This is a genomic window from Streptomyces sp. NPDC008086 (genome assembly GCF_042957325.1).
Taxonomy (GTDB): Bacteria; Actinomycetota; Actinomycetes; order Streptomycetales; family Streptomycetaceae; genus Streptomyces.
In genome coordinates this window covers 163,748-389,283 of the sequence record NZ_JBIBIA010000006.1, presented here as the reverse complement: position 1 = coordinate 389,283, position 225,536 = coordinate 163,748, and the positions used below count along the sequence as shown (strand labels likewise).

The window sequence follows — 225,536 nt, the reverse complement described above, 5'->3', positions numbered from 1 at the left end:
ATGAAAGCCACACCGCGTCTCCCGCTCCTCGCCGTCGCCTCCCTCGCCGTTGCCGGCACCCTCACCGTCGACACCGCCGCCCCGGCGCAGGCCGCCGCCTGCAACGGGTACGTCGGGCTCACCTTCGACGACGGGCCGTCCAGCAGCACCCCGGCCCTGCTCAGCGCGCTCACGCGGAACGGGCTGCGGGCCACGATGTTCAACCAGGGCCAGTACGCCGCCGCCTACCCGGCCCGGGTCAGGGACCAGGTCAATGCCGGTATGTGGGTCGGCAACCACAGCTACACCCACCCGCATCTGACCCAGCAGAGCCAGGCGACGATCGATTCGGAGATCTCCCGGACCCAGCAGGCCATCGCGGCCGCGGGCGGCGGTACGCCGAAGCTGTTCCGGCCGCCGTACGGCGAGACCAACGCCGCGGTGAAGGCCGTCGCGGCCAAGTACGGCCTGACCGAGATCATCTGGAACGTCGATTCGCAGGACTGGAACGGCGCGAGCACCGACGCGATCGTGGCGGCGGCCGGCCGGCTCACCAACGGCCAGGTCATCCTCATGCACGACTGGTCCGCCAACTCCCTCGCGGCGCTCCCGCGCATCGCCCAGGGGTTGGCCGCCCGCGGCCTGTGCGCCGGCATGATCTCCCCGCAGACCGGCCGTGCCGTGGCTCCGACGGCAGCGGGGGCGGCGGCCGGAGTGGCGGGGCCTGCACGGTGAACGCACCGGCACGGTGAAGGCACGGGACGGTGACGGCCGTCGCTGCCCGGGGCCTCAGCCTCCGGATACGTTCAGCACGTGATCGGCTGGGTAACGAAGTCGCGATGCCGGCTTGTGATGACGGCAGCCCCACCCGCCGACCCCCGGTCAGGAAGTGACCCCATGCCACGCAGAACCACCTTGACCGCTCTCGCCCTCGCGCTCGCCACCGCCCTCGGCGGAGCCGCCGCCTACGCCACCCAGGTCGACACCGCGTCCGGTCGGCACCACTCCAGCACCACTCTTCTGGACAAGGTGCCCGACCGCGGCGTGCTGCGCGTCTGCACCACCGGTGACTACCGGCCGTTCAGCCACCTGGACACCGCCACGAAGTCGTACACCGGCATCGACATCGACATGGCGAGGAACCTCGCCAACAGCCTGGGCGTGAAACCCCGCTTCGTGGCGACGACTTGGGCCGGGCTCATGGACGACCTGACGGCGGGCAGGTGCGACGTCGGCATGGGAGGCGTCTCCGTGACGCTGGGCAGGGCGCGGAAGGCGTACTTCAGCACGCCCTATCTCGTGGACGGCAAGTCAGCGATCGCCCGCTGCGAGGACAAGGGCAGGTACCAGTCGCTGAAGGAGATCGACCAGCCCGGTGTCCGGGTGATCGTCAACCCCGGCGGCACCAACGAGGCGTTCGCCAAGGCCAACATCCACCAGGCCACCCTCATCACCCACCCCGAGAACACCACGATCTTCGAGGAGATCGTCGCGGGCCACGCCGATGTGATGATCACGGACGGCAGCGAGACCGAGTACCAGTCCAAGCTCCACCCGGAGCTCTGCGCGATCAACCCGGACAAGCCCTTCACCTTCGGCGAGAAGGCGTACCTGCTGCCGCGTGGCGATGAGGAGTTCAAGGAGTACGTCGACCAGTGGGTCCACCTGGCCACCCACGACGGGACCTACGACGGTTACGCCGCGGACTGGCTCAGCTGACGCGGCGAGCCCCGTCAGGCCAGGCCGAACCTCTCGGCGTGCACCTGTCGCGCCGGAACCCGCAGCTCGCGCAGGCCGGAGAGCACCGCCGCGGTCATGGCGGGCGGGCCGCAGACGTACACGTCGCGTCCGGTGACGTCGGGGACCAGTCGACGCAGGTTCTCCGGGCCGAACGGCGGGGCGCCGAACTCGGCGGTCCTGCCCGTGAGCAGGTGCAGCCGTCCGCCCCGCCGCGCGACCAGGTGGCGCACCTCGTCCAGGAGGACCGCGTCGGCCTCGTCGCGCACCCGGTACAGCACGACGACGTCACCGGTCGTCTCCTCCTCCAGCATGGCCCGCACGGGCGTGATCCCCACACCGCCGGCGATCAGCAGGGCGCCGGGCCGACTCCGGTGCAGTGAGGTGAACGCCCCGTACGGTCCCTCGACGTAGGCGCGGGTGCCGACCCGGAGGTCGCGCAGCCCGGCGCTGGCGGTGCCCGCCGCCTTCGCCGTCAGACGGAGTCCCTGGGGGCTCGGCGCCGCCGAGAGGGAGAAGGGGTTGGCCGGCCACCAGTGGTTGTGCCCGGGGAACCGCCAGATGCAGAACTGGCCCGCGCGGGCGGGAAGTTTGTCGAGGTGGCGGCCGGTGACGTGGACGGAGACCACGTCGTGCGACTCCGGCACCACGGCCGTGACCGTGAAGCGGTGGTAGGCGTTGCGCCACACCGGCACGACGACGCGGCCCGTCAGCAGCGCGCCGAAGGCGAACAGCCACAGGATCCACCAGTAGGCCGTGGCGAACGCGGAGGACGTGAACGTCGTCGTCTCCTGCAACTGGTGGACGAACGCCAGGCCGAGAGCGATGTAGAGCAGCAGATGCAGGCCGTGCCAGACCTCGTACCGGAGGCGGCGGCGTACCCCGCGCGTGGAGATCGCGCCGGTCATGACGACGACGGCCGCGGCCAGCATGCCCAGCAGCGACGCCGGCACCCCGCTCAGCGCGACGAACGTCTTCCCCATGGAGGTGTCGTCGAGCGTGGCGTAGCCGAGCACCACCAGAGTGGCGTGGGTCAGGACGGTCCACAGCAGGGTGAAGCCGACCCAGCGGTGCCACACCGTCAGTCGGTCCATGCCGATACGGCGGTCCAGCCACGGCAGCCGGGCCACCAGCAGCAGTTGGAACAGCAGCAGAAGGGCCGCGTGCAGGCCGAAGAACTTGGCGACCGTGAGCACGCCGTTCTTGCCCTCGCCGGCGCTGACGAACAGCGCCTCGACGATCACCGCGTTCGCGATGACGAAAGCCCACATCGCCCAGCGCGCCGCGTCCACCGGAAGCACGCTGCCCGCGCGCACCGTGTTGTTCGCCGTCGCCATGGTCGCCTCACATCCCCCCGAGGCCGCGGCACTGGCGGCCCGTATGCAAACCCCATGAAGATCGAGTGATTCGTCCGGATACGCGCCTCGATCGGTTAAGCATACGGAGGGCCGGCCCGATCCGTTCAGTGTCGACGGGCCGAACTCCGAACTCCCCTTATCCGAGACAGTCCGGTCACTGGTCCAGATACGCCAGCACCGCCAGCACCCGGCGGTTGTCGCCGTCCGTCGGCAGCAGTCCCAGCTTGGTGAAGATGTTCCCGATGTGCTTGGCGACGGCCTTCTCCGTGATGAACAAACCCTGTGCGATACCGGCGTTGGAGCGCCCCTGGGCCACCCACTCCAGGACCTCGCGTTCGCGTGCCGAGAGGGTGCCCACGGCCTCGTCGCGCTCCTTGCGGGTCAGCAGGCCCGCGACCACCTCGGGGTCCATCACCGTGCCGCCCTCGGCCACCCGGCGGATGGAGTCCAGGAACTGGGTGCCGTTGGTGACCCGGTCCTTCAGCAGATAGCCCACCGCCCGCCCGCCATCGGCGAGCAACTCGCGGGCGTAGAGCGGCTCGACGTACTGGGACAGGAGCAGGACCGGCAGGTCGGGGAGCCGCTTGCGGGCCGCCAGGGCCGCGCGCAGGCCCTCGTCGGTGAACGTCGGCGGCAACCGGACGTCGACCACCGCGACGTCCGGCCGCTCACCGACGAGCGCGTCCAGCAGTTCCGTACCGTTGTCCACCGCCGCGACGACCTCGTGGCCGTGGGCGCCGAGCAGGCGGACGAGTCCGTCCCTCAGGAGGAAGTGGTCTTCGGCGAGGGCAATACGCACGGAAGCTCCATCGTCACCAGGGTCGGTCCGTTCACGGGGCTGTGCACGGCGAGCACCCCGTCGAAGGTGGCGAGCCGGCGCTCGATGCCCCGCAGCCCGCTGCCGCGCGAGACGTCCGCGCCGCCGTGGCCGTCGTCGGTGACGGTGACGGTGATGCGCAGCATTCCGCGAGCGTAGTGGATGTCGATCAGCGCCTGGTCGGCACCGGAGTGCTTGGCGACGTTGGTGAGGACCTCCGAGACCGCGAAGTACGCGGCGGACTCGACGGGCATCTCGGGCCGGCCCGGCAGGTCGATCTCGACCTCGGTGCGGACCGGGCAGACCATCGCCAACGCCCGGACGGCGTCGGCGAGTCCACGGTCCGCGAGGACCGGCGGATGGATGCCGCGCACCAGGTCGCGCAGTTCCGCCAGCGCCTTGGCGGAGGACTCGCGCGCCTCGGCGAGCAGGGCGCGCACGGCCTCGGGGTTGGTCTCCAGGAGGCTCTCGGCGGCGTCCAGGGTCATGCCCATCGCCACCAGGCGGGCCTGGGCGCCGTCGTGCAGGTCGCGTTCGATACGGCGGATCTCGGCCATCTGCGTGTCGACGGCGTCGGAGCGGGTCGCGGCCAGGTGCCGGATCCGGCCGGCCATCAGCTCGCTCTCGCTCGGGGCGAGCATCGCGCGGGTGTAAAGGGCGTGCCGGCGCACGACGCGCGGCGCCGCCCACAGGGCCAGCGGCAGTTGCAGGGCGCCGAGGACCCCGGCGAGCACGGCGGTGGCCTGGCCCTCGATCGGGATGAACTGGTACCAGAGGCCGTCCCACTCGGCGGAGAGCGGGACGCCGAAGAAGGCGAGGAAGATCCCCCACCCGCCGCTCAGCACCAGCGCGAGGGGGAGGAAGGCGAGGAGCGCGCCGGCCAGTGGGTCGACCAGCACCCAGACGTACTCCCGCCGGGTCTGCGGGTCGCTCATGATCCACCGGTAGCGTGCCACCACCCCGGACGCCCCCTCGGGCACGGGCGGCAGCGGGCCGGGCGGCCCCGGTATCTCCACACCCGACCAGCGCAGTGCCAGTTCGCGCCGACGGGCGGCCAGGTCGCGGATGCCCTCCATGGCGCGCGGCACCAAGCCGAGGCCGGGTCCCATCAGGCTGATCGCCCCGCAGACCGACAGCGACCGGCCGAGGGCCGCCGTCGCCGTCCAGCACAGGGTCAGCGCCTGCCGCAGCCCCACCCATCCGGCCGTGACGGAGAACCCCCCGGGCCCTCCGCTCTCGTCGGCCGGACTGTTCCCCCCGAGCCGCGTCGCGCGTTCCATACGACTCGCTCCCCTCTGTCGCCTGTGCGGTGCTGTCTCCGGTACGGGGGCCGAAGCGCCCGTGCCCTCATTCTGGCGACACCGGGGCCCGGAAATCGGTGGGAGAAACTCCCCTCTTCCGGTCGCGCACGTCCCGCGCGTCCCTGCGGCTCGCCACCCCCAGCGTCACGGTCACCGCCAGCGAGGAGACCGCCATGGCCGTCATCGCCGTCGCGGGCGAGGTGAGTTGGGCGATCGAGCCGGCGAGGGCGGCGCTGAGCCCCTGCATGGTGAGCATCCCGGCGCCGCGCAACCCGAGGGCGTGGCCCGCGAGTTCGTCGGGGGTGAGGGCCATGAGGCGTTCCTGCTGGGCGAGGCTCGCGCCGAAGCCTACGGAGGCGACGGACACGGCCAGGGCGGCCCAGAGCGTGCCCGGCCGCAGGGCGAACAGCAGATACGGCGTGGCCAGCAGCAGGAGCAGCGGGACGGGCAGGCGGGCGCGCAGGGCGGGCGGCACGAAGCGGCCGACGGTCAGATCGCCGACGAACATGCCCAGCGCCGCGGAGGCGAACAGGGCGCCGGCGGCCCCGGAGTCGTAGGAGACGAAGAGGGACTCACAGCCGACGATCAGGCCGTTGGGGATCCACAGGCCCAGGTAGGTGAGGCGGCGGGGGCGCGAGGACCACAGGAGGGCGTTGGTGCGCCAGGTCGCCGCGACGGACGGGCGGCCCGCGCTGCGGGGCGAACGGGCGGTCAGGCCCAGCCGGAAGACGAGGGACGCGGTGGCGTACAGCGCCGCCGACAGCAGCAGACAGGTCCGCGGGGACAGCAGCGTCAGCAGGGCGCCGCCCGTCGCGAACCCGACGACCTGCACCAGCCCGAAGACCATGTTGAACACCGAACGGCCCAGGACGAAGCCGTCCTTGGGCAGGATCTCGTTGAGCAGGCCGCCGGTCACTCCCCCGCCCAGCGAGGCGATCAGGCCCTGGAGGAAGATCACGCCGAAGACCGCCCCGATGGGCAGGCCGGGCAGCGCCAGCACGGCCGTACAGGCGGCGAAGGCGAGGCTGATGGAGCTCAGCGTCGCCCGCGGGGGCAGCCGGTCCGCGCCCGACAGGAGGAAGGTCGCCCCGAGCATCTGCGCGAGCTGCGGCCCGAACATGCTCACGGCCGACAGCAGCGGCGAGTCGGTGGCCCGGTAGACCAGCGTGGCCAGCGCCAGCCCGCCGATCGTCAGGGCCGCGCCCTGGGCCGCGGAGGCGAGGAAGAACGGGGTGAACTCGGGGGTGCGGAAGAGCTCGCGGTAGCTGCGCATGCGCGGAGTCTGCGGCGCCCGGCGCGGCGGTCGTATTGTTTCGCGCGGACGCGAAACACCGGGGGGTGCGCATGGGGTGGTGGCAGCTCAACGCGGACACCCTCGTCCGCAGCCGCTTCGTCCTCTCCCCGTTCACCGAGACCTTCGCGAGCCTGAAGCTGCTGCACGCGGGCACGCCCTCGCACCCCGGCGAACAGGCCTGGCTCCACGCCCATCTGCCCGCCTACCGGGCCCGCCTCGCCGCCGACCCCACGACCGCGCGGCTCGTACGCGCCGCCCTCGGACGGTCCTGGATCGCCGACTTCGTCACCCCCACCCCGAAGGACGGGGAGAGCTTCGAGGAGGTCGTCGCCCGGGTGCGCTCGGCCGACCCGGCCGCCGCGCGCGCCCACCTCGCCGTCTCCCTCGCCGGCCCGCTGCCCGCCGTACTCGACCGCGACGACCTCCCCGACCGCGCCGCCGCGCTCCTGGAGTACGTCTGGACCCGGACCGTACGGCCGTACTGGGACCGGCGCCGACGGATCCTGGAGGCGGACGTGGCCGCCCGGACCGCGCGGGTGAGCCAGGGCGGCTGGGCGGCGGTGCTGGACTCCCTGCGGCCGGGGCAGACCCGCTGGCTCGGCGGGAACCGGCTCCAGGTGAACCTGCACGAGTACCCGCCCCGCGAGATCTCCGGCGCCGAACTCGTCTTCATGCCGGTCACTCCGAGGACCGGCTGGGTCTCCTGGGAGGAGCCCGACCGGTACGCCCTCGTCTACGCCTGCACGGGCGCCCTCACCGACCCGGGCGCCCGGACCGTCCCCGCGAGCCTGGGCGCCCTGCTGGGACCGTCCCGCGCCACGGTCCTCGTCCTGCTCGACTCCCCCGTGAGCACGAGCCAACTGGTCGCGGTGACGGGACAGGGCCTGGGATCGGTCGGACGGCATCTGCGGGTGCTGCTGGACGCGGGGCTGGTGGAGCGGCGGCGGGCGGGGCGGTCGGTGCTGTACTCGCGGACGGCGGCGGGCGACATCCTCGTCGACGCCCAGCGCCGGTGCGACCCGTAGCGGAGTTAGCATCCGCTTCATGACAACCCATGACAACAGCTCCCCCCTCGACGTCGACATCAACGCCCTCACGGGTGGCTCCGCCGACCTCGCCCAGTACACCGGCCGGGCGGTCCTCATCGTGAACGTCGCCTCCAAGTGCGGCCTCACCCCGCAGTACAACGGCCTGGAGAAGCTCCAGGAGCGCTACGCGGAGCGCGGCTTCACCGTGCTCGGGGTGCCCTGCAACCAGTTCCTCGGCCAGGAGCCCGGCAGCGCCGAGGAGATCGCCGAGTTCTGCTCGGCGACGTACGGCGTGACCTTCCCGATGACCGAGAAGGTCGAGGTGAACGGGGAGGGCCGGCACCCGCTGTACGAGCGTCTGGTCGGGTTCGCCGACGCCGAGGGGCACAGCGGTGACATCCGCTGGAACTTCGAGAAGTTCCTGATCGGCCGGGACGGCACCGTCGTCGCCCGGTTCTCGCCGCAGACCGAGCCGGAGGCCGTGGAGCTGGTGGCGGCCGTCGAGGGCCAGCTGGCGTAGCCGGGTTGACCTTGCCCCTGGGGCAGGGCCGAGCGTCCTTCGCACCGGGCGGAACAGCCGCCCGGTGACGGAGGATGAGGCCGTGGACGACGAACTGCTCACCATCGGCGCGTTCGCCGCACGGGCCAGGCTCTCGGCCAAGGCGTTGCGCCTGTACGACCGGCTGGGGCTGCTGCCTCCCGCGGAGGTCGACGAGGTCAGCGGCTACCGCTACTACCGCGCCGCCCAGATCGAGCGTGCCCGGCTGGTGGCGCTGCTGCGCCAGCTGGACATGCCGCTCGCACGGGTCGCGGAGGTGGTCGAGGCACCGTCCGGTGCCGTGGCCGCGGTCCGGCTGGACGCGTACTGGGCGGATGTCGAGGCGCGGGTGGCGGGGCAGCGCACGCTCGCCGAGTACCTCCGTGGGCGGCTGTCGGGGAGGAGCTCCGAGATGTACGGCAGGTTCGTGGTCGAGACGGTGGACGTGCCCGGGCAGGTGGTGATCGGCGAGACCCGGCATGTGCTGGCGGGCGAGCTGCCGGCGTGGATCGGGGCGTCGCTGGGCCGACTGGAGTCGGCGGCGCGGGAGTGCGGCGGGATCACGGGGCCGCCGTTCGTCGTGTACCACTCCGAGGTGTCGATGGAGAGCGACGGACCGGCCGAGTCGTGCGTGCCGGTGGCCGACGAGGCGGCGGCCCGGGCGTGGGCCGAGCGGCACGGCCGCACCTGGGAGACGAAGGTGCGGGTGGAATCTGCCCAGCGGCTGGCCTACACCCGGATCACCAAGGCGCAGGTGGCCCATCCGCAGATCCTGGCCGCCTTCGAGGCGGTGGAGGAGTGGATCGCCCGGGAGGGCCTGGAACAGACGGGCCCGTGCCGCGAGGTGTACTTCGCGGACTGGGAGGCGGCGGGGGCGCAGGACCCGGTGTGCGATGTGGCGTTCCCGGTGAGGTGACCCGCCGGGCCTCGTAAGACGTGTCCGGCTCGGGGGCCGGGGCACAGCCGAGCCCTCTCGGCAAGGACGGCGGGCTGGTCGAGAGGGCTCTTCCTGTGGTGCTTGTGCAGTTGTGGTTCGTGCGGTCGGTTGCGGGCGAGGTTCAGCCGGAACCGCCCCTCACGCCTTGACCGACGCCACGAAGGTGTTCCACGCGGTCGCGGGGAACGCCAGGACCGGGCCCTCGGGAACCTTGGAGTCCCGCACCGCCATGGCCGCCGTGACCGGCGACTTGATCTCGACGCAAGCGCCGTTCCCTGTGGAGTACGAGGACTTGGTCCACGTGTCCGTGGAACCCTGACGAATTGCCATGTTTGCTCCGAATTGCCAGATGTCGAGTTGCTGTCACCGCACTGCGCGTCCGGACGGGACCCCGCAGGGCGATTCACGCCAACGTTGTTGCTGGGTGGCGTGATCGACGCTACTCGCCAACATCGGCTGACGAAGCGACTATTCACTCGGGTGGGTGGCATATTCCATGGGAGTCTTCCACCCTGCCCGGGGGACGGTGTACGGTACGGCGCTTCTCAGGCCGCGTACTCCTTGGCGATGTTCGCGATGAACTGCCGGGACTGCTCGACGTTCAGGGCCTGCGCCCTCAGGTGCTCGTACATCACGCTGTACTTCTGCACGTCGTTCGCCTTCTCCAGATACAGGTCGCTGGTGACGCCCTCGATGTAGACGACGCTGGAGTCGGCCGCGTCCGGGAACTCCAGGATCGCGTACTGCCCGTTGAGGCCGGGGTGGGCGCCCATCTCGAAGGGGATGACCTGCACGGTGACGTGCGGCAGCTGGGACTGCTCGACGAGCTGTTCCAGCTGGTCGCGCATGAGGGACTTGTTGCCGACGACACGGCGCAGCGCGGCCTCGTCCAGGACGGTCCACAGCCGCAGCGGGTTCTCCTCGGTGGAGATTCGTTCCTGTCGGCGCATCCGCACCTGGACCCGTTTCTCGATCTCGGTGGACGCCGTCTCCGGCAACGCCCCGGCGATCAGGGCCTCCGCGTACTGCTTGGTCTGCAACAGCCCCGGCACGACCTGCGGGTCGTACACCCGCAGACTGGCCGCGTCGGTCTCCAGACCGATGTAGACGCTGTAGGGGATGTCGCCGAACGAATGCCACCACCCTTGCTGCCGCGAATCCTTGGCCATCTGCATCAGCGAGTCGACGATGCGGTGGTCCTCCACCTCGTAGACCCCGCACAGATCGCGGACGTCGCGCTGGCTGATGCTGCGCCGCCCGTTCTCCAGCCGGCTGATCTTCGACTGCGACACCAGCAGCCGCTCGGCCACCTCTTCGGCCGTCATGCCCTTGAGCTCGCGGAGCCGGCGCAGCTCCTGGCCCAGCCGGCGTCGCCTGACGGTGGGATTGACATTGGACGCCACGGGACGTGCACCTCCGGCTGCCTGCCTGTGATTGCGACTTTGCGTATCTGCTGTTGAGCAGACTGCCACCAAGGTGCTTACTACCGCTGGCAAACGGTGGATATGCGCTGGATACACGCCAGTTCGGGGACACCCCCGGCAAAACGCGGCACACATACGGCCGCGCGGGGCGACGGGACCCGGTCGTCGTCCGGACGTACGGTCCCGTCACCCCGCGCGGACAGCGGCTCCCGAACCGGTCGTGGGGACTGCGGCGCGGTGCTGTGCGTGGCGTGCGTGTGGAGCATGTGGTGCGTGTGCGGTGCTGGTGGAGCGAGGGCCCTGTCGTACGAAGGCCCTGTTACCCGAAAGCCCTGCTCAGTGGGCCACGACACGCGCCATGGAGCCGCGGCGCGGCTGCACCGGAACACCACGGGCGGGTTCCGCCACCCTGCCGCCGGGGGCGGCCTGACGGCCGGTCGCCGGGGTCGGGGCCGGGCTCCGACGTGGCTGGGCCGCCACGCCGTTCTGAACGTCCATCACGGCGTGCGCCACGAGGCCGCCCATGGGGTCGTGCCTGATCAGATCCCGCAGCCGGGAGCGCGAGGACCTGCCCTCGTTCCCCGGATACAGGTGCTTGCCGAGGCCGACCGCGTGAGCCAGTGCGGCGAGCGCCGCGGTCCGTGGGTCCGGCGGTACGCCGGTACGGATCGCTGAATCCAGCCGGGCCCTGATCTCCCGGCTGATGGCGTTGTCCGTCGCCTGGTAACGAGTCGTCGGCAACACCCCGCACATCTGACCCGCCACGGCATGCACCATGCCGCACCGTTCCAGATGCGAGAGGTAGGTCTGGCGCAGCCCCAGCCGGGGCCCGCCGATCCAGTGGACGGCACGCACGGGAGCGCCACGCCTTCGCAGCAACTCCAACGCGCAGTCCAGTGTCGGATCTCCAGTCGGCCGTGGTACTACCACGGCGATACGATCCCCGTCAGGGGCTATCCGTCCGGCCAGCGCCAGCTCCACTAGCTGTGCTCCGGCCAGACCGAGGTCGAGCGACTGCGGCTGTGCGGTGGTACCCGTGGTCGGGTCCAACGCCAGCAGCAGAAGCTCCTCCGGAATCGTTCTGCGGCTCCTGCCCATCCATGCCTCCCCGCGTGGATGAATGACAGGGTGACCCCTCTCACATTCATCTGTCGAGGGTGCGTGACCGGTTCGTGAGGGAACCGGTAGGTATGTCGTTCTCGTCTACCGGATGAGTTGAGGTCCGCGCCCTGGACACTGGTACATGGTTCGGACAGCGGCACGGGGGGTCGTACGGGCACGGTGCCCTTGCGGCGGCTCACGGTTCGGCAGACGCACGGAGGGCGTGCGGCGGCACATGGAGGAGGCATCGGTGGCGGGCGAGTCCCCCGACAGGTCGAAGCAGCGCGAGTCGTCGGCAGAACCGATGTCGGGGAGCGCGGTCCCGGTTCCCGAATCAGACGACCCCACCCCCGCCCGCCCGGACCCCCGCCTGGCAGTGGCCCGCGAGGGCGCTGCCGCTCAGCGGGGCGGCGTGGACACCGCGACGAGGGTCCTGTCCCGACAGGAACTGGACGCGGTGAGGGCGAAGACGAAGGAGCCCGGGGCGGACGGGGACGCGGCGGAAGCTGAGGACGCCGAGACGGGTGCCGCGGAGGTCGAAGACGCCGGCGAGGGGGCCGCGGAGGCCGAGGACGCCCAGACGGGTGCCGCGGAGGTCGAAGACGCCGAGACGGGTGCCGCGGAGGTCGAGACGGGTGCCGCGGAGGCTGAGGGCGACGAGGACGTTGAAGACGCCGAGGCTCAGGACGCCGATGCCGAGGGCAAGGGCGACGATCGGCTGAGGGCGGCTGTGGCGGCCTGGGTAGCCTCCGAGGACACCGAGGACGCGAAGGCGACGCCGGACGCGGACGAGGACGCGCAGGACGCCGCCGCGAGCGACGGCGAGGGCGGCGGCTCCGAGGAGCCCTCGGCGACTGCCGACGCGGACGAGGACGCTCCCGCGGCCGCCGACGGCGAGGGGGCCCCACAGGGGCCACCCGCACCCGACGACGAGACCCGCACGGGCGGAGCGGGTGGGGACACGAAGACCGAAGGCGAAGCCGAGGACGCTGACGACGACGCGCCCGCGGCCGCCGACGGCGAAGAGGCCCCACAGGGGCCACCCGCACCCGACGACGAGACCCGCACGGGCGGAGCGGGTGGGGACACGAAGACCGAAGGCGAAGCCGAGGACGCTGCCGACGCGACGCCGGCGGCCCCCGCCAAGCCCAAGCCCGTCGATCAGCCGACCGCCGTCTTCAAGGCCGTCCGCCCCGACAAGCCCTCGGTCGACCAGCCCACCACCATGCTGAAGGCCCCCAGGCCCGACGCCGAGACCCCCGCCGAGCGCACCAGCAAGTTCGTCGCGCTCAAGCCCGACATCAAGCAGGACACCCCCAAGCCCCCGACCCCGGCCCCCGCCCCGGCCCCGGCCCCGGCGGACGTCACCGCCGCCGTCCCCCAGATCGGCCCCGAGCGCACCACCCAGCAACCCCTGCCGCCCAGGCCCCCACTGGACCTCCTGGCCGAGCTGACGAACACCCCGCCGCCCCCGGACACCCCCGTCCGCACGGCCATCCGCCGGGTCAAGATCTGGACCCCGCTGGTGCTGCTGCTGGTGATCGTCTTCGCGGTCGTACAGAGCATGCGCCCGCTCCCGGACCCCACCCTCGACCTCACCGCCGAGGACGCCTACACCTTCGACGGCGCCAAGGTCGACATCCCGTGGCCCGCCGACGGCCAGGCCGCCCTGGACGTCGACGGCATTGGCACCTTCGGCTCCTCGGGCGAACAGAAGCCGGTGCCGATCGCCAGCGTGGCCAAGGTCATGACGGCGTACGTCATCCTGCGCGAGCACAAGCTCGACAGCGGCGCCGAGGGCCCGAGCATCACGATCGACCAGGCCGCCGAGGACCAGTCGGACGCGGGCCAGGAGTCGACGGTCAACGTGACCGAGGGCGACAAGATCTCCCAGCGCGAGGCCCTGGAGAGCATCCTGATCGCATCCGCGAACAACGTCGCCCGGCTCCTCGCCCGTTGGGACGCCGGTTCCGAGAAGGCGTTCGTGACGAAGATGAACGCCACCGCCGAGGACCTCGGCATGACGAACACCACGTACACCGACCCCTCCGGCCTGAACAACACCACCGTGTCCACCGCCGTGGACCAGGTGAAGCTGGCCAAGGCCGCGATGAAGGAGCCCGCCTTCCGCGAGGTCGCCGCGATGATGTCGTACGACGACTACAAGGGCCACAACCACGGCAACTGGAACCAGCTGGTCGGCAAGAACAACGTCGTCGGCATCAAGACCGGCACCACCACCTCCGCCCTCGGCAACCTGGTGTTCGCCGCGAAGAAGGAGATCGGCGGCGAGACCCGCACCGTCGTCGGCGCGGTGGTGCGCCAGCCGGACGCGGGCGGCGGCATCCTCGCCGCCGCGCTCGACTCCGGCGACAAGCTGATCCGCGCCGCGCAGGACGCCCTGGAGTCGGCGACGATCCTCAAGAAGGGCGATGTCGTCGGGTACGTCGACGACGGCCTCGGCGGCCGCACCCCGGTCGTCGCGACGAAGGACGTCAAGGCGGTCGGCTGGTCCGGTCTCAAGGTGAAGCTGACCTTCGCCGCCGGTCAGGTGCCGCACACCGCGAAGGCCGGCACCGAGGTGGGCACGCTCACCGTGGGTGACGGCAGCAGCGGTGCGGTCAAGATCCCGGTGGCCCTGCAGTCGGACCTGGCCGAACCGGGCTTCACGGACAAGCTGACCCGCCTCGGCTGACCCGGGAGGGGCGAAGCAGCACGGCACCGCAGCCCGCCGACAGGTCTCGTCGGCGGGCTGCGTGCTAGCGTCACGAAACGGGCAGGTCGTCGCTCGCACGGCGCGACCGGAGAACCTTCGGATACTGGGCCGACAACACGCGGGAAACGGGACGCGGCCGGAACAGAAGACGGGACAGCACGGGGAGTGCCTCAGACGTGGCCACTGCGGAGCCGACACGCGCCGACGACGCCGATCCTGGACGGGGAGCCGGTCCGCGAATACGCGTACCCGCGCCACGTCGGGGAGACGGCCCGAGCCGCCCGGAGAACGAGCCACCGTCGCGTCTGACCGCCGCCGTCCGCACTCTGCGTGAGCGTCTTCTGCGTCACCCGGTGCTGTCGATCACGGCCCTGGCCGGGCTCCTCCACGTCATCTGGTTCTTCACGTTCGCGAGCAGCGGCGGCGACCTCGCCGCGCAGGACGCCTGGGCCGAGTTCGTCGGCCGGCATCCGGACTCGGCGTACAACCTGGCCTGGTACGGCGGGATGCACCCGGTGTCGTACAGCGTGGTGTCGCCGTATCTGATGTCGGTCCTCGGTGTCCGTACGACGATGATGATCGCGGGCACGATCTCCGCGGGTCTGCTGACGCTGATCCTGATCCGCAGCCGCTCGGTGCGCAACCCGCTGTGGGCTTCGCTCGCCGGGGTCTTCGGGCTGGTGTGCAACGCCATCTCGGGGCGGGTGACCTTCGGGCTGGGCAACATGTTCGCGCTGGGCGCGGTCGCCGTCGTGTTCTGCTGGCCGCACCGCTGGCGCTACAAGCGCTGGGCGAAGGCGCTGTGCGCGGCGCCGCTGGCCGCGCTGGCCACCATGGCGTCGCCGGTGGCGGGACTGTTCGTGGGCTTCGTGGCGGTGGCGCTGTTCCTGCAGAAGCGGCGGCCGGGCGCCTGGGCGCTGGGGCTGGCGCCGACCGCGGTCGTGGCCGTCTCCGCCTGGCTGTTCCCCTTCTCCGGCACCCAGCCGATGGTGATCGGCTCGGTGCTGCTGCCGCTGCTGATCGCCGTCGCCACCTTCGTGCTCGTGCCCGAGGACTGGAAGACGATCCGGCTGGTGTCCGCGGTCTACGGGCTCTCGGTCGTCCTGGTCTGGGTGGTCAGCTCGCAGATCGGTTCCAACATCACGCGCCTGGCGATGCTGTTCGGCGGGACGGCTCTCGTGGCCGCGCTGCCCTTCACGGTGCCGCGTTCACGCAAGTGGTACACGGGCGTGCTGGCACTGCTGACCTTCGCCGGGTGGATCGGCTACAAGACGGTCGACGACATCATCCACGCCGCCCCGGAGGCGGCCTGGGCCCGCGACCTGGCGCCGCTGGTCAACGAACTCCAGGAGGTCGGCGCCGAGAAGGGCCGCGTCGAGGTGGTCCCGGCCCGCTCCCACCGTGAGGCCTCCGCTCTCGCGCCGTACTTCAATCTGGCCCGTGGCTGGACCCGCCAGGCCGACATGGAGCGTAACCAGCTCTTCTACGACGGCACGCTCAACTCGGCGAACTACTACGAGTGGCTCAAGCGCTGGGCCGTGCACTTCGTGGTGCTGCCGAAGGACGAGCCGGACCCCTCGGCGGCCCAGCGTGAGCGGGAACTGGTGCAGCGCGGCCTGCCGTACCTCAGGCAGGTGTGGGGTGACGCCAACTGGCAGCTGTTCGAGGTGACCCGCCCGGCGCCGCTCGCCGAGCCGAACGCCGTCGTCGAGCGGGCCGAGCAGGGCGAGATGACGATGCGGGTGAACAAGCCGGGGCGCGTCCTCATCCGTATCCCGTACTCGCCCTGGCTGGGCCTCGTCGACGCCGACGGCAAGAAGCTCGACCCGCCGCAGGAGACGGAGGCGTCCAAGAACCGCGCCGACGGTCTGCCGAAGTCGTACGCCAACGTCAACGGCTGTCTGATGGAGACGAAGGAGGACGCGCAGGGCGACAGGTGGACGACGCTGGTCGCTCCGCGGGCGGGCGAGTACCGGCTGGCGGCGCCGTACAACTTCTCTCGGGGGACGCCCTGTCCGGAGGAGTGGCGCTGACGGATCCCGTCAGCGCAGCTGGTCCACGTACCTGTCCGTCCCCGGGATCGTCGGGACGAACGGTGCCATCAGTTCCACCCTTCCCCACTTCGACTCCTCGACCGCCGTGTCCAGTCCAGTGAAGTGCTCCTCCCAGCACTGCCTCGGGTCCTCCTCCAGGAACCACAGCAAGGTCAGCCGGGTGTCCACGCCCTCGACCTGCTTGACGTAGGACATGCGGTCGAGCGGGAGCGGGGTGGGCCGGAAGATCGTCACCATCGCCGTCGGGGAGCCCGCGAGGCGCTTCGGGAGGTGTCGGGTGCGCAGCCATTCCAGCAGGTCGGCGCGGTGCTCGGGGGAGTGTGCGTCGATGACCTGGACCACCAGGCCCGCGTAGGGGTGGTCCAGGGCGTGGAAGTCGCGGGGGCCCGCCGCGCCGTCGCGGTACACGGTGGCCTCGTGGTCCTGGAACGCCGTGAAGACGTGGGTGCGGTCCTGGTGGACGCGGGCGTCCCGGTTGAGTCGGCGGTTGATGGCGACCGTCCAGCGCATGTGGTCGGCGTAGCGGCCGTCGGTGATCCAGTACGTCGAGATGTAGCAGCCGGCGGTGACGGGCTGGGCCACCGCCGACTTCTGCGGGTAGCGCAGGAGCTGGAGGTCGCGGGTGGCCACCCAGCGCCTCCCGGCGTACATCCAGGGCATCGCCATCGCGCCCGCGTAGTAGTGGTCGTCCTCGTACCAGCGGTTGTAGGCGTACTCGTGACCCGGGTGCGGTTCGACCATGGTGATCAGGGCGTGGCCCGGGTGGACCCCGTACGGGCCGACGGCGGCCAGTTCGGCGTACGTCTCGCTGCGGGTGTCCTCGCTCATGCGGTTCCCCTTTCCTGCGGTCACCCATACTCTGACGGGCCGTCAGATAGTGCGTCCAGAGTCGGGAGGCAGCGGAATGTCACTGCTCGCGGGCAAGACCGTCGTCGTGTCGGGGGTGGGCGCCGGGCTGGGCCACCAGGTCGCCGCCACGGTGGTGCGCGACGGGGGGAACGCGGTCCTCGGGGCGCGCACGGAGGCCAACCTCGCCAAGTGCGCGGCCGAGATCGATCCGGACGGAGCGCACACGGCGCACCGGGCGACGGACATCACCGACGAGACACAGTGCGAGGCGCTGGCCGCGCTCGCGCGGGAGCGGTTCGGGGGGATCGACGGAGTGGTCCATGTGGCGGCCTGGGACTCCTACTTCGGCGGCCTGGAGGACGCCGACTTCACGACCTGGCAGTCGGTGATCGACGTGAACCTGCTGGGGTCGCTGCGGATGACGCGGGCCTGTCTGCCGGCCCTGAAGGAGCGCGGGGGCTCGGTCGTGTTCATCGGGACGCAGTCCTCGGTCGCCGCGCCCTCGCAGGTCCGGCAGGCGGCGTACGCGGCGTCGAAGGGGGCGCTGACGAGCGCGATGTACTCGCTGGCGCGGGAGCTGGGTCCGCACCGGATCCGGGTGAACACCGTGCTGCCGGGCTGGATGTGGGGGCCTCCGGTGCGGGCGTTCGTCCAGTTCACGGCGCAGACGGAGGGCGTGCCCGAGGCCGACGTGCTGAAGCGGCTGACGGAACGGATGGCACTGCCCGACCTCGCCACGGACGGGGACGTTGCGGACGCGGTGGTGTTCCTGACGTCGGACAGGGCACGTTCTCTGACGGGGCAGTCGTTGCTGGTCAACGCGGGGGAGCTGATGCGATGAGTTCATATAGGTGAACCCAGGACCTCATCTCGAACATTTTTACCTCCCCTTGACCTTACGCTCGCTTGTCGTGTTCACGCGACAGCGCCCAGGATGAGCGCCGGGCTGAACCCTGGGAGGGCGCACATGAACGGTCTCGACTGGGCCGTGCTCATCGGCTACTTCGGCGTGATGGTGGCGATCGGCGTCTGGTCGCACAAACGGGTGGACAACGTCAGCGACTTCTTCACCGCGGGCGGCAAGATGCCGTGGTGGCTGTCCGGCATCTCGCATCACATGTCCGGATACAGCGCGGTGATGTTCACCGGCTACGCGGGCATCGCCTACACCTACGGCGTCACGTCGTTCGTGACGTGGTCCTTCCCCATCGCGCTCGGCATCGCCATCGGGTCGAAGCTGTTCGCGCCGCGCATCAACCGGCTGCGCTCACGGCTGCACGTGGCCTCCCCGCTGGAGTACCTGAAGAACCGCTACGACCTGAAGACCCAGCAGGCGCTGGCCTGGTCCGGCATGCTGCTGAAGATCGTGGACGTGGGCGCCAAGTGGGCGGCCATCGCCACGCTGCTGTCCGTGTTCACCGGGGTCTCCCTCAACCAGGGCATCCTCATCACCGGTGGCATCACCGCCGTCTACTGCACCATCGGCGGGCTGTGGGCCGACGCGCTGACCGAACTCGGCCAGTTCGTCATCCAGTTGCTGGCCGGCGTGGCGATGTTCGTCGCGGTCATCATGAAGCTGAACGACAAGGGCATCGGCTTCCTCGACGCCTGGGACCGGCCCGAGCTCCAGGGCCACGGTGAACCGCTGGTCGGGCCGTACGGAACGGTCTTCCTCCTCGCCTTCCTCTTCATCAAGCTCTTCGAGTACAACGGCGGCATGCTCAACCAGGCCCAGCGGTACATGGCCACGGCCACACCGTACGAGGCCGAGCGCTCGGCGCGGCTGTCGGCGATCCTGTGGCTGGTCTGGCCGGTGGTCCTCTTCTTCCCCATGTGGATGTCGCCGCTGCTGGTCGAGTCGCAGAAGACGGACGGCTCCGACTCGTACGGCCTGATGACCGAACAGCTGCTGCCGCACGGCCTGTTGGGCCTGGTCATCGTCGGCTTCTTCTCGCACACCATGGCCATGTGCTCCTCCGACGCCAACGCCATCGCCGCCGTCTTCACCCGGGACTGCGTGCCGGTGATCTGGCGGCGGGCACGGACCTGGAGCGAGGGGCAGGGGCTGCGGGTCGCGCGGATCACGACCGTCGTCTTCCTCGGCCTGTCCATGGCGGCGGCGACCCAGGTCAACTCCCCCACCTTCAAGGACATCATCACCGTGGTGATCAAGTGGGTCGCCGGTCTGATGGGCCCGATGGCGATCCCGATGATGCTGGGCCTGCTCCGGCCGTTCCGCCGCTCCGGCCCCACCGCCGCGCTCACCAGCTGGTCGATGGGCCTGCTCGCCTTCTGGCTGGTCAACTACCCGATCAGCTGGCAGATCGAGGGCGGGGTGCCGCTCCAGTACCAGGTCTCCATCCCGCTGGCGGTGTCGCTCGTCCTGTACATCCTCATCGGCTTCGTGAAGCCGGAGGACACCCCGGAGCGGCTCGCGATCGTCGAGAAGATCAACACCGACGGGGACGGGGCCGCGGCGGCCGCGGTGCCGGCGCCGGCGGGGCCGGTGGAGGACGCGGTGGGGACGCGCGGGAAGGACTGAGCCCACGGTCGTCAGCCCACGGTGGCCTCCGCGGTCAGCTTCTCCTTCCAGAGCTCCTTGTCGTCCTTGTCGTAAGCCGTCAGCTCCAGGTCCCGGAACCGGAATCCGCTGTCGGGGAAACGCACCAGGTACCCGGTTCCGGACCTCGTCGCCACCGTGGGCCTGCCGTACGAAGCGCCGGTCTTCTTCGCCATGAAGTAGTAGACCTTCCCGGCCTTCGTACGGCAGAACGCGTACCGGTCCTTCACGTTCTCCCTGCTGTAGGCCGCGACGAGGCGGGCGCCCGGTGCCGTGCCCTTCGGCAGCATCGCGGCCAGTTCCTTCGGGCAGGGGCCGCTCGCGGAGACCGTCGGGGACGGGGTCGCGGAACCCTTCGAGGAGTCGGCGCCCGTCAGGAACGACGTCACGGTCGACCAGTTGAGGATCAGCAGGACGACGAGCGTGACGACGGTGGCCGCGATGAAGAGGATGCAGCCGCAGCCCGCGACGACCTCGCCGCGGGTCGGTTCCCTGGGCGTCGGCCTCCGGTAGTCCGGCGTGGCCGACGGACGCGGGGTGGTGCCGGTCAGCGGCCTCCCGCGCACCGTCGTCGTCGCCTCGGGTGTCCAACCCGTGTAGCAGACGTCGCAGGTGAGGTACCCGGCCACCCGGTGACCGCAGGTGGGGCACACCCAGCCAAGCCCCGCCACGGAGGTGCGCGCTCCGACCAGGTCGATGCCGGTGCGGAGCGGTGGCTTCCCGGCGGGGGTCGCCTTCTTGGCCGTGGCGGCCTTCTTCGCCGCCGCGGTCTTCTTCGCCGGGGGCGTCTTCTTGGCGGACGCCTTCCTGGCCGGGGGCGTCCTCGCGGGCGACCGCTTCGGGGGCGACTTCCGGGGCGGCGTCCTTCCCGGTTCGGCGCTCGTCGGGCCGGAGGCGGCCTTGGGGGCCGTCGCCGCGCGCCGGGGTGTCTCACAGACGTCGCACACCCGCGCCGTGGCGTCGTTGAAGGTGTCGCAGTCCGAGCACTGCCACGTCGGCCCGGTCATGATGACTCCTTCGGGTCACGTGTCCGCGGCGGTCAGGCGGGCCATGACCGAGCGGAGCAGCACACGGGTCGCCGGTGAGACGGGGGCGGTGAGCCAGTCCCGGTCGGCCTTCTCCCGCTCGGCGGTGGACGGTTCGAGGTCCCACCAGGAGGCGGAGAGCTCCTGGACGCCGTACTGGTCGGCGAACCACTGGGCGAACTGCCAGGCCCGTTCCGCCCCGTCCGGGCCTACGACGATCTCCGCCGCGACCTCGGGCTCGCTCTCCCCCGAGGGCCGGAACCGGAACCCGAGGCGCAGGCTCGTCCCGTGCCCGGCGGACCGGCCGCGGATCCCGACGCAGCGCTCCGGCGGCATGGCCAGCTGCGCGTCGACGCCGCCGGCCGTGCCCCAGGTGAACACCAGCCACCCCCGGTCGTGGTCGAGCCGGACGCCCGCGCCCCGCACCTGGAACCTCACAGGCTGTTCGCGATCGTCTCGATGATCTCGTCCATCTCGAACTCCTCCAGCCCCTCGCCCGCCCTGGACGGGAAGTGCAGGGTGAGGTCCCACTCTTCCCCGATGGCCTCCTTCCACGGCTCCTCCTCGGGCGCGAACAGCACGAGCCGCTTCGCCGACTGCTCCATCACCGCCGTCTGGCTGCGGGCGTACCCCCACTGTTCGAAGAGGTCGTCCATGCTGCGCGGGATGTCCCGCGGATACGTCTGCGCCGAGGCGCCCACCGTGCCGAGCGGGTGCGCGGGCGCGTCCGTGAACATGACGATGACGTGGCGCCGCCGGTCGAGGCCGGTCTCCCAGGGGGAGTTGATCGCCAGGGCCAGCGCCTCCAGGCCGGACTCGGGGATGTCACCGCCGCCGGTCGCCCGCAGCCCCCGTACGAACTTCTCGAACTCCGCGACCTGTTGGGGCAGCCGCAGGAAGTCCGTCTGCTCGATGGCGTCGGTCGGGTCGTCGCCGAAGTCCCGGAAGGCGATGACCTTCAGCCGCAGCTGGCTGATCTCCTTGCTCTTCCTCCCCATCACCTCGTCGAGCCGCTGATGGAACTGGAGCGAGCTGTTCTTCACGATGTCCAGGACGGGGTGCATGCTGCCCGTGGCGTCGATGCACATCACGATGTCGACGGCGTACTGGAGGTTCCCCTGGTACTTCTCGATCTCGGCGCTCATGTGCGTGCGTCCTCTCGGTCACGGGGTGGGTCGGTCGCTGGACAGGCCCTCTCGGCGGTGACCGAGATTGATGCGGACCCTGGACTTGGCGGGCCTGTCGTCGGTGGGCTTGTCGTCAGCGGGTCCGTCATGGGGGCGGTCGGGCGGGTTGAACTGGACGCGGCTTCTGCGCGGTCCGTCGGCGGCGGACGGGGCGGGGGCGGGCGCGGCAGGGGTGGCCGGGCGTGGCTGCGGAGTGGCGTGGAGGGTGCAGGCCTCCGGGTCCTTGAGGGCCGCCAGGAAGTCGTCGACGGTCGGGCGGGCGCCGGGGTCGGCCGAGGTCATGGCCGTGAGCAGCGCCTGTGTCGAGGTGCCGAGCCGTTCGTCGACGGCCAGGGGGTCGGCCGCGTTGACCGCGTCCGCCGGTGAGCCGAAGCGACTGTCGTGGGCGGGGAGGGAGCCAGTGAGGTAGACGTGGGTCATCAGGCCGAGCGCGAACACGTCCACGGCCGTCGTCAGCTGCCCGCCCTCGACGGACTCGTCGCCCTGCACATAACGCCGCCACTCCGGCGCCCCGTACAGCGAGTCGCCGGCGATGTCCTCCCGGGCCGGTGGCCGCCCGGAGAGGTAGGAGTCGTCGAAGTCGATGAGCTTGGCCGTGTGGAACGCGGCCCCTTCCCGCCTCTGGACCAGGACGTTGGCCGGCTTCAGGTCGCCGTGCACCACCTCGATGTCGTGGAGCAGCCGCAGGCTGGTCGCCAGGGTCCGCAGCAGCACCGCCCGCTGCTTCGGACCGAGTGACTGCGGCTTCTCCAGGCCGGCGGTGTCGATGCGTTCGGTGACCTTGTAGTAGGTGCTGCCCGCGTGGAAGAAGTCCGTGGCGAGGACCAGGTTGCCCGCGCCGCCTGCGTCGGGGCGCAGCCGCTTCATGATGCTCCGGTGCCGCTCCTCGAACTCACGGCAGGTCTCCAGCCGGATCCGTCGGCTCGCCGCGCTGCCGCCGCCGCCCTCGCGTGGGCGCTTGGGTTCGAGGAACCGCTTGAGGAAGTACTCCCGGCCGTCCTTCTCGGCGAAGGCCCACACGCATTTCCCGCCGTCGGCGTTGGTCGGGTCGCTGACCACCCGGTACCCGCCGATCACATCGCCCCGCTTCACTCCCGTACCCCCGGCATGAGCTGCTCGTATGTGTGTCGGTAGGACTCCCACGTCCGGTCCTGCCAGTCCCGCACCGCGTCGGGCCCGGCGGCCGACGGAACGTCCTGGTACCCGCCGCGCACGACGCTGTCGTGTCGCCCGGCGAAGGCGCCGCGCAGGTGCGTGAAGTCGTCGAAGCCCAGCGCGGCGAGACAGAGCGAGGCGTCGTCCGCCGTGACCGGCTGGATCGCCTGGCGCATCAGCTCGGCCCAGTGGCCCGCGCTCCGGGCCTGCCCGAGCGTGTCGAGGAGCAGGCACTCGAACTGGGCCGGGGTGTGGACATAGCCGAAGAACCCGTCGGTCGCCGCCAGCAGCACGCAGGGTTCACTGAACTCGCCCTGCTGGACGGAGAGTTCGAAGTCGCGGTCGGCGCAGATAACGTTCGTCATCGGCGGGTCCTGGCGGAGCTGGGCGAGCGTGTCGTCCTCGTGGGTGTCGTCCCGGGTGAGGGCGTGCAGACCGCTGCCGGGAAGCAGGGCGTAGGACCGCGAGTCACCGGCCCACAGGGCCTGCCAGCGGACGCCTTCGTCGTCGACCCGGTAGCGGACCGCGGCCATGGTGGTGGGCAGCAGTCGGCGCATCGACCCGGTGACCTTGCTCCGGGTCCCGTGGGGCGCGAGGTCCAGCACGGCCCGCAGGCAGTACTTCAACCGCTCGGTGGTGTCCGGCACTTCGCCGTCGACGACCCCCTGGAACCAGCACTCCGCCGCCAGTCGCGCGCTCCGCGCCCCGACCCAGGCACCGGTGTGCGTCGCACCGTCGGGCGCGTGCCATGCGGGGGCGGCGCCGGACCCGCCCGAGCCGTCGAACACGGCCAACAGGCCGTTCCCGGTGGGCCGGTGATGGACCGCGAGCGGCTCGGCGTCCTCTCCGTGACCGGGGCGGCGTTCCGTCCAGACGGTGAGGGCCTGGAGGCGGGTGTGGGTGGCGGACCAGGTGAGGTGGCCCGGGTGCGGGGGCGGAGAAGCGGGCTGGGAGGGGCGGGAGTCCGGGGCGCGGGTGGGCTTCGGGGGGATGGTCATGGGCCGGTCACCGGTCCTTCGCCGCTACGGCGTTCCTCCCCCGTTCGCGTCTCCTCCGTTCGCGTCTCCTCCGTTCGCTTCTCCCCCGTCGCCGTCGTCCCCCGCACCCTGCTGGCGCGGCGCGTCGGGGCGGGGGACGGAGGCGGCAGTGGCTCCTCCTTGCGGGCCAGCACCTCGCCTCGCAGTACCTCGGCCCCGCCCGGCGTCGGCCGCGGCCCCGTCACCACCCGAGGCACCCCGCGCACACGGCTGGGACCAGAGGCCTCCAACAGGCCCGGTAACGCGCGCAGTTCGGCACGGGCGTCGTACAGCCGGACGGCCGGGGCGCCCGTGACCCGCCGCAGCGCGGTGTTCAGGGCCTCCTCCGCTTCCCGGAGCTGTTCGGTGCCGTAGCGGCGGGACACGTCGCGCAGTCGGGCGTGGAGCGGGTCGTACCAGGCGGCGCTCATGTCCCGGATGCCCCGGGCCACGATCTCGGCGGGGTCGGTGACCCGGCACATCAGCCGCAGGTGGCAGTGGAACGCGTCGGGCGCGTCCCGGCCGGGCAGCCGTAGGTCGAGTGCCAGTCGGTGCTCGGTGGTGTCCACCAGATACATCCCCCCGGGCGCCAGTACCAGCGCCCTTCCCGGTGGCGGCGTCCGCGGCGGGCGGACCCGTGGCAGGGGCTGGGCGTCGACCACGGGGTCGTACGTCAGCGAGTGCGTCACCCGTCATGGGTACCAGCGGGCGCTCGGGACCCCTCCCGAGCGCTCACCGGCGTCGTCAGCGGCTCTTCTCGGCGAGCAGTTCGAGCAGGGCGTGCGCGGTGTTGGCGTCGGAGTCCATGTCGGGGATCTCGGCGGCGTCGGACGCCCACCTCGCGCCCCCGAACGGCGAGGGCGCCAACCTCGCCATGCCGACAGCACCCGGCATCCGGTCGGCAGGACTCGCACCCGGCCGACCACACCTGGCATCCGACCGGCAGATGAGACGACACCGGGCTCCGGCGACGACTCCCCCTCAGACCGGCGGCGGCGCCACGCAAGAAGGCCCCGGCGCCGGGCTCACCCCCGCGGGTACCGGGCCAGCCATGCCGGTGCGGCGCCCGCCGGGCTGTGCAGGGCCGGGCCCTGGGTCATCTCCATGGCGAAGTCGTCGGCGAGTTCGAGGATGGTGGGGCGGCCTTCCAGTTCGGCCAGCCAGGCCGGGGGGAGGGCGGTCTCGCCGTGGAGGGCGCCGAGGAGGCCGCCGGTGAGGGAGGCCGCCGCGGCGGAGGGGCCGTCGTGGTTCACGGCGAGGCAGAGCCCGTGCCGGACGTCCTCGCCGACCAGGGCGCAGTACACGGCGGCCGCGAGCAGCCCGTCCGCCGAGCCGTCGGCCGCGAGCTCCTCGACCCGGGCCGGGGTGGGCATGCCCTGCCGTACGGCGCCCAGGGCGTGCTGCAACGCGTCCGACACGGGCTCGTGGCCGGGCCGCGGGGCGAGCAGCGCGAGCGACCGCTGGACGGCACCGTCGAGGCTCTCCCCGCAGGCGAGGCCGTGCACGACGACGGCGTACGCGCCCGCCGACAGATAGGCGATCGGGTGACCGTGGGTCTGCGTGGCGCACTCCACGGCGAGCTGCATGACGAGCTGCGGCTCCCAGCCCACGAGCAGTCCGAAGGGCGCGGAACGGGCGACGGCCTCCGGCCCGAGCTCGGCCGCGTTCTTGGGGGACTCCAGCGTGCCCATGGTCTCGTCACCGAGGCCGAGCAGGAGCGCCCGGGTGGGATCCCGGCGGGCGTACAGCCACTCCTCGCGTGCCAGCCACCCGTCGTCCTTGCGGCGCTCGTCGGGGCCCCAGTCCCGCTGGGTGGCGGCCCACCGCAGATAGGCCCGGTGCAGGTCGGTCGGCGGATGCCAGGCCCCCGTGTCCCGTCTGACCTGGGCTCTTATCAGCCCGTCCACGGAGAAGAGGCTCAGCTGCGTGAGATGGGTCACCGCACCGCGCCGCCCGTACCCGAACCCCAGGTCCATGAGACCCTCCGCGCCGTACTGCTCCTGGATCTCCTCCAACCCGAGCCCGTCGACCGGCGCCCCGAGGGCGTCGCCGACGGCCACGCCGAGCAGCGTGCCACGCACCCGGCTGCGGAAGTCCTGCTGCTCGGTACGGCCCCAGACGGCGCCGAGTGTCGCACCCATCCAGACCTCCCCGTGACAGCGTCCTCGCACGACCGTTCGTCACTGTAATCGACCGGAGACGGTCGGTTCAGGGGGCGGAACGGTATGCGAGGTGTGACCGAAGTGGGCGCGAGTGGTCAGTTATCACCCATCCCGTTCCGGCCCAGCCCGGCCTCCGTTATCGAGGCTCTGCGCCTGCTGGGCGTTCGCGCCCTCACGCTTCCGCGCGCACCAGGAGCGTGCCGATGTGGCCAGGCGTGGGAGCTTCGATGACCTGGGCTTGCGCGTCACGGAACCCCGCGGACACGAGCATGTTCTTCCACCGTCGGGGCGTATAGCTGTAGCGGTACGTGTACATCGGTTTCCCGGCGAAGCCCCCCTTGTACATGCCCTGCGGGCCGTACGCGCCGGGAATGGCCGGCGGCTGCGAGAAGGCGAACACACCTCCGGGGCTCAGCCGTTCACGGACCAGGGGCAGGAGCCGAAGCGGGTCGGCGAACCAAGCCGCGCCGAAGATCGAGTAAATGGCGTCGTACGTCTCGTCGGTGGCCCGCAGGTAGGAGATTGCCTCGCCTTGATGGAAGACGGCGCCGGTCGACGCCCATTTCTTGCTGATTTTCCGCACCATGACCGGCGACAGGTCGAGGCCGTGGGCCCTGATGCCCCGCTCAGCAAGATGGGCGACCGCGCGCCCGGTGCCGCAGCCGATCTCGAACACCTGGGCAGGGCTCTCGCCCAGCACCTCGGGGCCAGGGCCGTGCCCCGCGTACTGGGTCCAGCAGAACACGGGCTCGGCGTCGTCCTTGAAGGCTGACTCGGCGTAAGCGTTCCAGACATCGGTCTCGATGCCCAGGTCATGACGTACGGGCAAGACGTATTCCTCCACGAGCACGAACGGGAACCCCGCCCCCGTGCAGTCGCCGGAGGGGACGGGGCGACCTTAACGGTCGGTCAGTGGCTGTCGGGGACCTTCTCGTCACACGGGCCACAGTCGGACGCGTCGACCTCCCACAGTTCGCTGTCGATCTCTCGAGTACGCACGTCACGTCATCACGCGGTACTCGGAACTCATGGGAGCGGCCGGCGATGTCGAGGACGCCGTACGCGCCAGGGTGCAACGCCAGGAGTGGCTGTACCGGCCCGGACGCAAGGTCCACGTCCTCATGTGGGAGGCCGCGCTGCGTTCCCGGATCTGCCCTCCCTCAGTGCTCGGCGCCCAACTCGACCGCCTGACCGGCATGATCGGTGTGAACACGGTCGAGCTGGGCATCGTTCCGTTCACCGCCGTGGTGAAGATCGTGCCCGCCAACGGCTTCTGGATCCTCGACGACCGCCTTGTCGTGGCCGAGGACTGGCACGCCGAGCTGTGGCTGGACGACTCGGACAACCTCGCCCTCTACACGAAGGTCTGGCGGACCCTACGGGAGTCCGCCGTGTTCGGCGCGGATGCCCACGCCGTGCTGAACGATGCCCGGCGTGGGCTGAGGTAACGCCGGAGGTCACACGGTGCCGAACTCGCCCTGCTGGACAGCGGTGACGAACGACGACCATGCGGACGGTACGAAGGTGAGCGCCGGGCCGTCCGAGACCTTGCTGTCGCGGACGGGGAGGGTGCCGGAGGGGGCGTAGGACGGAGCCCACTCAACACAGTTGCCGCCCCCGTTACCGCTGTAGCTCGACTTGACCCACTCCACTGGGGAGAGGTCAGGGGTTCTGCTCATTCCGCGTAACGCGCCCGCGTCGCGTCCCTCGCCTCCGCAACCCTCGTCAAGCGCGACGTGACCTCCGCGTGGTCCACGTCGGGGCACTGGAGGAGTTCCGCGAGGGTGAAGGCGACGTAGGCCAACTCGTCCCACGCAGGGCCCATGGCCAGGAGATCCGTCAGGCCCTGGTCGGCCTCGGGCCAGGACGACAGGGCGCAGTTGATGAAGCAGCGGCCCTGGGCGCGCTCCGAATCGCCGAGGTCGTCGTCCTCCAGGGCAATGGTGGACAGTTCGCGCCAGAGGGGTTCGGCGGTACGTAGGCCCTCGGCGCGGCTGAGGGTCAGGGCCAGGTGGAAGGTGCCGGGCAGTGGCTCTGAGGCGCGTAGGCGCTCGGACACCTCTCGGGCCTCGGGCCAGTTCTCGTTGTGGCGGTGGAGCATCACCCGCATGTCGTCCAGGCCGTCTTCGGGGTCCGCCGGGGTGGCCAGGCGGGTTGCCGCCTCGTCCCAGCGGGCGGTCAGGAGCAGGAGGCCTATGGCCTCGTTCGCGGCCCAGGTCGTTTCCGGGCACAGTGCCACGGAGCGGTCGAGGTCGGCCAGGGCCTGTTCGGTGCGGCCCATCGCCAGGCGGGTTTCCGCCCGGCGGCTGTAGGCCCAGCCGTAGTCCGGGTTGATCGTCAGCGCGCGGTCGAGGCACCGGAGCGCTTCCTCGTAGGCTTTCCGAGCGTGCTCCGTCGCGCCCAAGGACGCCCACGCGTAGTCGTACTCCGGGTCCTGCTCCACCGCCCGGACGAACGCCGCCCGTGCCTCGTCGTAGTGGCCCGCGAGGCGGTACGCCGAGCCCAGTTCCGCCGCTGCCCAGCCGTCCTCGGAGTCGACCTCCGCGGCTCGGCGCAAATCCTCGAACCTGCCGTCCTGGTCGCCCAGTCGGTCCCGTACCTGGGCCCGGATGACCAGGGCCCAGGAGTAGTCGGGGAGCACTTCTACGGCACGGCTGAGGTCCGTCAACGCCTCCTCGTGGCGGCCCAGTTCGTGGCAGGCCTGGCCTCGGCTCGCGAGGGCCGAGCCGTAGTCGGGCTTGAGGGTGACGGCCCGGCCGAGTTCGGTGACGGCCTCCTCGAAGCGGCCCGCCCGCCGGTAGGCGTCCCCGCGTTCGGATGCCAGCCACGGGGAGTCGGGGTCGATGCCCACCGCGCGGTCGAAGTCCTCGAACGCCTCGTCCCACTCGCCCCGGAACCCATGCAGCCTGCCCCTGCGCACGAGCGGCCACAGGTACTCCCCGTCGAGCCGCACCGCCTCGTCGAAGTCAGCGAGGGCCGCGTCGTACTGCTTGAGTTCCTGTCGGCACACCGCCCGCCCCGCCAGGTACTCCGGATCGGTCGGGTCGAGGGCGATGGCACGGCCGAAGTCGGCGATGGCCTCCTCGAAACGGCCGGCGAGACGGCAGGTCTCCGCGCGCTCCCCGATCATCAAGTCATCGTCGGGTGCCAGCTCGATCGCGGTGTCGAACGCGGCCAGCGCCGCCGGGAAGTCACCGAGGGACCGCAGGGCGAGGCCGCGACTGGAGTGGGCCTGTGCCTGCGTCGGATCAAGTTCGATCACCCGATCGAGGTCGGCCAGGGACTGCTGGTACTTCCCCTCGCGGCGCAGTTCCCGCGCCCGGAAAAGATGCGCCACTGCCCGCCCTTGCCGGTCAAGCCCGGGCCGGGACAGGACCAGGTCCGCCACCCCGGCCATCGCGGTCGCGTCGTGCGTGAGCGCCTCGCGCAGCAGCGGGGCCCACTCGCGCAGGGCGGGATCGTCCGTCGCGTCGCCCGCCTCCGCCATCATCCGCGCCCAGCGGCGGCCGACCACCACATCGACGGCGCAGGCCCAGACCAGGTCCCGCAGGGCCGCGGCGAGCGCGGTGCGGGGCCGGGCGCACAGCGCGTGGTACGTCTCCTCCAGGCGCAGCTCGCGCCAGGGCTCGTCCACCCATTCCCGGGTGGGGCGCAGCCCGCTCCCCGCCTCCTCGCGCCAGCGGCTGAAGACCCCCGCGAGCCTCTCGTGGCGCTCCGTCCAACTGCGCGGTGAGCGCCGCCGCTGCAGCCGTAGCATCGGCTCGCGCACCAGGTCGTGGTAGCGCAGCCGGTCCCCGCGGTCGTCCACGAACGCGAGGTGGCGCAGCCAGCCGAAGAGGGTGTCGACCTGGTCGTCGGGGCATTCCACGACCGCCCGGAAGACATCCACGTCGACCCGCCGGGGCAGCGCGCAGGTCAGGGCGACGGCCTGGCGCGCGGGGTCCTGCTCCCACTTCAGGAAGCGTTCCACGGCGGTGGCGCTGGGGTCGCCGATGTCGTCGGGCCCTGTGGGGCGCTGCTCGGCCAGGGTCGAGACGAGTACGGGCAGTCCGCCGGTGAGGCGGAGCACCTCCGCCACCACCGGCTCGGCGACGACGCCCCGGTCCGCGAGCAGGCCGCGCGCCTCGGTTTCAGTGAACGGGCCGAGCCGGATGTCGGTCATGAAGTCGGCGAAGCCGCCCCAGCGGGCGGTGTCGAAGAGGTGCTGTCCTGCGGTGACCACGACGACGGTGGCGGGCAACGCGCCGTGCCGGTCGGTGGTCATCACCTCGTGCAGCCAGGCGTCGAGATATGGCCCTGTGCGTTCGTACGTGTCGAAGAACAGGACGATCCACGGCGCCGTCGACGCCGCCTCGGCCAGCTCGGTGAGGAGTACGGGGGTGAGCACCCGCTCCGGGGACAGCACCAGCTGCACATCGTCCTGGTTGCGGAAGCGGGCGCTGAGCCCCGCCCGCAACCGGTCTGCTCCCTGGGCGAGTTGGGCCGCGTCCAGCGCGCCCGCGAAGGCGCCGACACCCGGCACCATGCCGAGCCCCACCAACCCGGCCCGCATCACCGCCGTGGTACCGGCCGACGGGCTCTCCGGAGCCATTGCCGCGACAGCGGCCTCCGCCTCGTGCCGGCGCTCCCGATGGGCGGCGAGCGAGCGGTCCAGCTCCTTGAACCTGCGGCCCTGCGCCGCGAACTGACGGCTGATCGCGTCCATCGCCTCCGGCACACTGCCGACGGTCTCGTCCACGTACGCGGTGAGCGCGCCCTTCTCCCGGGCCAGTTGCTCCAGCTCGCGCACCAGGAACGTCTTCCCGACCCCCGCGGTGCCGTGCACATGGAACAGGAACCGGTGCCGCTCGTCCTCCGGCGCCAGGTCGAAGTTCTCCCGGAAGGCGGCCCGTTCGGCCCCCCGCCCCACGAAACCGGCGCGCCCGCGCTGCCGTATCAGCTCCTGCATCGACGGCCGAGCCTGCGCCATCCCACGTCTCCCTCACGTCCACCGACCGGCACCCCCTCATTCTGCGCCAACACCCGGAGGTGGGGGTCCTGTGAAGCACGCCAACGCCCTTTGTTCCTGGGGTCGCTGTCGGATCAAATGGCAGTCATGACCACTGGTACACCGCGTGCGGGGGCACGGAGCCGCCAGCTTCGGCGGATCGCGGAGCGGCGGACTGACGCACGGCAGCCGACGGGCGGACAACGTCCCAGGGCTCCGCTCGGGGCCCGGCGACCAGGGCAGCGGAACAGGGCGCCGCAGCGGGCCGGCGGTTTCCCGGGGACGCCGGGTGACGTGCCCGGGGGGCCTCGGGGGCACTGGGCCGTTCTTCTCGCGGCGGTCCTCCCCGGCGTCGCGGCAGTCGCCACGCTGGTCTTCACCTGGGTGTCCGTGATCCAGGTCTCCGAAGAGCTGACGATCTCCGAGCAGGGGCAGATCGCGGACCGGCTCGACAAGGCCATGGAACGCCTGGACGACGGGTCCGCCAACATCCGCAGAGGTGCGATCTTCTCGCTCCAGGGCATCATGGAGGACTCTCCGCGGCAGCAGCCGACCGTGATCGCCACGCTGTCCGAGTACATCCGCAGCCGCGCCACCAAGAAGCCCGCCGCCAAGACCGACAAGGCTCCCGACATCCAGGCGGCCCTGTCCGTGCTCGGCCAGCGCGACCCCACCCACGACGGTGACCGCCCCCTCGACCTCAGAGGCGTCCAGCTGGCAGGTGTCGATCTGCACGGGGCGGACCTGAGCCGGGCGAACCTCGCCGGCGCGGTCCTCTCCCACGGCAACCTGGCGGACACGAACCTGTCCGGAGCGGACCTTCACGGTGCCTCGCTGAGCGGGACGGTTCTGACGCATGCCGACCTGACCGGAGCGAACCTGCGCGGTACCGTCCTCAGCGACGCCGTGCTGACCGGGGCGAACCTCTCCGACGCACGTCTCCAGCGGACGGACCTGCGGGAGGCGGACCTGACGGACGTGACGCTGGAGGGCGCGGACCTGACCGGCGTGCGCCGCCCGGAAGGTGACCTGCCGACGTCGAGCCCGAGCCCGAGCCCCGATTCCCCCTCCGCTTCCAGGCCGGCTCCCGCTCCCGCCGCCTGACTTCCGCACGGAACTGGCTCAATGGGTTCCCGCCCCCCGGCCCAGTACGGAAAATGATCTGCATGACCACACCCCCACGCACCGCACTCCACCTGGCCGCCACCCTCCTCACCGGCACCGTGGCCCTCTACATATCCCTCGTGGCCTTCGGCAACATCACCGACTTCGGGACGAACCAGCAGTTCGTGCAGCACGTCCTGGCCATGGACACCACGTTCAAGGACGAGGACCTGATGTGGAGAGCCATCACCAGCAAGGGACTTCAGAACGCCGCATACGTCGCGATCATCGTCTGGGAGACCGTCGCCGCGCTCGTGCTGATATACGGCACCTGGCTGTGGGCCCGGGGCGACCAGGCCCGGGCGCGCCGCTTCTCCACCTACGGCCTGCTGATGCTGATGCTTCTCTTCGGCGCCGGGTTCATCGCCATCGGCGGTGAGTGGTTCTCCATGTGGCAGTCGGGGGACTGGAACGGACTGGACGCCGCGACGCGAGTGTTCCTGTTCAGTGGCGTCGTGCTGATCGTCAACCACCTCCCGAGGGACAGCTGACGCCGACGCTTCAGTGGCGCAGCGCCCACTTCTGGACAGCCTCCAGCGGGCCCGTCGAGAAGCGCCTGAGCCACAGGGTCGAGCCCGCCATCAGGACCGCGCAGACCGTGGCCCACAGACCCACGACCCACCAGGGACCCGTGTCGCCGAGCCGTTCCGCCAGGCCCAGGCCGATGCCGTACGAGACGAGGACGCAGAGCGCGTTCTGCAGGACGTAGCCGGACAGGGCGGTGCGGCCGACGGAGGTCAGGCCCGTCATGAGCGGGCCCGGCCTCCGTACCCGGTCCACCAGGGCACCGATCAGGCCGATGTACCCGAGGGCCAGCAGCGGGGCGGCACCGTAGCGGGCCAGGAGGAAGAAGTCCGGGCCGGCCAGGGTCGCCGCCGCGTTGAGGGGCAGGCCGAGGCCGAGGCCCCAGGCCAGGAGGCGGGAGCGCAGTCGGCGGCCCGTCTCGTCCGCGCCGAAGGCCCCGGCCCGGAACAGCCGGACGCCCAGCAGGAAGAGGAAGAGCAGGAGGAAGAAGGTCAGGACCGGCTCCATGCGGAGCGCGAGCGCGTTCTCCAGACGGAAGTTGATCTGGTCCAGGTAGCCGCCGTGCGCGTACAGATCCACGACCTCTGCGGAGACACCGCCGCCCTCGCCGCCGTCCTCGCCTCCGGCCGTCGCCAGGGCGGCCGTCAGCAGGGCCATGAACGTGAGATGGAGGCCCGCCGCCCACCACATCACCCGCCGCTGCGCCCGCTCCGAGCGGGTCAGCAGCCAGGCCACGAGGAGCGCGGTGACGGCGTATCCCATCAGTACGTCCCAGGCGAAGACCAGCACGAAGTGCACGGTGCCCTCGGCGAACAGGAACAGCGCCCGCCACCGGTAGCGGCCCGGCCACGGCTGCCCGCGCCGCGCCGCCGAGGCGTACTGGATGGCCAGACCGACGCCGAACAGGATCGTCAGCAGCGACAGGAACTTGCCGTTCGCCAGCACGCTGAAGACCGTCTCGACGGCTCCCGTGTCCGTACCGGCCTCAAGGGCGCCCCACTCCGCGCCGGGCCCGGTGAAGATCCATACGTTCGTCATGAGCGTGCCCAGGATGGCCGCCCCGCGCAGGACGTCGAGGAGGGGCAGTCGTCGTCCGGTGGGCGGGGTCTCCTGGGCGGGCCGCGGGGCCAGCTCGTCCGTGGGCTGCGTCATGTACTCATCGTCACGACGGTCACGCCCCGAATCGTCATGAGCGAAGCCGATCCTGCGGTACATCGAAAGATGCAGCGAGCCCACGGCCTGCTGGACCCGCCCCACTCGGCCTACTTGACCACGACCACCGGCGTGCCCGTCTCCCCGAACGTCCACAGCGCCTCGCCGTCGGCCGCCCGCGTGCGGACCCCGCCGGTCTGCTTGCCCTCGGCGGGCGGGGGCGAGGAGCCGTCCACGGCGTTGGAGAAGGCGATGGAGACGCCGGACCTGGCGGCGAAGTAGATGATGTTCTCGATCTGCACGCCGTCCGAGCCCGTCGTGGCCATGGTGCGTGACGACACCGCGTATGTGCCGGGGTCCGGGCTCACCGTGCCCGGCCAGACGGTGAAGGTACGGCGGGCCGCGTCGCTCGCGTCGACCAGCCACACCCGCTTCTGGCCGAGGGAGTACACCACCCGGCGCCCCGTGCCCGAACCGTCCGGCACGGCGGTGGACTCGGCGGACTTCGACGGGGCGGGGCTCGCGCCCGGCGACGCCGACGCGCTCGGGCGGGCCGCCGCCGTGGCCGTCGGATGCGGCCCCTTGTCGGCCTGCACGGCGAGGACGGTGACGGCGGCTATCGCTCCCACCGTCAGACCGGTCACCCAGACCTTGGGAGCAGGCACGGCACGCATCTCCTCAGCTGCACAAGCTACGGGAACCCCTCCAGCGGGGGTCGGATCATCGTACCGACCCCCGTGGGGCGGACTTCCTCAGTCCAGCACCGGCAGCAGCTCCGGCAGATGCCCGTCCGAGGCCGCCGCCGCCCGCTGCCGCTCCTCCGGGACCTCGCCGTACAGGGTCGTGCGGGGCTTCGCCGGACGCCCGGCCGCCTCGGCGACGGCCACCAGGTCTCGTACCGACTTGTAGGAGCCGTACGACGAACCCGCCATCCGCGAGATCGTCTCCTCCATCAGCGTGCCGCCCAGGTCGTTGGCGCCGGAGCGGAGCATCTCCGCCGCGCCCTCCGTGCCCAGTTTGACCCAGCTGGTCTGGATGTTGGGGATGTACGGGTGGAGGAGGAGGCGGGCCATGGCCGTCACCGCGCGGTTGTCGCGGATCGTCGGGCCGGGGCGGGCGATGCCGGCCAGGTAGACCGGGGCGTTGGTGTGGATGAAGGGGAGGGTCACGAACTCCGTGAAGCCGCCGGTGCGTTGCTGGATGCCGGCCAGGGTGCGCAGGTGGCCGAGCCAGTGGCGGGGCTGGTCGACATGGCCGTACATCATCGTCGACGAGGAGCGGATGCCGAGCTCGTGCGCGGTCGTCACCACCTCGATCCACGTCGCCGTCGGCAGCTTGCCCTTGGTCAGGACCCAGCGGACCTCGTCGTCGAGGATCTCGGCGGCGGTGCCGGGAATGGAGTCCAGGCCGGCCTCCTTCGCGGCGCTCAGCCACTCCCTGATCGACATGCCGGTGCGGGTGGCGCCGTTGACGACCTCCATCGGGGAGAAGGCGTGGACGTGCATGCCGGGCACGCGCTCCTTCACGGCCTTCGCGATGTCGAAGTACGCCGTCCCGGGCAGGTCCGGGTGGATGCCGCCCTGCATGCAGACCTCCACCGCGCCCACCTCCCACGCCTGTTGGGCGCGGTCGGCGACCTGGTCCAGGGAGAGGGTGTAGGCGTCGGCGTCGGTGCGGCGCTGGGCGAAGGCGCAGAAGCGGCAGCCGGTGTAGCAGACGTTGGTGAAGTTGATGTTCCGGGTGACGATGTACGTGACGTCGTCGCCGACCACGGACTTGCGGACGTCGTCCGCCACCCCGCACAGCGCGTCCAGCGCCGGGCCGTCCGCGTGCAGCAGGGCCAGCGCCTCGGCGTCGGTCAGCCGGGTCGGGTCGTCGGCGGCGACCCGGAGCGCCTGGCGGACGTCGGTGTCGATGCGCTCGGGCGCCATCCCCGGCGCCGCGGCCTCGCGCAGGGCGCCCCAGTCGCCGTACACCACGTCGAAGTCGTCGCGCCGGTCGGACGTACGGCCCTCGGTGTCGATGGTGGAGTGCAGATCCGTACGGCCGGACGCGACGAAGGCCTCCTCCGGCTCCTGCCACGGGTGGCCCTCGACGACCGCGTCCGCACGCGCGAGGCCCGTCTCCGGGTCGGCGAGCGCCCGGACGTGCGGAAGCAGCCGGGGGTCCAGCCAGGGTTCACCGCGCTGCACGAACTCCGGGTAGACGCACAGCCGTTCCCGCAGCTCGAAGCCTGCGGCCGCCGAGCGCTCGGCGAGTTCCTCGATCTGCGGCCAGGGGCGTTCGGGGTTGACGTGGTCGATGGTCAGCGGGGAGACGCCGCCCCAGTCGTCTATGCCGGCCCGGATCAGCCGCTCGTACTCGGAGTCGACGAGGTTGGGCGGTGCCTGGAGGCAGGCGCTCGGGCCCATGATGTGCCGGGCGACGGCCACCGTGGCGACCAGCTCGTCGAGTTCGGCGTCCGGCATGCCGCGCATCGCGGTGTCCGGCTTGGCGCGGAAGTTCTGGATGATCAGTTCCTGGATGCCGTGGTAGGCCCGGGCGACCTTCCGCAGCGCGAAGAGGGACTCGGCCCGCTCCTCGTACGTCTCGCCGATGCCGATGAGGATCCCGGAGGTGAAGGGCACGGAGGAACGGCCCGCGTCCTCCAGCACCCGCAGCCGTACGGCGGGTTCCTTGTCCGGGGAGCCGTGGTGGGGGCCGCCGGGCTCGGACCACAGACGGGTCGCGGTCGTCTCCAGCATCATGCCCATCGACGGGGCGACCGGCTTCAGACGCTGGAAGTCGGTCCAGGTCATGACGCCCGGGTTGAGGTGGGGCAGCAGGCCCGTCTCCTCCAGGATGCGGATGGAGATGGCGCGGACGTAGGCGATGGTGTCGTCGTAGCCGTGCGCGTCGAGCCACTCCCGTGCCTCGGGCCAGCGGTCCTCGGGCTTGTCGCCGAGGGTGATGAGGGCTTCCTTGCAGCCGAGGGCGGCACCCTTGCGGGCGATGTCGAGGACCTCGTCCGGCGACATGAACATCCCGTGGCCCGCGCGGCGCAGCTTGCCGGGGACGGTGACGAAGGTGCAGTAGTGGCATTTGTCACGGCACAGCCGGGTGAGGGGGATGAAGACGCTCTTCGAGTACGTGATGACGCCGGGACGCTCCGCTTGTTCGAGGCCGGCGTCTCGTACGCGACCGGCGGACGCGACGAGGTCGTCCAGGGCCTCGCCGCGGGCCTGCAGCAGTACGGCGGCCTCGGCGACATCGAGGGCGACGCCGTCCCGGGCGCGTTTGAGGGCGCGACGCATGGAGTTCTCGGTGGGGCCGGTTCCGGGGGTCGCAGGAGTCGTCATTCCTTGAGCATACGTTCGAGGCTTGCGAGGTCGGGGGTGGTTCGGGGTGGTGCTGTGCATGGCCGGGTGCGGGTGCGTTGTGGCTGGTCGCGCAGTTCCCCGCGTCCCTTAGGGGACTGCCAGGACGCCTGATTACACGTACTCGGCGTACTCGTCCAGGACGCGCAGCACCTCCATCTCCCCCGCCGGCGGTAGCTGCACCACAACCTCCTCGATGCCCAGCTCGGCATAGTGCGCGAGCTTCCCCGCGCTGGGATACACCGCGTACGGCACCACCTGGAGAGCGTTCGGATCACGCCCGGCGTCCACCCAGGCGGACCGGAGCACAGGCAGGGTTTCGGACAGTCCGCGGCCGCCGATCGGCATCCAGCCGTCCGCGTACTCGCTGATGTGAGCGAAGAGTTTCGGACCGGCTGCCCCGCCGATCAGCGTGCGGGGCCCGTTGACCTTCGGGCCGCGCGGCTTCTGCACCGGCTTGGGGAAGGCGTAGCTGGCCCGGACACCGCCGAACTCGCCCTCGTACGCCGTGGGTTCGTCCGTCCACAGTGCTCGCATCAGGGCCATCCGGTCGCGGACCAGTTCCCGCCGGGTCCGCCAGTCCACGCCGTGGTCGGCGGCCTCCTCCACGTTCCAGCCGAAGCCGAGGCCGAGGGTGAAACGGCCGCCGGAGAGGTGGTCCAGGGTGGCGATCTGCTTGGCCAGGTCGACCGGGTCGTGCTGGGCGACCAGGGTGATGCCGGTGCCGAGGCCGAGGCGTTCGGTGACGGCGGCGGCCTGGCCGAGGGCGACGAAGGGGTCGAGGGTGCGGCCGTACTCGGGCGGCAGGTCGCCGCCGGCCGGGTACGGGGTGGTCCGCTCGACGGGGATGTGGGTGTGCTCGGGCAGGTACAGCCCGGCGAACCCGCGCCGCTCCAGCTCACGGGCGAGCCGGATCGGGGTGATGGTCTCGTCGGTGAGGAAGATCGTGACGGAGATGCGCATGACTGCATCTGTACCGCGCGACCGCCCCGATGTCCATACCGACCGGTCGGCACAGATTTCACGTCTACCGGTCGGCTGCCGATTGTCTGCCGATTCCCTTCCCTTGCACGGCAGTTCACGGCTGAATACGAGAGTTGCACGCACCACCACTGCACCACCCACGCCCTGTCACTCACGACGACCTGGGGAGCAGCAGCATGTGCGAGGACGATCACGCGGGCCCCGCGGACCACACGGGCGGCCACGCCGGCCTGGGAAGACGCGCGCTGTTCGTGACGGGCGCGGCCGCCGCGCTTACGTTGGGAAGCGTGACCTTCGCCAGTGGCGCCGACGACACCCGGGACGCGCGGACCCGCACGGTGCGGGGCACCCTGCCGCCCGGGTCCCCCGACTTCGTGTACCTGCCGGTCGAAGTGCCGGACGGGGTGCGGGAGATCAAGGTCTCCTACAGCTACGAGAAGCCGTCCGTCCCGGCCGGCACCCCGGGCAACGCCCTCGACATCGGCATCTTCGACTGGCGCGGTACCGAACTCGGCGGCCGCGGTTTCCGGGGCTGGTCGGGCGGGGCGCGCACGGAGTTCTTCATCCGGGCGGACGAGGCGACGCCGGGGTACGTGCCGGGCCCGGTCCGCGAGGGCACGTGGCACATCGCGCTGGGCCCCTACACGGTGGCGCCGCAGGGGCTGCCGTACGAGGTCACCGTCACGCTGACGTACGGCGAGCCCGGCGAGGCCGTGGAGCCGACGTACCCGCCGGACCGGGCGAAGGGCCGGGGCCGGGCCTGGTACCGGGGCGACTGCCATCTGCACTCCTGGTTCTCCGACGGCCGCCGCACGCCGGCCGAGATCGCGGCGCTGGCGCGGGCGGCGGGGCTGGACTTCATCAACAGCTCGGAGCACAACACGCACTCGGCGCACGCGCACTGGGCGGACCTGGCCGGCGACGACCTCCTGATCATGCTGGGCGAGGAGGTCACGACCCGCAACGGTCATGTGGTGGCGCTCGGCACCGAACCCGGCACCTTCGTGGACTGGCGCTACCGGGCCCGGGACAACCGCTTCGGCCGGTTCGCCCGGCAGATCCGCAAGGCCGGCGGCCTCGTCGTGCCCGCCCACCCGCACGCCACCTGCGTCGGCTGCAACTGGAAGTTCGGCTTCGGCGAGGCGGACGCGGTCGAGGTGTGGAACGGGCCGTACACGCCGGACGACGAGGTGACCCTGGCCGACTGGGACAGCATGCTGGTGGCCTCGGTGCGGGAGGGCCGTGACTGGATCCCGGCCATGGGCAACAGCGACGCCCACCGCGACCCGGACCCGGTCGGCAGCCCGCAGACGGTGGTCCTGGCCGACGACCTGACCCGCGAGGCGATCCAGGAGGGCATCAAGGCGGGCCGGTCGTACGTGGCCGAGTCGAAGAACGTCTCCCTGAACTTCGGCGTGTCCGGCGCCAAGGGCGAGCACGCCGGCATCGGCGAACGCCTCAAGGCCGACCGCGACACCCCGGTGACGGTCCGCCTGGAGGCCTCGGGCGCCCCCCGCTGCACGGTCCGCTTCGTCACCGACCAGGGCGTCCTGTTCACCAGCCCACCGCTGCCGGTGGCCGGCTCGGGTGTCGTGGAGTGGCGTACGACACCCTCGTACGCTGCCTACGTCCGGGCGGAGCTGCGGCACGAGGCGGCGGCGGGACCGCGGCCGGGGGCGTTGGCGGCGTTCACGAACCCGATCTTCCTGGGACGTCAGGCCGACCGGGCCTAGGTGCCCGGGGCCTCCAGGTCCGCCACCACCGCCGCGTGGTCCGACGGCCACACCCCGTCGACCGGGCCGGCCCCGGCCCGGCGTACCGTTCGCACGGTGCCGGTGCCGTCGGGGCCGGTCGGGGCGCCGACGTGGATGTAGTCGATGCGGGCAGCGGGACCGAGGCCGGGGTGGACGTACGGGTTGGTGTGGTCCCAGGTGGCGGACGGGGTGGCCGGGTCGGCGTACTCCCACGCGTCGTGGAAGACCTGGCCGGGTACGGCGGGCGCGGTGCGGGTGCCGCCGAACAGGCGGATCTCGTCCGAGTCGGGCCGGGCGTTGAAGTCGCCGGTGACGACGGGCGGGAAGTCGGTGCCGGTGCGGTGGGCGGCGACGAACTCGGCGAGCGCGGTGACCTGTCGGCAGCGTACCGCCGAGGCGTGCGTCGCGGACGTCAAGTGAGCGGTGAAGAACGGCACTTGGCCGCCCGGCGTGTCCAGGCGGGTGTAGAGGGCGAGCCGGCCGTCGTCGAGCTCCTCGGGGACCGGCAGGCGCAGCACCTCCCGCCGCACGACCGGCCAGCGGCTCAGCACGGCGTTGCCGATGTCGACCCCGGGCTCCCCGATCCGCCGCCGCCAGCGCTCGGGGCGGGCGAGGGCGCCCAGGTCCAGTGCAGACCGAGCTCGTCGGCCAGCCACGCGGCGAGGTTCTCGCCGCCCGCGGCCCACACCTCCTGGAGGCCGACGACATCGGGCCGCAGGTCCCGCAGGACGGCGAGGACGGCCTTCTGCCGCTCGGCCCAGGGGCCGAACCGCCACCACAGGTTCCAGGTCACCACGCGCATGGGCACCGTCTCTCGCAGAGGGAACCGTTCGGGGTTCCGCCATTCGTTCGATCCCGCGTGAGAGACATTGAAGAGCATCACCGCCGCCACGAGACGGGAGACCCGACAAACCATGCCCCGCAGCCCCGAGACCAAGTACCGCGTCGTCACCGCGCTCCAGCGCCGCCTCAACGCCGTCATGCGCCGCCTGCCGGCCCACACCCTGCTGGAGACGACGGGCCGCGTCTCCGGCCTGCCCCGCCGCACCCCGGTCGGCGGACGCCGCGTCGGCGACTCGTTCTGGCTGGTCTCCGAGTTCGGCGAGCGCTCCCAGTACGTCCGCAACATCAAGGCGGACCCGCGGGTGCGGGTCCGGCTCCGGGGCCGCTGGCACACCGGCACCGCCCACCTCCTCCCGGACGACGACACCACGGCCCGCCTGCGCGCCCTGCCCCGGCTCAACAGCGCCGCGGTCCGGGTGGTCGGGGTGGGGCAGCTGACGGTGCGGGTGGACCTGGACGGGTGAGCGGTGTCGGTGAGGAACGGTCTGAGGTCAACCAGGTGTGGTGTACGGCTTCTTGACATGCCATCACCCCTTCACTGAAATGAACACCCGACACCGCCGCACCACACACGGGGGCCGCATGTCCGTACGGACCGACGATGATCCGGCTGCCTGACCCGGAGCGCTCCCGCGCCCTCCTCTTCGGCACGGCCACCTACGCGTCCGACGAGTTATCCGACCTGCCGGCCGTGGCCCACGACCTTCAGGACCTGCGCGGCGCCCTGACCTCACCGCTGGGCGCCTTCGCCGCCGAGCACCGTGATGTACTCCTCGATCCGCCCGGCCTGATCCCGCTGTTCGACGCGTTGAACCGCCAGGCCGCCGAGGCCCGGGACAGGCACCGCCCCTGCCTGCACCGCCCCCGCTCATGACCGAGCAAGCGCACGTGTCCCGCGCGCTCGTCCTCGCGGGGACCGCGCACTTCACCAGGAAGGACCTGGCGCAGACGATCCGCGGGAACTGGACGACCGCGGCCGACCTGTTCTTCCGGCGGATGGGCACCGCCACGCAGCCCAGCGAGGGCTGGACCGAACTCCGCTCCTGGCTCCGGCAGTTCAACGATCACCGGACCGATGACGTCGAGGGCCGCATCGTCCTCATCGACCACCGGCTCACCGACCCCGCCCTCCCCCACGACCACAAACTGCTGCACCTGCTCCGCTGGCTCGACCCGGAGGGCCCGGTCGTCCACCGCGGCCGTCCGGTCACCTACCGCACGCTGGCGCGCGCGTGCCTGCGCCCGTACGTCGGCGGAGACAGCGCAGAGGGCGGCTCCAGCGGCGACGAGGAGCTCCTGGAGGAGCTGTCCGGACCGCACCAGCTGCTCGACACCCTGTCCGGGTTCGCCGGGCTCCACCGGCTGGAGGGCGTGCAGCGCGCGTGGGACGAGGCCCTGGCGGCCTGGCGGGCGTCCGAGACCGCTGTCTGGCCGGCCGAGGTGCGGAACTGGGCCGCCGAGGTGGGGCCCGGGGCGCTGCTGGCCGCTCTGCTGCCACCGGAGGACCTGGCCGAGGTGCTGCCCCCGCTGCCGACCGAGGGCCCGCCGGTTCCGTCGACCGGCTGGTACGACCGGCTGCTCGTGGCCGCCGGAGGACGGGAGACCCTGTTCGGCCGGCTGGCGGAGGTCGAGTGGTCCGACCGGGCCCGGCAGGAGGGACGCGCCTGGGCCGGGCGGGAGGAGCAGCGGCGCCGGGCCGAGGAGGAGCAACGCGCGCGGCGGGAGGAGACGGCCCGCCGGGAGAAGGAACGGCGGCTGGCCGAGGAACCGCGGTTGCGGGAGGAGCGGAGGCTCGCCGAGGAGGAACGGCGGCGACGGGGCAGGCAGGCGCAGGAGGAGGAGCAGGAGCGGCAGCGCAGGCTGAGGGAGTGGCGGGCTGCGGAGGCGGTCCGGTTGCGTCCGGCCGCGCGGGCCGGGGCCGTGCTCCGCGCGTTCGCGCTCGGCGCCGTGTGGGCGCTGATCCCCGTCGTGGCCGTCTGGCTCAGCTGGTGGTTCTCCAGCTACGAGTTCGACGCGGCGCAGGTCCTTTCCTGGCTGGCCTGCGTGGTGAGCGCCGCCGCGCTGTACCGGCTGGTCCCGTGCGCCTATCGGCTCGGCGCCGCCTTCCGGCCCCGGCCGCTCGCACCCGCCACCTGGCTGCCGCCGACGCGCGCGGTCCTGGGGACCGGTGCGGTGCTGCTGGTCTACGGCCTGATCGGCGGCGACTCCTCGTCACGGGCGAGCAGGATCAAGGCAGACTCCGACCTCCTCCGCGAGGTGGGCCTGGGCAAGTTCCTCACCTATGTGGGGCAGAACGGCACCAGGGACTCCTTCGGCGACATGCTGGTCGGACTGCTGGCGGTGGCCGCAGCGGCCGGCTGTGTCTGGATCGGCCTGCGGGCCGGCCGCATCACAGCCCGTCGCTGGGAGGAGAAGTTCGCCCGCGCCCAGGAGCAGGCACGCGGGCCCGAGCGACATCAGTGAGCCGGGTCCGGGCCCGCCCCTCGCCGATGAGCCTGGCCCCCCGTGCTCACCCCGGCCACACGATCGCCTGCACCTCGCTGTACGCGTGCAGTGCGTACGACCCGACGTCCCGGCCGACTCCGCTCTTCTTGAACCCCCCGAAGGGCGCCTCCATGTTGCGTCCGACGGTGTTGATCCCGACGCCGCCGGCCCGCAGCCGTCGGGCGACCCGGAAGGCGCGGGACACGTCGCCGGACCAGACGTAGTCGATCAGGCCGTAGTCGGTGTCGTTGGCGAGGGCGATGCCCTCCTCCTCGTCGTCGAAGGGGATGACGCAGACGACGGGTCCGAAGATCTCCTCGCGGGCGACGCGCATGTCGTTGGTGCAGTCGGCGAGGAGGGTGGGGGCGACGTAGAAGCCCTTCTCGTACGGCGGCCGTTCACCACCCGCCACCACCACGGCGCCTTCCTTGCGGCCCGTCTCCACGTACGACTCCACCCGGTCCCGGTGCTCCGCCGAGATCACCGGCCCGACGACCGTGCCCGCCGCACGCGGATCCCCGACCGTCAACCGCCGGGCGTAGACGGCCAGTTGCTCGACGAGCCGGTCGTACACGCCTCGCTGGGCCAGCACCCGCGTGGGGGCCGTGCAGATCTGCCCGCTGTAGAAGGAGAACGTCGTGCCGATCCCGGCCACCGCCGAGCCGACGTCCGCGTCGTCGAAGACGACCGCCGCGCCCTTCCCGCCGAGCTCCATCAGCTGGCGTCTCATGTCCCGCCCGCACACCTCGGCGATGCGCTGCCCGACCGCCGTGGACCCGGTGAAGCTCACCATGTCGACGTCCGGGGAGGAGACGGCCGCCTCGCCGACCTCGACCGCGCGGCCGGAGACGACGTTCACGACACCCGACGGCACGCCCGCGGCCTCCAGCGCCTCCGCCATCCGGTAGACGGACAGGGGATCCTGCGGGGCCGGCTTCACGACGACCGTGTTGCCCATGGCCAGCGCGGGGGCGATCTTGCCGGCCGGGTTGGCCCACGGGTTGTTGTACGAGGTGACGCAGGTGACGACCCCGACGGGCTGGCGGACGGCGAGGGCGCCCATCACGCCGGCCCTCCCCTCCCCCACTGCCTTGAAGGCGTGGGAGGTGCCCCCATGCCCGGCCTCGTTGATCTGCGGCGGGATCGCCCACTCGGCGGGCTCCACGCGCGCGTACCGCCGGAACCGTGCGGCGCCCACCCCCACCTGCATGCCCCGTGCCGTGCCGGTCGTCGCCCCGGTCTCGGCCTGGGCGAGTTCGGCGTACGAGGCGAAACGCTCGCCGATGATCCGCGCCGTACGGTCCAGTACGGCCGCCCGCTCCTCCGGAGTCGTCCGCGACCACGGCCCGAAGGCCTCGCGGGCCGCGGCGCAGGCCGCGTGCACCTGATCCCGCGAGGCCTCCGGAGCCCATCCGACGGTCTCCTCGGAGGCCGGGTCGACGACGCCGTAGTACCCACCCTCCGGCTCCACCCACGAGCCCCCGACGAACAGCCGCTGGCGTCCCACTCCCTCGCGGCTCACCTGGTGGCCACCGTCCTGGTGTCCCGCCCGGACCGCAGCACCCGCCCGGGTACGGCACCGGTCACCACGTCGTCCCGGATCGCCTCGACCCCGTTGACCCACACGGCCCGTACGCCGATCGCCTTGGAGTCCAGCCGGGGGCTGTCACCCGGCAGGTCGTGCACCAGGGTGGCCGTACCGGCGTCGATCCGCTCCGGGTCGAACAGCACCAGGTCGGCATGGAAGCCCTCCGCCACCCTCCCCCGCTCGCGCAGCCCGAACAGCCGCGCCGGATCGTCGGTCAGCATCTTCACGGCCTGCTCGAGCCCCACCAGCTTCCGCCCGCGCAGACAGTCCCCGAGGAACCGGGTCGTGTACGGCGCCCCGCACATCCGGTCCAGATGCGCCCCGGCGTCGGACCCGCCGAGCAGCACGTCCTCGTGCTGCCAGGTCTCGGCGCGCAGGGTCCAGGACGCGGGGTCGTTGTCGGTGGGCATGGGCCACAGGACCGTACGGAGGTCGTCGGCGGCGCAGATCTCCACCAGACACGCGAAGGGCTCCAGCCCCCGCTCGCGCGCGACGTCCTCCACGACCCGCCCGCTCAGGCCGCGGTTCGCCTCGCTGTACGTGTCCCCGATGACGTACCGCCCGAAGTTCGTCAGCCGCCGGAAGACGCCCGCCTCCTTGGAGGTGGCGTGCCGCAGCAGCTCGGCCTGGACGTCCGGTTCGCGCAGCCTCGCGATCCGCTCGGGCACGGGCAGCGCGAGGACCTGGCCCCAGCCGGGGATGAGGTTCAGGGCGCAGAAGGTGCCCAGGGACATGTTCATCGGGGTGAGGATCGGCATGGTGAGGGCCACCACCCGCCCGCCCGCCTTGCGGGCCTGCTCACTCGCGAGCAGTTGCCGAGGCACCCGCTCCGGAACGGCCGAGTCGATGGTCAGCACGTTCCAGTTGAGCGGCCGTCCGGCGGCGGCGCTCATCTCCACGAACAGCTCGATCTCGGCGTCGCTGAACTGGTCCAGACACCCGGCGACGATCGCCTCGATCTGCGTCCCCTCGTGCTCCCCGACGGCCCGCGACAGCGCCAGCAGCTCCTCCGGCCGCGCATGCCGGGAGGCCACCGGCTTCCCGGCGCCGTCGGAGTGACTCGACGACTGGGTGGTGGAGAAGCCCCAGGCCCCGGCGTCCATCGCGTCGTGCAACAACCGCAGCATCGCGTCGAGCTGCTCCCCGCTCGGCTGCCCACCGACCGCCTCGGCCCCCATCACATACCGCCGCAGCGCGCAATGCCCCACCATGAACCCCGCGTTGACCGCGATCCGCCCTTCGAGCGCGTCCAGATACTCCCCGAACGAACTCCAGCTCCAGGGCGCCCCCTCCTCCAGCGCGACCAACGACATCCCCTCGACCTTGGACATCATCCGCCGTGTGTAGTCCGCGTCCTCGGGCCGCCCCGGATTGAGCGGCGCGAGCGTGAACCCGCAGTTCCCGGCGGCCACGGTGGTGACGCCGTGGTTGAGGGAGGGAGTGGCGTACGGGTCCCAGAACAGCTGGGCGTCGTAGTGGGTGTGCGGGTCGACGAACCCGGGGGCGAGGACGAGTCCGGCGGCGTCCTCGCTGCTGCGGGCCTCTTCGGTGACGGTACCGATGACGGCGATACGACCATCGCGTATGCCGACGTCGGCGGTGTACGCGGGTGCGCCGGTCCCGTCAACGACGGTCGCACCCTTGATGACGTGATCAAGCATGGGGGCTCCCTTTTCACCTACGGGGACATGTCCTACCTGAAGGGGCGCGGGGAACTGCGCGACCAGCCCCCACCGCCCGCATCCGCCGACGACGATCAGGCACTCCTCCGGAACCGCGTGGTCCGATGCACCGGATCCGTGTCGATCTTCGGAATCACGTGCTCCCCGATCAACCGAATCGTCCGCAACGTCTCCTCCTTCGGCACCCCCACAGGCAGCCCGAACGACAACTGATCCGCCCCGGCCTGCTCCCACCGCTTGCACTGCGTGAGCACCTCGTCCGGATCCCCGCAGATCAACAGCTCCTCCTCGATGAGAAGCTCCACGAACTCCGCCGTGTACTCCGGCAGCGTCTCCGGCCACACCGGGAACCCCTCGGGCCGAGGAAACGTGTCGTGGTACCGGAACACCAACGACGGCAGATAGTGCAGGCCACCCCGCACCGCCACCTCGATCGCCTCGGCATGCGTAGGCGCACAGATCGCCGTGGTCGTCACCATCACGTTGTCGTTGACGAAGTCCCCGATCGGCTCCGCGTTCACGACCGCCGTCTTGTACTGCTCCAGCACCCACTCCATGTCGGCGACCTTCTGCACGCTGAACCCGAGCACCCCGAGCCCCTTCTTCGCGGCCATCGCGTACGACGGCGGCGACCCGGCGGCATACCACATCGCGGGGTGCGACTTCCCGTACGGCTTGGGCAGCACCTTGCGCGGCGGCAGCGACCAGTGCTTGCCCTGGAAGCCGACGTACTCGTCCTGGAGCCACATCTTGGGGAACTCGGCGATGGTCTCTTCCCAGATCTCCTTGGTGTAGTTCATATCGGTCACGCCCGGCATGAACCCGAGGATCTCGTGCGAGCCGGCCCCACGCCCGGAGCCGAACTCGAAGCGGTTCCCGGTGAGATGGTCGAGCATGGCGACCTTCTCGGCGACCTTGACCGGGTGGTTGACCTGGGCGAGCGGGTTGAAGATGCCGGAGCCCAGATGGATCCGTTCCGTCGCGTGCGCGAGATAGCCCAGGTAGACGTCGTTGGCGGAGAGGTGCGAGTACTCCTCCAGGAAGTGGTGCTCGGACGCCCAGGCGTACTTGAAGCCCGACTTGTCCGCCTGGATGACGTACTCGGTCTCCTCCATCAGCGCCTTGTGCTCGGCGAGCGGGTCGGTCTCGGCGCGCTTGCCCACGTATCCCTGTACAAAGAGCCCGAATTCCAAGGAGGTTCACCGTCCCCGGTCACGAAGATTTCTGACGTACCGTCAGTTTCGACGACTGTGGCACCACCGGCAGGGCGGGTCAATAGCTGACGACCAGTCAGATGACGCTGACCCCCGCCAGCCACCCCCCGTCGATCACGAACGGCTGCCCCGTGATGTACGACGAGTCCTCCGAGGTCAGGAACAGGGCGAGCCGGGCCACCTCCTGCGGCCTTCCGATCCGGCCGAGCGGCACGAGCTTGCGGTAGAGCCCGTCGAGCGCCCGCGACGTCTCCTCGGCGTCCGCCTCCGGGTCCAGCAGCGACGGGTTGGACATCGCGGTGTCGATGGCGCCGGGACACATGGCGTTGACCCGGATGCCGCGGGGCGCCAGCTCCAGGGCGGCGACCCGGGTGAGGCCGAGGATGGCGTGCTTGGTGGCGGAGTACGTCCCGACGGCCGCCATGCCGGTCACCGCGGTGTACGAGGCGGTGTTGACGATCGTGCCGCCGTCCGCCATCTCCGGTGCGGCGGTCTTGATGCCGAGGAAGCAGCCGACCTGGTTGACCCGGACGACCTGCATGAACTCGTCGAGGGGTGTGTCGACGAGGGAGTTGAAGCGCAGGATGCCGGCGTTGTTGACCAACCCGTCGAGGTGGCCGTAGGTGCTCCGCGCCGCGGCGACGGCGGCCTGCCAGTCGGCCTCCCGGCCCACGTCGAGATGGACGTAGAGTGCACCTATCTCCTCGGCGAGGGCTTTGCCCTGGTCGTCGAGCACATCGGCGACGACGACGCCCGCCCCCTCCGCGGCGAACAGCCGGGCCTCCTGCTCCCCCTGTCCGCGCGCCGCCCCCGTGACGATGACGACCCGTCCGTCGAGCTTGCCCATTACGGCCCCCTTCGAGAGGTGGAACGGTGGACCCCGCATCGTGAACTCCGCATCGTAGCGCCATACCTGACGAAGCGTCAGATGCAAGCCCTGAGGGTTGCTGAGGCGAATCTCACGTGACTCACAAGTAGGGATGTTTGACCCTGTCGGCGCCGGTCAAGGGAATCCAAAATCTGCGCATGGCCAAGAGGAGACTGAAGAACAGGAAGATCAGGATCGTGGCGGTCGGATCGGCCGTCGTGACCGGCGGGGCCCTGGCCGCCGTACTCCTGCCGTCGGCGAACGCCGCCGAGGAGAAGACGCCCGACCAGATCATGGATCTGTGCAAGCGGGCCAAGGTACTCAACGGGAAAGAACAGGACATCTTCGATTTCGGCGGGCACCCGATCGCCGGGCCGAGTTTCGGGTCCGACAACTGCGATTTCGTGGAGACCAAGTTCGAGACATTCGACGGGCCAACCGAGAAGGCCTCCATCGACTTCCCGAACTGTGAACCGAACGCGACCGAGCCTGCGAAGGTGTCGATCACCTGGTCGGCCACTGCGGCCCAGGGCCAGGGCAAGTACACGGTCACCCAGCAAGGCGGCGGAGGAGGGATCTTCGGCGCCCTGAGCGGATCCTGGCTCAAGCACAAGGGCACCCTCGACATGACCATCAAGTCGGCGACGGCCGGGGACACGGAACAGCGGGAAGTGCCGGTCGGCAAGGTGCTGCACATGGAGTTCACGCCGAAGATGCAGCGCATGACCGGCGAATGGCGGGTACGCATCGACGCCGACCCGGGCGGCTTCGCCACGAACCCCACCCCCGAGCAGAACTTCGCGGCGCCGGAGGTCGTCGAGGGCCCCGTCATCCTGCCGGGCGCGGCGGGTGCTCCCGGTGTCGCGGACGGCACCTCCAAGGCCGTCCTGAGCGACTGCTGACCCTGCTCTCCCACCCCCACCCCGTCGCTCACCCCCTCACCCCTCACCCCTCACAGGAGAACCTCCATGACACGCCCCGGCCGCAGAAGTCACCGGAGCAAGAAGAAGCGCATCACCCTCGCCCTGGCCCCCGTGGCGGCGATCGCGGTGGCCGCGGCACTGATGAACTCGGCGGGTGCCGCCACCGCCTCCGAGGTGACCGCCGACTGCTCGTCGGACTCCGACAGGCTGGAGAACTGCCAGTTCGTCGACGTCCAGTTCAAGCGGAACAACCTCGGACCCAACCAGCGGGTCTCCGCGGTGACCGACAACTGCGGATCGTCCGGCACCGCCTCCAAGACGTTCGACGTGAGCGCCTCCGTCACGCGGATCATCCAGCTGGAGGACGGATTCGTCGCGAACGCCGACACGAAGCTCGCCAATTCCGTCTTCGAGATCGGCGTGAAGTTCAGCACCTCGGAAATCAACATCACGCGTGACGACAAGACGACCACCCTTGCCTTCAGCCGGACGGACACCGTGCAGGCGGACAGCATCGGATTCTTCATGTGGTCCGCCAAGCGCACCGACGTGAGCGGATTCCTGCGGGCCACGTACAAGGAAGCACAGGACGGGCAGAAGGTGTTCTTCTCGCCGAGCGAAGGCTCCACAGCCGTCCATGTCTTCTACCCGCAGCTCCTGAAGAACGGCGCTCCCGACGGCCGCCTCTGGCTGCGCAATGTGAAATGCGGAACTCCCGAGGCGTCGGGGTTGCAGAATTCCACCCGCGCCCTGAGGTCGGAACCCGGATTCGGTGAGGGCGGCGACAACATCACCGACGTCGAAATCCCCCTCTCGGAGATCCAGTCCACCCCGTAACTGGTTCTCAGACGCGAAGCACGGGCGCGGCTCCCAGCCACCTCAGGACCGCGTCCGTGCTTCCGCGCGCGTCGAGCTTGGCGTAGATGTTGCTGAGGTTGTTGCGGACCGTCTTCTCGCTCAGCCGTAATCGCAGCCCGATCTCCTGCGCGCCCAGGCCGGTCGACAGCAGCTCCATGATCTGCCGCTCCCGCGGCGAGAGCAGCTCCCGCAGCCGCTCCAGCGCCTCCCCGCCGGTGGGCAGCCGCCGGGCCCCCTCCCGTAGGGCCGCGCAGGCCGCCGGCGAGAGGTAGGTGTGCCCGACGGTCGCGCCCACTACGGCCGAGGAGAGCATGCAGGTGCAGTAGTCGCCCTCGACCAGATAGCCCGCCCCGCCCCGGAACACCTCGACGATGGCCTCGGTGTCCCGGCAGGGGCTGATCACGATCGCGGGGATGTCGGCGGCGGGCAGCTCCCGTACGGCCGCTGCGGGGTCGTCGAGGTAGAGGATCACGACGTCCGCCGCCCCGCCCAGGGGCACCACCTGCCCGACGTACGGGTCGTCCGGCGCCGGCCAGTCGGGGTGCGGCCAGATGTCCTCGGGACAGGCGAGGGCGACGGTGAGTTTCCGGGAAGTGCGCACGTCGTTGTGTCCTTCCGCCGAAGCGTACGGGCGTACGTCTACGTCAGTACGTCCATACATACGGCGGCGGGCATGAGCATGTTCAAGCTTTCAAGAAGATCGGGAGGCGCCGCGGCACGGAGGATGACGGCGGTCGGCGGGAGGGGTGGTGGGGGCACGCGTACGTGGCTACGTCAGCAGCGGCGCGACCGTCTCCCCGAACGCCTCGACCTGGTCCGTGAGTTCAGCCCGGCTCCGGCTCCTGAACCGCACCTGGACCTGGTCCACCCCCATCGCACGGTAGGCCCGCAGCGACTCGGCGATCGCGTCCGGCGGCCCGCCGACCGTCCTGCGGCCGACGTCCCAGGCGGGCACCCCGACATACAGCGGCTCAGCGATGGCCCCGACGGTGAACGGGCCATCGTTGCCGGACTCCTCCCTCAGCCGCCGTATCCGCGCGATCTGCTCGGGCAACCGCTCCCGCGGATCCCCCTGCGGCAGCCACCCGTCCCCCTTGAGCGCGGCCCTGCGCACGGCGGCCGGGGAGGAGCCGCCGACCCAGACGGGGACGTGTTCCTGGGCGGGGCGTGGCAGCTGGCCGAGGCCCTCGAAGTCGTAGAGCTTGCCGTGGTGTTCGGGGAACTCGTCGGGGCCGAGGGCGGCGCGCAGGGCGTCGATGGACTCGTCGAGGACGGGTCCGCGCCGCCCGAAGTCGACCCCGAGGGCCTCGAACTCCTCGCGCACATGGCCCGCCCCGACCCCGAGGATCAGCCGGCCGCCGCTGAGGTGGTCGAGGGTGGCGTACTGCTTGGCCGTGACGAGGGGGTGGCGCAGGCCGACGACGGCGACGTGGCTGAGCAGCCGGACGTGTTCGGTCGCGGCCGCGAGGTAGGCGAGGGTGGCGACGGGGTCGTACCAGACCGTGCTCATCGCGGGGGCGAGGCGGCGCGGGATGGCGACGTGGTCGCAGCTCGCGAGGTACGCGAAGCCCGCGCGGTCGGCGGCCCGGGCTACGGCGAGCAGGTCGTCGGGGCCGGCGGCGGCCTCCCAGGGTTCGGCGTAGATCGTGCTCTGGGACTGGACGGGAAGCTGGATGCCGTAGGCGAGACGTCCTTGCGGCGGCAGAGCTGGCATGGTGCCCCCTCTGGTGGCGGTGTCCGGCAGGTGGACCGGCGCGGACCACGTGGTCGCGCGCCTCGGCCGCCATGGTCTTAGCTGACGACTCGTCAGACAAGGGGTCCGGGCCGCCGAGGCAACCGGCACGCCGCCCGCGGCATCTACCCAAGTGGCCCTCAAGCGCATCATCGCTTCCAGAGGGCAGAAGCAGTGATGAATGGGGTGAATGTGGACGGGGATCAGCGGTCCGCGATATCCGGTGTCGGCAGGGCGGACGTAGCCGTACCGGACCTTGCCATGTCCGTCGTCGTGATCGTCTACAACGACGAGGCCAGGCTGGCCACGGCCGTGCGCTCGGTGCTGGGGCAGACCCTGCGGGGCGTCGAGGTCGTGATCGTCGACGACCACAGCACGGACGGCTCGTACGAGGTGGCCCGCCGCCTCGCCGCCGAGCACCCCGACCGCGTGCGGGCGTACCGGCTCCCCGAGAACAGCGGCGGCTGCGGCGCGCCCCGCAACCACGGCATCCTGAAGGCCCGCGGCGACTACGTCCTCTTCCTCGACAGCGACGACGTCCTGGAGCGCAACGCCTGCCGCAACTTCCTGGAGGCGGCCGAGACCACCGGCGCCGACCTCGTCTCCGGCATGTGTGTGCGCGTCCACGTCGACTCGCGCCACCGCAAGGAGGTCAAGTGGTACCCGTGGCTGTACGCCCGCACCCGCACCCTGGACTCGATAGCCGAGCTGCCTGACCTGCTGGTCTTCGACACCCTGTCGACCAACAAGTGCTACCGGCGGCAGTTCCTGCTCGACAGCGGCCTGGACTTCCCCGTCGGCATCCACTACGAGGACCTGCTCTTCTCCGCCCGGGCGTACACCGCGGCCCACCGCATCACGCTCATACCGAACCGGGTCTACGACTGGAACGTGGTCGAGAAGGCCGACGCCAAGTCGATCAGCAACCGCCGCGCCGAGATCGCCAACTTCGCGCACCGCATGGAGATGCACCGCCGGGTCGACCGGCTGCTCGCCGACCAGGGCCTGACCGAGCTGAGGTTCCGCAAGGACGTCAAGTTCCTCAAGCACGACCTGGTGCTGCACCTGCGCGACCTGCCGTCGCGGGACGCCTCCTACCGGCAGGAGTTCGCCGCCCTCGCCCTGCCCTACCTGGCGTCGATCGACCCGGCCGCGTACGACGAGGTCGAGCCGATCCACGCGGTCTGCGCCTATCTGCTGCGGATGAGCGACTGGGACAACCTGCTGCCCGCCGTGGACACGCTCACCAACCGCGACAAGGTCTCCGCCCCGCTCGCCGAGCGCGACGGCCGGGTCTACTGGTGCGCCGAGCACATCGACGAGGACCCCTTGGCCCGCCGGGTCCTGGACGTCACCGAGCTCGGCTATCACGCCCGGCCGGTCGGGAAGCTGTTCCTGCGCAACGAGCTGACCGAGTACCGGCAGGGTGAGGGCCGCGGCGGTGTCGTCCGGCTCGCGGGCCGCATCACCAACCCGCTCGGCGTCATCCCGCCCGCCGCCCGGCTGCGTGCCGAGCTGGAGTTCTACGCCCGCCGGCAGGGCGTGCGCTTCCAGACCTTCCGCTTCCCGGTGCCGACGCCGCGGCACGAGGGGGCGTACGTGTCCTGGGAGGCGTCGGCCGACCTGTCGAAGGGGCTGCGTCCGCTCGGTGTCGTGGACGCCGTCTGGGACGTGCGCCTCCACCTCGACGTGGACGGAGAGCGCACGACGACCCGGCTCACCGCCGCCGGCCCCGGCCTGGTCACCGGCCAGGTGCCGGTGCGCCCCCGCCTCACCCGGCTGATCGCCGACCGGATCGAGCCGCAGGTCTCCGCCCGCGGCCACCTCGCCTTCCGTCTCGTCCCCGACAAGAAGGCCAACGTCCTCGTCACCCGCGGCCTGCAGGGCACCCCGGGGCGCCTCGCGAAGGCCGGCTACCGCAAGGCGAAGACCCTGCGCAAGAAGGCGACCTCCGGCGACACCAAGCTCCGCCTCTACCACGACGTCTTCCTGCGGATGCCGGTGCACAGGCGCCTGGTGGTCTTCGAGAGCCATCTGGGCCGGCAGTACAGCGACAGTCCCCGGGCGATCTACGAGGAGATGCGCCGGCAGGGGATCGACTTCGAGGCCGTGTGGTCGTACACGGGCAAGCCGCAGGGCTTCCCCTCCGACGCCACGCTGGTGCGCCGCTGGTCGCTGCCGTACCTGCGGGCGCTGGCCCGCGCCGAGTTCTGGATCGACAACCAGAGCTACCCGCTGAAGCTGACCAAGCGGCCCGGGACGACGTACATCCAGACCTGGCACGGCTCCGCGCTGAAGCGGATGGGCTTCGACGAACCCGGCTGGAAGCTGAAGGCCCGCGCCGAGCAGGCGGAGCAGCAGCGCAGCCTGGACCGTTTCGACCACTTCCTGGTCCGCTCCGAGCACGACGTGCGCACCCTCGCCAAGGCCTTCCGGCTGCGCGAGAAGGCACTGCTGCGGGTGGGCTACCCGCGCAACGACGCGCTCGCGCAGGCCAGAGAGACGGCCGAACGCCCGCCGCTGGCCGCCGAGTTGGGGATCCCGGCCGACAAGAAGGTGCTGCTGTACGCGCCCACCTTCCGGCAGCAGGGCGGGCGCCGTTTCGCGCTGCCCTTCGACGTGGAGCGGTTCGCGGAGGACTTCGGCGACGAGTACGTCCTCCTGGTCCGCGCGCACTACCTCAACCACGTCGTCCTCCCACCGTCCGTGAGGGGCCGGGTCATCGACGTGTCGGACCACCACGACGTGACGCCCCTCCTCGCGCTGGCCGACGCCCTGATGACGGACTACTCGTCGGTGATGTTCGACTACGCGCTGCTGGACCGCCCGATGGTCTTCTTCCCGTACGACTACGAGGAGTACGTGCACGAGGGCCGCGGCACCTACTTCGACCTGCTGGAACGGGCCCCGGGTCCGGTCGTCCGCACGGAGGAGGAGCTGCGGTCCCTGCTGGCCGCCTCGTCGCTGGAGGAGCAGACGCTCAAGTACGCGGCGGCGCGGGAGCGGTTCGTGGCCGACTTCGGCGAGTACGACAAGGGCACCGCCGCGCGGCGCGTCGTCGAGGAGTTCTTCACCGACTGGAGGAAGGCACAGTGACCGTAGGCACCATGGGGCGGGACGTCTTCCTGGTCTCCAACAGCGTGGACGAGATAGGCGGCGTGACCAGCTGGTCCCATCAGATGGCCCGGCTCTTCACCGAGCGCGGCCACCGCGTCCACGTCATCGGCGTCACGACCCCCAAGGACCCGCACGACCTCGGCGAACTCCCGTACCCCACGACCCGGTTGTACGACGGGCAGCCGCCCGCCCCCGGCCGGGCGCGGGACGCGAGCATGCGGGCGAAGGCCGCCGTGCTGACGGGCCTCTTCCGGGCCGCGCGGCCCGGCGGGGTCGTCATCGTGACCCAGGTGTGGGCGATGGAGTGGGTGAAGCTCGCCGACACCACCGGTCTGACCGTCGTCGGGATGAGCCACGAGTCCTTCGAGACCTCGAAGCGGTCCTCGCGCTTCCAGCGGGTCCTCAGGCACTACCGGGACGTCGACCGCATGCTCGTCCTCACCCGTGAGGACGCCGACCTGTGGATCGGCGCGGGCCTCGACAACGCCTCGTTCCTGCCGAACGCCGTGCCGTGGCTGCCGGAGGTGCCCTCGCCGCGTACCGAGAAGGCCGTGATCAGCATCGGCCGGCTCAGTGACGAGAAGGGCGTCGACATGCTCCTCGACACCTGGGCGGAGGTGGCGCCCCGCCACCCCGGCTGGGTGCTGAAGATCTACGGCTCCGGCGAGGACGAGGAGATCCTTCGGAAGCACTGCGCCGCCCTGGGGCTCGACGACTCGGTGCGGTGGATGGGCCGCACGAGCGATGTGCCGGGGGCGCTGCGGGGCGGCTCGGTGTTCGCGCTGTCCTCCCGGGGCGAGGGCTTCCCGCTCGCCCTCATGGAGGCCATGGCCATGGGTGTCCCCTGCGCCGCCTTCGACTGCGCACCCGGCGTCCACGAGATCATCCAGGACGGCGCGGACGGTCTCCTCGCCCGGCCCGGCAACACCGGCGAACTCGCCCGCAGGCTGGACCTGTTGATGTCCGACGCGGCGCTGCGCGACCGGATGGGCGACGCGGCGCGGGAGAACATCCGCAGGTACGGGGCGGACGAGATCGCGGGGCGGTGGGAGGCGCTGTTCAGCTTCCTGGAGCGGTAACGGCTGGAGCTGGGGCGGCGGCGGCAGGAGCGGCGGCCGTCCAGCCCGCCCATGCCGACGCGATCATGTCCGCGACGCCGTACCGGGCCTTCCAGCCCAGCTCGGTGGCGGCGCGGTCGGCGGCGGCGACGACGCGGGCCGGGTCGCCGGGGCGGCGGTCGGTGACCACCGGGGCGGTGTCGTGGCCGGTGACCTCGTTGATGCGGTCGATCAGCTCGCGCACCGAGACCCCTTCCCCGCGCCCGATGTTGAGGGTGAGGTCCGTGCCCGGTGCCTCGCGCAGCCGCCGCGCGGTCGCCACATGGGCCTCCGCCAGGTCGACGACGTGGATGTAGTCGCGCACGCACGTCCCGTCGGGGGTCGGGTAGTCGGCGCCGAAGATCCGCGGCGGGGCACCCTCGGTGAGCCTCTCGAAGACCATGGGGACGACGTTGAAGACACCGGTGTCGGCGAGTTCGGGGGTGGCCGCGCCCGCCACGTTGAAGTACCGCAGAGAGGCCGTGGCGAGGCCCGCCGCCCGGCCCGTGGCCCGGACCAGCCACTCGCCGGCGAGCTTGGTCTCGCCGTACGGGCTCATGGGTGCGCAGGGCGTGTCCTCGGTGACGAGGTGCACGTCCGGCATGCCGTACACGGCGGCGGAGGACGAGAAGACGAAGGACGCGACGCCGGCCGTGGTGACCGCGGAGAGCAGGGTGCGCAGGCCCTCGACGTTCTCCCGGTAGTAGTGCAGCGGCAGTTCGACGGACTCGCCGACCTGCTTCTTGGCCGCGAGGTGGACGACTCCCTCGATGCCGTGGTCCCGGATCACCCGCGTCAGGCGCGGCTCGTCGAGGGTGGACCCCACCTCCAACGGCACGTGCTCGGGAACCCGTGCGGAGAACCCGGTGGACAGGTCGTCGTAGACGACCACCCGTTCGCCCGCGTCGAGCATCGCGCGCACCACATGCGCCCCGATGTAGCCGGCTCCACCGGTGATCAGCCAGGTCATGTACAGCCTTTCGTGGGATCGGGTATCAGCGGAAGAAGCGCTTGAGGCGACGCCGTACGACGTCCGCCACTCCGCTCAGGCCGGGCGCGAGGCGTACCGCGAGCGCCCCCGAGTGGGTGGCGTACGGCTGCACCAGCAGCACGGCGTAGCGCGCGCTGGGCAGGGCGCGCCGGCCGAGCAGTCCGGCGCCGGTGATCGCGCGGGCGGTGGTCTCCCGGTGGGTGCCGTCCTTGAAGCGCAGTCGGAGCCGGAGGTCCCAGGTGCCGCCGCCCAGCGTCGCCAGGTCGACCGGGAACTCGGCCGACCAGGTCTCGGCGTCCGGGTCGGCCGCGAGGAACGCCCGCTCGTTGAACGCCGGCCGGCCGGTGTCCCGCTCCACGAACTCCGCCTCCACGCTCTCCGGCCCGGCGGCCGCCATCCGCCCGTACATCTCGTGCAGCCGCAGCCGCAGCACCGTGCCCCACACGCGTGGCCGCAGTTCGGCGTCGACGGCGGCGGGCAGCCGGTGCGCGGGGCGCAGGAGGAGGTGGTCCAGCTCGGCCTGGGGCAGGTCGGCGGACCAGACCGGGCAGCCGTCCTCGGCCTGCGCGTACGGCGGGGTCAGCCGTGCCGGGCGGGCCGCGACCTCCCGCAGCCGGTCCAGGTCGCGTGGCTCCTCGGCGGCGAGGACCACCCGGGCGACGATCCGGCCGGGCGTGGGCGCCGCCGTGAGGTCGCCCTCGTCGAAGGAGGCCAGGTACGCGCGCGTGAGGGTCCACCACTCGCGCCGGTAGTCGGCGCCGCGCAGGTGCAGCTCACGCGCGTACATCCGCAGCGAGTGGTCGAGGAAGCGGGCCCGCGTCGCCCGCGCCAGCTGCTTCTCCCCGGCGGCCAGCAGGATGTCGTAGGACATCCGGTCGGCCTCGATCCGGGCCCGCCAGTTGGCGATGTTCGCGCGGTCGAGGGAGATGGACAGCCGGGCCGCGGACCGGCGCACGTGCCAGAGGTACACCGGTTCCGGGACCAGCGCGATGCTCGGTCCGGCGGCCAGCAGGCGGGCGGTGAAGACGAAGTCCTCGTAGGGGAAGCGGCCTTCGGGGAAGGCGATGCGGTGGGTGCGCAGGAAGTCGGTGCGGTAGAGCTTGTTGACGCTGAGCGTGTCGCGCACCAGACGCGCCCGCCGGGCGGGGTGGGCGACCAGCGTGCGCGCGGTGTAGAGCTCGGGCTGCCAGGGCGTCTCGCGCCCGGACGGCAGTTCCTTGCGCAGGCACAGCCCGGCGGCGACCGGCGCGTCGTGCCGCACGGCCGCCTCCAGCAGCGCGTCGACGGCGCCCGGCGGCAGGACGTCGTCGCTGTCCAGGAACATCACATAGGGCGAGGTCGCCGCGTTCAGTCCGTCGTTGCGCGGGGTGCCGCAGCCGCCGCTGTTGACCGGGCGCCGGATCACCTTCAGGCGCGGTTCCCCGGCGGCCAGGTCTTCCAGCAGCGGCACGCTGCCGTCCGACGAGCAGTCGTCGACCGCGATCACCTCCCGGACGGCCGGCCCCTGCGCGAGCGCCGAACGCACCGCGTCCGCCACATGGGCGGCGTCGTCGTACCCGATGACGACGACGGTGACCTGCGCGTGCTGGAGAGCCATGGTTGCCCCGACCGAAGAGTGCTATGTACGGAATGGTCATGTACGAGGTGCTTCGAACCTCGGTGGGGAAGATGGCGTGCACGCGCTCGGGGTTCCGTTCAGGGCCGGTTGTTTACGATCAACGGCGTCCTCCCGGGGCCCACAGCCCGTCCGGCGTGAGCCCCAGCAGGTCGATGGCGTTGCCGCGCACGATCCGCTCCACGACGTCCGGGTCCAGGTGGCCCATCTGCGCCTCGCCGACCTCGCGGGACTTCGGCCAGGTGGAGTCGGAGTGGGGGTAGTCGGTCTCGTAGAGGACGTTCCCGAGGCCGATCGCGTCCAGGTTCCTGAGCCCGAAGGCGTCGTCGAAGAAGCAGCCGTAGACGTGGTCGGCGAAGAGCTCGGACGGCGGGCGGTGCACCTTGTCGGCGACCCCGCCCCAGCCCCGGTTCTCCTCCCACACCACGTCGGCGCGCTCCAGGATGTACGGGATCCAGCCGATCTGGCCCTCGGCGTACATCACCTTGAGGTTGGGGAAGCGTTCGAACTTGCCGCTCATCAGCCAGTCGACCATCGAGAAGCAGCAGTTGGCGAAGGTGATGGTGGAGCCGACGGCGGGCGGGGCGTCGGCGGAGGTGGAGGGCATCCGGCTGGAGGAGCCGATGTGCATGGCGACGACCGTGCCGGTCTCGTCGCAGGCGGCGAGGAACGGGTCCCAGGCGTCGGTGTGGACGGACGGGAGCCCGAGGTGCGGGGGTATCTCGGAGAAGGCGACGGCGCGCACGCCCCGGGCGGCGTTGCGGCGGACCTCGGCGGCGGCGAGTTCGGCGTCCCAGAGGGGGATGAGGGTGAGCGGGATGAGCCGCCCCCGCGCCGCGGGCCCGCACCACTCCTCGACCATCCAGTCGTTGTAGGCCTGGACGCACTTGAGGCCCAGCTCGTGGTCGGCGGCCTCGGTGAAGGTCTGACCGCAGAAGCGGGGGAAGGTCGGGAAGCAGAGGGCGGACTGGACGTGGTTGACGTCCATGTCGGCGAGGCGGGCGGGGACGTCGTACGAGCCCGGGCGCATCTGCTCGTAGGTGATGACCTCCAGCTTGATCTCGTCCCTGCTGTAGCCGACGGCCGTGTCGAGGCGGGTGATCGGCCGGTGCAGGTCCTCGTACACCCACCAGTCGCCGACGGGACCGTCGTCGCCGGACCGGCCCATGACGGGCTTGAAGCGGCCGCCGAGGAAGGTCATTTCCTTCAGGGGCGCGCGGACGATGCGCGGTCCGGTGTCGAGGTACTTCTTCGGAAGCCGGTCCTGCCAGACGGTGGGCGGCTCGACCGTGTGGTCGTCGACGGAGATGATCAGCGGAAACGCGGTCTCGGTGTCCATGTCCGTCACGGTAGCGCCGATCTGACGACCCGTCAGCTACGCGGGAGTGGCCACGCGGTGCGAAGGCCACGTGAGGACCCTGTGATATCCCGCGTGCCTGCCTGTGATCAGCCCCTCCACAGCTGACGCATCGAACGGAACAAGGCAGACTGGCGGGGATGTAAACGGGTCCGGACCCTGCCGTTTGGATCAACTCGGCCGCGAGGACCGGTTTCTCTCGGCCGACCCGAGCGGGGTCTGGTGCGGGCAGCTGCCTAGGGGAGACGGATGGACGGGGTACCGCGAGTGCCGGAGCAGAGGGGGCACGGCTTCTCGGCGGCAGCAGCGGCGGCGGAGCCGACGGCGGCGCTGCGCTTCGGCGTGCTCGGTCCGGTACGCGCGTGGCGGGGCGAGGAACAGCTCCCCACCGGCTCCCCCCAGCAGCGCGCCCTGCTCGCGGCCCTGCTGCTGCGCGAGGGCCGTACGGCGACCGCGGCGGAGCTGATCGACGCCCTGTGGGGCGAGGATCCGCCCTCGCAGGCGCTGGCGGCGGTCCGGACGTACGCCTCGCGGCTGCGGAAGGTGCTGGACCCCGGGGTCCTGGTGAGCGAGTCGGGCGGTTACGCCGTACGCGGTCTGGACGACGGCGCGCTGGACCTGGCCGTCGCCCAGGAGCTCGCGGCGGAGGCCGAGAAGGCGAAGAGCGCCGGGGACCTGTGCCATGCGTGCGAGGTGCTCGGCAAGGCGCTGTCGCTGTGGGCCGGCGAGGTGCTGGCGGGCGTCCCGGGGCCGTACGCGGAGGCCCAGCGGGTCCGGCTGGAGGAGTGGCGGCTCCAACTGCAGGAGTCGCGCCTCGACATGGACCTGGAGCTGGGCTGCCACGCGGAGGCGGTCTCGGAGCTGACGGCGCTCACCGCGGCGCACCCCCTGCGGGAGCGGCTGCGGGAGCTGCTGATGCTCGCGCTGTACCGCAGCGGCCGGCAGGCGGAGGCGCTCGCGGTGTACGCGGACACGCGGCGCCTGCTGGCCGACGAGCTGGGCGTCGACCCGCGCCCGGGCCTGAAGGAGCTCCAGCAGCGGATCCTCCAGGCCGACCCCGGCCTCGCGCAGCCGTCGGCCCCGGTCGCCGAACCGGCGGTGGTACCGGTACGGCCCGCGCAGCTCCCGGCGACCGTGCCCGACTTCACGGGCCGTTCCGCCTTCGTCTCCGAGCTCAGTGGCGTCCTCGCCACGGCCGAGGGCCGGGTGATGGCGGTGTCCGCGCTGGCCGGCATCGGCGGCGTCGGCAAGACGACCCTCGCCGTGCACGTCGCGCACCAGGCGCGCGCGGCCTTCCCCGACGGACAGCTCTACGTCGACCTCCAGGGCGCGGGCCCGCGGGCGGCGGAGCCGGAGACGGTGCTGGGCTCGTTCCTGCGCGCCCTCGGCACGGCCGACTCGGCGATCCCGGACTCGCTGGAGGAGCGGGCGGCGCTGTACCGCTCGGTGCTGGACGGCCGCCGGGTCCTGGTGCTGCTCGACAACGCCAAGGACGCCGCCCAGGTACGTCCGCTGCTGCCGGGCATGGAGGGCTGCGCGGCGCTGGTGACGTCCCGGGTGCGGATGGTGGACCTCGCGGGCGCGCATCTGGTCGACCTGGACGTGATGTCCCCGGACGAGGCGCTGTCGCTGTTCACGAGGATCGTGGGCGAGGAGCGGGTGGCGTCCGAGCGGGAGGCCGCGCTGGACGTGGTCGCGGCCTGCGGTTTCCTGCCGCTGGCGATCCGTATCGCGGCGTCCCGGCTGGCGGCGCGCCGCACCTGGACCGTGTCCGTCCTCGCCGCCAAGCTGGGCGACGAGCGGCGCCGGCTCGACGAGCTGCAGGCCGGCGACCTGGCGGTCAAGGCGACCTTCGAGCTCGGCTACGGCGCCCTGGAGCCCGCGCAGGCCCGGGCGTTCCGGCTGCTGGGCCTGGCCGACGGCCCGGACATCTCGCTGGCCGCCGCTGCCGCCGTACTGGATCTGCCGCCGGAGGACACGGAGGACCTGCTGGAGTCCCTCGTCGACACCTCGCTGCTGGAGTCGGCGGCGCCGGGACGCTACCGGTACCACGATCTGGTCCGGCTCTACGCGCGTGCGTGCGCGGAGCGCGACGAGCAGCCGCCCGGCGAGCAGGCGCCGGCGATGTCGCGGCTGCTGGACTTCTACCTGGCCACCGCCACCGCCGTGTACGCGATCGAGCGGCCCGGGGACCGGCTGGTGGACCACCTGGCGGACACCACCCATCCGGGGCTGACGTTCGCGGACCGCAAGGGCGCGCGGGACTGGCTGTACACCGAGGCGAACTGCCTGCTTTCCTTCGCCCGCCAGTGCGCCGAGCGCCCGGGGGCCCTGCGGCGCGCCGTCGACCTGCTGTGGGCCGCCGTCGACCTCTCGGAGTCGGGCGCCAACTCCAAGGAGTACGAGGCCACCGCGCGCACCCTGAGGGAGGCCGCCCGCGAGGCCGGCGTGGAGCGGGTCGAGGCCCGTGCGCTGATGACCCTGTCCCACGCGCACCTGGACAGCGGCCGGTTCGACATGGCCGACGAGGAGGCCGAGCGGGTCATCGGCCTGGCCCACCGGGCCGACGACCTGCTGCCGGTGTCCTGGGCGCACAACGCGCGCGGGGTCATCGCCCTGTACCAGGGGCGCAACGTGGACGGCGAGGAGCACCTCTCCCGGGCCATCGGGCACTTCAGGACGCTGGCCGACCGCCCGGGCGAGGCCAGCGCGCTGTGCAACCTCTCCCGCATCCGCCTGGCGACCGGCCGCACCCAGAGCGCCGTGTCCCTCGCCCAGGAGGGCATGGAGATCTACGACGCCATGGGCAACTCCATGCGCGGCGCGAACGGCCGCTACGCGCTGGGCATGGCGCTCACCCAGAGCGGACAGCTCGCCCCCGCGGCCGACCGGCTCCTGGAGGCCCTGGAGGTCTTCCGCGACAGCCGGCAGCGGCTGTGGGAGGGCATGACCCTGTTCCGGCTGGCCGAGGTCGACATCGCCGCACGGCGGTACGCCCAGGCCGCGGCGAACGCCGAGATGGCCCTGACCGTGCTGCGCGGCATCGGCGGGGAGTGGCGGCGCGGCAACGTCCTGACCGTGCTCGGCCGCGCCCTGGCCGCCGTGGGCCACACGGGGCGCGCCCGGGTGTGCTGGGAGGAAGCGGTGTGCATCTACGAGGAGTTGGGCTCACCGGAGGCCGCCGCCGTGCGGGAGCTGCTGGCTCCCGTCCAGGCCGCCTGAGCGGGGGCCCTCGCGGCGTTCATCGTTCGTTTATCGCCGCCCTACATCCTCTAGACAGTCGATCCGTCGCGTCGGGGGGCAGACGGGTCGGGGAAGAGGGCCGAACGCCCGCGGTTAAGGCGAGCGGCCCAACGGCCCGTCCGGGCACCCTCGGGGGAGTGACCGGACGGGCCCTGCCAACCGACTGACCGACCAGACCAGTGGAGAGCAGCGATCATGAGTGACGAGCAGACCGTCAAGGTGGATGACATCCACGCCACTTCGGAGCCCGTCGAGGCCGCCGCCGCCGATACGAAGGCGGCGGACGGGGGCGCCACCACCCAGGGGGACATCCACGCCACCGGTGAGCCGCTGGAGACGAAGGACATCCACGCCACGTCGGAGCCCTTCAAGCCGGCGAAGTAAGCCTCAGCACACGGGGAACGGCCGCGGCGGCGCGGAGGGGAGCCGCCGCGGCCGGTGCGTTTCAGGCGCGCAGCTCCCCCTTGACCACCTTCCCGCTCGCGTTGCGCGGCAGTTCCCCCACGAACTCCACCACCCGCGGCACCTTGTAGTTCGCCATCTCCCGGCGCGCCCAGGCGATCAGGTCGTCGCCGGTGAGCACCGCACCCGGCCGCCGCACCACGTACGCCTTGCCGACCTCGCCCAGCCGCGCGTCGGGAACGCCGATCACCGCGACGTCCGCGACACCGGGATGCAGGCCGAGCAGTTGCTCGATCTCCGCCGGGTAGGCGTTGAAGCCGCCGACGATGAACATGTCCTTGATGCGGTCGGTGATCCGGAGATTGCCCGCCCGGTCCAGCACTCCCACGTCGCCGGTCCGCAGCCACCCGTCCCGCGTCAGCACCTCCGCCGTGCCCGCCGCGTCCTCGTAGTAGCCGCGCATCACGTTGAAGCCGCGGACCAGGACCTCGCCGGGCTCGCCGGGCGGGGCCTCGACGCGGATTTCCGTGCCCGGTATCGCCCGGCCGGAGGTCGACGCGATCACCGACGGGTCGTCGCCGCGCCGGCACATGGTCACGATGCCGCTGGCCTCCGAGAGCCCGTACGCGGTCAGGACCGTCTCCACGCCCAGTTCCCCGCGCAGCCGTTCCACCAGCCTGAGCGGCACCACCGCGGCGCCGGTCACCACCAGCCGCAGCGCGGACAGGTCGTGGGAGTCACGGGCGGGGTGGTCCAGCAGGGACTGGTGCAGGGTCGGCGGGCCCGGCAGCACCGACACCCGTTCGGCCGCGATGTTCGCCAGGGCCGTACCGACGTTGAAGACAGGCTGCGGGATCATCGTCGCGCCCCGCATCAGACAGGCGATCACGCCGGCCTTGTAGCCGAAGGTGTGGAAGAAGGGGTTCACGATGAGGTAGCGGTCGCCCTGCCGCAGTCCGGCCAGGTCGCTCCACACCTCGTAGGCACGGAGCGTCTGCGCGTGCGTGATCACCGCGCCCTTGGGGCGGCCCGTCGTGCCGGACGTGTAGACGATGTCCGACGGCCAGGAGCCCTCCACCGCCTCGGCGCGCGCCCGTACCTCCGCCTCGCCCACCCCGTCCCCGCTCGCCAGGAAGTCCTTCCAGGTGCGGTAGTCCGCGGGGGCGTCGTCCGACAGCACGACGACCTGCTCCAGCTCCGGCAGCCCCGGCCCCTGGGCGACCGCCCTGCGCAGCGACGCCACGTACGAGGTGCCCAGGAAGGTGCCGGTCACGAAGAGCAGCCGGGCCCCGCTGCGGCGCAGCACGTCCGCGGCCTCCGTGCCCTTGAAGCGGGTGTTCAGCGGCACCAGCACGGCCCCCGCCGACACCGCGCCGAGCGCCGCGACGATCCAGTCGAGGGTGTTCGGGGCCCAGATGGCGACGCGGTCGCCGGGCGCGATGCCATTCGCGACGCAGGCCGCCGCCGAGCGTTCGACGCGGGCGCCGAGTTCGCCGTAGGAGATCCGGGTCCGGCCCTCCACCACGGCCTCGGTGCCGGCGTACCGCTCGGCGGCCCGGCGGACCAGCTCCGGGATGCTCTGCCATTCCACGATCGGCCTCCCCGAACCCAGGACGCATGAGCTGACTACCCGTCAGATTAGCTGTAGCCTGACGCCCTGTCAGCAGCCCGTCCGCGACGCGGAGGTGTGCACGTGACCGGACTCAAGGACGCGACCGCCATAGTCGGCATAGGCCAGACACCGTTCGCCAGACACCTCCCCGAGGACGAGAAGACCCTCGCCTGCCGTGCCGTGCTCGCCGCCCTGGACGACGCCGGGATAGCCCCGGGCGAGGTCGACGCCCTCGCCAGCTACACCATGGAGGAGACGGACGAGGTCGAGCTGGCCAAGGCGGTCGGCTTCGGCGACCTGACCTTCTTCAGCAAGGTCGGCTACGGCGGCGGCGGTTCCTGCGCCACGGTCGCGCACCTGGCCGCCGCCATCACCACCGGCCAGGCCACGGTCGGCGTCGCCTGGCGCTCCCGCAAGCGCGGCAGCGGGCCCCGGCCCTGGCGCAACACCGCCGCCCAGCTCCCCACCCCCGCCCAGTGGACCCGCCCGTACGGCCTGCTGCGCCCCGTCGACGAGATCGCGATGCTCGCCCGCCGCTACATGCACGAGTACGGCGCGACCCGCGACCATCTCTTCAACGTCGCCCTCGCCTGCCGCAACCGGGCCAACCAGAACCCCGCGGCGGTGATGTACGAACGCCCTCTGACCCGCGAGATGTACATGACCTCCCGCTGGATCAGCGAGCCCCTCTGCCTCTTCGACAACTGCCTGGAGACCGACGGCGCCCTGGCCTGCGTCGTCGTCAGCCGCGAACGGGCCCGCGACTGCCGCCACACCCCTGTCTACGTCCACGCCGCCGCCCAGGGCCTGCCCGCCCAGCACCACGGCATGGTCAACTACTGGAACGACGACCCGCTCACCGGCCCCGCCTGGACCGCCGCCCGGCACCTGTGGAAGCACGCCGACCTCACTCCACAGGATGTGGACGTCGCCCAGATCTACGACGCTTTCACCGCCCTCATACCGCTGTCGCTGGAGGGATACGGCTTCTGCGGGCGGGGCGAAGGAGGCGCCTTCACCGAGCAGGGTGCCCTGGAGATCGGCGGGCGACTGCCCCTCAACACCGGGGGCGGCGGGCTCAGCGAGGCCTACGTGCACGGCTTCAACCTCGTCAACGAGGGCGTCAAGCAGCTCCGCGGCACCAGTACCGCCCAGGTCCCCGGCGCCGCCACCTGTCTCGTCACCGCCGGTGAAGGCGTCCCCACCTCCGCGCTGCTCCTGAGGAGTTGACCGAAGAATGCTCTCCCCCGTCACCGACCCCGACGGCGCCCCCTTCTGGCAGTACGCCGCCCAGGGCGAACTCCGCGTCCAGACCTGCGCCGGCTGCGCGGAACCCCGCTTCCCACCCCGCCCCTGCTGCCCGCACTGCCAGTCCTTCGCGAGCGAATGGCGGCAGGTCGCCGGACACGGCCGCATCTGGTCCTACGTGGTCCCCCACCCGCCCCTGCTCCCCGACTACGCCGAGCAGGCCCCCTACAACGTCGTCGTCGTCGAACTCTCCGACGCCCCCCGCATCCGCCTGGTCGGCAACCTCGTCACCGCCCCCGACGCCCCCCTCGACTCCTTCCCGGCCGACCGGATCCGCATCGGCGCGAAGGTCCAGGCCGTCTTCAGCGGCACCGGGCTGCCTCGATGGGTCCTGGAGCGCCCATGAGCCTCGGCCTCACGACCGACAAGGACTCGGGCGTCGCCGTGGTCACCCTCGACCGGCCCGAGCGGCACAACGCCATCGACCTGGCCACGCGGGACGAACTGGTCGCCGCATGGCGGGAGTTACGGTTCGACGACACCGTACGGGCCGTCGTGCTGACCGGCGCCGGGGAGCGGGCCTTCTGCACCGGGCTGGACCGGGAGGCCGTCGTCCCGCAGCCCAACTCGCCGTACATGACGGACGATCTGCTGCTGCGGGTCGGGCCGAAGTCCAACGACCTGTGGAAGCCGGTCGTCGCCGCCGTGCGGGGCATGGCCTGCGGTGGGGCCTTCTACCTGCTCGGGGAGGCGGACTTCGTCGTCGCCGACCCGACCGCCACCTTCTTCGACCCGCACACCACCTACGGGATGGTCAGCGCGTACGAGTCGATGCTGATGGCGCTGCGGATGCCGCACGGGGAGGCCGCGCGCATGGCGCTCATGGGGAGCGCGGAGCGGATGTCGGCGCGACGGGCGTACGAGGTCGGGCTCGTCTCCGAACTCACCGAACCCGGGCGGGCGTTGGCGTCGGCCGTGGACTGCGCGGGCGTCATCGCCGGGTATCCGGCGGAGGGTGTGCAGGGGACCGTGCGGGCGCTGTGGGCGGCCAGGGAGGCCGCCCTCGACCGGGCGTTCGCGCAGGCGCCGCACCTGATCGCGCTCGGGAACCTGCCGAGCGAGCGGCAGACGGAGCTGTTCCGGGCGCGGCGCCGCGACCACCGGCTCCGCTGAGCTACACCGCCGTACGGGTCACGTCACGCAGTTCGCAAGTCACGCCGGTCGTGCTCTCGTTGGCGTTCGGGACGTACGAGGCCGCCACGTCCAGCGTCTCCGTGGTGTCGGCCGAGACGTACGGAATGGTCGACGTGCTGGTGCGCAGGTCCGCGCCGCTCGAATCCTTGAAGGTGACGCCGAACTCGTAGGTATAGGTCGTGATGCTGCTGGAGTTGGTGGCCTCGACCTGGGCGACGACACCCCGGGTCGCGTCGTACACGCAGCTCCGGATCCGCACGTCCTGAGTGGCCTCGGCGGACGCGGTGGCGCTGCTGCCGCCGGAGACGCCGCCCGAGGACCCGTAGTCGTCGTCATCGTCGTCGTAGTGCGTGCCGCCCGTACTGCTCGACGAGCTGCTGGAGCTGGACGAGCTGTCGTCGCAACCGCCACCGTGGGAGCGCTTGGCCCCCGTCAGCGCGATCATCACCCCGGCTACAACGGCCACAGCGCGGACATGGCGAAGCTTCATTTCGTGCGACCCCCGAACGGCCTTTCAGCCCCGTTGACTTGATCGTGAGCACGTCACGTTAGCAGCGTCAAGTGCAGGCCCCGTGAAGAGACGGGGGTAGCGCCCCGCAGGGTCGCACCCCCAGGGGCGCGGGGAACTGCGCGACCAGCCACAACGGAGCCGCACCCGAACACGAACCTCATCCGGCACCACCCACCCGCACTACCCAGCGGAGCGCGCCGTCCCCGTGCCCTTCTCCGCGTCCAGCGCGTACACGCACCGGTCCTTGCTGCACGCGTACACGACCCCGTCCCGCACCACCGGCGACCCGGTGATCTCCCCGCCCGTGGCGAGCTTCCAGCGCAGGCGGCCGTCGTCGGCCTTCAAGGTGTAGAGGAGGTGGTCGGTGGAGCCGAAGTGGATCCGGCCCTCCGCCACCGCGGGGGCGCCCACGATGTCGCCGCCCGCCTGGAAGCGCCACTTCGGCGTCCCGGTGACCGCGTCCAGCGTGTACAGGCCCTTGCCGCTGCCAACGTGGACATGACCGGCAGCCACCAGCACCGGCTCGATGGAGGAACGCGACTCCGTGGCGATGCGCCAGCGGTCGCGCCCGTCGGTGGCGTCCAGGGCGTAGACCGTGCCGAGGTAGTCGGCGAGGTACACGCCGCCGCCGGTCACGGCGGGGCCCGGCACGAAGGTCGGCGGGCACAGGAAGACCGCCGGGGCCTCGAAGTGCCAGCGGACCAGGCCGCTCACCACGTCCAGCGCGAGCACCCGCGTCCCGGCCGAGACGTACACATAGCCGTCGTGCGCCTGCGCCACCCGCACCGGCACCCCGCCGCAGGAGGCGGCGTCGCCGATCGGGTACGACCAGCGCTCGTCGCCCGTCCGGGCGTCCAGGGCCTTCAGCCGGGCGTCCTGCCAGACGTACACCGTGCCGTCGTACAGCGCCGGCCCGGCCTCCGGGGACTCGAAGTCGGACTGCGCCCCGGTGAGCTCCCACAGCTTCTGCCCGTTCGAGGCCTCCCAGGCCTGCACGCCGCCGCCGCGCGTGCCGGTCACGACCGTGCCCCGCTCGGCCTTGAGGGAGTACACCCAGGCGTCCGTCTGCAGCCGCCACAGGTCCGCGCCCTCGCGGCAGTCCAGGGCGAACAGGGTGGGGCCGTCGGAGGCGTGGATACGGCCGTCGGCGACCGCCATCGACCAGGCGACGTCCCGTGTCTTGAAGCGGCGGCGGCCGGTGGCCACGTCGAGGGCGTGCACCTCGAAGGAGGTGACGTAGACGAGGTCGTCGGCGACGGAAGGGGTGCCCCAGACGTCGTTCGACATGCGAAAACGCCAGGGCCGCCAGCCGGCCGCGGGCTCCGGGGGCGTGGGCGGCAACGCGGGTACGGCGGGGCCCACGGCGGGGTCGGTGCCGTTGACGCCGGGGCGGGGCTTGGACCAGGAGGCGACGAGGCCCGCCTCGGGCGGGGGTGCCTGCATCGCGGCGGCGCGGGCGTCGGCGACGCGGGGGCCGGGGCCGATGGGGACGGCGGCGCCGGCCAGCCGGACCGGGCCGGTGTCGGGGGCGCCGACCGGGACGGGCGAGGGCTGCGGGCCGGGGACGACCGGGTCGTGCGGGGGCGGGGGCGGCACGGGCGCGGGGGCGACGCGGCCGCCGCCGCTGCGGCCGGAGGACGGCGCGGGCTTCACCGCGGGGCGGCCGCCTCTGCGGGACTCGATCAGGCCGACCGCCCGCTCGGGCAGCCACGCCGACGCCGTACCGCTGTCGTCCGAGCCGGAGCCGAAGAGGTGGGGCGCCAGCTGGGCCTGGAGGTCGGCCGGGTTGGGGCGGGCCGTGGCCTCCATCTGCATACAGGACTCGATGAGCGGACGCAGCTCGTCCGGGAGGCCTTCGAGGTCCGGGCCCTCGCGGAGCAGCATGAAGACGGTCTCGACCGGGTTGGCGCCGTGGAACGGGGGGTGTCCGGTGGCGGCGAACACCAGCATCGAGCCGAGCGAGAAGACGTCGCTGGCGCCGGTCACACTGCGGGAGTCCTTCGCCTGCTCCGGCGACATGTAGGCGGGCGTACCGACCGCGACATTGGTCATCGTCAAACGGGTGTTCGATACGCCGGACGCGATACCGAAGTCGATGACGCGGGGACCGTCCTCGACGACGAGCACGTTGGACGGCTTGAGGTCGCGGTGGACGAGACCGGCGCCGTGGATGGACTGCAGGGCCTCGGCCACGCCTGCCGCGAGCCAGCGCACCGCCTGGGCCGGGAGCGGCCCGCACTCGTTCACTATTTCCTCGAGGGAGGGCGCGGGGACGTACGCGGTGGCCAGCCACGGCACGGCGGCGCGCGGGTCGGCGTCGACGACCGCGGCCGTGTAGAAGCCGGAGACCGCCCGGGCCGCCTCCACCTCACGGGTGAAGCGGACGCGGAACAGCTGGTCCTCGGCGAGCTCCGTACGCACGGTCTTGATCGCCACGCGCCGGCCCGAAGCCGAGCGCGCGAGATAGACCAGCCCCATGCCGCCGGCACCCAGCCGTCCGAGCACCTCGAACGGCCCGATCCTGCGCGGATCGTGCTGCGTCAGCTGATCCACCACTCTGCCTGCCACCTCCCCGTACGGGCCCCGTCACCCAGATATGTACGCGACCCCGTGCAGCGTCTCACCACCGCACCGCCTCGGCGGCACGCACCCTGATTCTTCCTGTCTCGGGGCGTGGTTGCGAACCCGAGGGCGGAACGGGGTGTCTTGGGACAAAACCACAGCCCGCGGCACGGCGAAAGCGCCGGTTCGCATAGTGGGACGCGGAAAGCGGCCCAAGACGGTCCAAGGCGGCCGAAGGTAAGAGTGCGGTCAGCGTTCCAGGACCGCGAACGACGCCCCCTGGTCGTCGGTGACCACGGCGACCGTGCCGTACGACGTTTCGAAGGGCGGCACCTGTACGCGCCCGCCGAGCCGGTTCACCGCGTCGAGGGTGTCCGAGCAGGAGTCCACCCGGAAGTGGACGACGAAGTGCGGCGGCATCATCGCGGGGAAGACCTCGGAGACGGCCGCGCGGCCGAAGTCGGGCCTGGCGTCCGGCCCGAACAGGGCGTCGGCGAAGAGCGCGCCGTAGAAGGCGTTGGCCGCCTCGGTGTCCCGGGCGTACAGCTGCACCCAGGCGAACGTGCCGGTCTCGTGCCGGCGGCCGAAGCCCTGGTGGCCGTCCGCCTCCCAGAGCGCGAAGACGGCACCCTCGGGGTCGGTGACCAGCGCGGCGGCGCCGAGCCCGGCCCCCATCCGCACCGGCGGGACGACCACCTGGCCGCCCGCCGCACGGATCCGCTCCCCCAGCGCCCGGGCGTCCGGGGTGGCGAAGTACACCGTCCACACCGTGGGCAGCCGCCCGTCCGGCTTGCGGGCGAGCGCGGCGACGCGGTCACCGTCGAGGAGCGCCCACACGGTGGAGTCGTACGCCTCCTCGAAGTCCCACCCGAAGAGCTCACCGTAGAACCGCTTGCCCGCCGCCACATCGGGTAGCTGTGCGTCGACCCAGCACGGAACGCCCTCCGGGTATCCCGTTCCGTTCGTGGATGCCCTGTTTTCGGCCATGCGGCAAACGTAACGGCGTCTTGTGCGGCGCGCAGACCAGGCACACCAGTCTCCGCATCCTCATGCACCCCATTTGCAGTCGGCCGAATCGCGCCCCGATCACGCCTCGGTAAGCTGACGACATGACAGGACAAGTGCGTACCGTCGACGGCCGCGTGGCCGGCCGGCGTGGGCAGGCGACCCGGCAGAAGCTGCTCGACTGCCTCAGCGAGATGCTCAGCTCCTCCCCCTACCGGGACGTCAAAGTCATCGATGTCGCCCGGAAGGCGGGGACTTCGCCCGCGACCTTCTACCAGTACTTCCCGGACGTCGAGGGCGCCGTCCTGGAGATCGCCGAGCAAATGGCCACCGAGGGAGCCGGGTTGACCGAGCTCGTCGAGGGCCGCAGCTGGGTCGGCAAGGCGGGCTGGCAGACCGCGCAGGAACTCGTGGACGGATTCCTGGAGTTCTGGCGCAGGAACGACGCGATCCTGCGGGTCGTCGACCTCGGCGCGTCCGAGGGCGACAAACGCTTCTACAAGATCCGTATGAAGATCCTGAACTCGGTCAACAACTCCCTGACCGAGGCGGTCACTCAGTTGCAGGCCAAGGGCAAGGTCGACAAGGACGTCAACCCGGCCGCGATGGCGGGTTCGATCGTCGCGATGCTCGCGGCGGTGGCCTCGCACCAGAAGGGCTTCCAGACCTGGGGCGTCAAACAGGCCGAACTGAGGCCGAACCTCGCCCTGTTGGTCCACCTGGGCGTCACCGGCAAGAAGCCGACGAAGTAGAGCAACCTGGGTCCTGTCTGGCAGGCGGTGGTTCACGCTGGGTGAGCCGCCGCCTGTTTCGCTACGCGGGCAGCGGCCGGTCCCGCACCACGTGCTTCATCACCAGCGTCGAGGTGAGGCGCTGCACCCCCGGCAGGGTCGCGAGCCGCTCGTCGTACAGCCCCTGGAAGGCGGCGAGGTCGGCGGTGGCCACCCGCAGCAGGTAGTCGGGCTCGCCGAACAGCCGCTGCGCGTCCAGCACATGGGGGATGTCCGCGAGCGCCCGCTCGAACTCGGCGACCGTGTCCCGGTCCTCCTGGCGCATGGAGACGAAGACCAGCGCCTCGAAGTTCAGCCCGACGGCGGCCGGCTCCACGACGGCCCGGTACCCGCTGATGGCACCGGCCCGCTCCAGCTCCCGCAGCCGCCGGTGACACGGCGAGACGCTGAGCCGCACCCGCGCGGCCAGCTCGGTCACGGTCAGCCGCCCGTCCTGCTGGAGCTCGGCAAGAATCTTTCTGTCCACGTCGTCCATGAGGAAGATCTTCCCTCACAACTGCCGATCATGGGCAAACTTCGACAACACTTTCGGGCCATTCCCGCCTAATGTCGCCACCATGGACTCCGGACTGCTCATCTCCTTCCTCGCCATCGACCTGCTCCTCGTCTGCGTGCCGGGCGCCGACTGGGCGTACGCGATCTCCGCCGGGCTGCGCGACCGCTCGCCGGTGACGGCGGTGGCGGGCCTGGTCACCGGATACGCGCTGCACACGGTCCTCGCGGCGGCCGGGCTCGCCGTGCTGGTCGCGAGCGAGCCGGGGCTGCTCACCGCGCTGACGGCCGCGGGCGCCGCGTATCTGGTGTGGCTGGGGTGGGGCGTGCTGCGCCGTCCGGGCACGCCAGGGGCGGCCGAGGAGACCGTGGCCGCGAGCCCGGTCCGCGCCTTTCTGCGCGGTGCCACGATCAGTGGTCTGAACCCCAAGGGTCTGCTGCTCTACCTGTCCGTGCTGCCGCAGTTCCTGGTGACGAAGGGTGACCATCTGCCGGTCCCCGCCCAGACCGCCGTGTTCGGTCTGCTCCACATGGCGTGCTGCGCCGCCGTCTACCTGGCGGTGGGCCTCGCGGCCCGCGCGGTCCTCGGCGCCCGCCCGGCAGCCGCCCGCGCGGTCGCCCGCACGTCCGGGGCGGCGATGCTGGGAATCGGCGCGTTCCTCCTGGTCCAGCGCCTGGCGACGCTCTGACCAGCGGGGCCTAGGGGGGTGTTTCGGACGTCCCGTGCGGTGCCCGCGCCCGCCGCGGCAGCGGCTGGTGTCGCAGCCGGTGCGTACCCTCGGCGCGCCGGACGAAGGCCCTCGTACTGGACGGACTTTGGCCTTTGGCCGGTGCGGCGAGGGTGCGTGCCGGGCGCCGTGGGTGCTGTACGGAACTCTCGAAACACTCCCTAGGGTCGGCGGACGATCCTGAAGAGCCGGATCTCCCGCTCCACCCGGGCCTGGTACGTCGCGTACGGCGGCCAGAACGCGAGCGCGGTCTTCCAGACGGCCGTCCGTTCCTCGCCCTCCAGCAGCCGGGCGGTGACCGGGATGTCCTCGCCCTTCCAGCTGACCTCGGCATCGGGGTGGGCGAGGAGGTTGTGGGTCCAGGCGGGGTGGCCGGGGCGACCGAAGTTGGACCCTATGAGGATCCAGCTGCGGCCCTTCTCCTCGGGCATGCAGGCCAGCGGAGTACGACGGGGCTGTCCGCTGCGGGCCCCGGTGGAGGTCAGGATCACGCCGGGCAGCATCTGGGCGCTGAGCAGCACCCTTCCGCGTGTGAGCCGGTGGACGGCACGGTCCAGCACCGGGATGACGTGCGGGGCGACCTTGGCGAAGCCGCGCGTCGAGGACACCTTCTGTACGACCCGTACGCCGATCACACCGCCACCTCCTGCTCCGTGGGCGTCTCGAAGAGTCCGGCCGTGTCGGCGGCGTGTGCGCGCAGCCGGTGCGTCGGCCCGAAGAGCAGTTCGTCGCCCGCGGCCCGCTTGAAGTACAGGTGAGCCTCGTGTTCCCAGGTGAAACCGATGCCGCCGTGGAACTGGATGGCTTCGGCGGAGGCGGTGCGGAGCGCTTCCAGCGATTGGGCGAGGGCCAGGCGCGCCTCTGGTGGTGCCGCTGTGTGCCGTCTGGCGTCTGCGGGCTCGTCGTGGCTGGTCACGCGGTTCCCCGCGCCTCTTGGGGGCGTTGTCGCCCAGGCCGCGTAATAAGCCGCCGATCTTGCTGCCTGCACTGCCACGTATATGTCCGCCAGCCTGTGCTTCACCGCCTGGAAGGAGCCGATCGGGCGCCCGAACTGCTCCCGCTGCTTCACGTAGTGCACCGTTCGCTCCAGTGCGCGGTCGGCTGCGCCCACTGCCTCGCAGGCCAGTGCGGCGGCCGCGAGTTGGCCCACGGCTGCCAGTGCGGTCAGCGTGTCTGCGCTCTCCTCGCCCAGCAACTCTGCTTCCACGTCACGGAGTTGGATGCGGCCCTGTGGCCGGGTCGCGTCCAGCGCGGTCTGCCGTATGCGTACGACCCCTGCCGCATCCCCCGCCACCAGGAACAGCAGCGTCCGCGACTTGGCGAACCCCCCGGCGTGCGCCGCGACCACCAGCAACCCCGCGCTGTGGCCGTCCAGCACCTGGTCGACCTGCCCGTACAGGCGCCAGCCGTCCTCGGTCCGTCGGGCCTGGACGCCGCCGGCGCGGCCGCCGCCGGCCCAGTCGCCGGTGTTGTCGCCGGTCAGGGCGAGGGCGGTGGCGAGGGCGGGGCCGGGGACGGCGAGGGTGGCGGTGAGGGTGCCGGAGGCGAGGCGGGGCAGGAGGGCGGTGCGCTGGGGGTCGGTGCCGAGGGCGGTGATCAGGGGGGCGGTGAGGACGGTGGTGGCGAGGAGCGGGGAAGGGGCCAGGGCGCCTCCTGTCTCCTCGCACGCGAGGGCGAGTTCGGTCGCCGAGCAGCCGACGCCGCCGTAGGCCTCGGGGAGGGCGAGTCCGGGCAGGCCGAGCTGTTCGGCGAGGGCGGCCCACAGGGCCGGGTCGTGCCCGGCGGGGGTGTCGACGGCCGCGCGCAGCTCGCGGGGGCCGCAGCGACCGTGGAGCAACTCGCGGAGGGTGCGGCGGATCTCGTCCTGCTCGGGGGTGAGGCTGGCGTCCATGGTCTTCCTCCGGCTCTTCCCTCCAGAGGCCCTTCCCTCCAGATCTGACGGGCCGTCATATTAGGAGGGTCGCAACGAGATGCCCAGAGGTTGGAGGCCGCCTCTCATGACTCCCGCGAGCCGGAAAGTCGCCGTGGTCGGCGTCGCCCTCGCCGACTGCGGCCGGGTGGACGACGCCACCCCGTACGCCCTGCACGCCCAGGCGGCCCGCCGCGCCCTGGCGGATGCCGGGCTGGACCGGGAGGTGGTGGACGGCTTCGCCTCCGCCGGGCTCGGCACCCTCGCCCCCGTCGAGGTCGCCGAGTACCTGGGCCTGCGCCCCACCTGGGTCGACTCCACCTCCGTCGGCGGCTCGACCTGGGAGGTCATGGCGGCCCACGCGGCGGACGCGATAGCGCGGGGGCACGCGAACGCCGTACTCCTCGTCTACGGCTCCACCGCCCGCGCCGACATCAGGACGGGCCGGCGGACGGGCAACCTGTCCTTCGGCGCCCGGGGGCCGCTGCAGTTCGAGGTCCCCTACGGCCACACGCTCATCGCCAAGTACGCCATGGCCGCCCGCCGCCACATGATCGAACACGGCACGACGATCGAGCAGTTGGCGGAGGTCGCGGTGCAGGCCCGGGCCAACGCGGCCCTGAACCCCGAGGCGATGTTCCGCGCCCCGATCACCGTCGACGACGTCCTCGCCGGGCCGATGATCGCCGACCCCTTCACCAAGCTGCACTGCTGCATCCGCTCCGACGGCGGCGCGGCGGTGCTGCTGGCCGCCGAGGAGTTCGTACGGGACTGCCGTACGGCCCCGGTGTGGGTGCTCGGCACCGGGGAGCACGTCTCGCACGCCGCGATGTCCGAGTGGCCGGACTTCACGACGGGCCCGGCGGCGGTCAGCGGGCGGCTCGCCTTCGAGCGGGCCGGGGTGCGGCCCGAGGAGATCGACTTCGCCGAGATCTACGACGCCTTCACCTATATGACCCTGGTGACGCTGGAGGACCTCGGCTTCTGCGGGAAGGGCGAGGGCGGGGCGTTCGTGGAGAAGGGGCGGCTGCTGGTGCGGGGCGGGGAACTGCCGGTCAACACGGACGGGGGCGGGCTGTCGGCCCAGCATCCGGGGATGCGGGGGCTGTTCCTGCTGGTGGAGGCGGTGCGGCAGCTGCGGGGCGAGGGCGGGGAGCGGCAGGTGCGGGGGCGGCGGGACGGGGAGTTGCCCCGGCTGGGGGTGGCGTCGGCGACCGGGGGGTGGTTCTGCTCGTCGGGGACGGTGGTGCTGGGCAGGGACTGACGGTGGGCCGGGCGCGTCCGCACGTGACAATCGGGGCATGGAAAGAGATCTCCACGAGCCGGATCGCCAGGAAGCGGATCTTCATGAACTGCTGAGGTCGCTGCGGGTGTGGGACCCGGCGGTCACCGAGTTGCCGGACTTCGACCCGGCCACCGCGCCCGCCGACCCGCTCGCGCTGTTCACGGCCTGGTTCGCGCAGGCGGTCGCGGCCGGGCAGGTGGAACCGCACACCATGTCCCTCGCCACGGCCGACGCCGAGGGGCTGCCGGACGTCCGGACCGTGATGCTGCACGGCGCCGACGCGTCCGGCTGGTCCTTCGCGACCCACCTGGACAGCCGCAAGGGCCGCCAGCTCACGGCCCGCCCGTACGCGGCCCTCGGCTTCTACTGGCCGGCCCAGGGCCGCCAGGTGCGCGTGCGGGGCCCGGTGGCCGCGGCCCCTGCCCAGGAGGGACAGGCCGACCTGCACGCCCGCTCGACCGGCGCGCTGGCGGCCGCGCTGACCGGGCGGCAGAGCCAGGTCCTCGGCTCACTGGAGGAGTTGGCGCACACCTCCGAGTCGGCCTGGGAACGCGCCCAGCGCGAGCCCGACGCCCCCGTCCCGACCTGGACGCTGTACCACCTGCGCCCCGACGAGGTGGAGTTCTTCCAGGGCGACGCCCGGCGCCGGCACGTACGGCTCGGCTACCGGCGTACGGAGGAGGGTTGGGCGAAGGAACTGCTCTGGCCCTAGGGGATGTTTCGAGAGTCCCGTGCGGTGCCCGCGCCCGCCGCGGCAGCGGCTGGTGTCGCAGCCGGTGCGCACCCTCGGCGCGCCGGACGAAGGCCCTCGTACTGGACGGACTTTGGCCTTTGGCCGGTGCGGCGAGAGTGCGTGCCGGGCGCCGTGGGTGCTGTGCGGGACTCTCGAAACACCCCCTAGTCGCGCAGGTGGATCCCGTTGACGGCGGTGTCGAAGATCGGCCGGTGCTCGTTCCAGGTCGCGTTGGGCGCGGACAGGTAGATGACGTACTGGGTGCTGTCGGCACCGCTGAAGGCCAGCTCGACCCCGCGGTACTCCCGCGCCCTGCCCTGGAAGGTGAACTCCCAGTACCCGGCGGGCCGGCCGCGGAACTCCGTACGGCTCATCCTGACCCGCTCGTAGCCAGGGTTGTCGCGGCGCGTCTGCTCCTCCTCGGTGTCCCGCCAGTGCTGGAGCGGGTCGGACCCCGCGAACTCGACCACCTCGACCCGCAGGCCCACCAGCCCGGACGGGTCGATGTAGGCGACCTCGCCGCTGGGCATGTCCTTGGCCGTCCAGCCGTCCGGCACGGGCACGGAGAAGCCCTGGCCGGCCTTCACGAGGTGGTAGCCGGCCGGAACGGGCGACGGGGAGGCGTCCGGCGCGGGGGAGCCGCCGGAGGATCCGGAGGTAACGGACGCGGACGGCGACGCGGACGGCGACCGGGACGTGTCGTCGCCCCGCGCGGTGTCGTCGCCCCCGGGCCGCAGCAGTACGCCGCCCGTCACGGCGCCGGCGACCACCAGCACCGCGGCGATCCACACCGCGGCGCGGCGACCACGCCTGCGCCGCGGCGCCGTGGCCACGTCGGAGCCCGCCCGCTCCTGCCGCGTGGGCGGGTCGAGCGGCACGGTCCCCTCGTCGGCCGCACGGCTCAGCAGGTGCTCGGCCTGGTGCGCGCTCATGCGCCGGTCGGGGTCCTTCTCCAGCAGGCCCTCGATCACCGGGGCCAGGTCCCCGGCCCGGCGCGGGGCCTCGTGCGGGTCGGCGGCGATGGCGTACGCCGTCTCGATCGCCGTGTCCCGGCGGAACGCGGGCCGTCCCTCCACCGCCTCGTACAGCGTCGCCCCGAGCGACCACAGGTCGCAGGCGGGGCCGGGCTCGGCGATCCCGGTGCGCAGGCGTTCCGGCGCGAGGTACTGGATCGAGCCGACCAGTTCCCCGGTCCTGGTCAGGGACGGTGTGCCGGACTCCACCGCGATCCCGAAGTCGGTGAGGACGATCCGGCCGTCGTCCCCGAGCAGCACGTTGGCGGGCTTGACGTCCCGGTGCAGCACACCGGCGTCGTGCGCGGCGCGCAGCGCGGCGGCCATGGCCCGGCCGATCCGGGCCGCCTCGCCCGGTGGCAGCGCGCCCCGCCGCTGCAGGAGGTCGCCGAGCGTGACGGAGGGGACGTACTCCATGACGATGCACGGCAGGCCCTCGTCGTCGACGACGTCGTGCACGACGATCACATGGGGGTGGGTGATCCGGGCCGCGCTGCGGGCCTCGCGGCGAGTGCGCTCGTAAAGCCGCTGCACCTCGTCGTCGTGCAGATGGGGCGGGACGTGCAGCTTCTTGAGGGCGACGTGCCGGTTGAGCAGTTCGTCCTCGGCCCGCCACACGGTGCCCATACCGCCACGGCCGACGCGCTCCACCAGCCGGTACCGGTGGGCGATGGTCCTCCCCAGATCGGACACCCTGAGACCTACTTCTCCCCGTACACGCGAGCACTCTTCGAACAGATTGCAGATGCACAATAGCGCGCGGGGATCACCCGGCCCCGGCGGCCGTTTCAGGGCGCCGACGCCCTAGGACCTGCCCGGAAGACTCCGGGTCCCGCGGAAGTCGTACGCCGTGAAGTCGGCCACCGCCCGGTACCCGATGCGCTGGTAGAGGCTGTTGCTGGTCTGGTTGGCGAGGTCGGTGAAGAGCAGCACCTCGCGCACCCCGGAGCCGAGCACGGCCCGGCTGACCTGCGCGGTGACCGCGCCCGCGTAGCCGCGGCCACGCAACGGGGCCGGGGTGTAGACGGGGGCCACCCGGACCTGGCCGGCGACCACCGGGGTCACGCCGGCCATGGCCAGCGGAGTGCCGTCCTCGCCCTCCCAGAAGCTGACGCCTCCGTAGGAGATGCGTGAGTCGGCCCACGCGGCGGCGTCCCGCGCGGCGTGGTCGCCGACGGCATCGATGAACTCGCCGTACCAGCGGGTCAGTTGCTGCCGGTCCTCCTTGCCGGCGACCCGCGCCCGACCTCGCGGGAGGGGCTGCGGCACGGTCAGGTTCCCGAGCCGGTACAGGCGCTGGCGCTGGCTGACCACGGCCCGGCCGCCCACGAGACGGCGCCAGGCGGCGGAGAAGGCCTCGGCGGTCTCCCGGGCCGCTATGACACCGGGGACCGACTGGCCGACGGCGACCAGGTGGGCGGCGAGGGACTCGGCCTCCTCGGTCGTGAGCGGTGTGACGTTCAGCCGGTAGGGCGGGGTGCGGAAGTAGGCCGCGCGCACCTGTCCGCCCACCTCCAGCGCGCCGAAGACCGGCGCCTCGTCACCGTACGCACGCAGCCCGCCGGTGCGCAGCGTCTCGGTCACCGTCAGGGCGACGGTGTGCAGATCGGGGCGTGAGCGCAGGAAGCCACCGGCGTGGGAGAGGAAGCCGCTGAGATCCTGGGTGCAGTACCAGTCGTCCGGGCGCATACCTCATGATCCCGCGCCCCGGGGGCGGGTGTGCACCCTTTTCCGCCGTGGACACCAAGCCGACACAAGACCCCACTCTCAGGCGGGGGTTGGGGGTATAGGAGTTCACGGCGACGGGGGCCCACAGGTTGACGCCCGGGTCGGCACCCCGGGTCACCCGGTCACGGGCACCCGCCTCGGTCACCCACGCGACCCGAGCGCCCGGAACACCGGAACACCGCCCCGGAAGACGGCCTCCAGCGCCATCCCGGCCCGCAACCCCCCGCCGTCCCCGCACTCCACCACCTCGGTCATCATCCGCGGCCCCTCGGCGAGGTCGACGACCGCGGCGACGTACGGCGTCCGCTCGGCGAAGGGCGGCAGGTCGTTGCGGTGCACGACGGACCAGGTGTAGAGGGTGGCCCGGCCGGTCACGGGCTCCCAGTCGACGTCCTCGCTCCAGCAGTGCGGGCAGAACTCGCGGGGGTAGTGGTGGGCCCGCCCGCAGGTCCGGCAGCGGCGCACCAGCAGCCGTCCTTCGGCCGCCGCGTCCCAGTACGTACGGGTGAAGGCGTCGGTCTCCGGGAGGTCGAAGCGCGGGCCGCTCATCCGAACAGCCCCAGCGCGCCGTCCACCGACCACGACTGCCAGGACATCCCGAACAGCGCGACCAGCGAGATCAGCGCCATCATCGAGTTCTGCCCCTGCTCGCCCCAGTCGTGGATCATGAGGGTGAAGTAGAGGACGTTGAGCAGCAGCCCGCCGACGAGGGCGACCGGGGTCAGGAACCCGAGGACGAGCCCGAGCCCGAGGGCGAGTTCCGCGTACAGGACGACGTACGCCATCGTCCGCGGTCGCGGCGCCACGACGACCTCGAAGCCGGAACGTACGGCGTTCCAGCGGTGCTTGGCCGCCACGTCCGCCGCCCAGGAGATCCCCGCGCCCTCGAACCAGCTCTTCTTGTCCTTGTGCCGCCAGCTCTCCAGCCACCACAGCCCGAGGCCTATCCGGAGCACGGCCAGCCATTCCGCACCTGTGAGCCAGATCGCGTCCATGTATCTGACGGTACGTCAGATACGAGGAGCCTGACAATCGTCTGTGCATCCGCGATGCATCCGGCGGAGCGGAACTTGGATCCGCCTCGGCACCAACGACTCCGACACGTCCCACACGGTCTCCGCCAACCTCGCCGCCGCCGCCGACGGACGGGGCGACGACGTCAGCCACCTCTCCCACTGGGACGAGGGCCACGGGGCGAACTCGGACCCGGGTGACTTCATCACGTGGGACGCCAAGGTCAGCGGTTACCAGGGCAAGGGGGCGGGCCGGCGGGCGACGCGGTAGGGACGGCCGCCCGACAGCCGTCTTCCTCTCCCCGGGACGCGGTGCCGGTTTCCCGTCATGACCCCGGCCACCGCCCGTACGACGCCCGGCCCGGCGCACGTCAGGTGTCGGGGCCCGGCGTCGTGCCGTGTGTGCCCGGTCAGCCCGGTCGGCCGTTTCGCGGGGCGACGACCGCGCCGACCACGGCGGAGAGACCGGCGGTCACGGCGAGGCTCCCCACCATGACCATCACCACCCCGACCATGAACAGACCGCTGGCGTCGTCCGACCAGTCGTAGAAGGCCGCGACGGTCAGCCCACCCGTGGTACCGAGCACGGCACCCGCGACATGACGCCGGGCCGCCGCCCAGCACACCGGCACCAGCAGCGTCAGCACCAGCCCGATCACCTGCCACGCCTCGTACGGCCCGGTCGTCGAGCCGTCCGGATGCACATCACGCTGCTGGTCCCAGCCCAGCCAGACGGCCCACCCGGCGAGCGACAGCACGGTCGGCACCAGGATCGTCGGCAGGAGGGACACGGGGCTCTGCGGTTCTTGCGGTCGTCGGCGCATGGCCCAAGCGTCACCGGTCCGCCGGGTCACCGCCCAGAGCGCAAGTACTCAGAGCGACCCGAGTACATGAGCCATGGAGGCGCGGGGGCCCGGCGTCCAACGGGTGAATCCTGCCAACCCACGGACAGCGGACGCCGTGTCGGCGGGAAGGCCATGCTGCGTACCGGAACGACGAGGTCAGGAAGCAGCGCCATGCCCAAGTTCCTCATCCAGGCCACCTACACGCCCGACGGCACCAAGGGTCTGCTCAGGGAAGGCGCGAGCGGCCGTCGCGCCGCGGTCGACCAGGTCGTCACCGGCCTCGGCGGCAAGGTCGAGGCCATGTACTTCGCCTTCGGGGAGCACGACATCGTGCTCATCGTCGACTTCCCCGACCCCGTCTCCATGGCCGCCGTCAGCCTCACCGTGAAGGCCAGCGGCGCCCTCCACACCCGCGCGACCCCTCTCCTCACCCTCGACCAGATCGACGAGGCCGCCCGCAGACAGGTCGCCTTCCGCGCCCCCGGCGACTGATCTCACCCCTCCTCCCCGACATCCGTGACCGTGTCACCAGCCGGTGACAGCGCCGTCCTGGAACGAAGACGCCGGGATCCCCTCGGCTCTCAGCCCCCTCATAGTGATCAAGCAGGCACCGAGAAGCCGACCGCTTCGACCATGACCATTGATGACCGACCATTGATGACCGACCAGGGGGATCTCATGTCCGGCACCCGTCGCAAGGCCATACTCGTCTCCGCAGCCCTCGTGGGCGGCGCCATGCTGATGACGGCATGCCAGGGCACGGACAAGGCCACGGACGCCGACGCCGCCTCACAGGCTTCCCCGTCCGCCACCTCGGCCGGCTCGTCGACCGGCGCGTCGACCGCGGGCACCGGCAAGGGCTCCGCCGGAACGGGCAAGGGAGCCGAGGACACGTCGGCCTCCGGCTCCGGCTCGGGTTCCGACTCCGGGTCCGGCGCGGACACCGGCAACGGCAAGCGCGAGCCGGTCGAGCAGGTCTGCGGCGCCAACGACATCTCCTGGAGCACCCGGTCCGAGACGCAGGCCGGCGGCTTCATCCTGATCTCCGCGAAGGCGAAGCCGGGCATCACCTGCTACCTGCCCGCCGCCCTGCCGACCGTCGCCTTCGGATCCGACGGCACCGAGGCCGGCCCCGCCGAACAGTCCGTCGGCGAGCAGATCAAGCTCAGCGGCAACACCACCGCCTACGCCGGCGTCAACCCGAAGACCACCACCACCGACGGGGGCAAGGAACTCGACAGCATCATCGTCGCCGTCGGCGCCGACGACCCCAACCCCGAGTCCCTCCCGGTCGACACCATCACCGTCGACAAGCCGATCGTCACCAACTGGCACACGGCCCCGACCGAGGCGGTCCCCTTCAGCTGACGGCCTCCCCGGCAGCCGCCTCCCGAGCTACTTCAGAGCGACGGCGTCTGCGGCCGACACGACCAGCGCGGTGGTCGTCGTACCGGGGAAGTACCAGCGCCAGCTGCCCGCCGACGTGACGGTGACCTTGGTGCTCAGCTGTCCGGTGGCGCCCGTCTTCACGGTCCTGACCGTGCTGTAGTGGGCGGCGCCGGCCTTCTTGAACTGAAGCTTCACGTCCTGCCAGGGGTACCCGTGGTACTTCAGGTCCTCCCAGTTGGCCCGCGACAGCTTGCCGGTGACGGTGAGCTTGGCGCCCTTGGCCACGGGCTCGGGCGCGGCGTCGGTCGTGAGCTTGGAAGCGCGCTTCATCTTGAACTCGGCGATGTGGTCGGAGATCCAGTAGTCACCGTCGTTGGCCCGGACGGTGGCGTTGACCTGCCAGACGCCCGCCGTGCGGTTCACGTCCTCGGGCACACTGCCCGGCAGCCACCCCGGCTCGATCGTCATCGACGCGGTGCACACCGACGTGGTGGAACTCTTCTTCTCGCACCGTGTGCCCACCCAGTCGCTGAAGCCCCAGCCGTTCGTCTTGTTGAACACACTGACCCTCGACAGGCCCTTCACCCCGGAGTTGTCCCGGATGGTGATGGCGATCGGATACGTGACGCGCGCCGACGTGCCGATGATGACGTTCTTCCCACCATTGACGACCGTCTTGGTGACCCGAACGTCCCCCCTGCCCTCCGCATGGGCCCCCGTCACGGACAGCAGCGTCAGGGCCACCGCCCCACTGGCCACCATCCAGCCGGCTCTGGCCGCTCTACCTCGCATGTTCCCTCCCCTGTAGGTGGGAAGCGAGATTACACAGCCGCCATCGCTCAACGTCCCGCCGCCCTGCGAAGGTTGGCGCGCCGAAGCCCTTGCACACCACCACGCCCAGCACCACGACCCCGGCCGCAGCCCCGGCCCCGTGGCAGCGACCACCGTCGCCCGCCACCACACCGCCCCCTCCACCTCACCCCCACAACCACGAGCCCTACGCCACAGACCCCACCCACCCCTCCTACAGCCGTGATCGATCCGCAACCAATTCCGGGCTTGACCGAGACCCATCAACCGGCTGCGTGATTACGCTCCCGACCATGGCCGACTCCACAGCGTCCCCGCCCCCCACCCCCACGGCCCGCCCCGTGTACGTCATCGGCGGCGGTCCGGGCGGGCTCTCCGTCGCGCACGCGCTGCGGGCCCAGGGGCTGCGGGCCGTCGTGCTGGAGAAGTCGGACGGGGTCGGGGCCTCGTGGCGGGGGCACTACGACCGGCTCCATCTGCACACCACCCGGCGGCTGTCGGGGCTGCCCGGGCTGCCGATGCCGCGTCGGTTCGGGCGCTGGGTGTCGCGGGACGACGTCGTGCGCTATCTGGAGAAGTACGCCGAGTACCACGACCTGGAGATCGTCACCGGTGTCGAGGTCTCCCGCGTCGAGCCCGCGCCGGACGGCCACGGCTGGCTGCTGCGCGCGACCGGCGGTCGTGAACTGACCGGCGCCGCGGTCGTCGTGGCCACCGGCCACAACCACACCCCGCGCATCCCGGACTGGCCCGGCCGCGCCGGCTACACCGGCGAACTCCTGCACGCGGGCGAGTACCGCGACCCGGCCCCCTACGCCGACCGCGACGTCCTGGTCGTCGGCGTCGGCAACACCGGTGCCGAGATCGCCGTGGACCTGGTGGAGGGCGGAGCCTCGCGGGTACGGCTGGCCGTCCGCACCACCCCGCACATCGTCCGCCGTTCCACCGCCGGCTGGCCCGCCCAGCGCACCAGCATCCTCGTACGGCGTCTCCCGGTCGGCCTCGTCGACCGGCTCGCCAGGCCCGTCGCCAGGCTCAGCGTGCCGGACCTGTCGGCCCACGGACTGCCGCGCCCGGACACCGGTCTCTACAGCCGGGTCAAGGAAGGCGCGATCCCGGTGCTCGACGTGGGCCTCGTCGACGCCGTACGCAAGGGCCGCGTCGAGATCGTGGCCGCCGTCGACGGCTTCGAGGACGACAAGGTGATCCTCGCCGACGGCAGCCGCGTCTCCCCGGACGCCGTCATCGCGGCGACCGGATACGCCCGCGGCCTCGACGACCTCATCGGCCACCTCGGCGTACTCGACGCACGCGGCAAGCCCGTCACCCAGGGCGCCCGGACCCCCGCCGACGCACCGGGCCTCTACTTCACCGGCTACACCAACCCCATCAGCGGCAACCTCCGCGAGATGGCGATCGACGCCCGGAAGATAGCCAAGGCCATCGCCCGCGACGCCGGCCGACGGGTCTCCCGGCTGCCGGTGACGTAGACACCCTCAACTCTCTTACGTAGATCTCCTGTTACTTGCGGGTCAGTTGTGACGGGAGAGCTGTACCGCGCCGCCGCACGGGGTCAGAATGTGAGCACTGTTCAACTTTTCTGCTCCGCCCCTCTCGCCCCGACGGAGGACGCACGTGGCAAGCGAACGACAGTTCCCCCGAACCCCCCGGCTCTCCCGCCGCTCCCTCCTCGGCGGCGCGGCCGCCGCGGCCGGTGCCGCCACCCTCACCTCGACCGCGGCCGGTACGGCCTCGGCGGCCACCCGGCAGGTCGACGTCGCGATCGTCGGCGCCGGCCTGGCCGGCCTCACCGCGGCCCGCGACCTGGTCGCCGCCGGCAAGTCGGTCGTCGTCCTGGAGGCCCGCGACCGGGTGGGCGGCCGAGTCGTCGGGCTGGACCTGGCGAACGGCGGCGTCACCGAAGGCGGCGGCGAGTTCATCGGCCCCACCCAGGACCGCGTCAAGGCCCTCGCCGACTCCCTCGGCGTGCAGACCTTCGCCACCTACAACACCGGTGACAACCTCCTCTACAAGGACGGCAAGAAGACCCCTTACGCCACCGACGGCATCCTCGGCGCCGTCCCGCCCATCGACGCGGCCGGACTCGCCAACGCCGCGATCGTGCAGGCCACGCTCGACGACCTGGCCAAGCAGATCCCGGTCGACGCGCCCTGGACCGCGGCCAAGGCCGACGAATGGGACCGGCAGACCTTCGAGACCTGGCTGCGCGCCAACGCCGTCATCCCGTCGGCCAAGTTCCTCTTCGACGTGGCCTGCACCTCGATCTTCTCGGCCGAACCCCGCGAACTCTCCTTCCTGTTCGTCCTCTTCTACATCGCCGCCGCCGGCAACTCCGCCAACCCCGGCACCCTGGAACGCCTCACCGAGACCGCGAACGGCGCCCAGGAACTGCGCTTCGTCGGCGGCTCCCAACTGGTGCCGATCAAACTCGCCGCCACCCTCGGCGACCGGGTGGTGCTGGGCGCCCCGGTGCGCACGATCGCCCGGTCCGGCGGCGGCTACGCCGTCACGGCCGACGGTGTCACCGTCACCGCCAAGAAGGTCGTCGTCGCCGTACCCCCGCCGATCGCCGCCCGTATCACCTACGACCCCGTACTCCCGGCCTCCCGCGACCAGCTCACCCAGCGTCTGCCGATGGCCTCGGTCGGCAAGGCCATCGCGATCTACGACACTCCCTTCTGGCGCGCCGACGGACTCAACGGCCAGGTCGTCAGCGACACCGGTGTGGTCAGCTCCACCTTCGACAACTCCCCTCCCGACGCCTCCTACGGCGCCCTGATGGGCTTCATCGAGGCCGACGAGGCCAGGAAGCTGGACGCGGCGAGCGAGGCGGAGGTCCGGGCTGCCGTACTGAAGGACTACGCGACGTACTTCGGCGCGAAAGCGGCCTCCCCCACCTCCTTCGTCCTGCAACGCTGGAACAACGAGACCTACACCCGCGGCGGCCCCGTCTCCATCGCCGCACCCGGCGTCCTCACCCAGTACGGCCCCGCCCTGCGCACCCCCGTCGGCGGCATCCACTGGGCCGGGACGGAGACCTCCACATACTGGATGGGCTTCATGGACGGTGCGGTCCGCTCGGGCGAGCGGGTGGCGAAGGAGGTACTGGCAGTGCTGTGAGCGATGCCGGCCGGACAGCGTCTTCCGGTCAGCGTCGACCGATCAGCATCGGCACCGCGGCCGCCGCGCCGCCAACTTTGCCTGCACAGCCATTCCTGACACAGCGTCAGTTCATCTAATCTGACACTGCGTCAGTTAATCGCTGTCACACAGGAGCGGGCGGACCGATGCTTGGATCAACCCACGGCACCCTCACCACCGACTCCCGCCGGGCCCGGGTCATCGCCTGTGGCGAGCAACCCGGGCCCGCCGTCCACGGCCGGCCGGCCGATGTCGACGATCTCGATGTCAGCGGCCGTCCGCTGTACTGCGACGTGCCCGATCTCGACCGCTTCTTCCGGCCGGAGTCGGTCGCCGTGATCGGCGCCTCCGACGCCGAGGGGCGGCCGAACACCGGTGTCACCCGCCAGCTGGTCGCCTGGTCGGAGCGGGTCGGCGCCCGTCTCCACCCGGTGCACCCGAGCCGCCCGTCCGTCTTCGGCATCCCTTGCACTCCTTCCGTCGCCGATCTGCCCGAGCAGGTCGATCTCGCCGTGCTGCTGGTCGCCGACCCCCTTCCGGTGATCGAGGAACTGGCCGAGGCCAAGGTGAAGTTCGCCGTCGTCTTCGCCTCCGGGTTCGCGGAGACCGGGGAGGAGGGCGCCGCCGCCCAGGACCGGCTCGCCGGCGCCGTCGCACGGTCCGGGATGCGGCTGCTGGGGCCGAACACCAACCTCAACGCCTTCGAGCGGTTCCGGGAGGACCTGGACGGTCCCGCCATCGCGCTCATCACGCAGTCCGGCCACCAGGGCCGCCCCGTCTTCGCCCTCCAGGAGCTCGGCATCCGCCTCTCCCACTGGGCACCGACCGGCAACGAGGCCGACCTGGAGACCGCCGACTTCATCTCCTACTTCGCCGAACGGCCCGAGGTGGGTGCCATCGCCTGCTACGTGGAGGGCCTCAAGGACGGCCGCTCCTTCCTGCTCGCCGCCGACCGCGCCGCCCGCCGCAAGGTGCCCGTCGTCGCCGTCAAGGTGGGCCGCACCGAGACCGGCGCCCGCACGGCCGCCTCACACACCGGCAAGCTGACCGGCGCGGACACGGTGGTGGACGCGGCGATGCGGCAGTACGGCGTGATCCGGGTCGACGGCCTGGACGAACTCCAGGACACCGCCGCCCTGTTGGCCCGCGCGCGGTCGCCCCGCGCCGACGGCGTCGTCGTCTATTCGATCTCGGGCGGCACGGGCGCGCACTTCGCGGACCTGGCGACCGAGGCGGGGCTGACGCTTCCCGTGCTGTCCGAGGCCAAGCAGGCCGAGCTGCACCAGTGGATACCCGAGTACCTGAGCGTGGCCAACCCGGTCGACAACGGCGGGCATCCGGTCGGCGACCATCGCGGCCGGAAGATCATCGACGCCATCCTCGACGACCCCTCGGTCGGGGTGCTGATCTGCCCGGTCACCGGCCCCTTCCCGCCGCTCAGCGACCGGCTCGTCCAGGACCTGGTGGACGCCGCCGAGCGAACGGACAAGCTGGTCTGCGTGGTGTGGGGGTCGCCGGTCGGCACCGAGCCGGCCTACCGCGAGGTGCTGCTCGGGTCCTCGCGCGTGGCCACCTTCCGCACGGTGGCCAACTGCATCACCGCGGTCCGCGCCTACCTCGACCACCACCGCTTCGTCACCGGCTACCGCTCCCCCTTCGACGAGGCCCCGCGCACCCCTTCGCCGTCCTTCCGCAAGGCGCAGGCACTGATGCGCCCGGGCGAGCAGTTGAGCGAGCATGCGGCGAAGCAGCTGCTGCGGGCGTACGGAATCCGCGTGCCGCGCGAGCAGTTGGTGACCAGCGCGGCGGCGGCCGTGCGGGCGGCGGGGCTGGTCGGGTACCCCGTGGTGATGAAGGCGTCCGGCGCGCGGATCGCCCACAAGACCGAGCTCGGCCTCGTCAAGATCGGGCTGACGTCCGCCAGCCAGGTCCGCGACGCCTACCGCGAGCTGACGGACATCGCCCGCTACGAGGACGTCTCGCTGGACGGCGTCCTGGTCTGCCAGATGGTCGAGCGGGGCGTCGAGATGGTCGTGGGCGCCGCGCACGACGACCTGTTCGGACCGACCGTGACGGTCGGGCTCGGCGGGGTGCTCGTGGAGGTCCTGCACGACACCGCCGTACGTGTGCCGCCCTTCGGTGAGGAGCAGGCCCGGGACATGTGCGCCGAGCTGCGCGGGCGGGCCCTCCTCGACGGGGTCAGGGGGCGGCCCCCGGCGGATCTGGACGCGCTCGTGGAGGTCGTCCTGCGGGTGCAGCGCATGGCGCTGGAGCTCGGGGACCACCTCGCGGAGCTCGACATCAACCCGCTGATGGTGCTGGAGCGGGGGCAGGGCGCGGTGGCGCTGGACGCGTTGGTGGTGTGCCGCTGAGATGCCTGCCGACGATGAAGTGAACATGCCTGGTTCCCCCCGTGTGTCCGGAAATTCCGTTGAGTCATTGGTACTGCACGCCACTGACAATCAGGTCCGCCGCATCACCCTCAACCGCCCCGAAGCCCTCAACGCCATCACCCCTGACCAGCGCGAACGCATCATCCAACTGCTCGCCGACGCCTCCGCGGACCCGGCCGTGCGAGCCGTCGTCCTGACCGGCACGGGCCGCGGGTTCTGCACGGGGGCGGATCTGCGGGGCGGGGGCGGTGGGTCGCCGACGGTCGGTGGACGGGGGGCCGGTGAGCACGCGGCCGGTGAGCGGGCGGCCGGCGACCGCGTCCCCGGCGACGTGGCCCGCACGATCCGGCTGGGTGCCCAGCGCCTCATCGCCGCCGTCCTCGACTGCGAGAAGCCGGTGATCGCGGCGGTGAACGGCACCGCGGCCGGTCTCGGCGCGCATCTCGCGTTCGCCTGCGACCTCGTGCTGGCCGCCGAATCGGCCAGGTTCATCGAGGTGTTCGTACGCCGCGGCCTGGTCCCGGACGGCGGCGGCGCCTATCTCCTGCCCCGCCTGATCGGCCCCCAGCGGGCGAAGGAACTGATGTTCTTCGGCGACGCGCTCACCGCCGCCGAGGCGGAGCGGCTCGGGCTGGTCAACCGTGTCGTTCCGGACGGGGAGCTGGACAAGACGGCCCGCACCTGGGCCGAGCGCCTCGCCACCGGCCCGACCCGCGCCCTCGCCCTCACCAAGCAGCTCGTCAACGCCTCCCTCGACTCCGACCGCGCCACCGCCTTCGCGGCGGAGGCGGCCGCGCAGGAGATCAACATGACGACGGAGGACGCGCAGGAGGGCGTGGCGAGCTTCGTGGAGCGCAGGAGCGCCGAGTACAAGGGGCGATGAGCGCCCGCGAGCACCTCGACGGGCCCGACATCTCCCTCTGACCGCACCGCTCCTGCCGACCTCACCTTCCCTCCCGGCCTCACACCCCTTCCAATCTGACGGTCCGTCAGCTTCAATGGTCGGTGTGATGGGACACGCAGGGATGGCGGCAGCCGCCGTCCGCTACCTCAGGTCGGCCGACGCACCGCCCGTGGAGGCGTTGCCGCGCCCGGCGTTGCGCTGTGTCGGCGAGGACGAGCGGGCGCCGGTCGGGCAGGCGGAGTTCCGGAGGGTGCTCGGGAACTTCGCCACGGGCGTGGCCGTTGTCACGGCACCAGGCACCACCGACGACCCTCAAGCCCCCGTCCCGACAGGGACCCCAGCCGCAGCCCCGGGCTCCGCCCCCGCCCCCGCCGGTTTCGCCTGCCAGTCCTTCTCGGCCCTCTCCCTCGAGCCGCCCCTGGTCGCCTTCATGGTCGGCCGTACGTCGACGACATGGCCGCGCATCGCCCGCGCGGGCGTGTTCTGCGTGAACGTCCTGAGCGCCGGCCAGGGCGAGTTGTGCCGTGCCTTCGCGGTGAGCGGCGCGGACAAGTTCGCGGGGGTCACCTACGACGCGGCCCCCGTGTCCGGCTCGCCCCGCCTCGCGGGCGCGCTCGCGTGGATCGACTGCACGATCCACGCGGTGCACACGGGCGGCGACCATCTCATCGTCGTGGGACGGGTGGACGCGCTGGGGGCGACCGACGGGGACGAGGCGCCGCTGCTGTTCCACAAGGGGCGGTTCATCCAGACGCTTCCCGGCCTCCGCTAGGGAAACACTCCCTAGACCGCCACCGTCGACACGGGAGCCGTCCGCCGCCGGATCACCAGCGCCATCAGCGCCGCCGCCGCGCACAGGGCACCCGACGCGTACCAGACCACGTCGTACGCGCCGAAGACATCGCGCGCGACCCCGCCGAGGACGGCCACCAGCGCCGCTCCGACCTGGTGGGAGGCGAGGACCCAGCCGAAGACGATCGCGCTGTCCTCGCCGTACTGCTCCCGGCACAGGGCGACGGTGGGCGGGACGGTGGCGACCCAGTCGAGGCCGTAGAAGACGATGAAGAAGAGCATCGGCGGGTGCACGCTCGGCGCGAGCAGCATCGGCAGGAAGAGGAGCGAGACGCCGCGCAGGGCGTAGTAGACCGCGAGCAGACGGCGGGCGTCGAAGCGGTCGGTGAGCCAGCCGGAGGCGATCGTGCCGATCACGTCGAACACGCCGATGACCGCGAGCAGCGAGGCGGCGGCCGGGACGGGCATGCCGTGGTCGTGGGCGGCGGGCACGAAGTGGGTCTGGACGAGGCCGTTGGTGGAGGCGCCGCAGATCGCGAAGGTGCCGGCGAGCAGCCAGAAGGGGCCAGTGCGGGCGGCCTTGAGCAGCACCGTGACGGCGCGGCGGGCGGCACCCGGCACCGGGGGCGGCTTGGGCACGAACTCCTTCGCGCCGTACGGCTTCAGGGCGACGTCGGCCGGGTGGTCGCGCAGCAGCAGGAGGACGAAGGGGACGACGGCGAGGGCCGCGAGGGAGACCGTGACGGCGGCCGGGCGCCATTTGCCGTCGTCGACCATCAGGGCCATGAGAGGCAGGAAGATCAGCTGGCCGGAGGCCGAGGCGGCGGTGAGGATGCCGGTGACCAGACCGCGCCGCTCGGTGAACCAGCGGTTGGTGACGGTCGCGGCGAAGGCCAGCGCCATCGAGCCGGTGCCGAGGCCCACCAGCAGGCCCCAGCACAGCAGCAGCTGCCAGGCCGCCGTCATCCAGACCGTGAGGCCCGAGCCGAGCGCGATCAGGACGAGCGCGCAGGCGACCACGCGCCGGATGCCGAAGCGGTCCATCAGCGCGGCGGCGAACGGGGCGGTGAGGCCGTAGAGGGCCAGGTTGATGGAGACGGCGGCGCCGATCGTGCCGCGCGACCAGCCGAACTCCTCGTGCAGCGGGTCGATGAGCAGCCCCGGCAGGGAGCGGAAGGCGGCGGCGCCGAGGATGGTCACGAAGGCGACGGCGGCGACGAACCAGGCGCGATGGACGCGGGGACGGCCCGGCGTCGGCGGGGACTGGTCGACGGTGGCGGCGGAGGCTTCGGTTGTCTGCGTCACGACAACGAGCTTCGGGCCTGCGCCGCCACGAAGCCATTGGCCCGAAGGACAGCATTCGTTAGGATCGGGCCATGAGCAGTGAACCGGAGCATGAGGAGCGCGAACCGGAGTTCCGCCCGCACCGCGTCGTCGTCCTGGCCCTGGACGGCCTGCTCCCCTTCGAGCTGGGCATCCCGCACCGCATCTTCGGCCGCCCCAGGGACGCGCTGGGGCGGCTCCTGTACGAGGTCGTCACCTGCTCGATCCGGCCGCCCGGCCCGGTGCAGACGGACGCCGACTTCGCCATCCAGGTGGAACACGGGCCACGGACCCTGGCCACCGCCGACACCGTGATCGTCCCGGCGTCGTACGAACTCGGCCCGGTCTTCGAGGAGGGCGTGCTGACCGACGAGCTGGCCGCCGCGCTCGCCCACGTCCGCCCCGGCACCCGGCTCGCCTCCATCTGCACGGGTGTCTACGTCCTGGCCGCCGCCGGTCTGCTCGACGGCCGCCCGGCCACCACGCACTGGGCCGACGCCGAGCGCTTCCAGCGGCTGTTCCCGAAGGTCGAGGTCGACGCGGACGTCCTGTTCATCGACGACGGCGACGTGCTGACCTCGGCCGGTGTCGCGGCCGGGATCGACCTGTGCCTCCACATGGTCCGCCGCGACCACGGCACGGCCGTCGCCAACGAGGTGGCCCGCCGCACCGTCGTACCGCCCCACCGGGACGGCGGCCAGGCCCAGTACATCCACCGCCCGGTCCCCGACCCGCAGCAGGCGTCCACGACCACCGCCCGCGCCTGGGCCCTGGGCCGTCTCCACGAGCCGATCCAGCTGCGGGACATGGCGGACCAGGAGGCCATGTCGGTGCGCACCTTCACCCGCCGCTTCCGCGAGGAGGTCGGCATCAGCCCCGGCCAGTGGCTCACCCAGCAACGGGTCGAACGCGCCCGCCACCTCCTGGAGTCCACGGGCCTGTCGGTCGACCAGGTGGCCAGGGACGCCGGTTTCGGTACGGCCCAGTCGATGCGCCAGCACCTACAGGCTGCGCTCGGCGTCACACCCACCAGCTACCGGCGCACCTTCCGCGCCGCGAACAACGCCGACGTCCAGGTCACCAGCGGCACTTGAGCGGTCCCGGCGGGCCTCCCCCCACCAGCCGAGCGCCGTCAGCAGCAGGGTCACCGCCACCCCGGCCAGAATCGCCGTGGACGGCGCCACCACCTGGAGCAGACCGCCGGCGAGGGAACCCGTCGCCGCGTAGCCCGCGCCCGCCGCCGCGTACATCATGGCGTAGCCCGCGGCCAGGATGCCGGGCGGCAGGGCCTCGCGCAGCGACAGGTTGCGGGTGATCAGCGCGCCGGACTGCACGGTGCCCGCGAGGACGAGGGCCACCGCGATCCCGGCCGCGCCCGGTATCAGCGCGGCGAGCGTCACGAACACCGACATCACGCACATCAGCACCACACTGCGATTGCGCAGCCGTCCCGGCCACGACCGCATGCCGTACAGGAACGCCCCGAGCCCCGCGCCCACGGCCATGCCCGCCAGCATCGGCCCGGACCAGCCGACGCCGATACCGCGCTGTTCCAGCAGGGCGGGCAGGGTGAGTTCGGCGAGGCCGAGGAGGGTGAGGCTGGCCGCGCCCGTGACGTACACCGGCCAGGCGCGTATCAGCACGCGGGTCTTCGTCCGGCCCGCCTCCTCGTCCTGTTCGCCCTTGGCCCAGCCCGCGGGCAGCAGCCAGTGGCCGGTGATCGACGCCGCCATGAGGACGGCCGCGAGGAGCAGCGGCACCCGGGGCGCCACCCCGAGGGCGAGGCCGGCGACCGCGACCGGGGAAACGGCCCACACGCCGGACATCAGCATCGACTCGATGGACAGCGCCTGCGCCACGGCCCGCTCCGGGACCAGTGAGGTCAGCAGCGCCCGCTGGCCACCGGCGACCGCCGCGGGTGCCGCACCGGCCAGGAACGCGAACGCCCCCAGTACGACCGGATGCGCCCCGGCCAGCACCCCGAGTCCCACGAACCCGACCGTCCCGCCCGCGAGCCCGAGCGCCAGGTGCCGTCGGCCGCGAGCCGGGTCCAGCCGCATCCCGAGGACCGGGGCGCCGAGGATCTCCCCGAGCACATAGGCCGCCGCGAGAGCCGCGCCCAGGGTGTAGCCGCCGGGCCGCTCCCGCACCAGGAACACCAGCGCCAACGGCGTCATGGCGACCGGCATGCGGGAGGCGACGGCGGTGCAGGCCCAGATCAGGACCTGCCTGGAGGCGACGTCTCGATAGGTCATGGGATGACGGTAGGCGCCGCCACTGACAACACGGCAGCCGATTTCCGGGCCTGTGGAAAACGTGTAAACGCGTCGCCGGCGGGCGTCGTGAGGCCAGGAAGCCTCGGCTCGATGACGCCCGCCCAGCAACAGGGCCCTCAGAAAGTGAGCACTCCGCGAGCCACCTTCCCCGCCTCCGCGTCCGCCGCGGCCCGCTCGAACTCCTCCACGGGATACGTCTGCGTCACCAGCTCGTCCAGCAACAGCCGCCCGTCCCGGTACAGGTCGGCGTACAGCGCGATGTCCCGCTGCGGCCTCGACGACCCGTACCGGCAGCCCAGGATCGACTTGTCCAGGTACATGGAGGACACGACGAAGGATGCCTCGGCTCCGGCCGGTGGAACCCCCAGCAGCACCGCCTGTCCGTGCCGGTCCAGCAGATCGACCGCCTGCCGGATGAGCTCGACCCGCCCCACGCACTCGAAGGCATGGTCGGCCCCCGTCGGCAGCAGCTCCCGCACGGCCTCGGTCGAGGTCAGGAAGTCGGTCGCCCCGAACTGCCGGGCCACCGCCTCCTTCGCCGGATTCGCGTCGACCGCGACGATCCGCAGGGCACCCGCGATCCGGGCGCCCTGAAGGACGTTGAGCCCGATGCCGCCCGTACCGATCACGACCACGCTGTCCCCGCGGTCCACCTTCGCCCGGTTGAGGACGGCCCCCACTCCCGTCAGCACCCCGCACCCGATCAGCGCGGCGGACGGCAGGGGGATGTCCTTCGGGATCCGCACCACCTGCACGGCCTTGACCACGGTCCGTTCCGCGAACGCGGAGTTGGACGCGAACTGGAACACCGCCTGCTCACCCCGCCGGAACGGCCGCCCCGGCCGCCCTATGGCGTGCCGGCACATGGTCGGCCGCCCCCGGTCGCAGTCGGCGCACACACCGCAGTTGGCCAGCGTGGACAGGGCCACATGGTCTCCGGGCAGGACATGGGTGACGCCCACACCCACCGCTTCCACGACTCCCGCACCCTCATGGCCGAGCACCACAGGAACAGGGAAAGGTATGGTCCCGTCCACCACCGACAGATCGCTGTGACACAACCCGGCCGCCGAGATGGCGACCAGCACCTCGCCCGGCCCGGGGTCCCGCACCTCCAGATCGTCCACGACCTCGACCCGCTTGCCGTCGTACATCACCGCGCGCATCAGACGACCCCCTTGGGCTCCCTGGGCAGACCGAGCACCCGCTCGGCGATGATCGTGCGCTGAACCTGGTCCGATCCCCCGTAGATCGTGTCGGCGCGCGAGAAGAGGAACAGATGCTGCGCGTCGTCGAGTTCGTACGGCGTCGAGGGCGTCCACTCCCGCGGTCCCACGCCCGCCGCGGCGCCCCGCACCTGTATCGCCAGCTCTCCGAGCCGCTGATGCCAGCCGCCCCACAGCAGCTTCGCCACACTCGGCGCCCCCGGGCCACCCGAACCCCCCAACGTCCGCAGCGCGTTCCACCGCATCACCCGCAACTCGGCCCACTGCCGCACCAGCCGGTCCCGCAGCACCGGATCCCGCACCGCACCGGATCGCACCGCCATGCCCACGACCCGCGCCAACTCCCCCGCGAACCCGATCTGCTGGGCGAGCGTGGACACCCCCCGCTCGAACCCGAGCAGGCTCATGGCGACCTTCCACCCCGCGCCCTCGCCACCGACGACATGCTCCGCGTGCGCGCCGTCGAAGAAGACCTCGTTGAAGTCACTGGTCCCGGTCATCTGCCGGATGGGCCGCACCTCGATGCGCCCCGGCTGGTCCATCGGGACCAGCAGAAAGCTCAGGCCGTGATGCCGACGCGACTCCGGCTCGGTGCGCGCCAGCACGAAGCACCAGTCCGCCTCATGGGCCAGGGAGGTCCAGATCTTCTGCCCGGTGACCCGGAACGCCCCGTCCGAGGCCCGCTCGGCCCTGGTCCGCACCCCGGCGAGGTCCGACCCCGCCCCGGGTTCGCTGTACCCCTGGCACCACAGCTCCTCCCCGAGCGCGATCGGCGGCAGAAAGCGCGCCTTCTGCTCCTCACTCCCGTGCGCCAGCAGCGTCGGCGCCAACAACTTCTCCCCGATATGCCCGGACCGCGGCGGCGCCCCGGACCGCGCGTACTCCTCGGCCCACACCACTTGCTGAGTAAGCGTGGCAACCCGGTTCCCGAACCCACCCTCCCCCCACCCGAGCCCGATCCACCCGGCTTTCCCGAGGGCCCGTTCCCAGGTCCGACGGTCCTGAGCGCCTGCGACATGCTCGGAGAGCCACGCCCGCGCGTCCATGCGGAACGCCTCATCCTCAGCGCCGAACGCAAAGTCCACTGCCCTCTCCTCTCAACGCCGGACAACTGCAACCCCCTCAGGGGCGCGGGGAACTGCGCGACCAGCCCCAACACACCCGCAGCCGCCCACAACCAAGCCCCGAGCTATTGGGCGTTCGGCCGAGACCCCAACCGTGCGGCCCTCTCCATCCCCTCCACCCGCTCCAACATCGGCATCGGATCCACCCCCACCGACCCCGGCAACACCTCAGCGATCCGCTCCGGCGTCCAGGAACCCTCGGCATAGGCGGAGCGCAGCTCCCGCGGCTGCGCCCACACCGCGATCTTCGCCCCGGCGACGGTGTACACCTGCCCCGTCACCCCGTACTCCCGAGCCGAGTCCGACAGCAGATACACCACCAACGCCGCCACATCCTCCGGCTCCCCGATCTCGGCGAGCTCCATGGGCACGTTGGCCGACATCCGCGTACGAGCGACCGGCGCCACCGCGTTCGCGGTCACCCCGTACTTGTGCAGCCCCAGCGCGGCGCTCCGCACGAGCGAGATGATCCCGCCCTTCGCCGCGCTGTAGTTGGCCTGCGAGACCGACCCCTGATGATTCCCGCTGGTGAACCCGATCAGGGTCCCCGCCCGCTGCCGCCGCATCACCGCCGACGCGGCCCGGAACACGGTGAACGTCCCCTTCAGATGAGTGGCGACCACCGGATCCCACTCCTCCTCGGTCATGTTGAACAGCATCCGCTCGCGCAGGATCCCGGCGACGCACACGACCCCGTCGAGCCGACCGTACGACGACAGCGCGACGTCCACGACCCGCTGCCCGCCGGCCATGGTGGACACGTCGTCGGCGACGGCGACCGCTTCGCCGCCCGCCGCCTCGATCTCCTTGACGACGGCCTCGGCGACCTCGCTCGTGGGCGAGGCGCCGTCCACCGACACCCCGTAGTCGTTGACGACGACCCGCGCCCCCTCGGCGGCGGCCGCGAGCGCGACGGCCCGTCCGATCCCCCGCCCCGCGCCCGTCACGGCGACGACCTTGCCTGCCAAGAAGTTCCCCATGCCCCGGCCCCTTCCCGCAGTTTCTGACGGTCCGTTAGATTCGACTCGATTCTACGACCCGTCAGATACGCGGAGACAAGCCCCGGGGAGGGACTCATGTCACTGCCGGACGCGTTCCACGACATCGCCAAGCGCGTGAACAACTGGGGCCGTTGGGGTGCCGACGACGAGATCGGCACCCTGAACCTCATCACCGACGAGGTGGTCCGCGAGGCGGCCGCCTGCGTCCGCAGCGGCCGTCGCGTCCCGCTCGCGCTGCCCCTTCAGCAGGACGGCGTGCAGACCGGGATGATCCCGGGGCGGGTGAACCCGCTGCACACCATGGTGCAGATCAACCAGGAGCTGTTCGGCCCGGGAACCGTCGCGTGCAGCGACGACGCCGTGACCATGGGCCTGCAGGCCGCCACCCACTGGGACGCCCTCACCCATGTCTCGCACTCGGGCCGGATCTACAACGGCCGCCCCGCCGGCACCATCACCCCGCACGGCGGCGCCGAGTTCAGCGGCATCGACAAGGCGCGGCACATCGTCTCGCGCGGGGTGCTGCTGGACGTGGCCCGCGCGCGTGGCGTCCCGCGGCTCGACGGCGGGCACGCGGTCACGCCGGAGGACCTGGAGGCGGCCGAGGAACTGGCGGGCACGCGCGTGCGTGTCGGCGACATCGTGCTCGTACGGACGGGGCAGGTCCAGGTGTATCTCGCGGGCGATAAGCACGCGTACGGCTATCCCTCGCCGGGTCTGTCGATCCGTACGCCCGAGTGGTTCCACGCGCGCGACGTGGCGGCCGTGGCCAATGACACGCTCACGTTTGAGATCTTTCCGCCGGAGACGGAGGATTTGTGGCTGCCGGTGCACGCGCTCGACCTGGTCGAGATGGGGATGCTCCAGGGGCAGAACTGGAATCTCGAAGAGTTGTCCACAGCCTGTGGAGAAGCGGGCCGGTACGCGTTCCTGCTGTCCGCGATGCCCGAGCCGTTCGTCGGCGGCACGGGGACTCCCGTCGCACCCGTGGCCCTGCTCTGAGCCCTTCCACGAGGTCGGCTGGCGGCGCGGCTTCCCCACTCCCGGCTACCGCCCGAGCAGGGGGTGCCCCCATCCGCCCCGAGCACGGCACCGCGCGCCGCCATCCGACTCCGGCGTACCCGCCCCGGCCCTCCTGGCCCTCGGAGAACGACGCCGAATCACGACCCACACTCGGCGAGGGCCTCCGTCACCGAAGCCCTCGTCGTCCCCTCGCGGCGAATCGCTGACCACAAGCGTGATCAACCGGACACGCGGCGTCAACACCCGGTCGGGGATTTGTTACTTACGCCCTATTTGCAGAAGGCCGCGCACGGAAGCATGCCCGGGCGCACCGAAGCTCCTCGGAACCGGGCGGGCAGCGCCCCCTGCAACCGTGCACCGGATCCGGCGGAATGGTCACGCCGCGCGCCCGTCACACCGCTTCACATGCGTCAGCGCATCCGTGCGCCCGTCACACCGCCGCACAGACACCTGTACGGACGTCACACCGCCTCGTACGCGAGCCCTTCGTACGCCGACACTCCGCTCCCGTAGGCGGAGGCGGACGTCGACGACTCCGCGCCGCGGTCCAGTTCGCACCAGATGCGCTTGCCGGCACCCTCGGCGCTCCAGCCCCACCGGTCCGCGAGACCGTCGACGAGGGCGAGTCCACGGCCGCCGGTGGCGTCACCGTCGGCACACCGGGGCACCGGCGCCCGGCCGCTGCGGTCGGCCACCTCGAGCCGTACGGTGGCGTGGTCCTGGGCCACGCCCGGCAGGGAGAGTCGGAGCACGGCCGGACAGCCGGTGTGCACCACGGCGTTGGTGACCAGTTCGGAGACGAGCAGGATCAGCGTCTCGGCGAGCGGCTCGTCGACCTCTATCCCGGACCCGGCGAGCCGCGAGCGTGCCCACCGCCGGGCTCGCCCCACCTCAGCGGGGTCGGGCCGGATCTCCAGCTGCACTTGAAGCACCTGCACCGCTCACACCATCCGAACCGGCGGACACATAGCCCCGCGCCTCACGAGGGCCACGATCCTAGCCATTCTTTTCATGGCCAGAACAATGGCCAAAGCCAGGGTCACGGAACGTGAATCCCTTAGCTGACAGCATGGTTGACGTACAGTCACCCCAACAAGCGCTTCGGGCATATTCCAGCGCGAAGGAGTACCCCTGCGGCATACTGTGCGACGCTTGTCGTGGGGAGTCGAACAGGCGGGGACAGAACGCCCTCCCGCCCTGCGAACAGCGGCGCGCACCGCCGGATCCGGAGCCGCCTCAAGGGCAACTCCGGGATGGCTCGTGCTCGGAACCACTCGCATCTCACACAAGGTACCGGAGCGGACGGCCGACTCCAGGCCGTGACGAGTCACGCGTAGGACACAACCCGATATCAACGCTCCGTAATTCCGGTATGCCACAATCCGCGACATCCGCGCCGGGGACGTCGGCGACACCGCAGACCAGCGACCTTCAGGCCGGATCCGCGAGAAGTTCGGCAGCGAGATTCTCCTCACTCTCCGTAGTGGACCCCGCACGATGGGTTCGCACCCACGCCCGCTTCAGATGCAGGTGGACCTCGAACTCCCAGGTGAACCCCATGCCGCCGTGCACCTGGAGGCAGTCGCGGGCACCGCGCACGGCGGCCTCGTCGGCGAGCAGGCGTGCGGTGTCGATGTCCGCCGGGTCGGCCGTGACGGCCGCCGCGTAGACGGCGGCACGGGCCGTCTCCGTCCGCACCAGCATCTCCGCGCACAGATGCTTCACCGCCTGGAAGGCCCCGATCGGCCGCCCGAACTGCTCACGCGTCCGGGCGTGTTGCACGGCCAGCTCGCACGCGCGTGTGGCGCTGCCCAACTGTTCGGCCGCGGTGAGGAGTACGGCGACGGGCGGCATGCCCATGCCGCTGGGGACCCGGTGCAGCGGCGTCAGCGGGTCGACCGACCGCAGCGGTACGGCCCCCACCGCGCCCCCGTCCCCCCGAACGACGTCGGCCTGCGCGAGCCACTCCGCCAGCCCGTTCCCGACGGCCGTCACGACCGTCTCCCCGGTGGCCGCGCCGGGTACCGCGCCCGCCGCGAGGTGGGTGGCCACGAGCGGCCCCGGTAGCAGCGCCCGCCCCGCCTCCTCGAAGGCCAACACCGCCTCGGGCAGCCCGAGTCCGACGCCACCGCGCGCCTCCGGCAGCCGTAGCGCGAAGAACCCGGCGGCGCCGAGCTCGCGCCACAGCGCCCGGTCCAGGCGGCCGGGCTCCTCGACGGCGGCCCTGAGCGCCTCCGGGCCGAAACGCCGCGTAAGCATCTCCCGTACGCCGTCGCGCAACGCGGCCTGGTCGTCGGTCAGTTGGAAGCGCATCCGTCACCGCCCCTTCGGCAGCCCGAGGATCCGCTCGGCCACGATGTTCCGCTGGATCTGCGAGGTGCCGGCGGCGATGGTGTACGACAGCGAGGACAGCCGGTCGAGCACCCACGGCCGGTCGAGGTCGAGGGACTCGGGCCCCAGGACGTCGGCGGCGGCGTCGTAGAGCTCCTGGCGGGCGTGCGAATACCTCAGTTTGAAAACCGAACCCCCGACGCCGGGCACCCCTCCGCTCAGTTCCGCCTCGCTCACGTTCCACTGCGTCAGTCGCCACAGCGCCCGGAACTCGGCGTTCAGCCGCCCGAGCCGGCGCCGGAGTGCGGGATCGTCCCAGCGTCCGTTCTTGCGGGACTCGACGGCGAGTTCGCGCAGCGCGCGCCGGCACGCGACGACCTCGCCGACGAAGGCCGTACCGCGCTCGAAGGACAGGGTCACCATGGTCACGCGCCAGCCGTCGTTCTCGTCCCCGACCCGGTTGGCGACCGGCACCCGCACCTCGTCGAGGAACACCTCGGCGAACTCGGCCGACCCGGCGAGGGTCCGCAGCGGCCGTACGGTGACGCCCGGCGCGTCCATGGGCATGGCCAGCCAGCTGATCCCGCGGTGCCTGGGCGCGTCGGGGTCGGTGCGGACCAACAGTTCGCACCAGTCGGCCACTTCGGCGTGGGAGGTCCAGATCTTGGACCCGGTCACCACATAGTGGTCACCGTCCCTACGCGCGCGCGTGCGCAGCGCCGCGAGGTCGGATCCGGCGTCCGGTTCGCTGAAGCCCTGGCACCAGACCTCGTCCCCGCGCAGGATCGGCGGCAGCCAGCGCTCCCGCTGCCCGGGGGTGCCCTCGGCCGCGATGGTCGGCCCCGCGTGTAGCAGCCCGACGAAGTTGGCCCCCACATAGGGTGCGCCCGCCTTCTCGGTCTCCTCCAGGAAGATCAGCCGCAGGGTCGGGGAGGCGCCCCAGTGGACCTCGCCGTACCCCGCGTCGTACAGCCTGCGCTGCCAGCCGAGGTCGTAGGCGCGGCGTCCCGGCCAGTCGTCGGGCGACGGCTTCGGCGGGAGCGCCGCAAGGGCCTGGCCCAGCCACTGCCGCAGCCGCGCCCGGAACTCCTCCTCCTCGGGCGTGTCCGTGAGGTTCATCCACCACCTGCCTGACGATCCGTCAGATTCATCCGCAGGCTAGCCCCGCACCCCTGGACCGACAAGGCACCGGGCCTTACGCTCTCCGCACGATCTGACACATCGTCAGCATTAGGGGGTCGTCGTGAACGCCACCGCACACGCCCTGAGTTCCTCGCGCACACTCTGGGAACTGGTCGCACGCCGTGCCGAGCTGACCCCCGACCGCCCCGCTCTCCTCCAGGACGACCGCACCCTGTCCTTCGGCGACCTGCGCGCGCGTGCCGAGCGCGTGGCGGCCGGCCTGTACGACATGGGCGTACGCCCCGGCACGGTCGTCGCCTGGCAGCTGCCCACCCGCTTCGAGACGGCCCTGCTGTCCTTCGCGCTGGCCCGCCTCGGCGCCGTGCAGTCGCCGGTCATCCCGTTCTACCGGGACCGCGAAGTCGGTTTCGCGCTGCGGGAGTCGAAGGCGGAGTTCTTCGCGGTGCCCGGCGTGTGGCGGGGCTTCGACCACACCGCGATGGCGCGACGGCTGGGCGCGAAGGGGGTCTTCGAGGCGTACGACACCCTGCCCGACGGCGATCCGTCGGACCTGCCCCCACCGCCCGCCGAGGGCACCTCGGTGCGCTGGATCTACTGGACCTCGGGCACGACGTCCGACCCCAAGGGCGTACTGCACACCGACCGCTCGCTGATCGCGGGCGGCTCCTGCCTGGCGCACGCGCTGCGTCCGACGGCCGAGGACATCGGGTCGATCGCCTTCCCGTACGCGCACATAGGCGGCCCGGACTACATGGTGATGGTCCTGCTGTACGGCTTCCCCGCGGTGATGTTCGAGCAGTTCGCGCTGCCGGAGGCACTGGAGGGCTACCGCCGGCACGGTGTGACGATCGCCGGCGGGTCGACGGCGTTCTACTCGATGTTCCTGAACGAGCAGCGCAGGCAGCCGGACGGCACGAAGGCGGTGCCCTCACTGCGGCTGCTGGCGGGCGGCGGGGCGCCGAAGCCGCCGGAGCTGTACCACTCCGTGGTGCGCGAGATGGGGGTGCGGCTCACCCACGGGTACGGCATGACCGAGGTGCCGATGATCACGATGGGGGCGCCGGACGACACGGCGGAGAACCTGGCGACGACGGAGGGACGGCCGCCGCGGGAGATGGAGATACGGATCGTCGAGGGGGAGGTGCGGCTGCGCGGGGAGGCGGTGTGCCAGGGCTATCTGGACCCGGCGCAGACGGCGGCGGCCTTCGACGAGGAGGGGTTCCTGCGGACCGGCGACCTCGGGCACCTCACCGACAGCGGGCATCTGGTGCTGACGGGGCGCCTCAAGGACGTGATCATCCGCAAGGGCGAGAACATCTCGGCCAAGGAGATCGAGGATCTGCTGCACCGGCATCCCGCGGTGGGGGACGTCGCCGTGATCGGCCTGCCGGACCCGGAGCGCGGGGAACGGGTGTGCGCGGTCGTCGAGCAGCCGGCGGGCGCCGGGCCGCTGACGCTGGAGGCGCTGACGTCGTATCTGCGCGGGGAAGGGCTGTCCACGCACAAGCTGCCGGAGCAGTTGGAGGTGGTGGACGCCCTGCCGCGCAACGACACCCTGCGGAAGGTGCTCAAGTACAGGCTCAGGGAGCGCTTCTCGGGTGCGTAGGGATCGCGGGGATCACTCGGGGACGGTGAAGTAGCGGGCGAACGCGGTGATGATCTCGCCCTCGGCCACCTTGCCGTCGCCGTCGGCGTCGAGCGAGGCGGCGGCCGCCTGAGCGACCTCCGGCTGGACGCCGAGGCAGCCGAGCACGCGCACGGTGTCGGCCACCGTGGCGGCTCCGTCACCGTCGGAGTCGGCCAGGTCGAGGGCGGCGTGCAGGAAGGGGCGGGCGATCTCGGCGAACCGGTCCGGGTTGTCCCGCAGCCGCTTGACCGCGCCGTTCACGAACTCCTCGCGGGTGATGCGCTGGTCACCGTCCCGGTCCGCGATTCCGGCCATGCCCTGCCAGAACGCCTCCGCGCCGCCGTACAGCGCCTGGCCCTTGTCGGACCGGGCGGCGATGCCGAACTCCGCGAGCAGCGCCTTGGCCGCCGCGCTGAAGTCCTCCCGGTCGATATAGCCGTTGCCGTCCTGGTCGAAGGTGGCGAACCGGGCGGCGCTCCGGCGCTCGTACTCGCTGCTGACCATGTCTTATCGGGCCGCCTTACGTCACGTGGAATGCGAGGCTCTCGGCCTCCCTCGGAGCGTACGACGCCGGGGGGCGTCCGGGCGCGGGAAAGCGGCGGTTGTGCCAGGACCGGGGGAATTCCGGGACAACTGTGTGGCACAACCGACGGTGATCGCGCCTGTTCAGGCCGACAGCGGCCGGGCGTCGTCCGCGACCGCCGCCGTCACGTCGGGGTAGACCTCGAAGAGCCGGCGTACTCCCAGCGCCCCGAGGACCCGGTTGACGTGCGACCCGTCCGCCGCACCCTGCGCCGGGAGTATCAGCCGCAGGCTGCCCTGGCAGGAGCGGATGAGACGGCGGGCGGCGATGAGGACGCCGACGCCGCTGGAGTCGCAGAACAGGACCTCGGACAGGTCGAGGACAAGGCTGTGGCGCCCCTCGGCCACCACGTCATGGATGTGCTGACGCATCACCGGCGAGGTCACCAGATCCAGCTCGCCGGAAACCTGGAGCACAGCCCAGTCGCCTCGCTCGCCACCGGTCACTTTCAAGGTCACCACCACGCCCCTCGCTCGCCGAACCGGAAGCGACACCTACGCTTCCTTGCAGCGCGGCTGCCCAGCGGCTGTTCCCTGAAACACCCGTCAGAAAACGGTCACCGATCAGAAAAGGCTTGTTTCAATCGCATTCGATCCTGTTCGATCGAGTCTGATCAGACGGTGGGCGGGTAGCCGCCCGGTGCGGGTCCGACCGAGGCTCCTCGCCGATCCGAGCGTGAGGCCCTCTATCACGGGAGCGAGGTGTGTCACCAGCCATGGCTCTACAAGGGGCGCACATTGCGACAAAGGGGCGTGCGCTGTCTGACGTGCCGACTACATTCGGGGGGACGGAGGACGCACGCTGGACAGGACGGACCGGTGAGGGGGGCCGTATGGCGAAGAAGGACGCACCGCCCCGCTGGGACCGCAAGATGCAGCAGCGGCTCGCCCGCGGTGAGGCGGCCGCCCTCGGTGAGCTGTACGACCGTTTCGCCTCGCTCGTCCACGGCCTCGCCCACACCGTGCTGGCCGACGAGCGCGCCGCCGACCATGTCACCCGCGACGTCTTCGCCCACGTCTGGGAGCACCCGGACAGCTACGACCCCAAGCACGGCCCGCTGCGCTCCTGGGTCGCCACGCTGACCCACCGCCTCGCCGTACAGCGGCTGCGCGCCACCGAGACCGCCGCCCTCGCCCGGGCCGGCGGCGAGGGCTCCTCCGAGGAACTGGAGCGCAAGGTGCGGCACGCCTCGGTCGCCGCCCGCGCCGACTACATCGTGCAGTCCATGCCCGTCCCCCTGCGCGCCGCCCTGGAGCTGGCCTACTTCCAGCGCCGCGACTACCGCCAGACCGCCGCCGACCTCGGCGTCACCGAGGACGAGGCCCGCCGCCGTCTCCGTCTGGGCCTGCAACTCCTCTCCACCGCCCATGACGCCGGAGCCGCGCCGGGGGCGCCGCCGGGATACGGGGGCGCTGCGTGAACGAGGCACAGCGGTTCCCGGACAAGGACCCGGACGACGATCTTGGAGAGGGCAAGGAGAGCGGCGAGGGCAGGGAGACCGGCAAGCCGGAGGGGGCCGGGGAGCCCGGGCAGATCGAGGGGAACGGGGAGGACGGCTTCGGGGACACCGCCCGCGGAGCCGACGGCATGAGCGGCGGCGGCAACGACGACGGCCGGCACCTCACCCCCGGGCCGCCCCCGGACCAGCCGCCCCACATACCGCTCCCGCGCGCCTCCGTCGAGGACACCGGACGCCCGCTGCCCACCCTGACCGACCTCGGCGAACCGGCACCGCGCCCGGCGGCACCTCTCGTTCTCGAACACCGCGTACTGAAGGCGCTGCTCGGCGCGTGGGCGCTGGCCGCCTGCTCGCCGGAGGAGACGGCGGCCGTCGAGGAACACCTCGGTGACTGCGGTGTCTGCGCGGACGAGGCGCGGCGGCTGCGCGAGGCCGTCGGCCTGCTGCATCCCGCCGAGAGCCTCGACCTGGACCCCGCCCTGCGCGCCCGCGTCCTGGAGGGCTGCCTGGAGCGGCGCCCACCGCGCATCCCGGTGCCCGGGTGGGCGACGCCGTACGACGCCGAGACGGCCCGCCTCGACGCCCTGCTCCAGGACTTCGGGGACGCCGAGTGGCACGCGCCCGTGCGGCTGCGGTGGTTCGAGAAGGACGAGCCGACCAGCCGCCGTACGACTGTCGCCGGGGTCATCGCGCATCTGCTGACGGTCGACGGGCTGGTGGCCGTCGCGCTGGGCCTGGAGGACCCGATGGGCGACGTGGCCGCGGACCGGCCGACCCCGGCCGCGCGCACGGACGCCTACTGGCGCGCCTCGCACTTCCCGCCGACCCGGGCCGTCCGCGCGCCCTGGCGGGAGCAGACGCACGCCCTGGTCCGCACGGTGTCCTTCGCCGGCGGCGACGGGGGCGGCGCGGGCAGACTCGCCGTGCCGTACGGCGACTTCGAGCTGCCGCTGCGGGACGCGATGCTGGACCGTGCCTTCGAGTGCTGGGTGCACGCGGAGGACATCGCCGAGGCGGTGGACTACCCGTACGAGCCGCCGTCCGGCAGCGATCTGCACCAGATGGTCGCCCTGGCGGCCCGCCTGCTGCCGACGGTGCTGTCGGCCCGCCGCCGCGCGGGGCTGGCCGCGCCGCCACCGGGTCGCCACCTCGCCCCCGCGGGAGAGCCCGGCCGTAGTCTCCGCCTGGAGATCGAGGGCTCGGGTGGCGGGGAGTGGCTCATCCCGCTGGACTCCCCCGCGGCGGTGGGCTCTGCCGAGCACGAGGTGGCTCACGTCGCCCTGGACGGCGCGGAGTTCTGCCGACTGGCCGCGGGGCATGTGTCTCCCGCGGAGGCCGCGGCGGGGCAGATGGGTGACCGCGCCGCGATCAAGGATGTGCTGTTGGCGGCGGCGAGCTTGAGCCGGATGTAGGGGCGGGCGGGGGCCCGTGGCCGACCGCGGCCGAGTGGGGGCTGGTCGCGCAGTTCCCCGCGCCCCTAAAACCAGGGGCGCGGTGGGGCGCGGTGCTGTATCGATCTGCGGCTCCGCCGCGTGGGCGCGAGCAATCACAGACCGCCCGCAGCCGCCCCGAAACAGCTGAACCCGAGCTCCTAGGCGAAAACGACCGTCCGCCGCCCGTTCAGCAGAATCCTCCGCTCGGCATGCCACTTGACGGCCCGAGCCAACGCCTGGCACTCCACATCGCGCCCGATCGCGACCAGCTGGTCCGGCGTCACGTCGTGCCCGACCCGCTCGACCTCCTGCTCGATGATCGGCCCCTCGTCGAGGTCGGCCGTCACATAGTGTGCCGTCGCGCCGATCAGCTTCACACCGCGCGTGTGCGCCTGGTGATACGGCTTCGCACCCTTGAAGCTCGGCAGGAAGGAGTGGTGGATATTGATGATCCGCCCGCTGAGCGCCTTGCACAGGTCGTCGGAGAGCACCTGCATGTACCGGGCGAGCACGACCAGCTCGACACCCTGCTCCCGCACGATCTCCAGCAGCCGCGCCTCCGCCTCCGCCTTGTTGTCCTTGGTCACCGGGATGTGGTGGAAGGGGATGTCGTACGACCCCACGAGTTCGGCGAAGTCGGTGTGGTTGGAGACCACGGCGGCGATCTCCACAGGAAGCGCCCCGATCCTGGCGCGGAACAACAGGTCGTTCAGACAGTGCCCGAACTTGCTGACCATCAGCACGACCCGCATCTTCTCCTCGGCCCGATGGATCTGCCAGTCCATCTGGAAGGAGTCCCCGATCGCCGCGAAGCTCGCCCGCAGCTTGTCGACCGTCACCGGCGCGTCCGCCGAGAAGTGGACCCGCATGAAGAACAGTCCCGTGTCGTGGTCACCGAACTGCTGGCTGTCCTCGATGTTGCAGCCGGTCATGAAGAGGTAGCTCGACACGGCGTGCACGATGCCCTGCTTGTCGGGGCAGGACAGGGTGAGGACGTACTGGTCGGCGGGGACCGCGGCTCGGGTGGACTGCTGGTTCATGCAGGACAGGTTCCCATATCCGCCCCGCCCCGGGGACAGTCGTCCGTCACGCGGACCGCATGAGCGAACCGTCCACGCGAACCCGCCTCAGACCCCCACGCGAACCGCCTACGCGGACCGCGTCATGATCGCCAGCACCTCGAGCGTGCGCGGCGGCGCGTCCGGGTCCTCGCCGTCGGCCATGGACATCCGGACATGCGCGTCCCGAGCCGCCCGCACCGCCTCCGGCCAGCCCTGGTTCTCCAGGTACGCGGAGACCTGCGCGTCCGGCCCGACCTGGTGCATGATCCGCAGCACCCGCAGCACGGCGGTGTCGACGAGCGCCGCCTCCTGCGAGTCGCGGAAGATCGTCCCTACGTATTTCTCAGCGGACCAGTTGTCCAGCCAGGTGTCCTCGACGAGGCGGTAGACGGCGTCGGTGACGTCGCCGTACCCGTCGACACCGGCCAGCCAGACGTCCCGCTGGAACACCGGATCGGAGAGCATGTGCAGCGCGGAGCGCACATTGCTGCGCCAGCGCCACCACGGCATGTCGTTGAGTGGCATGCCGCCCATGGTGGAGGAGCGACGGCCGCGACGGGAAGAGCTATCCGAACCTTGCACGGTCATCGATCGTACGTTCCCCCTCACAGGTGTCTCACCGACCCCCGCAATTCACCTTGCCGTCACTGAACCATAACCAAGGGTCACGCCAGGGTTAGTGGTGTGGCGGAATCGTGCGTATCCATGACCGGCAGGCGACGCACCCGCAGCACCGTCCTCCCCACGATCACCAACCGGCCCGTCCGAGCCTCCGCACGCACCGCGGCGGCGCTGGTGGCGTGTGCGTCGCTGGCCGCCGGATGTGGTGTCATCCCCGGTACCACGGGGGGTTCCGGGGATGACACGATCACCGTGATGACCTGGGCGCCGCAGAACACCAAGTCGACCAACAAGCCCGGCATGCCCGCCCTCGCCCAGGCCTACGCGCGCTGGATCAACGCCCACGGCGGCCTCGGTGGCCGCAAGCTCAAGGTCCTCACCTGCAACGACCACAACGACAGCGTGGCCGCCGCGGCCTGCGCCGACCGCGCGATCGAGGAGAACGTCGTCGCGGTCGTCGGCTCCTACAGCCAGTACGGCGACACCTTCCTGTCCTCGCTGGAGGGCGCCGGCATCCCCTACATAGGCGGCTACGGCATCACCAACGCCGAGTTCACCAGCCCGGTCTCCTACCCCGTCAACGGCGGCCAGCCCACCCTCCTGGCCGGCCTCGGCCGGGAGCTGGCCCGCACCTGCGGCCCCATCGCACTGGTACGCCCCGACAGCATCGCGGGCGACGAACTGCCGCCGCTGCTCAACTCGGGCCTGCGCGCGGGCGGACACCCGGCCGCGGGCGACCAGCTGGCCGCCGAGGACGCCACGGAGTACGACAGCCAGTCGGAGCGGGCGCTCAGGTACTCCACGACCGGCCTCACCGAGCGCGGCTGTGTGGTGCCCGCCCTCGGCGACCGCACCACCACCTTCATGGACTCCTTCCGGCGCACCCGCGAGAACCACACCGACGTGCGCACCGCCACCGTCCTCGGCAGCGTCGACCAGACCGTGATCAACGCGAACGGCGGGGCGTCCAGCCCTTACGAGGGCTCGTACATCACCGGCTGGTACCCCGTGGCGAGCGACACGCGGTGGGACCCGATGAAGAAGGTGATCAGCGAGCAGGCCTTCGGCGACAACCGCATCGACCCCGCGGACGCCGGCGTACAGACCACGTGGATCGCGTACACGGTCTTCAAGAAGGTCGTCGAGTCGCTGGGCGACGGCGCCGTGACCGCCGACTCCGTGCGCGGCGCCCTGAACAAGGGCCTGAAGGTCTCCACCGGTGGGCTCACCCCGGCGCTCCAGTGGAAGTTCCAGGACGTCCTCGCCTCCGTCGGCTACCCCCGGCTGGTCAACCGCAAGGTGAGCCTCCAGGTCGTACGCGAGGGCAGGCTGGTGGCGGCCCGTAAGAACTTCATCGACGTGACCAGGACGCTGCAGAGCGCCGAGCTGAACTGACCGCCCGGCGCCCCGGCCACCGCCGCCCTACAGCTGGGTCGGCTGGCGCTCGGTCAGCCCGTACTTCTTGGCGATGCCGTTCCACAGCTGCGCGGCCGATTTCTTCTGCTCGCTGGCCGTGCCGCTGGCCCGGTTGCCGGCCTGGGTCTGGCTGGTGGAGCGGGCCTGGCCCTTCTTGCAGAGCTGTTTCTTCTTGGCCGCCACCTGGTCCGCCCACGCCGCGTAGTGGTTGTCGGCGGACGCCGACGCCTGCCACGCCTTGGTCAGCGCGGTGGTCAGCTCGGTGTGGCTCGGGAGCTGGTCGACGGAGAGCTTGGACAGGTCGGTGACCAGCTGGTTGCGCTGCTTGGCCGCGCCCCGCAGATCGGTGGCGGCCTGCGCGAGGTTGCCGCAGGACTTCACGGCAGCGACCGCGTTGATCACGGCCGTACGGCTGTCCCCGCTGTCCGCCAGCAGCTTGTCCAGGGCGATCGCCTGCCGCTCGGCCGGATCCTCGGACGGCGACGGGGAGCCCTCGGTCGCCGGAGCCGTCGCGGAGACCGGCCGGTTGTCGTCGCCGCCCTTCTGCTCGTCCCCGCCTCCACCGGCGAGCATCGCGCCCGCGCCGATGCCGAGGACGGCGATGCCCACCCCGACCGCGGCCATGAGCGGCACCCGGGATCCCGTACGACGGCCCCCGCGGCCGCCCCCGCCGATGTCATCGGCGTTCGTCCCGTGCGGTCCGGGCTGTCCGTGCGGTCCGGGCGGTCCGGGCGGGAAGTAGCCGGTCTCGCGCGCACCCTGCGGCTGCGGCTGCTGGAAGCGCGGCAGCTGCTGCGTGGCGCCGGCCGGGGCCGCACCGCCCGGCTCACTGCGGAAGAGGTTGTCGAAGTCGGAGAGCGGCTGCCGCCCCGGCCCCGGCTGGGGTGCCCCGCCCGGCGGCCCGGTCACCGGCGGGATGTACTGGGTGGCGTCGGCGTCGGATCCGGCCGGCGTCGGCATCGCGCCGCCCTGCGGACCTGCGCCGCCGCCCTGCCGGGCCCGCCCCAGGATCTGCGTGCTCTCACCGGGCACCTCGGGCGGCAGCGCCCCGGGCGCCACCGGCGGGATGTACTGCGTCGCTCCTTCATCCACGCCGGACGCGGGGGACGCGGCGACGGGCGGCATGTACTGGGTGGCGCCCTCGTCGGCCGGGGGCAACGGCGCCCCGAAGCCACCGGCACCGGCCTGCGGCAGCGGTGCGGCGGGCGGCATCGGCGCGCTCGGGCCGGCCTGCTGGGCAGGCGGCAGCGCGCCGTCGAAGCCGGGAGCACCGTACGCCTGGCCACCGCCCGGAGGCAGCGGCGCCGACGGTCCGCCACCCTGACCGTACGGCGGCTGCGGCTGCTGCGGGTACTGCTGCTGCGCAGGCAGCTGCGATCCGCCGGCCGGCGCACCATGGCCGTACGCCGACGTGCCGTGCGGGGCGCCCTGCACTCCGCCGCCGTACGACACGCCCTCCGCCGGCAGCGGCTGGGACGGCGCACCCCCGGCCTCCGGCGCCGCACCCCACGGCGCCGGCGACGGCGCCGCACCTGCGTGCCCACCCGGGTACGGCTGCTGCGACTGCTGCGGTTCCTGCCCGCCCCAGGACTGGCCGGCCGGCGTGCCCCAGGACTGGGCCGGCGGGGCCGGCGGTTGCGGGGAGGGTGCCTGCGGGGTCTGCTCGGGTCCCCACGGGTTGCCCCAGGACTGGCCGCCCGGCGGTGCCGAGGGCTGGGGCGTGGTCGGCGGGGTGGGCGGCACCGGCGTCGGCCCGCCGCCCTGCCCGCCGGTCATGCCCGGCAGCAACGGCTCACCGCCGTCGGAGGGCAGCACGATGCCTTCGCGCGCGGGTCGCGCCGAGGGCTCCTCGCCCCGTCCACTCTGCGTCACCGGGACTCCTACTAATGGGGGACCTTGTGAATCGTCGGCTCACGCTACCGGGTCCGCCGATCCGCGTGCTACGCAGCTCAGGACGTGACCTGCATCGCTGTGACCGCCGTAACAATCCCGGCCCCCCATCCGCTACATACGCCCCCCTTTCCTCACCGGAGCCTTCGTTTCCCTGCCGTTCACGCCCTGGTGCCCCCTGGTTTCACGCCGCCGCCTGAAGATCAAGTCGCGCCCCGAACTCCCTTACCACGGGCTCGTCCCGGAACGGCTCCAGTCGCTGCTGGAAGTCCTCCAGGTACTCGGCGCCCCGGTTGGACCGCAGGGTCTCCAGCAGCTCCACCGCCTTCAGCCCGGTGTGGCAGGCCTGTTCGATCTCGCGCTGCTGCACCTGTGCCGTGGCGAGCAGCACATAGCCGATCGCCCGGCGCCGCGCCTTGGTCTCCGGGAGCCCGGCCAGCGACTCCTCCGCGCGCCGCGCAGCCGCCTCGGCCTGGCCGAGGTCACGGTGGCAGTGCGCCAACTCGTCGGCGAGATAGGCCTCGTCGAAGTGCGCGATCCAGGCCGGGTCGTCCCCTGCCTCGGCGTCCGCGCCCTCCAGCGCGGTCACCGCCCGCCCGGACGCCAGCTGGGCGGCCCGCGCGTCCCCCATCAACGCGTGCCCTCGCGCCTCGGCGGCATGGAACATGGCCTCCGCGCGCGGGGTCACGCGCCCCCGCGCCCCCTCCTGCGCCGCCCGCGCCAACTGCGCGATCTCACGCGGGTTCCCGAGCTGCGCGGCCAGGTGGCTCATGGAGGCGGCCAGCACGTACCCGCCGTACCCCCGGTCTCCGGCCGCCTGTGCGAGGCGCAGCGCCTGGATGTAGTACCGCTGGGCGAGCCCCGGTTGGCCCGTGTCGACGGCCATGTACCCGGCGAGCTCGGTCAACCGCGCGACGGCGGCGAAGAGTTCCCGCCCGACCCCCTCCCGGTACGACCCGGCCAGCAACCCGGAGACGACACTGTTCAGATAGTGCACGACGACCGGGCGCACATGCCCGCTGCCGTACTGGTGGTCAAGGTCCACGAGCGCCTGTGTCATCGCCCGCACCGCCTGCACATCGGACTGCCCCACGCGCGGCCCGGCCGAGCGGGACACCTGGGAGTCCGGCGACGAGATCAGCCAGTCGCGGCTGGGCTCGACCAGCGCGGAGGCGGCGACGGAGGAGCCGGACAGGAAGTCCCGGCGCCCCACGTCGCTGCGCCACAGCTCACAGACCTGCTCGATGGCCCCCAGTACCGTCGGCGAGAACTGGAGACCCACGCCGGAGGCGAGGTTCTTGCCGTTGGCCATGCCGATCTCGTCGATCGTGACCGTACGGCCCAGCTTGCGGCCGAGCGCCTCCGCGATGATCGCCGGTGCCCGCCCCCTAGGCTGCTGTCCCCGCAGCCAACGCGCCACCGACGTCTTGTCGTAGCGCAGATCGAGGCCGTGCTCGGCGCCGCACATGTTGACCCGACGGGCCAGCCCGGCGTTCGAGCAGCCCGCTTCCTGGATGAGCGCCTGCAGCCGTTCGTTCGGCTGTCGCGCGACGAGAGGCCTTGCGGCCATGGCGTACCCCCTGTGGCTGCGGTGCCTGCCCACGCACCGAGTTGACGTGTCGTTCACGGCGGAAGTCCGGCGCGGGGCACTGGCTGCGCACCACAGGTTTCCGGCCGTGAAGATCAATGCCCCGTCGGCATACCGAAAATGCGAGGCTTGCGAGGATTGCCGGGGTAAAGGCAGTAGCCGACCCCACAATGGGCTACCCAGCTCCGACCACGGATCCTCCCGCGCGCCCCCACACATGCACCCATGCGCCCCAGATGAGGAATCGATGCTCCTCCCCCGCGCGCGCTACCCCCGTAACTACAGGTGGGTGGGGGAGTTGTGTTCAGCGTGGAAGAGACGATCCCGGCCACCGAAGCCGCACAGATTCCGAAGCAGCGCGGGGAAACGCTGCTGGAGACCGCCGTTCGCTACGCCGAGGAGCGTCACTGGGACGTGTTTCCAGGGACCTGGCTGGAAGCCGTCGACGGCGTGCAGCTCTGCTCCTGTGACGACCCCGCGTGCCCCGCGCCCGGCGCGCACCCCGCGCGCCCCGACTGGGAGACGCAGGCGACCGGGAGCGCGACGGTCGCGCGCCGGATGTGGCAGAAGCAGCCGAACGCTTCGATCCTGCTGCCGACGGGGCGCACCTTCGACGCGATTTCCGTCCCGGAGACGGCCGGGTTTCTCGCGCTGGCCCGGATGGAGCGGATGGAGCTGACGCTCGGGCCGGTGACGTTGACGCCGGACCGTCGGATGCACTTCTTCGTGTTGCCGGGTGCGTCGGTGAAGGTGCCTGACCTGGTGCGCAAGCTGGGGTGGTCGGTCGGGTCGCTGGATCTGGTCGCGCTCGGTGAGGGGGCGTGGGTGGCCGGGCCGCCGACTCGGTTCGGGTCGCGAGGGGCTGTGCAGTGGGCCTGCCGACCGACGCCGGCGAATCGGTGGTTGCCGGATGCGGAGGAATTGATCTCGCCGCTCGCCTATGCGTGTGGGCGGGATCGGTAGCGCCTTCTCGTCTGCCGGGTTCGGTTGATCGGCGACTGCGGGATCGTTGTGGTTGGTCGCGCAGTTCCCCGCGCCCTTAGGTTGGCTTCCATGACGTCGGCCGTGAGTGTGCAAGGGCTATGGAAGCGGTTCGGGCAGCAGGTTGCTGTTGCCGGGATCGATCTGGAGTTGCCCGCCGGGAAGTTCATCGGGCTGGTCGGTCCCAATGGGGCCGGGAAGACCACGACCCTCTCCATGGTGACCGGGTTGCTGCGGCCCGATCAGGGGGCCGTCTCGGTCGTCGGGCACGACGTCTGGCGGGACCCCGTCGAAGTGAAGGCACGGATCGGAGTGCTGCCTGAAGGGCTTCGGCTCTTCGAGCGGCTCTCCGGACGGGAGTTGCTCGCGTACTCGGGGCGGTTGCGCGGGCTTCCCGGTGCCGAGGTCGACAAGCGGGCCACGCAACTGCTGGACGTCCTCGATCTGGCGGGGGCGCAGCACAAGCTGGTCGTCGACTACTCGACCGGTATGCGCAAGAAGATCGGGCTCGCGGCAGCGCTCCTGCACAACCCCGAAGTGCTGTTCCTGGACGAGCCGTTCGAGGGCGTCGACCCCGTATCCGCCCAGACCATCCGGGGCGTACTGGAGCGCTACACCGCCTCCGGCGCGACCGTCGTCTTCTCCTCCCACGTCATGGAGCTCGTCGAGTCGCTGTGCGACTGGGTCGCCGTGATGGCCGCCGGACGCATCCGCGCCCACGGCACCCTCGCCGAGGTGCGCGGAGACGCGGCCTCGCTGCAGCAGGCGTTCCTGGAACTCGTCGGCGCGCACGGCCGCGACGCGGGCACGGACCTGGACTGGCTGGGCGGCGGGGCGCGATGAGCGCCGACGTGACGGGGGTGACCGCGGTCGTCGTACGGCTGAAGCTGTCGCTGCTCCGCAACGGACTGCGGCAGTCCGGTGGCCGGCGGGCCGCCTACATCGCCTCGGCGGTCGTGGTGTTCCTCTTCGCCGCGCTGCAACTCCTCGGCCTGGTCATGCTGCGCGACAACGCGCACGCCGAGACCGTGGTCGTCCTCGTGGTCGCGGTGCTCGCGCTGGGCTGGGCCGTGATGCCTTTGTTCTTCCCCGGCGGGGACGAGACCCTCGACCCGACCCGGCTGGTGATGCTGCCGCTGCGCCCCCGGCCCCTGGTCCGGGCCCTGCTCGCGGCCTCGCTGGTCGGCATCGGCCCCCTGTTCACGCTGTGCCTGTTCATCGGTTCGGTGATCGCGGTCGCGCACGGCGGGTTGGCGTACGTCGTCGGCGTCCTCGCCGTCGTCCTGGCGCTGCTGGTGTGCGTGGCGCTCGCGCGGGCCGTCGCCGCGGCCAACATCCGTCTGCTGACCAGCCGTAAGGGCCGGGATCTGGCGGTGCTGAGCGGCCTTGTCATCGCGGTCGGCGCGCAGGTCGTGAACTTCGGGGCGCAGCGCCTGGGTTCATCGGGTCTGACCCAGCTCGATCCGGCGGCGAACGTGCTGCGCTGGGTGCCGCCGGCGTCCGCGTTCGGGGCGGTGCGGTCGGTGAGCGAGGGTGCGTACGGCATCGCCGCTCTCCAACTCGCGCTGACGGCGGCCGCGTTGGTCGCCCTGATCGCCGTATGGTCACGCCACCTCACCCGGCTGATGACCTCGCCCGACGGCTCCACGCTCCAAGCGGTGACCGACGCCGCCGTACGCGACCGCGCCCCCTCCGGTGCGGCCCGCCTCCTGCCAGCCGGCCGCACCGGCACCGTCATGGAACGCAGCCTGCGCTACGTCTGGCGCGACCCGAAGACCAAGGCGGCCTGGGTGACCTCGCTCGCCATCGGCCTGATCGTGCCGCTGTTCAACGCCCTGCAGGGCACCGGCTCGATCTACTTCGCCTGCTTCGCGGCCGGGATGCTCGGCATCCAGATGTACAACCAGTTCGGGCAGGACACCTCCGCGTTCTGGATGGTCGCGATGACGATCTCGTCCCCCCGGGACGCCTACGTCGAACTACGCGGCCGAGCCCTGGCCCTGCTGCTGATCACTCTCCCCTACGCCACTCTCGTCACCGTCCTGACCACAGCACTCCTCGGCGACTGGCCGGCGCTCCCCGAGGCCCTCGGCCTCTCCTTCGCCCTCCTCGGCGCCATGCTGGCGACCGGCGCCTGGACCTCGGCCCGCTTCCCGTACTCCATCCCACAGGAGGGCTACAAGAACGTCGCCCCCGGCCAGACGGGCCTGGCCTGGATCTCCATCTTCGGCGGCATGATCGCAGCAGCCCTCCTCTGCGCCCCCGTCATCGCCCTGACCATCTGGCTGAACCTGCGGGAGGACGGGGACACCTGGACCTGGCTGCTACTCCCAGCGGGCGCGGCCTACGGCGCGACAACCACCTGGCTGGGCCTACGTCTGGCGGCCCCACGTACGGCAGCCCGCCTACCGGAGATCCTCACGGCGGTGAGCAAGGGCTGACGGAACCTCGACGGCGCACGTCCCTACAACGCCGCCCAGGGACGCGCGGCTGGCATCGACATACGGCCCCGCCACATGGCCACAACAAGCCCCCACAGCCACCACGACAGCGAACAACGACCGACGGCCCTGCCCGGCACGGGAGCCCGCACCTCTCAGGGACGCGGGGCGAGGGCCGACGGTCCTACCCGACGCCGGGACCGCCACCCCCTCAGGGGCGCGGGGCTATATCGATAAGCGGCTCCGCCACGTGGGCGCGACCAGCCACAGCGCCCGGCAGCCACCACGGCAGCGAACAAGAGCCGACGGCCCTGCCCGACGCAGGGGACCCGCAACCCCTCAGGGGCGCGGGGCTGTCTCGATATGCGGCTCCGCCGCGTGGGCGCGACCAGCCACAACGCACCCGCGGCCGCCCTCAAACAGAAGCCCGGGACCTCATAGGCGCCCGGCCTCCCCAGTGGAGCGCACCGCGTCCAGGAACGGCTCGATCGCCGCCCGCCATCCCTCCGGCTGGTCGTAATGCACCAGATGTCCCGCGTCGGCCACCTCCGCATACTCCCCGCGCGGCAGTACCCGCACCATCTCCTGCGCCTCGGCCCGCCCCAACTCCCCGTCCAGCCCCCGCACCACAAGCGCGGGGCACTGAACCTGCGCCAGTTCCTCCCAGTGCGCGTCGAACACCCACGTCTCCCGCGACCGCAGCATCTGCTCCGGCTCGAAGACGGGCCGCCACCCGTCCTCGCACTCGTGCATCACCTCGGCGTAGAACTCTCCGCGCGCGGCATTGGGCCGCTCCACCCAGGGGTCGTCCTCACCGAACCACTTGCGCACATCGGCGAGCGTGGCGAAGGGAACGGGCCAGGACTTGAACCAGTCCGACCACTCCCGCTGCGAGGCCGAACCGAGCGCGGACGCCCGCATGTCGCAGATGATCACGCCCCGCACGAGGTCGGGCCGTTTGGCGGCGAGCTGCCAGGCGGTCAGGGCACCCATGGCGTGGCCGATGAGGACGGCGGGGGCGAGACCGAGCTGTTCGAGGGCGGCCTCGGCATCGTCGACATAGGCCTCGCGCGTGAAGTCGGCCTGCGAGGACTTGCCACTGCGACCGTGGCCGCGCTGGTCCAGTGCGACGGCACGGTGCCGTTCGGAGAGCCAGCGGGCGGTGGAGGCCCAGTGCGAGGCGCGGCCCATGAGGCCGTGCAGTAAGAGGACACCGAGCGTGCCGTCGTGCTCGGTTTCGTCCTTGGGTGGGTCGCCGAACTCCCAGGCCTTGAGACGTACGCCGCCCGTCCCGGTCACGTCGATGCGCCGCGCCATAGGTCCTGGCACCCCCCTAGCTCCGCTCGGACCGCTCGAGCCGGCCGGTCCTGTGAACCGTGTCCTGCCTGCCGTGCCTCGCACACGATGTGCATGTCCTGTGTGTCTGACGTGATCTTATGCGCACACCCTTGAAGCGCACGTTCCGCACGATCCGTCACCCGCAGACTATCGAACTCCTATTCGAAAATGCCGTCCCTGCGGCCAACACCCCTCGTTCGAGTGACCCCCCTCAAGGATTGATCGTGGCCGCCGAGGGGAGATCTTCACCGGGAGGCGGACCGATCGGGGAAACCGGTCCGAGGGGAATGACCCTGAGAGCTCGGGGCTCCGGGTCAGCACAGGGGAGGACAGGCCCCGGCGCCACATGGCGCCGGGGCCCTCTCCGCATTCATGGCACATCCGCCCGCCCCTTCCCCGGCCGGACGCATCGCTGTCGATCACGGCCAAGAGCTCTCAGGTCGTATGCCTCACGCGACAGACTGGCACGCGAATCGGCGGAGCGCTGCGATTCGACGTACTGATCTTGGAATGGACGAGATCACCACAACTCCCGCTCGCCCACCGGGAGTTACTCGAGAAGAGAGACCTCAGCGCTTCGCGACGAACACATGCGAGGCGACGTCCGCCTCCAGCTCGGCCGCCTCACCACCGCTACCGACCAGCACCCCGCCGGCGGACTCGGTCACGCTCACCACCGAACCGGGCTGCACCCCGGCCCGACGCAGCGTGTACATCAGCTGGGCGTCCGTCTGGATCGGCTCCCCGATCCGCCGCACCACGACCGTCTTGCCCTCGACACCCGGGTCCAGATCGGCCAGCGACACCATGCCCTCGTCGAGGAACGGGTCGGCGCCGTCCTTCTCGCCCAGCTCTTCCAGCCCCGGGATGGGGTTGCCGTACGGCGACTCGGTCGGATGCCGCAGCAGCTCCAGCACGCGCCGCTCCACGGCCTCACTCATCACGTGCTCCCAGCGACACGCCTCGGCGTGCACCTGCTCCCACTCCAGCCCGATCACGTCGACGAGCAGACACTCGGCCAGCCGATGCTTGCGCATGACGCGCGTGGCCAGCCGCCGCCCCTCGTCCGTGAGCTCCAGATGCCGGTCGGAGGCCACGGACACCAGCCCGTCCCGCTCCATCCGCGCCACCGTCTGGCTGACGGTCGGCCCACTCTGGTCCAGCCGCTCGGCGATACGGGCGCGCATGGGGACCACACCTTCCTCCTCCAGCTCGAGGATGGTGCGGAGATACATCTCCGTGGTGTCGATCAGTCCGGACATACGTGCCCCTCGATTAGCTCTGCGTTTGGCTCAGCCGGAAGCGAGACAGCTCCACGACGCGTGCGCTGGCCCTGCCCTCAATTCTGCCGGATACCACTGACAACCGTGCCGCGCCGCCAAAACCAGCGATTTCCCAGCCGCCCCCCTGCTGGGCGACCCCCACGGCGTGCCGGCCCCGTACGGCGACACGGCCCCGACCCCCAACCCACCGAACCGCGCTACGCGAACCCCCACCGAACCGCAACGGGCCGCCGCAGGCCGTATTGACACCACACTGGTCCAGACCGCACGGTGATCCGCAACACACCGACCCCCGGAGGCCCCCGCATGAGCGACAGCAAGCCGGCCGACCAGTTCTTCGACGCCGCGATCACCCTCCTCCAGCGGGCCCGCGACGAGGAAGCGGAGAACATCGAGGCAGCCGGCACCCTGCTCGCCGACACCGTCGCAGCCGACGGCCGCCTGTTCGCCTTCGGCGCCGGCCACTCCTCCCTCGCCGCCCAGGACCTCGTCTACCGCGCGGGCGGCCTGGCCCTGATGAACCTGCTCGCCGTCCCCGGCGCGGTAGGCGTGGACGTCATGCCCGCCACCCTCGGCTCCGCCCTCGAACGCGTCGACGGCCTGGCGAGCGCCGTCCTCGACAGCTCCCCCCTCCGCGCAGGCGACGCCCTGGTGATCATCTCCCTCTCGGGCCGCAACGCCCTCCCCGTGGAGATGGCCATGAGCGCCCGCACCCGGGGCGTGCGGGTCATCGGCGTGACATCAGTGGCGTACGCCTCGGAGACGAAGTCCCGCCATGTCTCCGGCACCTACCTCAAGGACCACTGCGACATCGTCCTCGACTCGAAGATCGCGATCGGCGACGCGGAACTCACCCTCGACACCATCCCCGCCCCCTTCGCCCCCGCGTCCACGGTCGTCACGGCCGCACTCCTCCAGGCCGTCATGGCCACCGCGGCCGCCTCCCTCGCCGCCCGCGGCATCGAGCCCCCGCTCCTGCGCTCCGGCAACGTCGACGGCGGCCTCGACTGGAACAGCCGGGTGTTCGAGCAGTACGGCGACAGGATCTTCTACCGCCGCTGACCCGGCCCCAGCACCCCGGCCAGATCCAACGCGGCAGCGATCCGCACGGCGACGTCCTCCGCGTACACCGCGTCACTCCGCTCGAACGCACTCCGACCAGCGCCCCGCAGAAACGTCACGACGCCCAACGTCCGCCCCCGGCTGCGCAACACCGCGCACAGCGCGTGCACCGCGTCCGCCGGCCACTGCCGCCCCACCGCCCACGCGCGCGCCTGCTCCGCCGCCATGCTGCCCGCGTCGGCCCGCACCGACCCGGCCCGGGCCACGCACTGCAGCGCCGGATGCCCCTCGGCGTACCGCACCGGCAGCCCGGCCTCTCCGCCGAGCAGGCTCGGCCCGGGCGCACCGGAGGGCGTCACGGCGACCCGTACGAGCCGCACCGGACCCGAGGCCTCCTCGTCGGCGTCCGAATCCGCCACCGCGCCGCCCGCGACCCGGTCGATCAGCGCGTGATCGGCGAACCCGGCCAGCGCGAAGTCGAGGTGCACGGTCGCCGCGTCAGCGGGGTCGTCGCACTCCGCGGCGGCGCGCGCGGCCCGATGCAGCTGATTGGTCCGGAACCGCAGCAGCGCGGCCTCCTGCTCGGCCTGCTTGGCCTCGGTCATGTCCTGGAAGAGCCAGCCCACGCCCAACGGCACGGGCTCCTCCGCGAGCGGCGAGGCCAGCCGTACGAAGCCACAGCGCCAGCACCGCCGCCGCTCACCCTCCGGCGTCCGTACGCTCACCCAGATCTCGGCGGGCGCCGGCGGCGCGCCCTCCGCGAGCACATGGGTGAGCGCGCTCTCCAGTTCCTCGACGCCCTGGGCGAGCAGGTCCCCGAGCGGCCGGCCGAGCACGGACGTACGGCCGATACCGAGCGCACGCGCCGCGTGGGCGTTCACCACGGCCGGTCGCAGATCGGCGTCCACCAGCACGACACCCCACGACGCGTCCTCGAACAGTGCCTCGCTCAGCGCGATCGACCGCTCCAGATCGATCTGCGCGTGCACCTCGCTGAAGGCGCAGTACACCCCGGCGGGCTTGCCGTCCGGACCGCGCACGGCCGCCGACTGGGTGCGTACGAGCACCCGCCCGCCGTCCTTGGTCAGCAGCGCGAACTCGTGCACCTGCCGCCCGGGAGCGTCCATGGCGGACATCAGCCGCGCCTCGACCTCCTCGGCGTCGGCCTTGCGCACCGCCCACCCGGCGAAGCCGTGCCGGCCGACCGCCTCGGTCGCGCTCCATCCGAGGATGCGCTCGGCCTCGCGGTTCCAGTGGGTGACGACCCCGTCCGCGTCGAAGGCGCACAGGGCGGCGTCCATCCCGTCCAGCAGTGCGGCCAACAGATCGGAGCCACCCGACGAACCCTCCGGACCGTCCCGCTCGGGTTCGTCCGGCCCCAGCTCGTCGGTGGTCCCACTACGCCGGGAAGCACTCACCTGGACCCCCTGCCAAGCCTGCCAAGCTGCGTCCGCACGTACGACGCGTCGGTTCGCTCACTCGCCATCATCTAACTGGAACGTGATGCAGCACACACCGAGTTCCCACAAGATTGAAGGAATCGTTGTACGGCGGAAATCCCTGAAGACCGGCCGCAGGCGCCACGCCCCATCCTCACGCCTCGCTGACCTCGAAGCCTGCCCAGCGCAACGTCAGCCACACCTCGTTCTCGTCCTCCGGCGCCACATACCGGTCGACCTCCACAAACCCGCGCTTCTCGGCGAACCGGAGCCCGTCCTCGTTGGCGGTGAGGATCACGGTCCGGATCTCCCGGGCCCCGAGCACGCGCGCGTGCGCGAGTCCGTCCTCGTACAGCGCGGCACCGAAGCCCCGCCCCCGGTACTCGGGCAGCACGCGCGCGATGACGGTCGCCGCGCCCTCGTCGCCCTGCGGCGGCCGTACGGTCGAGCAGCCCACGAGGGCGTCCCCGAGGTAGGCGTTGCGCAGCTGATGCCGGCCACTGCGCTCGCGCACCTCGTCCAGGCTCAGCTCGTCCGGCGGCACGATCACGTTGTGGACGTGGCGCCACTCCCGGAGCATGGCGTCGCCGTCCGCCGGCACAATCCGCAGTTCTGTCATGTACGGAACGCTAGGTGACCAGCGCCGATCCCGTCCAAGGAAAAAAGACTTGATCGGGCGGCGAGGCGCTTCTTAGTGTGAGGGCACACGAGAAGGGAGGTGGTTCGGCAGATGTATGAATACCGGACGCGTGAGGTGGCTGCGGGCTAGCGGCCCGTCACCCCACCCAGTGCGGTGCCGGACCAGCACGTGACAGACGCGTGCAGCCGGCCCAATCCCAGCAGTCACCCGACCCGCGAGCTCGCCGGTACGTCCGGCCGGCTCCTCCGCCCCGGCGGAGGAACCCGAGCTCGCGGGTCGTCTGCTTTCCACCGGCTCGCGATCGGGTCGCCGCCCCCGGCCACGGCTCAGGGACTCAGCCGCTCCACACGCCAGCTGCCGTCCTGCTCCGCCGCGTACCGCAGCCGGTCGTGCAGCCGGTTCTCCCGCCCCTGCCAGAACTCCACCGTCCGCGGCGCCACCCGGAAGCCGCCCCAGTGCGGCGGCACCGGCACCTGCTCGCCCTCGGGATAGCGCGCGGCGAGCTCGGCGTACGAGGCGTCGAGGTCCGCGCGGGTGGCGACGACCGAGGACTGGGCGCTGGCCCAGGCGCCGAGCTGGGAGCCGTGCGGGCGGGTGCGGAAGTACGCGGCCGTCTCGTCCCGCCCGGTGCGCCGTGCCACGCCCGTGACGATGACCTGGCGGGCCATCGCGTGCCAGGGGAAGAGCAGGGAGACATACGGGTTCTCGGCGAGGTCGCGGGCCTTGCGGGAGTCGTAGTTGGTGAAGAAGACGAAGCCCTGCTCGTCGAACTGCTTCAGCAGGACCGTACGGGAACTGGGCCGCCCTTCGGCGTCCGCCGTGGAGACGATCATCGCGTTCGGCTCGAAGAGGTGGGCCTCCGCCGCGGCCTGTTTGAACCAGCGCGCGAACTGTTCGACGGGAGTGGCGGCCAGGTCGTTCTCGGCGAGGCCCTCGGCCCGGTACTGCTTGCGCATCGCGGCGGGGTCGAGGGGGACGGCGTCTCGGTCGGTCACGCCGTCATCTTGCCGCATACGGCCAACGCCGTCCCGGAGTGTGCCCGCCCCGGCACCGCCTGGCACTGAGTGCCGCAGGACCTCCTCAGCGGTGGCACTCGGGGTTATCGTGCTGTTGCCGGTCCGGTTGGATGACTGTCAGCCGTACGGGGCATCACACGGGTACGCCCCGGACCGCGAGTCCGCCGTGGCCCGGAGAACCGGCAAGGCCCGGAATCCGAGTCCGTGACCGTGGAACCACCGGCGTACGCCCACCGCCGCAGACCGACATGTGGTCGTTCCACCCGACAACCCCATCCGTCGCACACATCACGAGGAGCCGCCTGATGTCCGACTTCGTACCCGGACTCGAGGGAGTCGTCGCGTTCGAGACGGAGATCGCCGAACCGGATAAGGAGGGCGGCGCACTCCGGTACCGGGGCGTCGACATCGAGGACCTGGTCGGCCATGTCTCGTTCGGCAACGTCTGGGGACTGCTCGTCGACGGTGCCTTCCGGCCCGGCCTGCCGCCCGCCGAGCCCTTCCCGATCCCCGTGCACTCCGGCGACATCCGCGTCGACGTCCAGTCGGCGCTCGCCATGCTGGCCCCTGTGTGGGGCCTGAAACCCCTGCTGGACATCGGAGAGGACCAGGCCCGCGACGACCTGGCCCGAGCCGCCGTCATGGCCCTGTCCTACGTCGCCCAGTCCGCGCGCGGCCAGGGGCTGCCGATGGTGCCGCAGCGCGAGATCGACAAGGCTCAGTCCGTCGTCGAGCGCTTCATGATCCGCTGGCGTGGCGAGCCCGACCCCAAGCACGTGGCCGCCGTCGACGCCTACTGGACGTCCGCCGCCGAGCACGGCATGAACGCGTCCACCTTCACGGCCCGCGTCATCGCCTCCACCGGCGCCGACGTGGCCGCCGCGCTCTCCGGTGCCGTAGGGGCCATGTCCGGCCCGCTGCACGGCGGGGCGCCCTCCCGGGTGCTGCACATGATCGAGGAGATCGAGCGCACCGGCGACGCCGAGGCCTATGTGAAGCAGACCCTCGACAAGGGCGAGCGCCTCATGGGCTTCGGCCACCGCGTCTACCGCGCCGAGGACCCCCGCGCCCGCGTCCTGCGCCGCACCGCCCGCGAGCTGGGCGCGCCCCGTTTCGAGGTCGCCGAGGCGCTGGAGAAGGCGGCCCTGGAGGAGTTGCACAACCGGCGTCCGGACCGGGTGCTGGCCACGAACGTGGAGTTCTGGGCCGCGATCATGCTGGACTTCGCGGAGGTCCCGGCGCACATGTTCACCTCCATGTTCACCTGTGCCCGTACGGCGGGCTGGTCGGCGCACATCCTGGAGCAGAAGCGCACCGGCCGCCTCGTGCGCCCCTCCGCCCGCTACATCGGCCCGGGCCCGCGCGACCCGCGCGAGGTCGAGGGCTACGCCGACATCGCCCACTGATCCGCCGATCCCGCCGATCCCGGGGAGGCCTGCGGCTGTTCCCCGCAAGCCCCGGGGTCCCCGGAACCCCCTCCGGCGGGCCGGTGCCGGTGCCGGTGGCGATGCCGTACGGACCGTGACTGATCCACTGCGCCAGTATGCTGGGGCGGCTGCGGCCATCCCACCATCACCCGTCCCCACGTGGTGAGTTGCGGCCTGCGGCGATCGGGACGTCTCACGGCATGAGGGATGGGGATCAGGTGCTGATAGCGGGCCGCTACCGGCTGGCCGAGTCGATCGGACGCGGGGGGATGGGGGAGGTCTGGCGGGCCTACGACGAGACGCTCGCCCGGGAGGTGGCCGTCAAGCTTCTGCTGCCCCAGGACACCGACCCCACCGCCACCTCCCGGTTCCGGCTGGAGGCGCAGACGGCGGCGCGGATCGACCATCCGAACGTGGTGGGCGTCCGGGACTTCGGCGAGTACGACAACCGGCTCTTCCTGGTGATGGAGCTCATCGAGGGCCCCAGCCTCGCCACCACGCTCACCCGGTCCGGCGCGCTGCCCGCCGAACGCGTGGCCCGGATCGCCGCCCAAGCCGCCGCGGGGCTGGCGGCCGCGCACCGGCAGGGCATCGTCCACCGGGACATCAAGCCCGGCAACCTGCTCCTGGACGCCGACGGCACCCTCAAGATCGGTGACTTCGGGATCGCCCGCTTCATGGACGACCCCGGCGCCGCGCTGACCGCGACGGGGCAGATCGTGGGCACGAGCCTCTACCTGGCCCCAGAGCGTGCCCTGGGCAAGCCGGCGGGCCCGGCCTCCGACGTCTACGCGCTGGGCTGTGTGCTGTACCAGCTGCTCACCGGCCGCCCGCCCTTCCAGGCCGACACGGCCGTCGCCATCCTGCACCAGCACCTTGACGCCGTGCCCGTGCCGCCCCGCGAACTGGGCGTCCCCGGACTTCCGCCGGCCTTCGAGAACTACCTCCTCGGCCTGCTCGCCAAGGAGCCCGAGCACCGGCCCGCCGCTCAGCAGGCCGCCGACTGGTTCGCCGACGGCGCCTGGCTGGGGCGGCCGCAGCCGCTGCCGGACGCGACGGCGCCGGCGGCCCGTCGGCCCACGGTCGCGTCGGCGTCCGCCGCCGGGTCGCAGCAGGTGGGTGAGACCAGCAACCCGACCACGTACATGCTGCCCTCCGCCCAGGGGACGGCCTCCACCACGGGGTCCAGACCCGGGCCGGGGTCCGGATCCCGGTCCAGATCCGGCGGCAGATCCGGCGGCAGATCCGGCGGCAGGCCCAGATCCGGGTCGAGATCCAGGACCGGCTCCACGTCCACGTCCCGGAGCCGCGTGGTGTTCACAGCGGCCGCGGCGGCGCTCTTCATGGCCGCGATGCTCCTCGGGATGCTGTGGTTCTCCCCCGACAAGACGGGCACCGAGGGCACGAAGTCCGAGATCCCGACCGGCACGAGCGCCTCCGTGCCGCCCCAGACGACCGCCCCCTCCCCGACGGCCTCCCCGACCCCGGCCGCGCGAACGAGCCTCCCGCAGAACGGCCAGACGGACGAGCAGGCGGACGAGCTGCGCAAGCAGCGCGAACAGGCGGAGCGGGAGCAGGCGAAGCAGGAAGAGGAACAGCGGCAGCAGCGCGAGCGGGAGCTCGAAGAGCAGCAGAAGCTTCAGCGGGAGCTGGAGAAGCAGCGCGCGGCGCAGCAGGACGACGATGACGGCGGCCTCGGCGAGGACGACGACTGACGGGACGGCGGGACTGCGGGGCGGCAGGGCGGCGGGACGAGGGGCCCCGGGTCAGAGCTTGCCCCAGACGTAAGCCGTCCGGTGGCCGTCCAGCAGCTCGGATACTCGGCTGCGGAACTCCTCGGTGAACCGCGGCCAGTTCCAGAACTCGAAGCCGAGGTGGGCGAAGGCGAACCACTCGTCGGCCCAGGTCCAGTCGGGCAGGGGGACGGAGTCGGCGCACGCGGGACAGTCGACCTGGGCGGTGCCCGTCTTGTGCCAGGTGTCGATGGCCCTGGCGAACGGCGCCCAGACGTCCTCGAGCAGGTCCCACCCGTCGCTGGTCAGCCGGGTGGTGACGCCACAGCGCGGACAGGTCACCGCCTCCGGTTCGCCCTGCCCGCTGTGGAAGACGGTGCGCCCGGTGTAGACGGCGAGACCGTCCCAGAGATCCCGGTCGGCGTCCTCCGGAGCGGCCACCCGCCGCCAGTTCGGGCCCGGGGGATGGCCGAGCGGCTGGCCGAGCACGCAGTCCGTGCGCTCGGCGAGGACGATGCCCTCGGCCACCAGCCACGCGACGACCCGCTCGGCGAGCCGCTCCGCCTGCCCCGGGGTCGCCTGGAGGTCGACGATCGTCTGGAAGTGATCACCCATGCCCGAACCGTAGACCCCGGCACTGACAACGCCCTCAGCCCAACGCCTCGTCCAGCAGCGCCGCCCATTGCGCGACCACGCGGTCCCGGCGTGTCGTGTCGTCCGTGAGCAGGTTGGCCAGGCCCAGTCCGCGGGCCATGTCCAGCAGACCCTGCACGGATTCGCGGGCGCCCGGCCGGGACTCGTCGGCGCCCAGCAGGTCCACCGCGATCCGATGGGTCTCGCGGCCCACGCGGGCCTCCAGCTCCGTGACCCGCGGCCGTAGCTGCTCCTCGTTCGACGCGGCCACCCACAGATGCAGCGCCGCGCGGAACAGCGGGCCGGTGTAGAGGTCCACCAGCGCCGACACCACCACCCGGCGGTCCCCGGCAGCACCCTCGGGGAACAGCGCCCGCAGCGCCGTCGAACGCTCCTCGGCGACGTACTCAACGGCCGCCGTGAAGAGGTCCTCGCGGGTCGGGAAGTGGTGCTGGGCCGCGCCTCGGGAGACGCCGGCGCGTTCGGCGACGACGGAGACCGTGGAGCCCGCCCAGCCGTGCTCGGCGAGGCAGGCCACGGCGGCCTCCAGGAGCCGTTGCCGGGTGGCCCGGCTGCGGTCCTGCTTGGGCACGCGGTCCGCTCGGTCCACGCGGTCGCCGACTGTGCTCACACCGCCCATTCCGGATCCCGTCTTTCTAGGAAGGCCGTCATCCCCTCGCGGGCCTGCGCGGAGGAGAACAGCCTGGCCGAGAGCGCGGTCAGGTCGGCCGCGTCCCGGTCGAAGGTCTCCAGCACCTTAGCCGTGAGCAGCGCCTTCGTCTCGGCCAGGGCCTGCGGGGAGGCCCGGCGCAGGCCGTCCAGGACCGGGGCCAGGGCGTCGTCGACGTCCTCGCCCGCCACCGTCAGCAGGCCGATGCGGGCCGCCTCCGGGGCCGTGAAGCGTTCGCCGGTGAGGTAGTAGCGGGCCAGGGCGCGCGGGTCGGTGCGGGGCAGCAGGGGCAGCGAGATGACCGCGGGGGCGACGCCTATGTGGACCTCGCTGAAGGCGAAGGTGGCCCGCGCCGACCCGGCGGAGATGTCACAGGCCGCGAGCAGGCCGAGGCCGCCCGCGCGGACGTGGCCGGTGACCCGGGCGACGACCGGTCTGGGCAGTTCGACGATCTGCCGGAGCAGCGCCACCAGTGCGTCCGGGGGCGGCGGGTGGCGCAGGTCGGCGCCCGCGCAGAACGTGTTGCCGGTGTGGGTGAGGACGATCGCGCGTACGTCGGCGTCCTTGGCGCAGTCGGTCAGCGCGTCGGTCAGCTCGCCCACGAGGGCGGCCGAGAGCGCGTTGCGGTTGGCCGGGGAGTCGAGGGTGAGGGTCTCGACGCCACGCGCGCGCGTGCGGCCGATCAGCGTCATGTGTGCTCCCTCGGTGTCCGCAGTTCGCGGCGCAGGATCTTGCCGGAGGCGGCCCGGGGGACGCCGTCGATGAAGGTGACCTGACGGACGCGTTTGTACGGGGCGACGCGTTCGGCGACGTACATCATGACCTCGCCCTCGGAGAGGTCCGTGGCGGTGGGCCGACGGACCACGTGGGCGTGCGGGACCTCGTTGCCGTCGTCGTTGTAGACGCCGGTGACCGCCGCGTCGGCGATGCCGGGGTGGGTGAGCAGGAGAGCCTCCAGTTCGGCGGGGGCCACCTGGAAGCCCTTGTACTTGATCAGTTCCTTGACGCGGTCCACGACGAACAGCCAGCCGTTCGCGTCCACATGGCCCACGTCCCCCGTGTGCAGCCAGCCGTCGGCGTCGATCATCGCGGCGGTGGCGTCGGGGCGGCCGAGGTAGCCCTTCATGACCTGCGGGCCGCGGATGAGGATCTCGCCGGACTCGCCGGTGCCGAGGTCCTTGTCGGGGTCGTCGAGGGAGACGATCCGCATCTCGGTGCCGGCGATGAGCCGGCCGACGGTTCCGGCGGGGGCGTCCCGCATCGCGGCCAGCGGGACGACGTGGGTGCCGGGGGACAGTTCCGTCATGCCGTACGCCTGTCCCACGGGCGGCAGGCCCAGGCGCTGCGAGCAGGCCACCGCGAGCTTGGCGTCCAGGGGCGCGGCGGCGCTGACGACGTACTTCAGCGACGACAGGTCGTACTGGGCGACCAGCGGGTGCTTGGCGAGGGCGATGACGATCGGCGGGGCGACGTACAGGCCGGTGATGCGGTGGTTCTGGATGGCCGCGAGGAAGGTCTCCAGGTCGAAGCGGGGCAGCACGACGACCGTCGCGCCCTGCCTCAGGGGCGCGTTCATCAGGGCGGTGAGGCCGTAGATGTGGAAGAAGGGCAGCACGGCGAGGATGCGGTCGCCGGGGGCCGCCGATATCGCGGGTTCGAGCTGGGCGAGGTTGGTGGCGATCTGGCGGTGGGTGAGCATCACGCCCTTGGGGATGCCGGTGGTGCCGGAGGAGTACGGCAGGGCGGCGACGTCCGTGACGGGGTCGATGTCGACCTGTGGTTCGGGTGCGGCGGAGGCCAGCATGTCGATGAGCGACCGGTGCCCCGGGGCGCTGTCGCACACGAAGATCTCCCGTACGCCGCCCGCGAGTTCGGCCGCCCGGCGTGCCACCTCCAGCAGCGGCGAGACGGTGACGATCCAGCGGGCCGCGGAGTCCTTCAGCTGCTTGGCGAACTCCTCGGGCGTGGCGAGCGGGTGCACGGTCGTGACGGAGGCACCCGCGCGCGTGGCGGCGTAGAACGCCGTCGGGAAGGCCACCGTGTTCGGGCTGTGCAGCGCGAGCACGTCGCCCTTGCGGACGCCGGCCTCGGCGAGGGCGGCGGCGACCCGCCGGTGGAAGCGGTCGAGCTGCTCGTAGGTGAGGGTGGTGCCGTCCGTGCCGTCGACGAGCGCGGGCGTGTCCCCGAACTCGGCGGCCCGGCCCAGTACGGCCTCGTGGATGGGGAGTTCTACGGCCGGGACGTCTGCGTACTCGCTGCGGAACACGGTTCCTCCTCGCGACACGGTGCCGGGCGGTGCCGGTCAGTACGACTTGGGCAGGCCCAGGGTCTGGTGGGAGACGTAGTTGAGAATCATCTCCCGGCTCACCGGAGCAATACGAGACACGCGCGCGGCGGTTATCAACGAGGCGAGCCCGAACTCGCGCGTGAGGCCGTTCCCGCCGAGGGTGTGCACCGCCTGGTCGACCGCCCTCACACAGGCCTCCCCGGCCGCGTACTTGGCCATGTTGGCGGCCTCACCTGCGCCTACGTCGTCTCCCGCGTCGTACAGGCAGGCCGCCTTCTGCATCATCAGACGGGCCAGTTCGAGGTCGATGTGCGCCTGGGCGAGGGGGTGCGCGATGGCCTGGTGGGCGCCGATGGGGGCCTTCCAGACGGTGCGGTCGCGGGCGTACTCGACGGCGCGGGCGAGTGCGTACCGGCCCATGCCGATCGCGAAGGCGGCCGTCATGATGCGCTCTGGGTTGAGGCCGGCGAAGAGCTGGAGGAGGCCCGCGTCCTCGTCTCCGACGAGCGCGTCCGCGGGGAGGCGTACGTCGTCGAGGGTCAGCTCGAACTGCTTCTCGGCGGCGTCGAGTTCCATGTCGATCCGGCGGCGTGTGAAGCCTTCGGCGTCGCGCGGGACGATGAAGAGGCAGGGCTTGAGGTTGCCGGTGCGGGCGTCCGCGGTGCGGCCGACTAAGAGGGTGGCGTCGGCTATGTCGACGCCGGAGATGAAGACCTTGCGGCCGGTGAGGATCCAGTCCCCGGTGTCCGGGTCGCGGCGGGCCGTGGTCGTGATGCGGTGGCTGTTGGAGCCGGCGTCGGGTTCGGTGATGCCGAAGGCCATGGTGCGGGTGCCGTCGGCGAGGGCGGGGAGCCAGTCGCGTTTCTGCTCTTCGGTGCCGAAGCGGGCGATGACCGTGCCGCAGATCGCCGGGGAGACGACCATCATGAGCAGGGGGCAGCCCGCGGCGCCGAGTTCTTCGAGGACGATGGAGAGTTCGGCTATGCCGCCGCCTCCGCCGCCGTGTGCCTCCGGCAGGTTGACGCCGAGGTAGCCGAGTTTGGCTGCCTCGGACCAGAGGGCTTCGCGGTCGTAGGTACGGCCGTGGCGGTTGCCGAGGGCGGCTACCGCGGACCGTAGGGCCTTGTGTTCTTCTGATTCGAGAGTGGTGGGCATGGGACTCCTTCCCGGGTGCGGGTTGTGTGTGGTTGCTCGCGCAGTTCCCCGCGCCCCTAGGGTTCTTGCACTACCGCCAGCAATGCGCCGACCGTTACCTGCTGACCAGGTACGGCATGCAAGGCGCTCAGCGTGCCGGTGGAGGGCGCCACGACCTTGTGCTCCATCTTCATCGCCTCCAGCCAGAGCAGGGGCTGACCGGCCTTTACGGTCGCGCCCTCGGTCAGGCCGTCGGCGACTCGTACGACCGTCCCGGGCATCGGGGCGAGCAGCGAACCCCGCGCGTGTTGTGCTGTCGGGTCCGGGAAGCGGGGCAGTGCGGTGAGGCGCGTGGTGTTGACGTGGATCTCGTCGCCGTACCTTGCGACCTCGAAGTTCCTTCGTACGCCGTCGACTTCGAGGACGACGAGATGTGCGTCGGCGTGTACGACCCGTACGCCGTCCGCTTCCAGGCCGCCCGCGCGGGTGTGCCGGTAGCGGACCTCGATCTCCTCGCCGGCCATCAGATAGCGCTTGGTCCAGGGCTGGGAGGGGACGTTGCGGAAGCCGCCGAAGCGGGAGCGGGCGTGGGTGTCGGCGAGGGCCGCGGCGAGGGGGGCGTGCGGGTCGGGGGCGGGCTCGGTGAGTTCGGTGAGGTGGCGGTCGTAGAAGCCCGTGTCCATGCGGGCGGTGGTGAACTCCTCGTGGCGCAGGGAGCGGACGAGGAGGTCGCGGTTGGTGGTCGGGCCGTGGAGTGCCGCCCGTTCCAGGGCGCCCGCGAGTCTGCGGATCGCCTCCGCGCGCGAGGGGGCGTGGGTGACGAGCTTGGCGAGCATCGGGTCGTAGTGGACGCCGATGTCGTCGCCGTCGGTGAAGCCGGTGTCCAGGCGGACGCCGGCGGGGACGGCGAAACGGTGCAGGGTGCCGGTCTGCGGGGCCCACTCGTGGGCGGGGTCCTCGGCGTAGAGGCGGGCCTCGATCGCGTGGCCACGCGCGGGTGGCGGGTCGTCGGGGAGGGCGTGGCCCTCCGCGACGCGGAGTTGTTCGGCGACCAGGTCGAGGCCGAAGACGGCTTCCGTCACGGGGTGTTCGACCTGGAGACGGGTGTTCATCTCCAGGAAGTGCGCGGTGTCGCCGGCGACGAGGAACTCGACGGTGCCGGCGCCCACGTAGTCGACGGCTCGGGCGGCACGTACGGCCATGTCGTGGAGGGAGGCGGTCAGTTCGGGGGTCAGGCCCGGTGCGGGGGCCTCCTCGACGACCTTCTGGTGGCGGCGCTGGAGGGAGCAGTCGCGGGTGCCGAGCGCCCAGACCGTGCCGTGGGTGTCGGCGAGGATCTGAACCTCGACGTGGCGGCCGTTCTCGACGTACGGCTCGACGAACACCTCGCCGTCGCCGAAGGCGCTCGCGGCCTCGGTGCGGGCGCTCTCCAGGGCGGCGGGCAGCTCTTGCAGCCGGCGTACGACGCGCATTCCGCGTCCGCCGCCGCCCGCGGCCGCCTTGACCAGGACGGGGAGGTCGGTGTCGGTGACCTCGCCGAGGGGGGCGAGGCCCATCAGCTCCTTGGCGCGCGTCTTGGACGCCATGGCCTCGATCGCCTCCGGGGGCGGGCCGATCCAGACGAGGCCTGCGTCGAGGACGGCGCGGGCGAAGTCGGCGTTCTCGGAGAGGAAGCCGTAGCCGGGGTGCACCGCGTCCGCGCCGGACGCGAGGGCCGCCTTCACGATCAGGTCGCCGCGCAGATACGTGTCGGAGGGCGCCGCCCCCGGCAGCCGTACCGCCGCGTCGGCCACGCGCGCGTGGAGGGCGTTCGCGTCGGCGTCCGAGTACACGGCGACCGTTCGGATTCCCAACTCACCGCAGGTGCGGAAGACACGGCACGCGATCTCGCCCCGGTTGGCCACGAGCACAGAAGTGATCACTGGTGATCCCTCACATCCGGAAGACGCCGAAGCCACCGCGCGCGCCCTCGTAAGGCGCGGTGTGGATGGCGGACAGACACATACCGAGGACCGTGCGGGTGTCGCGCGGATCTATGACGCCGTCGTCGTACAGCCGCCCGGACAGGAACATGGGCAGCGACTCCGACTCGATCTGCCGCTCCACCATGGCGCGCAGGGCGGCGTCGCCCTCCTCGTCGTAGGGCTGCCCCTTGGCGGCCGCCGACTGCCGGGCGACGATCGAGAGCACTCCGGCGAGCTGCTGAGGGCCCATGACGGCCGACTTGGCGCTGGGCCAGGCGAAGAGGAAGCGGGGGTCGTAGGCGCGCCCGCACATGCCGTAGTGGCCGGCGCCGTACGACGCGCCCATGAGGACGGAGAGGTGGGGTACGCGGCTGTTGCTGACCGCGTTGATCATCATCGCGCCGTGTTTGATGATGCCGCCCTGCTCGTACTGGCTGCCGACCATGTAGCCGGTGGTGTTGTGCAGGAAGAGGAGGGGGACGTCGCGCTGGTTGGCGAGCTGGATGAACTGGGCCGCCTTCTGCGACTCCTCGCTGAACAGGACCCCCTGGGCGTTCGCCAGCACGCCGACCGGATAGCCGTGCAGGGCCGCCCAGCCGGTCGCCAGGCTCGTTCCGTACATCGGCTTGAACTCGTCGAAGTCGGAGGCGTCGACGATGCGGGCGATGACCTCGCGCGGGTCGAAGGGGGTGCGCAGGTCGCCGGGGACGATGCCGAGGAGTTCGTCAGCGGGGTACTTGGGGGGTTCGGCGGGGCCCGGATCGTCGTACGCCTTGCGGTGGTTGAGGCGGGCGACCACGCGGCGGGCCTGGCGCAGGGCGTCCGGCTCGTCGACGGCGAAGTAGTCGGCGAGACCCGACACGCGCGCGTGCATCTCCGCACCGCCGAGGGACTCGTCGTCGCTCTCCTCGCCGGTGGCCATCTTCACCAGGGGCGGGCCGCCGAGGAACACCTTGGCGCGCTCCTTGACCATGATCACGTGGTCGGACATGCCGGGGACGTACGCCCCGCCTGCCGTGGAGTTGCCGAAGACGACCGCGACGGTGGGGATCCCAGCGGCCGACAGTCGTGTCAGGTCCCGGAAGATGGCGCCTCCGGGGATGAAGATCTCCTTCTGGGAAGGAAGGTCGGCGCCGCCCGACTCGACGAGGTTGACGACGGGCAGCCGGTTGGCGAGGGCGATGTCGTTCGCCCGCAGGGCCTTCTTCAGCGACCACGGGTTGCTCGCTCCGCCGCGCACGGTCGGGTCGTTGGCGGTGATCAGGCACTCCACGCCCTCGACCACGCCGATACCGGTGACGAGGGACGCGCCGACCGTGTGGTCGCTGCCCCAGGCGGCCAGCGGGGACAGCTCCAGGAAGGGCGTGTCGGGGTCGAGGAGCAGCTCGATGCGCTCACGGGCGAGGAGCTTGCCGCGCGCCCGGTGCCGTGCGACGTACTTCTCGCCGCCGCCCGCGAGGGCCTTGGCGTGCTCGGCGTCGAGTTCGGCGAGCTTGCTGAGCATGGCCTCGCGGTTGGCCGCGTGTTCGGGGCTCTTCGGGTCCAGGGAAGAGGCGATGACGGTCACAGGAGGATCTCCGGGATGTCGAGGTGGCGGCTGCGCAGCCATTCGCCGAGTGCCTTGGCCTGCGGGTCGAAGCGGTGCTGGGCGGCGACGCCCTCGCCGAGGATGCCCTCGACGACGAAGTTGAGGGCGCGGAGCCCGGGCAGGACGTGCCGGGTGACCTTGAGTTCCCGGCTCTCGGGGATCAGCTGCCGGAACCGGTCGGCGGTGAGCTCGTGCGCTAGCCAACGCCAGGCGGCGTCCGTCCGCACCCAGACACCGACGTTGGCGTTGCCGCCCTTGTCCCCGCTGCGGGCACCCGCGACTAGGCCGAGAGGGGCGCGTTTCGTGGGCGAGGGCGGCAGGGGCTCGGGGAGGGCCGGGACCGGCACGTCGTCGAGTACGGCCGTGTCGTGGGCCGACGGCACAGGAACCCGGCGTCCGTCGTGGAGGACGGCCACATGGGCGACGGCATCATGGGGGACGTACACATCCTCGAAGACCCCATAGGGCGAGCCCTTTCCCGGTGGCGCCACCACATGGAAGCCGGGGTAACTGGCGAGCGCCAGCTCCACCGCCGCCCCGCCGAGCGCCCGCCCGACGACCTCCTGGTCCCGGTCCCGCACGACGAGCCGCAGCAGTGCGCTCGCCGTCTCCTCGGTCGTCGCGTCCGGCCGGTCGGTGCGCACCAGGTCCCAACGGACCTCGGCGGGTGGCGACTTGGCGAGCGCGTCCGTCATCTGCGCGTGCACCAAGGCGGCCTTGGCCTCGATGTCGAGGCCGGTGAGCACGAAGGCGACCTCGCCCCGGAACCCGCCCAGGCGGTTGACGCCCACCTTGAGGGTCGGGGGCGGGGCCTCCCCCCGTACGCCCTCGACGCGGACGCGGTCCGGGCCGTCCTGGGTGAGCCGTACGGTGTCCAGACGGGCGGTGACGTCCGGCCCGGCGTATCGGGCACCCGCCGTCTCGTACAGCAGCTGGGCGGTGACCGTGCCGACGTCGACGAAGCCGCCGGTGCCGGGGTGCTTGGTGATGACGCAGGTGCCGTCCTCGTGGAGTTCGGCGAGGGGGAAGCCGGGGCGGCTCAGTCGGTCGAGGTCGTGGGCCTTCTCGTGGAAGAAGGCGTAGTTGCCGCCGGTCGCCTGTGCCCCGCACTCCAGCACATGTCCGGCGACCACGGCGCCCGCGAGCCGGTCGTGGTCCCCCGGCCCCCATCCGAAGTGCGCGGCGCCGGACCCGGTGACCAGCGCCGCGTCCGTCACCCGCCCGGTGACGACGATGTCCGCGCCCTCCCGCAGACAGGCCGCGATGCCGAAGCCGCCGAGGTAGGCGTGGGCGGCCAGGCTGCCGGGGTGGGCGGCGGTGAGGTCGTCGCCCTCGACGTGGGCGACGCGGACGGGGACGCCGAGCCGGTCCGCGAGCCGCCGTACGGCGTCGGCGAGCCCGGCCGGGTTGAGGCCGCCGGCGTTGGCGACGATCCTGACCCCCCGCTCCCGCGCCAGCCCGAGGCACTCCTCCAGCTGCCGCAGGAAGGTACGGGCGTATCCGGCGCCGGGGTCCTTCAGCCGGTCGCGGCCGAGGATGAGCATGGTCAGCTCGGCGAGGTAGTCACCGGTGAGGACGTCCAGTTCGCCGCCGGTGAGCATCTCGCGCATGGCGTCGAAGCGGTCGCCGTAGAAGCCGGAGGCGTTGCCGATCCGCAAGGGCGGAAGGGCGGGGGGCGAGGTCGGGGGCTTCAGCTGGGTCGGCGAGGCGGGCGGGGTCACCGTCCCGTCCCCTTCGGTGCGCGACCCGCGCCGGGCGGGCCCGCGAAGACCTGGGCGATGTCGAACCAGCGGTCGGCGTCGGGGCCTTCGGCGCGCAGGGCGAGGTCGGAGCGGTGGGCGCGCTGGGTGACCAGGAGACAGAAGTCCAGCGCCGGACCGGTCACGCGCTGCGGGGCGTCCTCGGGGCCGTATGCCCACACCTCGCCGGAGGGCGAGACGAGTTCGACCCGGAAGTCGTCGAGCGGCACGGGGAGTCCGTGCACACCGAAGGCGAAGTCCCGCGTCCGCACCCCGATCCACACCACATGCCTCAGCCGGTCGGTGGGTGTGCGCACCACACCCAGCGCGTCGGCGATGTCCAGACCGTGAGCCCAGGTCTCCATGAGCCGGGCCGTGGCCATGGAGGCGGCGGACATGGGCGGCCCGTACCAGGGGAAGCGGACCCCCTGTGGGGCCTCGCGCAACGCCGTGTCGAGCGCGGCCCGCCCTTCCCGCCACCGCGACAGCAGCTCGGCGGGCGGAAGACCGGCCCCTTCCTCCGCCCCCTCGTCGACGAACGACCCCGGCGTCACCAGCGCCTTCTCCACCAGAGTGTGGAAGGCGTCCATGTCGGTCACCGCCAGCAGCGCCGAGTGGTCCGTCCAGGCGAGGTGCGCGATCTGGTGGGCGACGGTCCAGCCGGGCGCCAAAGTCGCGAGCGCCCACTGACCGTCGTCCGACTCGGCGACCAGCCGGTCGAGTTCCTCGCTCTCCTCGCGCAGATCGTCGAACACGGGCGTCGGATCGGACACGGTGCGCTCCCCTCTGGCACGGCGTGGTGAGGAGCATGGCAGCGGGAACAGAAACAAGCAAGCGTGCTTGCATGAATTGAGAAGTGTTCACCCAGGGAAGGTTGTGGGTGTGGGTGGGGCGTGCGATCAATACACTCGGCCGCCGCGCCCGTCGCATGGGCGACGCGTCTCTCACACATCGGGGGAAACACAGGGATGAGCAACTGGAACCCGGGCGGACAGCCGCCCTACGACCCACACCGGCAGCCGCAGTTCCCGCCGCCTCCTGGCCCGTACCCGCCTCAGCCCACCCCGCCGGTCGGCGGCCAACCGCCCCACGGCCCGCACCCGTACGCGCCCCATCCCCACTCGCCGTACCCGTACCCGTACCCGCCCTACCCGGTGCCGCCGACGCCCGCGCCGCCCGGCCCCTTGATGCGGCTGTGGCGGCGGATCGGCCCCGTCCACACCGCGCGCAGGGTCTTCAAGCCGTCCAGGCCGGGCATCGTCGAGGACGCCGCGGTGGCCCGCATGCAGAAGATCCGCACCTTGGTGGGTCTGGCCGCGGTGGTGTGGATGTCGGTCACCTACAAGATCGCCGACTCCATCGGGGACGTCGTCGACAACCGCACCGACCAGTCCTGGATCAGCGTCCTGATGCTGGCCGTGACCTTCCCGGTCGCGGTCGGCATCCTGCTCGCCCTGGTGCCGGACACGGCCCGACGCGAGCTGCTGCGCCGTTCGGCCAGGTGTTTCGGTGCGATCGTGGCGCTCCTGGCCGCGGTGTTCGTGTTCCCGGTGATCGTGCTCACCGGCTTCGCCGAGGGTCGTTTCGCGACCGGCCCGGCGATGACCGTCGTCACGGTCGTCGTCCTCACGGTCGTCTTCGTGTGGGTGCTGCCCTTCATAGTCTGGGGCGTGGGTCTGGCGCTCACCCATGTCTTCCGCACCGCCGACATCCACGAGACGCTGCCGCCGCTGCTGGCCATGGCACTGGTGTGGGAGATGGCCCTGGTCGACCTGTTCACCGGTGCCTACGCGGGCGTGCCGGTACCGGTCCGGATGCTGCTCGTGCTCGGCGCCCCGGCCTCGGTGACCGCGGCGGGCCTGTGGGAGCTGCGCCGGCTGCGCGTGAACCACGGGCTTACCGTGCAGGGCCTGCTGATGCGCTAGGGGGTGTTCTGAAAATCCCGTGCGGTGCCCGCGGTGTCCGGTGCGGCGAGGGTGCGTGCCGGGCGCCGCGGGTGCTGTGCGGGGCTTTCACCCCTAGGGCCCTTCTGATGAATCTCCGCGGCGTCGCGACGCCCGGCACGCACCCTCGGCGCACCGAATGCCGCTCCTTCTCCCACGGAGATCCATCAGAAGGGCCCTAGGCGTCTCGATCACGGGCGTTGCCCTGGCCGTAGGCGACGGCCTTCGGCTTCCCACGCCCCACCTGCGTCCGTACCGCCCCCATGCTCGCCGCGATGACCAGGGCGATGGCCAGGGCCTGGGGGGCGGTGAGGGCCTGGTCGAGGATGAGGAAGCCGGCAGTCGCGGCGACGGCGGGTTCGAGGCTCATCAGGATGGCGAAGGTGGCCGCGGGCAGGCGGCGCAGTGCGAGGAGTTCGAGGGTGTAGGGGAGGACCGAGGAGAGGACGGCGACGGCCGCGCCCAGTCCGACGGTCACCGGGTCGAGCAGTTTCGTGCCCGATTCGGCGATGCCCAGGGGCAGGAACAGTACGGCCCCCACCGCCATGGCGAGCGCCAGCCCATCGGCCTGGGGGAAGCGTCGGCCCGTACGGGCGCTGAAGACTATGTACGCCGCCCACATGGCGCCGGCACCCAGAGCAAAGGCGACACCTACGGGGTCCAGGCTGTCGAAGCCTCCGCCGCCGAGGAGGAAGACACCGGCGAGGGCGAGTCCGGCCCAGACGACGTTGACCGCGCGCCTGGACGACAGGACGGAGAGGGCGAGCGGGCCCAGCACCTCGAGGGTGACCGCGGCGCCCAGCGGGATGCGGGCGACGGACTGGTAGAAGAGGCCGTTCATCGCCGCCATGGTGATCCCGAAGACGATCACCGTGCCCCAGTCGGTACGGGAGTGGCCGCGCAGCCGGGGACGGCAGATCACCAGCAGGACGACCGCCGCGACCAGCAGCCGCAGCGCCACCACGCCGAGCGCACCGGCCCGCGGCATCAGGCTCACCGCGAGCGCGCCGCCGAACTGCACGGAGATCCCTCCGGCGAGCACGAGCCCGACCGGCCCGAGGGAGCTCAAGCGGCGCGGGCCGCCGACGGCCGGCTCGGGAACGGGCCGGGCGTGGGTCGGTGCGGGGGTGGCGGCGGCGTCGGGGGTGCTCACGGGCGTTCCAGGGCTCGACTCGGACGGACGGGACACGGCGGGGCCGGTTTATGCGTTCATCGTGCTGTACTGCGCAGTCCAGGGTAGTAGACCTCGTCAGGTGTGTGAACCCCTTACGCCACTGTCCCAGAGTCTGGACGGGCGGACTCGTACAGCCCTGCCCGACCGTCGGACTACCGCCGCGCCATGTACAGATCCAGCGCCTTGTGCAGCAGCCGGTTCAGCGGGAAGTCCCACTCCCCCAGGTACTCGACCGCCTCGCCCCCGGCGCCCACCTTGAACCGCAGCAGGCCCAGCAGCTGGTTGGACTCCTCCAGCGTGTCGGTGATGCCGCGGAAGTCGTAGACGGCGGCGCCGAGTTCGTGGGCGTCGGTCATCATGCGCCACTGCATGGCGTTGTTGGGCTGGACCTCGCGCCTGCGGTCGGTGGAGGCGCCGTAGGAGTACCACACGTGTGTGCCGACCGTCAGCATCGTGGCGGCGGCGAGGGTGTCTCCGTCGTGGTGGGCGAGGTAGAGCCGCATGCGGTCGGGGTGCTCGGCGGTGAGCGCGGTCCACATGCGCTGGAAGTAGGGCAGCGGGCGCGGGATGAAACGGTCCCGCTCGGCGGTCTCGACGTAGAGGTCGTAGAAGACGGGCAGATCCTCGGAGCCACCCCGCACGACCTTCACGCCCGCCTTGTCGGCCTTCTTGATGTTGCGCCGCCACTGCTGGTTGAGGCCGCGCTGGACGTCGTCCAACGACCGCCCGGCGAAGGGCACTTGGCAGACGTACCGCGGCTGCCCGGCCGCAAAGCCCTCCTCGCTCCCCGGCTCGGCCTGCCGCCAGCCGGCCCGCCGCAGGCCTTCGGCGATGTCGAGGGCACGCCGGTCGCAGGAGGTCGGCTCGGCGTCCCGCAGTCGCCGGGCGGCCGGGTCGGCGATGGCGGCCTTCACCGCCTCGCCGCTCCAGCGGCGCACGACGACGGGCGGGCCCATCTTCACCGAGAAGGCGCCCCTGCCCTTGAGATGGGCGAGCATCGGCGCGAGCCACCGCTCGGCGAGGTCGGGCGCGTGCCAGTCGATCAGCGGCCCCTCCGGCAGATACGCCAGGTACTTCTTCAGCCTCGGCAGCGGCCGGAAGAGCGCGAGCCCGGCCCCGACCAGCCGCCCCTCCCCGTCGAACCAGCCCAGACTCTCCGGCGTCCAGTCCGGCTTCACCTCGCCCCAGGCGGGCGTCTGCATATGGCTGGCGGAGGGTCGGGCCGCGACGAAGGCGAGGTGCTGGTCGCGGGTGAGGGGCTGGACGCGGAGGGGCGGTCGGGTCACGGGCGGGGCTCCTTGCGGATGGTCGATCGAGCCGGATCAGGCGGCCGACGCAGGCCGGACCGAGCCGGATCGGACGGGATCCGACCAGCCTACGAAGCCGCTCCGCGGCCGAAGTGCACCAAAATGTACTGGTCGTAGAGCCTCACTCCGGTGGCCGTGAAGTCGGCCCGGGTGACGATCGCGCAGCGCACGTTCACCTCGCAGGGGGAGCAGCGCGGCGAGACCGGCGGCCGCGGCCGCGAGGGCTCCGCGCGGCAGGCGTGGGGGTGGCAGGTCTCATGGACGGAGGACGCCCTTCACTCTTCGCCCACCACATCGCCACCGCCCTCCAGTGCGTCCGCCAGGACCTCCGCCAGGTGCCGCCCTCGCACCCCCGCCAGCTGTTCCAGCTGTGTCCGGCACGAGAACCCGTCCGCCAGCACCACGGCCCCCTCCCGCGCCGTCCGCACGCCCGGCAGCAACTGCTCCTCCGCGCACGCCACCGACACCTCGAAGTGCCCCTCCTCGAACCCGAAGTTGCCCGCGAGACCGCAGCAGCCGCCGCTCAGCTCCCCGCTCAGCCCCGCGGCCGCGCGTAGTCGGCGGTCGGCCGCGTCGCCCAGGACCGCGTGCTGATGGCAGTGGGTCTGCCCGGTGACCGGCCGGTCCAGGCGGGGCGGCGTCCAGTCGGGAGCGAGCCGATCCAGCGCCTCCGCGAAGGTCAGGACGCGGTCGGCCAGGCGGCGGGCCCGCGGATCGTCGTGCAGCAGCTCCGGCAGGTCCGAGCGGAGTGCCGCCGCGCAACTCGGCTCCAGGACGACGACCGGCGCGGGGCCCTCCAGCACCGGCTCCATCAGGTCGAGCGTGCGGCGCAGCACCGCGCGGGCACGGTCGAGCTGCCCCGTGGAGACGTACGTCAGCCCGCAGCAGACCCGCCCCCGCCCCCGGAGCAGCGAGACCGGGTCCATCGCCACCGCCACACCCCCGCCGGCTCCCCCGTCCCCCGATGGCGTCCTCATCCGCACCGTCGGCGGCAACGCCACCCGCAGCCCGGCCGCCTCCAGCACCCGTACGGCCGCCTGCCCCACGGACGGCGAGAGGTGCTCGGTGAAGGTGTCCGGCCACAGGATGACCAGCTCACCACTCCTGCCCAGGCCCCCGCCTGCCGCCGCCGCTCCCTCACGCCGCCGCTCCCACCACCGGCTGAACGTCTGCGTCGCCAGCCGCGGAATCTCCCGCTCCGGCGCGATACCGCCGAGCCGTTTCGCCGTCCACGCCAACGGCCGTACACCGGCGAGCGCGTTGACCAGCGAAGCGGTACGCGTGCGTGCCACGAGCCGCAGCCACTCCGGCAGCCGCCCCATGCTGTGGTGCGCGGCCGGGCGGCGCCGTCCCTCGTAGTGGTGGTGCAGGAACTCCGCCTTGTACGTCGCCATGTCGACCTCGACCGGACAGTCGGACCGGCAGCCCTTGCAGGCCAGGCACAGATCCAGCGCGTCCCGCACCTCCGTCGAACGCCACCCGTCGGTCACCAGTTCCCCGGCGAGCATCTCGTGCAGCAGCCGGGCACGCCCGCGCGTGGAGTGCTCCTCGTCGCCGGTGGCCCGGAAGGACGGGCACATCACGGCGGAGCCGGTCGCCGAGGTCGTACGGCACTTGGCGACCCCGACGCAGCGCCGAACGGCCGCCGAGAAGTCGCCGCCGTCGGCCGGATACCCGAAGGCGACGTCGACCGGCTTCCGGGGCAGGACGGAGAAGCGGAGGTTGGAGTCGAGGGGGGCGGGGCGCACGAGCATGCCCGGGTTGAGCAGATCGTCCGGGTCCCACACGCCCTTGGCCCGCTCGAAGAGACCGACCAGCTCCTCCCCGTACATCTTCGGGAGCAGTTCGGCCCGGGCCTGCCCGTCCCCGTGCTCCCCGGACAGCGAGCCGCCGTGCGCCACGACGACCTCGGCGAGCTCCTCCGAGAAGCGCCGGAAGCGGCCGACGCCCGCCTCCGTGAGCAGGTCGAAGTCGATACGGACGTGGATGCAGCCGTCGCCGAAGTGCCCGTACGGGGTGCCGCGCAGCCCATGGGCGGTCAACAGGGCGCGGAAGTCCCGCAGGTAGGCGCCGAGCCGGGCCGGTGGCACCGCGCAGTCCTCCCAGCCGGGCCAGGCCTCGCTCCCGTCCGGCATCCGGGTCGCCGTACCGCTCGCGTCCTCCCGGATGCGCCACAGGGCCCGCTGCCCGGCCGGGTCGGTGACGACGAGGGCGTCGACGACATCGGCGGCCCGCACGATCGCCTCCGCACGCGCGCGTGCCTCCGCCTCCGACTCCCCGCCCGTCTCGACGAACAGCCAGGCGCCGCCCGCCGGCAGCGCGGTCGGCGAGGGCACCAGGTCGGCCGCCATGCCCTCCACCGTGAGCGGCCCGTACGGCAGCAGCCCGGCGGCCGCCTCCGCCGCCGCGCTCTCGTCGGGGTACGCCAGCACGGCGAGCGCACGCGCGCGTGGCGCCTCCACAAGGCGTACGACCGCCTCGGTGAGGATCCCGAGAGTGCCCTCGCTGCCGCAGAAGGAACGGGCGACATCGGCGCCCCGCTCGGGCAGCAGCGCGTCGAGCGCGTATCCGGAGATACGGCGGGGCAGCTCGGGGAACCCGGTCCGCAGCCGGGCGAGGTCCCCCTCCACCAGTTCCCGCAGCCCCTCCGGCGCACCGGCCCACTCCCGCCCGAGCCGCAGCCGCTCCCCGCGCCCGCTGATGACGTCCAGCTCCCGCACGCTGTCCGCGGTCGTCCCCCACGCCACCGAGTGCGCGCCGCACGAGTTGTTGCCGATCATTCCGCCGAGCGTGCAGCGGCTGTGAGTGGAGGGGTCGGGCCCGAAAAGGAGCCCGTGCGGGGCGGCGGCGTCCTGGAGGCGGTCGAGGACGAGGCCGGGCTGGACGACGGCGGTGCGGGTCTCCGGGTCCAGCGACACGACCTTGTTCATGTGCCGCGTGAAGTCCAGGACGACACCCGTGCCGGTGGCCTGTCCCGCGATCGAGGTGCCTCCGCCACGGGCCACGACCGGCACCATGTGGTCGCGACACACCTCCAGCACGGCGGCGACGTCCTCGGCATCATGTGGTGCGACCACACCCAGGGGGACTCGCCGGTAGTTGGAAGCGTCCATGGTGACCAGCGCCCGGGAGGTGACATCGAACCCGACCTCGCCCCGGACGACGGTTCGCAGAGCAGCCTCAAGATCCGTCATACCTCCAGCAAACCAGCTGACGGCCAGCAAACTCGGCCCGTCCGGCGTTTGAGGGCAAGGCCCCTTCAGGGCCGAAGCGGGGGTCTGGGGGCGGCAGCCCCCGGGGAGACGCTCACGAAAACGCCGTCTCACCCGACGGACCAGGTTTCACCCAGGTTTCCCGAAACAGCTACGCTCCCATCGTGGCTGAGATCCAGATTCCCGCTGACATCAAGCCCGCCGACGGACGTTTCGGCGCGGGCCCCTCCAAGGTGCGGACGGAAGCGCTGGACGCGCTGGCCGCGACCGGAGCCTCCCTCCTCGGTACCTCCCACCGCCAGGCCCCGGTCAAGAACCTGGTCGGCCAGGTGCGCGAGGGCATCCGCGAGCTGTTCCAGCTCCCCGAGGGCTACGAGGTCATCCTCGGCAACGGCGGCTCGACGGCGTTCTGGGACGTCGCGACGCACGGCCTGATCGAGAACAAGTCGCAGCACCTGAACTTCGGCGAGTTCAGCTCGAAGTTCGCCAAGGCCGCCAAGCTGGCCCCCTGGCTGGCCGAGCCCACCGTCATCGCCAGCGACCCCGGCACGCACCCGGAGCCGCGGGCCGAGCCGGGCGTGGACGTCTACGCCTTCACCCACAACGAGACCTCGACCGGTGTCGCCATGCCGATCAAGCGTGTGGCGGGCGCGGACGAGGGCTCCCTGGTCCTGGTCGACGCCACCTCGGGCGCCGGCGGCCTCCCGGTCGACGTCTCCGAGACGGACGTCTACTACTTCGCCCCGCAGAAGTCCTTCGCCTCCGACGGCGGCCTGTGGATCGGCGTCTTCTCCCCGGCCGCGATCGAGCGCGCCGAGCGCGTCCACGCGTCCGGCCGCCACATCCCGGAGTTCTTCTCGCTCCCCACGGCGATCGACAACTCCCGCAAGAACCAGACGTACAACACCCCCGCCCTCTCCACTCTCTTCCTCCTGAACCAGCAGCTGGAGTGGATCAACGGCCAGGGCGGCCTCGACTGGGCGGTCCGCCGCACGGCCACCTCCGCCCGCACGCTGTACGGCTGGGCCGAGGACATCAAGTACGCCAGCCCGTTCGTCACCGACCCGGCCAAGCGCTCGGCCGTCATCGGCACGATCGACTTCAGCGACGAGATCAACGCGGCAGCCGTCGCCAAGACCCTCCGCGCCAACGGCATCGTCGACACCGAGCCCTACCGCAAGCTCGGCCGCAACCAGCTCCGCGTCGCCATGTTCCCGGCGATCGACCCGGCGGACATCGAGGCGCTGACGAAGTGCATCGACTACGTGATCGAGAAGCTGTAGTCGCTCTCCCACGACGACGAAGGGCGCCCGGCGAACACCGGGCGCCCTTCGTCGTGTTCAGGCCGCGCCGAGTTCGCCGAGCAGCCGGAAGGTGAGGGCGTCGACCGGGCGGGCGGCGGTCGGGGTCTCCTCGCTGAAGGTGTTCACCATCATGACCACCGCCACGCCCCTCTCGCGGCTGAACGCGGCGCAGGTGCTGAACCCGCCGGTGCCGCCGTTGTGCCAGGTCATGGTGGAGCCGCCGGGCAGCCGGCTCAGGTGCCAGCCGAGGCCCAGGCGCAGGTTCCGGTCCACCGTGAACCGGGGCCGCTGGGTCACTTCGATCGCGTCCCGCAACGGCGAGCTGGCGGGCCGGAGTTGGGCGCGCAGGAAGCGCACCATGTCGTCGGCGGTGCTGTACATCGACGTCCCGGCCGCGCTGAGAACCCGGTCGTGCCAGTCCGGAACCGGCTCCCCCTCGAGATGCCCGACCACCTTGCGGGACGCCATGTCCGGCCGCAGGGTCGTCGTCGTGTCCACCATGCCGAGCGGCTCCGCAACCCGGTGCCGCAGCATCGAGTCGACGTCGTCGAAGGCCAGCGCCTGGCCGAGCAGGCCGAACCCCAGGTTCGAGTACGCGTGGACCGCACCCGGCTCGGTGCCCAGCTCGGTGACCCGCAGTCCGGCGGCCAGGTCGTCGAGCGTGTAGTGCGCGTAGGGGTCGTACGGATCCGCTCCCGGGAGCAGGTTCGGCGGCAGGGAGGGCAGACCGGAGGTGTGGGTCGCCAGGTGGGCCAGGGTGATGCGCCGACTCCCCTTGCGCGGGACGGGGAACCCGGCGGGCAGCACGAGCGGCGCGTCCAGCCGTGCCTCGCCCGTACCGGCGGCGCGCGCGAGAGCCGTGGCGGTGAGCGTCTTGGTGATGGAGCCGAGCTGGAACACCGTCCTGCCGTCCGGCGCCGACCGCCCCGCCGCCGCGCCGGCGCCCTCCACGTATGTACGCCGTCCACGCACCACCCCGCAGACCACACTTGGACTGCCCGCGGCCACCGCCTGATCCAGGTACCGCCTGACAAGCGCGGGCAGGCCGTCGCCGGCGGCTGCGGCGTTGCCCGGCAGCAGCGACACTCCTGCCGCCGCCGTAACCGTCGCCGTCGCGCCGAGAAACTTCCTTCGGTTCATGGGTTGCTCCCCCGTCGAGATCACCAGTCCTACTCGACATTACGTTATTACGTAATGCCGAGTAAACAGGATGTACCCCTCGGCACAGAACAGCGAAGGGCGCCCCGGCGGATCACCGCGGGGCGCCCTTCGTTGCGTGCAGGGGCGTCCGGCACCGAACCCGGGCGCCCCTCACCCTCACGTAGCCGTCCACCTCGCACTCAGGTCGCCGTGCAGCTCACACCAGGCGCACCCCCGCCCCCAGGCGTCCCCGAGAAGCCGAAGCTCGCCGAAGCACCGACCCCGAGCGCCCCGTTGTGGTCGACGTTCGACGCGCTGACCGTGCCGCCGCTCTGTGTGTAGGACGCGTTCCACATGCTGGTGACCTTCTGGGCGCCGCTCCAGCTCCACGTCACTTTCCAGGACTTGAGCGGCGCCGCCCCCGTGTTGGTCACCTTCACCTCGGCGTTGAAACCGCCACCCCAGTCGCTGCTGATGCTGTAGGCGGCGGTGCAGGTCGCCGTGGAGCCGCCCGGGTCGGGGTCCGGGTCGGGGCCGCCCCCGCCGCCGGCCGGGAAGCCCGGCGCCTTGATGCTCGCCAGGTAGCCGTCCTTCACCGTGTCCACCGTCTGCCAGTCGTCCTTGAGGATGCCGCCCGTGTCACCGGAGTTGGGGTTCCAGGACCAGAACGTCCAGTGGAAGGAGTCGGCGCCGTACGTCGAGGTCGAGCGGAGGTAGGTCACCAGCGTGGTCAGCCACTTCTGGTCCGCGGCCGACTGGAGTGTCGTGCCGAACTCGCCGAGCCAGACCGGGGCGATGTTCTGCTTGAAGATGTAGCCCCAGTACTTGTCCCAGACGCCCGGCAGGTTGTCGGGGAAGGACGGGTCGCTGAACCACGGCTGCTGGGCGACGCTGGTGGCGTAGTCGTGGGCCGAGTAGACGAGCCGGTTGGGGACGTCCAGCTGGACCGGGTGCTGGGCGACGCCCATGAGGTTGCCGCCCCACCAGCCGTTGACGCCGTTGTACGACTGGACGCCCTCGACCATGACGAGGAGGTTCGGGTTGGCGGACAGGACCGCGTTGCCGGCCCGCTGGGCGGCGAGGCGCCAGTCGCGGGTCGTGTCGCCGCAGCCCCAGCAGGCGGGGTCGTGCGGCTCGTTGTGCAGGTCGATGCCGACGACGGTCGGGTTGCCGGCGTAACGCGTGGCCAGCGCCTTGAGGTTGGCGATCCAGGTCGACTCGGGGACCGCCGAGGTGTACCAGAGCGCCGACTGGCCGCCCGCGTCGGGACGGTGCCGGTCGAGGACGATCTTCAGGCCGATCTGACCGGCGTACGCCACGATCCTGTCCATGACCTGCAAGGACGTCAGCCCTCGCAGGTCCGCGTTCTTGCCGTCGGCGTAGTTGACGCTGTCCGGCATCGTGCCGGGCTTGAGGATGTCGTCGCTGAAGGGCAGGCGGAGGGTGTTGTAGCCCAGCGAGGTCATCTGGTCGAGCATGCTCTTGTAGTCGCGGGCCCACAGGCCGTGGACGACGTGGTTGCCGGTCTCGAAGCCGAACCAGTTGATCCCGGCGATACGGACCGGCCGCCCGGCCGCGTCCAGGATCTGCCGGCCGCTGGTGTGCCAGTAGCCGGCACCTGCCTCGGCGGCGACATCGGCGGCGACGTCGGCGGTGGCCCGTAGCTCACCGGACCTCGCCGCGTCGGCGGCCTGCGCCCCGGCCCCCAGCGGTAGCAGCAGTGCCGCCGCGGCCACGCACAACGCTCTTCGCAAGCTGCGGAACATGTCCTTGTTCCTCTCGGGGTGGCGCGGCCCCGGAACGATGGGAGCGCTCCCATGCGCCGCGCACCTCCCAGGAAACTGACGCGCCATGGGCACGTCAAGGAGGTGCGCGGGCATTCACCGGTTCAGCCCGGACCCGACCGGGCTGAACCGGACCCGACGACGCCCGCCGAGGCCCGTCCAGATCAGGCCCGATCCAGCCCCGTCACCGGCTCAGCTTCTGGAAACGGCGCACCGCCAGCGGCAGAAAGATCACCGTGAGGATCACCGGCCACACCCCCGCCATCAGCAGGGCGTGCTGCTCGACCCAGGAGTCCCCGGCCACCGCCTCGCCCGGCACCCCGAACAGTTCGCGGCTGGCCGCCGCCGTGGAGGAGATCGGGTTCCAGGCCGCCACCCAGCCCAGCCAGTCGGGCATCAGCTGGGGCGCGACGAAGATGCTGGAGATCATCGTGAGCGGGAAGGCGACGGCGAACAGGCCGCCGGCGGCCTCCGGGTTGGGCACCAGCAGCCCCAGCCACACGCCGATCCAGATCAGCGCGAACCGCAGCCACAGCAGCAGACCGAAGGCGCCGAGGAAGCCGAGGCCGCCGTCCGGGCGCCAGCCCATCGCGAAGGCCGTCAGCATCATGATCGCCAACTCGGCGCAGGCGGCGAGCAGATCGGTGATCCCGCGCCCGGCGACCACCGCGGAGGAGGCCATCGGCATGGAGCGGAAACGGTCGATGACGCCCTTGGTGGAGTCGTAGACGACCAGCGTCGCGGTGTTGATGAAGCCGAAGGCCATCGTCATCACGAACATGCCCGGCATCAGGAAGTCCTTGTAGTCCCCGCCGCCGGGCACCTTCATGGCACTGCCGAAGACATAGCCGTAGAGGAGGACGGACAGGATCGGGAAGCCCAACTGCCAGGCGATGTTGACCGGTTGGCGCTGGTAGTGGGTGATGCCGCGGCGGACGATGTTCCAGACGTCGGCGAGCGCCCAGTACAGGCGGCCGTGCGTGGCCGGGACGGTCAGGTCTACGGCGGTCATGCGACGGCCTCCTTCTCTGCCGACGGGGTGGACTCGGTGCGGTGACCGGTCAGCCGCAGGAACACGTCGTCGAGACTCGGCCTGCGCAGCCCGATGTCCTCGACCTGGACGCCCTCGTCCTGGAGGGTGCGCGCCACCTCGGTGAGCGCGGAGACCCGGTCGGTGACCGGGGCGTGCACCCGCGACTCGTCCTCGTCGACCTCCGGTTCGCCGTCCGAGACCCGGGCGATCACCTTCACCACGCGCGGGATGTCGGACCGCTCGGCGACCACGACCTCGATACGGTCGCCGCCGACCAGGTTCTTCAGCCCGTCCGGGGTGTCGTCGGCGATGGCCCGCCCCTGGTCGATGACGGTGATCTGCGAGGCCAGCTTGTCGGCCTCCTCCAGATACTGCGTGGTCAGCAGTACGGTCGTGCCGCTCGCCACCAACGCCCGCACCGACTCCCAGACTTCGCCGCGGCTACGGGGGTCGAGTCCCGTCGTCGGCTCGTCGAGGAAGAGGACGGCCGGGGCGAGGATCATGGAGGCGGCGAGGTCGAGGCGGCGCCGCATGCCGCCGCTGTACTTCCCCACGCCCTTGTCGGCGGCGTCGGTCAGGTCGAACTGCTCCAGCAGTTCCGTGGCGCGCAGCTTGGCGCGACTGCCGCCGAGGTGGAACAACCGGCCGAACATCTCCAGGTTCTGCCGGCCGGTCAGCACCTCGTCCACGGCCGCGTACTGCCCGGTGAGTCCGATCCGCGCCCGTACCTCGCGCGGGTCGCGGGCCACGTCCAGTCCGGCCACCGTCGCACGGCCGCCGTCCAGCTTGACCAGCGTGGACAGGATGCGCACGGCGGTGGTCTTGCCGGCACCGTTGGGCCCGAGCAGGCCGTGCACGGTGCCCTCCCGTACGGCCAGATCGAAGCCGTCGAGGGCGCGCTTCTCGCCGTAGCGCTTCTCCAGCCCTTCGGCCCGCACCGCGTATCCGTCGCCGTGTCCGCCGCTTCCGTCACCCATGGGGGTCCCCCTTTCCTTTAACTGGGTACACCGTACCCGATTGCGCGTACACCGTACCCAGTTTTTCCCGAAGGACTTAAGCTGAAGCGCATGACGAGCGGCGAGGGCGGTAGCGGCGGTACGGAGACCAGTGGCAGCGGCGATATCGTCCGCACCCTCGAGCTCCTGTGGGAGACCGGCCGACGGCCCAGTCGCGGCCCCAAGCCGGCCCTGACGCTGGACCAGATCGTGGAAGCGGCCGTCCGGGTGGCGGACGCGGAGGGGCTGGAGTCGGTGTCGATGCGCCGGGTCGCCGCGGAGCTGGGCACCGGCACGATGTCGCTGTACCGGTACCTCCCCGGCAAGGCCGAGCTCCTCGACCTCATGCTGGACCGCGTCCAGCGCCCCTCCGAGAACCCCGCCGACCTCGGCGACGGCAGCTGGCGCTCGGCGCTGGAGGCCATGGGCCGCGCGACCCTCGACCTCTACCGCCGCCACCCCTGGCTGCTCCAGGTCAACCAGTCCCGCCCGATCCTCGGTCCGAGCGCCCTCGACGGCATGGAGAAGGTCCTCGACCGCATCAAGCCGATGGGCCTCACCGACCCCGAACTGGTCTCGGCGATCATCATGATCGACGGCTACGTCGTCGGAGCCGCGCGCACCCAGCTGTACGCGCAGGAGGCGGAGCGCCGGACGGGCCTGACGGACACGGAGTTCTGGCAGGCCCAGACCCCGATGCTGGAGAAGATCATGGCCTCCGGCCGCTACCCCCTCCTCGCCTCCCTCGACGAGAACACCTGGGGCCCCGACTTCGACCACTTCGAGTTCGGGTTGCAGCGGATCCTGGACGGTCTGGAGGTTTTCGTGGCGCGGCGGGGGGCCGAGGGGCGGGGGTAGGTCGCGTCAGGTGGGGCCGAGTCCGCCGCGCGCGCCTGTGGTTCGCCTCAGCCCGGCCGGTGTCGTCCGAGGCCGTTCACCCCGGCCATCACTTCCGGCGCAGCAGCCGCCGCATCCCGAACAGGACGACACACGCGGCGATCACAGCGAAGGCACCGACCTTGAGCTTGCCCTCAGGGCTGTCGCCCCCGTCGTCCGTCGAAGCCGAACTGCCGCTCCCGGACGACGAGTCGGAGGAGCCGGCGTCGCCGGGTGCGGGTTCCGCCACCACCGCGCTGCCGACGCCCTCGCTGCCGAGCATCAGCTTGGTGCCGTCGGTGGAGTAGCTGGCGGACTCGCCCTGGCCGAGGGGGACGCCGATGCGCTCCAGCCGCTTGAGCTTGCCGCCGTTCCAGTCGTAGGCGATGCCGCCGAAGTAGCCGCGCACGGCGAGGGTCCTGCCGTCCGGGGAGAACGCGGCGTCGGTGGCCCACATGTCGACGGGGACGGTGGGCTTGAAGACGTTGGTGCCGGAGGCGGAGAGCTCGGCCGGGCCCGCGTACAGGTGCCCGCCGTCCTCCTGCTTGTCGATGATGTAGACGCGCCCGGTCTTGGGGTGCACGGCGAGCGACTCGGCGTCGCGGCTGCCGTCGGAGTACTTCACGACGTACTGCGTGGCCCGGATCGTCTGGTCCTTCAGCGTCTTGGGCTCGGGGAGACGGTAGATCCAGACGTACGGCCACTGCACGCCGTCGTTGTCGCCGATGTCGCCGACCCAGATCTCGTTGTTCGGCCCGATGGAGATCGCCTCGACGTCACGCGGGGTGCCCACGCCGGTCATGGTGATCCTCGCGACGGTCTCGCCGGTGCCGCTGTCCACGGCGTAGAGGTAGGCGCCCTCGTCCTGGTCGTTGTGCGTCCAGTAGATGCCGGGGTGCTGACGCGAGGCGGCGAGACCGCTGGACTCGGTGATGCGCGGGTCCTTGATCGTGAAGTCCTCGTTGCCCTTGCCGTCCCCGTCGGCGGCGGAGGCGGCGGAGACGGGCAGGGCGCAGGCCCCCGCGAGCATGAGTCCGGCGAGAAGGGCGATCGGTCGACGCATGAGCCAAGACTGCCATCCGGCCCGACGATTCGGCGGCCGGGTCGGGAGAGGGGGACCGGTGGAGGGCGGCCGGGTGGCGGGTGGTGGCCCGCCCGGGCAGCGCGTCCTCCCGGCGTGGCAGGCTTCACACCCCGCCCGCTCCTACCCCCAGGTAGCGATCGTCCATCATGAGCGGATGCTCAGGTTCATGCCCGTCGGCGACTCCCAGACCATCGGCAGTGCCGGTGAACACACGTGGCGCTACCGCATGTGGCAGCACCTGCGGGAGACGTACGGCGGCCCGTTCGCCCTCGTCGGCCCGCGCGAGACGCTCTACGACAAGGCGACGGACGCGCCCACGTCGTACGAGTACGCCGACCCCGACCCGGCCTTCCCCCGCGCCCACCTGGCCGGCTGGGGCGAGGGCTGGTTGCACATGGCGCCGCTGATCGGCGAGGCGGTGCGGGCGTGCCGGGCGGACGTGCTGCTGGTGTCGCTGGGCCTGATCGACCTCGGCTTCTACACGAACGCCGAGCAGACGGCGGAGAACGTACGGGCCTTCGTGGCCGAGGCGCGCTCGGCCAACCCCAGGGTGCGGATCGTCGTGCTGCCGGTGATCCCGAACGTCCGTGCCGAGGCGGAGGAACCCTTCGCCACCGAGGTCGCCCGCTTCAACGAACTCCTCGCGAAGGCCTTGGCGGACCTCGACGAGCCGCGCTCCCCCCTCCTGCTGACGTCCCCGCCCCCGTCGTACGACATCCATCTCGACACCTACGACGGCACGCACCCGAACGCGAGCGGTGAGCACAAGATCGCGGAGGCGTTCGCGGAGGCGATGTACCAGGCGTGGGACCTGGGCGAGCCCTACGCGCCCTGACCCTCCTCGCCCCCGATCGCCCGCACGAGGAACTCGGCGCACGGGCGGACCCCGGCCGACAGCACGCCGTCCCGGTGCTCGTCCTCCTCACCGAGGTAGACGGCACGGGCGTGCGCCAGGACGGGCCGGTGTTCGGCGGGGAGCCTCGGAAGGGCCCAGTCGGCGGCGGCGTCCTTGGACCGGATGTCCCCTGTGGCGAGGGTGGTCCAGATCCGCGCCAGGGTGAGGAGGACGTTACGGGTGTCGGTCTCCAGGTCGCCGAGCAGTTCCGGCACCCCGGCCACGATCGCGCGCCGCAGGTCCGCGTGCGGGACGGGGTCGAGCAGGTCGGCGGGCGGCGGGCCGTGCAGCGGGGCGTCCCCGAGCAGCACCATGGTGAGCAGCGGGGCGAGGTCCGGGCTGGGCTCGGGGCCCGGGGTCACACCGCGTTCGTAGTCGTCCCGCAGCCATTCCCCGTACAGGAAGTCGCAGACGGGCGGGTAGCGCCAGGGCCGTACGTCGCCCTGTACGACGACGATGAGCTCGACGGGGCGGGCATCGCCGCCGGACACCTTCATCAACTCCTCCACCAGCACCCGGCGTTGGGCCAGCGTGGTGGGTTCGCGGACGACGACCAGGACGTCGAGGTCGCTGTGCGGGCGGAGGCCGCCGAGGGTGGCGGAGCCGTGGAGGTAGATGCCGAGGACGGTGTCGGGGAGGGTGCGGTGAAGGAGGGGGAGCAGGTGCCGGGTACCGAGGGGCGGCATGTGAGCTTCCTCTCCGTGTCGCGGTCCTGTGCGTATCGTTGTACTGCGCGGCTGCACTCGTCCATGGGGCAGCCGGGGAGGAGCGCCACGATGACCGTCCTTCGCCTTCGGCGGCGACGTCGACATGACCACCACCCTCCTCGGCCTCACCCTGAAAACCGACGAGTTCCCCCGCGACTGATGACAAACTGAGCGGCATGGCCGTCATCCACGACACCACCCTCAAGCCCACCAAGCTCGAACTGCTGGCCTCTTGGCTGCCCACCCGCCCCTGGTACGTCGGTACCAGCGCCCCGGCGTTGACCAGGACCGGCGGCTTTCGGCTGGACGACCCCGAGGGCGAGGTCGGCATCGAGTTCATGGTGGCCACGGACGCCTCCGGCGCCGACCCGGTGAACTACCTCGTGCCGCTCACCTACCGAGGCGCCCCGCTCGAGGGCGCGGAGAAGGCCCTCGTCGGCACGATGGAGCACGGCGTACTGGGCCCGCGTTGGGCGTACGACGGCGCCCATGACCCGGTGCTGGTCGCCCAGTTGCTGGCCCTGATCGAGGGTCGCGTCCAGGCCCAGGCCCAGAGCCTGACCGACACCCCCGACCACGAGGTCGCCCGCTTCTACGCCGGCGACGGCCTGCCCTCCGGGGACTGGCCCATGACGGCCACGGACGACGCCGAGTACGGCACGCGACTCCCGCACCGGGGCGGCGCGACGCTCCGTATCCACCGGGTTCTGCGGCCCACCGCCCCGGACACCGCTCCCCCGGGCGCCATCGGTCACGTCATCGGCGCCTGGCAATCCCCGGACGACACCCGCGCCCGAGCCGTGTTCGCGTCGCTGCACCCGGCCGCACACCAGCTCTGACGACCACGGCACCCACGCCGGCCTCGACCGGCCGACGGCCACCACACCCAACGCCACCCCGAACGGCCGACGGCCACCGCGCCCAACGCCATCCGACCGCCGCCCCGCCCGGCCAGGTCACGCCCGTCAGGAGGCCGGCCCCGCACACCCCCGTACGCCACGAGCGCGGCGCCGGCCTCCTCGACTCCCCTCCTAGAACATCCCGTTGTCGTTCGCCGACGTAGCCGGAACGTCCTGAAGCACGTCCCAGTGCTCCACGATCTTGCCGCCCCGCACCCGGAACAGATCCACCACGGCCTGCCCCCGCTCCCCCGGCACGGCCACGTAGTGACTGTGCACCGCGACGAGGTCCCCCTCGGCGATCACCCGCTTGGGCGTGACCTTCAGCTGCGGGAACTGCTCGAAGAACCCGCCGAGCCCGGCCCTCGCCCCCGCCACCCCGTCCGCGATGTTCGGGTTGTGCTGGTGGTACTCGGGCCCCCAGTAACGGTCGAGCGCGGTGAGATCCTTGCGCACGATCAGTTGGTCGAAGGCCTTGGTCACGAGCCGCTTGTTGTACGCGGTCAGCCACCCCGCCCCCGGCTGCTCCGTCCGCGGCCGACTCACCGTGGAGAACATGTCGTTCCCGTTGGCGGAGCTCGCGGGAACGTCCTGCCCCACGTCCCAGTGCTCGGCGATCTTCCCGCCCTGGAAGCGGAAGATGTCGAAGACGGCCTGGCCGCGCGTGCCCGGCGTCGCGACGACGTTGGAGTGCACGAGCACGAGGTCGCCCTCGGAGATGACCCGCTTGATGTCGTACGAGAAGTCCGGGAACTGCTCGTGGACGGCCCTGCCCAGGTTCTTCAGCGTCTCGGCACCATCGGGCGCCAGCGGGTTGTGCTGGATGTAGTCCGGGCGGACATAACGGTCGACGACCCCGGCGTCGCCCCGCTCGAACACGCCCTTCAGGACGCGGGCGGCCACGTACTTCTGGTACGCGAGGCGCGCCTGGTCGCCGTAGTCGGCATGGTGCGCCGCGCCGCTCGGCGTGGCCGCGAGCGCAGGCGCGGCGGGGACGGCGAGGGCTGCTGCCGCGAGCGCGGCGACAAGGGCCCTGCGGGCAGGAGAGGTGGGGATCACGGTGCCCTCTTTCCAAGTATATTGAAACTTCAAGCTAGTACTCACCAGAGGAAAGCACTAACCATTGGTTAGCGTCAAGGATCATGGCGCCGGAGTGCGGGAAGCGCTTGCCTAGAGCGCACTCCACACGGCTAGCGTGGAGTGCCATGAAGTACACGCAGCTCGGACGCACGGGACTCAAGGTCAGCCGGCTCGTCCTCGGCACCATGAACTTCGGTCCGCACACCGACGAGACCGACAGCCACGCGATCATGGACGCGGCGCTGGACGCAGGCATCAACTTCTTCGACACGGCGAACGTCTACGGCTGGGGCGACAACAAGGGCCGTACCGAGGAGATCATCGGCAATTGGCTCGCCAAGGGCGGCGAGCGCCGCGAGAAGATCGTCCTCGCCACCAAGGTCTACGGCAACATGGGCGCCGACGGCGAGGCGTGGCCCAACCACGACAAGCTGTCGGCCGTGAACATCCGGCGGGCCGTCGACGCGTCGCTCAAGCGGCTGCAGACCGACCACATCGACCTCTACCAGTTCCACCACGTCGACCGCGCCACCCCCTTCGACGAGATCTGGCAGGCCATCGACGTCCTGGTCCAGCAGGGCAAGATCCTGTACGTCGGCTCGTCCAACTTCCCCGGCTACAAGATCGCCCAGGCCAACGAGACCGCCGCCCGCCGCGGCGGCACCATCGGCCTGGTCAGCGAGCAGTGCCTCTACAACCTCTACGAGCGCCGCGCCGAGATGGAGGTCATCCCGGCCGCGCAGGAGTACGGCCTCGGCATCATCCCGTGGTCGCCGCTGCACGGCGGTGCGCTCGGCGGCGTGCTGAAGAAGGAGGTCAAGGGCGGCCGACGCAGCGAGGGGCGGGCCGCGGGCGCCATGTCCGGCCCTGAGGTGCACGCGAAGATCCAGGCGTACGAGGACCTGCTCGACAAGCACGGCCTGGAGCCCGGCGAGGCCGCCCTGGCCTGGCTGCTCACCCGCCCCGGCGTGACCGGCCCCATCGTCGGCCCCCGCACCGCCGAACAACTCGACTCCGCCCTGCGCTCCGTGGAACTGGAACTGAGCGAGGAACTCCTGGCTGACCTGGACGAGATCTTCCCGGGCCCGGGCCCCTCCCCGGAGGCGTTCGCCTGGTAAGGGACGGCGACTTCCGACGCCCCAAGGGGCCCGTTGCCTACTAAAGGGCGGCGACTTGCAACGCTCCAAGGGGCTGTTGCCTGCCAAGCGGCGGCGCCCCCAACACCCCTAGGGGCGCGGGGAACCGCGCGACAAGCCCCCACCGGCCCGCACTGGCAACCGGCGGCGACTTGCGCCACTCCAAGGGGCCGGTTGCCTGCCAAGCGGCGACGCCCCCAACACCCCTAGGGGCGCCGGGAACCGCGCGACAAGCCCCCACCGGCCCGCACTGGCAACCGACGGTGACTTGCGCCACTCCAAGGGGCCGGTTGCCTGCCAAGCGGCGACGCCCCCAACGCCCCTAGGGGCGCGGGGAACCGCGCGACAAGCCCCCACCGGCCCGCAGCCGAACGACGGCCCCACAGTTCCCCGGCGGGCCTACCTGCCCAGCGCCGCCGCCACCGCGACCAGGGCGAACATCAGCACAAGCGCACCGGCCATGATCCGGTTCCGGGTTTTCGGGTCCACGGGACCGAGCCTAACCGGCCCCTCCCAGCGACCAGCGGGCGACCACCTCGTACCGGGGCTGCTCGCCCGCCACCCCGGACGTGGGCAGGCGGCTGCGCACGAGCACCACCGCGTCCACGGTCCAGCTACGGCTGCCGAACTCGTCAAGCACAGCCACATACGGCCGTACGTCCACCGCTGCCCGACTCCGCGCCACCGTGAGGTGCGCCTTGTACCGCCGGTGCTCCCCCATCGGCACCCCGGCCTTCCGCGCCGCGGCCTCGCACCGGTCCGCCAGCAGCCCCAACGTCGCCAGATCCCCCTCCGCCCCCGCCCACAACGCCCTGCCGTGCCCGAACTGGCCGCCCCCGCGCAACGCCAGCGGGAAGGAAGCGGTGCGCCCCGCGGCCCGCTCCAGCCGCGCCGACAGATCCGGTACGAGGTCGTCGTCGACCTCGCCGTAGAAAGCGAGCGTGAAGTGCCACCCGGGCCGGCCGGTCCAGCGCAGCCCGCCCGAGCCGGGCAGGTTCCGCAACCGGGCTACTTCCGCGGCCAGTTCATCGGCCACGTCCTCGGGCGGCAGTACGGCGGCGAAGAGTCTCATGACATCCAGCCTGGCACCATGTCGGGATGGAGATCACCATCAGGGACGGCGGACACGACGACGTCCCCGCGATACTCGGCATGCTCGACAGCTGCGTGGAGTGGCTGGTCGGGCAGGGACGCACCGGACAGTGGGGGACGGAGCCGCTGTCGCAAAACCCCGGGACGCTGGAGTCGGTGACCCGGCACATGAACGAGGGCAGCGTCTTCATCGCCGAGGTCGGCGGCGTCCCGGCCGCCACCCTCACCCTCACCGACGCCCCCGGCGCCTACCTCGCCCACCTCCCGCCGCCCGGCGAGCCCGAGCGTTACATCCACTGGCTCGCCTCCGACCGCCGTTTCAAGGGCCACGGCACGGGCAGCGCCCTCCTCACCCACGCCGCCGAGCAGACCCGCCGAGCGGGCGTCTCCCTGCTCCGCGTGGACTGCTACGCCGGCGCCGACGGCAAGCTGGTCCGCTACTACGAGAACAACGGCTTCGTCCGCACCGAGACGTACACGGGCAAGGACGACTGGCCGGGGCAGGTGCTGGCGCGACGGGTCTAGGGGGTGCGTGCCGGGCGTCGCCCGTAGGCGGGACTTTCGCCCGGCAGGCGGGACTTTCGCAACACCCCCCAGCCCCTCCCCCGGTCACGCCACCGTCGCCAGCTCCTCCTCCCGCCGCTCCCGTGGAACGAACCGCACCTTCGGATGCCCCTGATTCCACCCCACCGACAACCGCAGTCCCCCCACGCGGGCCAGCACCAGGGCGATGACGGCGGCCGCGGTGGCCGTGATCGCACCGCCCGCCGCCAGGCCCGCCCGGACGCCGTACGCGTCCGTGATCCAGCCGGCGATCGGGGCGCCCAGGGGGGCGCCGCCCATGAAGACCATCATGTACAGGGCCATCACACGGCCCCGCATGCTCGGGTCGGTGGACATCTGGATGCTGCTGTTGGCGGTGACGTTGACCGTCATGCCGAACATGCCGATCGGGGCCATGAGCAGGGCGAACAGCCACAGGGACGGGGCGAACGCGGCGACGATCTCCATCGCGCCGAAGGCCACCGCCCCCACGACCAGCACCCGCATCCGGGCCGTACCGCGCCGGGCCGCGAGCAGCGCGCCCGCCAGGGAGCCGACCGCCATCAGGGTGTTGAAGAGGCTGTAGGAGCCGGCGCCGGCGTGGAAGACGTCGTCGGCGAAGGCGGACAGGTAGACGGGGAAGTTGAAGCCGAAGGTGCTGACGAACCCGGCGAGGACGATCGTCCAGATCAGCTCGGGGCGCCCGGCGACATAGCGCAGCCCCTCCCGCAGCTGCCCCTTGCCGCGCGGCGCCCGCTGGACGTCGTACAGCTCACGCGCCCGCATCAGCAGCAGACCGGCGATGGGCGCGACGAAGGACAGGCCGTTGGCGAGGAACGCCCAGCCCGTGCCGACGCCGGTGATCATCAGGCCGGCCACGGCGGGGCCGATCAGCCGGGCCGACTGGAAGTTCGCGGAGTTCAGGCTGACCGCGTTCTGGAGCTGGTCCGGGCCGACCATCTCGCTGACGAAGGACTGGCGGGCCGGGTTGTCGACCACCGTGGCGAGACCGACCGCGAAGGCGGCCAGGTAGACGTGCCAGACCTCGACATGACCGGAGAGGGTCAGGACGGCCAGCGCGATGCCGGTGAGGGCCATGGCGGACTGGGTGACCAGGAGCGTACGGCGCTTGGGCAGCCGGTCGACGAGGACACCGCCGTAGAGACCGAAGAGCAGCATCGGCAGGAACTGCAGGGCCGTCGTGATGCCGACGGCCGTGGCGGAGCCGGTGAGGCTGAGCACCAGCCAGTCCTGGGCGATGCGCTGCATCCACGTACCGGTGTTGGAGACGACCTGGCCGAGGAAGAAGAGGCGGTAGTTCCGGACCTTCAGCGAGCTGAACATCGAGGACTTACGGGGATCGGGGGCGGGCGGGGAGTTGTGGGCGGTCGGTGCGGGGGCGGAGTCTGCTCCGGGTCCCGTACTCAACAGGGTTCGCCTCCTCGTGGCTGCTTACAGATGTGCGAGCTTCTCCAGCACGGGGGCGGCGGCGCGCAGTTTCGCCCACTCGTCCTCGTCCAGGCCCTCGACCAGGGTGGCCAGGAAGGCGTTGCGCTTGCGGCGGCTCTCCTCGAGCATCGCCTCGGCCTGCTCCGTCTTCGTGACGACCTTCTGGCGCCGGTCCTCGGGGTGCGGCTCCAGCCGGACCAGTCCCTTGGACTCCAGCAGGGCGACGATGCGGGTCATCGACGGCGGCTGGACGTGCTCCTTGCGGGCGAGCTCACCGGGGGTGGCCTTGCCGCAGAGGGAGAGGGTGCCCAGCACCGACATCTCGGTGGGGCTCAGCGACTCGTCGACCCGCTGGTGCTTGAGCCGACGCGACAGCCGCATCACGGCGGAGCGCAGGGAGTTCACGGCGGCTACGTCGTCGCCATGGGTAAGGTCCGACATGTTGTTTAGAGTAACTCATTACCCTGACTAAGGACCACCCGATGCGATGTCACTCATCCGGGTGATCCGGTGGCGGAACGTGACACGCGGGACCGACGTATGCAGAGACCCTCGTGTCCATGGGGACCAGCGTGCTCAGCCTGCGGATAGACCACGAGCTGCTCGAGCGACTCAAGGAGCATGCGGCGAAAAGAGGAATGAGCGTCCAGGACTATGTCGTCCGGACGCTCATCCGCGATGACTTCGACGAGCGGTTCCAGTCCGCGGTCGAGGAGACAGAGAAGTTCTACGGGCTTACGTGAGAGGGCTTACGTCAGCCCCAGCGCCGGCATCAGGTAGTAGAAGCCGAAGACCGCCGCCACGACGTACATCGCCACCGGCACCTCACGCCCCCGCCCGGCGGCCAGGCGCAGCACCGCGAAGGTGATGAAGCCCATGCCGATGCCGTTGGTGATCGAGTAGGTGAAGGGCATCATCAGCATCGTCACGAAGGCCGGGATCGCGACCGTGTAGTCGGCCCAGTCGATCTCCTTGACGGAGTTCGCCATGATCAGGAAGCCGACCGCGAGCAGGGCCGGGGTGGCCGCCTGGGACGGGACCATCGTGGCGACCGGCGTCAGGAACAGCGCCACGGCGAACAGGGCACCGGTGACCACGTTCGCGAAGCCGGTACGGGCGCCCTCGCCGACGCCGGCCGTGGACTCCACGAAGGCGGTGGTGGCCGAGGAGGAGCTGGCGCCGCCCGTGGCGACGGCGAGGCCGTCCACGAACAGCACCTTGTTGATGCCCGGCATCTGCCCCTGGGCGTCGGTCAGCTTCGCCTCGTCGCTGACGCCCATGATCGTGCCCATGGCGTCGAAGAAGCAGGACAACAGGACCGTGAAGACGAAGAGGACGCCGGTCAGCGCGCCGACCTTGTCGAAGCCGCCGAACAGGCTGACCTCGCCGATCAGGCCGAAGTCGGGGCTGGCGACCGGGTTGCCGGGCCACTTCGGGGTCGTCAGGCCCCAGGACGGCACGTTCGCGACGGCCTCGATGATCACCGCGAGCACGGTCATCGCGACGATCGAGATCAGGATCGCGCCGGAGACCTTGCGGACGATGAGGGCGAGGGTGAGCAGCGCGCCCAGGACGAAGACCAGGACCGGCCAGCCGTTGAGGTGACCGTCGCCGCCGAGCTGGAGGGGCACGGTCGTCTGGGCGACGTCCGGGATGCGGGAGACGAAGCCGGAGTCGACGAGGCCGATCAGCATGATGAACAGGCCGATGCCGATGGAGATGGCCTTGCGCAGGCTGTAGGGCACGGCGTTCATGACGCGCTCACGCAGCCCCGTGGCGACGAGCAGCATGACCACGAAGCCGGCGAGGACCACCATGCCCATGGCGTCCGGCCAGGACATGCGCGGCGCCAGCTGGAGCGCGACGACCGAGTTCACGCCGAGTCCGGCGGCGAGCGCGATCGGTACGTTGCCGATGACACCCATGAGGAGCGTGGTGAACGCGGCCGTCAGGGCCGTCGCCGTCACCAGCTGTCCGTTGTCCAGCTGGTGGCCGTACATGTCCTTCGCGCTGCCGAGGATGATCGGGTTCAGCACGATGATGTAGGCCATCGCGAAGAAGGTGGCGAAACCGCCGCGGATTTCCCGGGACAGGGTGCTGCCCCGCTCCGAGATCTTGAAGTAGCGGTCGAGTGCGCCGTATGCGGGCATGCTTTGGCTGTTCCTACGAAGAGAAGTGGTCAGGCATAAACCGTTTCAGTATGAACATATAAAGCCGAGAACGGCGATCTCCGCGCGTAGATCCGCGTGGATCCGATCGCCTCGAAAGTGGATCCGATCGCCTCGTAAGCTGTCCCCCATGGCGAAGTGGACCCCCAAGCACGAGGCGCCGGAGCCCCTGGAGGGCCCCGTGGTCGCCACCATCACCGGCGGCACGATCCTGTGGTTCGTCCTCTTCGTCGTCCAGCTCCCCTTCTACGGCTGGTTCGACGACCGCGACCTCACCTGGTGGGTGTGGACCTGTCTGGCCGGCGGCGGACTGGGACTGATCGGCATCTGGTACGTCCGCCGACGCGATGCCGCTCTCAAGAGGGCGGCGGCGGGCGGGGCTCCGGAGACGACGCCCGGGCCGGAGTCGAAGACCGAGCAGTCACCGGCGCCGTCCGCCGACTGACCCGGCCGTACGACCCCGGTACGACGCCCGTCCTCCCCAGGTCGGAACTTCCGTTCGCTCGGCGGGTGAAGCCGTAAATCCGCACGTACCGTCGAATGCATGACGCATGCCGACGCGGGCACCGAACTGGACGACGCCGTGCACCCCGCCACCGCCCCGGTGGCGACGGGCGGGCTGACCGAGGCCGAGGTGGCCGAGCGGGTCGCGCGGGGGCAGGTCAACGACGTACCGGTGCGCAGCAGCCGGTCGATGGCGGACATCGTCCGCGCCAACGTGTTCACCCGGTTCAACGCGATCATCGGCGTGCTCTGGGTGATCATGCTGTTCGTCGCGCCGATCCAGGACAGCCTGTTCGGGTTCGTGATCCTCGCCAACACCGGCATCGGGATCATCCAGGAGTGGCGGGCGAAGAAGACCCTCGACTCGCTCGCGGTGATCGGCGAGGCCCGGCCCACGGTGCGGCGCGACGGGGTCGCCGCCGAGGTCGGCACGTCCGAGATCGTGCTGGACGACCTGATAGAGATCGGGTCCGGGGACAAGGCCGTCGTGGACGGGGTGTGCGTCGAGGCCGACGGGCTGGAGATCGACGAGTCGCTGCTCACCGGGGAGGCCGACCCGGTCGTCAAACGGCCCGGGGACCGGGTGCTGTCCGGCAGTTTCGTCGTCGCCGGCGGCGGTGCCTTCCAGGCCACCAAGGTCGGCCGCGAGGCCTACGCCGCCCAGCTCGCCGAGGAGGCCTCCCGCTTCACCCTCGTCCACTCCGAGCTGCGTTCCGGCATCTCCACGATCCTCAAGTACGTGACGTGGATGATGATCCCGGCCGCGCTCGGCCTGATCATCACCCAGCTGGTCGCCAAGGACAACGAACTCGACGACTCGATCGCCCGGACCGTCGGCGGCATCGTGCCCATGGTCCCAGAGGGCCTCGTCCTCCTCACCTCGGTCGCCTTCGCCATCGGCGTCATCCGGCTCGGCCGCCAGCAGTGCCTGGTGCAGGAACTCCCCGCCATCGAGGGCCTCGCCCGCGTCGACACCGTCTGCCTCGACAAGACCGGCACGCTCACCGAGGGCGGCATGGACGTCACCGAGCTGCGCACCCTGGGCGGCAGCGACGAGGACCACGTACGCAAGGTGCTGGGCGCCCTCGGCGAGTCCGACCCCCGCCCGAACGCCTCCCTGCAGGCCATCATCGACGCCTACCCCGACGCCGAGGACTGGCGCTGCACCGAGTCCCTGCCCTTCTCCTCCGCCCGCAAGTACAGCGGCGCCACCTTCAGCGAGGGCAACGGCGAGGCCGGCACCTGGCTGCTGGGCGCCCCCGACGTGCTGCTGCCCGCCGACGACCCGGCCCTGGCCGAAACCGATCGGCTGAACGAACAGGGCCTGCGCGTCCTGCTGCTCGCCCGCGCCGGCCGCGACCTCGACGATCCCGACGTGGCGGAGGGCGCGAAGCCGGCCGCCCTCGTCGTACTGGAACAGCGGCTGCGGCCCGACGCCGCCGACACCCTGCGCTACTTCGCCGAGCAGAACGTCCGCGCCAAGGTGATCTCCGGGGACAACGCCGTGTCCGTGGGCGCGGTCGCGACCAAGCTCGGGCTGACCGGGACGACGGTCGACGCACGCCGGATCCCGGGGGACAAGGACGGGATGGCGTCGGCCCTCGACGACGGCACGGTGTTCGGGCGGGTCACCCCGCAGCAGAAGCGGGACATGGTCGGCGCGCTCCAGTCGCACGGGCACACCGTCGCCATGACCGGGGACGGTGTGAACGACGTCCTCGCGCTGAAGGACGCCGACATCGGCGTGGCGATGGGCTCGGGGTCGGAGGCGACCCGGGCGGTCGCGCAGATCGTGCTGCTCAACAACAGCTTCGCGACGCTGCCGTCGGTGGTCGCCGAGGGGCGGCGGGTGATCGGGAACATCACGCGGGTCGCGACCCTGTTCCTAGTCAAGACCGTCTACTCGGTGCTGCTGGCGCTGATGGTGGTGTTCTGGCAGGTGGAGTACCCCTTCCTGCCGCGCCATCTGACGCTGCTCTCCACCCTCACCATCGGCGTCCCCGCCTTCTTCCTGGCCCTCGCGCCCAACAAGGAGCGCGCGAGACCCCACTTCGTACGGCGGGTCATGCGGTACGCGATCCCGGGCGGTGTCGTGGCGGCCGTGGCGACCTTCGTGACGTATCTGATCGCCCGTCATCACTACACGGGCGAGGGCGCGTTGGACGCCGAGACCAGCGCCGCCACGCTGACGCTCTTCCTGATCTCGATGTGGGTGCTGGCCATCATCGCGCGCCCGTACACCTGGTGGCGGATCGCCCTGGTGGCCGCGATGGGGTTCGGTTTCCTGCTGGTGCTGGTGGTGCCCTGGCTGCAGGAGTTCTTCGCGCTGCGGCTCGTCGGGGTGACGATGCCGTGGATCGCGGTGGGGATCGCGGTGGCGGCGGCGGCCGCCCTGGAGTTCACGTGGAGGTGGGTCGACCGCCGTTTCCCCGCGTAGCCTCTGCGCTGGGCCTGGGCCGGTGAGCACCGGGGGTCTCTGCCGGCCCGTCGCGGCTGGTCGCGCAGTTTCCCGCGCCCCTTGGGGCGTTGTCCTACCGGACGTCTACGAAGTCGCCCGCAGCCGTGGCCGCCGGGGTCGTCGTCGTGCCCGCGAAGGTGTAGCGGAAGTAGCCGTCCTGGGTGGCCTTGACCGTGGTCTTCAGGTCGCCGGTGGCGTTGGTCTTGATGGTCTTGACCGTGGTGTAGGTGTTGCTGTTCTTCTTGCGGAACTGGAGCTTCACCGGCTGCTCGACATAGCCGTTGTACGTCCCGCGGTCCCAGTTGGCGCGGGAGAGCTTGCCGGTGACCGTGATGGTCTTGCCCTTCTTCACCGGCTCCGGCGCGGCGTTGACCGTCAGCTTCGAGAAGCGCTGCATCAGCGTGGTGCCGAGGCCGCTCTGGCCCTTGTAGCCGACCTTGGTGATGTCGAAGGTGTCGCCGCCCGGCTTCTGGCCGTTGAAGGCGGTGGCCTCGGCGGCGGCCCGCCACGTACCGGCGTCCGTGTTGACCAGCTCGTGGTCGCCCGGGTAGACGTCGATGGTGCCCTTGCAGGTGGCGGTGGTCGGGGAGGTCGCGGTGCACTTGGCCGGCTTGTTGCCGTAGAGCATGTTGTCCGGCGCGGTGGCGGAACCCCGGTAGATGACGGGGTCGGTGATGAAGTCCGCGGCGCTGATCTTGACGTCCGCGCCGTGGGTCAGCGTGTACGTCACCGTGGTGGAGACGTGGTTGGTCGTGCCGACCTTGACCGCCTTGGCGATCTTGAAGTTGGCGAAGGAGACGTTCAGGGCGTACGGCTTGCCCTCAGCGGCCGGGGCCCTGTCGGACGCGGCGTGCGCGGCCTGGCGGACCTTCGCGACCTCCGCGCGGTAGGCGGCGGCGGAGTCGTCGGCCTGGGCGGCCGGCACGGCGAGGGCGGAGAGGGCCAGGGCGCCGGAGACGGCGGCCACGGTGGCTCTGATGCGCATGCGTTCCCCTGGTACGGAAAGGGGCCCCGCTGGTCGTCGTTCCCTGCACTGCTGGTCACATCGGGGCCCGGGTGATCGTGGGACCTGTTGGTCCATGTGATCAGATAGGCGCCGGGCGTGGCCGGTTGTGCGGCACGGGCGGAATCTTCGTGAGCTTCGTCACGAACTCCCTTGTGTCACAGGGAGTTCGTGACGCGTGCCCAGTCCTTCTCACGGCCTGTCGGCCTTGTGGTTCCGGCGACTACCGCACGTCGACGAAGTCACCCGCGGCGCTGACCGCCGGGGTGGTCGAGGTGCCCGCGAAGGAGTAGCGGAAGTAGCCGTCCTGGGTGGCCTTGACCGTGGTCTTCAGGAGCGAGTCACGGTGCAGACTCGCTTAGAGGCACTCGACCTGCGAGGGGAGGACCGACGACCGTGACACCACCTGGCCAGCTCTGCCGGGAACCAACCCGTACAGGGCAGGCCGCCGGGAGGCAGAAGTCACTTCGTCTAGGATCCCGCCTTCTCTTTGTCCTTACGGCGATGATGACGAACCGTAAAGACGACGGACGCGACGAGCGCCGCCAGCCACAACGAGATCTCGATACCGCCAAAGCCAGACCCAAGCACCAGCAGAATCAGGGCAAAGACGGCGAGGACGGCAATCAATGATCCGACGAGCGACTTCATTTTATCCCGCTCTCCTTAAACGCCGCTTCCGCCAATTTTGGTCTTCCCGGTCCCATAGACCTTGACCTTGGCCCACGGATGAAGGGTCGCATAGCAGCCGTATTTAAAGACACACAACTCCACCTGCCTCTTCATCGTCGATGAAGCCGACGCTGCAGGAGTGCGCGACTTGGTATTTACGATCCGCTTGCTTTCTATTTTGATCCCAGCGACCTTATCCTCATCTGTGAAGTCATCATAGCGCTGCCCCCACTTGAGCACCTTCGAGCCATTATACTGAAACTCGGCATAAGTGTGGTACTTGAAGATGGTCATTCCCGTGTAGCTGCGGTGAGTATGGGTGATGTGAGTCATCTTCCACCTCGTCTTCCCCCGCAAGCCCGAGGGAGTGGATGCCGCTTCACCCTCGGGGTCGATCTCGGGTTCCGCCGTGCTGACGTTCTCTTCGCCAGCCTCGCTAGGTACCGCCTCCTTGGGCGGCAAAGTGCCTCGCGCTGCAGCCAAAGCCAGCTCGGCCGCGATCCGTGCCTGATCCGCCGGAGTCACGGCGTCAGCGTTCGTGACTACAGAGTCAACGTCGACCTCGACAGGTCGAGTGACATCCGGAACCACGGCCGCAAGTTCCGGAATCGAGCGCACCAAAGCCACGTCCTCCTGCGTCCAGCTGCCATTGAAATGGCGCTGAACCGCCAGACGGATTTGCTCATCGGTCGGCTCCGCTGCATGGGCAGCGGGCGCCAGCGCCACCGTCAGGAGAGTCGCCGTAACAACAGAACTCAAAGCTGCGAACGGGCGTGAATACCGACTCTTGGAAAGCAAGGAGACCCCCAGTTTCTTTAGGGAGAGTTCACCCCGGTCAGGCAGATAGCACGACAAAGGGTTCGATGACCGGTCAAGTCACCCCCCGAACTCTCGTTCCATAAACTAGAGGAGCGCTCAAGCCCACCGCAATGAGTAAGAGCGATCTTGAGGAAGAACTGAGCTTGATATGGCTTGAGAGCAATCGAGATCCGCGACAGAGGACCTCCTCTCGTGTGCGGGTGCGGGGTGCGGGGTGCGGGGTGCGGGGTGCGGGGTGCGGGGTGCGGGGTGCGGGGTGCGGGGTGCGGGCAGGACGAAAACCCGTCGAGTACCCAATGCCAACCTGGCGACAAAGCCCACCTCATGGCCTGACGCACCAGCCGAGCAACAAGTTCCGTAGGACGACACTGACGGCGAGTCCCCAAGAGCGCGCCCACGTGGAAAGCTCAGCCGCCTTGCTGCCCGCCGACGCCGACCGGCACATCGACACCACATCGGCGGTACCTTCAACATCACGCCGATGAGGAGAGTCAACGTGAGCAAGTTCGTGCGGCCCGCGGCCGAAGGCGCCGACCCCTTCGGTACGGCCCGTCTGCGGCGTGGAGTGGTGGGGGCCTGGGCCACCAGCCCCGCCCGTTTCCGGGAGGACGCCAACGCCGAGGAGGACCTCGTTCTCGGCGGGTACCGGGACCGGCTCGTGGTCGAGCTCGCTCAGAACGCCGCTGACGCCGCCGCCCGGGCAGGGGTTGCCGGGCGCCTTCGGCTCACCCTCCGTGAGGGTGTTCTCGTCGCCGCCAACACCGGGGCGCCGCTGGACGCGGCCGGTGTCGAGTCGCTGTCCACCCTGCGCGCCTCGGCCAAGCGGGAAACGGCGTCCGTCGGCCGCTTCGGCGTCGGGTTCGCCGCCGTCCTCTCCGTCACCGACGAGCCCGCCGTCGTCGGCCGGCACGGCGGTGTGCGGTGGTCCCTGGCCGAGGCCCGGGAGCTGGCCCAGGAGACCGCGCGGCACAGCCCGGGACTCGGGGACGAGATCCGCCGACGGGACGGACACGTGCCCTTGCTGCGGCTGCCGTTCGCGGCCGAGGGGACCGCCCCCGATCCGTACGACACCGCCGTCATCCTGCCGCTGCGCGACACCGCGGCCGCCGACCTCGCCGAGCGGCTGCTGCACTCCGTCGACGACGCGCTGCTCCTCGCCCTGCCCGGGCTGGAGGAGGTCGTCATCGAGGTCGGCGACGACGCCCCGCGCACGCTGCGGCGCCGGACCGACGGGCCCTTCACGGTCGTGGAGGACTCCCGCGACGGCGTCGACGGCGTCACCCACTGGCGTACGGTCGCCGCCTCCGGCCCGCTCACGCCCGAGCTTCTCGCCGACCGGCCGGTGGAGGAACGGCTGCGCCCCCACTGGTCGCTCACCTGGGCCGTCCCCGTCGACGCCACCGACAGCACCCCGGCCCGCCCCCGCACCGCCCCCGTCGTCCACGCGCCCACGCCCAGCGACGAACCCCTCGGCGTCCCCGCCCTCCTCATCGCCTCGTTCCCCCTGGACACAACCCGCCGGCACGCCGCCCCCGGCCCGCTCACCGACTTCCTCGTGCAGCGCGCGGCGGACGCGTACGCCGAACTGCTCGCCGAATGGCGCCCGGTGAGCGAGGGCGTCATCGGCCTCGTCCCCGGGCCGCTGGGGAAGGGGGAGCTGGACGGGGCCCTGCGGCAGGCGATCCTGGAGCGGCTGCCGCGCACGTCCTTCCTGCCGCCCGCGGTCGAGCCGCTCGAGCACGACTCCGAGCTGCCCGAGTCGCTGCGGCCGCGGGACGCCGAGGTCGTCGAGGGCGCCGGCGCCGACACCGTGCGGGTGCTGGCCGAGGTGCTGCCGACGCTGCTGCCCGCCGGACTCGAACGGCGGGTGGAGCTGCGGACGTTGGGCGTCTCCCGGGTCCCGCTGACCGACGCGGTCGACCGGCTCGCCGGGCTGGAGAAGGAGCCGGGCTGGTGGCGGCGGCTGTACGACAGCCTCGCCGGGGTCGACCCGGACCGGCTGTCCGGCCTGCCGGTACCGCTGGCCGACGGGCGGACCACCATCGGGCCCCGGCAGGTCCTGCTCCCCACCTCCGACGGCGCCCCCGTCGACCCCGAGGTCCTCACCCGCCTCGGCCTCAAGGTCGCCCACCCGGACGCCGCGCACCCACTCCTGGAGAAGCTCGGCGCCCTGCCGGCCACGCCCCGCGCGGTCCTCACCACTCCGCAGGTACGGGCCGCCGTCGCCGCGTCCCTGGACGACGACGGTGGCGTCAGCTGGGAGGAGGACGCGCCGGACGCCGAGGAACTGGCCGACGCCGTGCTCGCGCTGGTGCGGGACGCCGGCCTGGAGCCCGGTGACGAGCCGTGGCTCGGCGCGCTCGCGCTGCCCGACGAGGAGGGGGAGCTCGCGCCCGCCGGTGAGCTGGTGCTGCCCGGCAGCCCCTTCGCGCAGGTCATGCGCGAGGACGAACTCGCCGCCCTCGACGCCGAACTGGCCGACAAGTGGGGCGAGCAGCCGCTGGCCGCCTGTGGTGTCCTCGCCAACTTCGCCCTGGTCCGGGCCACGGACGTCGTCCTCGACCCGGATGAACTGGAGCCCCGCGAAGGGGACTTCGCCGAGCCCGACGACGCCGGTCTGCTGGACGCGGTCGACGTCTGGTGCGAGGACATCCTCGACCGCTTCCCGGACACGCCCGTACCGCCCGTCGCCACCGAGCTGATCGCCGTACGTGATCTGGACCTGGTCGACGACGACAAGTGGCCGCAGGCCCTCGCCCTGCTCGCCCAGCCGCCGCTGCGGGACGCGCTGACCCAGCAGGTGCGGATCCTGCTGCCCGACGGCACGCACGAGGTCGTACGGCCGTACACGGCCTGGTGGCTGCGCGGGAACCCGGTGCTGGACGGCCGCCGCCCGGCCGGGCTCCTCGCCTCCGGCGGCGACCCGCTCCTGCGCGGCCTGTACGACGAGGCCGACGCGACCGGCTTCGACGACGAACAGGTGCTGCGGGCCCTCGGCGTGCGCACCTCCGTCGCCGCGCTGCTCGACGAGCCGGGCGGCGCCGCCGAACTCCTCGACCGCCTCGCCGACCCCGACCGCCCGGTCACCGCCGCCCAACTGCACGCCCTGTACGGCTCCTTGGCCGACCTGGACCCCGAGCAGGTCACCCTGCCGGACGAGCTGCGGGCCGTCGTCGACGGGCGGGTCGAGGTCGTGGACGCGGCCGACGCGGTGGTCGTCGACTCGCCGGACCTGCTGCCCTTCACCGAGGGCGTGCCCCTGCTGCCGGTCCGGCCCGCCCGCGCCGCCGAACTGGCCGAGCTGTTCCAGGTACGGCGGCTGAGCGAGTCCGTCACCGGCGAGGTCACCAGCGAGGGCACCGAACACGACGTACCGGAGCCGGTGCGGGTGCTGCTGGGGGCGCGGACGCCGGAGTCGTACGTCGAGCACGAGGAGCTCGTCGTCGACGGGGTCGAGATCGACTGGCGGCTGACCGACGACGGGGTGCTGCACGCGGCGACCCTGGAGGGCGTGGCCGCCGGGCTGGCCTGGGCGGCGGGGCAGTGGCCGCGGCGGTTCGAGGTGGCGGCCCTGCTGGAGGATCCTTCGCGGACGGGGGAGCTGGCGCGGGACCGGTGGTTCGACTGAGCACCGAGCACGCTGGGAGCCGGGGGCTGAACGCGGGAGACCATCTCCTTGGCAGCCCTGCGACCCGGGTGCCTCACCAGGGTCATGCGCGGAGCGACTACCTGCGCAACGGCCCTCCGCGACGAGGTCGTCGGTAGAAGCGCAGATCCAGCGGGCCATCCAGTTCTGGATCGACACCGACCCACGGCAGCCAAAGGGCAAGTGCCGTGGGGTATCCAACGCCGTCACCCACGCCCGCGTCCCGGGCCGGGACTTCCTCCTGCTGCTCCACGTCGTCGGCGACACCCTCCGTATCGAGGTCACGGACACATGCGGCGACCGCTTCCCGCACCCCCAACACATCACCCCGGAAGCCGAGTCGGGCCGGGGGCTGCTGCTCGTCGAGGCGTTCGCGGACCGTTGGGGATTCTCCGAGGGCCCGGCGCCGCGCAAGACCGTGTGGGCCGAGATCGCCCTTCCACCGATCGCCAGAAATCGGTGCTGCGGCGGGTCGAGCGGTCCCCTCGAAGAAACACGAGGGTGAAAGAACCCGACCAAACCCACCCCCTCCCTCCGCCCGCAGCGCAAACTCACCCACTCGGGTGAACATCACCAACTCGGCTGGATTCGGAACGGGTTGCCCGGCTTACGCTCGCCGCAGCACCACCGCAGATATGCCCCAGACATGCGACGGCCCTCGCCGGGACTGGCATCCCAGTGCGAGGGCCTGACCACCAAGGAAGTGGACCCTTCCCGATGGATATTCAAAACCCTAGCGCGCCCTCGCGCCCCAGTCTCGACTTACCACCAACACCACCCGAACCGGCGGCGGCCTGGTCCACGACCACACCCGCCACACCACCCGCTTCACGGTGATCAGCAACCACCTGGCCCAGCACCCCTCTCTCTCGGGCCTCGCGATCGGCCTGGCGGTCTACATCCAGTCGCTCCCCTCCGGCGCCCGCGCCGACATCAAGACCCTCGCCGCCCGCTTCTCCGAGGGCACGACCCGTATCGCCGCCGCCATACGCGAGCTGGAGACCCACGGCTACCTGCGCCGCGAGCGTCAACGCACCCCCACCGGCCGCATCGTCACCCGCACGATCTCCTGCAACCAGCCGGGTCACAGCCGCGAGGCCGAGCACAGGCCGCCACCCCCGAGGAAGCGCACACCCCGTAAGCCCCTCCCCGCCGTGCCGAAGCCCGTCTACCCGGCCCCCGCCCTCCTCCAGCGCGCCACGGACCTCCTCGCAGACCTCCGCCGCCACGACCCCCGCCTGCTCCTCTCCGCCAGCGACACGGCCCACCTGGCCCCAGGCGTCGCCGCCTGGCTGGAACGCGACATCGCCCCCACCGCCGTACGCCACGCCCTGACCACCGACCTCCCACCCGAGCCCCTGTGCCGCCCAGCAGCCCTCCTGTCCCACCGCCTCACCACCCAGCTCCCGCCCCCACCGCCGTTCCGGGCACCAGCACCACCCCCGCCCGTCCACCACCCCTTCCAGACCTGCGAAGGCTGCGACCGAGCCTTCCGCGCCCCACTACCCGGCCGCTGCCGCAACTGCCGTGTCCCCGATCCCGTACCAGCCACCTGAGTGGCAGCCAGCCCAGTCACGACACACCGAGGAAAGGCCCGAAACCGCACCATGGTCAGCTCGTCCCACGAGGCGATGCACCGCATCTTCCAGGACTATCCGGGGCTCTTCTCCGGGGTCTCCGAGGTGCTGGGCATCGACTTCGCCCCGCCCACCTCGGTCACCGTCCTGTCCAATGACCTCACCGAGACCAGCACGGTCGAACGCCGTGTGGACACACTTCTACGGTTGGAGACGGAGGACGACGAGCCGTTGCTCCTCGCGATCGAGGCCCAAGGCCGGCAGGATCCGGACAAGCCCGCGAGCTGGGCGTACTACGCCTCGTACTTACTCACGAAGTACCGGTTGCAGCCGATGCTGCTGGTCGTCTGCCAGGACCGCGCCACCGCGGAATGGGCCGCCCGCCCCGTCCACTTCGGCCCTCGCCAGTGGCCTCTGCTCACGCTGCGCCCACTGGTCGCGGGACCGCACAACATGCCGGTGATCACCGACCCGGCCGAGGTCCGCAAGGACCTCGCGCTCGCCACACTGGCCGCGATCACCCACGCCAAGAATCCGGACGTCGGGGCCATACTGAAGGCAGTGACGACCGTGCTGCGGGACACACCGCAGGCCATCGCCGAACCGATCACCGAACTCATCTCACAAGGCTTGGGCAAGCACCCGGCCGCTGAACTCTGGAGGAACCTGGTGGCCGTGGACCTCTCCTTCTACAAGTCGTACATCGCAGAAGAGATCCGGGACGAGGGCCGTGCCGAGGGCGAGGCACGACGTGCCGCCAAGGACGTCCTGGCGGTCCTGGCGGAACGAGGCATCGACGTCCCCGAAGACGCCCGTCAGCGCATCACCGGCTGCACCGACCTGGAGATCCTGGACCGCTGGTTCCGGCGCGCCGTCACGGCTCCCTCCACCGACGAGATCTTCGCGGACGAGTAGCCAATAGCCAGTAGCCACCGTCGGCAGAGCGGACCTCGCTAAGAGTGCCCCAGCTCCGCCGACTCCCCGTCCGCCCCCACCGACACCGACCCGGAATCCGCCGCGGGCCGCAGCGGGAACGGGTCCACCCGGGTCTCGTCGATCACCGGCGGGGCCGGGCGTGGGGGCTTGGGCATGACCGCGGCCTCGGAGTGGCCGCCGCAGCCGTACGTGAGGGAGACGACCCGGCCGTCGGCCGGGGAGAACTCGTTGGCGCAGACGCCGAAGGCCTGGCCGAGGGAGCCGCCGATGGGGGCGAGGAAGCCGCAGGAGACGCAGGAGGCGGGGGCGGCCTGGGCCATGGGGGTCTTGGCGCCGTACGCCTCCTCCCAGCGGTCCGCGGCGACGTGGAGGCCGTAGCGGGACAGGACGCGGGCGCGGCGCATGCCCAGTTCCTCCGCGACGGAGGCGATCGAGCCGCGGGACGGCGCCACGGCGAGGTTGGCCGGGACGCCGGCCGTGACCTCCGCGTCCTCCGCCTCCACCAGCTCCGCCATCTCGTGCGAGACGGCCGAGTCGGGCAACGGCTCGTCCTCCCCGGAGAAACCGGGCTCCAGGCGCAGATCCTCGGCGTCCGTGGGAAGCAGGTCGCCGGGGCCCATGTCGCCGGGGCGCAGCCGCTCGCTCCAGGGCACCCACTCGGGGGCGAGGAGGGCGTCCGGGCCGGGGAGCAGGACCACCTCGTCCAGCGTGACGACCTTGGCGCGGGACGCCCGCGCGACCGTCACCGCCCAGCGCCAGCCGCGGTAGCCGAGTTCCTTGCACTCGAAGTAGTGCGTGACAACGCGGTCGCCCTCGGACAGCAGCCCCGCGTGCTCACCCACCACGCCTGGCGCGGCGGCCTCCTCGGCGGCACCGCGGGCGAGGTCGACCGCCTCGGCGCACAGACGGTCGGGGGTGCGGCTTCGCGTTGTCGCTGCGCTCACAGGTATCGCTTCTCTCCTACGCCGTCTCTCGGGTGCGGTTGCCGTGAGGCGATGGAGCAGACGGAGCGGACCTGTGGGCCGCGTCGACGTCCGCACCCGAATCGCGCTCGGGCGCACCTACGTCATCCATTGTGCGGGATGGCTGAGATACGCACGCTACCTGCTCGCGGGCGCTGGGCCTACACCGACGGCCCATTCACCGTCGCGCGGCGCCCTCCGCGGATCCGGGACCTTGCCCTCCATACGCGCCGTAACCGCACTACCCACGCCCACTTCGGGGCACTATTGCGTCGTGGCAACCGCGAGGCGGCCCGAAGGAGCCACCGGTATCGGTGGGGCCAAGGGCGGCCGCAATCGAGGTGGCGGAACGGGCCGCGGGCGCGGCTCCTTCCGTGCGGTCGGCCGTGCCCTGCACTTCCCGTTCACCGGCACCGCCCGCGGCATCCGCAAGGCCACCCACGCGCACGGGGCGGGCGAGTCCGGCCTCGGCAAGCTGATCGAACTGCACGGGGTGAACGGCGCCGGGGACATGATGATCACCGTCGCCCTCGCCTCCACCGTCTTCTTCTCCGTCCCCACCGACGAGGCCCGCGGCCGGGTCGCGCTCTACCTCGGCATCACCATGGCCCCCTTCACCGTCCTCGCGCCGGTGATCGGCCCGCTCCTCGACCGTCTCCCCCATGGCCGCCGCGCCGCGATGGCCGGGGCCATGTTCGCCCGCGCCATGCTCGCGCTGGTGCTGTCCGGGGCGGTCGTCACCGGCAGCCTGGAGCTCTATCCGGCCGCCCTCGGGGTGCTGGTCGCCTCGAAGGCCTACGGCGTCGTCAGAAGCGCCGTGGTGCCCCGCCTGCTGCCACCCCGCTTCTCCCTGGTGAAGGCGAACTCCCGGGTCACCCTCGGCGGGCTCCTCGCCACCGGCATCGCCGCCCCCATCGGCGCGGGCCTCCAGGCCCTGGGACCGCGCTATCCGCTGTACGGCGCCTTCCTGATCTTCGTCGCCGGTACGTTCCTGTCGTTCACGCTGCCGCCGAAGGTCGACTCGGCCAAGGGCGAGGACACCGCGCTGCTGGCGGCCGACGAGCAGCATCTGCACGGGCCCCACCTCAAACCGGTCAAGCGCCCCGGCCTGCGCACGGTCGGCATCGCCGTCACCCACGCCCTCGGCGCCAACGCCGCCCTGCGCTGCCTGTCCGGCTTCCTGATCTTCTTCCTGGCGTTCCTGCTGCGCGAGCACCCGATGTCCGGGCAGAGCGCGGCCGTCTCCCTGGGCATAGTGGCCGTCTCGGCCGGGGTCGGGAACGCCTGCGGCACGGCGGTCGGGGCGTGGCTGCGCTCCCGGGCGCCCGAGATCATCATCGTGACGGTCGTGGGGTTCGTGCTGCTCGCCGCGCTCGCGGCCGCGATCTTCTTCGGCGCGGTCCTGGTGGCGTTCCTCGCGGCGACCGCCGGGTTCGCGCAGGCCCTGGCGAAGCTGTCGCTGGACGCGCTGATCCAGCGGGACGTGCCGGAGCTGGTCCGCACGTCGGCGTTCGCGCGCTCCGAGACGCTGCTGCAGATGTCCTGGGTGCTGGGCGGCGCGATCGGCATCGTGCTGCCGCTGAAGGGCTCGTTCGGGCTGCTGGTGGGCGCGGCGATCGTCGCCGTCGGCTGGCTGACCACCGTCAAGGGACTGATCGGCTCGGCCCGGCACGGCGCACACAGCCGGCCCCATGTGGCCTGACGGCGAGGTGACGCGCGTACCGACCCCCACATGCCCCACGGCACGCCGCCCCCCACATGGAGAGAGCGTCACACACGCCCGATAGCCTTCGCCCATGACCACGCACTCCGTATCGCGACGCCGCCGCGCGCTCGCCGCCGCCGGCGCCGTTTCCGCCGGACTGCTCGCCCTGTCGGCCTGCGACAAGCCGACCCCGCTGGCCACGGTCACCGTCGGCACCTCCTCCGTCCACTCCGAGGCGACCTGCGGTGGCGAGGGCAAGGCCGTTCAGACCAAGGACCTGGCCGGCTGCCTGAAGGGCAAGGGCATCGAGTCCATCAAGGTGGACCCGGACGACACCGTCCGCTTCGGCGTCGACCCGGAGATCGCGGACAACGGCTGGACCATCCTCATGAACGGCCAGCCCCTGACCGACTCCAGCACGAAGACCTACCGCACCGTCCCGGGCAGCGTGTTCTTCAACGCCCAGTACGGCGCGAGCGGCGACTCCACGCTCGTCTCCATCAAGGAGGGCGAGCAGGACGTGACGGGCCTGTGGTCCTTCAAGCTCAAGAAGGACAGCTGACCACGTCCGCCCTACGTGTCCTGGTGGCCACCGCCGTCCCCGCCGAGCGGGACGCGGTGGCCCGGGCGCTCGACCTGCCCGGCGTGCACGTGATCGCCGCCGGCGTCGGTCCCGCCCTGGCGGCCGCCTCCACCGCCACGGCCCTCACCCGGGCCGCCCTGGAAGGCGCCCCCTACGGCCTGGCCGTCTCCACCGGCATCGCGGGCGGGTTCGCCCCGCACGCCCCCGTCGGCTCCCTCGTCGTCGCCGACGAGATCACGGCCGCCGACCTGGGCGCGGAGACCCCCGACGGCTTCCTGCCCGTGACCGAGCTGGGTTTCGGCACCGTCACCCACCGTCCGCCGGAAACACTCGTACGAGACGTCGTGTCGGCCACCGGCGCCCGGCCCGGCGCCGTCCTCACGGTCTCCACGGTGACCGGCACCGCCGTCCGCGCCGCGCGGCTGCGCGAGCGGCACCCCACGGCCCTCGCCGAGGCCATGGAGGGCTTCGGCGTCGCCGAGGCCGCCGCCGCGCACGGCACGCCCGTGCTGGAGCTGCGCGCGGTCTCCAACCCCGTCGGCCCGCGCGACCGCGCCGCCTGGCGCATCGGCGACGCGCTGGCCGCCCTGGCCGAGGCCTTCGGGAAGCTCGCCCCCGTCCTGGAGAGTTGGCAACCGCATGACCGGTGAACAGCAGCGACAGCCCTGGCGGATCGCATACTCGCCCTGCCCGAACGACACCTTCGTCTTCGACGCCCTCGCCCACGACCGCGTCCCCGGCGCACCCGCCCTCGACGTGACCTTCGCGGACATCGACATCACCAACGGCATGGCCGAGCGCGGCGAGTTCGACGTGCTGAAGGTGTCGTACGCCGTGCTGCCGTACGTCCTCGACGAGTACGCCCTGCTGCCCTGCGGGGGCGCGCTGGGCCGGGGTTGCGGCCCGCTGGTGCTCACCCGCGAGGCCGGCGTGGACCTCACGGGCCGTACGGTCGCGGTGCCGAGCGAGAAGTCGACGGCGTATCTCCTCTTCCGCCTCTGGGCGGCCGACACGCTCCCCGGCGGCGTCGGCGAGATCGTCGTCATGCCCTTCCACGAGATCATGCCCGCCGTGCGGGACGGCAAGGTCGACGCGGGGCTCGTCATCCACGAGGCCCGCTTCACGTACCGGAACTACGGCCTGCACAAGCTCGCCGACATGGGCGAGCACTGGGAGGACACGACCGGACTGCCCATCCCGCTCGGCGCGATCATCGCCAAGCGCTCCCTGGGCGCCGACCGCCTGACCCTCCTGGCCGACGCGATCCGCACCTCCGTACGCGCCGCCTGGGACGACCCCGAGGCCTCCCGCCCGTATGTCATGGCACACGCCCAGGAGATGGACCCGTCCGTGGCCGATCAGCACATCGGCCTCTACGTCAACGAGTTCACCCACGACCTGGGCGTGGACGGCTATGCGGCGGTGCGGGGGCTGCTCACGCGTGCCGCCGCCGAAGGCCTGGTGCCGCCCCTTCGACCCGAGGCGCTCGCGTTCCCGTGACCCTCGCTCACCTCAGAGAGAGGTGCCGCGGCGGTGCGGGGCTGCTCACGCGTGCGGCGGCCGAGGGGCTGGTGCCGCCCCTCGGCCCGGGTGTGCTGGTGTTTCCCTGAATCCTTACGGCTGAGAGCTATACGTCGAGCTGGTCGGCGACCGCGCGCAGCAGGCCGGCGATCTTCTTGCCGGCGGTCTTCTCCGGGTAGCGGCCGCGCTCCAGCATCGGTGTGATGTTCTCCAGGAGTGTCGTCAGGTCCTGGACGATGGAGGCCAGTTCGTCCGGCTTCTTGCGCTGGGCGGCCGCGACCGACGGCGTCGGATCGAGCAGGGTGACCGAAAGTGCCTGGTCACCGCGCTGACCGGCGACCACGCCGAACTCCACTCGCTGTCCCGGCTTGAGTGTGTCTACTCCGGCGGGGAGGACCGAGGAATGAACGAAGACGTCACCGCCGTCGTCGCGGGAGAGAAAGCCGAAGCCCTTCTCGCTGTTGAACCACTTGACCTTGCCGGTAGGCACGTCTGTCCTCGTCCTCGTACTCGTCGGAAAACTGCTTCTGAAAACGGCTCTTGATAGCACTACAGCGGGTCGACCATGACCCGCCGCTACCAAGGCTAATGCTCCCGGAGCCGGTGACAAGACGTCGCCCGGTTGTTCCTTCGCGCAGGGAACTACCCTGGTCCGGTGCGTGACAAAACCCAAACGAATTCCGCCGCTCCCGGCGACCGACTGATCCGTACCGGTGCGGTCGTGTTCTTCATCGGTGCCCTGGCCACTCTGGTCACCGTGACCCCGTTCCTGCTCGGAACGACGCCATTTCCCACATACATGTTCGGACTGAGCATGCTGATGGGCGTCGGATTCCTCGTCGCCGGCGCGGGAGTGCTCCGCTCGATCGCGGCGGGGCGGCGTCAGGCGCGCGGCGCCGCCAGGTAGCCGGCCAGCCAGTCCGGGAACTTCGTCAGGTCGGTGAGGACGACGTCCGCGCCGAGTTCGCCGAGTTCCTCCGCGCTGTACGGCCCGGTCGCCACGGTGACGGACAGGGCGTCGGCCGCGCGGGCGGCGCGGATGTCTCCCTGGTGGTCGCCGACGTAGACGCCCGCCGCGTACTCGCGCAGCGCCTCGGCCTTCTGCTCGGCCCACAGGTTGCCGATGACGGCGTCCGGTTCGATGCCGAGGTGTGCCAGGTGCAGCTTGGCGTTCGGCTCGTACTTGGCGGTGACGACGATCGCGCGGCCACCGGCCTCCCGTACGGCGGTGATCGCCTCGCGGGCGCCGGGCAGTGCGGGCGTCGCGGTGATGGCCATCGCCGGGTACATCTCGCGGTACAGGTCGGCCATGGCCTCGACCTGGTCCGCCGGGAACCAGTTGATCAACTCGTCGGCGAGGGGCGGTCCCAGCCGGGTGATCGCCAGGTCGGCGTCGATGAACGTCCCCGTGCGCTCGGCCAGCGCGAGGTAGCAGGCGTGGATGCCGGGGCGGGAGTCTATGAGCGTCATGTCGAGGTCGAAGCCGACGGTTGTAGGAGCCATGGGGTTCATTGTGCCGTCGCCCAGTAGCTCGGGGGTGTCCGTCGTGTGGCGGCTGCGGGTGGAGTGGGGCTGGTCGCGCAGTTCCCCGCGCCCCTGAAATTAGGGCGCCGCAGCCTGCGCCCCTTCAGGGGCGCGGGGAACTGCGCGAGCAACCACCGCGTCGCCGCAGACGAACGACAACGCCGGCAAACCACTCACGTCTGTTTCTGTGAGCGCCAGACAATGAACAGCGCCGACGCCACCGCCGCCCCCCGCACCACCCACGGCCAGGTCTCGCTCAGCGCAGCGTCCACGTGGCCCTCGGCGATCGGGTCGCCCCAGCGGCCGTTCATGCGGCCCCACAGCCAGACGACACCCGCGGTGAGGGAGAGGCCGGGCAGGATGACGACCGCCCACTTGGTCTCGGCGTCGCTCAGCCGGCGGGAGCCCCAGGCGATGAGCCAGCCGAGGAGCAGGGCGATCAGCTGGCCGAGGACGGCGCCGGCGACGAGGAGCGCGGCGGCGAGCAGCAGGAAGGGGTTGCTCCAGCGGCCGTTGGGGAGCGTCGGCCGGCGGAGGAGGCGGCGGCGGGCCTTCGGGGCTTCCTCCTCGGCCACCTCCACCGCGGCCGGGTCCTCCGGCGCCTCGAGGTCCTTCTTCTCCAGCCGCGTCTCCCCCGGCGCGGGCGGACGCCTGAGCATCTCCGGGATCTCGACACCTCCGACGAATCCGGGGACGTCCTCGCCGGGCCCGAACGGGCTGCTGTCCACCCGCCACCAGTCCGCCTGGACCGCGCTGCCGCCGAGGTCGGCCGTGCCGGCGAGGTGCGGCGGCGGGGGCGCGTCGTCGGGGACGGCCGGGGCCTCGGCGGCGCGCGGGCGGGGCACGAGTCGGCGCAGGCCCTTGCGGCGTTCCTCGTCGGCCCCGCTGTCCGGCTGCACGGGCACGGAGGTGACCGGGGCCCGGGGTGCGGGCGCGACGGAGCCTCCGGCGGCGGCGACGACCTCGTCCGGGGTGCCGAGCCGGGCGATGATGCGGCGGACGGCGGCGGGACTGTCGACGGGCGCCTTGGCGCGGCGCCGGTCGATCTCGCCCCGTAGCTCGTTCACCAGGCGCATGCGGGCGCTCGACGGCAGCTGCCGCTGCTGGGCCACGTCGCCGACGCGGCTCAGATACTCGTAGACGACCTGGTCGCTCTCGATCCCCACGAAGTCCCCTCCGGGGTGGGTGTGCCGAAACCCCGCGAGGACGACGTTAGCGCAGGACAAGGTGTGCGGTGCGGGTCAGACCGGTCGGCACTCGCCCGCGTTGTGCGCTTCGGAGCAGAGTCCGTGGCCGTGTTCGTGCAGGATGTCGCGACCGCTCTGCTGGGTGAGGAAGTTGAGGAAGGCGGCGGCGACGGAGCCGGCCGGGGGCTCGCCGTAGGTGTAGGCGAACTCGGTCTGCCAGTACGGGTAGTTGGTGTCCTCGACGCCTTCCGCGGTCGGCTTCCTGCCGTCGATCGTGAGCTTGACGATTCCGTCGGCGGCCTTGTGGCCGGCGACTCCGGCGGCCTCGCTGTAGCCGAGGGCGCCGGGGACGGCTGCGGTGGTGTTCAGCATCGTGTCGGTGCTGGTGACCTCGCAGCGGCCGTACCTCTTGGGGTTGAGGGCCGCGCAGTCGGTCACGGTGAACTGGGGCGGTTCCTTGCCGTTCAGGACCTTGGTGACGAGGGTGCTGCGGGTGCCCGAGCCGGGGTCGCGGTTGATCAGGTGGACCGGCACGTCGTTGCCGCCGAGCTCGGACCAGTTCTGTACCTGTCCGGCGAAGACCCTGCGGATCTGGTCCAGTTCGAGGTTCTCCACGCCCGCGTCCTTGTTGACGACGAGGGTGAACACCGAGAAGGCGACGGGCCTCGGGATCAGCCGGGGGTGGCCGTCGGAGGCGAGTCCGTCGGTGAAGGCGAGGTGGTCACCGAGGCCCTCGCCGACCGGGACGTCGGCGTCCAGGCCGGCCTTGTCCAGGTCGGTGACCCCGTCGGTGCTGCCCTTGAAGGTGTCGCTCTCCAGCGGAATGGCCACCCCGGCGCCCTCGCACCGGGTGAGGTAGTCCTCGGCGGCGGCTCGGACGGCGGGCGCGAAGGCGGTGGAGCCGTGCAGGTACAGGGTGCCGCCGACGCAGTCCAGCGGGGGACGCCGGTCGTCGCGCAGGAAGAGCGTGTAGGAGGCCTGGACGACGACGGCCGCGATCAGGATCCAGATGGCCCACCAGGCGGGCCGGGAGGCGAAGACGTGGCTCTCGGTGCGGGTCGCCTTCAACCGGAAGAACCGCACCAGCGGGTCGTACCAGCGGCCGTGCCCGCCGGCGCCGCGGACGACCGGGTCCGGGAAGGGGTCGGTGCCGTTGTCCTCGGGCCAGCGTTCCAGCACGACGAGCACCTTGTACTCGGAGCCCCGGGGCAGCGTCACCTTCGGCAGCCGGATGATGCCCGTGCGCTCGCCCTCGTTGTTGGTGCGGCGGAAGCCGGGCTTCGCGCCGATGCGGACGTCGGTGCCCTCGGTGACCTCCTCGAAGAAGAAGTCCCGCAGTTCGTCCTGGCTGGGGTCGGTGAGGACGACGGCCGCGACCCGGCGGTTTCTGAAGGTGACCTTGATGCCGTAGGGGTCGGCGGGGTCGGCGAGGTAGTCGTCGGACACGATCTTGGCCGAGCCGGCGTTCTCGATCCGCAGCAGGACGAAGGACGGGTCCTTCAACTGGTGGCCGTCGTGCCGCATGTCGCCCAGTACGTCGGCGTACGGCTTGTCGGCGGCGTCCGCGGCCAGGGTGTCCATCTGCACCCGGTAGCCGAGCCGCTTGCGGCCGACGATGGCGAACTCCCACAGGAACGCCGCGACGGGAAACGCAAGACTCAGGATCGCGATCCACTGCTCCGCCCGCTCACTCACCGCTTCCCCCCGATTCCCTTGAGCCGTGAAGTAGTTGGCAGGGAGCCCAGGGTGACGAGTGGGTGCACGGTGTTGCCAGGGGTGCCGGAATCCTCCGGGTGATGTTCATCCGGGGGTCATCTGTGAAACGTTCTGTTCGCCTGCCGTGCCCCCCTACCGGCACCCGGCACACCGCCTGTGCCCGCGTGCCACCCGCTAACGTGGGCAGGATGAGCGACCCGGCTACACCGCCCCGTTCCCTCGCGGAAGCGCTCCGCGCGCGGGACGACGCCTCCCTGGCCGTACTCCTGCGCAGCCGTCCCGACCTCATCACCCCCGTGCCGACGGACCTCACCCAGCTGGCGACCCGGGCCGGCACACGGGCCTCCGTGGTGCGGGCCCTGGAGCGACTGGACCGGTGCGCGCTGCAGACGGCGGAGGCGCTGGCCGTGGCGCCGGATCCGGCGACGTACGACGAACTGCTGGGGTTGATGGCCGGCGACGAGGGCGACCCGGTGGTCGTGGCGGCGCTGCCGCACGCCCTCGGCACACTGCGCGAGCAGGCCCTGGTGTGGGGCGCCGACGACCGGCTGCGGCTCGTCCGCACGGCCCGCGAGCTGCTGGCGCCCTCGCCGCAGCACCCGTCTCCGACCGGCCTCGGCCCGACCGTGCAGGAGGCCACCGCGGGCATGTCGCCGGGCCGGATCCAGGAGATCGTCACGACGGCCGGGCTGCCCTCGACGCATGACGCCGTGTCCGCCGTCGCGTCGCTCACCGCGCTGTTCGCCGACCGGCGGCGGATGGCCGCGCTGCTCGCCGACGCCTCGGAGGAGTCCCGGGAGGTCCTCTCCCGCCTGGTCTGGGGGCCGCCGTACGGCCAGGTCACCGCCGACCCCGCGCCGCGGCTGCGCTGGCTGCTGGACCGCGGCCTGCTCCTGCCGACGGCGCCCGGCACGGTCGTACTGCCCCGCGAGGTCGCCCTGCATCTGCGGGCCGGCCGCGCGCACCGCACCACCGAGCCGCTGCCGCCGCCCGTCGAGGCGGCCGCGACGCACCGTCCACAGGTTGTGGACAGCACCGCGGCCGGACAGGCGTACACCGCGCTGGCGACCGTCGAGGAGCTGCTGAAGGACTGGCACGAGGGCGGGCCGGCCGTGCTGCGGGCGGGCGGGCTGAGCGTGCGCGACCTCAAGCGCACCGCCGTCGCCCTCGACGTGTCCGAACCGCTGGCCGCCTTCTGGGTCGAGCTCGCCTACGCCGCCGGACTGCTGGCCTCCGACGGCGAGGCCGACGAGCGGTACGCGGCGACCCCGGCCTACGACGAGTGGCTGGAGCAGCCCGCCCCGCAGCGCTGGGCGCTGCTGGCTCAGGCGTGGCTGACGGCGACGCGTACGGCGGGCGTGGTCGGCGGACGGGACGCGAAGGACCGTACGTTGTCGGCGCTGGGCCCCGGCCTGGACCGCTCGGCGGCGCCGGAGGTACGGCACCGGGTGCTGACCCTGTTGGCCGGCCTTCCGGAGGGGGCGTCGCCGTCCCCCGACTCGGTGCTGGCCAGACTGCGCTGGGAGCGTCCGCTGCGCGGACCGCAGCGCGACGACGACCTGCGCGGCCGCCTCGCCCGGTGGACGCTGAGCGAGGCGGAGATGCTGGGGGTGACCGGGCGGGGCGCGTTGTCGGCGCACGGGCGGGCGCTGCTGGGGGCGCCACGGCCGGAACCGGCGGCCCAGGCCGAGGAGCAGCCGGCCGGCCCCGGGGACAAGCTCCCCGTGCACCACCGCCCGACCCCGCCCCCGGAGCCCCTCTCACCCGCCGAGCAGGCCACCGCCTCCGCCGCGGCGGCCCGGCTCCTCGCCCCGCTCCTCCCCGAGCCCCTGGACCACGTCCTCCTCCAGGCCGACCTGACGGCGGTGGCCCCCGGCCCGCTGCGCCGCCCGCTCGCCGACATGCTGGGCGTGCTCGCGGACGTCGAGTCGAAGGGCGGCGCGACGGTGTACCGCTTCACGCCCGGCTCGGTACGCCGCGCGCTCGACGCCGGCCGCACCGCCTCCGACCTGCACGCCTTCCTCGCCGAGCACTCCCGTACGCCGGTGCCGCAGCCACTCGCGTACCTCATCGACGACGTCGCCCGCAGGCACGGGCATCTGCGCGTGGGCGCCGCCTCGGCGTACGTCCGCTGCGACGACGACTCCGTGCTGAACGAGATCCTCGCCGACAAGCGGGCCGCCGGTCTGCGCCTGCGCCGCCTCGCGCCGACGGTCCTCGCCACCCAGGCGGACCCGGCCGCCCTGCTGGAGGGCCTGCGCGCGATGGGCTTCGCGCCGGCCGCCGAGTCGGCGGAGGGCGACGTGCTGATCACTCGCGCCGACGCCCACCGCACCCCGCCGCGCACCGCCCCCGAGCCGGTACCGGACGGCCCTCCGACGCCGGACGCCACGCTGCTGGCGGCCGCGATCCGCGCCATCCGCGCGGGCGACCTCGCCTCCACGACGCCCCGCAAGCCCAGCGGGACCGCCCCCGCGGTGACCGGCGGCGAACTGCCCCGCACGACCTCCGCCGAGACCCTCGCCACCATGCAGGCCGCCGTCCTGACCGGCGAGGCGCTGTGGATCGGGTACGTCAACGCCGAGGGCGCCGCGAGTCAGCGGGTGATCGCGCCGGTGCGGGTCGAGGGCGGGTTCGTGACGGCGTACGACCACACCGCGGACGAGGTACGGACGTATCCGCTGCACCGGATCACGGGGGTGGCGGAGCTGGCGGACGACCAGACCTGACGGCACCCCACTCGTTCGGGGGTACGCGGCGTTCCATGCACGCCACGCCGGGCTTTTCCAACTCTTGAGGGACCTTCGGGATCTTTCCGCATCGCCTCTCGTGGCGCGGGGCAGCCAACGGGTGTCCTGATCACGCTCAAGTGAGCGCAACAGAGAGGTAGTTGTCCCATGCGCACAGCTCGTCGCCTTGCCACCGTCCTGGCCGCCGCGGCCCTGATGATGGGTGGCTTCACCACCCAGGCCTCGGCGGTCGGCGTCGACATCGCCGGGCTGGTCATCGAGACCCCGCAGATCTGACACGAGCCCCCTCCCGGGCCGGCCCCGCAGCTCTGGGCCGGCCCTCTCACGCGAAAGGCCCCGAACCCCCCATGCACCCCGTCCGCACCGCCACGATCACCGCCCTGCTCTCAGCAGCCACCCTGCTCACCCTCACCCCCGACGCCACAGCGGCCTCCACCCCCCTGCCCCTCCCCCTCCCCGCCTCCAGCGGCGAGTCCCTGATCACCGAGGGCCTCACCATCGAGGGCCCCCTGGTCAACAACGTCAGCCTGCCCGCACTGAAGTAACACCCCCGGCTGCACCCCCCCAAGGGGCGCGGGGAACTGCGCGACCAGCCCCCACCGACCCGCACCCCGCCACGAACCACAAGCCCCCGCCCTCACCGCCCGCCATCCCAGAGCTCAGGCCTACGCGGCCGGCTGCACCCCCTAAGGGGCGCGGGGAACTGCGCGACCAGCCCCCACCGACCCGCACCCCGCCACGAACCGCAAGCCCCGGCCCCCCACCGCCCGCCATCCCAAGAGCTCAGGCCTACGCGGCCGGCTGCACCCCCTAAGGGGCGCGGGGAACTGCGCGACCAGCCCCCACCGGCCCGCACCGCGCCACGAATCCGCACCACCCCCCTCAATCCGCCCACGCCGACGTGGCCCGCCGCATCCGGTAGCTCTCCCCGTCGATCCGCACCAGATCGGCGTGGTGGGCCAGCCGGTCCACCATCGCCAGGGCCGAGGGACCGCCGAAGATCTCGTCCCAGCGGCCGAGGGGCCGGTCGGTGGTGACGACGAGGGAGGAACGCTCGTAGCGGTGCGCGATCAGCTGGAAGAAGAGCCCGGCGGTACCCGCGTCGAAGGGCGTGTAGCCGACCTCGTCGACGATCAGTACGGCATGCTCGTCCAGCGCGGAGAGCTCCTCGGCCAGCCGCCCGCCGTCCCGCGCACCGGCCAGCCGAACCGCCCACTCCTCAGCGGTGGCGAACAGCACCGAATGCCCGGCCTGGCAGGCCCGCACGCCGAGGCCGACTGCCAGATGGGTCTTGCCGGTCCCGGGCGGACCGACGAACACGACGTTGCGGTGCGCGGCGACGAAGTCCAGCTTGCCGAGCCGGGCCACCGTCTCCCGGTCGAAGGAGTGCGGATGCTCGGAGTCGAACTCCTCCAGCAGCTTCCTGGACGGAAACCCCGCGGCGCGCAGCCGTTCCTCGGCGCTGGACGCGTCGTCCTGCCGGGAAGCGGCGGCCTGCGCCGGCACGAACACCTTCGCGGCCGGCTCCTGAGCCGCGGCCGGCACGGAGGCGCCCTCGTGCCGCGCCTGCTGATGCCCCTGCTCGCTCCGCGCCGCCATCGGCCCCGACATGTACGCGAGGATCGCCGCCGACGCGATGAACGCCATGTGGATCACCGTGCCCCACAGCAGCGCGTGCCGCGAGGTGTGGTGCACGTCCACGAACATCTGGAGCAGGTGGACGGAGGAGATGCCCACGATGGCGGTGGCGAGCTTGACCTTCAGCACGTTGGAGTTCACATGCGAGAGCCACTCCGGCTGGTCCCGGTGGCCCTGGAGGCCGATACGGGAGACGAACGTCTCGTAGCCGCCGACGATCACCATGATCAGCAGGTTGGCGATCATCACGACGTCCACCAGCTTCAGCACGGCGAGCATGACGTACGTCTCGGTCGCCCGCCCGGTCACGCACCGGAGGACTAACGCCCACAGCTCGTTGAAGAACTTGTAGACGTACACCCCCTGCGCGGCGACCAGGCCGAAGTAGAGCGGGGCCTGCAGCCAGCGGGTGGCGAACAGGGCGTACCCGAGGGTCGTGGACGGCGGGGACGGGTCACGAGAGATGGGCTGCACGGTCGCATTCTTCGCAGCCTGCGCCGTCCAGGTGAAACCACGCCACTCACAGGAATGAAAAGACATCCTGTACGACTCCGGATTCGACCAGGAATCGATCAGGCACACTGGACGTTTGGTCGGGTGGCCGAGCGGAAGGACGCACGTACGTGAACGGACCACTGATCGTCCAGTCGGACAAGACCCTGCTCCTGGAAGTGGACCACGAGCAGGCGGACGCGTGCCGTCGGGCGATCGCGGCGTTCGCGGAACTTGAGCGCGCGCCGGAGCACATCCACACCTACCGGGTGACCCCGCTCGGCCTGTGGAACGCGCGCGCGGCCGGGCACGACGCCGAGCAGGTCGTGGACGCGCTGGTGACGTACAGCCGGTACCCGGTCCCGCACGCGCTGCTCGTCGACATCGCCGACACGATGGACCGCTACGGCCGCCTCACCCTGTCCAAGCACCCCACGCACGGCCTCGTCCTCACCACCACCGACCGCCCGGTCCTGGAGGAGGTGCTGCGCTCGAAGCGGATCGCGCCGCTCGTGGGCGCACGTATCGACCCGGACACCGTGGCCGTGCACCCCTCCGAGCGCGGGCAGATCAAGCAGACGCTGCTGAAGCTGGGCTGGCCGGCCGAGGACCTCGCCGGGTACGTCGACGGTGAGGCGCACCCGATCGAGCTGCACGAGGACGGCTGGGCGCTGCGGCCGTACCAGAGGCAGGCGGTGGAGAACTTCTGGCACGGCGGGAGTGGCGTCGTGGTGCTGCCGTGCGGCGCCGGGAAGACGCTCGTCGGCGCCGGGTCGATGGCCCAGGCGAAGTCGACGACACTGATCCTCGTCACGAACACCGTCTCGGCCCGGCAGTGGAAGCACGAGCTGGTGAAGCGGACGTCGCTGACGGAGGACGAGATCGGCGAGTACAGCGGGACGCGCAAGGAGATCCGGCCCGTCACCATCGCCACGTACCAGGTGCTCACCACCAAGCGGAAGGGTGTGTACCCGCACCTCGAGCTCTTCGACTCCCGCGACTGGGGTCTGATCCTCTACGACGAGGTGCACCTGCTGCCCGCGCCGGTCTTCAAGTTCACCGCCGACCTCCAGGCCCGCCGTCGGCTCGGGCTGACCGCGACCCTCGTCCGCGAGGACGGCCGCGAGTCGGACGTCTTCTCGCTCATCGGCCCCAAGCGGTTCGACGCGCCGTGGAAGGAGATCGAGGCGCAGGGCTACATCGCGCCCGCCGACTGCGTCGAGGTCCGCGTCAACCTCACCGACGCCGAGCGGCTCGCGTACGCCACCGCCGAGCAGGAGGAGAAGTACCGCTTCTGCGCGACGACCGACACCAAGCGCAAGGTGACGGAGGCGCTGGTCAGGCGTTTCGAGGGCCAGCAGATCCTGGTCATCGGCCAGTACATCGACCAGCTCGACGAACTGGGCGAGCATCTGAACGCCCCCGTGATCAAGGGCGAGACGTCCAACGCGCAGCGCGAGAAGCTCTTCGACGCGTTCCGGGAGGGCGAGATCAGCGTCCTCGTGGTGTCCAAGGTCGCGAACTTCTCCATCGACCTGCCGGAGGCCACGGTCGCCATCCAGGTCTCGGGCACCTTCGGCTCCCGCCAGGAGGAGGCCCAGCGCCTCGGCCGCGTCCTGCGCCCCAAGGCCGACGGCCACCAGGCGCACTTCTACTCGGTCGTCGCCCGCGACACCATCGACCAGGACTTCGCCGCCCACCGCCAGCGCTTCCTGGCCGAGCAGGGGTACGCGTACCGGATCGTGGACGCGGACGAGATCCTCGCGGAGGGGTAGGGGCCGGAAGAGGAGGCCCTCGGCGTCACTTGCGGCGGACGCCAGCCTCCTCGCCGTACTCACCGAGGATGATCACGTCGAAGGCCGCGCCTGCGAACACCTTGACGGCACGCAGGGCTTCACCGAGGCGATGACGGTGGTTCCCCTGGAGCGCGGTCGCTCCGCGGGGACCCACGGGGGCTGGGTGGATGGTTGCTGCGCTCATGTCTCCATGATGGGTTCGCGGCCATAAAGACCGCATCGGCCTGGGGACCGAAGCCGCCTACGGTCCGCGTACACCTCGGGACGGACCGCACACCCTCAGGGAGGAGGGCGGTGTCCCCTAGGGGACGGAGGGGCCGAGGGACGGAGAGACGGAACCGGAGGCTCACTGGCAACTGGATGGAAATTCATTGGCCTACGGCATGCCCCCTCACCTAAGATCTCCGCTCTTGCCCGCCTCCGTTCACGGAGTGCCGCCGTCCGGACGGAAACCGGTCGGCCTCTCACCCACCCACAGGTAGGTCCTCCGGAGGCACCCCCTTGTCCACGCCCGTCGACGACCCCCTGGACCCGCTCTCCAGGGAGCGCGCCCACCTCGCGTCCTCCCGCGTCGCCCTGCGTGCCATGCGTGCGGACGTCGAGTCCCTCGACATCAGCGACGTCACCGCGAACTGGGTCAACGCCGAAGTCCTCGCCCGTCAGATCGACGAGCGCATCAAGGCGCTGGCCGACCTCAGCGACACCCCGCTGTTCTTCGGCCGCCTCGACTATCTGCACGCACCCGGCGCGCAAGAAGCGGAAGGCGCCGAGGGCGAGCGCTTCTACATCGGGCGCCGGCATGTGCACGACGCCGAGGGCGACCCGATGGTCATCGACTGGCGAGCGCCGGTGTCCCAGCCGTTCTACCGGGCGTCCAAGAAGGACCCGATGGACATCGCGCTGCGCCGCCGTTTCGGCTACACGGGCGGCGATCTCACGGCGTACGAGGACGAGCACCTCTCGGACCCGGCGGAGGCGGCCCGGACGAGCAAGCTGCTCCAGCAGGAGATCGAGCGTCCGCGCGTGGGCCCGATGCGGGACATCGTGGCGACGATCCAGCCCGAGCAGGACGAGATCGTCCGGTCCGGGCTCGGCGGGACGGTCTGCGTGCAGGGCGGCCCCGGCACCGGGAAGACGGCGGTGGGCCTGCACCGGGTCGCGTACCTCCTCTATGCCCACCGCGAGCGGCTCGCCCGCACCGGCACGCTGGTCATCGGGCCGAACAAGTCCTTCCTGCACTACATCGAGCAGGTCCTCCCGGCGCTGGGCGAGTTGGCGGTCCGCCAGGCCACGGTCGACGACCTCGTCGCCCATGTCGAGGTGCGCGGCACCGACGAGGCGGCAGCTGCGGTCGTCAAGGGCGACGCGAGGATGGCGGAGGTGTTGCGGCGGGCGGTGTACTCGCATGTGAGCATGCCGACGGAGCCGGTGGTCGTCGTGCGCGGGTCGCGTCGGTGGCGGGTCCCCGCGTACGAACTGGAGGAGATGGTCAGGGAGTTGCTGTCCCGGGACATCCGATACGGTGCCGCCCGTGAGGCGCTTCCGCAGCGGATCGCGCATGCCGTGCTGGTCCAGATGGAGCGGTCGGGGGAGGCGCCGGACGACCGGGTGCAGGACGCGGTGGCCCGCAACAGTGCGGTGAAGGCGGCGGTGAAGGCGATCTGGCCGCCCGTCGATCCGGCGAAGCTCGTGCTGCGGCTGCTCGCGGACGCCGACTTCCTCGCCGTCCACGCGGAGGGGGTGCTCAGCGAGGACGAGCAGAAGACGATTCTCTGGGCGAAGCCGGCGCGGAGTGTGAAGTCGGCCAAGTGGTCGGCGGCGGACGCGGTGCTGGTCGACGAGGCGCACGACATCGTGGCGCGTACGCCGTCTCTGGGGCATGTGGTCCTGGACGAGGCGCAGGACCTCTCTCCGATGCAGTACCGGGCGGTGGGGCGGCGCTGCACCACCGGTTCGGCGACGGTGCTCGGTGATCTGGCGCAGGGTACGACGCCGTGGGCTACGCGCAGTTGGGACGAGGCGCTGGCGCACCTGGGCAAGTCGGACGGCGTCATCGAAGAACTCACGGCCGGTTTCCGAGTCCCGACGGACGTCATCACATACGCCTCTCGTCTCCTCCCTTCCATCGCGCCCGGTCTGACGCCGGTGGCGTCGATCCGTGAGAACCCGGGCTTCTTCGAGGTGCGTCCGGCTGCTTCCTCGTCGGCCGGTGAAGTGGTCGCCGCCTGCGAGGAGTTGTTGCGCAACGAGGGGTCGGTGGGGTTGATCGCCGCGGACGCCAGGGTTGCGGTGCTGGCGGACGCCTTGGCCTCGGCCGGGATCGCCTACCTCGCGCCCGGCGAGGAGACGACCCACCACACCCGCCTGACGCTGGTCCCTGCGTCCCTCGCCAAGGGTCTCGAGTACGACTACGTCGTCCTGGACGAGCCCCAGGCAGTCGTGGACGGCGAGCCGGACGAACGGACCGGGTTGCGCCGGTTGTATGTCGCGCTGACGCGAGCGGTGTCGGGCTTGATCGTGGTCCATGCGGCGGGGGTGCCGGGGCCGCTGGCGTGACCGGGGGGGTGGGGGGTGGTGAGGTCTCATTGCCGACTGCGGGCCGGATGTGGCTGGTCGCGCAGTTCCCCGCGCCCCTAAGGCACCCGCGTGGTCAGGTCTCGCAGCAGACTGCCGACCGCCTGCGGCTGGTCGCGCCGTTCCCCGCGGCCCTAAGGCGCGCACCTGGTCAGGTCTCGCAGCAGACTGCCGACCGCCTGCGGCTGGTCGCGCCGTTCCTCGCGGCCCTAAGGCGCGCACCTGGTGAGGTTCGTGGTGGGGTGCGGGGCGGTGGGGGCTGGTCGCGCCGTTCCCCGCGCCCCTCAGGGGTTGCAGGCAGCGGCCCTGGCTGGTGCCCGCGCGGCGGAGCCGCGTATCGGCACAGGGCCGCACCGCTGCTCACCGGCGGCACGGGTGGGCGCGGCGCACCCCGTCAGCGCCGGGCTGCGCGACCCACCCCCGCCGAGTAAGCGCGCCGGTGGCTAGGAAACGCCGTCCAGTACGGCCCGCCACTCCGCGACGGCCGCCGCGGACACCGGCGCGGCCCAGCCGGCCGGGCGGGCCGCGCCACCGATGTGGAAGGCGTTGATGCCGGCTCGGGCCAGGGTCGGGACGTGGTCGAGCCGCAGGCCGCCGCCCACCAGAAGCCGCTGCTCATACCCCGGCTCCCCACCCCGCGCCGCCTCCGCGAGCAACGTGGGGAGGCCTTCGTCCACGCCGGCCCCCGACCCGGCGGTGAGGTAGGTGTCCAGCCCCGGCATCCCGTCCAGCTGCTTCCGCAGCGCATCCCGGTCGGCAGCCCGGTCGATCGCGCGATGGAAGGTCCACCGGCACCCGTCCAACGCCCCCACGACCCGCTCCACGGCCCCGAGATCCACCCCGCCGTCGGCATCGAGGAACCCGAGCACGAACTCCTCGGCCCCCGCGTCCCGCATCGTCCGAGCCGCCCGTACCACCGGCTCCACGTCCCCCACCGCGAACCCCGCCGCCGGCCGCAGCATCACGCGCAGGTCGATGTCGACGGCGGCACGGATCCCGGCGAAGGTCTCCACCGGCGGGGTGAGCCCGTCGGCCGCCATGTCGGTGACCAGTTCGAGCCGGTCCGCACCCCCGGCCTGGGCGGCGACGGCGTCCTCGACCCCGAGGGCGATCACCTCCAGGACTGCACGCTTGCTCATGGGACCCCATTCCTCGGCCTACAGGTCTAGTCCAATCCAGGGTACGCCCTGTGCTCGCGGCAGCGCCGGCGGCAGGCCCTGCTCCTGGCCACCGTCACCCGAAGATGTTCAGACCCCCGGCGTCCACCCCCACCAGCTCATACGCAGCCCCCTCGACCGGCCGCCCCGCATAAAGCCGCACCAGCGTCGCCGCGTCCCCGATGTACCGCGCCGGCGGCCGCGAAGCCGCCGCCTCCCCCAGCCGCAGGGGCTCGTCGACGTCGTCCAGGTCGGCCTGCAACGGCACGTGCCGCCGATCTCGGGTCAGCCACGCGAGCAGCCGAAGCGCGTCGGGCAGCCCGGCCCCGGCGTACGCCCCCGGCTCCCCGAGCACCTCCCGTACGTCCCCGGCGTGCACCCACTCCCCCAGCGCGATGCCATCCAAGGCCCCGCCCGCCCTGGCGATCACCGGCCCCGCCTCGGTCATCCCGCGCTCCAGCTCGTCGACGATCTGCGCGGGGGTCCAGTCGGCGCGCTCGGCGATGTCCCGGTCGTTGGACTCGGGCGAGAACACACCCTCCTCGAACCGGTTCTCCACCACCCGCATCAACGCGGCCGAACAGTGCGCCAGCACATCCCGCACCGACCACCCCGGACACCCGACCGTCGGTACTGCGAAGTCCCCCTCCGCCCGCCCCCGCAACAACGGCACCAGCGCATCCCGCTCAACGACCAACAACCGCCCCGCCAACCCGGGGTCCCGCACACCAAGCCCATCACCAGAAGTCATGAGCCCCACGCTAGGTCCGCACCGCCCCCACGGAGGGAGAACCCCGCCCCCTCGTACAACGAACGACGCCGCCCGTGCCCCCTAGGTCGTGTCCCCGACCCCTTTCCGGGTGATTCCCGATGGTGTGAGCGTCGGCCACTTGGTGAGCTGATCTCATGAGCCGTCTTCAGCCGCCTCGCCGCCTACCCATCGTCACTGTCCTCGCCGTCATCGCCGCCGTCCTGGGGACTCTCCCCGCCGCCTCGGCCGATCGGCCCAACCACCCTCCGGCGCCCCGATTACACCCGAAGCACCAGGCCCCGCACGCGAAGACCCAGGCCGTCCTGCACGAGATCGTCACGCAGGGCACCCCCGGTGTCATCGCCCAGGTACGCGACCGGCACGGGGTCTGGGAGGGGCGGGCCGGTGTCCGCAGGCTCGGTGTGGACAGGCCGCGAAGCACTCACGAGAGGTTCCGTATCGCCAGCGTGACGAAGACCTTCACGGCCACCGTGCTCCTGAAGCTCGAAGCCGAGGGGAAGCTGTCGCTGGACGACAGCTTGGCCAAGTGGCTGCCGGGAGTGGTGCACGGCAAGGGGTACCGGCCCGGACACATCACCGTGCGGCACCTGCTCAACCACACGAGCGGGATCTTCGACTACAACATGGACGACGGCTTCCGCGCCCGGTACGCGGGGGACGAGTTCGACCGGAACCGCCACCGCAGGTGGTCCCCCCGGGAACTGGTGGACATCGCCCTCGCCCACCCGCCGAACTTCCAGCCGGAGCAGGGCAGCAGGCCCGGCAGTCCTGGAAAATGGGACTACTCGGACACCAACTACGTCGTCGCCGGCATGATCGTCGAGAAGGCCACCGGCCGCAGTTACGCGCACGCGGTCGAGCGCCTCGTCATCCGGCCCCTCGGTCTGCGCGGCACGAGCGTGCCGGGCGCCTCGCTCTGGCTGCCCGCACCGCACGCGAGGCACTACTCCACGCTGTTCGAGAACGGGCCGCAGGCGAAGATACGCGATGTCACCGAGTTCAGCCCCACGGTCGCGTTCTCCGCGGGGCAGATGATCTCGACCGTCGGCGACGTGAACACGTTCCTGTCCAAGCTGCTCGCCGGAGAGCTGCTGCCACCCGCCCAGCAACGGCAGCTGCTCGACGCCGTCCCCGTGGACGGGGACAAGGGGCACGGCGGTCCGCAGGACGTCTACGGCCTGGGCCTGCGGCACTTCAAGCTCGCCGATGGCTGCTGGGCCTGGGGCCACGGCGGCATGATCCCCGGCTCCGCGACCCGGACCCTGGCCTCGGCGGACGGCCGGCACGTCATGACCATGAACCGCAACGGCGACTGGGGCGAGCAGTTCCTGGAGGACGCCGCCGTCGAGGCGGAGTTCTGCGAGCCCGGACACCGCCGGGACGGGTTCCCGGAAGGTGCCGCTCAGCAGCCCGCCTCGGCCCCGCTGTTCACGAACGAGTCGATGTTGACCGAGTAGCCGGCCCCGGTGGTGAGGTCGGGGCGGCTTCCGTGACCGTCCTCGGCGAGGCCCTCGGCGGTGAGGAAGACGATCCGCAGGGCCATCTCCTCTTTGGCGAAGCACAGGTCGTCGGAGGAGGCCTCGGAATGCGGATCCCATCCGTCCCGTGCCGCCGCCCTCCGGTAATGTGCGGCCACTTCAGCCCGCGTGCCGGGGAATGCCCACGTCCGGCTTGCGTACACCGAGACGTCGCCGCTGTCCGCCCAGCAGCCGACGTCGGCCTTCTCGAAGCCCCGGGGGACGGCGGCCCCGGCGGGCCGGGAGTCGAGGATGTCAAGTGCCGCCATCTCCTTCACCCTGCCGTCGGTCCCCTCGCAGTCGCCGGCGAGTTCCAGCAACGTGCAGCCAGTGAGCGTCCCGGCCGCGAGCGCGGTCGACAGGAGCAGGGATACCGGGCGGGTGACACCTGTCCGCAGAGGCAAAGTGGGCTCCAGGAGGAAGGCCGGGGCGAGCGGGCCCGCCAGGCAGCAGAGTTGTCCGTGCCGCTCCGGAGCGGCACGGACAAGTCCTACCAAGGAGCCGTCCCCGTCGCGTCGTTCCTGATGCGAGCGTGACAAATTGAATACGTCGCCTGCCCCCGCGCACCACGGACAATGAGCCCATGGCCGACCTCACCACCCCCAACACCCTCCGCACCCGCTTCACCCAAGCCCTGAACGCAACCCGCTCCCCCGCCACCACCCCCGACCCGACCCCCTACGCCGACAGCCTCCTCACCCGCTGGCAGGAACCCCAGCGCCACTACCACACCCTCACCCACCTCACCGCGGTCCTGGACCACATCGACGAGTTGGCCGACCACGCCGACAACCCGGACGTCGTACGCCTCGCCGCCTGGTTCCACGACGCGGTCTACCTCCCCGACCGCTCGGAAAACGAAGAACGCTCCGCCCGCCTGGCCGAACGCGCCCTCACAGAAGCCGGCGTCCCCGCGGAGCGCACCGCCGAGGTCGCCCGCCTCGTCCGCCTCACCACCACCCACGCCCCCGCCCCCGACGACCGCGACGGCCAGGTCCTCTGCGACGCCGACCTCGCGATCCTCGCCGCACCGCCCTCCGCGTACGCCGCGTACACGGCAGCCGTACGCGAGGAGTACCACTTCGTACCGAACGACGCCTTCCGCGAGGGAAGAGCCACGATCCTGCGCCAACTCCTCGACCTGCCAAGCCTGTTCAGCACGCCGTACGGCAGGGAGAACTGGGAGGCGACGGCCCGCTACAACCTGTCCTCCGAGCTGGAAATGCTGTCGCTCTGACCAGCCCGCCGCCGTAGCCTGCACGGCATGCGAGACATAAGCGGGGAACGGGTGGAGCAAGCCGTCGAGAGCTGCGCGGCGCTGCTGCGAACAGTGGCGGACCGGGACTGGACGGCAGTGAGAGCGGGACGGCTGGACTGGCACTGTCGCGACACCGCGCACCACGTCGCCGACGACCTCGCCGCCTACGCCGGCAACCTGGCCGGACGTGCGCGGAAGAAGTACGTCCCGTTCGAGATCGCCCTCCAGGACGGCATCGACAACGCGGACCTGATCCACATCATCGAGACCACCGGCGCCCTCCTCACCGCCACCGTCCGCACCACACCCCCCGAGGTACGGGCCTTCCACCCGTACCCGTTCCGCAGCGCGAACCGCGAGGGCTTCGCCGCGATGGGCGTGGCCGAGGTCATCCTCCACACCCACGACATCGCCGAGGGCCTCGGCGTCGCGTACGAACCTCCCTCCGCACTCCCCGAGTTCGTGCTCACCCGGATCTTCCCCGAGGTCCAGCCCGGCCCCGACCACTGGCGCACCCTGCTGTGGGCCACCGGCCGCGGCGACCTGCCCGGCCGGGAGCCGGTCACCGAGTGGCGCTGGCAGAACAACCTCGTCCTCTCCTCCGAGCGCCTCACCCTCCAGGGCGTCACCCCGGCGTCCGCCGCCGATCTGAGCGTGGGCGGCGACGGCGGGTTCACCTGGGTCGTGGGCGGCCCCTACGAGGGGACACGGGAGGCGGCCGGCATGGTGCTGAAGGCCCGCGAGGCGGGCGTGCACCGCCCCGAGTTCGGCCTGTTCGTCCTCGTACGCGAGGAGGACGGCCTCGCGGTCGGCGGCATGGGCTTCCACGGCGCTCCCGACGACGAGGGCCGGGCGGAGGTCGGCTACGACCTGGTCGAGGGCGCCCGTGGCCGCGGCTACGCCAGCGAGGCCCTGACCGCCCTGTCGGACTGGGCCCTGGCCAGGGACGACGTCCACACCCTCCAGGCCACCGTCGAGGCCGCCAACCTCCCGTCCCAGGCGGTGGCCACCCGCGCCGGGTATGTAAGGGCGCCCCAGGAGGAGCAGGACCTGAAAGAACAGGACCTGGACGAGCAGGGCTCGGGCGGGGCTCTCCAGCTCTACATCCGACGGTGACCCACGTCACACTCCCTCATGTCACATCCCGCCGAGCCGTTCCGTCATAGCTGTGTACCCGACGACAACGGCAAGGGAGTTGGCCATGAACGCCCGTCTGAACCTCTTCGAGAACCCCATCGCCGGCAAGGTCATCAAGCACTTCGCCGCGGCCGGCAAGGCGGTGCACGACTCGCCGCTGCCGCTCAGCACGCAGCACCTTGTGACGCTCCGGGCCAGCCAGATCAACGGCTGCGGCTTCTGCACCGACATGCACAGCAAGGACGCGGTGGCCGCCGGCGAGGACTGGCTGCGCCTCAACCTGGTCGCCGCCTGGCGGGAGGCCACCTGCTTCACGGAGGCCGAGCGCGCCGCGCTGGAGCTCACCGAGCAGGGCACCCGCATCGCGGACGGTGCCGGCGGGGTCCCGGACGAGGTCTGGGAGAACGCCGCCAAGCACTACGACGAGGAACAGCTCGGCGCGCTGGTGATCCTCATCGCGATGATCAACACGTACAACCGGATGAACGTCATGATCCAGCAGCCCGCGGGCAGCTACCAGCCGGGCCAGTTCGCCTAGAGCCGCGCCTGGGACCTGCCGCGCGCAGGCCGCTCCACCCGAGGCCGAGGGCGCGGGCCCTAACCATTCGCCCGCCCCTTCGGCCTCCGCAGCCCCGCCCCCTGCAGCAACCGCACCACCTCACGACTGCTGACCTCCACCGCCCCCGCCCGCACCGCGTCGGCGTAACGGTGGGACGGGATGTCGTAGTGGTCCCGCTCGAAGGCCCGTCGCGGCACGCCCAACTCGTCGGCGAACACGTGCAGTTCGTCGTACGACACGTCGCTCACCAGGTGGGACCACATCCGGCCGTGCCCCGGCCAGGTCGGGGGGTCGATGTAGATCGCCACGACGTCACGCGCTCCCCGTCGGCCCGGTCGGCCCCGTCGGCCCCTCCGCCCCTGTCGACCCCAGCGCCCCCAACGCCGCGACCTTCACCCCCGCCTGGTGGCACACCCAGTGCGGATCCGGCCCCAGCTCCGGCTCGACCTCCAGCGCGTGCGGATCACCTGAGCCGCACACCGGGCACAGTGGCCAGCGGCCGTACCGGTCGAGCAACGCGTCCTGGACGTCCTGGGCGACCAGCCCGGCCACGTACTCCACGCCGTCCGGCCACTGCTCCACCCACCAGCGACGCTGTACGACCGACTCCTCGACCAGCGACACGACGTCCGCCTCGGCGACCTCGCCCGCGACCAGGTCGGCGAGCACGAGGGCGCGGGCCGTGTGCAGCGCCTGCTCCAGCGGACTGATGGGTTCCATACACCTATTGTGCGCACTATTGACCACGCCTCGGTGTTGAAAATACCTTTCAAGGGTGACCCGTGAAGTGAAGGAAACTTTCGGAACGCGCGTGGGCGCGGCACCCGCACCCGCCGCCCTCGCCGCCAAGGTGCGCACACTCGCCCCCTCGATGACCCGCTCCATGCAGCGCGTCGCCGAAGCGGTCGCGCACGACCCGGCGGGCTGCGCGGCCCTCACGGTCACCGGCCTCGCCGAGCTCACCGGCACCAGCGAGGCCACGGTCGTGCGCACCGCCCGTCTCCTCGGCTACCCCGGCTACCGCGACCTGCGTCTCGCCCTCGCCGGCCTCGCCGCCCAGCAGCAGTCGGGCCGCGCCCCCGCCATCACGACCGACATCGCCGTGGACGACCCGATCGCCGACGTGGTCGCCAAGCTCGCCTACGACGAACAGCAGACCCTCGCCGACACGGCCGCCGGCCTCGACACCGCCCAGCTCGGAGCCGCGGTGTCCGCCGCGGCGGCGGCCCGCCGTATCGATGTGTACGGCGTCGGCGCGAGCGGGCTGGTCGCGCAGGACCTCACCCAGAAGCTGCTGCGGATAGGGCTCATAGCCCACGCGCACAGCGATCCGCATCTCGCAGTGACGAACGCGGTGCAGCTGCGGGCGGGTGATGTCGCCATCGCGATCACGCACTCCGGGTCCACGGGTGATGTCATCGAGCCGTTGCGGGTCGCGTTCGAGCGGGGAGCGACCACCGTCGCGATCACGGGGCGTCCGGATGGGCCCGTGACCCAGTACGCCGATCACATACTGACGACGTCGACGGCTCGGGAGAGCGAGTTGCGGCCCGCCGCGATGTCGTCCCGGACCAGTCAGCTGCTTGTTGTGGACTGCCTGTTTGTCGGGGTGGCTCAGCGGACGTACGAGACGGCGGCGCCGGCGTTGTCCGCGTCGTATGAGGCGCTGGCGCATCGGCACCGTCGTTAGGCCGTAGGCCCGGCCGTTGTGGAGATCTGCGGGTCCGATGTGGCTGGTCGCGCCCACGCGGCGCTAGCCGCACATCCAACACCGCCCCGCGCCCCTGGGGCGTCAAGCACACCGAAGTCGAAGAGAGCTGTCCTCCCATGACCTCCACCTCCAACCCCCGCGACCTCCGATCCGAGCTGGACTCGCTCACCACCGAGGCCTTCCGGCCCGAGCTCGCCGAGATCGACCGGCTCCCCACCCTCGACATCGCCCGGCTCATGAACGGCGAGGATGCCTCCGTGGCCGCGGCTGTCGCGGCGCGGCTTCCCGAGATCGCCGCTGCCATCGATGGCATCGCGGAGCGGATGGCGCGGGGCGGGCGCCTCGTGTACGCCGGTGCCGGTACGGCCGGTCGCCTCGGTGTGCTGGACGCCTCCGAGTGTCCGCCCACCTTCAACACCGACCCCTCCCGGGTCGTCGGGCTGATCGCGGGCGGCCCGGAGGCCATGGTCACCTCCGTCGAGGGCGCCGAGGACTCCAAGGAGCTGGCCCGGGCCGACCTGGACGCCCTCGCGCTCACCCCCACCGACACGGTGGTCGGCATCTCCGCGTCCGGCCGCACCCCGTACGCGATCGGCGCGGTCGAACACGCCCGTGCGCGGGGCGCGTTGACGGTAGGCCTGGCCTGCAACCCCGGGAGCGCGCTCGGGGCGGCGGCCGAGCACGGCATCGAGGTCGTCGTCGGTCCGGAGCTGCTGACCGGCTCGACCCGCCTCAAGGCCGGAACCGCGCAGAAGCTGGTCCTCAACATGCTGTCGACGATCACGATGATCCGGTTGGGCAAGACCTACGGGAACCTGATGGTCGACGTCCGCGCCTCCAACGACAAGCTGCGGGCCCGCTCCCGCCGTATCGTCGCGCTGGCCACGGGTGCGGAGGACACGGACATCGAGCGGGCGCTGGCCGAGGCGGGCGGTGAGGTGAAGACCGCGATCCTGGTCCTGCTGGCGGACGTGGACGGCAGCACGGCCGCCCGGCTCCTGGAGGAGTCGGCCGGTCACCTGCGAGCCGCGCTGACGTCGGCCACCTGACGCGGCCTTCCCGGCCAACCCCACACACAAGCCCGTGGCTCGCACAACCCTGCCCCGGTCACGTTGGTCTTGTGCGTGAACCCTGCACCGCAACCGGGTGCAGGGCGTTGAGCACGGGAGATGCACCACATGTCAGCCACCGCCATACGTCGTACCGTCCTGACCGCCTCCGCGGCCTCCCTCGCCCTTCTGGTCACCGCCTGCGGTGGCGGCGAGCAGGGCGGTGAGGACAAGGAGGCCAAGGGCGGCACCAAATCCTCGGCGCCCGCGGCGACGAAGACGTTCACCGCCGCCGAACTGGAGAAGCTCGTGGTCGCCGAGGGCGATGTCGAGGGCCAGAAGATCACGAAGCCGGGGAAGGCCGACGTCTTCGCGCCCGGTTCCGTGTCCGTCGACAAGGCCGAGTGCGATGCCGTCGGGCAGGTGCTGTCGGCCCTCCCGGCGGGCAAGCCGGCGGCGACCGTCCAGCGCCTCGTGGTCCAGGAGTCCGAGGCGTCCAAGAAGGGCATGCCGTCGATGGAGGAGCTCGCGGAGATGTCGGAGAAGGAGGCCGAGGAGGCGACCCTCGACTCGCTCGACATCACCAAGACGATGACCTCCCTGTGGTCCTACGAGGCCGGCGGCGCCGAGCAGACCCTCACCACGCTGCGGGAGGCGGGCAAGAAGTGCGCCGGGGGCTTCGCCATGACGGTCGACGGTGAGAAGCAGCAGGTCACGAAGGTCACCGAGGAGAAGCTCACGGCCGGCGAGGACGCCGTCGCCTGGACCGTGGGCACGAAGCAGGACGGCAGCGCCGGCGAGACCAAGGTCGTCGTCTTCCGCCAGGGCGGCACGCTCGCGGGCTTCTCGTCCTTCAACATCGCCGCGGTCACCCGCGGTGAGGCGTTCGAGCAGCCGACCGCCGTGATCGAGGCCCAGGCGGCCAAGCTCGGCTGACACGGCCTCCGGCAGGACCGGGTGGGAAGGTTGGGAAGGTCTGGTCCCAAACGCCCTTCCCGCCCGGCCGGCCCGGCCGTTGGCTCAGCAACGCATCTGCCCTTCCCGGTTGGCGCCCCGGACCTGCGCCCGCAGCACCTCCCCGCGCGGCGCCACCTGCACCGCGTCCGGCGGGCAGTCCCACTCCCGCCCACCCTCGACGGGCCGCAACTGCACCCGGCCGCCCACGTGCCCCCTGACCTCGCCGATACGCCCGTCCCGCACGTCCACGGCATGACTGCCGACGGCCGGCCGCTCGCCCCGCACCACCGACGCCAGCTTCTCGGCGACACGGACATTGCAGCGCCCGAGGTCCACGAGCGGGAACGGCTCGTCACCGGCGCCGGTCACCGGATCCACGCACAGAGACGGCAGGACGACCCCGGCACCCACGAGCGCCTCCCGCAACGACGCCACCACTTCTTCGGTCGACGGCACACTTGCCTCCACGGTCCACACAGAGTTTGCGATTCACAACACAGCGTGGCGGTCACGGCTCTAGCCTGGCCATACGGGAGACACCAACATCTCCGATGTTCGACCTGGAGCTGCCATGCCGGGACCCAAGGACCTCGACCCGTCGTCATCACCCCGCGCGCTGCTGGGCGCGGAGTTACGTCACGCCCGCGAAAGAAAGGGCCTCAGCCAGGAGGCCCTGGGCCTGAGGTTGTTCGTCAGCGGCACGTTCGTGGGGCAACTGGAGGCGGGGACGCGGCGCTTGCGGCCGGAGATGGCTCCGCTGGTGGACGAGGTGCTGGGGACGAACGGGTTCTTCGAGCGGAACTGCGAGGCGGCGAACAAGTCCCGGTATCCGGAGCACTTCGCGGAGGCGGCGGAGGCAGAGGCACAAGCGACGGCGATCAGGCAGTACGCGCCGTTGCTGATCCCGGGGCTGTTGCAGACTCCGGCGTACGCCCACGCCGTGAACCGCGCCTATGCCCCGACGGCACCCGAAGAGACCATCGACGAGTGGGTGGCGGGCCGGATGGAGCGGACGCGTCTACTCGACAACCCAACAACGCCGATGTTGTGGATGGTGCTTGACGAGGCGGTGCTGCGCCGCGAAACGGGTGGGCGTGCGGTGATGGCGGAGGCCCTGCGCCATGTCGCCGACCTGGCCCGGCGGGGCCGCGTCATCGTGCAGGTACTTCCCTTCAGTGCGGGAGCACACAAGTCGATGGAGGGTTCGCTGCGTTTGATGGACTTCGAGGACGCCCCTCCGTTGGTCTACTTCGAGGGGCCCAGCACTGGGCGACTGGAGGACGACCCGGCCACCGTCGCCCAGCTCAGGTTCACCTTCGAACTCCTCACGGCCTCCGCGCTTTCGCCTCAGAAGTCCCTGGCGTTGATCGAGCAGGTGGCGCAGGATTACGCACATGAGGAACATCCCTGAGTACGACCTGAGCACGGCTACCTGGCACAAGTCGAGCTACAGCGGCGGGGGCGGCAACGAGTGCCTGGAAATTGCCCGCTGGCGCAAGTCGACGTACAGCGGCGGCAGCGGCAGCGACTGCCTCGAAGTGGCCGACGGCCACCCCACCGTCGTTCCCGTCCGCGACTCCAAGAACCCCCACGGCCCGAAGCTCATCTTCCGCGCATCATCTTGGGCGGCCTTCGTTCGAAGCGGTCAGGATCTGACCTAGTTGCCCCCTAGCGTGGCTGTCATGACTGAGACCACGCACAACAACGCCACCACCCCTGCCACCGGCGAGCGCGCCGACATCCTGGAAGCACTCGCCAAGCAGCGGCACTTCCTGCGGTTCACCACGCGGGACCTGACCGACGAGCAGGCGGGACAGCGGACCACGGTCAGTGAGCTGTGTCTGGGCGGCCTGATCAAGCACGTCACGTCGGTGGAGCGGCACTGGGCCGAGTTCATCCTGCACGGCCCGTCCGCGATGCCCGACTTCACCGCCATGACCGAGAAGGACTGGGCCGCGCGGGCCGACGAGTTCCGGATGCTGCCCGGTGAGACGCTGGCCGGCGTCCTGGCGGCTTACGAGGAAGTGGCGGCCCGGACCGACGAGTTGGTCACCACCCTGCCCGACCTGAACGTCACGCATCTGCTGCCCAAGGCACCGTGGAACGAGCCCGGGGCTCGGATGTCGGCCCGCAGGGTGCTGATGCACGTCGTCGCCGAGACGGCCCAGCACTCCGGCCACGCCGACATCATCCGCGAGGCCCTGGACGGCGCGAAGAGCATGGGCTGAGCGCGCCCGGGGCTCAAGCGGCCAGCCCCGAGCCGCCATTTCAAGGAATGGTTGGAGGGCCTCAACCCGCCCTCCCACCCCGCGAGTTGACTTGACGAGTTCGGCTTGCCACGCACAGTGATGGTCGTCTAGCGTGCCCGAATAACGAACAGCCCCCGCCAGGTGCTCGCAACACCTGCGGGGGCTTGACCTACAAGATCGAAAAACAGGTTCGATCCCATGGCTGACGCCAACTTTAGTGCTGCCTCCCCGTCCGCGCACGCGACCCCGCACCCAATGGCCAACCCGGGCTACGGAAAAAGGTCGGCGCCGGACCAACACCCCCGCACGAACCACGACTTCGCCGCACTCCCACCCCGGGAAGCCGCGATCGCCGCGTACATCGACCGCTTGCCCGACGGCGCCGACATCTCCGTAAAGACGCTGGCCAAGCAGCTCCCGTACGGACAGTGCGCGCTCCGCACGGCCCTCAACAACCTCCAGCGGGCAGGGCACTTGCGCCGAGGCCGCGAGCACCTGACCGCCGCGTCGGGCAGCGCCCGCTGGATCACCCGATCGTGGTTCTCCCGTACCGCACGCGACGACGCGTGGTGGGCTGCGTTCACGAGGGGTGACGTACCGCGGGAGCCCCCACCGGACGGCCCGCCCCGTCAGACCCGCTCCCGCGCCCACGTCCTGCTGGCCGCCCTCGGCCGCGAGGCCCCCGCGCTGTCGCTGTCGGCCGCCGAGTGCGCGATGCTCGCGCCGCTGGTCGCCGAGTGGTACGCGCGAGGCGCCACCGACACGGACGTACGCCGCGCCCTGACGACCGGCCTCCCGACCCCGGTCCACCACCCGGCCGCCCTGCTCCGCACCCGCCTCACCACCAAAATCCCCCCTGAACCGGCCCCGCCCCGTCCACCCCTGCGCATCCTGGAATGCGCCAAGTGCGGAGTCCCCGGCCGCCCGGAGGCCCTACCGGGCGGCGTCTGCGGAACGTGCCGGGGCGAAGGCGCCCCCAGTCGCCACCACGCGCCTCCGCAAGCCTCCACAGTCCAAGCCCGCGCGGCGGAAATCCGTGCCGCAATGGATCAACGACGACACGAAAGGACACCCGCGTGACAGCTCCCACGGTCCGGCGCCACCACTCCAGGGCAGGATGGGAGGAAGGAGGCGACGCCATGACCCCAGACACCGCTGAGCGCCCGCAGATGTCCGTCGAGGACTTCGATGAACTCGTCCGCAGGGCTCCGGAGGAGCTGCGCGACAGGCTGGAGTTCCTCGGCGGGCGGCTGTGCATCCGGCACGGGCCGCTCGACGTCGACGAATTCGAGGAGCTGGCCGCCGCAGCTCCGGAAACCGTGCGGCTCGAGTACATCAACGGAAGGGTCGTAGTCAAGGCCATGCCGGACGGCAATCACGGCGAGATCTTCATGTGGCTCGTGCGCCAATGCATGCAGCAACGGCCTGAGCTGAATCTCATGCCCGAGCGGGGCGTCAAGGCCGAGACATACCGCAAGGGCCGCGCCCGTACGGACGGGTTCCTGGCACCGGTGGGCCACTTCAAGGGTCATGGCGAGTGGTCGGCATCCGACGGCGCCCTCATGGCCGTAGAGATCACCTCTCACGACCGGGACACCAACCAACGCGACCGTATCGACAAGCCCGTCGGCTACGCAGGGGCCAAGATTCCCGTCTACCTCCTCATCGACCGCGACATCGACACCGTCACGGTGTACAGCGAGCCGAAGGACGGACGGTACCTCCAGGCATCGTCCTACCCATGGGGGTCCATCGTCGAGCTGCCCGCCCCCGTCGGCATCACCCTGAACACCGAGGAGCTCAAGGACTACGCCGACTGACGCCCGCACGGACCCACCGGGCCGCGGCCCGGTTGGAGGCAGAGCCTCCCCATGTGCATGCTGAAGGCTGCCCCCAGCACCCGAGCACGCCAGCCGGCCCCCGCAAGCCCCCGGAGCCACCCGATGAACCACGCCCAGCTGACCGCCCTCGGCCGAGCCCTCCGCCTCGTAGGCGAACACGGCGAATCCCTCACCGCCGACACCTCCGACGCCAAACTCCACGAGGTCAAGGCCGACCTCCGCCGCGCCCTCGATCTCCTCGACGAGAGCGTCACCAGCGCCGCCCCGACCACGCGCTGCCCGGAGCACCCGAACGGCCCGGTCGACACCGCCGCTCCCGACCTCTGCCTGCTCTGCGAGACGCGTCGCCGCGCGGCCCGCCGGGCCGAGTTCAACGGCTCCGGCCCGGCCGCTCCCTACGCCCCCGAGCACCCCGTCCCCTCCCGCTACGGAGTCCGGGGCGACCGCCCGCAGCCCCAGCAGCGCTGGCTGCCGGAGCTGTGGAACGGCCAGGAGTGGCAGCTGTGCGGCACCCCGCGCCGCGACCGCCGCGAGGCCGAGCTCTACCTCGCCGCCGCCCGCCGCGGCCCGCGCCCGGCGATGGCCTACCGGCTGGTGCACGAGTTCACCGACTACGAGGTGCTGCGCGTCTGGGGCACCCCGGTGAAGGTCGACATCGAGCCGCTCGGCAACCTGTAGTTCCGCCGGTTACCGCTTGGCCGCCCCCGCCGGTTCGGCCGAGCCCTCCGACCTCACCGGCTCCCCGTCCGCGGCAGCGGCCCCCTGCCGCGGGATGAACGACGCCACCACGAACGCCAGCAGCGCGGCTCCCGCACCCACGGCGAGGACCACCTTGAAGGCGTTCTCGGACGGCAGCGCGTAGCCGCCGAGGTTCGTCGTCATCTGGGCGAGGATCACACCGGCGACCGCACTCGCACTGGACGTGCCGAGCGAGCGCATCAGCGTGTTGAGGCTGTTCGCGGCGGCCGTCTCCGACGCCGGTACGGCGCTCATGATGAGGGCGGGCATCGAGCCGTAGCCGAAGCCGACGCCGGTGCCGATGACGCAGGCCACCAGGATGAAGTGCCAGACCTCGGACATCAGGACGATGTTGAGGCTGTAGCCGAGGGCGATGATCAGGACACCCACCATCAGCGTGACCTTCGGGCCCTTGGTCCGGGAGATCGCGGCTGACACCGGTGCCGTCGCCATCATCACCAGGCCGGACGGCGCCATGCACAGGCCCGCGACCAGCATCGACTTGCCGAGGCCGTAGCCGGTCTGCGCGGGGAGCTGGAGGAGCTGCGGGATGACCAGGCTCATCGCGAACATCGCGAATCCGACGGCGATCGAGGCCAGGTTGGTGACCAGGACCTGGCGGCGGGCCGTGGTCCGCAGGTCGACCAGCGGCTGCCCGGTCCGCAGCTCCCACCAGCCCCATGTCGGCAGGACGAGCGCGGCCGCGGTGAACAGTCCCAGCGTCGTGCCACTGCCCCAGCCCCAGTCGGCGCCCTTGGAGATGGCCAGCAGCAGACACACCAGGCCGACCGCCAGGCCCACGCCGCCGACCAAGTCGAACCGGCCGCCGGTGCGCACCTTCGACTCGGGCACGAACAGCAGCACGCACACCAGCGCCGCGACCCCCATGCCGGCCGACGTCCAGAACAGGACGTGCCAGTTGAAGTAGTCAGCGATCAGCGCGGCGGCGGGCAGACCGAGCGCACCGCCGATACCGAGGGAGGCGCTCATCAGGGCGGTGGCGGAGCCGAGGCGTTCGGCGGGGAGCTCGTCACGCATGATGCTGATGCCGAGCGGGATCACACCGGAGGCCAGGCCCTGGAGCACCCGTCCGACGATCATCGGAACCAGCGAGTCGCTCAGCGCGCAGACCACCGAGCCGGCCACCAGCAGCACGATGCTGACCAGCAGCATCCGCCGCTTGCCGTACATGTCGCCGAGCCGCCCCATCACGGGCGTGGCGACGGCCGCCGCGAGCAGCGTCGCCGTGACCGCCCAGGCCGTGTCCGACGCGGGCGCGTCCAGCAGCCGCGGCAGCTCCGGGACGATCGGGATGACCAGGGTCTGCATCAGCGAGACGACGATCCCGGCGAAGGCCAGCACCGCCACCACGGCATTCGTTCTCGGCGATGGGGGGTGGGACATTTCGGGGCCTCCGTCGGCGTACGGGCGCGAAAGCACGCGTAAGGCACGCGTGATTGACCGAGGCAACCTTAAGTCAGTTGATTGACTTACTCAAGCGAGGCAGGTCACCCCTCACGGGGAGGGATGACCGGACCTACGTCAGCTCAGGGTCTTCAGCGAGGCCGCGTCGTACGGCGCCAGCTCGTCGAAGCGGCCGCCCAGGACCTTCGCCGCCCACTGAGGGTCCTGGAGCAGCGCGCGGCCGACGGCGACGAAGTCGTACTCCTCGGCCTCCAGGCGGTCCAGGAGGTCGTCGAAGCCCTTGACCGTGGACCCCTCGCCCATGAACGCGCCGATGAAGTCGCCGTCGAGGCCGACCGAGCCGACGGTGATCGTGGGCTTGCCGGTGAGCTTCTTCGTCCAGCCGGCCAGGTTGAGGTCGGAGCCGTCGAACTCCGGGATCCAGTAGCGGCGGGTGGAGGCGTGGAAGGCGTCGACGCCGGCCGCGGCGAGCGGGGTGAGGATGGCCTCCAGCTCCTCCGGGGTCTCGGCGAGCCGGGCGTCGTAGGCCTCCTGCTTCCACTGCGAGTAGCGGAAGATGACGGGGAAGTCCGCGGAGACCCGCTCCCGTACGGCGGCCACGATCTCCGCCGCGAACTTCGTACGGGCGACCGGGTCACCGCCGTAGGCGTCGGTGCGGCGGTTGGTGCCCGCCCACAGGAACTGGTCGACGAGGTAGCCGTGGGCGCCGTGCAGCTCGACGCCGTCGAAGCCGATGCGCTCGGCGTCCGCCGCGGCCTGGGCGAAGGCGGCGATGACGTCGTCGAGGTCGCGCTGGGTCATCTCCTTGCCAGTGGGCTCGGTCTCACCGATGCGGATGCCGGACGGGCCGACGGCGGGGGCCTCGGGATACGGCGACTGGCCCTCCTTGCGCACCATGCCGATGTGCCACAGCTGCGGCACGATCGTGCCGCCGGCCGCGTGCACCGCGTCGGCGACCTTCGCCCAGCCGGCCAGCTGCTCCTCCCCGTGGAACCGCGGGACCCGGCTGCTCTGCCCGGCCGAGTCGTGCCCGACGTACGTGCCCTCGGTGACGATCAGGCCCACGCCGGCCGCTGCGCGCCGCGCGTAGTACGACAGCACGTCCTCGCCGGGGACGCCGCCCGGGGAGAACATGCGCGTCATCGGCGCCATCACGATGCGGTTCGGCACGGTCAGGCCATTGATGACGGTCGGCCGAGACAGAATCTGCGCCGCCCGGGAGGCGGCGGGCTGGGTGACGGTCACGTGGAGGGCTCCTTGGAACGGGGTTGCTTATACCGGTCAGTATGTGCACACGCATTGTTGCACCACATTAAGCAACGGCGAGTGTGATGCTGCGCATTCCCAAGGAGGGGGACAGGTTTCGTAGCGACGGCGGCTACACGAGGGCTGGTCGCGCAGTTCCCCGCGCCCCTAAAGGGGCGCTGGCTGCAGTGCCCTTCTTTTAGGGGCGCGGGGAACTGCGCGACCAGCCCCCACCGGCCCGCACCCGCCAAAACACCGAGGGCGGCACCCCCTGTCGCAACAGGAAGTGCCGCCCTCGGCAAGGACGTTGATCAACCGGAGGTCAAAGACCCCGAGGCCGATCAGAAGTCCATGTCACCGCCCGGCATACCGCCACCGGCAGGCGCGGCGGCCTTCTCCGGCTTGTCGGCGATAACAGCCTCGGTGGTGAGGAACAGCGCAGCGATCGACGCGGCGTTCTGCAGCGCGGACCGCGTCACCTTCGCCGGGTCGATGATGCCCTCGGCGACCAGGTCGACGTACTCACCGGTCGCGGCGTTCAGACCGTGACCCGGGGTGAGGTTGCGGACCTTCTCCACCACGACGCCGCCCTCAAGACCGGCGTTCACGGCGATCTGCTTCAGCGGAGCCTCGAGCGCGAGCTTGACCGCGGCGGCACCCGTCGCCTCGTCACCCTCGAGCTCCAGCTTCTCGAAGACACCGGAGGCCTGCAGCAGGGCCACGCCACCACCGGCGACGATGCCCTCCTCGACGGCCGCCTTGGCGTTGCGCACGGCGTCCTCGATGCGGTGCTTGCGCTCCTTGAGCTCGACCTCGGTCGCGGCACCGGCCTTGATGACGGCGACGCCACCGGCGAGCTTCGCCAGGCGCTCCTGGAGCTTCTCGCGGTCGTAGTCCGAGTCGCTGTTCTCGATCTCGGCACGGATCTGGTTCACGCGACCCGCGACCTGGTCCGAGGAGCCCGCACCGTCGACGATGGTGGTCTCGTCCTTGGTGATGACGACCTTGCGGGCCTTGCCCAGGAGGTCCAGGGAGGTGTTCTCGAGCTTGAGACCGACCTCCTCGGAGATGACCTCGCCACCGGTGAGGATGGCGATGTCGTTCAGCATGGCCTTGCGACGGTCACCGAAGCCCGGGGCCTTGACCGCGACGGACTTGAAGGTGCCGCGGATCTTGTTGACGACCAGGGTCGACAGGGCCTCGCCCTCGACGTCCTCGGCGATGATCAGCAGCGGCTTGCCCGACTGCATGACCTTCTCCAGCAGCGGGAGCAGGTCCTTGACCGCGGAGATCTTGGAGTTGGCGATCAGGATGTACGGGTCGTCGAGGACGGCCTCCATACGCTCCATGTCGGTGGCGAAGTACGCCGAGATGTAGCCCTTGTCGAAGCGCATACCCTCGGTGAGCTCCAGCTCCAGACCGAAGGTCTGGGACTCCTCGACGGTGATGACGCCTTCCTTGCCGACCTTGTCCATCGCCTCGGCGATGAGCTCGCCGATCTGGGTGTCGGCGGCGGAGATGGAGGCCGTGGAGGCGATCTGCTCCTTGGTCTCGACATCCTTGGCCTGCTCGAGCAGGGCGGCGGAGACGGCCTCGACGGCACGCTCGATACCACGCTTGAGGGCCATCGGGTTGGCGCCGGCGGCTACGTTGCGCAGACCCTCCTTGACCAGGGCCTGGGCGAGAACGGTCGCGGTGGTCGTACCGTCACCGGCGACGTCGTCCGTCTTCTTGGCGACTTCCTTGACCAGCTCGGCGCCGATCTTCTCGTACGGGTCCTCGAGCTCGATCTCCTTGGCGATGGACACACCATCGTTGGTGATCGTGGGGGCGCCCCACTTCTTCTCGAGGACGACGTTGCGACCCTTGGGGCCGAGCGTCACCTTGACGGCGTCCGCGAGCTGGTTCATGCCGCGCTCGAGGCCGCGCCGCGCCTCCTCGTCGAACGCGATGATCTTGGCCATGTGAAGTGGTCCCTCCAGGACTGGGGGTGATTCCTTCGGACCGCGCCCGCGCCCGCGACGGACGGCTCACATGCCTTGTGGTTCCTTGCCCCACCCGGCCTGCGGGCCTCACCGACCCGGTCCTTCTTTGTCACTCTCACCTTCAGAGTGCTAACGCCAATGATTAGCACTCGCCCCCGGAGAGTGCAAGGCGCCCTCGCGAAGCGAGGGCTCGATGTGGGGTGGCGGTCGGGCGACGGGCGGGCGCAAGCGGCTCTCGGGGATCGCCCCCCTGTGGCTGGGCACGGCGAAGGGCCCGCACCCCGGGAGGTGCGGGCCCTTCGAAGAAGAACGTCGCTGCTGTTAAGTCGACGCGTGCTTCAGCCGGTCGCCAGCCGGACCATGTCCGCCTGCGGCCCCTTCTGACCCTGCGAGATCTCGAAATCGACCCGCTGGCCCTCTTCCAGGGTGCGGTACCCGTCCATCTGGATCGCGCTGTAGTGGACGAAAACATCCGCACCACCGTCGACCGCGATGAAGCCGTACCCCTTCTCCGCGTTGAACCACTTGACGGTGCCCTGAGCCATGCCTAACTCCCCTATTACTGGCCCTTGCACAGATCCACACTTCGCGGATCCGGGTCAGACCTCACCCCCCATCGGTCGGGGGCGTGCGCCGGAACGCGTCGACCGCGGCTGAATGTATCTGCCCAACTGCCGTCTGCAACAGGTCAATCGGACGAGAAATCCGGGCACGACCGGTCGGGAATGTGGGGACAATTCCGCTGACTTCAGGTCAAGTCGGACCCGGCAAACGGAACAAAAGCCGCAAAAAACCCGCACACTTTGGCTACTTCTTGTCGGGCTCGCGGTGGAGATAAAGGGGCGCCGACCCTTGGATCGGCGACGCGTTCCCCAACTGTACCTCGCTCAACCACACAGAATTGCCCCCTCCGCTTCTCTCACGGAGGGGGCAATTCGATGAACTCTCGGTGACCGGGGTTACCGAAGGTAATGATCGGTCATTCGGTCAGCCTCGATCAGCCACCGGCGACGGCCGGGATGATGGAAACGCCCGCACCGTCCGGCGTCGCCGTCTCCAGCCCCTGCTCGAAACGGACGTCGTCGTCATTGACGTAGACATTCACGAACCGACGCAGCTTGCCCTGGTCGTCCAGCACCCGGGCGGCGATCCCGGTGTGGTTCTTCTCCAGTTCGGCGATGACCTCGCCGAGGGTGCCGCCCTCGGCTGTCACTTCGGCCTGGCCACCCGTGTAGGTACGCAGGATGGTGGGGATGCGGACGTTGACGCTCACGTATGACCTCCGGTCGGGTAGTCGCCCCTAGGGGCGCGGGGAACTGCGCGACCGGCCCCCACGGCCCGCAGACGAAAATCCATGGGACAGGCCCCTAGACGAGACCAGCCTCGCGGAACGAATCAAGGTTGGGACGAATGGTCGCAGTAAGCCCCGTACCGGCCACCGCGTCCAGCGTCTTGAGTCCGTCGCCGGTGTTCAGCACGACAGTCGTCAGGGTCGGGTCGAGCAGTCCGTTCTCGATCAGCTTCCGCGTCACGCCCACGGTCACACCACCGGCGGTCTCGGCGAAGATCCCCTCGGTCCGCGCAAGCACCTTGATCGCGTCGACGACCTGCTCGTCCGTCACGTCCTCCACCGCACCCCCGGTACGACGGGCGATGTCCAGCACGTACGGCCCGTCCGCCGGGTTGCCGATCGCCAGCGACTTGGCGATGGTGTTCGGCTTCTGCGGCCGTACGACGTCGTGCCCCGCCTTGAAGGCCACCGACACCGGCGAGCACCCCTCGGCCTGCGCACCGAAGATCTTGTATGGCTTGTCCTCGACGAGCCCGAGCTTGATCAGCTCCTGCAGCCCCTTGTCGATCTTCGTGAGCTGCGAGCCGGAGGCGATCGGGACGACCAGCTGGTCCGGGAGCTGCCAGCCGAGCTGCTCGCAGATCTCGTACGCGAGCGTCTTGGAGCCCTCGGCGTAGTACGGCCGCAGGTTGACGTTGACGAAGCCCCAGCCCTCACCGGCCGGGTCGCCGATCAGCTCGGAGCAGAATCGGTTCACGTCGTCGTAGTTGCCCTCGATGCCGACGAGCTCGCCGCCGTAGATCGCGGCCATGACGACCTTGCCCTGCTCCAGGTCGTGCGGGATGAAGACGCAGGAACGGAAGCCGGCCCGGGCGGCCGCGGCACCCACCGCGCCGGCGAGGTTGCCGGTGGAGGAGCAGGAGAGGGTGGTGAAGCCGAAGGCGCGGGCCGCCTCCAGGGCCTGGGCGACGACGCGGTCCTTGAAGGAGTGCGTGGGGTTGCCGGAGTCGTCCTTGATGAACAGCTTGCCGGCGTCCACGCCCAGCTCACGGGCGAGGTTGTCGGCCTTGACGAGCTGGGTCCAGCCGGGGTTGATGTTCGGCTTGGTAGCCACGTCGGCCGGGACGGGAAGGAGGGGCGCGTAGCGCCAGATGTTCGCGGGGCCCGCTTCGATCCGCTTGCGGAGCTCCTCGGTGTCGTAGGCCGAGAAGTCGTAGGCGATCTCCAGCGGGCCGAAACACTCCTCGCAGGCGAAGACCGGCCCGAGGGGCACCCGGTGACCGCACTCGCGACAGGAGAGCGCGGCGGCGGGGCCGAGGTCTACCGTGGAAGCGGTGGTGGAGTCGGTGGTGCTTGCAACAGTCTGCGCAGCCATGTGAGGCGAGGCCCTTTCTCCTCATCTTCCTCACGACGCATCTCGCCGTGAGACGGATTTGGCACCTTCCCTAGCCGGGAGCCTCGCGTGAACGAGACCGGCTGGAGGGTTGCCGGGGCTTCATCGGGCCGTATCCCTCTGCCCCTCTGGATGAGCGGTATGAAGTTGTGGTCGGCGGCCAACCAGGACATGCGATGGTCACCCGCGTTGTTCAAGACTGTAACCGACAACCTGGACAGTTGAGATAGTCGTCCGAACCGCGAGATGGATCACACGCGAAGGAGCCGCTTACGTGCTGGAAGAAGTCGAGCGCTGGCTGAGCACCCGCTCCTGGTCCGCGAGCGATCGCCCGCTCCACCAGATCCTGGCCGCCAAACAGCGTACGGGCCGGTCGGTCTCCGTCGTCCTGCCCGCGCTCGACGAGGAGGAGACCGTCGGCGACATCGTCGCGGTCATCCGTCACGACCTCATGCGGCAGGTGCCGCTGGTCGACGAGATCGTCGTCGTCGACTCGGGCTCCACCGACCGCACCTCCGAGGTCGCCGCGGCGGCGGGCGCGACCGTGGTGCACCGGGACGCGATCCTCCCGCGCGTCCCGGCCGTGCCCGGCAAGGGCGAGGTGCTGTGGCGCTCGCTGCTCGTCACGACCGGGGACATTGTCTGCTTCATCGACGCCGACCTGAAGGACTTCTCCTCCGACTTCGTCTCCGGCATCGTCGGCCCGCTGCTCACCGACCCCGAGATCGACCTGGTCAAGGGCATGTACGACCGTCCCCTGGGCGGTGCGGCGGGCCAGGGCGGCCGGGTCACCGAACTGATGGCCCGCCCGCTGCTGAACATGCACTGGCCGCAGCTGGCCGGCTTCGTGCAGCCGCTCGGCGGCGAGTACGCGGCCCGCAGGTCGCTGCTGGAACAACTGCCGTTCCCCGTCGGATACGGCGTGGAGCTGGGCATGCTGGTCGACGCCCTGCACCTGGTGGGCCTCGACGCGCTGGCCCAGGTGGACGTGGGCGTGCGCAAGCACCGCCATCAGGACGGCCAGGCCCTCGGCCGGATGTCCGCGGCGATCTATCGCACGGCCCAGCTGAGGCTGGCCCGGGGCCATCTGGTCCGCCCGTCCCTCACCCAGTTCGAGCGGGGCGAGGACGGTTTCGAGCCGCGTACGTACTCCGTGGACACGGAGGAGCGGCCGCCGATGGTGGAGATCGCGGAGTACGCGACGAGGAAGGTCGCGTGAACGACGGACACCCGCCGTATACGGGCCGGACGATGATGCGCCACTGAGCTGAACCGCACGTTTGAGCGTTTCCGAGCCGGGCTAGGTTGACGCGTATGGCTTCCACGCAGGGTGCTGCCGAACAGGGTGCTGCCAAGGTGCTGGTCGCGTCGAACCGCGGCCCGGTCTCGTACGAGGTGCAGGGCGACGGCTCGCTGCGCTCCAAGCGGGGCGGCGGAGGTGTCGTCTCCGGACTGTCGGCGATCGGGCCGGACGCGGGCGCCCTGTGGGTGTGCTCGGCGTTGTCCGACGGCGACCGGGAGGCGGTGCGGCGCGGGGTCGGCGAGGAGGGCGTGCGCATGCTGCCCATCCCGGCCGACGTGCACGCCGACGCGTACAACGGCATCGCGAACTCGGTCCTCTGGTTCGTCCACCACATGCTGTACCAGACGCCGCTGGAGCCGGTCTTCGACGCGGAGTTCCGGCGCCAGTGGGCGGCGTACGAGACCTACAACCGGGCGTTCGCGGAGGAACTGGCGCGGCAGGCGGCGCCGGGCGCGGCGGTGCTGGTGCAGGACTACCACCTGTGCCTGGTGCCGGGGATGCTGCGCGAGCTGCGCCCGGACGTGCGGATCGGCCACTTCTCGCACACGCCGTGGGCGCCGGCGGAGTACTTCCGGATGCTGCCGGACGACATCCGGTCCCAGCTGGTGTGGGGGATGCTCGGCGCGGACCGGCTGGCGTTCCTGACCTGGCGGTGGGCGTCCGGCTTCATGGCTTGCGCGAACGAGATCGACGCCGAGCGGATCCAGGTGTACTCGCCCGTGCCGAGCGAGCCGAAGCACATCGAGCACACCCCGACGGGCGCGCCGCCGCTGAGCACCACCTGGATCGGGGTGCACGGGCTCGGGGCCGACGCCGAGTTCCTGCGCGAGCGCTCCCGCCGGCCGGACGTCGAGGAGCGGATGACGGCACTGCGGCACGAGATCGGCACGGCACCGGACGGCTCCGCCCGCCGGACGATCGTCCGCGTCGACCGCACCGAGCTGTCCAAGAACATCGTGCGCGGCCTGCTGTCCTACCGGCAACTGCTCGACGACCACCCCGAGTGGCGGGAGCGGGTGGTGCACGTGGCCTTCGCCTACCCGTCGCGACAGGACCTGGCGGTGTACCGGGACTACACGGCGGAGGTCCAGCGGCTGGCGGACGAGATCAACTCCGCTTACGGGACCCCGACCTGGACCCCGGTCGTCCTCCACGTCAAGGACGACTTCGCCCGGTCGCTCGCCGCGTACCGGCTGGCCGACGTGGCCCTGGTCAACCCCGTCCGGGACGGCATGAACCTGGTCGCCAAGGAAGTACCCGTCGTCTCCGACGAGGGCTGCGCGCTGGTGCTCTCCCGGGAGGCCGGTGCCTACGAGGAGCTGCGCGACGACGCGATCACCGTGAACCCGTACGACGTGATCGACACGGCGCGGGCGCTGCACGAGGCGTTGTCCATGAGGCCGGAGGAGCGGGCGGAGCGGTCGAAACGGCTGGCCGCGGCTGCGACGGCGCTGCCGCCGGCTCGGTGGTTCCTGGACCAGTTGGACGCGCTCACGGATGAAGCGGCCGGGGAGTCCGGTCAGCCCGCCTGATCGGCGATGGCCGCCAGCAGGCGTACGACCCCCTGCGGGCCGTCGACCACGACGTCCGCCTTCTCCGACAACTCCGTGACCTCCTCGCTGCCGCTGCAGACCAGGAGGCCGGGGGTGCCGTCGGAACGGAGTTCCTCGACGGCGGCGTACGCGGGGAGGTCGCCGAGGTCGTCGCCGGCGTAGAGGACGGACTCGGCGCCGAGGTCGCGGGCGTAGTCCAGGAGGGCCACGCCCTTGTCCATGCCGGGTGGGCGCAGTTCGAGGACCATACGGCCCGGTTCGACGATGAGGCCGTTGCGGGTGGCGAGGTCGGTCAGGGGGGCGCGGAGGGTGTCGAAGGTGCCCTGGGGGTCGGGGGCGCGGCGGGTGTGTACGGCGAGGGCGTGTCCCTTGTCCTCGGTCCAGGTGCCGGTGGTGCCGATGCCGTCGAGGACGCCCGGCAGTTCGGCGCGGACGGCCGCGATGCCGGGGTGGGGTTCGGGAGCGGTGACCTTGCCGGTCGTGGCGTCCCAGCGTTCGGCGCCGTAGTGGCCGAGTACGACCAGGTGCTCCAGGCCGGGGGTGTCGGCGAAGCCGCCGTAGCGCACCGCGGTTTCGGCCGGTCGGCCGGTGATCACTGCCACGGCCGCGACGCGGGGGGCGAGGGCGGTGAGGGCGGGGACGGCCTCGGGGTGCGGCCTCGCCTTCTCGGGGTCCGGGACGATCGGGGCGAGGGTGCCGTCGAAGTCGAGGGCGATCAGTGCGCGGGCGGGGCGCCTGAGAATCGCGTCGAGGCCTGCGCGGCCGGGCCGGGTGGTGGGGGTCGGGAGAGCTTCCGTATGACTACCCATGCCCAGACTTTATCCGCCCCCGCCGCCCCTACCCGTCCCATCCTTCTGGGGCTCCGCCCCAGACCCCGCTCCTCAAACGCCGGAGAGGCTGAGTACTTCAGCCCGTCCGGCGTTTGAGGACGAGGCCCGGAGGGCCGACAGCGGGGGTCTGGGGGCGCAGCCCCCAGGGAGGGGACGGGTAGGGGCGGCGGGGGCGAGGAACGGGTGTCAGCGTTCGGCGCGGTGCTGTTCTCTCAGTCTCCGCAGGCGATTCACCGTCACCGGGTCATGGGCCAACGCCCGCGGGTCGTCCAGCAGAGCGTTCAGCAGCTGGTAGTAGCGAACCGGCGCCAACCCCAGCTCCTCCCGGATCGCCCGCTCCTTCGCCCCGGGCCCCGAGAACCCCCGCCGCTCCAGCGCGAGCACACCCCGCTCACGCTCGGCAAGGCCCTCCCGCTCAGTCGGCTCGTCACTCATGCCCCGCACACTAGCCCCCGCCACCGACACCTACTCCGCGCTCTCCGCCCGCGACGCGGTCGACTGGAGCTGCCCAAGAATCGCCGACGGACTCCCCCCGGAGGCCACCGCCCCACCGATCCGCTTCTTGACCCCCGCACTGACCGCGGCCCACGACGTCCGCCCCACCGGATACAGCTCGGAAAGCGACAGCTGCTCCAGGAACGGCTTGAGATCGGCGTCCTGAGGCGCCCCGCTCATCACGGTGGACGCGGAGTTCGTGACGGGCAGCAGGTCGTACTCCCGGGAGAAGTCGAGGACGTTCTCCTTGTCGTAGACGAAGTCGAGGAAGTCGCCCACCTGCTCGGCATGACCGTTCTGCTTGAACGCCGTCATCCAGTCGGCCACACCCATGGAGACCTTGGTCGGCCCCTCCCGCCCGGGCATCGGCACCATGCCGAACTTCACGCCCTTCTTGGCAGCCATCTGCATCAGGGAAGGGTGGCCGTTGAGCATGCCGACATCGCCCGCCGCGAACGCGGAGAACGCCTCGGCCCGGTTGAGCCGCCCCGGCGCGACCGGCCCGGTGAGCCCCTTGCCGACGAGGTTGTTCTTCAGCCAGTTGAAGGTGGCGACGTTCTCCGTGGAGTCGATGCTGTACGTGCCGAGCTCCGCGTCGGTGTACCCGCCCCCACCGCTGAGGAGCCACTGCATGGTCTCGGCCTGCGCCTCCTCGGGCCCGAGCGGCAGCGCGTACGGGTACTTCACGCCCTCCGCCTCGAGCGCCGCGGCGTCGGCGGCCAGCTCCCGCCAGGTGGTCGGCGCGGTGAGGCCGGCCTTCTGGAAGAGGGTCTTGTTGTAGAAGAGCAGCCGCGTGGAGGAGGCGAAGGGAATGCCGTACTGCACCCCGTTCACCTGCCCCGCGTCCGCGAGCTGCGCGACGAGGTCGGCCTGGACGGGGATGGAGAGGAGATCGTCCGCCTCGTAGAGGAGGTCCTTGGCGGCGTAGTCGGCGTACGCGCCGATCTGCGCCATGTCCGGCGCCTTCCCGGCGTCGACCATCTCCTTGACCTTGGCGTCGACGTCGTTCCAGGAGTACACGGTGACGTCGACGTGCACGCCCGCGTGTTCCTCCTCGTACGCCTCGACGAGCTTGTCCCAGTACTTCTGGGAGCTGTTGGCCTCGCTGTCGCCGTAGTCGGCGGCCACCAGCCTCAGCGTCACCTCGCCCGAACCACCGGTCAGCCCACAGCCACCCAGCGTCGCCACCAGCCCCAGCGCGGACACCGCCGCGATCGTCCCCGTACGCCTACGCCGCTGCACGCAGAACCGCCCCACACCCATCATTCGAAACTTTCGAAACGTCATACATATTGCCCCCATAAGGTCTACACCACGTAAGTGGACTAGACCTCTCGCGGGTACGCAAGCCACACTGTCCCCCGTGAGACATGTCATCGCCCTCGATGTGGGCGGCACCGGGATGAAGGCCGCCCTGGCAGGGGCGAGCGGCGAGCTCCTCCACCAGGTCCGCCGCCCGACCGGGCGCGAGCGCGGGCCGGACGCGGTCGTCGAGGGCATCCTCGACTTCGCCGCCGAGCTGCGCGCGTACGGCGAACAGCGCTTCGGCGAGCCCGCTGCCGCTGTCGGCGTCGCCGTCCCCGGCATCGTCGACGAGGCCGAGGGCATCGCCGCCTACGCGGCCAACCTCGGCTGGCGGGACGTACCCCTGCGCCGGCTGCTGGCCGACCGGCTCGGCGGCATCCCCGTCGCCCTCGGCCACGACGTGCGCACCGGCGGCCTCGCGGAGGGCCGGATCGGCGCGGGCAAGGGCACCGACCGCTTCCTCTTCGTGCCGCTCGGCACCGGAATCGCCGGCGCCATCGGCATCGACGGCCGGGTGGAGTCGGGCGCGCACGGCTTCGCGGGCGAGATCGGCCACATCGTCGTACGCCCCGGCGGCACCCCCTGCCCGTGCGGGCAGCGCGGCTGCCTGGAACGGTTCGCGTCCGCGGCGGCGGTCAGCGAGGCATGGGCCGCCGCCTGCGGGGACCCGGAAGCGGACGCCGCCGACTGCGCGAAGGCCGTCACGTCCGGCGACCCGAACGCCGTACGGGTCTGGCAGCAGGCCGTCGACGCCCTCGCCGACGGCCTCGTCACCGCCCTCACCCTGCTGGACCCGCGCACCCTGATCATCGGTGGCGGCCTGGCCGAGGCGGGGGAAACGTTGTTCACACCCCTGCGGGACGCCGTCCGGCAACGGGTGACCTTCCAGAAGCTGCCGTCCATCGTCCCCGCGGCCCTGGGCGACACGGCGGGATGCCTGGGCGCGGGCCTCCTCGCCTGGGATCTCCTCACATCCACCGACCGCACGGAGGAATCGGCCTGATGGCAGCCCACCCAGGGGCGCGGGGAACTGCGCGACCAGCCACACACGACCCGCAGCCCGCGTCCGGCAAAGCGCCCCTGATCCTGTCCGGCGCCACCGCGGTGATGCCCACAGGAACCGTCAAAGACGCCCAAGTGATCATCGAGGGCACCCGAATCACCGCCACAGCCCCGGAAAACGCCCACCGCATCGCCCTCGACGGCCACTACGTCATCCCCGGCTTCGTCGACATCCACAACCACGGCGGAGGCGGAGCCTCCTTTACCTCAGGCACCCCCGACGACGTACTCAAGGGCATCCACACCCACCGCCTCCACGGCACCACCACCCTCGTCGCCTCCACCGTCACCGGCGACATGGACTTCCTCACCCGCCGCGCAGGCCTCCTCAGCGAACTCGCCGAACAGGGCGACATCGCCGGCATCCACTTCGAGGGCCCCTTCATCTCCCCCTGCCGCAAGGGCGCCCACTCCGAGGCACTCCTGCGCGACCCCGACCCCGCGGAGGTCCGCAAGCTGATCGACGCGGCGCGCGGGCACGCCACGATGGTCACCCTCGCCACCGAACTGCCGGGCGGCCTCGACTCCGTACGCCTCCTCGCCGAACACGGCGTCATCGCGGCGATCGGGCACACGGACGCGACGTACGAGCAGACGGTGGAGGCGATCGAGGCGGGCGCCACGGTCGCCACGCATCTGTTCAACGCGATGCCGCCGCTGGGCCACCGCGAGCCTGGCCCCATCGCGGCCCTGCTGGAGGACGAGCGGGTGACCGTCGAGCTGATCAACGACGGCACCCATCTGCACCCGGCGGCGCTGGAGCTGGCGTTCCGTCACGCGGGGGCGGACCGGGTCGCGTTCATCACGGACGCCATGGACGCGGCCGGCTTCGGCGACGGCCGCTACATGCTCGGCCCGCTGGAGGTGGAGGTCGCCGACGGCGTGGCCCGCCTCGTCGAGGGCGGCTCGATCGCCGGGTCCACCCTCACCCTGGACCGCGCCTTCAAGCGGGCGGTGACGATCGACCGGCTGCCCGTCGAGGACGCGGTGGCGGCCCTGTCCGTCAACCCGGCCAGGCTGCTCGGCCGCTACGACCGCATCGGTTCCCTGGAACCCGGCAAGGACGCCGACCTGCTGGTGCTGGACGCCGACTTCGACCTCAAGGGCGTGATGCGCCGCGGCGAATGGGTGGTCGATCCGCAACTGGGGTGATCTGTCCTGCTGTTGAGGGCGGCGGTTGTCCTGCGAGACTGGGACGGCCGCCGTCCTTTTGGCATGATCAAGGCCTCCAGGCGGAGCGTCCGGTGGACAGCCGGCAAACGCGTTCCGAACCGCTCGCATTCTGAACTTCTTCGGGGGAGGTCGGCCCAGGTGATCCTCACGGTCACGCTGAACACCGCTCTCGACATCACCTATCGCGTACGGTCGCTGCGGCCCCACACATCCCACCGCGTCTCCGAGGTGACCGAGCGCCCCGGCGGCAAGGGCCTGAACGTGGCCCGGGTACTGGCGGCCCTCGGGCACGAGGTGGCGGTCACCGGCTTCGCGGGTGGCGCGACGGGCCGTGTCGTACAGGAACGGCTCACGGCGACGCCCGGTGTGGTGGACGCGCTCGTCCCGGTGGCGGGCGCGACCCGGCGCACGATCGCCGTGGTCGACGAGCGCTCCGGCGACACGACCCAGCTGAACGAGCCCGGCCCGACGGTCACGCCCGCCGAGTGGTCCGCCTTCCAGGAGGCCTACGAGGGCCTGCTCGCGTCGGCCTCGGCGGTCGCCCTGTGCGGCAGTCTGCCGCCGGGGGTGCCGGTGGGGGCGTACGCCGGTCTGGTGCGGGCCGCGAAGGCCGCCGAGGTGCCGGTCCTGCTGGACACCAGCGGAGAGGCGCTGCGCCGCGGCGTCGCCGCCCGCCCGGACGTCATCAAGCCGAACGCCGACGAACTCGCCGAACTCACCGGGTCCCACGAGCCGTTGCGCGCCACGCAGGACGCCCGTCGGCGGGGGGCGCGGGCGGTGGTCGCCTCGCTCGGCACGGACGGCCTCCTCGCCGTGACCGCCGAGGGCCGCTGGCGCGCCACCCCGCCGACCCG

Annotated in this window: 200 protein-coding genes, 4 pseudogenes and 1 riboswitch (1 of these 205 cut by a window edge); of the genes and pseudogenes, 90 read left to right on the top strand and 114 right to left on the bottom strand. The window is 71.5% G+C overall.

Annotated features, from left to right (window positions below; genetic code table 11):
* Together ACFZBP_RS23145 and ACFZBP_RS23140 are read left to right on the top strand one after the other, a co-directional pair.
* Complete coding sequence (locus ACFZBP_RS23145; protein ID WP_391415690.1) at positions 1-714, top strand: polysaccharide deacetylase family protein; 714 nt, start codon at positions 1-3, stop codon at positions 712-714.
* Positions 715-876: 162 nt separating this feature from the next.
* On the top strand, positions 877-1,698 hold the full coding sequence (locus ACFZBP_RS23140) for a transporter substrate-binding domain-containing protein (protein WP_383447763.1): 822 nt from the start codon (positions 877-879) through the stop codon (positions 1,696-1,698).
* 14 nt (positions 1,699-1,712) lie between these two features.
* Here ACFZBP_RS23140 and ACFZBP_RS23135 read toward each other — a convergent pair whose 3' ends face one another.
* The 4 genes from ACFZBP_RS23135 to ACFZBP_RS23120 form a co-directional block, all read right to left on the bottom strand.
* Entirely contained in the window at positions 1,713-3,053 is a 1,341-nt protein-coding gene (locus ACFZBP_RS23135; protein WP_391415687.1) for a ferric reductase-like transmembrane domain-containing protein, read from the bottom strand.
* A gap of 175 nt (positions 3,054-3,228) precedes the next feature.
* Positions 3,229-3,873: a LuxR C-terminal-related transcriptional regulator gene (locus ACFZBP_RS23130; RefSeq protein ID WP_383447757.1), complete on the bottom strand. Its 645-nt coding sequence runs from the start codon at positions 3,871-3,873 to the stop codon at positions 3,229-3,231.
* Complete coding sequence (locus tag ACFZBP_RS23125) at positions 3,837-5,171, bottom strand: histidine kinase (RefSeq protein ID WP_391415684.1); 1,335 nt, start codon at positions 5,169-5,171, stop codon at positions 3,837-3,839. The genes ACFZBP_RS23130 and ACFZBP_RS23125 overlap by 37 nt, the downstream gene beginning before the upstream one ends.
* 67 nt (positions 5,172-5,238) lie before the next feature.
* Positions 5,239-6,465 (bottom strand): MFS transporter, encoded by a 1,227-nt coding sequence (locus ACFZBP_RS23120; RefSeq protein WP_391415682.1) that lies wholly within the window; start codon positions 6,463-6,465, stop codon positions 5,239-5,241.
* 71 nt (positions 6,466-6,536) lie between these two features.
* Here ACFZBP_RS23120 and ACFZBP_RS23115 point away from each other — a divergent pair, with 71 nt between their 5' ends.
* The 3 genes from ACFZBP_RS23115 to ACFZBP_RS23105 all read left to right on the top strand — a co-directional run bounded on the left by ACFZBP_RS23115 (position 6,537) and on the right by ACFZBP_RS23105 (position 8,968).
* Positions 6,537-7,511 carry an ArsR/SmtB family transcription factor gene (locus ACFZBP_RS23115; protein ID WP_383447748.1) on the top strand — a complete coding sequence of 325 codons (975 nt, stop codon included), beginning with the start codon at positions 6,537-6,539 and terminating at the stop codon, positions 7,509-7,511.
* Between the two features lie 19 nt (positions 7,512-7,530).
* Positions 7,531-8,034, top strand: coding sequence for a glutathione peroxidase (locus tag ACFZBP_RS23110; protein WP_383447745.1), 504 nt, complete (start codon positions 7,531-7,533; stop codon positions 8,032-8,034).
* A gap of 64 nt (positions 8,035-8,098) precedes the next feature.
* A complete protein-coding gene (locus ACFZBP_RS23105; RefSeq protein WP_391415679.1) occupies positions 8,099-8,968 on the top strand; it encodes a MerR family transcriptional regulator in 870 nt (289 codons plus the stop codon).
* A 159-nt stretch (positions 8,969-9,127) separates the two neighbouring features.
* Here ACFZBP_RS23105 and ACFZBP_RS23100 read toward each other — a convergent pair whose 3' ends face one another.
* The 3 genes from ACFZBP_RS23100 to ACFZBP_RS23090 form a co-directional block, all read right to left on the bottom strand.
* Positions 9,128-9,319 (bottom strand): DUF397 domain-containing protein, encoded by a 192-nt coding sequence (locus ACFZBP_RS23100; protein ID WP_391415677.1) that lies wholly within the window; start codon positions 9,317-9,319, stop codon positions 9,128-9,130.
* 215 nt (positions 9,320-9,534) lie between these two features.
* Positions 9,535-10,392 (bottom strand): Scr1 family TA system antitoxin-like transcriptional regulator, encoded by an 858-nt coding sequence (locus tag ACFZBP_RS23095; protein ID WP_391415675.1) that lies wholly within the window; start codon positions 10,390-10,392, stop codon positions 9,535-9,537.
* 357 nt (positions 10,393-10,749) lie between these two features.
* Entirely contained in the window at positions 10,750-11,511 is a 762-nt protein-coding gene (locus ACFZBP_RS23090; RefSeq protein WP_383447732.1) for a GPP34 family phosphoprotein, read from the bottom strand.
* Between the two features lie 238 nt (positions 11,512-11,749).
* On the opposite strand from ACFZBP_RS23090, the gene ACFZBP_RS23085 reads away from it, so the two are divergent.
* Positions 11,750-14,209 carry a serine hydrolase gene (locus ACFZBP_RS23085; protein WP_391415672.1) on the top strand — a complete coding sequence of 820 codons (2,460 nt, stop codon included), beginning with the start codon at positions 11,750-11,752 and terminating at the stop codon, positions 14,207-14,209.
* A gap of 197 nt (positions 14,210-14,406) precedes the next feature.
* Entirely contained in the window at positions 14,407-16,263 is a 1,857-nt protein-coding gene (locus ACFZBP_RS23080) for an MFS transporter (protein ID WP_391415670.1), read from the top strand.
* A 9-nt stretch (positions 16,264-16,272) separates the two neighbouring features.
* Here ACFZBP_RS23080 and ACFZBP_RS23075 read toward each other — a convergent pair whose 3' ends face one another.
* Positions 16,273-17,112, bottom strand: a complete 840-nt coding sequence (locus tag ACFZBP_RS23075) for a hypothetical protein (RefSeq protein ID WP_391415669.1) — start codon at positions 17,110-17,112, stop codon at positions 16,273-16,275.
* A gap of 76 nt (positions 17,113-17,188) precedes the next feature.
* On the opposite strand from ACFZBP_RS23075, the gene ACFZBP_RS23070 reads away from it, so the two are divergent.
* Together ACFZBP_RS23070 and ACFZBP_RS23065 are read left to right on the top strand one after the other, a co-directional pair.
* Positions 17,189-17,974 (top strand): SDR family oxidoreductase, encoded by a 786-nt coding sequence (locus ACFZBP_RS23070; protein WP_383447719.1) that lies wholly within the window; start codon positions 17,189-17,191, stop codon positions 17,972-17,974.
* 126 nt (positions 17,975-18,100) lie between these two features.
* The gene (locus tag ACFZBP_RS23065; protein WP_391415666.1) at positions 18,101-19,675 is read left to right on the top strand and encodes a sodium:solute symporter family protein; all 1,575 of its coding nucleotides are present in this window, start codon (positions 18,101-18,103) and stop codon (positions 19,673-19,675) included.
* 11 nt (positions 19,676-19,686) lie between these two features.
* On the opposite strand, the gene ACFZBP_RS23060 is transcribed toward ACFZBP_RS23065, so the two are convergent.
* The 9 genes from ACFZBP_RS23060 to ACFZBP_RS23020 all read right to left on the bottom strand — a co-directional run bounded on the left by ACFZBP_RS23060 (position 19,687) and on the right by ACFZBP_RS23020 (position 27,067).
* A complete protein-coding gene (locus ACFZBP_RS23060) occupies positions 19,687-20,700 on the bottom strand; it encodes a zinc finger protein (protein ID WP_391415664.1) in 1,014 nt (337 codons plus the stop codon).
* 15 nt (positions 20,701-20,715) lie between these two features.
* Positions 20,716-21,156, bottom strand: coding sequence for a hypothetical protein (locus ACFZBP_RS23055; RefSeq protein ID WP_391415662.1), 441 nt, complete (start codon positions 21,154-21,156; stop codon positions 20,716-20,718).
* A complete protein-coding gene (locus ACFZBP_RS23050; protein WP_383447707.1) occupies positions 21,153-21,863 on the bottom strand; it encodes a vWA domain-containing protein in 711 nt (236 codons plus the stop codon). Before ACFZBP_RS23050 ends, ACFZBP_RS23055 begins: the two co-directional genes overlap by 4 nt.
* 18 nt (positions 21,864-21,881) lie before the next feature.
* Positions 21,882-22,997: a protein kinase gene (locus ACFZBP_RS23045; protein WP_391415659.1), complete on the bottom strand. Its 1,116-nt coding sequence runs from the start codon at positions 22,995-22,997 to the stop codon at positions 21,882-21,884.
* Positions 22,994-24,058, bottom strand: coding sequence for a serine/threonine protein phosphatase (locus tag ACFZBP_RS23040; RefSeq protein ID WP_391415657.1), 1,065 nt, complete (start codon positions 24,056-24,058; stop codon positions 22,994-22,996). The genes ACFZBP_RS23045 and ACFZBP_RS23040 overlap by 4 nt, the downstream gene beginning before the upstream one ends.
* Positions 24,055-24,765, bottom strand: coding sequence for a hypothetical protein (locus tag ACFZBP_RS23035; RefSeq protein WP_391415655.1), 711 nt, complete (start codon positions 24,763-24,765; stop codon positions 24,055-24,057). Before ACFZBP_RS23035 ends, ACFZBP_RS23040 begins: the two co-directional genes overlap by 4 nt.
* 55 nt (positions 24,766-24,820) lie before the next feature.
* Entirely contained in the window at positions 24,821-24,952 is a 132-nt protein-coding gene (locus ACFZBP_RS23030) for a hypothetical protein (protein ID WP_391415653.1), read from the bottom strand.
* A gap of 149 nt (positions 24,953-25,101) precedes the next feature.
* The gene (locus ACFZBP_RS23025) at positions 25,102-26,217 is read right to left on the bottom strand and encodes an ADP-ribosylglycohydrolase family protein (protein ID WP_391415651.1); all 1,116 of its coding nucleotides are present in this window, start codon (positions 26,215-26,217) and stop codon (positions 25,102-25,104) included.
* Positions 26,218-26,410: 193 nt separating this feature from the next.
* Positions 26,411-27,067, bottom strand: a complete 657-nt coding sequence (locus ACFZBP_RS23020; RefSeq protein WP_391416091.1) for a methyltransferase domain-containing protein — start codon at positions 27,065-27,067, stop codon at positions 26,411-26,413.
* Positions 27,068-27,227: 160 nt separating this feature from the next.
* Here ACFZBP_RS23020 and ACFZBP_RS23015 point away from each other — a divergent pair.
* Positions 27,228-27,686 (top strand): annotated as a pseudogene (locus ACFZBP_RS23015) (DUF5753 domain-containing protein); the annotation flags it as partial.
* Positions 27,687-27,695: 9 nt separating this feature from the next.
* Here ACFZBP_RS23015 and ACFZBP_RS23010 read toward each other — a convergent pair.
* The gene (locus ACFZBP_RS23010; protein WP_391415649.1) at positions 27,696-27,917 is read right to left on the bottom strand and encodes a DUF397 domain-containing protein; all 222 of its coding nucleotides are present in this window, start codon (positions 27,915-27,917) and stop codon (positions 27,696-27,698) included.
* On the bottom strand, positions 27,914-31,207 hold the full coding sequence (locus tag ACFZBP_RS23005; RefSeq protein ID WP_391415647.1) for a tetratricopeptide repeat protein: 3,294 nt from the start codon (positions 31,205-31,207) through the stop codon (positions 27,914-27,916). Before ACFZBP_RS23005 ends, ACFZBP_RS23010 begins: the two co-directional genes overlap by 4 nt.
* A 312-nt stretch (positions 31,208-31,519) precedes the next feature.
* Between ACFZBP_RS23005 and ACFZBP_RS23000 the strand changes: the two genes are divergently transcribed.
* Both ACFZBP_RS23000 and ACFZBP_RS22995 read left to right on the top strand, forming a co-directional pair.
* Complete coding sequence (locus ACFZBP_RS23000) at positions 31,520-32,329, top strand: pentapeptide repeat-containing protein (RefSeq protein WP_391415645.1); 810 nt, start codon at positions 31,520-31,522, stop codon at positions 32,327-32,329.
* Between the two features lie 62 nt (positions 32,330-32,391).
* Entirely contained in the window at positions 32,392-32,880 is a 489-nt protein-coding gene (locus tag ACFZBP_RS22995) for a DUF2165 family protein (RefSeq protein WP_391415644.1), read from the top strand.
* A gap of 10 nt (positions 32,881-32,890) precedes the next feature.
* On the opposite strand, the gene ACFZBP_RS22990 is transcribed toward ACFZBP_RS22995, so the two are convergent.
* From ACFZBP_RS22990 to ACFZBP_RS22975, 4 genes are all read right to left on the bottom strand, one after another.
* On the bottom strand, positions 32,891-34,066 hold the full coding sequence (locus tag ACFZBP_RS22990; RefSeq protein WP_391415642.1) for a DUF418 domain-containing protein: 1,176 nt from the start codon (positions 34,064-34,066) through the stop codon (positions 32,891-32,893).
* Between the two features lie 110 nt (positions 34,067-34,176).
* Complete coding sequence (locus tag ACFZBP_RS22985; RefSeq protein ID WP_383447651.1) at positions 34,177-34,740, bottom strand: hypothetical protein; 564 nt, start codon at positions 34,738-34,740, stop codon at positions 34,177-34,179.
* A 78-nt stretch (positions 34,741-34,818) separates the two neighbouring features.
* Positions 34,819-37,404, bottom strand: a complete 2,586-nt coding sequence (locus ACFZBP_RS22980) for a bifunctional FO biosynthesis protein CofGH (RefSeq protein WP_391415639.1) — start codon at positions 37,402-37,404, stop codon at positions 34,819-34,821.
* 132 nt (positions 37,405-37,536) lie between these two features.
* Complete coding sequence (locus ACFZBP_RS22975) at positions 37,537-38,385, bottom strand: LLM class F420-dependent oxidoreductase (RefSeq protein WP_383447645.1); 849 nt, start codon at positions 38,383-38,385, stop codon at positions 37,537-37,539.
* Positions 38,386-38,582: 197 nt separating this feature from the next.
* Here ACFZBP_RS22975 and ACFZBP_RS22970 point away from each other — a divergent pair, with 197 nt between their 5' ends.
* Positions 38,583-40,139, top strand: a complete 1,557-nt coding sequence (locus ACFZBP_RS22970) for a CehA/McbA family metallohydrolase (protein ID WP_391415637.1) — start codon at positions 38,583-38,585, stop codon at positions 40,137-40,139.
* On the opposite strand, the pseudogene ACFZBP_RS22965 reads toward ACFZBP_RS22970, so the two are convergent.
* Positions 40,136-40,962: pseudogene (locus ACFZBP_RS22965) on the bottom strand (endonuclease/exonuclease/phosphatase family protein). The gene ACFZBP_RS22970 and the pseudogene ACFZBP_RS22965 overlap by 4 nt on opposite strands.
* Before the next feature lie 112 nt (positions 40,963-41,074).
* Between ACFZBP_RS22965 and ACFZBP_RS22960 the strand changes: the two are divergent.
* From ACFZBP_RS22960 to ACFZBP_RS22950, 3 genes are all read left to right on the top strand, one after another.
* Positions 41,075-41,467 carry a nitroreductase/quinone reductase family protein gene (locus ACFZBP_RS22960; protein WP_391415634.1) on the top strand — a complete coding sequence of 131 codons (393 nt, stop codon included), beginning with the start codon at positions 41,075-41,077 and terminating at the stop codon, positions 41,465-41,467.
* A 137-nt stretch (positions 41,468-41,604) separates the two neighbouring features.
* Positions 41,605-41,877 (top strand): hypothetical protein, encoded by a 273-nt coding sequence (locus tag ACFZBP_RS22955; RefSeq protein WP_391415632.1) that lies wholly within the window; start codon positions 41,605-41,607, stop codon positions 41,875-41,877.
* A complete protein-coding gene (locus tag ACFZBP_RS22950; RefSeq protein ID WP_391415630.1) occupies positions 41,874-43,466 on the top strand; it encodes a hypothetical protein in 1,593 nt (530 codons plus the stop codon). Before ACFZBP_RS22955 ends, ACFZBP_RS22950 begins: the two co-directional genes overlap by 4 nt.
* Before the next feature lie 46 nt (positions 43,467-43,512).
* On the opposite strand, the gene ACFZBP_RS22945 is transcribed toward ACFZBP_RS22950, so the two are convergent.
* From ACFZBP_RS22945 to ACFZBP_RS22930, 4 genes are all read right to left on the bottom strand, one after another.
* Positions 43,513-45,009 (bottom strand): aldehyde dehydrogenase family protein, encoded by a 1,497-nt coding sequence (locus ACFZBP_RS22945; RefSeq protein WP_391415628.1) that lies wholly within the window; start codon positions 45,007-45,009, stop codon positions 43,513-43,515.
* The gene (locus ACFZBP_RS22940) at positions 45,006-46,736 is read right to left on the bottom strand and encodes an amidohydrolase family protein (protein ID WP_391415626.1); all 1,731 of its coding nucleotides are present in this window, start codon (positions 46,734-46,736) and stop codon (positions 45,006-45,008) included. Before ACFZBP_RS22940 ends, ACFZBP_RS22945 begins: the two co-directional genes overlap by 4 nt.
* Positions 46,737-46,831: 95 nt before the next feature.
* Positions 46,832-47,950, bottom strand: a complete 1,119-nt coding sequence (locus ACFZBP_RS22935) for an LLM class flavin-dependent oxidoreductase (protein ID WP_391415624.1) — start codon at positions 47,948-47,950, stop codon at positions 46,832-46,834.
* A 97-nt stretch (positions 47,951-48,047) separates the two neighbouring features.
* Positions 48,048-48,818 (bottom strand): glucose 1-dehydrogenase, encoded by a 771-nt coding sequence (locus ACFZBP_RS22930; RefSeq protein WP_391415622.1) that lies wholly within the window; start codon positions 48,816-48,818, stop codon positions 48,048-48,050.
* Between the two features lie 179 nt (positions 48,819-48,997).
* Here ACFZBP_RS22930 and ACFZBP_RS22925 point away from each other — a divergent pair, with 179 nt between their 5' ends.
* Together ACFZBP_RS22925 and ACFZBP_RS22920 are read left to right on the top strand one after the other, a co-directional pair.
* Positions 48,998-49,741, top strand: coding sequence for a hypothetical protein (locus ACFZBP_RS22925; RefSeq protein ID WP_391415620.1), 744 nt, complete (start codon positions 48,998-49,000; stop codon positions 49,739-49,741).
* A 66-nt stretch (positions 49,742-49,807) separates the two neighbouring features.
* Positions 49,808-50,599: a hypothetical protein gene (locus ACFZBP_RS22920; protein WP_391415618.1), complete on the top strand. Its 792-nt coding sequence runs from the start codon at positions 49,808-49,810 to the stop codon at positions 50,597-50,599.
* Positions 50,600-50,606: 7 nt separating this feature from the next.
* Here the strand turns inward: ACFZBP_RS22920 and ACFZBP_RS22915 are convergent, their stop codons facing one another.
* Together ACFZBP_RS22915 and ACFZBP_RS22910 are read right to left on the bottom strand one after the other, a co-directional pair.
* Positions 50,607-51,221 (bottom strand): LuxR C-terminal-related transcriptional regulator, encoded by a 615-nt coding sequence (locus ACFZBP_RS22915; RefSeq protein ID WP_391415616.1) that lies wholly within the window; start codon positions 51,219-51,221, stop codon positions 50,607-50,609.
* Between the two features lie 168 nt (positions 51,222-51,389).
* Positions 51,390-52,334: a TIGR03619 family F420-dependent LLM class oxidoreductase gene (locus ACFZBP_RS22910; protein WP_391415614.1), complete on the bottom strand. Its 945-nt coding sequence runs from the start codon at positions 52,332-52,334 to the stop codon at positions 51,390-51,392.
* Positions 52,335-52,613: 279 nt separating this feature from the next.
* On the opposite strand from ACFZBP_RS22910, the gene ACFZBP_RS22905 reads away from it, so the two are divergent.
* Together ACFZBP_RS22905 and ACFZBP_RS22900 are read left to right on the top strand one after the other, a co-directional pair.
* Complete coding sequence (locus tag ACFZBP_RS22905) at positions 52,614-55,448, top strand: CDP-glycerol glycerophosphotransferase family protein (protein ID WP_391415612.1); 2,835 nt, start codon at positions 52,614-52,616, stop codon at positions 55,446-55,448.
* Between the two features lie 11 nt (positions 55,449-55,459).
* Complete coding sequence (locus tag ACFZBP_RS22900) at positions 55,460-56,548, top strand: glycosyltransferase (RefSeq protein ID WP_391416089.1); 1,089 nt, start codon at positions 55,460-55,462, stop codon at positions 56,546-56,548.
* Here the strand turns inward: ACFZBP_RS22900 and galE are convergent.
* The 3 genes from galE to ACFZBP_RS22885 form a co-directional block, all read right to left on the bottom strand.
* Positions 56,529-57,536 (bottom strand): UDP-glucose 4-epimerase GalE, encoded by a 1,008-nt coding sequence (gene galE, locus ACFZBP_RS22895; protein WP_391415610.1) that lies wholly within the window; start codon positions 57,534-57,536, stop codon positions 56,529-56,531. The genes ACFZBP_RS22900 and galE overlap by 20 nt on opposite strands.
* A gap of 25 nt (positions 57,537-57,561) precedes the next feature.
* Complete coding sequence (locus tag ACFZBP_RS22890; RefSeq protein WP_391415608.1) at positions 57,562-59,154, bottom strand: glycosyltransferase; 1,593 nt, start codon at positions 59,152-59,154, stop codon at positions 57,562-57,564.
* Between the two features lie 118 nt (positions 59,155-59,272).
* The gene (locus ACFZBP_RS22885) at positions 59,273-60,511 is read right to left on the bottom strand and encodes an amidohydrolase family protein (RefSeq protein ID WP_391415606.1); all 1,239 of its coding nucleotides are present in this window, start codon (positions 60,509-60,511) and stop codon (positions 59,273-59,275) included.
* Between the two features lie 267 nt (positions 60,512-60,778).
* Between ACFZBP_RS22885 and ACFZBP_RS22880 the strand changes: the two genes are divergently transcribed.
* Positions 60,779-63,751, top strand: coding sequence for a BTAD domain-containing putative transcriptional regulator (locus ACFZBP_RS22880; RefSeq protein ID WP_391415604.1), 2,973 nt, complete (start codon positions 60,779-60,781; stop codon positions 63,749-63,751).
* A gap of 216 nt (positions 63,752-63,967) precedes the next feature.
* Positions 63,968-64,156: a hypothetical protein gene (locus tag ACFZBP_RS22875; protein ID WP_383447567.1), complete on the top strand. Its 189-nt coding sequence runs from the start codon at positions 63,968-63,970 to the stop codon at positions 64,154-64,156.
* A gap of 61 nt (positions 64,157-64,217) precedes the next feature.
* Here the strand turns inward: ACFZBP_RS22875 and ACFZBP_RS22870 are convergent, their stop codons facing one another.
* On the bottom strand, positions 64,218-65,765 hold the full coding sequence (locus tag ACFZBP_RS22870; protein ID WP_391415602.1) for a FadD3 family acyl-CoA ligase: 1,548 nt from the start codon (positions 65,763-65,765) through the stop codon (positions 64,218-64,220).
* Between the two features lie 102 nt (positions 65,766-65,867).
* Here ACFZBP_RS22870 and ACFZBP_RS22865 point away from each other — a divergent pair, with 102 nt between their 5' ends.
* Genes ACFZBP_RS22865 through ACFZBP_RS22855 form a run of 3 tightly spaced genes read left to right on the top strand, consistent with a single transcriptional unit; the run spans position 65,868 to position 68,207 of the window.
* A complete protein-coding gene (locus tag ACFZBP_RS22865) occupies positions 65,868-67,016 on the top strand; it encodes a lipid-transfer protein (protein ID WP_391415600.1) in 1,149 nt (382 codons plus the stop codon).
* Between the two features lie 7 nt (positions 67,017-67,023).
* Positions 67,024-67,440: an OB-fold domain-containing protein gene (locus tag ACFZBP_RS22860; protein WP_391415598.1), complete on the top strand. Its 417-nt coding sequence runs from the start codon at positions 67,024-67,026 to the stop codon at positions 67,438-67,440.
* Positions 67,437-68,207 carry an enoyl-CoA hydratase-related protein gene (locus ACFZBP_RS22855; RefSeq protein ID WP_391415596.1) on the top strand — a complete coding sequence of 257 codons (771 nt, stop codon included), beginning with the start codon at positions 67,437-67,439 and terminating at the stop codon, positions 68,205-68,207. Before ACFZBP_RS22860 ends, ACFZBP_RS22855 begins: the two co-directional genes overlap by 4 nt.
* A 1-nt stretch (position 68,208) precedes the next feature.
* Here the strand turns inward: ACFZBP_RS22855 and ACFZBP_RS22850 are convergent, their stop codons facing one another.
* The 3 genes from ACFZBP_RS22850 to ACFZBP_RS22840 form a co-directional block, all read right to left on the bottom strand.
* Complete coding sequence (locus ACFZBP_RS22850) at positions 68,209-68,694, bottom strand: hypothetical protein (RefSeq protein ID WP_383447552.1); 486 nt, start codon at positions 68,692-68,694, stop codon at positions 68,209-68,211.
* Between the two features lie 225 nt (positions 68,695-68,919).
* A complete protein-coding gene (locus tag ACFZBP_RS22845) occupies positions 68,920-71,295 on the bottom strand; it encodes a PQQ-binding-like beta-propeller repeat protein (protein WP_383447549.1) in 2,376 nt (791 codons plus the stop codon).
* 255 nt (positions 71,296-71,550) lie between these two features.
* Positions 71,551-72,288 carry a VOC family protein gene (locus tag ACFZBP_RS22840; RefSeq protein ID WP_383447546.1) on the bottom strand — a complete coding sequence of 246 codons (738 nt, stop codon included), beginning with the start codon at positions 72,286-72,288 and terminating at the stop codon, positions 71,551-71,553.
* A 122-nt stretch (positions 72,289-72,410) separates the two neighbouring features.
* Here ACFZBP_RS22840 and ACFZBP_RS22835 point away from each other — a divergent pair, with 122 nt between their 5' ends.
* A complete protein-coding gene (locus ACFZBP_RS22835) occupies positions 72,411-73,058 on the top strand; it encodes a TetR family transcriptional regulator (RefSeq protein ID WP_383447543.1) in 648 nt (215 codons plus the stop codon).
* Between the two features lie 61 nt (positions 73,059-73,119).
* Here ACFZBP_RS22835 and ACFZBP_RS22830 read toward each other — a convergent pair whose 3' ends face one another.
* The gene (locus ACFZBP_RS22830; protein WP_062722382.1) at positions 73,120-73,572 is read right to left on the bottom strand and encodes an Lrp/AsnC family transcriptional regulator; all 453 of its coding nucleotides are present in this window, start codon (positions 73,570-73,572) and stop codon (positions 73,120-73,122) included.
* An 82-nt stretch (positions 73,573-73,654) separates the two neighbouring features.
* Between ACFZBP_RS22830 and ACFZBP_RS22825 the strand changes: the two genes are divergently transcribed.
* On the top strand, positions 73,655-74,278 hold the full coding sequence (locus ACFZBP_RS22825; protein WP_391415592.1) for a LysE family transporter: 624 nt from the start codon (positions 73,655-73,657) through the stop codon (positions 74,276-74,278).
* Positions 74,279-74,478: 200 nt separating this feature from the next.
* Here the strand turns inward: ACFZBP_RS22825 and ACFZBP_RS22820 are convergent, their stop codons facing one another.
* The gene (locus ACFZBP_RS22820; RefSeq protein ID WP_391415590.1) at positions 74,479-74,952 is read right to left on the bottom strand and encodes a nitroreductase/quinone reductase family protein; all 474 of its coding nucleotides are present in this window, start codon (positions 74,950-74,952) and stop codon (positions 74,479-74,481) included.
* Positions 74,949-76,208, bottom strand: a complete 1,260-nt coding sequence (locus ACFZBP_RS22815) for an acyl-CoA dehydrogenase family protein (protein ID WP_391415588.1) — start codon at positions 76,206-76,208, stop codon at positions 74,949-74,951. The genes ACFZBP_RS22820 and ACFZBP_RS22815 overlap by 4 nt, the downstream gene beginning before the upstream one ends.
* A 106-nt stretch (positions 76,209-76,314) precedes the next feature.
* Here ACFZBP_RS22815 and ACFZBP_RS22810 point away from each other — a divergent pair, with 106 nt between their 5' ends.
* Both ACFZBP_RS22810 and ACFZBP_RS22805 read left to right on the top strand, forming a co-directional pair.
* The gene (locus ACFZBP_RS22810) at positions 76,315-77,490 is read left to right on the top strand and encodes an acetyl-CoA acetyltransferase (protein ID WP_391415586.1); all 1,176 of its coding nucleotides are present in this window, start codon (positions 76,315-76,317) and stop codon (positions 77,488-77,490) included.
* A 37-nt stretch (positions 77,491-77,527) separates the two neighbouring features.
* Entirely contained in the window at positions 77,528-78,223 is a 696-nt protein-coding gene (locus ACFZBP_RS22805) for a pyridoxal 5'-phosphate synthase (RefSeq protein WP_391415584.1), read from the top strand.
* Positions 78,224-78,408: 185 nt separating this feature from the next.
* Here the strand turns inward: ACFZBP_RS22805 and ACFZBP_RS22800 are convergent, their stop codons facing one another.
* The 5 genes from ACFZBP_RS22800 to ACFZBP_RS22780 form a co-directional block, all read right to left on the bottom strand.
* Positions 78,409-79,950 carry a protein kinase gene (locus tag ACFZBP_RS22800; protein WP_391415582.1) on the bottom strand — a complete coding sequence of 514 codons (1,542 nt, stop codon included), beginning with the start codon at positions 79,948-79,950 and terminating at the stop codon, positions 78,409-78,411.
* A 111-nt stretch (positions 79,951-80,061) separates the two neighbouring features.
* Positions 80,062-80,946, bottom strand: a complete 885-nt coding sequence (locus ACFZBP_RS22795) for a GNAT family N-acetyltransferase (RefSeq protein WP_391415579.1) — start codon at positions 80,944-80,946, stop codon at positions 80,062-80,064.
* Positions 80,947-81,126: 180 nt separating this feature from the next.
* Complete coding sequence (locus tag ACFZBP_RS22790) at positions 81,127-81,534, bottom strand: Zn-ribbon domain-containing OB-fold protein (RefSeq protein ID WP_383447519.1); 408 nt, start codon at positions 81,532-81,534, stop codon at positions 81,127-81,129.
* Positions 81,531-81,980 carry a DoxX family protein gene (locus ACFZBP_RS22785; protein ID WP_391415576.1) on the bottom strand — a complete coding sequence of 150 codons (450 nt, stop codon included), beginning with the start codon at positions 81,978-81,980 and terminating at the stop codon, positions 81,531-81,533. Before ACFZBP_RS22785 ends, ACFZBP_RS22790 begins: the two co-directional genes overlap by 4 nt.
* A gap of 428 nt (positions 81,981-82,408) precedes the next feature.
* Entirely contained in the window at positions 82,409-82,822 is a 414-nt protein-coding gene (locus ACFZBP_RS22780) for a hypothetical protein (protein WP_383447510.1), read from the bottom strand.
* A gap of 192 nt (positions 82,823-83,014) precedes the next feature.
* Between ACFZBP_RS22780 and ACFZBP_RS22775 the strand changes: the two genes are divergently transcribed.
* Positions 83,015-83,335 (top strand): GYD domain-containing protein, encoded by a 321-nt coding sequence (locus ACFZBP_RS22775; RefSeq protein WP_383447507.1) that lies wholly within the window; start codon positions 83,015-83,017, stop codon positions 83,333-83,335.
* Between the two features lie 186 nt (positions 83,336-83,521).
* On the top strand, positions 83,522-84,211 hold the full coding sequence (locus tag ACFZBP_RS22770) for a DUF4232 domain-containing protein (protein WP_391415573.1): 690 nt from the start codon (positions 83,522-83,524) through the stop codon (positions 84,209-84,211).
* Between the two features lie 27 nt (positions 84,212-84,238).
* Here the strand turns inward: ACFZBP_RS22770 and ACFZBP_RS22765 are convergent, their stop codons facing one another.
* Positions 84,239-85,024 (bottom strand): hypothetical protein, encoded by a 786-nt coding sequence (locus ACFZBP_RS22765; RefSeq protein ID WP_383447501.1) that lies wholly within the window; start codon positions 85,022-85,024, stop codon positions 84,239-84,241.
* A 311-nt stretch (positions 85,025-85,335) separates the two neighbouring features.
* On the opposite strand from ACFZBP_RS22765, the gene ACFZBP_RS22760 reads away from it, so the two are divergent.
* From ACFZBP_RS22760 to ACFZBP_RS22740, 5 genes are all read left to right on the top strand, one after another.
* Positions 85,336-86,532 carry an NAD(P)-binding domain-containing protein gene (locus ACFZBP_RS22760; protein WP_391415571.1) on the top strand — a complete coding sequence of 399 codons (1,197 nt, stop codon included), beginning with the start codon at positions 85,336-85,338 and terminating at the stop codon, positions 86,530-86,532.
* Between the two features lie 145 nt (positions 86,533-86,677).
* Positions 86,678-88,183: an FAD-dependent oxidoreductase gene (locus ACFZBP_RS22755; RefSeq protein WP_391415569.1), complete on the top strand. Its 1,506-nt coding sequence runs from the start codon at positions 86,678-86,680 to the stop codon at positions 88,181-88,183.
* A gap of 167 nt (positions 88,184-88,350) precedes the next feature.
* Entirely contained in the window at positions 88,351-90,576 is a 2,226-nt protein-coding gene (locus ACFZBP_RS22750) for an acetate--CoA ligase family protein (RefSeq protein WP_391415567.1), read from the top strand.
* Between the two features lie 25 nt (positions 90,577-90,601).
* Positions 90,602-91,480, top strand: coding sequence for an enoyl-CoA hydratase-related protein (locus ACFZBP_RS22745; RefSeq protein ID WP_391415565.1), 879 nt, complete (start codon positions 90,602-90,604; stop codon positions 91,478-91,480).
* Positions 91,481-91,607: 127 nt separating this feature from the next.
* Positions 91,608-92,273, top strand: a complete 666-nt coding sequence (locus ACFZBP_RS22740; RefSeq protein ID WP_391415563.1) for a flavin reductase — start codon at positions 91,608-91,610, stop codon at positions 92,271-92,273.
* Between the two features lie 11 nt (positions 92,274-92,284).
* Here the strand turns inward: ACFZBP_RS22740 and ACFZBP_RS22735 are convergent, their stop codons facing one another.
* Entirely contained in the window at positions 92,285-93,598 is a 1,314-nt protein-coding gene (locus ACFZBP_RS22735; RefSeq protein ID WP_391415561.1) for an MFS transporter, read from the bottom strand.
* A 71-nt stretch (positions 93,599-93,669) separates the two neighbouring features.
* Here ACFZBP_RS22735 and ACFZBP_RS22730 point away from each other — a divergent pair, with 71 nt between their 5' ends.
* Complete coding sequence (locus ACFZBP_RS22730; RefSeq protein WP_383447481.1) at positions 93,670-94,710, top strand: GlxA family transcriptional regulator; 1,041 nt, start codon at positions 93,670-93,672, stop codon at positions 94,708-94,710.
* Here ACFZBP_RS22730 and ACFZBP_RS22725 read toward each other — a convergent pair.
* The 4 genes from ACFZBP_RS22725 to ACFZBP_RS22710 form a co-directional block, all read right to left on the bottom strand.
* Positions 94,618-95,871, bottom strand: a complete 1,254-nt coding sequence (locus ACFZBP_RS22725; RefSeq protein WP_391415558.1) for an MFS transporter — start codon at positions 95,869-95,871, stop codon at positions 94,618-94,620. The two genes, ACFZBP_RS22730 and ACFZBP_RS22725, sit on opposite strands and share 93 nt — an antisense overlap.
* Before the next feature lie 137 nt (positions 95,872-96,008).
* Positions 96,009-97,058, bottom strand: a complete 1,050-nt coding sequence (locus tag ACFZBP_RS22720) for an alcohol dehydrogenase catalytic domain-containing protein (protein WP_391415556.1) — start codon at positions 97,056-97,058, stop codon at positions 96,009-96,011.
* Positions 97,058-98,203 carry an acyl-CoA dehydrogenase family protein gene (locus tag ACFZBP_RS22715; RefSeq protein ID WP_383447473.1) on the bottom strand — a complete coding sequence of 382 codons (1,146 nt, stop codon included), beginning with the start codon at positions 98,201-98,203 and terminating at the stop codon, positions 97,058-97,060. Before ACFZBP_RS22715 ends, ACFZBP_RS22720 begins: the two co-directional genes overlap by 1 nt.
* Positions 98,204-98,307: 104 nt before the next feature.
* Positions 98,308-99,222, bottom strand: a complete 915-nt coding sequence (locus ACFZBP_RS22710) for an SDR family oxidoreductase (protein WP_383447470.1) — start codon at positions 99,220-99,222, stop codon at positions 98,308-98,310.
* Positions 99,223-99,318: 96 nt separating this feature from the next.
* Between ACFZBP_RS22710 and ACFZBP_RS22705 the strand changes: the two genes are divergently transcribed.
* Positions 99,319-100,245: a cyclase family protein gene (locus tag ACFZBP_RS22705; protein WP_383447466.1), complete on the top strand. Its 927-nt coding sequence runs from the start codon at positions 99,319-99,321 to the stop codon at positions 100,243-100,245.
* A gap of 482 nt (positions 100,246-100,727) precedes the next feature.
* Here ACFZBP_RS22705 and ACFZBP_RS22700 read toward each other — a convergent pair whose 3' ends face one another.
* From ACFZBP_RS22700 to ACFZBP_RS22690, 3 genes are all read right to left on the bottom strand, one after another.
* Complete coding sequence (locus ACFZBP_RS22700) at positions 100,728-101,189, bottom strand: ATP-binding protein (RefSeq protein WP_383448509.1); 462 nt, start codon at positions 101,187-101,189, stop codon at positions 100,728-100,730.
* Between the two features lie 508 nt (positions 101,190-101,697).
* Positions 101,698-102,579 (bottom strand): acyl-CoA dehydrogenase family protein, encoded by an 882-nt coding sequence (locus ACFZBP_RS22695; RefSeq protein WP_391415552.1) that lies wholly within the window; start codon positions 102,577-102,579, stop codon positions 101,698-101,700.
* A 3-nt stretch (positions 102,580-102,582) separates the two neighbouring features.
* Positions 102,583-103,716, bottom strand: coding sequence for an acyl-CoA dehydrogenase family protein (locus ACFZBP_RS22690; RefSeq protein ID WP_383447457.1), 1,134 nt, complete (start codon positions 103,714-103,716; stop codon positions 102,583-102,585).
* Positions 103,717-103,840: 124 nt separating this feature from the next.
* Here ACFZBP_RS22690 and ACFZBP_RS22685 point away from each other — a divergent pair, with 124 nt between their 5' ends.
* Positions 103,841-105,346 carry a class I adenylate-forming enzyme family protein gene (locus tag ACFZBP_RS22685; protein WP_383447454.1) on the top strand — a complete coding sequence of 502 codons (1,506 nt, stop codon included), beginning with the start codon at positions 103,841-103,843 and terminating at the stop codon, positions 105,344-105,346.
* A gap of 12 nt (positions 105,347-105,358) precedes the next feature.
* Here ACFZBP_RS22685 and ACFZBP_RS22680 read toward each other — a convergent pair whose 3' ends face one another.
* Positions 105,359-105,871, bottom strand: coding sequence for an EF-hand domain-containing protein (locus tag ACFZBP_RS22680; RefSeq protein ID WP_383447452.1), 513 nt, complete (start codon positions 105,869-105,871; stop codon positions 105,359-105,361).
* Positions 105,872-106,033: 162 nt separating this feature from the next.
* On the bottom strand, positions 106,034-106,414 hold the full coding sequence (locus ACFZBP_RS22675; protein WP_062722412.1) for an STAS domain-containing protein: 381 nt from the start codon (positions 106,412-106,414) through the stop codon (positions 106,034-106,036).
* Positions 106,415-106,782: 368 nt separating this feature from the next.
* Here ACFZBP_RS22675 and ACFZBP_RS22670 point away from each other — a divergent pair, with 368 nt between their 5' ends.
* On the top strand, positions 106,783-107,370 hold the full coding sequence (locus tag ACFZBP_RS22670; RefSeq protein WP_391415549.1) for a sigma-70 family RNA polymerase sigma factor: 588 nt from the start codon (positions 106,783-106,785) through the stop codon (positions 107,368-107,370).
* A gap of 167 nt (positions 107,371-107,537) precedes the next feature.
* The gene (locus ACFZBP_RS22665; RefSeq protein WP_391416086.1) at positions 107,538-108,821 is read left to right on the top strand and encodes a zf-HC2 domain-containing protein; all 1,284 of its coding nucleotides are present in this window, start codon (positions 107,538-107,540) and stop codon (positions 108,819-108,821) included.
* A 179-nt stretch (positions 108,822-109,000) separates the two neighbouring features.
* Here ACFZBP_RS22665 and purU read toward each other — a convergent pair whose 3' ends face one another.
* Together purU and ACFZBP_RS22655 are read right to left on the bottom strand one after the other, a co-directional pair.
* Positions 109,001-109,882: a formyltetrahydrofolate deformylase gene (purU, locus tag ACFZBP_RS22660; RefSeq protein WP_383447446.1), complete on the bottom strand. Its 882-nt coding sequence runs from the start codon at positions 109,880-109,882 to the stop codon at positions 109,001-109,003.
* A 108-nt stretch (positions 109,883-109,990) separates the two neighbouring features.
* Complete coding sequence (locus ACFZBP_RS22655) at positions 109,991-110,491, bottom strand: hypothetical protein (RefSeq protein ID WP_383447443.1); 501 nt, start codon at positions 110,489-110,491, stop codon at positions 109,991-109,993.
* Positions 110,492-110,608: 117 nt separating this feature from the next.
* Between ACFZBP_RS22655 and ACFZBP_RS22650 the strand changes: the two genes are divergently transcribed.
* Positions 110,609-111,919, top strand: coding sequence for an ABC transporter substrate-binding protein (locus tag ACFZBP_RS22650; RefSeq protein ID WP_391415546.1), 1,311 nt, complete (start codon positions 110,609-110,611; stop codon positions 111,917-111,919).
* Between the two features lie 27 nt (positions 111,920-111,946).
* On the opposite strand, the gene ACFZBP_RS22645 is transcribed toward ACFZBP_RS22650, so the two are convergent.
* Both ACFZBP_RS22645 and ACFZBP_RS22640 read right to left on the bottom strand, forming a co-directional pair.
* Positions 111,947-113,812 (bottom strand): hypothetical protein, encoded by a 1,866-nt coding sequence (locus ACFZBP_RS22645; RefSeq protein ID WP_391415544.1) that lies wholly within the window; start codon positions 113,810-113,812, stop codon positions 111,947-111,949.
* Positions 113,813-114,014: 202 nt separating this feature from the next.
* Positions 114,015-115,400 (bottom strand): transcriptional regulator, encoded by a 1,386-nt coding sequence (locus ACFZBP_RS22640; protein WP_391415542.1) that lies wholly within the window; start codon positions 115,398-115,400, stop codon positions 114,015-114,017.
* Between the two features lie 318 nt (positions 115,401-115,718).
* On the opposite strand from ACFZBP_RS22640, the gene ACFZBP_RS22635 reads away from it, so the two are divergent.
* The 3 genes from ACFZBP_RS22635 to ACFZBP_RS22625 all read left to right on the top strand — a co-directional run bounded on the left by ACFZBP_RS22635 (position 115,719) and on the right by ACFZBP_RS22625 (position 118,840).
* Complete coding sequence (locus tag ACFZBP_RS22635) at positions 115,719-116,381, top strand: bifunctional DNA primase/polymerase (RefSeq protein WP_383447431.1); 663 nt, start codon at positions 115,719-115,721, stop codon at positions 116,379-116,381.
* 90 nt (positions 116,382-116,471) lie between these two features.
* On the top strand, positions 116,472-117,242 hold the full coding sequence (locus tag ACFZBP_RS22630) for an ATP-binding cassette domain-containing protein (protein WP_391415540.1): 771 nt from the start codon (positions 116,472-116,474) through the stop codon (positions 117,240-117,242).
* Entirely contained in the window at positions 117,239-118,840 is a 1,602-nt protein-coding gene (locus tag ACFZBP_RS22625; RefSeq protein ID WP_391415537.1) for a transporter, read from the top strand. Before ACFZBP_RS22630 ends, ACFZBP_RS22625 begins: the two co-directional genes overlap by 4 nt.
* Positions 118,841-119,275: 435 nt before the next feature.
* Here the strand turns inward: ACFZBP_RS22625 and ACFZBP_RS22620 are convergent, their stop codons facing one another.
* Both ACFZBP_RS22620 and ACFZBP_RS22615 read right to left on the bottom strand, forming a co-directional pair.
* Complete coding sequence (locus ACFZBP_RS22620) at positions 119,276-120,157, bottom strand: alpha/beta fold hydrolase (RefSeq protein ID WP_391415535.1); 882 nt, start codon at positions 120,155-120,157, stop codon at positions 119,276-119,278.
* Positions 120,158-120,747: 590 nt separating this feature from the next.
* Positions 120,748-121,440: a metal-dependent transcriptional regulator gene (locus ACFZBP_RS22615; RefSeq protein ID WP_004000347.1), complete on the bottom strand. Its 693-nt coding sequence runs from the start codon at positions 121,438-121,440 to the stop codon at positions 120,748-120,750.
* Positions 121,441-121,767: 327 nt separating this feature from the next.
* Here ACFZBP_RS22615 and ACFZBP_RS22610 point away from each other — a divergent pair, with 327 nt between their 5' ends.
* Entirely contained in the window at positions 121,768-122,523 is a 756-nt protein-coding gene (locus ACFZBP_RS22610; protein ID WP_391415531.1) for a sugar isomerase domain-containing protein, read from the top strand.
* Here the strand turns inward: ACFZBP_RS22610 and ACFZBP_RS22605 are convergent.
* The 3 genes from ACFZBP_RS22605 to pdxH form a co-directional block, all read right to left on the bottom strand.
* Positions 122,511-123,941, bottom strand: a complete 1,431-nt coding sequence (locus ACFZBP_RS22605) for a PAS domain-containing protein (protein ID WP_391415529.1) — start codon at positions 123,939-123,941, stop codon at positions 122,511-122,513. The genes ACFZBP_RS22610 and ACFZBP_RS22605 overlap by 13 nt on opposite strands.
* A 175-nt stretch (positions 123,942-124,116) precedes the next feature.
* Entirely contained in the window at positions 124,117-124,581 is a 465-nt protein-coding gene (locus ACFZBP_RS22600) for a GNAT family N-acetyltransferase (RefSeq protein ID WP_383447412.1), read from the bottom strand.
* Positions 124,582-124,928: 347 nt separating this feature from the next.
* Positions 124,929-125,615 carry a pyridoxamine 5'-phosphate oxidase gene (gene pdxH / locus ACFZBP_RS22595; RefSeq protein WP_383447407.1) on the bottom strand — a complete coding sequence of 229 codons (687 nt, stop codon included), beginning with the start codon at positions 125,613-125,615 and terminating at the stop codon, positions 124,929-124,931.
* 308 nt (positions 125,616-125,923) lie between these two features.
* Between pdxH and ACFZBP_RS22590 the strand changes: the two genes are divergently transcribed.
* Together ACFZBP_RS22590 and ACFZBP_RS22585 are read left to right on the top strand one after the other, a co-directional pair.
* Positions 125,924-127,024 (top strand): citrate synthase 2, encoded by a 1,101-nt coding sequence (locus ACFZBP_RS22590; protein ID WP_383447404.1) that lies wholly within the window; start codon positions 125,924-125,926, stop codon positions 127,022-127,024.
* Positions 127,025-127,314: 290 nt separating this feature from the next.
* The gene (locus ACFZBP_RS22585; RefSeq protein ID WP_391416084.1) at positions 127,315-128,760 is read left to right on the top strand and encodes a protein kinase; all 1,446 of its coding nucleotides are present in this window, start codon (positions 127,315-127,317) and stop codon (positions 128,758-128,760) included.
* Between the two features lie 51 nt (positions 128,761-128,811).
* Here ACFZBP_RS22585 and ACFZBP_RS22580 read toward each other — a convergent pair whose 3' ends face one another.
* From ACFZBP_RS22580 to ACFZBP_RS22540, 9 genes are all read right to left on the bottom strand, one after another.
* The gene (locus ACFZBP_RS22580) at positions 128,812-129,393 is read right to left on the bottom strand and encodes a hypothetical protein (RefSeq protein WP_391415525.1); all 582 of its coding nucleotides are present in this window, start codon (positions 129,391-129,393) and stop codon (positions 128,812-128,814) included.
* 34 nt (positions 129,394-129,427) lie between these two features.
* Positions 129,428-130,051, bottom strand: a complete 624-nt coding sequence (locus ACFZBP_RS22575) for a TetR/AcrR family transcriptional regulator (protein ID WP_383447396.1) — start codon at positions 130,049-130,051, stop codon at positions 129,428-129,430.
* A complete protein-coding gene (locus ACFZBP_RS22570) occupies positions 130,039-130,773 on the bottom strand; it encodes an enoyl-CoA hydratase family protein (protein ID WP_383447393.1) in 735 nt (244 codons plus the stop codon). Before ACFZBP_RS22570 ends, ACFZBP_RS22575 begins: the two co-directional genes overlap by 13 nt.
* Positions 130,770-132,347: an AMP-binding protein gene (locus ACFZBP_RS22565; protein ID WP_391415522.1), complete on the bottom strand. Its 1,578-nt coding sequence runs from the start codon at positions 132,345-132,347 to the stop codon at positions 130,770-130,772. The genes ACFZBP_RS22570 and ACFZBP_RS22565 overlap by 4 nt, the downstream gene beginning before the upstream one ends.
* Before the next feature lie 36 nt (positions 132,348-132,383).
* Positions 132,384-133,523 carry an acyl-CoA dehydrogenase family protein gene (locus ACFZBP_RS22560; RefSeq protein WP_391415520.1) on the bottom strand — a complete coding sequence of 380 codons (1,140 nt, stop codon included), beginning with the start codon at positions 133,521-133,523 and terminating at the stop codon, positions 132,384-132,386.
* Between the two features lie 56 nt (positions 133,524-133,579).
* Positions 133,580-135,424, bottom strand: coding sequence for a biotin carboxylase N-terminal domain-containing protein (locus tag ACFZBP_RS22555; protein WP_391415518.1), 1,845 nt, complete (start codon positions 135,422-135,424; stop codon positions 133,580-133,582).
* Positions 135,425-135,434: 10 nt separating this feature from the next.
* Entirely contained in the window at positions 135,435-137,033 is a 1,599-nt protein-coding gene (locus ACFZBP_RS22550; RefSeq protein WP_391415516.1) for a carboxyl transferase domain-containing protein, read from the bottom strand.
* On the bottom strand, positions 137,030-138,664 hold the full coding sequence (locus ACFZBP_RS22545; protein ID WP_391416082.1) for an acyclic terpene utilization AtuA family protein: 1,635 nt from the start codon (positions 138,662-138,664) through the stop codon (positions 137,030-137,032). The genes ACFZBP_RS22550 and ACFZBP_RS22545 overlap by 4 nt, the downstream gene beginning before the upstream one ends.
* Positions 138,665-138,771: 107 nt before the next feature.
* Positions 138,772-139,566, bottom strand: a complete 795-nt coding sequence (locus ACFZBP_RS22540) for a TIGR03084 family metal-binding protein (protein WP_391415514.1) — start codon at positions 139,564-139,566, stop codon at positions 138,772-138,774.
* A 195-nt stretch (positions 139,567-139,761) separates the two neighbouring features.
* Between ACFZBP_RS22540 and ACFZBP_RS22535 the strand changes: the two genes are divergently transcribed.
* A complete protein-coding gene (locus ACFZBP_RS22535) occupies positions 139,762-140,718 on the top strand; it encodes a hypothetical protein (RefSeq protein WP_391415512.1) in 957 nt (318 codons plus the stop codon).
* Positions 140,719-140,914: 196 nt separating this feature from the next.
* On the opposite strand, the gene ACFZBP_RS22530 is transcribed toward ACFZBP_RS22535, so the two are convergent.
* From ACFZBP_RS22530 to ACFZBP_RS22520, 3 genes are all read right to left on the bottom strand, one after another.
* Positions 140,915-141,889 (bottom strand): EamA family transporter, encoded by a 975-nt coding sequence (locus ACFZBP_RS22530; RefSeq protein WP_391415510.1) that lies wholly within the window; start codon positions 141,887-141,889, stop codon positions 140,915-140,917.
* A gap of 173 nt (positions 141,890-142,062) precedes the next feature.
* Positions 142,063-143,196 (bottom strand): lipid II:glycine glycyltransferase FemX, encoded by a 1,134-nt coding sequence (locus ACFZBP_RS22525; RefSeq protein ID WP_383447368.1) that lies wholly within the window; start codon positions 143,194-143,196, stop codon positions 142,063-142,065.
* Between the two features lie 296 nt (positions 143,197-143,492).
* The gene (locus ACFZBP_RS22520) at positions 143,493-146,411 is read right to left on the bottom strand and encodes an FAD-linked oxidase C-terminal domain-containing protein (protein ID WP_391415507.1); all 2,919 of its coding nucleotides are present in this window, start codon (positions 146,409-146,411) and stop codon (positions 143,493-143,495) included.
* A 182-nt stretch (positions 146,412-146,593) separates the two neighbouring features.
* Here ACFZBP_RS22520 and serC point away from each other — a divergent pair, with 182 nt between their 5' ends.
* A complete protein-coding gene (serC, locus tag ACFZBP_RS22515) occupies positions 146,594-147,712 on the top strand; it encodes a phosphoserine transaminase (RefSeq protein ID WP_391415505.1) in 1,119 nt (372 codons plus the stop codon).
* A 57-nt stretch (positions 147,713-147,769) separates the two neighbouring features.
* On the opposite strand, the gene ACFZBP_RS22510 is transcribed toward serC, so the two are convergent.
* The 4 genes from ACFZBP_RS22510 to ACFZBP_RS22495 all read right to left on the bottom strand — a co-directional run bounded on the left by ACFZBP_RS22510 (position 147,770) and on the right by ACFZBP_RS22495 (position 152,667).
* Entirely contained in the window at positions 147,770-148,873 is a 1,104-nt protein-coding gene (locus ACFZBP_RS22510) for a serine hydrolase (RefSeq protein WP_391415503.1), read from the bottom strand.
* Positions 148,874-149,073: 200 nt separating this feature from the next.
* Positions 149,074-150,639 (bottom strand): cellulase family glycosylhydrolase, encoded by a 1,566-nt coding sequence (locus ACFZBP_RS22505; protein ID WP_391415501.1) that lies wholly within the window; start codon positions 150,637-150,639, stop codon positions 149,074-149,076.
* A 202-nt stretch (positions 150,640-150,841) separates the two neighbouring features.
* Positions 150,842-151,669, bottom strand: coding sequence for an ABC transporter permease (locus tag ACFZBP_RS22500; RefSeq protein WP_383447350.1), 828 nt, complete (start codon positions 151,667-151,669; stop codon positions 150,842-150,844).
* A complete protein-coding gene (locus ACFZBP_RS22495) occupies positions 151,666-152,667 on the bottom strand; it encodes an ATP-binding cassette domain-containing protein (protein WP_383447347.1) in 1,002 nt (333 codons plus the stop codon). The genes ACFZBP_RS22500 and ACFZBP_RS22495 overlap by 4 nt, the downstream gene beginning before the upstream one ends.
* A 90-nt stretch (positions 152,668-152,757) precedes the next feature.
* On the opposite strand from ACFZBP_RS22495, the gene ACFZBP_RS22490 reads away from it, so the two are divergent.
* Positions 152,758-153,543 carry a TetR/AcrR family transcriptional regulator C-terminal domain-containing protein gene (locus ACFZBP_RS22490; RefSeq protein WP_391415498.1) on the top strand — a complete coding sequence of 262 codons (786 nt, stop codon included), beginning with the start codon at positions 152,758-152,760 and terminating at the stop codon, positions 153,541-153,543.
* A gap of 88 nt (positions 153,544-153,631) precedes the next feature.
* Here ACFZBP_RS22490 and ACFZBP_RS22485 read toward each other — a convergent pair whose 3' ends face one another.
* Positions 153,632-154,624 carry a WD40 repeat domain-containing protein gene (locus ACFZBP_RS22485; protein WP_391415496.1) on the bottom strand — a complete coding sequence of 331 codons (993 nt, stop codon included), beginning with the start codon at positions 154,622-154,624 and terminating at the stop codon, positions 153,632-153,634.
* Positions 154,625-154,799: 175 nt separating this feature from the next.
* Between ACFZBP_RS22485 and ACFZBP_RS22480 the strand changes: the two genes are divergently transcribed.
* Complete coding sequence (locus ACFZBP_RS22480) at positions 154,800-155,480, top strand: GDSL-type esterase/lipase family protein (protein WP_391415494.1); 681 nt, start codon at positions 154,800-154,802, stop codon at positions 155,478-155,480.
* On the opposite strand, the gene ACFZBP_RS22475 is transcribed toward ACFZBP_RS22480, so the two are convergent.
* Positions 155,468-156,226, bottom strand: a complete 759-nt coding sequence (locus ACFZBP_RS22475) for an aminoglycoside adenylyltransferase family protein (RefSeq protein WP_391415492.1) — start codon at positions 156,224-156,226, stop codon at positions 155,468-155,470. The two genes, ACFZBP_RS22480 and ACFZBP_RS22475, sit on opposite strands and share 13 nt — an antisense overlap.
* 197 nt (positions 156,227-156,423) lie before the next feature.
* Between ACFZBP_RS22475 and ACFZBP_RS22470 the strand changes: the two genes are divergently transcribed.
* Positions 156,424-157,086 (top strand): 1,4-alpha-glucan branching protein, encoded by a 663-nt coding sequence (locus tag ACFZBP_RS22470; protein ID WP_391415490.1) that lies wholly within the window; start codon positions 156,424-156,426, stop codon positions 157,084-157,086.
* A 192-nt stretch (positions 157,087-157,278) separates the two neighbouring features.
* Here ACFZBP_RS22470 and ACFZBP_RS22465 read toward each other — a convergent pair whose 3' ends face one another.
* On the bottom strand, positions 157,279-158,205 hold the full coding sequence (locus ACFZBP_RS22465; protein ID WP_391415488.1) for a nuclear transport factor 2 family protein: 927 nt from the start codon (positions 158,203-158,205) through the stop codon (positions 157,279-157,281).
* A gap of 146 nt (positions 158,206-158,351) precedes the next feature.
* Here ACFZBP_RS22465 and ACFZBP_RS22460 point away from each other — a divergent pair, with 146 nt between their 5' ends.
* Positions 158,352-159,344: an aldo/keto reductase gene (locus ACFZBP_RS22460; RefSeq protein WP_383447326.1), complete on the top strand. Its 993-nt coding sequence runs from the start codon at positions 158,352-158,354 to the stop codon at positions 159,342-159,344.
* A gap of 517 nt (positions 159,345-159,861) precedes the next feature.
* Here ACFZBP_RS22460 and thpR read toward each other — a convergent pair.
* Positions 159,862-160,434 (bottom strand): RNA 2',3'-cyclic phosphodiesterase, encoded by a 573-nt coding sequence (gene thpR, locus ACFZBP_RS22455; RefSeq protein ID WP_383447323.1) that lies wholly within the window; start codon positions 160,432-160,434, stop codon positions 159,862-159,864.
* A 26-nt stretch (positions 160,435-160,460) separates the two neighbouring features.
* Here thpR and ACFZBP_RS22450 point away from each other — a divergent pair, with 26 nt between their 5' ends.
* On the top strand, positions 160,461-160,979 hold the full coding sequence (locus ACFZBP_RS22450) for a GNAT family N-acetyltransferase (protein ID WP_391415485.1): 519 nt from the start codon (positions 160,461-160,463) through the stop codon (positions 160,977-160,979).
* An 84-nt stretch (positions 160,980-161,063) separates the two neighbouring features.
* Here ACFZBP_RS22450 and ACFZBP_RS22445 read toward each other — a convergent pair whose 3' ends face one another.
* Positions 161,064-162,425: an MFS transporter gene (locus ACFZBP_RS22445; protein WP_383447317.1), complete on the bottom strand. Its 1,362-nt coding sequence runs from the start codon at positions 162,423-162,425 to the stop codon at positions 161,064-161,066.
* A gap of 24 nt (positions 162,426-162,449) precedes the next feature.
* The gene (locus tag ACFZBP_RS22440) at positions 162,450-162,887 is read right to left on the bottom strand and encodes a MarR family winged helix-turn-helix transcriptional regulator (RefSeq protein WP_234765143.1); all 438 of its coding nucleotides are present in this window, start codon (positions 162,885-162,887) and stop codon (positions 162,450-162,452) included.
* Positions 162,888-163,006: 119 nt separating this feature from the next.
* Between ACFZBP_RS22440 and ACFZBP_RS22435 the strand changes: the two genes are divergently transcribed.
* Positions 163,007-163,189 (top strand): ribbon-helix-helix protein, CopG family, encoded by a 183-nt coding sequence (locus ACFZBP_RS22435; protein ID WP_030048376.1) that lies wholly within the window; start codon positions 163,007-163,009, stop codon positions 163,187-163,189.
* A 6-nt stretch (positions 163,190-163,195) separates the two neighbouring features.
* Here the strand turns inward: ACFZBP_RS22435 and ACFZBP_RS22430 are convergent, their stop codons facing one another.
* Complete coding sequence (locus ACFZBP_RS22430; RefSeq protein WP_383447313.1) at positions 163,196-164,596, bottom strand: NCS2 family permease; 1,401 nt, start codon at positions 164,594-164,596, stop codon at positions 163,196-163,198.
* A gap of 148 nt (positions 164,597-164,744) precedes the next feature.
* Between ACFZBP_RS22430 and ACFZBP_RS22425 the strand changes: the two genes are divergently transcribed.
* Positions 164,745-165,059: a DUF2530 domain-containing protein gene (locus tag ACFZBP_RS22425; protein ID WP_383447310.1), complete on the top strand. Its 315-nt coding sequence runs from the start codon at positions 164,745-164,747 to the stop codon at positions 165,057-165,059.
* Positions 165,060-165,158: 99 nt separating this feature from the next.
* On the top strand, positions 165,159-167,555 hold the full coding sequence (locus ACFZBP_RS22420) for an HAD-IC family P-type ATPase (protein ID WP_391415480.1): 2,397 nt from the start codon (positions 165,159-165,161) through the stop codon (positions 167,553-167,555).
* Positions 167,556-167,649: 94 nt separating this feature from the next.
* Here ACFZBP_RS22420 and ACFZBP_RS22415 read toward each other — a convergent pair whose 3' ends face one another.
* From ACFZBP_RS22415 to ACFZBP_RS22400, 4 genes and pseudogenes are all read right to left on the bottom strand, one after another.
* Positions 167,650-168,561 (bottom strand): hypothetical protein, encoded by a 912-nt coding sequence (locus ACFZBP_RS22415; RefSeq protein ID WP_391415479.1) that lies wholly within the window; start codon positions 168,559-168,561, stop codon positions 167,650-167,652.
* Between the two features lie 241 nt (positions 168,562-168,802).
* A pseudogene (locus ACFZBP_RS22410) lies at positions 168,803-168,913 on the bottom strand (calcium-binding protein); the annotation flags it as partial.
* A 137-nt stretch (positions 168,914-169,050) separates the two neighbouring features.
* On the bottom strand, positions 169,051-169,230 hold the full coding sequence (locus ACFZBP_RS22405) for a hypothetical protein (RefSeq protein ID WP_391415477.1): 180 nt from the start codon (positions 169,228-169,230) through the stop codon (positions 169,051-169,053).
* A 15-nt stretch (positions 169,231-169,245) separates the two neighbouring features.
* A complete protein-coding gene (locus ACFZBP_RS22400) occupies positions 169,246-169,977 on the bottom strand; it encodes a hypothetical protein (protein ID WP_391415475.1) in 732 nt (243 codons plus the stop codon).
* 589 nt (positions 169,978-170,566) lie between these two features.
* On the opposite strand from ACFZBP_RS22400, the gene ACFZBP_RS22395 reads away from it, so the two are divergent.
* From ACFZBP_RS22395 to ACFZBP_RS22380, 4 genes and pseudogenes are all read left to right on the top strand, one after another.
* Positions 170,567-173,698, top strand: coding sequence for a sacsin N-terminal ATP-binding-like domain-containing protein (locus tag ACFZBP_RS22395; RefSeq protein WP_391415473.1), 3,132 nt, complete (start codon positions 170,567-170,569; stop codon positions 173,696-173,698).
* 157 nt (positions 173,699-173,855) lie between these two features.
* Positions 173,856-174,221: an ATP-binding protein gene (locus tag ACFZBP_RS22390; RefSeq protein ID WP_391416079.1), complete on the top strand. Its 366-nt coding sequence runs from the start codon at positions 173,856-173,858 to the stop codon at positions 174,219-174,221.
* Between the two features lie 212 nt (positions 174,222-174,433).
* A pseudogene (locus ACFZBP_RS22385) lies at positions 174,434-175,272 on the top strand (helix-turn-helix domain-containing protein).
* Between the two features lie 51 nt (positions 175,273-175,323).
* On the top strand, positions 175,324-176,208 hold the full coding sequence (locus tag ACFZBP_RS22380; protein ID WP_391415471.1) for a hypothetical protein: 885 nt from the start codon (positions 175,324-175,326) through the stop codon (positions 176,206-176,208).
* A 38-nt stretch (positions 176,209-176,246) separates the two neighbouring features.
* Here ACFZBP_RS22380 and ACFZBP_RS22375 read toward each other — a convergent pair whose 3' ends face one another.
* Positions 176,247-177,173, bottom strand: coding sequence for a DUF3027 domain-containing protein (locus ACFZBP_RS22375; protein WP_383447276.1), 927 nt, complete (start codon positions 177,171-177,173; stop codon positions 176,247-176,249).
* A 292-nt stretch (positions 177,174-177,465) separates the two neighbouring features.
* On the opposite strand from ACFZBP_RS22375, the gene ACFZBP_RS22370 reads away from it, so the two are divergent.
* The 4 genes from ACFZBP_RS22370 to ACFZBP_RS22355 all read left to right on the top strand — a co-directional run bounded on the left by ACFZBP_RS22370 (position 177,466) and on the right by ACFZBP_RS22355 (position 180,979).
* The gene (locus ACFZBP_RS22370; protein WP_383447273.1) at positions 177,466-178,893 is read left to right on the top strand and encodes an MFS transporter; all 1,428 of its coding nucleotides are present in this window, start codon (positions 177,466-177,468) and stop codon (positions 178,891-178,893) included.
* A gap of 94 nt (positions 178,894-178,987) precedes the next feature.
* Positions 178,988-179,458, top strand: coding sequence for a DUF2771 domain-containing protein (locus tag ACFZBP_RS22365; RefSeq protein ID WP_391415468.1), 471 nt, complete (start codon positions 178,988-178,990; stop codon positions 179,456-179,458).
* A gap of 23 nt (positions 179,459-179,481) precedes the next feature.
* A complete protein-coding gene (locus tag ACFZBP_RS22360) occupies positions 179,482-180,129 on the top strand; it encodes a futalosine hydrolase (RefSeq protein WP_383447268.1) in 648 nt (215 codons plus the stop codon).
* Positions 180,119-180,979, top strand: a complete 861-nt coding sequence (locus tag ACFZBP_RS22355; protein WP_391415466.1) for an MqnA/MqnD/SBP family protein — start codon at positions 180,119-180,121, stop codon at positions 180,977-180,979. Before ACFZBP_RS22360 ends, ACFZBP_RS22355 begins: the two co-directional genes overlap by 11 nt.
* 127 nt (positions 180,980-181,106) lie before the next feature.
* Here ACFZBP_RS22355 and ACFZBP_RS22350 read toward each other — a convergent pair whose 3' ends face one another.
* Positions 181,107-181,490 carry a cold-shock protein gene (locus tag ACFZBP_RS22350; RefSeq protein ID WP_217206711.1) on the bottom strand — a complete coding sequence of 128 codons (384 nt, stop codon included), beginning with the start codon at positions 181,488-181,490 and terminating at the stop codon, positions 181,107-181,109.
* A gap of 165 nt (positions 181,491-181,655) precedes the next feature.
* Here ACFZBP_RS22350 and ACFZBP_RS22345 point away from each other — a divergent pair, with 165 nt between their 5' ends.
* A complete protein-coding gene (locus tag ACFZBP_RS22345) occupies positions 181,656-181,907 on the top strand; it encodes a hypothetical protein (RefSeq protein WP_383447259.1) in 252 nt (83 codons plus the stop codon).
* Here ACFZBP_RS22345 and ACFZBP_RS22340 read toward each other — a convergent pair.
* The 3 genes from ACFZBP_RS22340 to ACFZBP_RS22330 form a co-directional block, all read right to left on the bottom strand.
* Positions 181,883-182,512, bottom strand: coding sequence for an HAD family hydrolase (locus ACFZBP_RS22340; RefSeq protein ID WP_383447256.1), 630 nt, complete (start codon positions 182,510-182,512; stop codon positions 181,883-181,885). The genes ACFZBP_RS22345 and ACFZBP_RS22340 overlap by 25 nt on opposite strands.
* A gap of 185 nt (positions 182,513-182,697) precedes the next feature.
* On the bottom strand, positions 182,698-183,690 hold the full coding sequence (locus ACFZBP_RS22335; protein WP_391415463.1) for a hypothetical protein: 993 nt from the start codon (positions 183,688-183,690) through the stop codon (positions 182,698-182,700).
* A 75-nt stretch (positions 183,691-183,765) separates the two neighbouring features.
* Positions 183,766-185,406, bottom strand: coding sequence for a substrate-binding domain-containing protein (locus ACFZBP_RS22330; protein ID WP_391415461.1), 1,641 nt, complete (start codon positions 185,404-185,406; stop codon positions 183,766-183,768).
* A 209-nt stretch (positions 185,407-185,615) separates the two neighbouring features.
* Between ACFZBP_RS22330 and ACFZBP_RS22325 the strand changes: the two genes are divergently transcribed.
* The 3 genes from ACFZBP_RS22325 (at position 185,616) to ACFZBP_RS22315 (ending at position 188,722) form a co-directional block, all read left to right on the top strand.
* Positions 185,616-188,156 (top strand): helicase-associated domain-containing protein, encoded by a 2,541-nt coding sequence (locus ACFZBP_RS22325; RefSeq protein ID WP_391415459.1) that lies wholly within the window; start codon positions 185,616-185,618, stop codon positions 188,154-188,156.
* 168 nt (positions 188,157-188,324) lie between these two features.
* Positions 188,325-188,453, top strand: a complete 129-nt coding sequence (locus ACFZBP_RS22320) for a hypothetical protein (RefSeq protein WP_383447243.1) — start codon at positions 188,325-188,327, stop codon at positions 188,451-188,453.
* Positions 188,454-188,524: 71 nt separating this feature from the next.
* The gene (locus ACFZBP_RS22315) at positions 188,525-188,722 is read left to right on the top strand and encodes a hypothetical protein (protein WP_391415457.1); all 198 of its coding nucleotides are present in this window, start codon (positions 188,525-188,527) and stop codon (positions 188,720-188,722) included.
* Between the two features lie 337 nt (positions 188,723-189,059).
* On the opposite strand, the gene istB is transcribed toward ACFZBP_RS22315, so the two are convergent.
* Positions 189,060-190,289: an IS21-like element helper ATPase IstB gene (gene istB / locus ACFZBP_RS22310; RefSeq protein ID WP_383447237.1), complete on the bottom strand. Its 1,230-nt coding sequence runs from the start codon at positions 190,287-190,289 to the stop codon at positions 189,060-189,062.
* 149 nt (positions 190,290-190,438) lie between these two features.
* Between istB and ACFZBP_RS22305 the strand changes: the two genes are divergently transcribed.
* A complete protein-coding gene (locus tag ACFZBP_RS22305) occupies positions 190,439-192,082 on the top strand; it encodes a DNA repair helicase XPB (RefSeq protein WP_383447233.1) in 1,644 nt (547 codons plus the stop codon).
* 25 nt (positions 192,083-192,107) lie between these two features.
* Here the strand turns inward: ACFZBP_RS22305 and ACFZBP_RS22300 are convergent, their stop codons facing one another.
* Positions 192,108-192,287 (bottom strand): hypothetical protein, encoded by a 180-nt coding sequence (locus ACFZBP_RS22300; RefSeq protein ID WP_062725369.1) that lies wholly within the window; start codon positions 192,285-192,287, stop codon positions 192,108-192,110.
* A gap of 317 nt (positions 192,288-192,604) precedes the next feature.
* On the opposite strand from ACFZBP_RS22300, the gene ACFZBP_RS22295 reads away from it, so the two are divergent.
* Entirely contained in the window at positions 192,605-194,659 is a 2,055-nt protein-coding gene (locus ACFZBP_RS22295) for a UvrD-helicase domain-containing protein (protein WP_391415453.1), read from the top strand.
* A gap of 461 nt (positions 194,660-195,120) precedes the next feature.
* On the opposite strand, the gene ACFZBP_RS22290 is transcribed toward ACFZBP_RS22295, so the two are convergent.
* Complete coding sequence (locus tag ACFZBP_RS22290) at positions 195,121-195,816, bottom strand: copper homeostasis protein CutC (RefSeq protein WP_391415451.1); 696 nt, start codon at positions 195,814-195,816, stop codon at positions 195,121-195,123.
* Between the two features lie 94 nt (positions 195,817-195,910).
* Positions 195,911-196,585, bottom strand: a complete 675-nt coding sequence (locus tag ACFZBP_RS22285; RefSeq protein WP_383447223.1) for a maleylpyruvate isomerase family mycothiol-dependent enzyme — start codon at positions 196,583-196,585, stop codon at positions 195,911-195,913.
* 155 nt (positions 196,586-196,740) lie between these two features.
* Here ACFZBP_RS22285 and ACFZBP_RS22280 point away from each other — a divergent pair, with 155 nt between their 5' ends.
* Positions 196,741-198,063, top strand: coding sequence for a serine hydrolase (locus tag ACFZBP_RS22280; protein WP_391415449.1), 1,323 nt, complete (start codon positions 196,741-196,743; stop codon positions 198,061-198,063).
* Here ACFZBP_RS22280 and ACFZBP_RS22275 read toward each other — a convergent pair.
* On the bottom strand, positions 198,009-198,620 hold the full coding sequence (locus ACFZBP_RS22275) for a hypothetical protein (RefSeq protein ID WP_391415447.1): 612 nt from the start codon (positions 198,618-198,620) through the stop codon (positions 198,009-198,011). The two genes, ACFZBP_RS22280 and ACFZBP_RS22275, sit on opposite strands and share 55 nt — an antisense overlap.
* 86 nt (positions 198,621-198,706) lie before the next feature.
* Between ACFZBP_RS22275 and ACFZBP_RS22270 the strand changes: the two genes are divergently transcribed.
* The 3 genes from ACFZBP_RS22270 to ACFZBP_RS22260 all read left to right on the top strand — a co-directional run bounded on the left by ACFZBP_RS22270 (position 198,707) and on the right by ACFZBP_RS22260 (position 201,056).
* Positions 198,707-199,360, top strand: a complete 654-nt coding sequence (locus ACFZBP_RS22270) for an HD domain-containing protein (protein WP_391415444.1) — start codon at positions 198,707-198,709, stop codon at positions 199,358-199,360.
* A 27-nt stretch (positions 199,361-199,387) separates the two neighbouring features.
* Positions 199,388-200,497 carry a GNAT family N-acetyltransferase gene (locus ACFZBP_RS22265; protein WP_391415442.1) on the top strand — a complete coding sequence of 370 codons (1,110 nt, stop codon included), beginning with the start codon at positions 199,388-199,390 and terminating at the stop codon, positions 200,495-200,497.
* Positions 200,498-200,582: 85 nt separating this feature from the next.
* Positions 200,583-201,056 (top strand): carboxymuconolactone decarboxylase family protein, encoded by a 474-nt coding sequence (locus tag ACFZBP_RS22260; RefSeq protein WP_383447208.1) that lies wholly within the window; start codon positions 200,583-200,585, stop codon positions 201,054-201,056.
* 59 nt (positions 201,057-201,115) lie between these two features.
* Here the strand turns inward: ACFZBP_RS22260 and ACFZBP_RS22255 are convergent, their stop codons facing one another.
* Complete coding sequence (locus ACFZBP_RS22255; protein WP_383447205.1) at positions 201,116-201,385, bottom strand: DUF4031 domain-containing protein; 270 nt, start codon at positions 201,383-201,385, stop codon at positions 201,116-201,118.
* A gap of 4 nt (positions 201,386-201,389) precedes the next feature.
* A complete protein-coding gene (locus ACFZBP_RS22250) occupies positions 201,390-201,797 on the bottom strand; it encodes a hypothetical protein (protein WP_391415439.1) in 408 nt (135 codons plus the stop codon).
* A 55-nt stretch (positions 201,798-201,852) separates the two neighbouring features.
* Between ACFZBP_RS22250 and ACFZBP_RS22245 the strand changes: the two genes are divergently transcribed.
* The 3 genes from ACFZBP_RS22245 to ACFZBP_RS22235 all read left to right on the top strand — a co-directional run bounded on the left by ACFZBP_RS22245 (position 201,853) and on the right by ACFZBP_RS22235 (position 204,773).
* Positions 201,853-202,767: an SIS domain-containing protein gene (locus tag ACFZBP_RS22245; RefSeq protein ID WP_391415437.1), complete on the top strand. Its 915-nt coding sequence runs from the start codon at positions 201,853-201,855 to the stop codon at positions 202,765-202,767.
* Positions 202,768-202,904: 137 nt separating this feature from the next.
* Positions 202,905-203,837, top strand: coding sequence for an N-acetylmuramic acid 6-phosphate etherase (gene murQ / locus ACFZBP_RS22240; protein ID WP_391415434.1), 933 nt, complete (start codon positions 202,905-202,907; stop codon positions 203,835-203,837).
* A 129-nt stretch (positions 203,838-203,966) separates the two neighbouring features.
* Complete coding sequence (locus tag ACFZBP_RS22235) at positions 203,967-204,773, top strand: hypothetical protein (protein ID WP_391415432.1); 807 nt, start codon at positions 203,967-203,969, stop codon at positions 204,771-204,773.
* A gap of 84 nt (positions 204,774-204,857) precedes the next feature.
* Here the strand turns inward: ACFZBP_RS22235 and ACFZBP_RS22230 are convergent, their stop codons facing one another.
* Entirely contained in the window at positions 204,858-205,250 is a 393-nt protein-coding gene (locus tag ACFZBP_RS22230) for a hypothetical protein (RefSeq protein ID WP_383447185.1), read from the bottom strand.
* 115 nt (positions 205,251-205,365) lie between these two features.
* Between ACFZBP_RS22230 and ACFZBP_RS22225 the strand changes: the two genes are divergently transcribed.
* The 6 genes from ACFZBP_RS22225 to ACFZBP_RS22200 all read left to right on the top strand — a co-directional run bounded on the left by ACFZBP_RS22225 (position 205,366) and on the right by ACFZBP_RS22200 (position 209,562).
* Positions 205,366-206,205, top strand: coding sequence for a Scr1 family TA system antitoxin-like transcriptional regulator (locus tag ACFZBP_RS22225; RefSeq protein WP_391415430.1), 840 nt, complete (start codon positions 205,366-205,368; stop codon positions 206,203-206,205).
* Positions 206,189-206,455 carry a DUF397 domain-containing protein gene (locus ACFZBP_RS22220; RefSeq protein ID WP_391415427.1) on the top strand — a complete coding sequence of 89 codons (267 nt, stop codon included), beginning with the start codon at positions 206,189-206,191 and terminating at the stop codon, positions 206,453-206,455. The genes ACFZBP_RS22225 and ACFZBP_RS22220 overlap by 17 nt, the downstream gene beginning before the upstream one ends.
* A gap of 21 nt (positions 206,456-206,476) precedes the next feature.
* On the top strand, positions 206,477-207,022 hold the full coding sequence (locus tag ACFZBP_RS22215; RefSeq protein WP_391415425.1) for a DinB family protein: 546 nt from the start codon (positions 206,477-206,479) through the stop codon (positions 207,020-207,022).
* 219 nt (positions 207,023-207,241) lie between these two features.
* Entirely contained in the window at positions 207,242-208,123 is an 882-nt protein-coding gene (locus tag ACFZBP_RS22210) for a hypothetical protein (RefSeq protein WP_391415423.1), read from the top strand.
* Positions 208,124-208,182: 59 nt separating this feature from the next.
* On the top strand, positions 208,183-208,863 hold the full coding sequence (locus ACFZBP_RS22205; protein WP_383447169.1) for a Uma2 family endonuclease: 681 nt from the start codon (positions 208,183-208,185) through the stop codon (positions 208,861-208,863).
* Positions 208,864-208,986: 123 nt separating this feature from the next.
* Positions 208,987-209,562 (top strand): hypothetical protein, encoded by a 576-nt coding sequence (locus tag ACFZBP_RS22200; RefSeq protein ID WP_391415420.1) that lies wholly within the window; start codon positions 208,987-208,989, stop codon positions 209,560-209,562.
* 9 nt (positions 209,563-209,571) lie between these two features.
* Here ACFZBP_RS22200 and ACFZBP_RS22195 read toward each other — a convergent pair whose 3' ends face one another.
* From ACFZBP_RS22195 to thrC, 6 genes are all read right to left on the bottom strand, one after another.
* Positions 209,572-211,026, bottom strand: coding sequence for an MFS transporter (locus ACFZBP_RS22195; RefSeq protein ID WP_391415418.1), 1,455 nt, complete (start codon positions 211,024-211,026; stop codon positions 209,572-209,574).
* 138 nt (positions 211,027-211,164) lie between these two features.
* A complete protein-coding gene (locus tag ACFZBP_RS22190) occupies positions 211,165-212,292 on the bottom strand; it encodes an NADH:flavin oxidoreductase (RefSeq protein WP_391415416.1) in 1,128 nt (375 codons plus the stop codon).
* 341 nt (positions 212,293-212,633) lie between these two features.
* Positions 212,634-214,256, bottom strand: a complete 1,623-nt coding sequence (gene groL, locus ACFZBP_RS22185; RefSeq protein WP_383447156.1) for a chaperonin GroEL — start codon at positions 214,254-214,256, stop codon at positions 212,634-212,636.
* A gap of 359 nt (positions 214,257-214,615) precedes the next feature.
* Positions 214,616-214,822: a cold-shock protein gene (locus ACFZBP_RS22180; protein ID WP_007493268.1), complete on the bottom strand. Its 207-nt coding sequence runs from the start codon at positions 214,820-214,822 to the stop codon at positions 214,616-214,618.
* Between the two features lie 452 nt (positions 214,823-215,274).
* Positions 215,275-215,550, bottom strand: coding sequence for a MoaD/ThiS family protein (locus tag ACFZBP_RS22175; protein ID WP_391415414.1), 276 nt, complete (start codon positions 215,548-215,550; stop codon positions 215,275-215,277).
* A gap of 94 nt (positions 215,551-215,644) precedes the next feature.
* The gene (thrC, locus tag ACFZBP_RS22170) at positions 215,645-216,943 is read right to left on the bottom strand and encodes a threonine synthase (RefSeq protein WP_383447149.1); all 1,299 of its coding nucleotides are present in this window, start codon (positions 216,941-216,943) and stop codon (positions 215,645-215,647) included.
* An 18-nt stretch (positions 216,944-216,961) separates the two neighbouring features.
* Positions 216,962-217,100: riboswitch (SAM riboswitch) on the bottom strand.
* Positions 217,101-217,235: 135 nt separating this feature from the next.
* On the opposite strand from thrC, the gene ACFZBP_RS22165 reads away from it, so the two are divergent.
* Both ACFZBP_RS22165 and ACFZBP_RS22160 read left to right on the top strand, forming a co-directional pair.
* Complete coding sequence (locus tag ACFZBP_RS22165; protein WP_383447146.1) at positions 217,236-218,180, top strand: glucosyl-3-phosphoglycerate synthase; 945 nt, start codon at positions 217,236-217,238, stop codon at positions 218,178-218,180.
* Between the two features lie 95 nt (positions 218,181-218,275).
* Positions 218,276-219,796 (top strand): trehalose-6-phosphate synthase, encoded by a 1,521-nt coding sequence (locus tag ACFZBP_RS22160; protein WP_391415411.1) that lies wholly within the window; start codon positions 218,276-218,278, stop codon positions 219,794-219,796.
* Here ACFZBP_RS22160 and otsB read toward each other — a convergent pair.
* The 3 genes from otsB to ACFZBP_RS22145 form a co-directional block, all read right to left on the bottom strand.
* Positions 219,784-220,626, bottom strand: a complete 843-nt coding sequence (otsB, locus tag ACFZBP_RS22155; RefSeq protein WP_391415409.1) for a trehalose-phosphatase — start codon at positions 220,624-220,626, stop codon at positions 219,784-219,786. The two genes, ACFZBP_RS22160 and otsB, sit on opposite strands and share 13 nt — an antisense overlap.
* Before the next feature lie 207 nt (positions 220,627-220,833).
* Positions 220,834-221,082, bottom strand: a complete 249-nt coding sequence (locus tag ACFZBP_RS22150; protein ID WP_383457642.1) for a DUF3263 domain-containing protein — start codon at positions 221,080-221,082, stop codon at positions 220,834-220,836.
* Positions 221,083-221,112: 30 nt separating this feature from the next.
* A complete protein-coding gene (locus tag ACFZBP_RS22145; protein WP_391416077.1) occupies positions 221,113-222,405 on the bottom strand; it encodes an extracellular solute-binding protein in 1,293 nt (430 codons plus the stop codon).
* Positions 222,406-222,505: 100 nt separating this feature from the next.
* On the opposite strand from ACFZBP_RS22145, the gene ACFZBP_RS22140 reads away from it, so the two are divergent.
* From ACFZBP_RS22140 to ACFZBP_RS22130, 3 genes are all read left to right on the top strand, one after another.
* Complete coding sequence (locus tag ACFZBP_RS22140; protein ID WP_391415406.1) at positions 222,506-223,450, top strand: ROK family protein; 945 nt, start codon at positions 222,506-222,508, stop codon at positions 223,448-223,450.
* Positions 223,450-224,661 carry an N-acetylglucosamine-6-phosphate deacetylase gene (gene nagA, locus ACFZBP_RS22135; RefSeq protein ID WP_391415404.1) on the top strand — a complete coding sequence of 404 codons (1,212 nt, stop codon included), beginning with the start codon at positions 223,450-223,452 and terminating at the stop codon, positions 224,659-224,661. Before ACFZBP_RS22140 ends, nagA begins: the two co-directional genes overlap by 1 nt.
* A 159-nt stretch (positions 224,662-224,820) precedes the next feature.
* Positions 224,821-225,536: the 5' portion of a hexose kinase gene (locus ACFZBP_RS22130; protein ID WP_391415402.1), read on the top strand. 214 nt of this gene lie beyond the right edge of the window; only the first 716 of its 930 coding nucleotides appear in the window; it begins with the start codon at positions 224,821-224,823; its stop codon lies beyond the right edge, outside the window.

What these genes read in the sequence shown, in the direction of transcription:
- ACFZBP_RS23145 (WP_391415690.1), top strand. Translation starts at nt 1, where the DNA reads ATGAAAGCCACACCGCGTCTCCCGCTCCTCGCCGTCGCCTCCCTCGCC.
- ACFZBP_RS23140 (WP_383447763.1), top strand. Translation starts at nt 877, where the DNA reads ATGCCACGCAGAACCACCTTGACCGCTCTCGCCCTCGCGCTCGCCACC.
- ACFZBP_RS23135 (WP_391415687.1), bottom strand. Translation starts at nt 3,053, where the DNA reads ATGGCGACGGCGAACAACACGGTGCGCGCGGGCAGCGTGCTTCCGGTG.
- ACFZBP_RS23125 (WP_391415684.1), bottom strand. Translation starts at nt 5,171, where the DNA reads ATGGAACGCGCGACGCGGCTCGGGGGGAACAGTCCGGCCGACGAGAGC.
- ACFZBP_RS23120 (WP_391415682.1), bottom strand. Translation starts at nt 6,465, where the DNA reads ATGCGCAGCTACCGCGAGCTCTTCCGCACCCCCGAGTTCACCCCGTTC.
- ACFZBP_RS23115 (WP_383447748.1), top strand. Translation starts at nt 6,537, where the DNA reads ATGGGGTGGTGGCAGCTCAACGCGGACACCCTCGTCCGCAGCCGCTTC.
- ACFZBP_RS23110 (WP_383447745.1), top strand. Translation starts at nt 7,531, where the DNA reads ATGACAACCCATGACAACAGCTCCCCCCTCGACGTCGACATCAACGCC.
- ACFZBP_RS23100 (WP_391415677.1), bottom strand. Translation starts at nt 9,319, where the DNA reads ATGGCAATTCGTCAGGGTTCCACGGACACGTGGACCAAGTCCTCGTAC.
- ACFZBP_RS23090 (WP_383447732.1), bottom strand. Translation starts at nt 11,511, where the DNA reads ATGGGCAGGAGCCGCAGAACGATTCCGGAGGAGCTTCTGCTGCTGGCG.
- ACFZBP_RS23085 (WP_391415672.1), top strand. Translation starts at nt 11,750, where the DNA reads ATGGAGGAGGCATCGGTGGCGGGCGAGTCCCCCGACAGGTCGAAGCAG.
- ACFZBP_RS23075 (WP_391415669.1), bottom strand. Translation starts at nt 17,112, where the DNA reads ATGAGCGAGGACACCCGCAGCGAGACGTACGCCGAACTGGCCGCCGTC.
- ACFZBP_RS23070 (WP_383447719.1), top strand. Translation starts at nt 17,189, where the DNA reads ATGTCACTGCTCGCGGGCAAGACCGTCGTCGTGTCGGGGGTGGGCGCC.
- ACFZBP_RS23065 (WP_391415666.1), top strand. Translation starts at nt 18,101, where the DNA reads ATGAACGGTCTCGACTGGGCCGTGCTCATCGGCTACTTCGGCGTGATG.
- ACFZBP_RS23060 (WP_391415664.1), bottom strand. Translation starts at nt 20,700, where the DNA reads ATGACCGGGCCGACGTGGCAGTGCTCGGACTGCGACACCTTCAACGAC.
- ACFZBP_RS23050 (WP_383447707.1), bottom strand. Translation starts at nt 21,863, where the DNA reads ATGAGCGCCGAGATCGAGAAGTACCAGGGGAACCTCCAGTACGCCGTC.
- ACFZBP_RS23040 (WP_391415657.1), bottom strand. Translation starts at nt 24,058, where the DNA reads ATGACCATCCCCCCGAAGCCCACCCGCGCCCCGGACTCCCGCCCCTCC.
- ACFZBP_RS23030 (WP_391415653.1), bottom strand. Translation starts at nt 24,952, where the DNA reads ATGGCGAGGTTGGCGCCCTCGCCGTTCGGGGGCGCGAGGTGGGCGTCC.
- ACFZBP_RS23025 (WP_391415651.1), bottom strand. Translation starts at nt 26,217, where the DNA reads ATGGGTGCGACACTCGGCGCCGTCTGGGGCCGTACCGAGCAGCAGGAC.
- ACFZBP_RS23010 (WP_391415649.1), bottom strand. Translation starts at nt 27,917, where the DNA reads ATGAGCAGAACCCCTGACCTCTCCCCAGTGGAGTGGGTCAAGTCGAGC.
- ACFZBP_RS23005 (WP_391415647.1), bottom strand. Translation starts at nt 31,207, where the DNA reads ATGGCGCAGGCTCGGCCGTCGATGCAGGAGCTGATACGGCAGCGCGGG.
- ACFZBP_RS22995 (WP_391415644.1), top strand. Translation starts at nt 32,392, where the DNA reads ATGACCACACCCCCACGCACCGCACTCCACCTGGCCGCCACCCTCCTC.
- ACFZBP_RS22990 (WP_391415642.1), bottom strand. Translation starts at nt 34,066, where the DNA reads ATGACGCAGCCCACGGACGAGCTGGCCCCGCGGCCCGCCCAGGAGACC.
- ACFZBP_RS22985 (WP_383447651.1), bottom strand. Translation starts at nt 34,740, where the DNA reads ATGCGTGCCGTGCCTGCTCCCAAGGTCTGGGTGACCGGTCTGACGGTG.
- ACFZBP_RS22980 (WP_391415639.1), bottom strand. Translation starts at nt 37,404, where the DNA reads ATGACGACTCCTGCGACCCCCGGAACCGGCCCCACCGAGAACTCCATG.
- ACFZBP_RS22975 (WP_383447645.1), bottom strand. Translation starts at nt 38,385, where the DNA reads ATGCGCATCTCCGTCACGATCTTCCTCACCGACGAGACCATCACCCCG.
- ACFZBP_RS22970 (WP_391415637.1), top strand. Translation starts at nt 38,583, where the DNA reads ATGTGCGAGGACGATCACGCGGGCCCCGCGGACCACACGGGCGGCCAC.
- ACFZBP_RS22960 (WP_391415634.1), top strand. Translation starts at nt 41,075, where the DNA reads ATGCCCCGCAGCCCCGAGACCAAGTACCGCGTCGTCACCGCGCTCCAG.
- ACFZBP_RS22955 (WP_391415632.1), top strand. Translation starts at nt 41,605, where the DNA reads ATGATCCGGCTGCCTGACCCGGAGCGCTCCCGCGCCCTCCTCTTCGGC.
- ACFZBP_RS22950 (WP_391415630.1), top strand. Translation starts at nt 41,874, where the DNA reads ATGACCGAGCAAGCGCACGTGTCCCGCGCGCTCGTCCTCGCGGGGACC.
- ACFZBP_RS22940 (WP_391415626.1), bottom strand. Translation starts at nt 46,736, where the DNA reads ATGCTTGATCACGTCATCAAGGGTGCGACCGTCGTTGACGGGACCGGC.
- ACFZBP_RS22930 (WP_391415622.1), bottom strand. Translation starts at nt 48,818, where the DNA reads ATGGGCAAGCTCGACGGACGGGTCGTCATCGTCACGGGGGCGGCGCGC.
- ACFZBP_RS22925 (WP_391415620.1), top strand. Translation starts at nt 48,998, where the DNA reads ATGGCCAAGAGGAGACTGAAGAACAGGAAGATCAGGATCGTGGCGGTC.
- ACFZBP_RS22920 (WP_391415618.1), top strand. Translation starts at nt 49,808, where the DNA reads ATGACACGCCCCGGCCGCAGAAGTCACCGGAGCAAGAAGAAGCGCATC.
- ACFZBP_RS22910 (WP_391415614.1), bottom strand. Translation starts at nt 52,334, where the DNA reads ATGCCAGCTCTGCCGCCGCAAGGACGTCTCGCCTACGGCATCCAGCTT.
- ACFZBP_RS22905 (WP_391415612.1), top strand. Translation starts at nt 52,614, where the DNA reads ATGTCCGTCGTCGTGATCGTCTACAACGACGAGGCCAGGCTGGCCACG.
- ACFZBP_RS22900 (WP_391416089.1), top strand. Translation starts at nt 55,460, where the DNA reads ATGGGGCGGGACGTCTTCCTGGTCTCCAACAGCGTGGACGAGATAGGC.
- galE (WP_391415610.1), bottom strand. Translation starts at nt 57,536, where the DNA reads ATGACCTGGCTGATCACCGGTGGAGCCGGCTACATCGGGGCGCATGTG.
- ACFZBP_RS22890 (WP_391415608.1), bottom strand. Translation starts at nt 59,154, where the DNA reads ATGGCTCTCCAGCACGCGCAGGTCACCGTCGTCGTCATCGGGTACGAC.
- ACFZBP_RS22885 (WP_391415606.1), bottom strand. Translation starts at nt 60,511, where the DNA reads ATGGACACCGAGACCGCGTTTCCGCTGATCATCTCCGTCGACGACCAC.
- ACFZBP_RS22880 (WP_391415604.1), top strand. Translation starts at nt 60,779, where the DNA reads ATGGACGGGGTACCGCGAGTGCCGGAGCAGAGGGGGCACGGCTTCTCG.
- ACFZBP_RS22875 (WP_383447567.1), top strand. Translation starts at nt 63,968, where the DNA reads ATGAGTGACGAGCAGACCGTCAAGGTGGATGACATCCACGCCACTTCG.
- ACFZBP_RS22860 (WP_391415598.1), top strand. Translation starts at nt 67,024, where the DNA reads ATGCTCTCCCCCGTCACCGACCCCGACGGCGCCCCCTTCTGGCAGTAC.
- ACFZBP_RS22855 (WP_391415596.1), top strand. Translation starts at nt 67,437, where the DNA reads ATGAGCCTCGGCCTCACGACCGACAAGGACTCGGGCGTCGCCGTGGTC.
- ACFZBP_RS22840 (WP_383447546.1), bottom strand. Translation starts at nt 72,288, where the DNA reads ATGGCCGAAAACAGGGCATCCACGAACGGAACGGGATACCCGGAGGGC.
- ACFZBP_RS22835 (WP_383447543.1), top strand. Translation starts at nt 72,411, where the DNA reads ATGACAGGACAAGTGCGTACCGTCGACGGCCGCGTGGCCGGCCGGCGT.
- ACFZBP_RS22830 (WP_062722382.1), bottom strand. Translation starts at nt 73,572, where the DNA reads ATGGACGACGTGGACAGAAAGATTCTTGCCGAGCTCCAGCAGGACGGG.
- ACFZBP_RS22825 (WP_391415592.1), top strand. Translation starts at nt 73,655, where the DNA reads ATGGACTCCGGACTGCTCATCTCCTTCCTCGCCATCGACCTGCTCCTC.
- ACFZBP_RS22815 (WP_391415588.1), bottom strand. Translation starts at nt 76,208, where the DNA reads ATGGACGCCAGCCTCACCCCCGAGCAGGACGAGATCCGCCGCACCCTC.
- ACFZBP_RS22810 (WP_391415586.1), top strand. Translation starts at nt 76,315, where the DNA reads ATGACTCCCGCGAGCCGGAAAGTCGCCGTGGTCGGCGTCGCCCTCGCC.
- ACFZBP_RS22805 (WP_391415584.1), top strand. Translation starts at nt 77,528, where the DNA reads ATGGAAAGAGATCTCCACGAGCCGGATCGCCAGGAAGCGGATCTTCAT.
- ACFZBP_RS22795 (WP_391415579.1), bottom strand. Translation starts at nt 80,946, where the DNA reads ATGCGCCCGGACGACTGGTACTGCACCCAGGATCTCAGCGGCTTCCTC.
- ACFZBP_RS22790 (WP_383447519.1), bottom strand. Translation starts at nt 81,534, where the DNA reads ATGAGCGGCCCGCGCTTCGACCTCCCGGAGACCGACGCCTTCACCCGT.
- ACFZBP_RS22785 (WP_391415576.1), bottom strand. Translation starts at nt 81,980, where the DNA reads ATGGACGCGATCTGGCTCACAGGTGCGGAATGGCTGGCCGTGCTCCGG.
- ACFZBP_RS22780 (WP_383447510.1), bottom strand. Translation starts at nt 82,822, where the DNA reads ATGCGCCGACGACCGCAAGAACCGCAGAGCCCCGTGTCCCTCCTGCCG.
- ACFZBP_RS22775 (WP_383447507.1), top strand. Translation starts at nt 83,015, where the DNA reads ATGCCCAAGTTCCTCATCCAGGCCACCTACACGCCCGACGGCACCAAG.
- ACFZBP_RS22770 (WP_391415573.1), top strand. Translation starts at nt 83,522, where the DNA reads ATGTCCGGCACCCGTCGCAAGGCCATACTCGTCTCCGCAGCCCTCGTG.
- ACFZBP_RS22765 (WP_383447501.1), bottom strand. Translation starts at nt 85,024, where the DNA reads ATGCGAGGTAGAGCGGCCAGAGCCGGCTGGATGGTGGCCAGTGGGGCG.
- ACFZBP_RS22760 (WP_391415571.1), top strand. Translation starts at nt 85,336, where the DNA reads ATGGCCGACTCCACAGCGTCCCCGCCCCCCACCCCCACGGCCCGCCCC.
- ACFZBP_RS22750 (WP_391415567.1), top strand. Translation starts at nt 88,351, where the DNA reads ATGCTTGGATCAACCCACGGCACCCTCACCACCGACTCCCGCCGGGCC.
- ACFZBP_RS22745 (WP_391415565.1), top strand. Translation starts at nt 90,602, where the DNA reads ATGCCTGGTTCCCCCCGTGTGTCCGGAAATTCCGTTGAGTCATTGGTA.
- ACFZBP_RS22740 (WP_391415563.1), top strand. Translation starts at nt 91,608, where the DNA reads ATGGGACACGCAGGGATGGCGGCAGCCGCCGTCCGCTACCTCAGGTCG.
- ACFZBP_RS22730 (WP_383447481.1), top strand. Translation starts at nt 93,670, where the DNA reads ATGAGCAGTGAACCGGAGCATGAGGAGCGCGAACCGGAGTTCCGCCCG.
- ACFZBP_RS22725 (WP_391415558.1), bottom strand. Translation starts at nt 95,871, where the DNA reads ATGACCTATCGAGACGTCGCCTCCAGGCAGGTCCTGATCTGGGCCTGC.
- ACFZBP_RS22720 (WP_391415556.1), bottom strand. Translation starts at nt 97,058, where the DNA reads ATGCGCGCGGTGATGTACGACGGCAAGCGGGTCGAGGTCGTGGACGAT.
- ACFZBP_RS22710 (WP_383447470.1), bottom strand. Translation starts at nt 99,222, where the DNA reads ATGGGGAACTTCTTGGCAGGCAAGGTCGTCGCCGTGACGGGCGCGGGG.
- ACFZBP_RS22705 (WP_383447466.1), top strand. Translation starts at nt 99,319, where the DNA reads ATGTCACTGCCGGACGCGTTCCACGACATCGCCAAGCGCGTGAACAAC.
- ACFZBP_RS22695 (WP_391415552.1), bottom strand. Translation starts at nt 102,579, where the DNA reads ATGCGCTTCCAACTGACCGACGACCAGGCCGCGTTGCGCGACGGCGTA.
- ACFZBP_RS22690 (WP_383447457.1), bottom strand. Translation starts at nt 103,716, where the DNA reads ATGAACCTCACGGACACGCCCGAGGAGGAGGAGTTCCGGGCGCGGCTG.
- ACFZBP_RS22680 (WP_383447452.1), bottom strand. Translation starts at nt 105,871, where the DNA reads ATGGTCAGCAGCGAGTACGAGCGCCGGAGCGCCGCCCGGTTCGCCACC.
- ACFZBP_RS22670 (WP_391415549.1), top strand. Translation starts at nt 106,783, where the DNA reads ATGGCGAAGAAGGACGCACCGCCCCGCTGGGACCGCAAGATGCAGCAG.
- ACFZBP_RS22665 (WP_391416086.1), top strand. Translation starts at nt 107,538, where the DNA reads ATGAGCGGCGGCGGCAACGACGACGGCCGGCACCTCACCCCCGGGCCG.
- purU (WP_383447446.1), bottom strand. Translation starts at nt 109,882, where the DNA reads ATGAACCAGCAGTCCACCCGAGCCGCGGTCCCCGCCGACCAGTACGTC.
- ACFZBP_RS22655 (WP_383447443.1), bottom strand. Translation starts at nt 110,491, where the DNA reads ATGACCGTGCAAGGTTCGGATAGCTCTTCCCGTCGCGGCCGTCGCTCC.
- ACFZBP_RS22650 (WP_391415546.1), top strand. Translation starts at nt 110,609, where the DNA reads ATGACCGGCAGGCGACGCACCCGCAGCACCGTCCTCCCCACGATCACC.
- ACFZBP_RS22640 (WP_391415542.1), bottom strand. Translation starts at nt 115,400, where the DNA reads ATGGCCGCAAGGCCTCTCGTCGCGCGACAGCCGAACGAACGGCTGCAG.
- ACFZBP_RS22630 (WP_391415540.1), top strand. Translation starts at nt 116,472, where the DNA reads ATGACGTCGGCCGTGAGTGTGCAAGGGCTATGGAAGCGGTTCGGGCAG.
- ACFZBP_RS22625 (WP_391415537.1), top strand. Translation starts at nt 117,239, where the DNA reads ATGAGCGCCGACGTGACGGGGGTGACCGCGGTCGTCGTACGGCTGAAG.
- ACFZBP_RS22620 (WP_391415535.1), bottom strand. Translation starts at nt 120,157, where the DNA reads ATGGCGCGGCGCATCGACGTGACCGGGACGGGCGGCGTACGTCTCAAG.
- ACFZBP_RS22615 (WP_004000347.1), bottom strand. Translation starts at nt 121,440, where the DNA reads ATGTCCGGACTGATCGACACCACGGAGATGTATCTCCGCACCATCCTC.
- ACFZBP_RS22610 (WP_391415531.1), top strand. Translation starts at nt 121,768, where the DNA reads ATGAGCGACAGCAAGCCGGCCGACCAGTTCTTCGACGCCGCGATCACC.
- ACFZBP_RS22600 (WP_383447412.1), bottom strand. Translation starts at nt 124,581, where the DNA reads ATGACAGAACTGCGGATTGTGCCGGCGGACGGCGACGCCATGCTCCGG.
- pdxH (WP_383447407.1), bottom strand. Translation starts at nt 125,615, where the DNA reads ATGCGGCAAGATGACGGCGTGACCGACCGAGACGCCGTCCCCCTCGAC.
- ACFZBP_RS22590 (WP_383447404.1), top strand. Translation starts at nt 125,924, where the DNA reads ATGTCCGACTTCGTACCCGGACTCGAGGGAGTCGTCGCGTTCGAGACG.
- ACFZBP_RS22585 (WP_391416084.1), top strand. Translation starts at nt 127,315, where the DNA reads ATGGGGGAGGTCTGGCGGGCCTACGACGAGACGCTCGCCCGGGAGGTG.
- ACFZBP_RS22580 (WP_391415525.1), bottom strand. Translation starts at nt 129,393, where the DNA reads ATGGGTGATCACTTCCAGACGATCGTCGACCTCCAGGCGACCCCGGGG.
- ACFZBP_RS22575 (WP_383447396.1), bottom strand. Translation starts at nt 130,051, where the DNA reads ATGGGCGGTGTGAGCACAGTCGGCGACCGCGTGGACCGAGCGGACCGC.
- ACFZBP_RS22570 (WP_383447393.1), bottom strand. Translation starts at nt 130,773, where the DNA reads ATGACGCTGATCGGCCGCACGCGCGCGCGTGGCGTCGAGACCCTCACC.
- ACFZBP_RS22560 (WP_391415520.1), bottom strand. Translation starts at nt 133,523, where the DNA reads ATGCCCACCACTCTCGAATCAGAAGAACACAAGGCCCTACGGTCCGCG.
- ACFZBP_RS22545 (WP_391416082.1), bottom strand. Translation starts at nt 138,664, where the DNA reads ATGCGCGAGATGCTCACCGGCGGCGAACTGGACGTCCTCACCGGTGAC.
- ACFZBP_RS22535 (WP_391415512.1), top strand. Translation starts at nt 139,762, where the DNA reads ATGAGCAACTGGAACCCGGGCGGACAGCCGCCCTACGACCCACACCGG.
- ACFZBP_RS22520 (WP_391415507.1), bottom strand. Translation starts at nt 146,411, where the DNA reads ATGACGGATCTTGAGGCTGCTCTGCGAACCGTCGTCCGGGGCGAGGTC.
- ACFZBP_RS22510 (WP_391415503.1), bottom strand. Translation starts at nt 148,873, where the DNA reads ATGAACCGAAGGAAGTTTCTCGGCGCGACGGCGACGGTTACGGCGGCG.
- ACFZBP_RS22505 (WP_391415501.1), bottom strand. Translation starts at nt 150,639, where the DNA reads ATGTTCCGCAGCTTGCGAAGAGCGTTGTGCGTGGCCGCGGCGGCACTG.
- ACFZBP_RS22500 (WP_383447350.1), bottom strand. Translation starts at nt 151,669, where the DNA reads ATGACCGCCGTAGACCTGACCGTCCCGGCCACGCACGGCCGCCTGTAC.
- ACFZBP_RS22495 (WP_383447347.1), bottom strand. Translation starts at nt 152,667, where the DNA reads ATGGGTGACGGAAGCGGCGGACACGGCGACGGATACGCGGTGCGGGCC.
- ACFZBP_RS22490 (WP_391415498.1), top strand. Translation starts at nt 152,758, where the DNA reads ATGACGAGCGGCGAGGGCGGTAGCGGCGGTACGGAGACCAGTGGCAGC.
- ACFZBP_RS22485 (WP_391415496.1), bottom strand. Translation starts at nt 154,624, where the DNA reads ATGCGTCGACCGATCGCCCTTCTCGCCGGACTCATGCTCGCGGGGGCC.
- ACFZBP_RS22480 (WP_391415494.1), top strand. Translation starts at nt 154,800, where the DNA reads ATGCTCAGGTTCATGCCCGTCGGCGACTCCCAGACCATCGGCAGTGCC.
- ACFZBP_RS22475 (WP_391415492.1), bottom strand. Translation starts at nt 156,226, where the DNA reads ATGCCGCCCCTCGGTACCCGGCACCTGCTCCCCCTCCTTCACCGCACC.
- ACFZBP_RS22470 (WP_391415490.1), top strand. Translation starts at nt 156,424, where the DNA reads ATGGCCGTCATCCACGACACCACCCTCAAGCCCACCAAGCTCGAACTG.
- ACFZBP_RS22460 (WP_383447326.1), top strand. Translation starts at nt 158,352, where the DNA reads ATGAAGTACACGCAGCTCGGACGCACGGGACTCAAGGTCAGCCGGCTC.
- thpR (WP_383447323.1), bottom strand. Translation starts at nt 160,434, where the DNA reads ATGAGACTCTTCGCCGCCGTACTGCCGCCCGAGGACGTGGCCGATGAA.
- ACFZBP_RS22450 (WP_391415485.1), top strand. Translation starts at nt 160,461, where the DNA reads ATGGAGATCACCATCAGGGACGGCGGACACGACGACGTCCCCGCGATA.
- ACFZBP_RS22440 (WP_234765143.1), bottom strand. Translation starts at nt 162,887, where the DNA reads ATGTCGGACCTTACCCATGGCGACGACGTAGCCGCCGTGAACTCCCTG.
- ACFZBP_RS22435 (WP_030048376.1), top strand. Translation starts at nt 163,007, where the DNA reads ATGGGGACCAGCGTGCTCAGCCTGCGGATAGACCACGAGCTGCTCGAG.
- ACFZBP_RS22430 (WP_383447313.1), bottom strand. Translation starts at nt 164,596, where the DNA reads ATGCCCGCATACGGCGCACTCGACCGCTACTTCAAGATCTCGGAGCGG.
- ACFZBP_RS22425 (WP_383447310.1), top strand. Translation starts at nt 164,745, where the DNA reads ATGGCGAAGTGGACCCCCAAGCACGAGGCGCCGGAGCCCCTGGAGGGC.
- ACFZBP_RS22420 (WP_391415480.1), top strand. Translation starts at nt 165,159, where the DNA reads ATGACGCATGCCGACGCGGGCACCGAACTGGACGACGCCGTGCACCCC.
- ACFZBP_RS22415 (WP_391415479.1), bottom strand. Translation starts at nt 168,561, where the DNA reads ATGCGCATCAGAGCCACCGTGGCCGCCGTCTCCGGCGCCCTGGCCCTC.
- ACFZBP_RS22405 (WP_391415477.1), bottom strand. Translation starts at nt 169,230, where the DNA reads ATGAAGTCGCTCGTCGGATCATTGATTGCCGTCCTCGCCGTCTTTGCC.
- ACFZBP_RS22380 (WP_391415471.1), top strand. Translation starts at nt 175,324, where the DNA reads ATGGTCAGCTCGTCCCACGAGGCGATGCACCGCATCTTCCAGGACTAT.
- ACFZBP_RS22365 (WP_391415468.1), top strand. Translation starts at nt 178,988, where the DNA reads ATGACCACGCACTCCGTATCGCGACGCCGCCGCGCGCTCGCCGCCGCC.
- ACFZBP_RS22355 (WP_391415466.1), top strand. Translation starts at nt 180,119, where the DNA reads ATGACCGGTGAACAGCAGCGACAGCCCTGGCGGATCGCATACTCGCCC.
- ACFZBP_RS22340 (WP_383447256.1), bottom strand. Translation starts at nt 182,512, where the DNA reads ATGAACCCCATGGCTCCTACAACCGTCGGCTTCGACCTCGACATGACG.
- ACFZBP_RS22325 (WP_391415459.1), top strand. Translation starts at nt 185,616, where the DNA reads ATGAGCGACCCGGCTACACCGCCCCGTTCCCTCGCGGAAGCGCTCCGC.
- ACFZBP_RS22320 (WP_383447243.1), top strand. Translation starts at nt 188,325, where the DNA reads ATGCGCACAGCTCGTCGCCTTGCCACCGTCCTGGCCGCCGCGGCCCTG.
- ACFZBP_RS22315 (WP_391415457.1), top strand. Translation starts at nt 188,525, where the DNA reads ATGCACCCCGTCCGCACCGCCACGATCACCGCCCTGCTCTCAGCAGCC.
- ACFZBP_RS22300 (WP_062725369.1), bottom strand. Translation starts at nt 192,287, where the DNA reads ATGAGCGCAGCAACCATCCACCCAGCCCCCGTGGGTCCCCGCGGAGCG.
- ACFZBP_RS22290 (WP_391415451.1), bottom strand. Translation starts at nt 195,816, where the DNA reads ATGAGCAAGCGTGCAGTCCTGGAGGTGATCGCCCTCGGGGTCGAGGAC.
- ACFZBP_RS22285 (WP_383447223.1), bottom strand. Translation starts at nt 196,585, where the DNA reads ATGACTTCTGGTGATGGGCTTGGTGTGCGGGACCCCGGGTTGGCGGGG.
- ACFZBP_RS22280 (WP_391415449.1), top strand. Translation starts at nt 196,741, where the DNA reads ATGAGCCGTCTTCAGCCGCCTCGCCGCCTACCCATCGTCACTGTCCTC.
- ACFZBP_RS22270 (WP_391415444.1), top strand. Translation starts at nt 198,707, where the DNA reads ATGGCCGACCTCACCACCCCCAACACCCTCCGCACCCGCTTCACCCAA.
- ACFZBP_RS22265 (WP_391415442.1), top strand. Translation starts at nt 199,388, where the DNA reads ATGCGAGACATAAGCGGGGAACGGGTGGAGCAAGCCGTCGAGAGCTGC.
- ACFZBP_RS22260 (WP_383447208.1), top strand. Translation starts at nt 200,583, where the DNA reads ATGAACGCCCGTCTGAACCTCTTCGAGAACCCCATCGCCGGCAAGGTC.
- ACFZBP_RS22250 (WP_391415439.1), bottom strand. Translation starts at nt 201,797, where the DNA reads ATGGAACCCATCAGTCCGCTGGAGCAGGCGCTGCACACGGCCCGCGCC.
- murQ (WP_391415434.1), top strand. Translation starts at nt 202,905, where the DNA reads ATGACCTCCACCTCCAACCCCCGCGACCTCCGATCCGAGCTGGACTCG.
- ACFZBP_RS22235 (WP_391415432.1), top strand. Translation starts at nt 203,967, where the DNA reads ATGTCAGCCACCGCCATACGTCGTACCGTCCTGACCGCCTCCGCGGCC.
- ACFZBP_RS22225 (WP_391415430.1), top strand. Translation starts at nt 205,366, where the DNA reads ATGCCGGGACCCAAGGACCTCGACCCGTCGTCATCACCCCGCGCGCTG.
- ACFZBP_RS22220 (WP_391415427.1), top strand. Translation starts at nt 206,189, where the DNA reads ATGAGGAACATCCCTGAGTACGACCTGAGCACGGCTACCTGGCACAAG.
- ACFZBP_RS22215 (WP_391415425.1), top strand. Translation starts at nt 206,477, where the DNA reads ATGACTGAGACCACGCACAACAACGCCACCACCCCTGCCACCGGCGAG.
- ACFZBP_RS22210 (WP_391415423.1), top strand. Translation starts at nt 207,242, where the DNA reads ATGGCTGACGCCAACTTTAGTGCTGCCTCCCCGTCCGCGCACGCGACC.
- ACFZBP_RS22205 (WP_383447169.1), top strand. Translation starts at nt 208,183, where the DNA reads ATGACCCCAGACACCGCTGAGCGCCCGCAGATGTCCGTCGAGGACTTC.
- ACFZBP_RS22200 (WP_391415420.1), top strand. Translation starts at nt 208,987, where the DNA reads ATGAACCACGCCCAGCTGACCGCCCTCGGCCGAGCCCTCCGCCTCGTA.
- ACFZBP_RS22195 (WP_391415418.1), bottom strand. Translation starts at nt 211,026, where the DNA reads ATGTCCCACCCCCCATCGCCGAGAACGAATGCCGTGGTGGCGGTGCTG.
- groL (WP_383447156.1), bottom strand. Translation starts at nt 214,256, where the DNA reads ATGGCCAAGATCATCGCGTTCGACGAGGAGGCGCGGCGCGGCCTCGAG.
- ACFZBP_RS22180 (WP_007493268.1), bottom strand. Translation starts at nt 214,822, where the DNA reads ATGGCTCAGGGCACCGTCAAGTGGTTCAACGCGGAGAAGGGGTACGGC.
- thrC (WP_383447149.1), bottom strand. Translation starts at nt 216,943, where the DNA reads ATGGCTGCGCAGACTGTTGCAAGCACCACCGACTCCACCACCGCTTCC.
- ACFZBP_RS22160 (WP_391415411.1), top strand. Translation starts at nt 218,276, where the DNA reads ATGGCTTCCACGCAGGGTGCTGCCGAACAGGGTGCTGCCAAGGTGCTG.
- otsB (WP_391415409.1), bottom strand. Translation starts at nt 220,626, where the DNA reads ATGGGTAGTCATACGGAAGCTCTCCCGACCCCCACCACCCGGCCCGGC.
- ACFZBP_RS22150 (WP_383457642.1), bottom strand. Translation starts at nt 221,082, where the DNA reads ATGAGTGACGAGCCGACTGAGCGGGAGGGCCTTGCCGAGCGTGAGCGG.
- ACFZBP_RS22145 (WP_391416077.1), bottom strand. Translation starts at nt 222,405, where the DNA reads ATGGGTGTGGGGCGGTTCTGCGTGCAGCGGCGTAGGCGTACGGGGACG.
- nagA (WP_391415404.1), top strand. Translation starts at nt 223,450, where the DNA reads ATGGCAGCCCACCCAGGGGCGCGGGGAACTGCGCGACCAGCCACACAC.